Here is a 228,502-nt window from a genome sequence, read left to right as displayed (position 1 = left end):
AAATCTGCGGTGCGGCCGCTGCAATTGTAGCGCATCAGGGACTTTGCCGACTTGAAGTAGAAATCGCCTGGCCGCGCCTGCTCCAGCGCAGCGTAAACTTCCCTGTCCCAAGCCGTCACGATGTTTCCCTGACGCAGCAAACTTGCAATATCGATCTCGGCACGCATTTGTTCATTGGATACGATCGACGACCACACAGCCGCCTCGGCTCCAGGCGGGAATATCAAAAACGCTACCATCAGCACAGATCGCAATGATGTTTTCATGCATCTCTTCAATATGAGCATATCCTGCCAATTCATTACCAGTGCCTTTTACGTTAGCCTCCTCGCCCGCTTGCGGGAGAGGATTGAGGAGAGGGTTTCGTGGTGAGAGGCAATTCCTGCTTTTTTCTTAATGGTGCATCAGAAAGCCTGACGCATATCCATTCAGACAATCGTTCCATGGTTATCGACCGAAATCGTGATAAGTTTAATTATGCCAAAAAAACAGTTACCAATTAAGCGGTTGTCGATGACAGGAATACGCCCTTTATCTACAATTAATTCACTCTTTGCAGAGGATGGATGTGGATTGGCGGCTAAACCCATGATGTCAGTATATATTTACTTAACATATTGATTTTATGTATTTAATTTATAGTTGAATTATTGAGCTTCGCAACAAAATTCCTTACCCGCAAGACACTTAAGGATGATTAAAACAAGTTCTCCACAAAGTTATCCACAGTAATTGTGCAAAAGCCGCAGGAACCCAACCGCTTTCCATCCGCTGCTTTTTTTGGTAACTTCAAATGATGAATTATTGCAGCCATTGCGGCGCCAAAGTGGAGCTGAGAATTCCACCCGGAGAGCATCTGCCGCGCCACATGTGCGGCAACTGCGGCGCCATCCATTACGAGAATCCGAAAATGGTCGTCGGCGCGATCCCCGAATGGGAGGACAAGATTCTGTTGTGTCGTCGTGCCATCGAACCGCGTCATGGGTTCTGGACCCTGCCGGCAGGCTTCATGGAAAACAACGAAACCACGACTCAAGCCGCAGCGCGCGAAACGGCGGAGGAGGCGCACGCCCGTGTGGAAATCGCCGCGCTCTATGCGCTCTACAACATCCCGCACATCAGCCAGGTGCATCTGTTCTTTCGCAGTCGCCTGCTCGACCTCGACTTCAGGCCGGGCAGCGAGAGCCTGGAAGTCGCACTCTTCAGCGAAGCGGACATCCCCTGGGATAACCTGGCCTTTTCCAGCGTCCGCAACACCCTGAAACATTACTTCGAAGATCGGCGTCGCGGTGTTTTCGAGCTGCACGTCGGCGACATCACCTTGCCGCTGGATAAAAAAAGGGCGCCCGAGGCGCCCCTTAACTCCGGACTAGCACCTGAGGGTGGCTAACTACCCGCCATCGCCAGCAACAGGCCGTTAAGACGCTGCACGAAGGCAGTAGGATCGTCCAGTTGCCCCCCTTCGGCCAGCAAAGCCTGGTCGAACAGAATGTGACTCCAGTCTCCGAAGCGTTCGCTTCCCGCCTCGCCCTTTAGCTTCTGCACGAGCGGATGGTGTGGATTGATCTCCAGAATCGGCTGGGTCTGAGGCGCTTCCTGCCCCATGGATTTCAGCATTCTGGCCAGATTTCCGCCCAGGTCGTGGGCATCGGCCACCAGGCATGCCGGGGAACTGGTCAGGCGATGGGTAATGCGCACTTCCTTGACCTTGTCGCCGAGCACTTCCTTGACCTGCTCGATCAGCGCCTTGAACTCACCGGCTTCCTTTTCCTGCTCCTGCTTCTCGGCCTCGTCTTCCAGCTTGCCCAGATCGAGTTCGCCCTTCGCCACCGACTGCAGCGTTTTGCCGTTGAACTCAGTTAGGTGCGACAGCATCCACTCGTCCACTCGCTCCGAAAGCAACAGCACTTCGATGCCTTTTTTCCGGAATATTTCCAGATGCGGGCTGTTTTTCGCGGCGGCGAAGCTGTCGGCGGTAACGTAGTAGATCTTGTCCTGCCCCTCCTTCATGCGACCGATATAGTCGGCAAAAGAAACACTCTGCTCGGCAGTATCGGCATGGGTCGAAGCAAAGCGCAGCAGCTTGGCGATACGCTCCTTGTTGGCATGATCCTCGCCGACGCCTTCCTTGATCGCCTTGCCGAACTCGCCCCAGAATTTGGCGTACTTTTCCTTGTCGTTCTCAGCCAAGTCGTCAAGCAGGCCTAGCACCTTCTTCACCGATCCAGCGCGAATACTGTCGATATCCTTGCTGTGCTGGAGGATCTCGCGCGAGACGTTGAGCGGCAGATCGTTGGAGTCGATCACCCCGCGCACGAAGCGCAGGTAGCGCGGCATCAACTGTTCGGCGTCATCCATGATAAACACCCGACGCACGTACAACTTGATTCCATGACGTACTTCACGGTCCCACAGGTCGAACGGGGCGCGTGCCGGGATGTAGAGCAGCTGGGTGTACTCCTGCTTGCCCTCGACCTTGCTGTGGGTGTAGGCCAGCGGCGCTTCAAAATCATGCGCCACATGCTTGTAGAACTCTTCGTATTCCTCGGCAGTCACTTCGCTCTTCGGTCTTGCCCACAACGCACTGGCGCGATTCACCGTTTCATCCTCTTCGGTGATGCTGTTTTCCTGCTTGTCGGCATCCCATTCTTCCTTCTGCATCAGGATCGGCAGGGTGATGTGGTCGGAATACTTCTTGATGATGCTCTTGATGCGCCAGCTGTCGAGCAGATCGTCCTCACCCTCGCGCAGATGCAGGATAACATCGGTGCCTCGACCAGCCTTCTCCACCGTTTCCAGAGTGTAGTCGCCCTCGCCGGCGGATTCCCAGCGTACGCCATGCTCGGCAGTCAGCCCGGCACGTCGGGTGATCAGCGTAACCTTGTCGGCCACGATAAAAGCGGAGTAGAAGCCTACGCCGAACTGGCCGATCAGGTTGGCATCCTTGGCCTGGTCGCCGCTTAGCGCGTCGAAGAACTGGCGCGTGCCGGATTTGGCGATGGTGCCGATATGCTCGATCACTTCCTGACGCGACATACCAATACCGTTATCGGAAATGGTGATGGTGCGCGCCGCCTTGTCCTGGCTGATGCGAATCTTCAGGCTCGAATCACCTTCGAACATTGCATCGTCGGCGAGCGCCTCGAAGCGCAACTTGTCAGCAGCATCCGAGGCATTGGAAATCAGCTCGCGCAGGCAAATTTCCTTGTTGCTGTAGAGTGAATGGATCATCAGCTTGAGTAGCTGACGGACTTCTGTCTGGAAACCCAGTGTTTCCTTGTGTGCTTCTACGGTGGTCATATTATTTTTTCTCCAGTTGCGAAAACCCTAACCTGAATAGGGGCTGACGCAGAAAATTCAAGAGGCCCATTCATTACGTATGAGCTTCTCCGCCCAGAACAGGCCGATGATGGTTTTCACGTCGGGGGGATACCATGCTGTGCCGGGGCAACAACTAGACCCTCAGGCACGAAAGCGGGCGAGGTTGATCAGTGAGAATGAGATTTGATGTATTGGTCGCAGCGGTCGGTTGCGACGAACTCAATGATTGCCTGCACATCTTCCGAGCAGGACTTGAAAATCAAGCGGCCAAGGATATCGGGGCCATGGCGAAGAATCAGCACCCCGACCAGTTCATCGATGAAGGACTGGGTCGCCTCAACACCTGAGAAATCAAAAGCCACCTCGAATCCTTGTGCCAACGCGATCTCCACCTCTTCCCGCAATGGAGAGGCGGTGGCGCGCGCGCCGACCAGGTGGCCGCGAGCGTATTGATTCAAGGAAATATTGGAACGCATGGTATTCATAGCATAGGCCATTGAAAGTGCAATCTAACAGAATTATCCAAAAATGGATATGGGCTCTACTCGAACCTCAGCCGGACAGCCAGTTGGGCATCCAGAGGTGGCAATAGTTCACGGAAACGGATGGTCGGCAAGAGATCACGTCGACACTCAATGGCTATCGCCACTCCCTGCCAGGTGGCTCCGTCTGCCAGCAGTCCGCTTCTCCCCGATGTGTCGTGAATCGCATTTCCGCTCACGATGACCAAGTGGCCGCCTGCATGTTCGGCGATTCGGCAAGTCGTCGTCAATCCCACCCCCTGATTGACGGAATCGCTGTTCAAACGCAGATCGCGGTTGCAACTGATGCGCGGCTTGAGAGCCGTCAGGATGGCATCAAGATGGCGCTCGTGCCGGAGTTCTGGATGGCAGCGCAGCGTGGCCAGCAAACCGCAGCCATTGTCTACCACCCCCAGCCGGATCATGTCGTTTTTCGGATAATACTGGCATGCCACCCAAACACAGGCATTCGCGTAACCATGCCTCCTGGCGTGCGTCATGGCGTTTTCCAGCAACTCGCTCAGCGCATACTGGATCGGCTCGACCAGCCGATCAAATGCCGTAAAACCTGACATCTCGTCCGGAGGCTCGTTGGGATCGATGCCGGGAATATGGCCGACCACGGCATGTGCCAAACGGAAGGCGGCATCATCCACACCACGCTGGGAATCGAGCCTTGTCAGCTCTACCAGGGCATCGCCCCGATTCTGCCGTTGATTTTGCCGTGGCACGCAATCAACCAACTCCACACCCTCGAAGACATCCATGCGTTCAAGATAACCGCTCATTTCCGCACTGAGCCCGCAAACACGGACAGCTCGGCCTTGTTGCCGAACCATGTGGAAAGTCGCACCCAGCAAGGCCAAGCCGAAAGGGTCGGCGAAACGCAAGCGGCGGGCATCTACGTTGGCATCCCCAATAGCAGAAATGAGGCCGCCACAGGCAGCGATTGACTCGCTTGCGGAGCGTGCCGACAGATAAGCGGGGAGGCAAACAGGTTCGGGCATTTAATAATTTCCAGCGAAAACCTGTGCCCGCAGCGTGTCGGTGGCGGCCTTGGCCTTCTGCATGGTGTGTTGGGGTCTGTGCTGTTCCATCAGGCTATTTCTTCGTGATATCTACCAGCTTATAGACTTGAACGAGTTTTTTCTGGACATGGCGCACCATCCATCGGAGATTAGTCCAGTCCTGAAGAAATTCATCATGATTTGGAAACGCCACCTGCCGCTGAAACGGCGGTAGAGCTTTATCGCTATCGTTCTCCCACCAGTGGCGGTATTGTCCATGCCATTTTTCGAGAAAAGGTCGCAACACATCCTGCATCATTCGGAAGATCAATGCTCCAAGATGATTCTGTTGATTTGCACTGAGCCGACCAACGGGAAACTTCCGCATGATTGCCCGTGCTTCCTGAAAAAACCGATATAGTGAGTCCAGACTCTCGACATAGATTTCGCCAGTGAAGTCCTTGCATTTCGGGTCACTCAGGCGGCCAGTGATCGCCCGCCGTGTAGAAAGTTCTGTATACAACTCCCACGCACACTGACGGTCGAGGTCTGACAATTCAGCCTTCAACTTGATCAGTTTCAAATCCAACTCGAACGAACCTCTTTCCAGAATCATCGCATCACCCGTTGCGTTGCTTAATATCAAATGGATTGTCGATCAGCGCTTTCGACAAGTTCGTGGCAGCGTTGACCATCTGGGTTAGTCGCTGCGCGGTCAGATTGTCCCAATGCTCAAATGACGCATAGCGGGTGCAAACATTGCAATGAAATCGTTCAGGCACAACGATCTTGCCGTCGTTGGTTTTCTGGTGATTTGGCAACACGATGCCGACTAAGCCGTGCTGCTTATCCAGCGTTGCCTTGATCTCCCAATCCACATACTTCCGTTGGTGCGTCTGGGCTCCAATCAGCACGACCGTGCAGGATGTGCCCGTAATGTGTTTATCCCGGATGCGTTGCATAACATATTGAGCATTATCGCTGTCAATTCCACGATCAAGCGAGTTGTCGAACACTGCCTCATATTGGTCATGGAAGAAGCGCGAAAACCCATCGTAATAGGCTTGGTCATTGCCATGGTGATAACTGACAAATATTTTTCGTCGCACCGGCTGCATCATTGCAGCCAGCAGGCCGTTCATGTTGGAGTTACCGAAGTAGTCAGCCATGTTTTACTTCCCAAACAAGGCAATACCGGCGACCAACAGGCCCAGAATGAACAGCCCCTTTTGCTTCTCCGCCTTGATGGTCTCGGCAATTCGTCCTATGGCAGCCTTGGCTTCCTGCTGGCTCACACCGCCAAGATTGACTGCCTGATATTGGCGCATCCAGCCCGGTAACGACTCGGGCGGCTGATCCCATACAATGGGCACCAGTTTCTTGTTAGCACCAATAGCTACTCCCATCTCCTGCATGACCCACTTTGACTCGCTCGCGGCACGGCTGGCAAGGCACAACACCCAGGTTGACGCTCGCAGATTATCCATAATTGCAGGCATCCACTGCTCACCCGGCTGTATCGACATTGAGGCAAGATACACGCTCAACCCTTCCTGTGACATATGGCGGTGCAGGAACTCCGCGAACGGGAGGTCTGCCTTTGCGTGGGAAATAAAAACATCCGGCATTAGAAAAATTTCCTTAACTCATCAATCTGTTTAAGGCCGATGGCGGCAATTTCCGGGTCTCTGTATTTCCCGAACCACGTATTGATTGCATCGAGAAATCCAACGCTGTTTTTCATTTGATTGAGCGAAAGGCCCTTGTGATGTATCAGACAAACCAGCACCGGATGGGAGAAGTGCAAAGCACCATCATTCAGGATTCCCGTCAGCAGTTTCTCGCTCATGAATGGCCCGATCGTGAGACCCTTTTCGGTTACGACCAGTTCAAAGCCTTTGAAAGTCGCGTGTGTGCCGTAGGTCGATAGGAACTTATATCTTTCGCCTCGCCCTTTTTCCTCGAAACCGTCTCGCTTGTCGAGAACGCCCCGAATTTTGTAGGGCTTGAACTCATCGACCTCGCCATTGCGCCACGCCGCAATACTCTGGGGGCTATAATCAAAATAATCGAGCAAGAAGCCAACCTCAACAACATCGCGCAGGAAGGAAACGGCTCCTTGATAATAGCCACTAAGCAGCAATTTCAAAAAACATGATCCGGAGTTGAAAAGGCGGATGCCGAGACCGTAGATAACCTGCTCGTCGTCTGACAGTTTTTTTGGTGCATTGACGTGTGCGGCGTGGAGCATGTCGAGGCAGGAATGCATCATCTCCACATGGTCTTTCAGCGATGCACTTGCGTTGATGCAGAGCGACGATTCCGTTCGGATGCGCTCTTCTTCCCCATGAAGACCTTGGAGGTTTCCTGGAAGATATGGCGTGATGATCGGGCTGGCCGTCATCAGGAAAAAACCTGTGTCATCAGAGCGTCGAAAGTGGCTTCGGCCTTTTCTGTGGCGGCGGATTGTTGAGATTGGATTGAGCGGATTTGCTCGACAGATTCCGCAAAGCGGGCTTGTAACCCAAGAGGTGGAACCTCAATTTCAAGTGTTCGCAATCGTTGCTTCGATATGTTTGGCATCGATCCTGCTGAACCACTAGCGAGGGTGCGAAGTAGTTCCCGTTTTGATGGGATTGTCAGTAGTTTCCATAGATAGATAGGATGCAATCGTTCGTGGTCGCCAATGCTAAGTCGAAAAATAAGGTCGGGAAGCAAAATTTTTCCCTCAGTCTTCCAAACGTATGCGGAAGCGCCAACCAACTCGTAGGTATTTTTTCGACTCAGCAAAACTTCACCCGCCTGCACTTCCACCGATAAATCAGGCGAAATCTCTGTCGGCAATGCCTTATGTTTTGCCTCATCATAGTCGCAAGGTGAGATCGCGCTAAGTCGCAACACCCCCCATTCGTTAGACAGTTTTTGCCTGCTATGACATTTTGGACTTTGGCCGCTGTCTATGGAATTCAGTAATTTCCCAAGCAAAGCACGAGGCCACCCCTTCGGATTCGTCGCCGGGTCGCCGAACATATCGAGAAAAATTCCCGGTATCAGCTCGGTGGTTTTTTTCTGTGCCTCGCACCGCAGCCGCACAATGCCCTCGGCACGGGAGAGAATATCGACGATGCGGCGTTGTTCCTCGAGGGGGGGAACCCGAATCTGAGTTGATTCGAAATCGCCTCTGACGACATGCTTCATCGTAGAGCCATGTGTCTTTGATGACAGTTCGGCCAAGGCACTTTTCAAGGCAAAGAACAGGTAGTCGGGATCAATTTCGGATTTTGGGAGAACCTTAAAAATGTGCTGGTTTAGCAGTCCGCGTGGGCCTGCCCAACGGTAGACATCCAGTGTCGCACTCCACGAAACCAAGAGGTCTCCTGGTTCCACGATCAACTCTGCCTTGACCTGCCGTGTTGTGAAATTAAACTTTTCGCCTGTCCCGGTCAGGTTCTGGATGCGGATGATTGGTAAACCCTCATTGCCCCAGTCAGTCGGCTTGAAGGCTGCGCCGTTGATGAATCGGGCTGTTTGACCCAGAGCCATCATCGTCATTAAGCCCCCTCCGCCAATACCACCCGCAACGCCTCCACTTCCTCCACAATCTCCGCCTCAATCGCTGCCAGTTCGTCCAGCAACTCGCGCGGGTCGCGGTGCTCGACGGCGGCTTGGGACATGGGCCGATAGCGCCCAGCGGAAAGATTGAAGTCGTTGGCCCGCAGCGTTGCCGCATCGGCAAACCAGTATTTGTCCGTCCACTCCGCGTCGCTGTCGCGGGCCTGCCATTTCACCCAGTTCTGTTCACACACTTGGTACGCTTCTGTCAGGGCGGGGAGGTCGTCGGCCTCGATGGGCGTGTCGTGGTTGGCGTCCAGTTTGTAGCCGTCGTTGTCGGCGTGGAGGAACTGCACTTTCTCAGTGCTGCCACCTTTGCGGAAGAACAACACCGAAGTCTTCACACCAGCGTAGGGCTGGAACACGCCACCAGGCAGAGATAGCACCGCCTCGACCCGGTTATTTTCGATCAGTTGCCGCCGCAATTCCTTATGCGCAGTGGTGGAGCCGAACAGCACGCCCTCGGGCACGATCACGCCACAGCGTCCGCCAGTCCGCAGGCTGTCCATCATGTATTTCAGAAACAGTAACTCGGTGGCCGTGCTGGTGCCGACCTTCACTTCCTCGACGACTCTATCCTTATCCACCCGTCCGGCAAATGGCGGATTGGCGAGCACGACATGGAAGCCCTCGGCGGGCAGGCCCAACTCGGCCTTGCGTTCGTTGTCCAACGTGGTGGTCAGCACATTGCGCAGCAGGATGCGAACATTCGCCAGTCCGCGCAGGGTCAGGTTCATGGTGGCGAGCCGCACCATTTTCGGGTCAACATCGTTGCCGAAGAAGGTGGCGGTTTGCAGGGCGGAAACCTGTGCCGCCGAGAGTTTGTCACCCAGACCGCGCTTCTGCATCTTGCCGTCGAGTTCGGCCTCATGAATCGCACCGGATGAGGAGTTGCCAAGACGGATGTGATTGTAGGCTGCCACCAGAAAGCCTGCCGTGCCCGCTGCCGGGTCGTAGATAGTTTCGCCCACCTTCGGGTCGATGATTTCGACGATGGTGCGGATGATGTGGCGTGGCGTGCGGAACTGGCCCAATTCACCTGCCTGCTTGATCTGCCGCAGCACATGCTCGAACAGGTCGCCCTTGGTGTCGGCATCCGACTGGTCGAGCCGCAGACCATCGACCAGATTAATAACCTGAGTCAACACGGTTGGCTCGTCGATGGAAAGCCGTGCGCCGCTCATAAAATTGTGGGCACCCCGCTCGCCCAGTTCAGTAACGAAAGCGAACACCTCGTCGCGCACAAAACGCACCAGCGATTCACCCGATAACCCCTTGGCCCATATCGACCAGCGGAAACGGTCGCGCGGAATGGTGTCGCCGCCCTTCGACTCCGCTTCGCTACGCTCAGGGCGAACGGTGGCGTTGAGCGGATTACGCAGTTTCCAGTCGCCCGCGAACAGGCTCTCATAGGGCAGTTTCAGCACCTTGGCTTTGAGTTTATTCTCGGTGTCGATACCCTCGATCAGGTAGAAGAAGAACAGAAACGAGAGTTGTTCGGCGTTGCTCACCGGGTCGGGATAGCCGCCGCCGAAGAGGTAGTCGCGTATCTGGTCGATAGACCGCCGCATGTCGGGGGTCAGGGGCATAAATGTTTTTCCTTTCTTGGGTTGTTCATCATGTCCCTCGATACGCCCGCTTTGCGGGCTACTCGGGACGAACGGAGGTGGAAAGGTTAGCCAGTCGTGGTAAGTAGCACGCATTGCGCATGGTTACAGCCGTTCATGGTGAGTAGCGCGCACCGCGCGCGTATCGAACCATCCCCTACTTCTTCTTCGTGAAATCTTTTTTCGCCAACTGGGATACCTTCCCCCAATCGCCCTGCATCATGGCTTCCTTCTTTTTCCGGCTCCAACCTTTGATCTGCAATTCTGCGGCCAAGGCTTCTTCACGGGTAGCGCATTCCTGAGACCACGCAAGCTCAACCGGCAAACGTTCGGCTGTGTATCCACCGCATGTGCCGGTTTGATGTTCACCCATGCGTTTTTCGAGGTTATCGGTGTGCCCTGTGTAGTAAGAACCGTCAGCGCAGCGAAGGATGTAAACCCAGAATGTCATTGCATCAACCCGCGTCTGTCATCACGGCTGGAAGTATCCTGTGACGCCGATTTGTCAAGGCCGAAAACGGCGGCGTTCAGGCTGTCGATCAGGACTTCGAGGCGTTCTTCGCCACCGAAGACACGCACTGCCTGCGGATAACCGCCTAACTGAGAAAACGGATGGAAAGCGAAGTGGCCGGTGCTGAACTCGTCCATGCTTCCGGCGTTGGCCCGCAACTGGCTGCCTATCATCCGCAGCCAACTTTCCTCGCCGGGGTTGATATCCTCCCGTGCCAGCAGCCATGCCTCGAAGCTGGTGCCCAGTTCGGTGGCCTTGATCTCGGACGCCTCGGGGAAAACCATGTTGCCGTTTTCATCAATGCTGATCCATTCGCGCGTTGTCGGGTCGATATGGTCGTCGATGTCCAGTGCCAGCAGGCGGCGCGGTTCGTATTTCTTCTTGGATGGTGTTTTGGCAACAATCACGCCACCCTCAGCCATCGGGTCATCGTCGCCGTGATAGTCGCACACGCCAGTGAAGTCGAACATGGTGAAGACGGGTTTACCTGTTGCCTTGCGCGTGCCACGCCCGCGCATCTGCTGGTAGAGGATGGTCGAGCGGGTGAAGCGGGCGAAAATCAGGCTGACTACTTCGGGGCAGTCGAAGCCGGTATCCAGCATGTTCACCGACACGAGAATCTTGGGGAACGGCTCTTTCTTGAAGCGGCGTATCTTACTCATGCCGTCGAGGGTGTCGTCACTGCCCATGCCGGAGACTACATAATCCGCATAGCGGATCTCGGGTGAGGGTTTCAGGTCGGCAAACTGGGCATCGAAGAGTTGGGCCAGTGTCTCGGCGTGGCGTTTGTTGACGGCGAAAACGATGGTTTTGCCGAACAGGGGTTTCCGTTGCACGCCCTTGCTGTCGATGAAGCCGTTATCCAGCACTTGGCGGAATTCACGCACGATGGCGCGGTTGCGTTCTGGAATGGTGAAACGGCGTTCCAGTGCGGAAGGATCGACCACCAAGGAGTCGATGCCCTGAAAGAGTTTTTCGAATTCGACGCGGGTGTCGGTATCCATGGTTGGCCAGTCCAACTCGTCGCGCTTAACCTCGAAGCCGCCCTCGGCAGCAGTCTTGACGGTCTGGGCCTTGTAAATCTGATACGGGGCGAGGTAGCCTTCGCGGATCGCGTCTTTTAACTTGTAGGAGAAGGTGGGCTTCTCGACCTCGAAAAAGCGCAGGGTGTCGCGCACGAAAAGCGTGTCTTCCTCATCGCCCAAGTCGCCATCGGCCACGCACGGCGTGGCGGTGAGGCCGACCTGCACGCCGTCGAAGTGCAGCAGCACTTTCTTCCATTGGCCGTAGATGCTGCGGTGGCACTCGTCGCTGATAACCAGATCGAAGTAGCCCGGCGAGTAATCGGCGTAGATGTTCACCATGGATTGCAGCGTGGTGATGGTGATTTGCTTCTCGTCCTGGAATCGCCGCCCGGCGCGCAGCACGTAGGCGGGATAGTCGGGCAGATGCTCGGCGAAGGCGTCCTCGGTCTGTTTGGCGAGTGGTATGCGATCCACCAGAAATAACACACGAGTGATGGCGTTGGCCTCGAAAAGCCGCTTGATGAAGGCGGCGGCGGTGCGCGTTTTTCCGGTTCCGGTCGCCATTTCGACCAGGAGTTTACGTCGCCCCTGTTCGATCTCGCGGCAGAGGATGTCGATGCACTCAATCTGGTAATCGCGCTCGACGATGCGGGTGTCTATGTTGACGGTAAGCGGGTCACGACGTAGCAGGCGGGTAGCAAAACGGCGTTCGAGGTCGTCCTGCTTGAAGAAAGTCTTGACCGGATGGGAAAAGGCTTCGCGCTCCCATTCCCAGAACCGCACTTCGTCGCCGTTGGTGAGGAAGATGTAGGGCACGCCGAGCTGGCGAGCGTAGCCCTTGGCCTGTTCGGCGGCATCGCCGGGGCTTACCGAGAAACGCTTCGCCTCGATGACCGCCATCGAACGACCATGACGGTCGCACAGCACATAGTCGGCGCGCGTGCCATCCTCGACGAACACTTCATAGCGGACGCTGTTCTGGTCTTGGGTATTCCAGCCTTGGCCTGCAAGCTGGGCGTCGATGGCGACGCGAGAGTAGGCTTCGTTGGTTTTTGTCATGATGGGCGCAGCCCGGTTTATCCGCATCGGCAACCCACATTCTATGACACCCACCTATTTTCGACAATTTTCTCTGCCCAGAACAGGCCGATGATGGTCTTCACATCGCTGATGCGCCCGCCACGCACCCATTCCATAGCCGTGGCCAGAGGCAACTGAACGTTCTCCAGGAACTCGTCCTCGTCACGCCGGTGGCCGTGCTCGCTCAATCCCTGCGCCAGATAGATGAGTATCCTTTCATCCGAATAACCGATGCAGGGATGGATCGTAGTGAGAAACTTCCAGTCTTGCGCGGCGTAGCCGGTTTCCTCCATCAGTTCGCGCTGGCCGCAGACAAGCACGTCCTCACCGGCATCGATCTTGCCGGCTGGCAATTCATGAAACTCGCGGCCCACCGGATAGCGGAACTGCCGCACCATCAGCACATCGCCGTTGTCCAGCAGCGGAACCACCACCACCGCACCGGGATGGACGATGTACTCGCGCGTGGTGGTGTTGCCGTTGGGTAGCACCACCTGGTCCTCCCTTACATGCAACAGGCGGCCATCATAGACGTTACTCGTGGACAATTGAGTTTCAGTTAAATCAGGGGAATCCATAGCATTTCTCTATCCAGGCTAGATGAAGCACAAAACGAACAGGGAGTTTTCACGGATGGTGGCCCAACGGCCACCATCCGGCCTACAGGATGTAGAAGGTTCTAATCACAGCAAGGAATGCTGGATGCTATAGGCGCACAACGCCATCAAGGGCTGTGGCAGGATGCCCAGCGCCAGCACGGCCATTCCGTTCATGCTCATGAGCACGCTGGCGTCAGGTTGCGCAGTAATTGGCGACTGATCTTCAGGCGCATCGAAATACATCAGCTTGACGATGCGCAGGTAGTAGAAAGCACCAATCACCGACATCAGGACGGCGAACACGACAACCCAGACGAAGCCGGCCTGCAATGCCGCCTGGAGCACCGACAGTTTGGCGTAGAAGCCGACTGTCGGGGGCACGCCGGCCATGGAGAACATCAACAGCAACATCATGAAGGCATACCATGGGCTGCGCTGATTCAAACCCTTGAAGTCATCGAGATTTTCTGCCTCAAAGCCCTTGCGCGACAGCAGCAGTATCATGCCGAAAGTACCCAGACTCATCAGCACGTAGGACAGCACGTAAAACATGGAACTGCTATAGCCGTTCAGGCTGCCGGAAAGGATACCGAGCAGCAGGAATCCCATATGGGAGATGGTGGAATAGGCCAGCATGCGCTTGATATTGGTCTGAGCGATGGCGGTGATGTTGCCGATCGCCATCGACAGCACAGCCATGATGATCAGCATGCCCTGCCAGTCACTTGCCATTCCCTGCAGGCCTTCGATCAGGAGGCGCATGACGAAGGCAAAGGCAGCGATCTTTGGTGCCGAGCCGATGAACAGCGTCACCGCGGTAGGTGCGCCCTGATAGACGTCGGGCACCCACATGTGAAAAGGCACTGCACCCAGCTTGAAGGCCAGCCCGGCGACGATGAATACCAGACCGAACACCAGCATCGTCCTGCTGCCGGCGCTTTGCTGGACGGCAGCGGCCACCTTGCTCAGCTCCAGGCTGCCGGTTGCACCGTAAACCATAGACATACCGTAGAGAAGCAGACCTGAAGCCAGTGCGCCCAGCACGAAATACTTCATCGCCGCCTCGGTCGCCTGCGCCGAGTCGCGCTGCAGGGCCACCAGCGAATACAGGCACAGTGACAACAGTTCCAGACCAAGATACAGGGTCAGGAAGTGACTGGCCGAAATCATCACCATCATGCCGAGCATGGCGAACAGCACCAGCACGAAAAACTCACCACTGAAGAGGTTGCGCAGCTGGATATAACTGCGTGAATAGACCAGCATCGCCGCCACGGCAAGGTAGGTCATCATCTTCAGCACGTCGGACATGACGTCGTCGACGAACATACCATTGAAAGTATGAACCACATCCGAACCGCTAGTGCTCACGGTTATCCAGGCGGCACCGAGCAGCGTGAACTGGGTCAGGGCATAGCTGACGAAACGATTCTTGCTTGACAGAAACAGGTCCACCAACAGGATCAGCGATGCCATGATCAGCACGAAGATTTCCGGCAGTGCAGGCGTCAGGTTGGGCATGGCGAATATCATCTTGTTGAATCTCTCTTAAAGCTTGCTTTGCGCCACATGCGACAGCAGGTTGTTCACCGAATGGTGCATCACCTCGGTAAACGGCAGCGGGTACAACCCCATGCCGAGCACCGCAACGGCCAGCAGACCCAGCACCAGGAACTCTCGCGGCGTGACATCCTTGAGATGCTCGACATGGTCGTTGGCGACAGCGCCGAACACCACCCGCTTCACCATCCACAGCGTGTAGGCGGCACCGAAAATCAGTGTAGCGGCGGCGAGGAAGGCGTACCAGAAGTTGGCCTTGACCGCGCCCATGATCACCATGAATTCACCAACGAAGCCACTGGTCCCCGGCAGGCCCGAATTGGCCATTGCGAACAACACGAAAAAAGCGGCGAAGATCGGCATTCTGTTCGCCACGCCGCCGTAGTCGGCAATCATGCGGCTGTGCATTCGGTCGTAGAGCACACCCACGCTAAGGAACATCGCGGCGGAGATGAAGCCGTGGGAAATCATCTGTACCAGCGCGCCTTCCACACCGTAGGCGTTGAAGATGAAGAAGCCGAGAGTAACGAAGCCCATGTGCGAAATCGAAGAATAGGCGATCAGTTTCTTCATGTCCGTTTGCGCCAGCGCCACAAGACCGATGTAGACCACGGCGATCAGCGACAGGGTAATCATGAAGCCGGACAGGGCATGGCTCGCATCCGGTACGATCGGCAAGGAGAGGCGTAGGAAACCGTAGGCACCCATCTTCAGCATGATCGCCGCCAGTACCACCGAACCGCCAGTCGGCGCTTCAACGTGAGCATCAGGCAGCCAGGTGTGCACCGGCCACATCGGCACCTTGACCGCGAACGCCATGAAGAAAGCGAAGAAGATCAAAATCTGCTCGGTCAGGGTAAGCGGCAGGCGGTGGAAATCCAGGATTTCGAAGGTGCCGCCCTTGGTGTACAGGTAGATGAACGCCACCAGCATCAGCAGTGAGCCGAGCAAGGTATACAGGAAGAACTTGACCGCTGCGTAAACCCGATTCGGCCCACCCCAGATTCCAATGATCAGGAACATCGGAATCAGCATCGCCTCCCAGAACACGTAAAACAGCACCGCATCAAGCGCTGCGAATACACCGTTCATCAGGCCGGACATGAAGAGAAAGGCTGCCATGTACTGCGCCACACGTTTTTCGATCACTTTCCAGCCGGCGATCACCACCAGCACAGTGGTGAAGGTGGTGAGCAGGATGAACAATACGGAGATGCCATCCACGCCAAGATGGTAGGTGACCTTGAAGGTCTCGATCCAGGGACTGATTTCGACGAACTGCATGCCTGCCTGCAGGGTGTCGAACTGGGCATACAGCGGCAGGCTCAGCGCGAAGCCGGCAAGAGCACCGATCAGCGCCAGAACACGGGCAAGCCCGGCGTTGCGGTCGCCGCCGGTGGCGAGCACGGCAACGCCGGCCGCGATCGGCACCCAGATAACCAGACTCAACAATGACAGGCCTGCAAACATGCTTATTCTTATCCCTTCACAAACAGCGTCATCAACACGAACACGCCGATGATCATGGCGAATGTGTAGTGGTAAATGTAGCCCGACTGGAGTCGACGGGTGAGGGTGGAAAACCAGCCGATCATACGCGCCGTGCCGTTGACGAAGAATCCGTCGATCACTGCGACATCGCCGCCTTTCCACAGGCTGCGTCCGATCAGTCTCGCGCCGCCGGCGAAGAACCAGTCATTGAACTCGTCGAAACCGTATTTGTGTTCCAGCACTGTGTAAATCAGGCTGAAGCGCTGTTTGATCGCCTCGGGGATATCCGGCCTCTTCATATAGAAGAACCATGCCGTTCCCGCACCGCTGAGTGCCAGCCAGAACGGCAAGGAAGTCAGCGCATGTATGGCCATGCCAAATGCACCATGGAATTCATGCATCAACTCTTCCATTGCCGGATGGTTACCAGAGATAAAAATCGAGTCCTGGAAATAATCCCCGAACAGCATCGGCTGGATGGTGATGAAGCCGATCACCGCCGAAGGGATCGCCAGCATGATCAACGGCAAGGTCACCACCCAGGGAGACTCGTGCGGCTTGCCGCCGTGTCCGTGATCGCCGTGGGCAGCGTGGGATTGAAAACGCTCCTTGCCGTGGAACACCAGGAAATACATGCGGAAGGAATAGAAGGCGGTGACGAACACCCCCGCCACTACGGCGAAATAAGCAAAGCCGGAACCCGGCAGATGCGACAGCCCTACCGCCTCGATAATACTGTCCTTGGAATAGAAGCCGGATAGGAACGGCGTGCCGATCAGCGCCAGAGAGCCGATCAGCGCAGTAATCCAGGTGATCGGCATGTACTTGCGCAGGCCGCCCATGTTGCGGATATCCTGGTCATGGTGCATGCCCATGATTACCGAACCGGCAGCAAGGAACAGCAGCGCCTTGAAGAAGGCATGGGTCATCAGGTGGAAGATCGCCACCGAATAGGCGGAAGCGCCCAGCGCCACCGTCATGTAGCCAAGCTGGGACAGGGTGGAATATGCCACCACACGCTTGATATCATTCTGGATCACGCCGAGGAAGCCCATGAACAGGGCGGTGATCGCACCGACGACCATGACCACCGACAAAGCGGTGTCGGACAGTTCGAACAGCGGCGACATCCGCGCCACCATGAAGATGCCGGCAGTCACCATGGTTGCTGCATGGATCAAGGCCGAGATCGGAGTCGGGCCTTCCATCGAGTCAGGCAGCCAGACATGCAGCGGGAACTGGGCCGACTTGCCCATTGCACCGATGAACAGCAGGATGCAAATCACCGTCATCAGCATCCAGGGGCTGCCGGGGATCAGTTCTATGGTGGCATTCATCATTTCTGGCGCACGAGCGAACACCGCGTCATATTGCAGCGTACCAAAATGCGCCAGTACCAGACCAATGCCGAGCAGGAAGCCGAAGTCGCCGACACGGTTGACCAGGAATGCTTTCAGGTTGGCATAGATCGCTGTCGGGCGGGTATACCAGAATCCGATCAGCAGGTAGGACACCAGACCCACCGCCTCCCAGCCGAAGAACAGCTGGACGAAATTGTTAGCCATCACCAGCATCAGCATCGAGAAGGTGAACAGCGAAATGTAACTGAAGAAGCGCTGATAGCCGGGATCGTCATGCATGTAGCCAATGGTGTAGATGTGCACCATCAAAGAAACGAAAGTCACCACCAGCATCATCACGGTCGTGAGGCGATCAATCAGAAAGCCCACCTCGAAACGGGTATCGCCCGTAGTAAGCCAGGTGTAGACGCTGCCATTGAAGGTGTGGCCGGCAAGCACGTCCTGGAAGATCACGACCGAAGCGACAAAAGAGATCGCCACACTGAGGATGGTCACCCAATGCGAAGCCGCACGCCCGATCAGCCAGCCAAACAGACCGGCGATCACAGCCCCGGCCAGCGGCGCCAGCGGTACTAGCAGATAGAGTTTTTGCATTTCAGTCATAAAAGCAGTCCTGAGTCCCAGTGCTGAGTGCTGAGAGTACCTGGGACTCAGGACACTCAGCACTCAGGACTTTTATCCTTTTAAATGATCCAGCTCGGCCACATTAACGGTGTTCAGGTTGCGGAACAGCGCTACCAGTATCGCCAAGCCGATGGCCGATTCGGCCGCAGCAACGGTGAGTATGAAGAACACGAAAACCTGTCCGGCGGAGTCGTGCAAATAATGAGAAAAAGCAACGAAGTTCATATTCACCGCCAGCAGCATCAGTTCGATAGCCATCAGCAGGACGATCAGGTTCTTGCGGTTGAGAAATATGCCTACCACGCTGATCGCAAATAGCAGCGCCCCGAGGATCATAAAATGGGTCAATGTCAGCACTTTATTCCCCTTTCTTCTCTGCCGGCATCGAGATCAGGCGCACTCGATCTTCGCGCTTGACGCTTACCTGCCATGCTGGATCCTGATGCTTGGTGCCGGGGCGTCGACGCAACGTGATTGCGATTGCGGCAACGATCGCCACCAGCAGGATCACCGCAGCGAGTTCAAACGGGTAGACGTAGTCGGTATAGAGCAGGCGACCCAGTTCCTTGGTGTTGCTGTAGCCTGCGGCATGCGACTCCGGATTGGTGACGACGCTACGGCCGACTACTGTCAGCACCAGCGTCATTTCGATCGCCATCATAATACCGATGAAAGCGGCCAGCGGCAGGTTGTCCCAGAAGCCCTGACGCATTTTCTCGATGTTCAGGTTGAGCATCATCACCACGAACAGGAACAGCACCATCACCGCGCCGATATAGACCAGCACCAGGGTGATCGCCAGGAACTCGGCTTCCAGCAACAGCCACAGTCCGGCCGCGGTAAAGAACGACAGCACCAGGAACAGAGCCGCATGCACCGGATGGCGCGCGGTCACGACACGCAACCCTGCGAAAAGCAGGATGCTTGCGAGGAAGTAAAAAACCAATGTTTCGAACGTCATTACATATGCCCTTATTCGTGAGACGTGAGGTGTGAGGGGTGAGGCATAACCGCGTGGCTGCAGCGATTCACCGTGACACAAATCTCCTCACCCCTCACCCCTATCCCCTCACCGGTATTTAGCATCTGCCGCCCTGTCCTGGGCGATTTGTGCTTCGTATTTGTCGCCTACGGCCAGCAGCATGTCCTTGGTGTAGTAAAGATCGCCGCGCTTTTCGCCGTGGTAATCGAATATCCGGGTCTCGACGATCGCATCCACTGGGCAGGCTTCTTCACAGAAACCGCAAAAAATGCACTTGGTCAGATCGATGTCATAGCGCGTAGTGCGCCGGGTACCGTCATCACGCTGCTCCGATTCGATGGTGATCGCCAGCGCCGGGCAAACCGCCTCGCACAGTTTGCAGGCGATGCAGCGTTCCTCACCATTGGGATAGCGGCGCTGAGCATGCAGGCCACGAAAACGCGGCGACATCGGCGTGCGCTCCTCGGGGAACTGCACCGTGATCTTGCGCGAGAACATGTGACGCCCGGTCACCGCCATGCCCTTGAGCAGTTCGATGAGCAGGAAAGTCGAAAGAAAGCTTTTGATCTTGTTCACACTTTTCGCCTCAATGGAACAGGTAGCCGAAAGGGGTCTGCATAGCGGCGCCAACCACCACGATCCACACCAGGGTCACCGGGATAAACACCTTCCAGCCCAGACGCATGATCTGGTCGTAACGGTAGCGTGGAAAGGTGGCGCGGAACCAGAGGAACAGGAACAGCACAAACAACACCTTGGCCAGCAACCAGAAGAAGCCCGGAATCCAGTTAAATGGCGCAAAATCGAACAACGGATTCCAGCCGCCGAGGAACATCAGCGAGGTCAGAGTCGCGACCAGGATCATGTTGGCATATTCAGCCAGGAAGAAGATGGCGAAGGCCATGCCGGAATACTCGACGTGGAAACCGATAATTTCGGATTCACCCTCGACCACGTCGAACGGCGCGCGGTTAAGCTCGGCCAGGCCGGAAATCAGGTAAACGATGAACAGGGGAAACAGCGGCAGCCAGTACCAATTCAATACCCCGCCCTGCTGAGCCTTGACGATCTCCCCCAGATTCAGACTCTGTGCCGCCATCAGTACGCCGACCAGTGCAAAGCCCATGGCGATTTCGTAGGAAACAATTTGCGCCGCGGCACGCATCCCGCCAAGGAATGCATACTTGGAATTGGATGCCCATCCCGCCAGCACGATGCCGTACACGCCCATCGAAGTGATCGCCATGATGTAGAGCACGCTTGCATCGATATTCGCCAGCACCATTTCCGGTGAGAATGGCACCGCCGCCCAAGCCGCTAGGGCCGGACCGATGGCCAGTACCGGAGCGAGCAGGAATATTCTCTTGTTGGCGCCGGCGGGAATCACGATTTCCTTCATCAGCAGCTTCAGCCCATCCGCGATCGGTTGCAGCCAACCTTTGGGGCCGACGCGATTGGGACCGATGCGCACCTGCATGTAGCCAATGATCTTGCGCTCGGCGTAGGTCAGATAAGCCAACCCAAGCATCAGCGGTGCGACGATGCCGACGATCTTGGCCATGCTGTATACCAGCGGCCAGGCAAAGCCGAAGAATCCTTGAAGCGTCATGATTAATCCGTTCATGGTCTACCCCACCCGCCCTAGCACGATCTCGTCCAGCATGCCGCCAAGCATGGCAGTGGCCGGACATCCGGCAGCCACGCGCACACAGCCGACTGGCAACTGGTCATCACGCATCGCCGTGAGAACAATGCTGCCTGCTCCCTGACTGACGCTCACCTCCGCACCCTCGGCAACGCCCACGCTGGCTAGCGTTTCTGCATTCATCCAGGCTCCCTGCAACGCTGCTGCAGCAGTTTTCTGCAACGCGGGGGCACGGCGCACAATGGCGTCGGCGTGGTAGGCCGGCACTTCGCCGATGCGCTGCAAAACACCCTTCGCACCCGCCGGCCTGGCAACAAATGCATGCAGCGAATTGTTCAACTTTGGCGTGATATCGCCATTCAGCACTTCGGCGCGCACCTGCTCGGAGCTGTCGTAATCAAATCCCGCCACTTCCATCAGGTTACCCAACACGCGCAGCACCTTCCATCCCGGACGGGTTTCACCCAGCGGCTTGACCACGGCGTTGAAACTCTGCGCCCGGCCTTCGGTGTTGACGAAGGTACCGGAGGTTTCGGTGAACGGCGCCACCGGCAACAGCACGTGTGCATAATCCAGCGCCTTGTTCTTGTAAGAGCTCAAGGCGACAACCAGTTGTGCTGCCTGCAGCGCAGCCAGTGTCTTGGTCGGATTGTAGGTATCCAGCTCCGCTTCGACACCCAGTAAAATGTAAGCGCGGCGCGGATCGTCGAGCATCTGCGCGGCGTTCATGCCGCCCTCGCTGGGTACAGCACCGGCCAGATGCGCACCGACACTGTTCGCCGCCTCGCCGAGGAAGCCGAATTTGGCGCCGGCCAGCTCGGCAACCTGCTGCGCCAAGGCATGCAGTTCGGCGTAGCGCGGGTGATGCTGCGCCAGATTGCCGAGCAAAACCGCCTTGCGCTCGCCCTGTTTGAGGCTGGCGGCAATTGCCTGAGCCGTGGCATCAACGGATTCGCCAGCCAGTGCGCGACGCACCTGATCCAGCGTGGATACCATCGCATCAGGGGCGACGATCGCCTTGTTGGCGACACGGCACAGCAGGTCATCATCCACCGGATTGATCAGATTCAGCTCGGCGCCGCGCTTGACGGCCTGGCGCAGGCGATGTGCCAGCAACGGATGGTCGGCGCGCAGGGTACTGCCAACGACCAGCGCGCTGTTCAGCTGGTCCAGCTCGGCAATGCTCATGCCCAGCCAGGGTGTGCCCTGCATTGCCGCATCGGCGCTAAAATCAGACTGGTGCAAGCGGTAATCGACGCTGCCGCTGCCAATGCCACGCAGCAGTTTCTGCAGCAGATAAAGTTCTTCCAGGGTGGCATGCGGCGATGCCAGCGCGGCGATCTGATCCTCGCCCTGTTCATCGCGGATGCGCTTGAGGCCGGCGGCAACGAATTCCAGCGCCTCAGGCCAGTCGCATTCGTGCCACTCGCCATTGCGCTTGATCATCGGGCGCTGCAACCGGTCCTCGGCGTTCAGGCCCTCGTAAGCGAAGCGCTCTTTGTCCGACAACCAGCACTCGTTGATCTCTTCATTGTCGCGTGGCAGCACGCGGAAAACGCGATTGTTCTTGGTCTGCACGCTGAGATTGGCGCCCAGACCATCGTGGGGGCTGACGGAGGGGCGCGTGGTCAACTCCCAGGCCCGCGCACTATATCTAAACGGCTTGCTGGTCAGCGCGCCGACCGGGCACAGGTCGATGATATTGCCGGACAGTTCAGAATTGATCGAACGCTCGATGAAGGTGGTAATTTCGGCGTGTTCGCCGCGGCCAATCTGGCCCATTTCCATCATCCCACCGATTTCCTGGCCGAAGCGTACGCAACGGGTGCAGTTGATGCAGCGCGTCATGTCGGTAGTGATCAGCGGTCCGATGTTCTTGTTGAACACTACGCGCTTTTCTTCGGCGTAGCGCGAGGCGCTCGCACCGTAACCCACCGCCAGATCCTGCAATTCGCACTCGCCGCCCTGGTCGCAGATCGGGCAATCGAGTGGATGGTTAATCAGAAGGAACTCCATCACCGCCTTCTGCGCATTGATCGCAGTTTCAGAGCGCGTCATCACCTTCATGCCCTCGGTCACCGGGGTAGCGCAGGCAGGCAATGGCTTCGGCGCCTTCTCGACTTGAACCAGACACATCCGGCAGTTGGCGGCGATGGAAAGTTTCTTGTGGTAGCAGAAGCGCGGAATATAGATACCCGCCGCATCGGCCACATCCATGATGGTGCTGCCCGGTTCGACTGTTAGCTGCTTGCCGTCTATTTCGATATTTAGCATGTCATTCATACCATGCACTTCTTGTGCTGGATGTGGTACTCGAATTCGTTGCGGAAATGCTTAAGCATGCCTTGCACCGGCATTGCTGCGGCATCGCCCAGAGCGCAGATAGTACGGCCCATAATGTTGCCGGCGACCGAGTCGAGCAGGTCGAGATCTTCCAGCCGCCCCTGGCCGTGCTCGATGCGGTGGATAACACGGTACAGCCAGCCGGTACCCTCGCGGCAAGGCGTACACTGGCCGCAGGATTCCTCAAAATAGAAGTAAGACAGCCGCTCCAGTGCGCGCACCATGCACACCGTGTCGTCCATCACGATCACCGAACCCGCGCCGAGATAGGAACCGGCCTTGGCGATGGAGTCATAGTCCATGGTCAGGTCCATCATGATTTCGCCCGGCAGCACCGGCACCGAGGAACCGCCCGGAATCACCGCTTTCAGCTTGCGGCCATCCTTTACCCCGCCCGCCATTTCGAGCAGTTCGCTGAATGGCGTTCCCATGCCAATCTCGAAGTTACCGGGGTTGTTAACATGACCGGAAACGGAAAAAATCTTGGTACCGCCGTTGTTCGGCTTGCCGAGTTCGAGGAATTTCTGGCCGCCATGCTTGATGATGTAGGGAATCGAGGCCAGCGTCTCGGTGTTGTTGATCGTGGTCGGCTTGCCGTACAGGCCGAAACTCGCCGGGAACGGCGGCTTGAAGCGCGGCTGGCCTTTCTTGCCCTCGATCGATTCGAGCAGCGCGGTTTCCTCACCGCAGATATAGGCACCATAGCCCTGGTGGGCATGGATATCGAAATCGAAGCCGCTACCAAGAATGTTCTTGCCGAGCAGTCCGGCAGCACGCGCCTCGTCAAGAGCCTCTTCAAAGCGCTCGTACTCCGCCCAGATTTCGCCGTGAATATAATTGTAGCCAGCCTTTGCACCCAGCGTGTATCCGCCGATGATCATGCCCTCGATCAGCTCGTGCGGGTTGAGGCGCAGGATGTCTCTATCCTTGAAAGTGCCCGGCTCGCCCTCGTCGCTGTTGCAGACGAGATACTTGTCGCCGGGGTAGTTCTTCGGCATGAAGCTCCACTTCAGGCCGGTAGGAAATCCTGCGCCGCCGCGACCGCGCAGCGCCGAAAGCTTGACCTGCTCGATGATCGCATCGGGCGTCATTTTTTCAGCCAGCACCTTCTTCAGCGCATCATAGCCGCCGACAGCAAGATAATTCGCCAGCTTCCAGGATTCTGGCAGGTGGATGGAGTGAAATATCACTTTATCGCTCATGGCTACTCCAGCCCCGCCAGAATGCGGTCGGCCTCTTCAGGCGTGAGCCTGGCGCACATCCGCACATTGTTGACAGTGGCCACCGGTCCATCGCCGCAGACACCCATGCACTCGCCCTCCTTGAGGGTGAACTTGCCGTCCGGCGTGGTTTCGCCGAAGCCGATACCAAGTTTCCTTTGCAGATGCTCGACCGCCGATTCTGCGCCCATCAGGGTGCACGGCAGATTGGTGCAGACCGTGATCTTGTACTTGCCAACCGGTTGCAGATTGTACATGTTGTAGAAAGTCGCCACTTCCTGCGCCGCAATCGGCGGCATGCCCAGATAGACGGCGACGAATTCGATAGTTTCCGGCGCGAGCCAGCCCTTCTCGTCCTGAGCGATGCGCAACGCCGCCATCACTGCCGACTGTTTGTGCCCGGCAGGATATTTGGCGATCTCGCGATCTATTTTCTTGAGCGATTCAGGCGATAACATTAGCGGTCTATCTCCCCGAATACGATATCAAACGTGCCCATCAGCGCCACCACGTCGGCAATCATATGGCCGCGCGCCATTTCGTCCATCGCCGACATGTGCGAGAAGCCCGGAGCGCGGATCTTGAGTCGATATGGCTTGTTGGCGCCGTCGGAAACCATATAGATACCGAACTCGCCCTTGGGATGTTCCACTGCCGCATAGCACTCGCCTTCAGGCACATGCATGCCTTCGGTGAACAGCTTGAAGTGGTGGATCAGCTCTTCCATATTCTGCTTCATACCTTCCCGCGAGGGTGGCGCCACCTTGTGGTTGTCGGTGATCACCGGGCCGGGATTGACACGCAGCCAGTCCACACACTGCTTGATGATGCGGTTGGACTGACGCATTTCTTCCATGCGCACCAAGTAGCGGTCGTAGCAGTCGCCGTTGACGCCGACCGGAATATCGAAATCCACTTTGTCATAAACTTCGTAGGGCTGCTTCTTGCGCAAGTCCCACGCCAATCCTGATCCGCGCAGCATCGGGCCAGTCAGTCCCAGCGCCAATGCGCGCTCAGGCGTAATCACGCCGATACCGACGGTACGCTGCTTCCAGATGCGATTGTCGGTGAGCAGGGTTTCGTACTCGTCGACGCAACCGGGGAAACGATTGGTGAAATCTTCGATAAAATCCAGCATTGAGCCGTGGCGGTTGGCATTCATGACCTCCACCTGCTTCGCGTTGTGGACCTTCATCTTCGCCGTTTCATACAGCGGCATGCTGTCAGGCAGGTCGCGGTACACACCACCCGGGCGGTAGTAGGCAGCGTGCAGGCGCGCGCCGGAGGCTGCCTCGTAGACGTCCATCAGGTCTTCGCGTTCGCGGAAGGTGTAGAGGAATATCGTCATCGCGCCAATGTCGAGACCATGCGCACCCAGCCACAGCAGGTGGTTGAGAATGCGGGTGATCTCGTCGAACATGACGCGGATGTATTGGGCGCGGATCGGCACTTCGATGCCGAGCAGTTTTTCGGTCGCCAGCACGTAGGCATGTTCGTTGCACATCATCGACACATAGTCGAGGCGATCCATGTAGGGCATCGCCTGGAGGAAAGTCTTGTGTTCGGCGAGTTTCTCGGTGGCGCGATGCAGCAAACCAATATGTGGATCGGCGCGCTTCACCACCTCGCCATCCAGCTCCAGCACCATGCGCAGCACGCCGTGCGCAGCCGGGTGTTGGGGGCCAAAATTCAGCGTATAGTTTCGGATGTCAGCCATGCAGAACCTCCGAAATGGAACGCTTAATTTCAGTGCAGGCTAACGTGAGCGTAGCGGACGTTAAGGCCGCAGGCCGGCCGGAGCTAAAATTCAGCGTGTAGTTGCGGATATCAGCCACCGTAGTTCTCCTCGCGCACGATGCGCGGTGTCAGTTCGCGCGGATCGATACTCACTGGCTGGTAGATCACGCGGCGCTGCTCCGGGTCGTAGCGCATCTCGACGTTGCCGATAAGCGGGAAATCCTTGCGGAAGGGATGACCGATGAAGCCGTAATCGCTGAGGATGCGGCGAAGATCGGGGTGCCCGGTGAAAATAATACCGAACAGGTCGAAGGCCTCGCGCTCGAACCAGTTGGCACCCGGCCAGATCTCGGATACTGAATCCACCACGGGAAAATCATCGTCGCTTACAAACACCTTGACTCGCAACCGGCAATTGTTTTTGACCGAAAGCAGGTGAGTGACCGCGCAAAAACGTGGGCCCTTCCATCGGCCATCGCCATAGGTACTGTAATCAACGCCACACAGATCGGTCAGCTGTTCGAAATGTAATTCGGGATGGTCGCGCAAGATGCGCGCAACTTCCAGCCAATATTCCGGACTGATTTCTATCGCCAGCTGGTTGGCATGCTCGGAGAATCTGACCACCTTGTCGGCCAGCGCGCCTTGCAGATTTTGTTTGAGGATTTCCAGTTTCATCGACGTTTAGCGAGCAATGGTATGAGTGCGCCTGATCTTCTTCTGCAGCTGAAGCAGACCAAAGAGCAGGGCTTCCGCCGTAGGCGGGCAACCGGGTACATAAACATCCACCGGCACAATACGGTCGCAACCGCGCACCACCGAGTAGGAATAATGATAATAACCACCGCCGTTGGCGCAGGACCCCATCGACAACACCCAGCGCGGCTCGGCCATCTGGTCGTAAACCTTACGCAATGCGGGGGCCATCTTGTTGGTCAGGGTGCCGGCCACGATCATCACGTCGGACTGACGCGGACTGGGGCGAAACACGATGCCGAAACGGTCCAGGTCATAGCGCGAAGCGCCAGCCTGCATCATCTCCACAGCGCAGCAGGCCAGGCCGAAAGTCATCGGCCACATCGAACCGGTACTGGCCCAGTTGAATACCGTATCGAGTGAAGTGGTGACGAACCCCTTCTCAAGGACGCCTTCTATTCCCATTCCAGAGCTCCTTTCTTCCACTCGTAAGCGAAACCAACCACCAGGATGGCAAGGAAAATCATCATGGCGAAGAAACCGAACAGGCCGATTTCCTGCAACACTACAGCCCAAGGGAAGAGGAAAGCAATTTCCAGATCGAACAGAATAAACAGAATGGCAACCAGGTAATAGCGCACATCAAACTTCATGCGCGCATCTTCGAAGGCCTCGAAGCCGCATTCATAGGGAGAATTTTTTTTATCGTCAGGGCGATGAGGTGCGAGCAGAAAACCCATTACCTGTGGGAGAACCCCAACCGCGAGGCCAACCAAGACAAATAGCAAAATCGGGAAATAATTTTCCAGCATGCGCCCTCACTATCTGAACCAGGCTGGGCGCCCATCATGGCAAACGCCCAATTGATTTATTAGTTATTTATTATTTACTGATTTAATTATAGCCCTCTTCAACAGAAAGGCGAGCTAATTTTACTAAAAATCTGGTGCCGATGAGCAGACTCGAACTGCTACGGCTTGCGCCACCGCCCCCTCAAGACGGCGTGTCTACCAATTTCACCACATCGGCATTCAAAAACAGGGATGTTACTTAGGGATTTCTCCCGACTTCGACCCATCAACACCAGCCGGGGCCGGCACAACAGGCACTACTTGCTTGGCAGCATCAGCCGGAACAGCAGGCTGCATCACGCTATGCGACTCCATCAGCCCAGTCGTCTTGTTCCTGTGACTGGAAAAATAGGTCAAAGTCAGGCTGGTCAAAAAGAAAATCGTGGCAAAAACCGCTGTGGCGCGACTAAGGAAATTGGCTGAGCCGCTGGAACCGAACAGGCTGCCGGAAGCGCCGCTACCGAACGCAGCCCCCATGTCTGCACCCTTGCCGTGCTGCATCAGCACCAAGCCGATGGTACCCAGCGCCGCAATGATATGTACAACCCAAACCAGTGTTTCCATGTTACCTCTATAAACAGTTTAACGCTTTGCTGCGTGGCAGATCGCCAAAAATTCCTGCGCATCCAGGGAAGCGCCGCCAATCAGGCCGCCGTCGATATCCGGCATGCCGAACAACTCAGCCGCATTCGACCCTTTGACGCTACCGCCGTACTGAATGACCAGTCCGTCAGCGACCGCCTTGCTCTGGGTCGCAATCTTGCCGCGAATAAAGGCATGTACCGCTTGCGCCTGCTCCGGCGAAGCCGTCTTGCCGGTACCGATTGCCCAGACCGGCTCATAGGCCACTACCGCTTTGGACAATGCGGCCACACCGAATTTCCCGGTCACCGCGTCAAGCTGGCGTGCAACCACGGCCTCGGTCACGCCGGATTCGCGCTCCTCCAGGCTTTCGCCTACGCACAGGATCGGCGTCAGGCCGGCCTTCTGCGCCGCCTCGAATTTCAGCGCCACCGTGGCATCGTCCTCGCCATAAATGGCGCGACGCTCGGAATGACCCACCAACACGTACTTGCAGCCGAAATCCAGCAACATTGCGGCGGAAACTTCGCCGGTAAAGGCGCCCTTGTCGTGCTGACTCAGGTTCTGCGCACCCCAGGCAATCGCGCTATCCTTCAACGAGGATTGCGCCTGAAACAGATATGGATAAGGCACGCACACCGCGCAACCCATACCCTGAACGCCGGCCATGCCAGCGACAACAGCCTCCAGCAGCGCCTTGTTCTGCGCCAGACCGCCATTCATCTTCCAGTTACCCGCAACCAACTTTTCCCGCATGGCTGTTTTTCTCATTTTTGCAAAGCGGGTAATGATACTGTTTCAGGCCAGCCCGGTCAATCCTGGTTAATCGACCGTAACGCGACGAGTTCTTGTTATTTTCCTATTAGAGAAGTAATGTTAATCAAATTCTTTATCATCACTTGACCGAACCCGGCCCATGCCCAAAAAATCCAATTCTCACACCCATCCTGCCCAACAGGAATCGGACGGCACGCGGCCCGAACCCACTGAGCAGACATTTCCGGTGGTGGGCGTCGGCGCCTCGGCCGGCGGACTGGACGCCTTCACCAAACTGCTGAAGAACTTGCCCGCAGACACCGGCATGGCTTTCGTTCTGGTACAGCATCTCGATCCCAAGCATGTGAGCCTGCTACCCGAGCTGCTTGGCCGCGCCAGCTCCATGCCTGTGGCCGAAGTAAGTGACGGCACAAGGATAAAACCGAATTACGTTTATGTGATGCCACCCAATTACAGCCTGGCCATACTGCACGGCGTGCTGCACCTGATGCCGCGGCCGGACGGACTGGGTAAACACCTGCCGATCGACGACTTCCTGAGCTCCCTGGCGGAAGACCGGCACAGTAACGCAATCGGAGTGATCCTGTCTGGCACGGCATCGGACGGGACGCTAGGCATGAGGTCGATCAAACTTGAAGGCGGCATCACCTTTGCCCAGAGCGAGGATTCCGCTGAATATGACGGCATGCCGCACAGCGCCATTGCGGCCGGCCATGTCGATTTCGTCCTGACACCGGAGGAAATTGGCAAGGAACTGGTGCGTATCGCGCGCCACCCTTACCTGCGTCCCGAAGAAACCGGCCCCCGGGGAGAACTGGTGTCCGAGGGCGGCGACAACCTGAACAAGATTTTCGTGCTGCTACGCTCGCGCACCGGCAACGACTTCACCTATTACAAGCACAGCACCATCCGGCGCCGCATCAAGCGGCGCATGGTGCTGCACCAGCTGGAAAAAATCGAGGATTACGTCAAATACCTGCAGAAGCAGCCGGGCGAGCTGGACGCCCTGTTCCAGGACATCCTGATCAACGTCACCAGTTTTTTCCGCGATCCCGAAACCTTCGATGCGCTGCAGCAGGAAGTGTTCCCTGCCCTGATAGAGCAACGCTCCGCCGAGCAGTCGCTGCGCATCTGGGTACCGGGCTGCTCCACCGGCGAGGAGGTGTATTCGGTGGCGATCACGCTGCTCGAATTCCTCGGCGAGCGTGCCAGCAACACCCATATCCAGATATTCGCCTCCGACATCGACGACAAGGCCATCGACATAGCGCGCCAGGGGATATATCCGGAAAGCATCCGCGACGTCATTGCTCCGGGGCGATTGCAGCGCTTTTTCGTCAAGACGCCGAGCGGATACCAGATCAGCAAGATCATCCGCGACATCTGCGTGTTTGCGCTGCAAAACGTGGCCAAGGACCCGCCTTTCTCACGTCTCGACCTGATCTGCTGCCGCAACCTGATGATCTATCTCGGCGCGGTACTGCAAAAGAAAGTGCTGCACACCTTCCATTATGCCCTGCGGCCGGGTCGCTTCCTGATGCTCGGCACCTCGGAAACCATCGGCAGTTTCGCCGATCTGTTCGCCACCGTGGACAAGAAGAGCAAGATTTACGCCAAGAAATCGGTGGCCACCCTGCCGGGCTATGACTTCACTACCCTGCCCCACGCCCCGATGTCTGCCGCCGACCAGACAGCCCCGGCGCGCGCACCGTCCGCACTCGATCTCCAGCACGAAGCCGAACGCCTGATACTGACCACCTACGGCCCGCCGGGCGTGATTATCAACCAGGACCTGCAGATTCTCCATTTCCGCGGCCAGACCGGCCCCTATATCGAGCCCTCGCCCGGCAGCGCCAGCCTCAACCTGCTCAAGATGGCGCGGCAGGACCTGGTCCTGGAACTGCGTTCGGTGGTAAACCAGGCCATCAAGGAGCGCAGCAAGGCGCGCAAGGAAGGCGTGCGCATCCGCAGCGACGGCGGCTACCGGATGGTGAATCTGCAGGTGCTGCCGTTGGCGGAAGAGGGCGCCACCGAGCCGCACTTCCTAGTGCTGTTCGAGCCTAGTAACGAGACGCCTGCCGTATCACCCCGAGACGCGGAGACCCCCGATACCACCAACCTGCGCATCCAGACACTGGAGCAGGAACTGCTCTCGAGCCGGGAATACATGCAGTCGATCATCGAGGAGCAGGAAGCGACCAATGAGGAACTGCAATCCGCCAACGAGGAAATCCAGTCTGCCAACGAGGAGTTGCAAAGCACCAACGAGGAACTGGAAACCGCCAAGGAAGAGCTGCAATCCACCAACGAAGAACTCTCCACCATCAACGAGGAGCATGAGAATCGCAACCTGGAGCTGATGAGCTCCAACAACGACCTCGCCAACCTGCTGGCGAGCGTGGAACTGGCGATCGTGATCCTGAGCGATGACCTGCGCATCCGGCGCTTCACGCCGACCGCAAAAACGCTGTTGAACCTGATCGACGCCGACATCGGGCGGCCGATCGGCAACATCCGGCCCAACGTCAACATCCCTGATCTGGAAAAACAGGTGCGTGAAGTCATCGACACCATGTCCGCCCAGTCGTCCGAGGTGCAGGATAGAGATGGCCGCTGTTATACCCTGAGCATCCGTCCCTACAAGACCCTGGACAATCGCATCGAGGGCGTGGTGATGTCGTTCATCAACATCGACAGCACCAAAAAGGCTGAACAGATGCACCAGATTCTGCAGCAGGAACGACGCCTGGCCGCTGTGGTGCGCGATTCCCACGATGCAGTCACGATGCAGGATTTTGCCGGCCGCATCCTGGCCTGGAACCGGCGCGCACAGGAAATGTACGGCTATACTGAAGAAGAGGCGCTCCAACTTAACATCAGTGTGTTGACCTCCCAAAAAAACCAGGAGGAAATGCGCGACCTGATCGAGCGCCTCAAGCGTGGTGAACATATACTGCCCTTCGAAACCACACGCATCACCAAGGACGGTCGCGAAATCAATGTTTGGCTGACGGTTTCGGCGTTGCTGGGCGAATCCGGCAATCCCGCTGCCATCGCCACCACCGAAAAGGAAGTGTGATGGCCGAAGGCGAAAAAATGCGTATCGACCCTGCTGCGATGAGCAAATCGGAACTGGTCGACCAACTCAATCAGCTTCAGGCAAATGCCAAGACCGACCTGGAACAGAGCGAGGCGCAACTGCTGCACGAGCTGCAAGTCCACCAGATCGAACTGGAAATGCAGAACCTCGAGTTGCGGGAAGCGCAGCAGCGGCTGGAAGAAGCACGCGACCGCTATGCCGACCTGTATGATTTCGCCCCGATAGGTTACCTCACTCTGGAAGGGGCCGGGCGCATCCTGGAAATCAATCTGACCGGGGCGGCGATGCTGGGCGACGAGCGCGCCAATCTCATCGGCAAACCCTTTTCCGCCCGCCTGGCCCGCAAAGACAGTCAGCTATTCTTCCTCTATCTGAATCGGGTATTCCATTCAGTCGGTGGCAGCAACATCGTCACCGAGGTAAAAATCAAGCGCGGCGATGCAGTGGTCGACGTCCACCTCGAAAGCGCCCCGATGAAGAGCACTGCCGGGCAGGATCGCACCTGCCGCATGGTCATGACCGACATCAGCGAACAGAAGCGCGCCAAAGGGACGCTGAAACAGACTCTCCTGGCGCAGGAAGCGCTGCTCAACACGATACCGGCCAAGGTATTCTTCAAGGATAAGGATCTTCGCTACACCGCAGTCAGCCAGGGGTGCCAGGAATTCTTCGGCCGCCAGGTGGCGGACATTCTGGGCAAGACGAATTTCGACCTGATCCCGCGCAAGCAGGCCGAGGGGCTACAGCGAATGGAACTCTCGGTGCTGCTTTCCGGCGTGCCGGAAAGAAATATCGAGCACATGGTGACCGATTCCAAGGGCAATCAGCTCTTCTTCACCATTTCGCTTGCCCCTTATTTCGGCCCGGACGGCAAGACTGCCGGCCTGGTCGGAGTCAGCGTCGACGTTACCCCGATCAGGGAAGCGGAACACCTCTCGCAAGACCTGCTGCGTCAGAATCGCCTGCTCACGCAGCGCCTGTTCAGCCTGCAGGAATCGGAACGGCGCCATCTGGCCCGGGAACTGCACGATGAGCTTGGCCAATGGCTGACTGCGATCCAGGCGGAAGCCGGAGCGATTTGCAGCAATTCCGGTGCCGAACGGGAACCTGAAATTTGTGCCATCGCACAAGCCATCGGCAACAGTGCGACCGAGGTCCAAAGCGTGATTCGCCGAATTTTGCGCCGCCTGCGCCCTGCCCTGCTCGACGAGCTCGGCCTGACTGACAGCCTGCAGGAGCTGGCAATACAGTGGCGCCAGCACCACCCAAAAATTGTTTGCGATATGGAACTGGATGGCAATCTCGGCGACCTGTCGGAAGCCCTGAATATCACCTTGTACCGCATCGTGCAGGAAGCGCTCACCAACATCGCCAACCATGCCCAGGCCCACCATGTTAAGGTGTGGCTGCGCCGCGTTCCGGACGTGGCGTCGGACCCTGAGCATCTGCTGCTGACGGTGCAGGATGACGGCAAGGGCATGTACTCAAATCTGCCGCTCAAAGGCTTGGGCATGCTGGGAATGCGGGAACGGGTGATTGCGTCAGGGGGTGAATTCATGTCGCAGAGTGCGCCGGGGAAAGGGGTATGCATCGAAATTCGGCTACCACTGGTTGCCCCGATGGAAGAAAGAAGAAAAACATGAGCAACAAGCCCGCGACTCCGACATCGATTAAGGTCATGCTGGTGGACGACCACCCTGTCGTACGAGACGGCTATCGCCATCTGCTGGAAAATACACCGGATATCCGGGTTGTGGCGGAAGCCAACGATGGCGAAGAGGCCTGTGCGCTTTATGAGCAGCACATGCCCAACGTGGTAATTCTCGACCTCAGCATGCCCGGCATCGGCGGCCTGGAGACCCTGCGCCGCATCAAGGCCAAAGATCCGGTGATGCACATCCTGATATTCAGCATGCATGACAGCCAAACCCTGGTACTGCGCTCGCTGGAGGCAGGTGCCACCGGATACCTCACCAAGCAGGGCGGCGTGACGCAAATGGTGGAAGCGGTACGCCAGGTAGCGCAGGGGAAACTGTTCGTTGACTCAAAGTATGTTCCGGACCTGATGCACCACCGTCTTTTTGCCACGGAAGACCCCTTGCATGTCCTTTCCACGCGAGAATTTCAAATTTTCCAGCTGCTGGCGGAAGGGCATTCGGTATCCGACATCGCCGTCATGCTTTCGATCAGCCCCAAAACCGTCGGGGTGCACCACGCCCATATCATGCGGAAACTCAGGCTACAAAACGCCGCCCAGCTTGTCCGGCTGGCGATCCGTTGCAACATCGTCAAACCCTGACATCGGACCTCGGTTTTGAAACGATTTGCCGTTTGTAATATTTCTGTAATATTCACCCTCTATCATGGCATCCAGCAAACGGGGAAACGCCCTGTTTTCTTTGACCGACTTAGGAGAACTAATCGATGAAATTCAAACTTGCCCTGAAACTGGCTTCCACCGCGACACTGGCCATGGCCTTGAGCTCTGCTGCCTTTGCCGTCGACATTACCGGCGCCGGCGCCACCTTCCCCTACCCGATTTACGCCAAATGGGCAGAGGCTTACAAAGCCAAAACCGGCACCAGCATGAATTACCAGTCCATCGGATCAGGCGGTGGCATCAAACAGATTCAGGCCAAGACCGTGGATTTCGGTGCTTCCGACAAGCCGCTCAAACTCGAGGAACTGGACAAGCATGGTCTGATGCAATTTCCAGCGGTAATGGGTGGCGTAGTGCCGGTCATCAACCTGGCAGGCATTGAAGCCGGTCAGATCAAATTGAATGGCACCGTGCTGGCCGACATCTTCCTGGGCAAGATCAAGAAGTGGAACGATCCCGCCATCGTCGCACTGAACAAGGACTCCAAGCTGCCTGACAACTTGATTACCGTGGTACACCGTTCCGATGGTTCCGGCACCACTTTCATCTTCACCAACTATCTGTCCAAAGTCAGCCCGGAGTGGAAGTCTAAAGTGGGCGAGGAAGCTTCGGTTTCATGGCCGGCTGGCGTAGGTGGCAAAGGCAATGAAGGAGTGGCATCCTACGTGAAGCAAATCAAGGGATCGATCGGCTACGTCGAATTTGCCTACGCCCTGCAAAGCAAAATGACCTACACCCAGCTGCAGAACAGGGATGGTCAGTTCGTCAAACCTGTTGAAGAGTCCTTCAAGGCTGCCGCCGCCAATGCCCACTGGGACAAGGCACCTGGCTTCTACGAAATCCTCACCGACGAACCCGGCAAGGCCAGCTGGCCAATCACCGGTGCCACCTTCATCCTGATGCACAAGGTTCAGGACAAGTCGGCAAACGCTGCAGAAGTCCTGAAGTTCTTCGACTGGGCCTACGCCAACGGCGACAAGATGGCGCTGGAGATGGACTACATCCCGATGCCCGCCAGTGTCGTAAAACTGGTCCAGGGTGCATGGAAAGCCCAGATCAAGGATGCCAGCGGCAAGGCACTGTGGAACTGATTTAGCCATCAAGTGCCCTGACAATCAAGCCCCGTGGGAACGCGGGGTTTTTTTGTGAGGACATTACTTGCTTTCAAGGAGCCAAGATGAATATCCATGAAACAATCCACAACCAACTCGTAGCAGCTATAGCTGGCTTGTCCCGCGCCCGTGACAGCCTCGTCAGCATGAAACCTGACGAAACGCAAACGCAGGAAATTGGCCGGCAAATCGAGTCAGCTGCTTTCTACCTGGAGGATATCCAGTATAATTGGGCATCCCTGGAGCGAAGCCGTGCCGTCCGGCCCGCCTTCACCAAGCCCACTTCGGAGGCTTTATGAACAACCTGAAGAAACTCGAGAAACGCATACTAAAAACCCCGGACGATCTCGCATCGCAGGTTTTCAGGGAACTGATCAAGGCACTGGATCAAAAGGAATGCTTCAACTTGGCGACGATTTACGATCTCGATTATGATGACTTCCAGCTGGTGCTGGATGTTTTGAAGGACTGGCGGCTTGACCGTTATGCAAAGACCAGGAAGCGCCTGAAAGCCCTACCTGATACACAGGAATAACAAAAGCGCCCGGACTGAGCGCCCACCCCGGAGAATGCCGGGTTTTGCGACCGGGAAGATGCCGTTCCCTACCGGACACGTGCATCCTGAACCTGTTATAATTCACCCTTATGTCCAAATTCTTCTCTGACACCCGCCTGAAACGACAGCACCTGCTGGATCTGGCCTTCCTCAACATCACGCGATTATTCGCCTTTCTGGTGTTCGCCATCCTTGCCGGAATCGTGATAACGCTGCTGATAGGCAGCCTTCCCGCCATCAAAACGTTCGGCCTGAAATTCCTGGTCAGTTCGGAATGGAACCCGGTGACAGACCAGTTCGGCGCACTGGTGCCTATCGCCGGCACCCTGGCCACTTCAATTATCGCTCTGCTGATCGGCATCCCGGTCAGCTTCGGCATCGCCCTGTTCATCACCGAGATGTCGCCGCGCTGGCTCAAGCGCCCGCTCGGCATCGCAGTGGAACTGCTGGCCGGCATCCCGAGCATCATCTACGGCATGTGGGGTCTGTTCGTCTTTGCCCCGGCTTTCGCCAATATCGAACCCTGGCTCACCGAGCACCTCGGCAATGCAGCCCTGATCGGCCCGTTATTCCAGGGCCCGCCGATGGGCATCGGCATGCTCACTGCCGGCCTGATCCTAGCGATTATGGTGATCCCCTTTATCGCTTCGGTGACGCGCGACGTGTTCGAGATCGTGCCGCCATTGCTCAAGGAATCGGCTTACGGCCTCGGCGCCACCACCTGGGAAGTGGTCTGGCACGTGGTTCTCCCCTACACCAAGATCGGCGTGGTCGGCGGCATCATGCTCGGCCTCGGTCGCGCGCTGGGCGAAACCATGGCGGTGACCTTCGTCATCGGCAACGCCCATGAACTCAGCGCCTCCCTACTGATGCCGGGCAACAGCATTTCCTCGGCACTCGCCAACGAATTCACCGAGGCGGTTGGCCCGCTTTACACCTCGGCATTGATCGAGCTGGGCCTGATCCTGTTCCTGATCACCTTCATCGTGCTCTCGCTGTCCAAGCTGCTGCTGATGCAGCTGGCCAAGCGCGAAGGCAAGCAGTCCTAGGATCCCCACGATGCTCTCCCTTTACGCACGCAGACGCCTGATCAACAACTTCAACCTGACCATTTCCCTGCTCGCCATGGTGTTTGGTCTGTTCTGGCTGGTCTGGATACTCTGGACACTGGTCGCACAAGGCTTTCACGGCCTGAGCCTTACCCTGTTCACCCAGATGACGCCGCCGCCTGGCAGCAACGGCGGCTTGCTCAACGCCATCGCCGGCAGTTTCGTCATGACCATGATCGCCGCCCTGATCGGTACCCCGATCGGCATACTCGCCGGCACCTATCTGGCGGAATTCGGCCAGAGAGGCTGGCTCGCACCGACCACGCGCTTCGTCAACGACATCCTGCTGTCCGCCCCTTCCATCGTGATCGGTTTGTTTGTCTACGAAGTCTATGTGGTGAATGTGGGCCATTTCTCCGGCTGGGCGGGCTCGCTTGCGCTGGCCCTGATCGTCATCCCGGTGGTGGTGCGGACCACCGAGAACATGCTGCGACTGGTGCCGAACAGCTTGCGCGAAGCAGCGGCCGCCCTCGGCGCGCCGCAATGGAAAGTCATCATGCTGGTTACCCTGCGGGCATCCACCACCGGCATCCTGACCGGCATCCTGCTGGCGGTGGCGCGCATTAGCGGCGAAACCGCGCCGCTGTTGTTCACCGCCCTGAACAACCAGTTCTGGAGCAGTAACATGAACCAGCCAATGGCCAACCTGCCGGTGGTGATATTCCAGTTCGCCATGAGTCCCTACGAAGATTGGCAGCATCTGGCTTGGGCAGGTGCCTTGCTGATCACTTTCATGGTGCTGGCACTGAATATTCTGGCGCGCATTTTTTTCCGCCAGAAGACCCCATCGCATTAAAATACCGCTTAACCGGTTAACAGGACTCAATAATGAACGATGCAGTGATTACCAACCCCAAGATCATCCTCAAGGACCTGAATTTTCATTACGGCCTTTTCCACGCGCTGAAATCTGTCAACCTGAGTATTCCGGAAAAGAAAGTCACCGCCTTCATCGGCCCGTCCGGCTGCGGCAAGTCCACCCTGCTGCGCACCTTCAACCGCATGTACGAGCTTTATCCCAAGCAGGTAGCCTCGGGCGAAATCATTCTGGATGGCGAGAACATCCTCGATGCCCAGCAGGATCTGAACAGACTACGTGCCAAGGTGGGCATGGTATTCCAGAAGCCGACGCCTTTCCCGATGTCGATTTTCGACAACATCACCTTCGGCGTGAAGCTTTATGAAAGTCTGAACAAACGCGATATGGCGGATCGCGTCGAATGGGCACTACGCAAGGCCGCACTGTGGAACGAGGTAAAGGACAAACTCAAGCAGAATGGCAACAGCTTGTCCGGCGGCCAGCAGCAGCGGCTGTGTATCGCCCGTGCCATCGCTGTGAGACCCGAAGTAGTGTTGCTCGACGAACCGGCCTCAGCGCTGGACCCGATTTCCACCGCCCACATCGAAGAGCTGATCCACGAATTGAAGAAGGACTACACGATCATCATCGTCACCCACAACATGCAGCAGGCGGCACGCGTATCCGACTACACCGCCTACATGTACCTGGGTGAACTGATCGAGTTCGGCAATACCGACATGATCTTCACCACGCCGAAAAAGACCGCGACGGAAGACTACATAACCGGAAAATTCGGCTGATATTCCGATTTTTTAGCAGCACGTTAAACCACGCAGCGGTGGCCGTAACCACTACATAACTGGAAAATTCGGCTGCACAAAAAAACTGGCCACAGAGATCATTGAGCTTTTCTCGGTAGTCTCTGTGGCCGTTTTATTCGACTAGCGCGGCACTACCCCGCCGTCTGGCGCACCATATCGGCAATCGCTCCGGCCCAATGCTGGACCTTTTGGCCGGACTTGCCTTCCACCATCACCCGCAATAATGGCTCGGTACCAGAAGCACGCAGCAGCACTCTGCCGGCGCCATCCAGATCCAACTCGGCCTCCGCCAGCCTCGCCTGAACCTGTGGGCTTGCGCTGAAATCGAAACCTTTGCACACCGGCACATTGATCAGTACCTGGGGATACAGCGTCAGATCCTTGGTGAAGTCGCCCAGCGTGGTCTTTTCCACTCGCAATGCGTGCAACACCTGTAGCGCAGAAACGATGCCATCACCGGTACTGTGCCGGTCAAGGCAGAGAATATGGCCAGACCCTTCGCCACCCACCTGCCAGCCACGTTCATCCAGTAATTCCAGCACGTAGCGGTCGCCCACCTTGGCGCGGGCGAAAGGGATATTCAGCTTCTCCAGGGCATGTTCCATGCCGAGGTTGGTCATCAGAGTACCCACTACGCCGCCCTTGAGCTGGCCATGCAGGTGACGATACTTGGCAATCACGTAAAGCAGCCGGTCACCATCGAACACTACACCTGAGGCATCCACCATCATCAGGCGGTCGCCATCGCCATCCAGGGCAATACCGAGATCGGCACGATGCTGTTTCACCGCATCCTGCAGGGCCTGCAAATGGGTAGCGCCGCATTCATGGTTGATATTCAGGCCGTCTGGAAGATTGCCGATGCTGATCACTTCGGCGCCAAGTTCGTGAAATACCGGTGGTGCGACATGATAGGTGGCGCCGTGGGCACAATCCACCACGATCCTCAGCCCACGCAAATCGAGTTCGGTAGGAAAGGTGCTCTTGCAGAATTCGATGTAGCGCCCGGCAGCATCGTTGAGCCGACGCGCCTTGCCCAGTTTAGCCGATGGCATGGTTTGCATCGGGTCTTCCAGCGCCTTCTCGATGGCACGCTCGGTCTTGTCCGGCAGCTTGGTGCCGGCCGCCGAAAAAAACTTGATCCCGTTATCCTCGAACGGGTTGTGCGAGGCACTGATGACGATGCCTGCCTGGGCGCGCAGGGCGCGGGTGAGATAGGCCACTGCCGGGGTCGGCATTGGCCCCGTCAGCAGCACGTCCACCCCGGCCGCGGATAGTCCGGCCTGCAGGGCGGATTCCAGCATGTAGCCGGAGATGCGGGTATCCTTGCCGATGACCACTGCCGGATGATCGCCCTGCGGCAACCTCCTCTCCTGCGCCGCCAGCACCTTGCCGGCAGCATAGCCCAGGCGCATCACAAAATCCGGCGTAATCGGCTCTTCACCCACCCTGCCGCGCACCCCATCGGTGCCGAAATATTTTCTAGTCATTATTTTCCTCACAACCCTCAATGGCATTCACAATCTGCAAGGCCTCCCTGGTGGCCTTTACATCGTGCACACGAATAATTCTAGCACCCTTCATGGCCGCAATCACTGCCGCCGCGATGCTGGGAATCAGCCGCGCATCCACATCCAGACCGGTGATCTGACCAAGCATGGACTTGCGCGACAAGCCTGCCAGCAGCGGCACCCCCAATACCTGAAAGCGATCGAGCTGACGCAGCAGCATGACATTATGCTCCAGCGACTTGCCGAAACCAAAGCCGGGATCGACCACCAACCGCTCGCGGCCGATGCCGGCAGCCTGTGCGGCGGATATTCTCGCTTTCAGAAACGCCATTACTTCCGCCACCACATCAGTATAGCCGGGCGCAAGCTGCATAGTCTGCGGTGTGCCCTGCCTGTGCATCAGGCAGATGGCCACATTCGAGCCAGCCACCGCTTCCAGCGCGCCTTCATCCTGCAATGCATTGATGTCGTTGATCATGTCCGCGCCGGCATCGATAGCTGCTCGCATCACCTCGGTTTTGCAGGTATCCACAGACAGCGGCACGTTGCTGCCCCGCAACGCCTCGATGATCGGCAACACCCGCTGCAGTTCCTCGTCGATGCCGACAGGCTGCGCGCCAGGGCGTGACGATTCGCCACCGACATCGAGGATGTCCGCTCCCTCCTCCAGCAACCGAAAGGCGTGCGCTATCCCGCCAGCGGCGGATGCATGGCGACCGCCATCGGCGAACGAGTCGGGCGTGACGTTGACGATGCCCATGATAAGAGGGCGAGAGAGAGGGAGGGTGAAGCGGCCGCAGTGGAGCATTTCGGGTGAGGGGTGAGGGGTGAGGGGTGAGGGGTGAGGGGTGAGGATAAAACCTGCGGCGGCGCGAATTCGATTTTCGCCTAACCCCTCACCTTCTATCCCCTCACCGTTTTCAGGTTTCCTGCGCCGTGTCGGCAGTAGGCGTTACTGGTGCAGTCGGCGCGCTATCCGAAGGGGGATTCGGCTTGCTCTGGCTGGGCTTGGGTGCGCGTGGCGCCTTGCCTTCCATGATGTCGGCAATTTGCTCGGCATCGAGGGTTTCCCACTCCAGCAGCGCCTTCGCCATGACTTCGATTTTCTCCCGGTTTTCCTCGATCAGGCGACGCGCCAAGGCGTACTGTTCGTCGATGATGCGGCGGATCTCCGCGTCCACTTTCTGCATGGTGGTTTCGGACACGTTCTTGTGGGTGGTCACGGAGCGACCGAGAAATATCTCGCCATCGTTCTCGCCGTAGACCATCGGCCCCATCGCATCGGACATGCCCCACTGCGTCACCATACGACGCGCCATCTCGGTAGCGCGCTCGAAATCATTGGAAGCGCCGGTGGTCATTTGCCCCATGAAAATTTCCTCGGCAATGCGGCCTCCGAACAGCACAGAAATATTCTGCAGCAGATTTTCGCGATCCATGCTGTAACGGTCTTCCGTCGGCAGCTGCATGGTCACGCCCAAGGCACGACCGCGCGGGATGATGGTGACCTTGTGCACCGGGTCGGTCTTCGACAGCAACCTGGCCACGACGACGTGACCGGATTCATGGTAAGCCGTGTTCATACGCTCATGTTCTGGCATGACGATAGAACGGCGCTCTGCGCCCATGATGATCTTGTCCTTGGCGCGCTCGAAGTCTTCCATGTCGACCAGACGCTTGTTACTACGTGCGGCAAAAAGGGCCGCCTCGTTCACCAGGTTGGCCAGGTCCGCGCCCGACATGCCGGGCGTACCGCGCGCCAGAATATCCGCCTTCACATCGGGTGCAACAGGCACCTTGCGCATGTGCACCATCAGGATCTGCTCACGACCGCGAATATCCGGCAGGGGCACCACCACCTGGCGGTCGAAGCGACCGGGACGCAGCAGCGCCGGATCGAGCACGTCAGGGCGGTTGGTGGCGGCAACCACGATCACCCCGGCGGTGCCTTCGAAGCCGTCCATTTCCACCAGCAACTGATTCAGGGTCTGCTCGCGCTCGTCGTTGCCGCCGCCCATGCCCGCGCCGCGCTGGCGGCCGACGGCGTCGATCTCGTCGATAAAAATGATACAGGGGGCACTTTTCTTGGCCTGCTCGAACATGTCGCGCACCCGCGCCGCGCCGACGCCGACGAACATTTCGACGAAGTCGGAACCGGAAATACTGAAGAACGGCACCTTGGCCTCGCCGGCAATCGCCCTGGCCAGCAGGGTCTTGCCGGTACCGGGATTGCCCACCATCAGCACGCCGCGCGGAATCCGGCCGCCCAGCTTCTGGAACTTGCTCGGGTCACGCAGGAATTCAACCAGTTCGGAGACTTCCTCCTTGGCCTCGTCGCAACCGGCCACGTCGGCAAAGGTCACGGTATTGGTGGTCTCATCGAGCATGCGCGCTTTGCTCTTGCCGAAGGAGAACGCACCGCCCTTGCCGCCACCCTGCATCTGGCGCATGAAGAACACCCAGACGCCGATCAGGAGCAGCATCGGAAACCAGGAAATGAACAAGCTCATCAGGAAGGAGGGTTCTTCTTCCGGCTTGGCTTCCACCACCACGCCGTTCTTGAGCAGGTCGCTCACCATCCAGGGGTCGGATGGCGCATAAGTGACAAAGCGCTTGCCGTCGGCCCTCACGCCTTTCAGAACGTGGCCCTCGATCGACACCTTGGCGATCTGCCCCTGCTTCACTTCATCGAGAAACTGGGAGTATTCCAGCGGTGCCTGGACAGCCTGGCGCTGGCCGAAGTGATTGAACACCATCATCAGCACCAGCGCGATCACCAGCCAGACTGCAATATTTTTCATCAGATTATTCAAAACTACTCCTCAAAGCCCACTATATTCATACGGGTAAATTCTAAACCCTTTATTCGGCTCGTGTCAGATCTTTTGCGAGCAGAAAAGTTTCATTGGTTCGACCGCGCGATGCTTTCGGCTTGCGCGTCGCCACCTGTTTGAAATGTCCGCGCATGGTCCGGATGTATTCATCGAAGCCATCACCCTGAAACACTTTCACCAGGAAACTGCCGCCCGGTTTCAAATGCTGCAGGGCAAACTCCAGTGCCAGCTCGGCCAGGTGCATCGCCCGTGCCTGGTCAACGAGGCCGACACCACTCAGATTGGGGGCCATATCGGAAATAACAAGATCCACCGGGCGGCCATCCAGCGCCTTGACCAGCTCGGCCAGTACGGTATCTTCGCGAAAATCACCCTGAATGAAGGTCACGCCAGCCAGTGGCAGCATTTCCAGAAGATCGAGCGCGATCACCTTGCCCTGGCCCGCCAGCTTCTGTGCTACTACCTGCGACCATCCCCCTGGCGTTGCGCCAAGATCAACCACCCTCGTGACGGACTTGAGCAGATGGTCGCGCTCGATAATTTCCAGTAGTTTATACGAGGCGCGCGAACGGTAACCTTCGTGCTTCGCCAACTGGACGTAGGGGTCGGTAACGTGCTCCATCATCCAGGCCTTGCTGGTTTTAGTACGCTTCATCGGGTAAACTGCGAACCTTTCCAAGGATGCTAAATATGACGCTAACACTCACTTCGGAGCAAAGGCGCTTTCTGCGCGCCCAGGCTCACAACCTGAATCCCGTGGTGACGATCGGTGACGCCGGCCTCACCGAGGCTGTCATGAAAGAACTCGAGCGCAGCATCGCCAGCCATGAACTGATCAAGGTCAAATCGCACAGCCGAGACAAGGCAACGCGCGACAGTCAGCTTGCTGAGATCTGTGAAACCCTGAACGCTGCTTCGATACAGCACATCGGCAAGATTCTGATCGTTTACAAGCCGGCCGAGAAACCCAAGCTGGTTTTACCGAAGAACTAACTCCGGCGCGGCGCCAATACCAGAAACAGACCGAGAAGGCTTTCGATCAGGTAACCGATGCTGGAGATCCCGTGCCAGCGGGCGAAACGATCGCGGAACATGCTTTCCATCACTTCCTTGGGCAATGCCTGCTCTTTCAGACCCGCCAGTATTGGCTGAATGCCGAAGTGAATGGCTGCGGTGAGCAGCAACATCACCAGCACAGCCCAGAAAAACCCCTGCTTCAGCGCACTGCCGCCAAACACTGCAAGACGGTGTATCAACAGATAAACACCGCATCCCATGCCAACATAGGCGATCCAGGTAAACATCTTGCCCGCCAGCATGCCGGCCAGCATCTTGTCGCCGAGCGAGGAAAACAGAACCGGTGCGGCCAGGTAACCGATAGCCCACAGACCGCCCACCCACAAGGTGATGGCGAAGAAGGAAAGCTTATCGGCGAAGCGATTCATTAAATGTATTTCACATCCAGCACTTCATATTCGCGCACTCCGCCAGGCGCCTGCACCTCGGCGACATCTCCGGCAAATTTTCCAATCAATGCGCGAGCAATCGGTGAGCCGATGGAAATCTTGCCCTTCTTGAGATCAGCCTCGTCGTCGCCGACGATCTGGTAAGTAACGGTCTCACTGCTTTCCAGGTCTTCAAGATCAACCGTGGCGCCGAACACGCAACGGCCTTCAGCATCGAGATCCATTGGATCGATGATCTGAGCGTTGGATAATTTGTACTCGACCTCGGCAATCCGTCCCTCGACAAAGCTCTGCCGTTCCTTGGCCGCATCGTACTCGGCGTTCTCGGACAAGTCGCCGTGCGACCGGGCCTCGGCAATAGCCGCAATCACTTCCGGACGCTCTACCGTTTTTAAATTATGTAATTCGGCGCGCAGCAATTCAGCGCCGTGTGTTGTCAGTGGAACCTTGTTCATTTTTCCCTCGAATTTCTTGGATAACCAGTTTGATGCCAGGCAGCGGCTTATTTACGGCTGGGGCAGCCTGGCGTGCAGACCCTGCAGGTCATACACCTGCAGTTCCTTCATGTGCTTAATTCCGGCACAGGCGGCGCGGGCTCCTGCCAGCGTGGTGTAGTAGGTAATCTTGTTCTGCAGGGCGGCATTGCGCATAACGTAGGAATCATGCACGCCACGCTTGTCCTCTACGGTATTGACGATCAGGTTGATGTCGCCGTTCTTGATCATGTCGACGATGTGGGGACGACCTTCATGCACCTTGTTCACTGGCGTCACGGTCAAGCCCGCTGAGGAAAGAGCCGCTGCCGTACCGCGCGTGGCAACCAGGTTAAAACCCTGCTCCGCCAGAATCCGGGCAATATCCAGAACCTTATCCTTGTCGCTGCCGCGCACGCTGATGAAGGCGCGTCCGCTGGAGGGTAACTTTTCTCCGGTAGCGAGCTGCGACTTGACGAAGGCCTCGGCAAAAGTCGCGCCCACGCCCATCACCTCGCCGGTGGACTTCATCTCCGGGCCAAGGATGGTATCCACGCCCGGGAACTTGATGAACGGGAACACGGCCTCCTTGACGGAATAGTAAGGCGGCACCACTTCGCGGGTGATTCCCTGCTCCTTGAGGGTGCGCCCGGCCATGCAGCGCGCCGCGATCTTCGCCAATTGCAAACCGGCAGCCTTGGACACGAACGGCACGGTGCGCGAGGCACGCGGATTGACTTCGAGGACGTACACCGTCTCACCCTGGATGGCGAACTGCACGTTCATCAGGCCGACCACCTTGAGCGCCTTGGCCATCAGCACGGTCTGGCGCCGCATTTCATCCTGGATTTCCGGCGACAGGCTATAGGGCGGCAGCGAGCAGGCGGAATCGCCGGAATGCACGCCGGCTTCCTCGATGTGCTCCATCAACCCGCCGATCAACACGTCGGTTCCATCGCTGATCGCATCCACGTCCACTTCGGTGGCATCGTTGAGGAAGCGATCGAGCAGCACCGGCGAATCGTTGGAAACCTTCACCGCCTCGCGCATGTAGCGTTCCAGGTCAACTTGCTGGTGAACGATTTCCATGGCGCGCCCGCCAAGCACGTAGGATGGCCGTACCACCAACGGGTAGCCGATTTCCTCGGCCAGCCGGATCGCTTCTTCCGGCGTCCTGGCCGTCCGGTTGGGCGGCTGCTTCAGGCCCAGCTCCTGCAGAATCCGCTGGAAGCGCTCACGATCCTCGGCGGCATCGATCATGTCAGGCGAGGTACCAATGATAGGCACACCGTTGGCCTCGAGATCGCGAGCCAATTTCAGCGGAGTCTGTCCGCCGTACTGGACGATTACGCCGAAGGGCTTCTCCACCGCAACCACCTCGAGTACATCCTCCAGAGTCAGAGGCTCAAAGTACAGGCGATTGGAAGTATCGTAATCGGTCGAGACGGTTTCCGGATTACAGTTGACCATGATGGTCTCGAAACCGTCCTCACGCATCGCCAGCGCCGCATGCACGCAGCAATAGTCGAACTCGATGCCCTGACCGATGCGGTTCGGCCCGCCGCCCAGCACCATGATTTTTTTCTTATTGGACGGCTCGGACTCGCATTCCTCCTCATAGGTGGAATACATGTAAGCGGTGTCGGTCGCGAATTCAGCGGCGCAGGTGTCCACACGCTTGTAAACCGGGCGCACGCCCAAGCTATGGCGATGTGCGCGCACGGCATGCTGACTCACGCCCAGCAATTTTGCCAGACGCAGGTCGGAGAAACCGCGCCGCTTCAGCACCCGCATTTCATTCACATTAAGCAAATCCAGGCTGCGCCCGGACAGTGCCTGCTCACGCGCGACCAGATCGGCCATTTGAGCCAAAAACCAGGGGTCAACGTGAGTCAACGTATGAATTTCTTCCTGGCTCATGCCACAGCGCATCGCGTCGGCAATATACCAGATGCGGTCCGGGCCGGGGTTGCCCAACTCAGCTTCGATGACTTCCCTGTCTGTCGTCTTTTCGTCAAACCCGTCGCTGCCGACTTCCAGCCCGCGCAGCGCCTTTTGCAGCGATTCCTGGAAGGTGCGGCCGATCGCCATCACCTCGCCCACCGACTTCATCTGGGTGGTGAGACGACTGTTAGCGCGGGGAAATTTCTCGAAGGCAAAGCGCGGAATCTTGGTAACGACGTAATCGATTGAAGGCTCGAATGAAGCCGGTGTTCGGCCGCCGGTGATGTCGTTCTGCAACTCGTCGAGGGTATAGCCCACCGCCAGTTTGGCTGCCACCTTGGCGATCGGAAAGCCGGTCGCCTTGGAGGCCAAGGCGGAGGAGCGCGACACGCGCGGATTCATCTCGATCACCACCATGCGGCCATCGTCAGGATTGATGCCGAACTGCACGTTGGAGCCGCCGGTTTCCACCCCAATTTCACGCAGCACGGCCAGCGAGGCGTTGCGCATGATCTGGTATTCGCGGTCGGTGAGCGTCTGCGCCGGCGCCACGGTGATCGAGTCGCCGGTGTGCACGCCCATTGCATCGAAGTTTTCGATCGCGCAGATAATGATGCAGTTGTCCTTCTTGTCGCGCACCACCTCCATCTCGAACTCTTTCCAGCCGATGACGGATTCTTCGATCAGCAGTTCCTTGGTCGGCGAAGCATCCAGGCCGCGCTCGCAGATTTCGAGGAACTCTTCCTTGTTGTAGGCGATGCCGCCGCCGCTGCCGCCCATAGTGAAGGAAGGCCGAATGATGGTGGGGTAGCCCACCATCGCCTGCACCTGCAAGGCTTCTTCCAGGCTGTGGGCGATGGCAGCGCGCGGGCAGTCCAGGCCGATCTTCTCCATCGCCTTCTTGAATTTCTCGCGGTCTTCGGCCTTGTCGATCGCTTCCTTGGTAGCGCCGATCATCTCCACACCGTATTTCTCCAGCACGCCGTGGCGAGCCAGGTCGAGCGCACAGTTCAGCGCGGTCTGACCACCCATGGTGGGCAGCAGCACGTCAGGACGCTCAACAGCGATGATTTTCTCCACGACCTGCCAGGTGATCGGCTCAATGTAGGTGACATCCGCCATTTCCGGGTCGGTCATGATGGTGGCCGGGTTGGAGTTGACCAGAATGACCTTGTAGCCTTCCTCGCGCAGCGCCTTGCAGGCTTGCGCACCGGAATAGTCGAACTCACACGCCTGGCCGATAACGATCGGGCCGGCGCCAATGATCAGGATGGATTTAATGTCGGTACGTTTTGGCATTGTTTGGTGAGGAGTGGGGGGTGAGGAGTGAAGGGAAAACCCACCACGCCTCACGCCTCACTCCTAACTCCTCACTTCTGTTGTTGCATCAGACCGATGAAACGGTCAAACAAGTAATCCGCGTCATGAGGCCCCGGGCTCGCCTCGGGGTGTCCCTGAAAGCTGAACGCCGGCACGTCGGTGCGGGTTATGCCCTGATTGCTGCCGTCGAAAAGCGACTTGTGCGTCACGCACAGGTTGGCCGGCAATGTTGTTTCATCAACCGTGAAACCATGGTTCTGGCTGGTGATCATGACACGACCGCTGTCGATATCCTGCACCGGGTGGTTGGCACCATGGTGGCCGAATTTCATCTTGCGTGTCTTGGCGCCGGAAGCCAGAGCCAGCAATTGGTGGCCGAGGCAGATGCCGAAGGTGGGAATACCCTGGCCCAGCACTTCCTTGATCGCGTTAATCGCGTAGTCGCAAGGCTCCGGGTCGCCTGGGCCGTTAGAGAGGAAAACGCCATCCGGCTTAAGCTTGAACACCTCCTCGACCGGTGTCTGGGCGGGCAGAACGGTCACCTTGCAGCCACGCTGGGCCAGCATGCGCAGGATATTGCGTTTGACGCCGTAATCGTAGGCGACGACATGAAACCGAGGGTTATCCAGGGGCGTGAAGCCATTTCCCAGCTTCCACTCGCCCTCCTGCCAGACATAAGGCTGGCTGCAGCTCACCACCTTGGCCAGATCCATCCCGGCCAATCCAGGGAAGCCGCGTGCCAGTTCGATGGCCTTGGCCTCGTCAATATCACCCGCCATCAGACAACCACTCTGCGCACCCTTTTCTCGCAACAGGCGCGTCAGCTTGCGTGTGTCGATATCGGCGATAGCGACCACATTTTGGCGCTGGAGATACGCGCCCAAATCTTCGCTGCTGCGCCAGTTGCTGGACTGGATCGGCAAATCGCGGATCACCAGACCGGCAGCGTGAATCTGCGCCGATTCGGCATCTTCGGAATTGGTGCCGGTGTTGCCTATATGAGGGTAAGTCAGGGTGACGATCTGGCGACAATAGGAGGGATCGGTAAGAATTTCCTGATACCCGGTCATCGCGGTATTGAATACCACCTCGCCGACGGAATGACCGGTAGCGCCGATGGAAATGCCGCGAAATATTGTCCCATCAGCAAGCGCGAGAATGGCGATCTGGTGGTGCGGCACGGAGGCTCCTTGAGATTAAAGCGGATATGCAAAGCGGGGTAGGCTCACGCCCTCCCCGCTCTTTTAAACTTTTGGGATTATACCGGATTGCTCCGCCGCGATCAACGTAGACCGAGCACGTCCTGCATATCAAACAACCCCTTGCCGCGCTGCGCTAGGAAGCGCGCGGCACGCAGCGCACCCAGCGCAAAGGTGGCGCGGCTGCTGGCCTTGTGGGTGATTTCCACGCGCTCGCCGGTGCCGGCAAACATCACGGTATGATCACCGACGATATCGCCGCCGCGCACCGTGGCAAAGCCGATTGTCGAGGGAGAACGCTCCCCGGTTACGCCTTCGCGGCCATACACCGCGCATTCCTCCAGATTCCTGCCAAGCGCATTGGCCACCACCTCGCCCATGCGCAGCGCAGTACCGGAAGGCGCATCGACCTTGTGACGATGATGCGCCTCGACGATCTCGATGTCGTAACCCTCATTCAATACGCGCGCCGCCATGTCGAGCAGCTTGAGGCTGAGGTTTACGCCGACACTCATGTTGGGAGCGAAAACCACGCCGATGTCCCGGCCGGCATCAGCGATCAACTCCTTTTGCTCGACGGAAAAACCGGTCGTACCGATGATGATATTGACGCCGAGTTCGCGGCAGGCTTGCAGATGATCCAGTGTCGCCTCGGGGCGAGTGAAATCGATCAGCGCATGGCAACCCACGAGCGCGGTCGCCATCTCTTCGCTGATAAAAACACCGCATGGCGCCCCAAAAAGTTCACCTGCATCCTTGCCAATGAACGGGCTACCCTTCCGCTCCAGCGCGGCTGCGAGCCGCATGTCCGGCGCCTGAGCCACCGACTCGAGCAGGACACGACCCATCCGGCCTGAACTGCCGGCAATCGCGATATTCAGTATGCTCATACTCAGAATCCTATTTTTTCGATCATGCGCCCGAAAAAGCCTTTTTCTTCCTTCGTCGGTGCCGTGCCCTGCGCCGACTGCTCCGCAGCCTTGGCAGGCTCTCCGGTTGTCACCGGAGCATTCTTCTCTTCCGTTACCGGGCTGGCCGCCACCACGTCTCCTTCGACGCGTTGCAGCAATTCCTGATCGAAGAACAGCGCCAGCTTCCGCTCCTCCGTCAGCTTGCCGGCTTTCTGGTAGCGGTAAACGTAATCCCATCGACTGGCATGAAATGCATCCGTAATGAGCGGAGTACCCAGGACAAAGCGTACTTGGGCCTTGGTCATGCCGGGCTTGAGCTTCGCCACCATTTCCTGAGTGACGACATTACCCTGCTGGATGTCGATTTTGTAGGGCGTAAGCTTTTCGCCAACCTTTTCGGTCACAGAACAGGCGACAAGGAGCAGAATGGAGATGGCAGCAAGTGCCCGCAGAACGGATTTCATAAAAATCCCGGCAAAAAACAATAAAGTGGCGGCATTATAACACCCCAGAAAGCGCTGGAAAGCGAAGGGTAAACATTATATGATTAAATCCATAAAAGGCCTCTAATCTCTATTTGAAATTTGTGGCTAGAGTATTCAAGATTAAACGATTTAATTGAGGATTGACCCATGGGTGACTCGCAGGACCTGAAAAACGCCGGGCTCAAAGCCACCACCCCCCGACTGAAAATCCTCAACTTGTTTGAAGCCAGCGACGTGCGCCATCTCACCGCCGAGGACGTGTACAAGATTCTGCTGGCGGACAACGAGGACGTAGGTCTGGCCACGGTATACCGGGTACTGACTCAGTTCGAGCAGGCAGGGCTGCTGATCCGCCACCATTTCGAGGGCGACAGGGCGGTATTCGAACTCAACCAGGGCAAACATCACGACCATCTGGTCTGCCTGCAATGCGGCAAAGTGGAAGAGTTTTACGACCCGGAAATCGAGAAACGCCAGGACAAGGTCGCCAAAGAACGTGGCTTCGTAGTCCGCGAGCACTCGCTGTATCTGTTTGCCGACTGCACCAAGCAGAAATGCCCGAACAAGACCTGATTTTTTTACCCGGCAACCTATAAGGCATTCACCGCAAAGGGCGCAAAGTAACGCGAAGGAAAGGCCATCCATGCAAGCCTATCGGTGGTATCGTTTATCCCTTGCGAACCTTCGCGTCCTTTGCGGTTAAATTTTAGCCTGAATCATTCCCGGCCCACTTCTCCAAAATACCGTGTTACTGACCGCTACCCGCTCCGAGCAAGACCCCGCAGAAGGCCGCATTCCCGGCAATAAAGGCATCTGGGCCGGCATCCTGAGCGAAATGACCGAGTTCGCCCTGCTGTTTGGCGTCTACTTCATCGCCCGCGCCCACTTCCCGGAAGACTTCCGTGCAGGCCCACTGCAACTAAGCCTTTTCGCAGGCACCTTGAATACAATTTTAATGATCTCCGGCAGCTATTTCGTCGCCAACGCGGTGATCGCGATGCGGCAGAATCGCCCGGAAATCAGCCTGCGTTGGCTGATTCTGGTCCTGCTGGCCGCCTGCGGATACTTCGTCACCAAGTATTTCGAGTTCCGCTGGAACGTCGGCCACGGCGTCACCGGGCGCACCGGCATTTTCTTCACCGTCTACTATTACCTGACCTTTACCCATATGGTGCATGTTTTGTGGGGCATCATGGGGCTGCTGTGGGTGATGGCGCGCACCAAAACGGGAGCCTACAGTCCGCAAGACCACGAAGGCATGGAGGCATTCGCCTCCTACTGGCACGCCACCGATCTGGTGTGGCTAATCATCTTCCCGCTGCTTTACCTGCTGCACTGAACGTGGAGGGCTAGCGATGACGCACAAGCGACTCATAGATCTGCTCTGGCTCCTGCTGGTGGCATTAACGCTGGCTGGATCTTACCTTGGAGAAACCACTAAACCGGGACTCGCCATCACGCTGATCATTGCCCTGACCGTGGCGATCAAAGGACGAATAATAGTCGATCATTTCATGGAATTGAAAACAGCGAACCGCATGATACGCAACCTGATGCGCGCCTATTTCTACGTGCTGCCGCTGGTAATCGTACTCACCACCCTGTTCGGCGACTGGCTTGCCAGGCTAACGACACTATAAAACCTTTAAACTCCTAGCATCTCTGCTGCGTGTTTGCGGGTGGTGTCGGTAATGTCCACCCCACCCAGCATGCGCGCAACCTCATCGATGCGCGCTTCCTGCTCCAGTTCCTGGATACTGCTCACCACGCTGCCGTCGCAAGTATTCTTGCTGACCTGCCAGTGATGGTTGCCCTGCGCCGCCACTTGGGGCAGGTGAGTGACGCACAGCACCTGGCGCTCGGCGCCAAGCTGTTTGAGTAACTGACCGACGATTTCCGCCACGCCGCCGCCGATACCGACATCCACCTCATCGAAGATCAGGGTAGGCACCAGCGATACCTTGCTGGTAATAACCTGGATGGCCAGGCTGATGCGCGACAGCTCGCCGCCGGAAGCCACCTTGGCCAATGGCTTGGGCGGCAGGCTGCTGTGGGCGCTGACCTGGAACTCGATTTCTTCGAGGCCGTGCGCATTACCTTCAAATTCGGTCAGCGCAATCTCGAAATATCCGCCCGTCATGGCGAGAGACTGCATCGCGGCGCTAACCTTCCCGCCCAGTTCCTGAGCCGCCTTTTTCCTGACCGCGCTCAGCTTGCCGGCCAGATCGAGATATTGCTCCTGAGCCGTCTGTTCGCGCTGAGCCTCGTCACCACCGTTGTCGAAGCCGCGCAGCGCATCCAGGCGACTGCTCTTCTCGGCCAGCAGCTCAGGCAGCTGATCCGGGCCGACACGGTATTTGCGCGCGGCATCATGAACATCCCCCAGCCGTTGCTCACACTGGGCGAGCCGCTCCGGGTCGAGATCCAGGCGCTGCTGATAATGACGCAGGCTGTAGGCGGCTTCGCGCAGCTGCACTTCGGCCGGTTCCAGCAGTTCCAGCACCTCCTTCAGCCCGGCATCGTACTCGATCAGGTTGTTGAGGCGCGCAATCACGCCATTGACCTGAGCCAGGCAAGCTACGTCATTCTCCGACAACACTTCCAGCCCATACTGCGCACCTTCCATCAGGCTGGCGGCGTGAGTCAGCCGGCCATGTTCGGCTTGCAATTCTTCCCATTCCGGACTGGAAAAATTCAGCGTCGCCAACTCTTTCACCTGCCATTCCAGGCGCTCCAGCTCTTCGGCATAGGCGGCAGCATTTTTTTCCCGCTCCAGCCGCGCCTTCTTCAGCATCTGCCATTCCTTCCAGGCTGCTGCAATTTCCTTGGCCTGAGGCCCCAGACCGGCGTAGGCGTCGAGCAACTCACGCTGGGCAGCCGCCTTGAGCAGGGATTGATGGGCGTGCTGACCGTGAATGTCGACCAGGAATTCGCCAGTCTCGCGCAATTGCTGCAACGTAGCGGAACGGCCGTTGATGAAGGAGCGCGAGCGTCCACCGGCATCCACCACGCGACGCATCAGGCATATACCGGGATCACCGCCGAGCTCATGCTCGTCCAGCCAGGATTGAAGATGAGGAAGGGCACGAATATCGAATTCGGCCACGATCTCGGCACGATCCGCACCGGCGCGCACCACCCCGGCATCGGCACGTTCGCCCAATGCCAACGACAGCGCGTCGATCAGTATCGATTTACCTGCTCCGGTTTCGCCGGTAAGCACGGTGAAGCCGGGCTGAAATTCCAGCTCTAGGCGGTCTACGATGACGAAATCGCGGATGTTGAGGGTCAGAAGCATGTCAGCCAAACTATTGTTGAAGTTGTTGTTCTGCCCAGGCAAGGAGGATCTCGACCTGATCACGCGCCGAATCGCGGGAGATAGTCGGGATATCCCTGTCATCGTAACGAAAGACGACGGCATAGGGATTAAGACGCTTGAGAACATCGACCGGTGCTGGAGACGGCGCACCAGCTTCCTGCAAGAGTTCGGCCAATTTCACAAGATTATGGGTCGGCGGAAATATCGCCATTTTTCCCGCCAGGACCGCTTTAAAAAGCTTTTCGACCGTTTGCTGCCCAAAGAAGGCGGCGATGCGCAAATCAATTTCCGGATCATCGATAAGCTTGCGAAACGCCTTGTAATCCTCCACGGCAATGCGATAAAGCATCGCCGCTTCCTCAGAGAGGATGTTCATAAAGCACCTTGCCTTCACGCATTGCCCAGAAAACGGGGGTCGAACACCAGCTCTTCCTTTTCTCGTACTCCGCCTCAGAGTAAACCAGCACGTCAACATCCACACCCAGCCAACCAATCGCATCCTGCAACCGGATCATCTCTTCGCCGATGTCGGCAACCTCATCCTCAATGACCATCAAGTCGAGATCTGAATCTTCCCGCGCTTCGCCTCGCGCATATGAGCCAAACAGAATGACCCTGCTCGGGCTTTGAGCCGCAGCGACGATGCGCCGGACAGCTTCCTGGATGACTTCTGGTTTCAGCATAATTCCCGGCTCTTCACTATAGCTTCTCCCCCCAGTGCAACTTCTGGCGCAGCATGTCGTAGTAGCTGTGACCGAAGGGGTGGAGCAGGCGCACCATCTGCTTGGAACGGCGCACGATCACCCAGTCGTTTTCCTTCAAATCGAAATGACGCTGACCGTCGAAATGCACGCGCGCGTCGTCGGCATGAAGCAGCAGGAGTTCAATGGTACTTTCACTGTTCACCGCGATCGGCCGGTTGCTCAGGGTATGCGGGCAGATCGGCACGAGCACCACCGCTTCCAGAGTAGGGTGCAGAATCGGTCCGCCGGAAGACAGCGCATAAGCTGTGGAACCGGTCGGGGTGGAAATAATCATGCCATCGGAGCGCTGGCTGTAAACGAACTGGCCGTCGACGAATATTTCCAGTTCAATCAGGCGCGCCGTTGCGCCTTTGCTGACCACTGCGTCGTTGAAAGCGCAGGCTTCATAGACGTTCTCCCCTTGGCGGCGGATGGTCACGTTTAGCAGAAAGCGCGCTTCACTGAGGTAATCGCCGGCGAGGATTTCCGCCATGGTTTCCAGCATGGTATCGACTGAAACGTCGGTCAAAAAACCGAGCCGACCCTGGTTGATGCCGACCAGCGGCACACCGAAAGTGTACAGGGAACGGGCGATATTCAGCATAGTACCGTCACCACCGAGCACTACAGCCAGATCGGCCTGCTCCCCGATCTGCTCCAGATCTGCCAGGGGGTAGTCGGTGACGCCGGTGCTTTCTGCCGTCTGCCGTTCCAGCAGAACGGTGTGTTCCTGTTCGACGAGAAACTTGGCCAGGCGCAGCAGTGAATCACCGATCTCAGGGCTATTGTATTTGCCTATCAGGGCAATGGTTTTGAAGAGCTGACTCATGCCGTGAATTAAACCATAATAAAACTTTTGATGGTACTATGACTCGAAGTGCATAACACATAATGCACATCCAAATATATGATCGACAAACGCGCGCAAATCCTGCTTAAAACCTTGGTGGAACGCTATATCAGCGAAGGCCAGCCCATCGGCTCCCGGACTCTGTCGAAGTTCTCCGGCCTGGATCTGAGCCCGGCCACCATCCGTAACATCATGGCCGATCTGGAAGAAATGGGTTATATCATCAGCCCGCACACTTCTTCCGGCCGCATACCCACTCCGCTTGGCTATCGCTTCTTCGTCGACTCCCTGCTCACCGTGCAACCGCTCGGCGCGGTCGAAGTGCATCAACTGGAAAACCAGCTTCACCCCAGCGATCCGCAGAAGCTGATCGCTTCCGCCTCGCAACTGCTATCCGACCTGACCCAGTTCGCCGGCATCGTGATGGCGCCGAAGCGCCGCAGCATCGGCTTCCGCCATATCGAATTCGTGAATCTTTCTGAAAAACGCATACTTTTGATCCTGGTCACTACCGACGACAACGTGCAAAACCGCATTATTGTCAGCGAGAAATCCTATTCCGCCTCGGAGCTGACCCGGGCGGCCAACTTCATCAACCAGCACTACGCCGGCTGCACCCTGGAAGAGGTGCGCAGCAGAATGCAGGTCGAACTGAAACAGTTGCACCACGACATGACCACGCTCATGACGCTGGCGATGGAGGCCGGCGGCGCTGCATCGAACGAAGGCGCCGACAGTTACGTACTTTCTGGCGAACGCAAGCTGCTGCATGTGCAGGACCTGTCTTCCAACATGGCGTCCTTGCGCCGGTTGTTCGATGCCTTCGATCAGAAAACCACCCTGCTGCAGCTTCTGGACATCAGCCAGCACGCCCAGGGCGTACAGATATTCATCGGCGGCGAATCCGGCCGCATGCCGCTAGACGAATGCAGCCTGGTGACCGCACCCTATGAGGTGAACGGCCAAGTCGTCGGCACCGTCGGCGTAATCGGCCCAACCCGGATGGCCTACGAACGTATCATTCCGATCGTAGACGTCACCGCCAAGCTGCTGTCCAGCGCGCTTTCCTACCACTGAGGGCTCGTAATCGTGTCTTACCGTACCGAACCGGCTTACCGCCATGGCACACCCAGCCGAACCGGCGTTCTCCTGATCAATCTCGGCACGCCTGATGCGCCTACCGCTGCGGCAGTAAAACCTTATCTCAGGGAATTCCTCGGCGACCCGCGCGTGGTGGAAATTCCTCGCGCGCTGTGGTGGCTGATTCTGAACGGCATCATCCTCAACACCCGTCCGAAGAAATCGGCGGATAAATACGCTCAGATCTGGACCAAGGAAGGCTCGCCGCTGCTGGTTCATACCCAGCGACAAGCCAAGCTGCTGAAGGGGTACCTCAATGAAACCCTGAAGGCGCAGTCCGCACTTCCCCTCTCCCCAACCCTCTCCCACGAAGGTGAGAGGGGGCAAACGACTATCCCTCCAGAAAACGGAGGGACAGACTCTGTTTTGATCGAATTCGCCATGCGCTACGGCAATCCTTCGGTCGCATCGGCGCTGGAAAAACTCAAACAGCAGAACTGCGGGCGCATCCTAATTCTCCCGCTTTACCCACAATATGCCGCCAGCTCCACGGCTACAGCTCTGGATGCGGTGTTCGACACCCTGCGCAAGATGCGCAACATGCCGGAAATCCGTACCGTCCGAAGCTTTCACGACCACCCCGGCTACATCGCGGCATTGGCGCAAAGCGTGCGTGACAATTGGATGCAGAATGGCCACCCCGACAAGCTCGTCATGAGTTTCCACGGCGTACCGCGCTACACCCTGGACAAAGGCGACCCCTACCACTGCGAGTGCCATAAAACCGGCCGGTTACTGGCAGAGGCGCTGCAATTGAAACAGGATCAATATCAAATCAGCTTCCAGTCGCGCTTCGGCCGCGCCGAATGGCTCAAGCCCTACACCACGGCAACCCTGGAAGAGCTCGGCAAGCAGGGTGTAAACCGGGCGGATGTCATTTGCCCAGGCTTCGTCGGCGACTGTCTCGAAACCCTGGAGGAAATTGCGCTCGAAGGCAAAGCCTCCTTTCTCGGCGCCGGAGGCAAGGAGTTCCGTTACATTCCCTGCCTTAATGAACGCAACGACTGGATTCACGCCCTGAGCGATATCGTCACCGCAAACCTGCAAGGCTGGATAGCGACGGAAGAGAAAGAGGTCTGTGCCGCCTCCCGCAACCGTGCTCTGGCGATGGGTGCACAAGACTAAAAAGTCTTAGCAGTTCCGACCCGAAGGGTTGCTGCGTATCCGTGCATTTGTCGGACAAACTCTTCGCGAACCTTTGCGTCCTTTACGGTTAGTGTTCTTTACCTGAAAAACAGAACCACGCACTCTAACTCTTGTTACGCTGCGCCAGCCAACGCTCGAAATCCTCGCGCGGCATGGGTTTGGCGAAATGGTAGCCCTGCAGGTAATCCACCCCCAGTTCGCGTAATCGGGTTGCGGCTTCTTCGTCTTCCACTCCTTCTGCAACGGTCTTCAGGTTCAACGCACGCGCCAGGTTGATGATTGCCTGAGTCATGCTCAAACCACGCGGGTCATTAAGACGGCGCACGAAGGAAATATCGATCTTGAGTTCGTCCACATGCATTTCATGCAGCTGCGAAAGCGAGGAATAACCGGTACCGAAATCGTCGATAGCAATACGAAAACCGGCTTCCTGGAGCTCCTGCAGGCGTTCCGCAGCATGCTCCACATCCAGCAGCGCCACGCTTTCCGTCACCTCAAGGATGATGCTCCCAGGAGAAAGCTGATGTTTGGACACCTCTTCCAGCAATTTCTCCGTGAAATAAGGCGTAAAAAGCTGCCGCTTCGACAAGTTCACTGCAATGCTCAAAGTCAGGCCCTGACGTTGCCAGCTTTCGGCTGCAGCCAAGCTGGCAAGCCATACCTGCTGCCCTAACTCCCGGATCAGCCCAATACTCTCTGCTATCGGAATGAAGGTGGCAGGGCCGATCCAGCCCAGTTCGTCATCGTGCCAGCGCGCCAGCACTTCTACGCCACTGCACGCCCCGGTAGAAGCTTCGATAATCGGCTGATACCAGGCCTGAATGCGCTGGGAATTAACCGCATTGACCAAACGATTTTGAATGTAGAGCTCCTTCTTGCCGATGCCCTGGCTGGTCATGTCGCGGAAGAAGCACACCTGATTTCGACCCTGGGACTTGGCGTAGAACATCGCGCGGTCAGCCTCGGAAAACAGGGTTTCAACTTCCTCCCCATCATCGGGATAAATCACCACACCCATGCTGAAAGTAACGGACAAATCGGCGCCGTCCACATTCAGTGGCGATTGCATGACTTCCCTCACTTTATTGATTGTTTCCCGAACCGAGTCCTCTGACTGCATGTCGGGGAGCAGCAGCACAAACTCGTCCCCACCCCAGCGCGCCAGCGTATCGCCTGCCCGAAGCTGGGTATTCAGCACCTCAGAAAAAGCCTGTAGCAACCTGTCGCCCACTTTGTGACCCAGGGTATCGTTAATATTCTTGAAATGATCAAGATCGATAAAACACACACCCACCTTGTGCACGGTGCGCGAAGCCAGGCGCAGGGCGACCTTGAAACGGTCCTCCAGCAGCACCCGGTTCGGCAGTCCAGTCAGGGCATCATGGAGAGCCATGTGGGAGATTTGCTTCTCTTGCAGATAAGTCTGGGTGACATCGCGCAGCACCCCGCGCAGGCCGGCTACCTTGCCCGACTCATCCCAATAGCTGACGAAGCGGCACTCCAGCCATGAGTTATGCATCAACCCGTCGATCTCACCCAGCCTCAAACGCATTCCTATGTGGCTTTTCATACCCCTGATCAAACTATCGCACTGGGTATGCAAAGCCTCGAGATCTTCGACATGAATGAATTCATCCAGCTTACGCCCCACCGCATCGTCACAATGAGCCAGGGTGGACCAACCTGGACTGGCGCGCTGGATACGCCCATCGCAATCCAGTTCCAGCACTGCCTCTTCCAGCAAAGCCAGCGTACCAAGATAGGCTTTTTGCTCATGTTCCCGCGTATCGACTATTTGCATCAGACTTTGCAATGAGAGAGCCAGATCACCGATTTCATCTTTCCGGCTTTGCGCCGGCTCGAGTTCGCTCTCAGCCAGCCTCAGCCTGCCACTATCGGCAAATCGACTGGCCGCCGCACTCACGCTTTCCACCCGCAGGACAGTGCTTTGCAACCAGCGCCCCAGGCCGAGCCACAGCAGGATGGCAACGAATACCACGGCCAAAACCGGCCGCAGCAGAAAATCAGGCAAGGGGAAACTGGCGTGGATTTCACGCTGGATAACCAGTTGCAGCTTATCGCTACCCGGCCAGGACAAAGCCGTTTCCACGTAGTGTGGATTGATTCCAGAGAACACACTGCTGTCAAAAGGAGTCGCGCCTTTGGGCAAGGCACTTGAAGAAGCCAGAAGAGCGCTATCGAATTTCAGGTGCAAGTGGGTTTCCGGGATTTCCAGTTTCTTCAGCACGGCATTATTAATGGATTTCAGCAGCAGCAAGCTGCCCTGACCTCCTTGACCCAGCCACAGTGGACGTTGAAATACCTGATAGAACTCGCCACGATCCGATGCATACAGCCAACCCGATGAGAGCACGGCAATATTGTTCAAAGCATGGGCTTCCGTGCCGAAACGGAACAAGACTTTTCCCTGTCCATCCAGTATCAGAAGGTTGGAAAACTCGATGAATTCCCATTGCGCATTTAGAAGCGCATTCAGTTTCGCCCAGCGCAAATCGGCAGTGTTTTCCAGAATGCGGGAAAACTCGATGCGCGCCTTGATCTGTTCCGCCTCGGTTTGCCATTCGGATTCAAGGCGCGGCAACTTGTCAAGATAATAGCCTTCGATAAGCGCCTGTTTCTGCGATGCCTCGCGCTGGTAGAAAGCGGCATAACTACTCAGACCGATCAACATAATTCCGATCATGGAGATGACCAGAACTAACGCCAGCCTGGATATCGCCTGCCCGTGGAGCGTGCCTTTTTTTGCCTTAAAATTGCGCAGGTACCGGAGAATCAAAGTTTATACCCCGACCACTGGTAGGAGACCAGAGAGTGAACATCGAGGCCCACCGACAAGGGCACGCTGGCGGCCCGCAGGAAATTCACTGTTTCTCCGACCTGTTTGCGCGAAAAACGGCCGTCGGAACTGAATATGTCGGGAACCCTGGCGAGTGTGGCAATCAGTTCACGCCGCTCATTTTCATTCGCCACTCCGAGCTTGCCGACAATGGCTTCAGGGGTGGCCGCATGCATCCAGATCAGAGTACGCTGCACCATTTGCACCATCAGCTCGGTGCGCTGCGGGTTCTCACGCACAGACTCGGCGGAAGCGGCCACGACGGAACGTGGGTGCGCTAAGCCGGGTATCCTTGCCATGGCCACGGGTGTGTTCATATCGAGAAGTATCCGGCCGGCACCCCTGCGAACCAGCTCGCTGACAAATGGCTCTTCGCAGAACACGGCATCCACCGCTTGTCCGGCCAGAGCACCGTACACTGCATCGATATTTTGCGCGTTTGGTACCCAGCGCACCTCGCTCGGCTTCACCCCATAGCTGGACAACACGACCTCTGCCAGAGTATTCAGGTAAGTCTTGCTGGCAACGCTGCCGGCGGAGACGCCGATACTGCGGCCTTTCAGATCGCCGACTTTCCTGATCTTGCCGGCCAGATCCTTGCGCACCACCAGCGCATAGGGTGGCGTCTTGCCGCTTAGCGGCACCACCGCCAAGACCTTCTCCCCCTTCGAGGCCAGCACCGGCAGAACGGAAAATCCCACCGCAGCGAAGTTAGCGTTCCCAGCCAGAGCATCCTCAAAAGCGCGCACGCCACTGGGAAAATATCGGATAGACAGATGGACGCCAAGAACGCGGTCGATACCAAGCGCTGGAATAAGCTCGACCGGCACGAAAGCCAGAGCACGGGGCCCGGGAATGTTGATACGAATAACGGGTCGACCGGATTCCGCAGCCCAAGCACGCGGCAGACAAGGCAAAGTTGCCAAGCCTGCCAGCACCTTGAGGGCAGACCTTCTCGAAGAATTCACACCGATCTCTACCCTCCTTTTATTTTATTTTTCTTCTCTTCGTTATTATCATAACGCGGATATCCGCAGCAATTATGAACCCGGGGAACTTGCTTCAGACCACATCGCAAGACCCTGCCAAACACTGTTCCATTGGGCAGGGCTTGTGAATACCATAACCCTGAGCGTAATCCACGCCAAGCTCTCGCAGCTTCTCCAGGATGGCGTCATTTTCCACATACTCGGCAATCGTCTTGATCCCCATGACGTGGCCAACTGTATTGATCGCCTGCACCATGGCGTAATCCACCGTATCATCCACCATATCCTTGACGAACGCGCCATCAATTTTCAGGTAATCCACGGGCAGAAATTTCAGGTACATGAAGGAAGACAAGCCGCTGCCGAAGTCATCCAGGGCAAAGCGGCAGCCTTCGGCCCTAAGTGCTTTGATCAGTACCGCAGCATGCTCTAAATTGGCTACCGCGGCGGTTTCGGTGATCTCGAAGCAAATCAGGCGCGGTGGCACCTGATGCATGGCGAGTTGTTCACTGATGAACTGCTCGAGATTTTCCTCACCCAGTGAAGCGCCGGACAAATTGATACAAAAAACCTCGCCAGGCTGTCCCGGACGCTCGCGCAGATGCCGCCCGATGGCGGACAGGCCATGGTGAATCACCCAGCGGTCCACCGCCGGCATCAGGTTGTAACGCTCCGCGGCCGGGATGAAGTCCATCGGCGGCACCAGCTTGCCTTCCTCGTCCAGCAGCCGCAGCAGGATTTCACAATGTCGTTCCTGCATTCCGTCCAGCGGCGCGATCTTCTGGCAATACAGGACAAAGCGGTTCTCCTCCAGTGCCTGGCTAATGCGCGACACCCACTGCATTTCACCGTGGCGCCGAGCCAGTTCCAGGTTACCGGGCCGGAAAACCTGCACCCGGTTGCGCCCTTTTTCCTTGGCGGCATAGCAGGCGGCGTCGGCCTCGCTCATGAGTTCCTCGATGCTGACGCTATCGGCGTCGATGAGGACCAAACCAATACTCGCCCCCAAGTCGAAGGGGCGCCCCTCCCAGCTGAAGCGAAAATCCTTTACTACCTGGCGCAGGCTTTCCGCGATTTTCAGTGCCCGGTCGAGGGGGCAATTCTCCAGCAGCACGCCGAACTCGTCCCCGCCCAGGCGCGCCAGGGTGTCGGACTCGCGCATGCCTTCCTGCAACAGAAAGGTGAGCTGGCGCAGCAGCTTGTCTCCCACCGCGTGACCACAGGTATCGTTGATCACTTTGAACTGATCCAGATCGATGTAGCAGAAGGCATGTCCCTGCCCGAGATTCCTGGCACGCACCAGCAGTTCAGCCAGACGCCGCTCGAACTCGCGTCGGTTAACCAGGCCGGTGAGCGCATCGTGGGTGGCGTGGTAGGACAGCAGATGCGGCGTGTGACGCATCTGCGTCACATCGTAGAACACCATCACAGCGCCGATGATAGCGCCTTCCCGGTCGCGGATCGGCGCCGCCGAATCCTCGATGATGTACTCCTTGCCGTCCCGCGCAACCAGCACCACATTGCTCGCCAGCCCGACCACCTTGCGTTCGCGCAGGCACCGCTCCACTGGGTTGGGCTCCGATTCGCGCGTCACGCCATCGATCAGTACACACACTTCGGTCAACAACTTGCCGTAAGCATCCTGCGTCTTCCAGCCGGTCAGTTGCTCGGCCACCGGATTGAGGTATTCCACCCGCGCAGCGCCATCGGTGGTAATCACTGCATCGCCGATGGAATGCAGCGTCACCTCGGCGAGTTCCTTCTGCTTGAACAGCGAGTTGGCGGTCTGACGCACCTTGGTCATGCTCCAGATAGCCAATATCAGAGCCACGGCCAGCATGAGGGCGTGGCGTAGCATATTCAGCAGGGTATCGCGCATGGCCTGTGCCGCGAACTCATCGGCGACCAGACTCACCGAGCTGGAGACGGCCAGGATAGAATCGATCGCCTGGGTCGAGTGCTCGAACCATTCAGTGCCACTTAGGGAATAACCGCCATTGTCGGCCTCCCGATATACCTGGCGGCGCACCGCTTCGTAGCGGCCAAGGAAGGATTGCTCCATCTCTCTCACCGCATGAACGATACGGGGATCGGTGCTCTTCAAGCCGGCGACCACATGGATATCGAAAATACTGCGATCGACCACGCCACGATTCGCCTTCATCTCGTCCAGTACAGCCGGCGGCAGAGGCAGACGTGCACTGATGTAGTAACCCAGCATGGCGCGCTCGCGCCCGGCATGCTCGCTCGCCAGCCACACCCAGCGCTTGAGAGAGAGGTTGAGCTGGGCCACGTGACGTGGCGTATCCACCGGCAGGAACGCTGCCTCGCGCAAGCGCGAGGAAACCCCGATGAATTGGCTGATCACTTTTTGCCACTCAATTGCGGTATAGGCACAGGCATCGCTTTTAAGGCACGAATCAGCACGACTGCGCGCCTGTATCAAATTCACCTGTTCGCGCTCTGCCTGACGGATGGCATCGACAAACTCGGAATCCGGCTTCCCGCGTATCGCCAGGTCGCGTGCCAGAACGAGCGCCCGATTCCAATTGGCATCGCCTTTTTCGCGTAGCCCGGCAATGCTCTTCAGGATCACCGGAGAGGCTGGAACAGGGCTGCCCAGTGCGCTGGCAGTCAGACCGCGCTCCACCGCCTCGATACCGGCAGCCTCAATCAGGCGATCCGTCATGGCATTGGCCTGACTCATATCACGCACGGCGCGGTAGTTTAAATAAGAATCCCAAACCACCTCCCCGGTGAGCACCAGGACGAAGAAGGCCAGCGCAATGAGGGAAAAATTGATGATTTTGGAGTGCGAAAAACTACGAGCCATATATTAGACTAACCTAATTGATAGATATCGGTATATTTTCGCCAGACGGCATATTTTCCAGAACAATGCCATATAACCCCAACTGTTGCAACCGAACCAGGCCAGTAGCGAGACAAATCGGGACTCTCAGGGCATTCGCCAAAAAAAACCTCACTGACCCTCTCTTGAAAACAAAACATTGCACCCAATATGGTTTTGCATCGTCATCAGGAGAACGTCACATGCAGCCAGAAGATCAGAAAAACAAAATCGATCAGGAAGAGTTCCTCGAAAATCTCGGCGAAGCTTCATCCCTGAGCGAGGCCTACCAAGCGGGCGCCCAAGGCGAATCAGCCGAAGTCATGCCCAGCCTGGAAGAAATGCTCAAGCAGGCCGAACTCGCCGCACAGGAACATCACGATGCCTGGCTGCGCGCCAAAGCTGATGCGGAAAACATCCGCAAGCGCACCCAGGTGGAAATCGCCAACGCCCACAAATTCGCCGTCGAAGGTTTCTCATCCGAGCTGCTGGCTGTCAAGGACAGTCTGGAAGCCGCCATCAAGGTAGAAACCGCCGATCTGGCGAGCATGAAGAGTGGTGTCGAGCTGACCCTCAAGCAGTTGGTAGCCGTGTTCGAGAAATTCAATCTGAGCGAAATCGACCCGACCGGCGAAAAATTCGATCCCCACAAGCACCAGGCCATCAGCATGGTGGAAGCCGACGCCACGCCCAATACGGTAGTCAGCGTCCTGCAAAAAGGTTATCTGCTGCACGACCGGGTACTGCGTCCGGCACTGGTGATGGTGGCCAAGGCCAAAGAGTCTTGAAATAAACGCTAGCAACCCCATCTGGGAAACAAGGTTAATTCTTAATCATTCGTTACAAAGGAAGAAACATGGGAAAAATCATTGGTATTGACTTGGGCACCACCAACTCTTGCGTGGCGGTGATGGAAAACGGCCAGTCCAAGGTCATCGAGAACTCCGAAGGCGCGCGCACCACGCCATCCATCGTCGCTTATGCCGAAGACGGCGAAATCCTGTGCGGCGCGCCAGCCAAGCGCCAGGCCGTCACCAACCCGAAAAACACGCTGTACGCTGTGAAGCGCCTGATCGGCCGCCGTTTCGAGGAAAAGGAAGTCCAGAAGGACATCGACCTGATGCCCTACACGATTCTTAAAGCTGACAACGGTGACGCCTGGGTCCAGGCACGCGACAAGAAAATGGCGCCGCCACAGGTTTCTGCCGAAGTGCTGCGCAAAATGAAAAAGACCGCCGAAGACTACCTTGGCGAGGAAGTCACCGAAGCCGTGATCACCGTGCCGGCCTACTTCAACGACAGCCAGCGCCAAGCCACCAAGGACGCCGGCCGCATCGCCGGTCTGGAAGTCAAGCGCATCATCAACGAGCCGACTGCGGCCGCGCTCGCCTTCGGCATGGACAAGAAGGAAGGCGACCGCAAGATTGCAGTGTTCGACCTCGGCGGCGGCACCTTCGATATTTCCATCATCGAAATTGCTGAAATCGAAGGCGAGCACCAGTTCGAGGTGCTCTCCACCAACGGCGACACCTTCCTCGGCGGCGAAGACTTCGACCAGCGTCTGATGGACTACCTGGTGGACGAATTCAAGAAGGAAAGCGGCATCGATCTGAAGAAAGACATGCTCGCCCTGCAACGCCTGAAAGACGCCGCCGAGAAAGCCAAGATCGAGCTGTCCTCTTCGCAACAGACCGAAGTCAACCTGCCCTACATCACTGCCGACGCGTCCGGCCCTAAACACCTGGCCGTAAAAGTCACGCGCGCCAAATTCGAGTCTCTCGTCGAGGAGCTGATCGAGCGCACCATGGCGCCCTGCCGCATGGCCATCAAGGACGCTGGCGTGAAGCTCGAAGACATCGCCGACGTGATCCTGGTCGGCGGCCAGAGCCGCATGCCCAAGGTGCAAGAGAAGGTAAAGGAGATTTTCGGCAAGGAAGCCCGCAAGGACGTTAACCCGGACGAAGCCGTCGCCATCGGCGCAGCCATTCAGGGCGGCGTGTTGCAGGGTGAAGTCAAGGACGTACTGCTGCTCGACGTGACGCCTTTGTCCCTGGGCATCGAGACCATGGGCGGCGTAATGACCAAGCTGATCCAGAAGAACACCACCATCCCGACCAAGGCGAGCCAGGTATTTTCTACTGCCGAGGACAACCAGAGCGCAGTGACCATCCACGTGCTGCAAGGTGAGCGCGACGTAGCCTCCGGCAACAAGAGCCTGGGCCAGTTCAACCTTTCCGACATCCCGCCGGCATCACGCGGCATGCCGCAGATCGAGGTCACTTTCGATATCGACGCCAACGGTATCCTGCACGTTTCTGCCAAGGACAAGGCCACCGGCAAGGAGAACAAGATCAAGATTCAGGCCAGTTCCGGCCTGTCCGAAGAGGAAATCCGCCGCATGGAGCAGGACGCAGCCTCCCACGCCGAGGAAGACCGCAAAACGCTGGAGCTGGTCAACGCCCGCAACCAGTGCGATGGCATGGTGCACTCGGTGAAGAAATCCCTGGTCGACTACGGCGACAAGATCACTGCCGATGAAAAAACCGCGATCGAGGCCGCATTGAAAGAAGCCGAGGAAGCGCTCAAGGGCAACGACAAGGACACCATAGAAGCCAAAACCAAGGCGCTGGGAGAAGCTTCCCACAAGCTGGCCGAAAAGATGTATGCCGAACAGGCGCAACCCGAAGCAGGTGGAGCAGAAGCCAAGAAAGAGGCTGATGACAACGTGGTGGATGCCGAGTTCGAAGAAGTCAAAAACGAGAAGAAGTAAGGCCTAACCACAGAGGCACAGAGGCATAGAGAAAACCGGAAGAACGGTTTCTCTATGGTCTCTGTGCCTCTGTGTCTCTGTGGTGAAAAATTAAATGTCCAAACGCGACTTTTACGAAATTCTAGGCGTCAACAAGGACGCCAACGACGACGAGATCAAGAAGGCCTACCGCAAGCTCGCGATGAAGTTCCATCCGGATCGCAACCCGGACAATCCGAAAGCGGAAGAGCATTTCAAGGAGGCCAAGGAGGCTTACGAAATCCTGTCCGACCCGAGCAAGCGTACCGCCTACGACCAGTACGGCCATGCCGGTGTCGACCAACAGGCCGGCATGGGTGGCGCGGGCGGGTTCAGCGGCGGGTTCGCCGACGCCTTCGGAGACATCTTCGGAGACATCTTCGGCGGTGCCGGCGGTGGCCGTGGCGGACGATCCAACGTCTACCGCGGTGCCGACCTGCGCTACAACCTGGAAATCTCGCTGGAAGATGCCGCACGCGGCACCGAAACCAAAATCCGCATCCCCACCATGGCAGAGTGCGACACCTGCCACGGCAGCGGCGCCAAGCCTGGTTCCAAACCGGAAACCTGTACTACCTGTGCGGGTCACGGCCAGGTACGAATGCAGCAGGGTTTCTTCTCGATCCAGCAAGCCTGCCCCAAGTGCCACGGTAGCGGCAAGATGATCGCCAACCCCTGCGGCACCTGCTCAGGTAGCGGACGCGTCAAACAGCACAAAACCCTGGCGGTAAAAATCCCGTCCGGTGTGGATGAAGGCGATCGTATAAGGCTTTCAGGCGAAGGCGAAGCCGGCGTCAACGGCGGCCCGTCGGGCGACCTGTACGTGGTCATCCAGATCAAGGCCCACTCGGTTTTCCAGCGCGACCACAACGACCTGCACTGCGAAATGCCGATCAGCTTCACCACGGCAGCGCTGGGCGGCGAAATCGAGATCCCGACCTTGGACGGCCACGCCAAAATCAAGATCCCGGCAGAAACCCAGTCCGGCAAGGTATTCCGCCTGCGTGGCAAAGGCATCAAAGGGGTCCGCAGCAGCGCTCACGGCGATCTGATGTGCCACATGGTGGTGGAAACGCCGGTCAGCCTGACCGATCGCCAGAAAGAACTGCTGCGCGAACTGGAGACGCTCAACGAGGAGGATGGCGCCCGGCACAACCCGCGCACCAAATCCTGGATGGACAAGATGAAACAGTTCTTCGGGCCGTAGCGGATTGATCGAGCCGATTGCGTTTCAGTGTGCTGCAGTCATCTCCACAGCCGGCATGGGATGGGCGAAATGGTAGCCTTGCGCCCAGTCTACGCCCATGTCGTAGAGCATCTGAGCGGTTTCCTCGTTCTCGACGCACTCGGCGATCGAAGTGATGCTTAATTTCTGCGCCGTGCCGACCAGGGTTTCCACCAGCAGGCGAGTGCGCTTGTCGCTGGTGATCCGACCCACCATCCAGCCTTCGATCTTGAGGTAATCCACCGGCAACTCGGCCAGGTAGCGGAACGACGAATAGCCGCTGCCGAAGTCGTCCAGCGCCAGCTTGAAGCCGAAGTCGGTCAACGGCTTGAGATTTTTCTTGAGCAGCATGATGTCGCCGCCCTGACGTTCGGTGATCTCGATCACCACCGGCTTTGCCGTGCCTGCAGTGTCGCCGCACATTTCGCAATACTCCTGGGCGCGCGCAAGAAATGCTCCGACCTGTTCGCCGTTGGCGAGAAACTGTTGCGACAGGTTGATAAAGTGCTTGTGTCCAGCGATGGCGCTTTTCTGCAGCACCGCGTGCGAACAGCGCGCGATCGCGCTGGATGAGATTGACTGGTCTACCGACGCCACCAGGTGCAGCGCTTCTGCGGCCTCGATAAAGTTCTTTGCTTCCACCAGCGTGTTGTCCTTGGCACGGATTCGCGCCAGGGCCTCGTCGGCGACGATGGTACGGTTTTTCAGATCGACGATCGCCTGGTAGGCGGGAATCAACCGCCCTTCGTGCAACGCGCGCTGCACCTGCGACCCTTCCCAGATAACGCTTTCCATACGCGTATCGGAACAGCCATAGCAAAGCACCTTGTCACGCCCGGTCTGCTTAGCCTCGTAAAGCAGGCTATCAGACTGAGCCAGCATCGTGTCGATATCATCGAACTCAGGCTGATATTGCGACACGCCAATACTCATAGTGAGCGGCTGCTCTCCCTGAGCGGTTTTAAGCGGACTGGACTTGATCAGTTTGCGTAGCCGTTCAGCGGCAATCAGCGCGCCAAAATTATCCACCCCGTGGAAGCAGATCAGAAATTCCTCCCCGCCCCAGCGACCGACCCAGTCGCCGCTGCGCAGGGCTTGCTCCATGGTCTTGGCGACATGCTGCAACACCAGATCGCCGACCTGATGGCCGTACTGGTCGTTGACCAGCTTGAAACGGTCGATATCGGCAATGGCAATGGCAAAAGTACCCTTCCCGCGCCGCGCACGATTCCACTCCCGTTCCAGGAGTTCTTCGGAGGCACGGCGATTGGACAAACCGGTGAGATGGTCCTCCTGCGCCAGACGGCACATCTCCGCCTCGACTTGCTTGCGCTGGGTGATATCGTGGGCCGTGGCAATGAAGTGCCCGATTGCGCCGTGATCATCCTTCACCGGCACGACCGAAAGATCCACCCAGTAGGAGGTGCCATCCTTGTCACGGCTCAGCAGCTCGGTCTGCACCGGGCGGCCTGCGGCAATCCCCTGGCGCAACATGGCGATCGCCAGCTCGTCAGTTTCCAGGGCCGGTATCTCGCAGAGATCCTTACCCAGCACTTCGCCGGAATCATAGCCGGTGATCTGGGTAAATGCCGGGTTGACGTAAACAATTTCACGCAAATTATTAGCGATGACTATCGCCTGGCTGGAAACTTCTATCGCAGAGGCAAGGAAACGGCGGTGCTGAAATTCTTCGTGGTTCTGCGTCATAAGCAGGGCGAAGCAGCGCAGCACTTCGCCTTCGAGCGTATCGTCAATGCAGGCCACCACTTCCAGCGGCACCCTGCGCCCATCGCGGTGGTCAATATTCAACGAAATACGGGCGGTGGTAGAAGTATTGCGCGCGGCAGCGACAATTTTCGTCAGCGCCTTGGCGTCCAGCATGTTACCTACATCACTGCCGATGGATTCATCGCGGCTGACGCCGAACGCCCCCAGAAAGCTGTCATCCGCCTTGATCAGCGCCATATCCGACAGGCGTACCACGAACCGGCCCATCTGCGACGTGCCGAGAAAAGGGTTTTCACCCAAGACATTCACCATACCTGCCTCCGCCAGTTGATATTTTTTATTTTTAAAACCAGGCACTTACTTTAGCATCAAAAACCAGACCAACCAACTTCCGCGCTGAACTGACACTAAGCGCGCCGCCAAACCGTGCCCTGCGGCGTATCCTCCAACACGACACCTTGATCCAGCAATTCCTTGCGAATGCGGTCGGCTGCAGCATAATCCTTGGCTTTTTTCGCAGCAATCCGTGCAGCGATACGCTGTTCGATCTGTTCCGGCGTGCAACCCGACTCCCCCGCGCCGCCCTGCAAAAACTCGCTCGGACCGCGCTGCAATAATCCCAGCACCCCACCCAATGTCCTGAGCAGGCTAGCAAGTTGTTTATCGTGAGTTTTGTTGGCTTCGTTGGCCAAGTCGAACAATACAGCAACCGCCTCGGCCGTATTGAAGTCGTCTTCCATCGCCGCCTTGAAGGCGGCGGCATAAGGGTCATGCCAGTCAATCGCTACGCCGTGAGGGGTGAGAGGTGAGGGGTGAGGCGGGACATTTTTTAGCGCGGTGTAAAGCCTCGTCAGCGCGCCCTTGGCATCGTCCAGATGCTGGTCGGAATAGTTGAGCGGACTGCGGTAGTGGGCGCGCAGGATAAAGAAGCGCACCACTTCGGCATCGTAGCGCTCCAGCACTTCGCGGATGGTGAAGAAGTTGCCGAGCGATTTCGACATCTTCTCGTTGTCCACTCGCACGAAGCCGTTGTGGATCCAGTAATTGACGTGCTGGTGGCCGTGGGTGCCTTCGGACTGGGCGATCTCGTTCTCGTGATGGGGAAACTGCAAGTCCGCGCCGCCGCCGTGGATGTCGAAATGCTCGCCGAGCAGGGCATCGCTCATCACCGAGCACTCGATGTGCCAGCCCGGGCGGCCCTGCCCCCAAGGCGAATCCCACTGCGGCTCGCCGGGCTTGGCCGATTTCCACAGCACGAAGTCGAGTGGGTCGTCCTTGCCCACGGCGACATCCACTCGCTCGCCGGCGCGCAGATCATCAAGCGACTTGCCGGAAAGCTTGCCGTAGCCGGGAAACTTGTGCACCGAATAGCACACGTCGCCGCTCCTCGCTACATACGCCAGTCCGTTGTCCATAAGCGCCTGGATCATGGCGATCATGCCCGGCACGTACTGGGTGGCGCGCGGTTCATGCTCCGGCTTCTCTACACCCAGTTTCGTCGCATCCTCGTCCATCGCGGCGATGAAGCGGCCGGTCAGGGCATCGATAGGCTCGTGGTTCTCGGCCGCACGCTTGATGATCTTGTCGTCGATATCGGTGATGTTGCGCACGTAGGTGACATCGAAACCGTCGGCCCTGAGCCAGCGGTTGATCATGTCGAACACCACCATCACCCGCGCATGACCGAGGTGGCAATAGTCGTACACCGTCATGCCGCAGACGTACATGCGGACCTTGCCGGATTCGATAGGGATGAAATCCTGCTTGGAGCGAGAAAGGGTGTTGTAAATTTTCAGCATTGAATAAACCTTTAAAGCGGTGAGGTGTAAGGAGTGAAGGGAAAGCTCAAAATCGGCACGGTGGAGGTTTTGATTTTCCGCCTCACCCCTCACCTTCTAACCTCTCACCCAATCAGCCTTGTTCCTTGGTCCACGAATCCTTCAGCGTGACCGTGCGGTTGAACACCAGTTTGCCGCCGGGCTGATGGTCGCGACGGTCGGCGCAGAAGTAGCCGAGGCGCTCGAACTGGTAGCGAGTTTCGGGCGCGGCATCGCGCACGGCGGCTTCCACCCAGCCCTGCACCACGGTCAGCGATTCGGGGTTGATGAATTCGCGGAAATCGCGCGCCTTGTCGCCATCCGGCTCGGCGACGGTAAACAGGCGGTCGTAGAGCCGGACTTCCGCCGCCAGTGCATGCTCGACGGAAAGCCAGTGAATCACGCCCTTGACCTTGCGGCCCTGCGGGTTCTTGCCGAGAGTATCCGGATCGATCGAGCAGCGCAGTTCAACCACGTTGCCGACGGCATCCTTGATCGCTTCGTCGCACTTGATCACATAGCTGTAGCGCAGCCGCACCTCGCCGCCCGGCACCAGGCGCTGCCAGCCTGGCGGGGGTGTTTCGGCAAAGTCGTCGGCCTCGATCCAGATTTCTTTCGAAAACGGCACCACCCGGCTGCCAAACTCGGGGTGGTTAGGATGGAAGCCGGCTTCACGCGACTGCGTTTCGCCCTCGACGAAGTTCGTGATCACCACTTTCAGCGGCTTAACCACCGCCATCACGCGCGGCACACGCACTTCCATGTCCTCGCGGATACAGCCCTCGAGCACACTCATATCGACCACGTTGTCGCTCTTGGAGATGCCGATGCGCCGCGCAAACTCACGGATGCCCTCGGGCGTGTAGCCGCGCCGGCGCATGCCGGTGATGGTGGGCATGCGCGGATCGTCCCAGCCCGAAACCAGATTTTCCGTCACTAACTGGTTCAACTTGCGCTTGCTGGTCAGGGTGTACTGCAGCTCCAGGCGTGAGAATTCGATCTGCTGCGGATGGCAAGGCACCGGCAGCTGGTCCAGCACCCAGTCGTAAAGCGGACGGTGATCCTCGAACTCGAGCGTGCACAATGAATGGGTGATGTTCTCCAGCGCATCGGAAATGCAATGGGTGTAGTCGTACATCGGGTAGATGCACCACTGGTCGCCGGTGCGGATGTGATGGGCGCGGCGGATGCGGTAGATCGCCGGATCACGCAGGTTGATGTTGGGTGAAGCCATGTCGATTTTGGCGCGCAACACCTTGCTGCCGTCGGGAAACTCACCGGCGCGCATGCGGGCGAACAGGTCGATATTTTCTGCCGCCGGGCGATCGCGGTAAGGACTGTTTCTGCCCGGCGCGGTGAGCGTGCCGCGATATTCGCGCATTGCCTCGGCGCTGAGGTCATCTACATAAGCCTTGCCCTGCCGGATCAGCTCGACCGCGTAATCGTACAACGCCTCGAAATAGTCCGATGCCCAGCGCACCTCGCCGTCCCACTGAAAGCCCAGCCAGCGCACATCGTCCTGAATCGACCGGGCGTATTCCTCGCTCTCTTTCTCCGGGTTGGTATCATCGAAACGCAAGTTACATCGACCCTGATAATCAAGCGCCAGGCCGAAATTCAGACAGATCGACTTGGCGTGGCCGACATGAAGGTAGCCATTGGGCTCAGGCGGAAAGCGCGTGACGATGCTCTTGTGCTTGCCGCTGGCCAGATCGGCTTCGATGATGTTGCGGATGAAATGGGGAACGGGAATGGGGGTGTTATCGCTGCTGCTCATAAACTTGGGTCATTCTGAAAAGATTCGAAGCAAAGGGTTTGGTGAAAGGGGCGGTTCTTGTTAGAATTCAGCCTGTTTGCCACATAGTGAAAAGTATACTACCAATGAGCCGTTTCCGCATTGCCACGATCTTAGCCTCCCTGTTCTGCACCTTGCTCTTCACCTTCGGTCAGCCTGCACGCGCCGATGAGTTGCAGGACATCAGCAAGCTCTACAAACAGGGGCAGAACGACAAGGCCCTGGAACGCCTCGAAAGCTATCTCACCAACCGCCCCAAGGACGCCCAGGGGCCGAAGATTGCCCAAGGCCGTTTTCTCAAGGGGCTGATCCTGGCAGAGCAGGGCAAGAAGGCAGAAGCGATCCAGATATTCACCCGGCTTACCGAGGAATACCCCGAACTGCCCGAACCCTACAATAACCTGGCGGTGCTGTATGCCTCCCAGGGGCAGTACGATAAAGCCCGCCATGCCCTGGAAATGGCGATCAACACCCACCCCAGCTATGCCACCGCGCACGAGAACCTTGGCGACATCTACGCCAAAATGGCAAGCCAGGCCTATGACAAGGCGTTACAACTGGACAAGGGTAATGTCGCTGCGCAAACCAAGCTGGCGCTGGTCAAGGAACTGTTCTCCGCCAACGGCAAATCGAACCGAGCCCCGACCAAGACCGTAATCCCAACGGCTGCCCCTACCCCTACCCCTGCCGCCGCGCCCGCAACAACCCCGGCAAAACCCGAACCAATCAAGCCCGTACCCGCGCCGACCCCTTCCGTAGTGCAACCAGTGCCAGCCCCCGCACCGGTGCCTGCCAAACCCGCACTGGAACCCAAGGCCGCGCCCGTAACCGAGCAAGTCAGCAAATCCGACACCGAGGCCGGCGTACTGAAAGCGCTCAACGGCTGGGCCAATGCCTGGTCGAGCAAAAACGTGAGCTCCTATCTTTCCTATTACGCCAAGGATTTCAAGGTGTCGGGCGGCAGCCGGGCATCCTGGGAAAAAGAGCGCAAGAATCGCATCAGTCGGCCCAAGTCAATCCACGTCGGCATCGAAGCCCCGCGCGTCACCATTAGCGATGCCGGCCATGCCAGCGTAACTTTCAAGCAATCTTACAAATCCGATGCCTTGCAATCAACCACGACAAAAACGATTGCAATGGTGAAAGTGGGAGATAAATGGCTGATCCAGCAGGAGCGGGTCGGCCGGTAGTCACATTTTGCGCAGAACCTTCCATTTGTCCGGTATAGCCAGGATCACCCTTGTCGTTGCAGTCGCCTTGGCCTCAGTATTGGGCTTTTTCGCCCTGACCAAGGATCACCGTCCCGGTCCCGAAGAAAAAAGCGAAGCTCCGCAACACCAGTCTCCAAGCGACCTCGAATCGATGCTGGTAAAAAGCCTGCTGGAAATCCGGCAAAACCACCTCGACCTCGCCATGAGCGACGTCGAGGCCCTGCTCAAGCTCTACCCCAATTTCAAGCTTGCCCACCTGATCCGGGGCGACCTGCTAATGGCGCGGGCGCATCCACTCAGTACCATCGGTAGCGCCGCCGGCGCCTCCCAGCATCAAATCTCCGATCTGCGCGAGGAAGCCCGCGCCCGCCTGCTCCGTCACCTGGAGCAGATGCCGGTTAATCTTGTGCCCAAATATCTGGTCCAGTTCCAGCCGGAACAACATCACGCGATCGTGGTGGACACCAGTAAATCACGGCTTTACCTGTTCCAGAACGACAACGGTACGCCACGCTATGTGGCCGACTACTATGTCAGCAGCGGCAAGGCCGGCGCCGAAAAAAACAAGGAAGGCGACCAGAAAACACCTCTTGGCGTCTACTTCATTACAGCCAGCCTGCCCAAAACCCAGATTTCCGATTTTTACGGCACCGGCGCCTTCCCCATCAGCTATCCTAATGAATGGGACCGTCAACAGGGCAAGAACGGCCACGGCATCTGGCTGCACGGCGTGCCCAGCGACACTTACAGCCGCCCGCCGCGCGCCAGCAACGGCTGCGTGGTACTGGCCAATCCTGACATGGATACAATCGGAAAGAACCTGCAGGTGGGTCTGACCCCGGTAATAATCAGCGACAAGGTAGACTGGGTCGACCCCAAGGAACTCGCCGCCCAGCGTAGCGAACTCAGCAAACTCGTCGAGGACTGGCGGCACGACTGGGAGAGCATTGATTCTGATAAATATTTACGGCATTATTCACGAAACTTCAATGCCCCCGGCCAAAACTACAGTTCCTGGGACGCACAGAAGCGCCAGGTTAACGCCAGCAAAACCTGGGTCAAGATTAAACTGTCGAATATCAGCATCTTCAGCTACCCGGGCAACGATAACCTGATGGTGATAACATTCAACCAGGATTACAGCAGTAACAATCTGAAAAACCAGATGCGCAAGCGACAATACTGGAAGTTCGACAGCAACGAATGGAAAATTGTCTACGAGGGGGCCGCATGAAATTCCGTCTGACCATGATCATCATTAGCTTGCTCATCAGTACCAGCGCGCTCGCCGCCAATCCGCTGGTCAAAATGCGTACCAACCAGGGCGAAATCGTGCTTGAGTTGTATCCTGACAAGGCGCCTAAAACCGTCGCCAACTTCCTGCACTATGTCAGCAGTGGCCATTACAATGGCACTGTGTTCCACCGCACCATTCAGCAATTCATCATCCAGGGCGGTGGTTTCACCCCGGATTTCCAGTACAAACCCACCTTCGATCCCGTTCCCAATGAAGCGACCAACGGCCTCAGGAACGAACGCGGCACGCTCTCCATGGCGCGTGCCTATGACCCGGACTCAGCCACCGCACAATTCTTCATCAACCTCGATGACAACAAGTTTCTCAACCACCACCGCCCCCATCCCGATTACTACGGCTATTGCGTCTTCGGCAAAGTAATCAAAGGTATGGATATCGCGAAAAAAATCGGGGCTCTGCCAACAGCATCCGGCGGGCCGTTTACCGCCGACGTTCCGATCGAACCGGTGGTCATCGAGGAAATGGCGCTAGCCACCGAAACTCTGGCGGAAATCACCAAGGCGGCGCCGGCAACATCCCCCAAGAAAATCAAACTGAGCAAAAAGGAAAAGACCCATGGTTAAGCTCCACACCAATTTCGGCGACATCACCCTCGATCTGGATGCCGAAAAAGCCCCAAAAACCGTTGAGAATTTCCTCAAATACGCAGAAAAAGGCTTTTACGACGGCACGATATTCCATCGCGTCATCGATGGCTTCATGGTTCAAGGCGGCGGTTTCATGTCGGGTCTGATCCAGAAGGAAACCCTGGCGGAGATCGAGAACGAAGCCGCCAACGGCCTGAAGAACGAAACCTACACCATCGCCATGGCACGCACCCCCAACCCCCATTCGGCTTCCAGCCAGTTTTTCATCAATACGGCCAACAACAGCTTTCTCAACCACACCGCGCCAACTCCGCAGGGCTTCGGCTACTGTGTCTTCGGCAAAGTAACTGACGGCAAGGAGGTTGTGGACCGCATCGGCAAGGTCAAGACCGGCAGCCAGGCAGGTTATCAGGATGTGCCTCTTGAAGATGTGGTGATCGAGAGCGTCGAAGTGATATAACAATAAGGACTTTCAGCCGTCAGTTTTGGTTTTGAGCTCGGTGAAGCCGTGCAGACTTTACTGATGATTGAAAACTGATAGCTGAACACCATGCCCCACAGCCTGTTCGTCGCCGACCTGCACCTAAGCCCGGAGCGCCCGCAGACTACGCGAGTATTTAAAGAGTTTGCTCGCTCCATCGCATCCCGGGCTGAGGCGTTGTACATTCTGGGCGACCTGTTCGAATACTGGGCAGGCGACGACGACCTGGCCGATCCCAATCATGCTACGGTCACAAGCACTCTGGCGGAATTAAGCCAGAATGGCACAGCGGTTTTCATCATGCACGGCAACCGCGATTTCCTCATCGCCGAGGACTTCGCGCGCGCCGCCCACGCCCGCCTGATCCCCGACCCCACCCTGATCGACCTTTACGGCACCCCGACCCTGCTGATGCATGGCGACACCCTTTGTACCGGCGATACAGCTTATCTCTCCTTCCGCGCCAAGGTCAGACAACCAACATGGCAAACGGAGTTCCTCGCCCGCCCTCTGGCAGAGCGCAAGGCCGAGATCGAGGCACTGCGCCAGCGCAGCGAGGCCGACAAGCAACTGAAATCCATCGTGGAGATGGATGTTCACCCGGACGCGGTCGCCGCCGCCCTGCGCGAACACGCCTACCCCCGCCTGATCCACGGCCACACCCACCGTCCCGCCCTTCACCGGCACCGGGTCGATGGCCGCGATTGCGAGCGCTGGGTACTGGATAGCTGGTATGATCATGGCAGCTATCTGCGCTGCGATGCCGCAGGATGCGAGCCAATTCAAATCTAAATCTGGAGCACCATAATGATCCTGATCCTTTCCCCCAATGCCCAGCCCGACAGCAACGAATACCGCCAACTGCTTGACCACCTGGACCACTTACCCAAGATCAAGACCCGCATCCACCAGGAAAAAGGCGCCCATCAGACCCTGACTGAAATCTACCTGATCGGCGATACCGCCGCGCTATCCATCGAGGACATGGAAAGCCTGCCCGGCGTCGAGCGCGCCGTGCGCATTTCCGAGGAATACCGGGTGCTGGGGCGGCACAAGGACGACCATCGCCCCACCCATTTCGAATACAACGGCGTGCGCTTCGGCCAGGACAACCTGAACGTCTTCGCCGGCCTGTGCGCGGTGGACACGCCTGAACACGTCGAGATGATGATGAAGGCACTCCAGGAACACGGCCAGGTCTGTACCCGGATGGGCGCCTACAAGCCGCGCACCAGCCCCTACGCCTTCCAGGGCCACGGCAAGGACTGCTTGCCCTGGGTGTTCGAACTGGCCGGCAAATACGGCATCAAAGTGATCGCCATGGAAATCACCCATGAGTCCCATGCCGACGAGATCCTTGAGGCCCTGAAACAGACTGGCAACCCCACCGGGGTCATGCTTCAGATCGGCACCCGCAATACCCAGAACTTCGAACTGCTGAAAATTGTCGGTCGCCAGCGCGAATTTCCGGTGCTGTTCAAACGCGGCTTCGGCATCACCCTCGATGAATCCCTCAACGCCGCCGAATACCTGGCCTCGGAAGGCAACCGCAACGTGGTGTTCGGCCTCCGTGGCATGAAAACCAACATGGGCGATCCGCACCGCAACCTGGTCGATTTCGCCCATGTCCCCGTAGTCAAGCGCCTGACCAGAATGCCGGTATGTGTCGACCCATCGCACTCAGTCGGCACCCGCAACCGCGCCCCGGACGGTCTGCTCGAAATCTTCCACGCCACCATGCAAGGGGTAATCGCCGGCGCCAACATGATCCTGGTGGATTTCCATCCGGCGCCCACCAAAGCGCTGGTGGATGGTCCGCAGGCGCTGCTGATGGAGGAGTTGCCGTTGTTCCTGGAGTGTGTGAGGAATGCGCGGGAGGCTTATGAGAAGAATGTCAGGCTGATGGGCGAAGCTAAAGCCAGTTAGCTACTTCAATGCAGGCCTACCATTTTGCCCCCGCGAACTATGGTCTAGACGACATACAACGCCGTAGGTTGAAAATTGCGACGATTGAAGACCTAAACGATCCCTTCGAACTGCTCTGCCTCGACCTTTCAAATTCAGACCTCCGTGCAGCTATTCTTGCGTGGAAAACGGATATTGCTAAGCGCTTTGGGATGGTTTGCTTTAGCCGTACTTGGCGTAATCCAGTACAGTGGAGCCACTACGCGGACAAGCATCGGGGTCTGTGCCTTTGCTTTAATGTTCCAGATGATTCAATACACCCCGTAACTTACTCAGGCCTACGCTCACGAGAGGATGCACGAGAGCTACTGGAGCGAGGAACTACAGACGAAGCCACAATCATAAAATTGCTTTCTACCAAGTACGCTCACTGGCACTACGAACAGGAGATGCGCGCTTTTTCCGAGCTCGAAGAACGCGACGCAGAAACACAGCTGTTCTTTGCAGGCTTTTCGGACAAACTGCAATTAACTGAAGTTATCGTGGGTGCAGAATCTGCAATTAGTCGAGCCGACGTAGAAATAGCGCTTGGCAGTCTAGCGTCAAGCGTACTCATCCGGAAAGCTCGACTTGCCTTCAAGTCATTTCGCGTCACAACTCAAAATAATGACCGGCTATGGGGCTAACCAATCATTCCACCGGACCTGCGCGAAAATCCGTGCGTGTCAGTGAAAATAATAGGGGGCGTAGCCCAAATTCCATTGCGCCTCATGTATTGTGTGCGCTGCGCGCAGATGCTTAGATGCCGGGGGCTGCCCGGCGGCAGGTTACTTTATTTTGCATTGCCCAAAATACAAGTAACCAAACAAAAGGGCACCCTGCCGCGCTGGCCCTGCGGGCTTCCTTCGGTTTGACGGACAAATTGGGCGACTGCGCAACTCGCCCTAGCGGGGTGCACACCCCGCACCCCACTGCGGAGCTCAGACAGTGCTCGCCTTCATCCCAATTAGACCGTCAAACCGAAGCGGCGCAGAAGGGAAATTTGGTTTTGTGGGCGTAGCCCGTGTTTGGGTGCCCTCCCCAGCGGGAGGGCTGGGTGGGGAGGGTCGGTTTTTTGGTCCCCTTGGGCCGCCGCCGAGTAGCGCAGGCAAGCCGGGGGATTTCTGCGAGGACTGTTTGAGGCCGCAGGCCGAGTTCCGCAGCAGCCCGGCTTGGTGAGCAACGCAGGGAACCCGTAGCGTAGCGAAAGGCGGGGGAGAGGGGCGGCTTTCTTTGGTTCCTTTCTTTAGCCGTTTAAAGAAAGGGACTAGCCCGCCGGGCTACCCCCGGCACCTAATCATCCGCGCGCAGCGCGACCCATCAAACCTTCAGCCCCCGCGCCAAATCCCTCTGAATATCCGAAACCGCCTCCAACCCAACCGCAATTCGCAGCAAACCATCCCCTATCCCCGCTGCTGCCCGCTGCTCGGGTGTGATGCGACCATGGGTCGTGGTTGCAGGATGGGTAATGGTGGTCTTGGTGTCGCCCAGGTTGGCGGTGATCGAAATCATCTGGGTCGAGTCCACCACGCGCCATGCGGCATCCTTGCCGCCCTTGACGTCGAAGGCGACGATGCCGCCGCCGGTCTTTTGCTGATGCTTGGCCAGCGTGTATTGCGGGTGTGAGGGCAGGCCGGGGTAGTAAACCCGCTCCACCTGCGGCTGCTGTTCCAGCCACAAGGCCAATTCTAGCGCGCTGCGCGAATGCGCTTCCATACGCAGCTTGAGTGTTTCTATCCCCTTCAGGAAAATCCAGGCGTTGAAAGCGCTCATGGTCGGGCCGGCGGTACGCAAGAAGACATAAACAGGGTCTATCACTTCCTTGCGGCCCAGAACGGCGCCGCCCAGCACCCTCCCCTGTCCGTCGAGATATTTGGTGGCGGAGTGGATGACGATATCCGCGCCGAGGTCGAGCGGGCGTTGCAGGATCGGTGTGCAGAAGCAGTTGTCCACCGCCAGCAGCGCACCGGCGTCATGGGCGATTTTGGCCAGGGCGGCGATGTCGCAGATCTCAGTCAGCGGGTTGGATGGCGTTTCGGCAAACAACAGCTTGGTGTTGGGTTTGAGCGCCGCACGCCAGGCAGCGACATCGGTCTGGGAAACGAAGGTGGTTTCGACGCCGAAACGTTTCATGATGTTGCCGAACAACTGCACGGTGGAACCGAACAGGCTCTGCGAGGAAACGATGTGGTCGCCGGCAGAAAGCAAGCCCATCACGGTGGCGAGAATCGCAGACATGCCGGAGGAGGTAGCGACGCAGCTTTCCGCGCCTTCCAGCACCGCCAGGCGCTGTTGGAAGGCGGTAACAGTAGGATTGGTGAAGCGACCGTAGATGTTACCCGGCTTCTGCCCTGAGAAGGTCGCTGCGGCATCTGCGGCACTGCCGAAGATGAAGCTGGAAGTCAGGTAGAGCGCCTCGGAATGCTCGTTGAACTGGCTGCGCTCGATGCCGGCGCGGATTGCCAGGGTTTCCAGCTCGTAATCGTCGTGTTCGTTCATTCTTCCCTCGCCAGGTTCAGATCCAGTTGCTTGCTCGATGAAGAGTCGCCCGATGGACGCGGAGTGTTGCGTGCATGCTCGATCTTCGCCAGATACTCCGGGGTGATGTCGCCGGTGATGTAACGGCCGTCGAAGCAGGAGGTATCGAAGCAGGCGATGGCCGGATTGGCCATCCGTACGGCGCGCTCCAGCGCATCGAGATTCTGGTAGATCAGTGCGTCGGCGCCGATCTCGCGGGCAATCTGTTCATCGTTTCGGCCGGTGGCGAGCAGTTCCTGGAGTGTCGGCATGTCGATACCATAGACGTTGGGGTAGCGCACCGGCGGCGCAGCCGAGGCGAAGAACACCTGGGTGGCACCGGCTTCGCGCGCCATCTGCACGATCTGCTGGCTGGTCGTGCCGCGCACAATTGAATCGTCGACCAGCAGCACGTTCTTACCCTGGAATTCGATGCCGATAGCATTGAGCTTCTGGCGCACCGACTTCTTGCGCATCGCCTGGCCCGGCATGATGAAGGTTCGACCGATGTAGCGGTTCTTGATGAATCCTTCGCGGTAGGGTACTCCTAGTGCGTTCGCCAGTTGCAGGGCACTGGGCCTGCTGGTGTCGGGGATCGGGATCACTACGTCAATTTTCAGGTGGCCGAAATCGGTACGGATTTTCTCGGCCAGGCTCTCGCCCATACGCAACCGGCTTTCGTACACTGAGACCCCGTCTATCACCGAATCCGGCCGTGCCAGGTACACGTATTCGAAAATACACGGATTGAGGGAGGCGCTGGCAGCGCACTGCTGGCTGTGGAAGTTGCCCTCAACATCGACCAGGATTGCCTCGCCCGGTGCCACATCGCGCAGCATTTTGAAGCCCAGCACGTCGAGCGCGACGGATTCCGACGCAACCAGATACTCACGCCCCTGTTCGGTATCGCAATAGCCGATCACCAGCGGACGGATGCCAAAGGGGTCGCGAAAAGCGATCAGGCCATAACCGGCAATCATCGCCACCACTGCATAGGCGCCCCGGCAGCGCCGATGCACCCCGGCCACCGCGGCAAAGACGGCAGCAGGATCAAGCCGGTGATTGGAAACGTTCTCCTGCAACTCGTGCGCCAGCACGTTGAGCAAAACCTCGGAATCTGAGCTGGTATTGACGTGGCGCAGATCCTGGCGGAACAGATCTTCCTGCAACTGCTCGGTGTTGGTGAGATTGCCGTTGTGGCCGAGAACGATGCCGAACGGTGAGTTGACGTAGAATGGCTGCGCCTCGGCGGAGGAAGAAGCGCTCCCCGCTGTGGGATAGCGTACATGGGCGATCCCCATGTTACCGAGCAGATTGCGCATGTCGCGGGTGCGGAACACGTCACGCACCAAGCCGTTGGCCTTGTGCATGTGGAAAGTGTTCCCCTCGCCGGTGACTATCCCCGCCGCATCCTGACCGCGATGCTGCAAGACTTGCAGTCCGTCGTAGAGCAGCTGGTTGACCGGGCTTTTCGCCACTATTCCTAAAATTCCGCACATGGTTAAATCACTCGTAACTAATTCGTTTAGACAAACCTTCAGGCAGCCACGGCTTCACATCTGCCGCGAACGCCTCCAGCGGCGCACTGAACATGGCATTGCGCCAAAACCCCTGATGCGGCAGGCTGGTCATCCCCGCCAACAGCACCAACGTAAGGACGATCAACCCTCCCCGCAGAAAGCCGAACAGCGCGCCCAGACCTTTGTCGTAGGTACCCAGTTTCATGGTTTTTATCAGTTCCGTCACGGCAATCGTCACCAGGCTCATCATCAACAGCGCGCCGAGAAACAACAGAACAAAAGCAGCAACAAAGCGCACCGACTCAGTCGGAATCGCCTCCGGCAACATGGGCGCAATTTCCACCGTATAGGCGTTGGCCACCCAGAATGCAGCCACCCACGCCAGCAGATTAAGCGCTTCGCGCACCAACCCGCGCAACAAGCCGAGGAGGATAGAGATACCGACAACGGCCAGCACCGTGTAATCGAAAAGCATCATCTTGTAGTTCTGCAAGGGGTAAAGAGTGAGGAGTGAGGAGAAAAGTCAAAGGCAACAACACTATCGCCGATTTCACCCCTCACCCCTAACTCCTCACTCCTCACTACGAACTCACCCTTTCTTCTCAGCAACCACACCATCCCGGATACCCGCCGCCTTCAGTTTAGCTTGTACCCGCTCTGCTTCCTGGCGGGTGGCATAAGGGCCAGCGCGCACACGCAGCTTGTCACCGCTCGGCGTTTTCACCGTTTCAGTGTAAAACTTGATCTTCAGCTCCGCCAGCCTGGACTGGCGCTCTTTGGCATTGGCCAGGTTGGCGAACGCGCCCAGTTGAATCTCGAATGGCACCACTTCCTGCTTGGAGGTAACCACAGCCGATTTCTCGTCCTTGTGTTTCGACTGGGGAGCGGGTTCCTTGACAGCAGGAACCAACTCGACGGAAGCTGCTGCTGCAGCTTTGGCGGATTCTGTGTCCTTGACAGGCGGGACAGGGGGCGCAACATGCGGGGTTTGCGTTTCGGCTGAAACCGGAGCCTGCACGGCCTTCTCTGGCTGTGGATGAGGCGAAGCTGGAGCTGGCGTCGGTTGCACGGGTGCTGTTCGGGAAACAAAGTCCCCGCTCGAACCCGGTGATGGAATGTTGATGGCAATATCCTGGCCGGACTGTCTGGACTCGCCGTCCAGCACCATGGGCAGGGCGATCACCATCACGGTAACCAGGGTGACCGCCCCGATCAGGCGCCTTCTTGCGCGTCGCCTGAGTTGGACTTCCTCGTCGCTCATCGCATACTGATTTGCCATAAACCCGTCATCCCTCAACCGCTGTTAGTATCATCGCTTCCGCGACAGTGTAAAAAGAACCAAAGACCAGAATTTTATCATCTTCGGCCGCCTTGGCACAGGCATGGCGATAAGCTTCCGCCACCGTCGGGAACGACTCGGCACGCTGCGCCAAATCTTCCTGTTCCAGAACGCGCATCAGTTCATCGGCGCTCGCGCCGCGTGGCTGCCCGATCCCGGCGACCCACCACAGGTCCACTTGTTCTTTCATCACCCGCACAACCCCGGCAATATCCTTGTCGCGCAACATGGCGAAAACGGCGATGACTTTCCCTGTCGGCGGCATGGCACGAAGATTTTCGGCCAGTGCCCTCGCCGCATGGGGGTTGTGCGCCACATCGAAAATCCGCTGCGGGCGTCCTGGCAGCACCTGAAAACGCCCAGGCACTACCGCCTCCAACAGACCACGACGGATGTCGTCGTGGGCCACCGGCAGCCGTGCCCTGAGCTGCTCCAGTGCGGCCAGGCAGGTCGAAGCATTACCCAATTGATAGTCGCCGCGCAAGGCAGGATAAGGCAGCGACAGGCGCAGCCCGTCGCTGCTCGTAAAACGCCACTGGTTCGGCTCCAGGCCGTCATAGCCGAAATCGGGACCGATCCGGCGCAGATTTGCTCCGATTTTCTCGGCATGGGCCAATACACTGTAAGGCACATCAAACTCGCCGCAAACGGCTGGCTTGCCGGCGCGGAAAATTCCAGCCTTTTCATAACCAATCGCCAAGCGACTGTCGCCGAGATATTCCATGTGGTCAAAGTCCACGCTGGTCAGTACCGCACAGTCGGTGTCGAAAGCATTAACCGCATCCAGCCTGCCGCCCAGCCCAACTTCAAGAATTGCCACATCCAGGCCGGCGCATGCAAACAACCATACCGCGGCCAAGGTACCGAACTCGAAATAGGTCAGCGAAACGTCTCCGCGCGCCTGTTCGACAGCGGCAAAGGCTGCGCACATGGCGTCATCGCTGACTTCTTCGCCATTAATCCGCACCCGCTCGTTGTAGCGCAACAGGTGAGGCGAGGTGTACAGGCCGACACGGTAGCCGGCGGCCAGCAGGACCGCCTCCAGCATGGTGCAGACCGAGCCTTTGCCGTTGGTGCCGGCGACAGTGATGATAGGAAATGAGGGACTCAGGTTAAGGCGCTGCTTTACCTCAGCCACCCGATCGAGGCTGAGGTCGATGGTTTTGGGGTGCAGTTGTTCTAGATAGCCCAGCCACTCAGCCAGGCTGTTCAGTCCTGAGTCCTGAGTGCTGAGTGCTGAGTTCATGGAAGAGCAGACTGGATCGGGGTTTTCCACTCAGGACTATTTACTCAGGACTGTGCCGAAGGCAAGCGCATCATCATGGTAATCAGGTTGGCCAGCCGGTCGCGCAACTCGCGACGGTCCACGATCATGTCGATCGCGCCATGCTCGAGCAGGAATTCGGAACGCTGAAAGCCCTCCGGCAAGGTTTCGCGCACCGTCTGCTCAATCACGCGTGGTCCGGCGAAACCGATCAGCGCATTGGGTTCGGCAATGATGGTATCACCCAGCATGGCGAAACTGGCGGAAACACCACCCATGGTAGGATCGGTCAGCACCGAAATGAACGGCAGCCTGGCTTTGGCAAGCTGGGTCAGCGCAGCGCTGGTCTTGGCCATCTGCATCAGCGAGGTCAGGCCTTCCTGCATGCGAGCACCACCACTGGCAGCAAAACATACGAACGGCAGATTCTGCTCGACGCAGACCTGAACGCCGCGCACGAAGCGTTCACCCACCACCGATCCCATCGAGCCACCCATGAATTTGAACTCGAATGCCGCCACCACCAGGGGCAAGGTTTTAATACTGCCCTGCATCACCACCAGCGCGTCGGATTCGCTGGTATCGCGCTGCGCTTCTGTCAGGCGATCGGTGTAACGCTTGCTGTCCTTGAATTTAAGAAAATCCACCGGCTGCAATTCCGCACCGATTTCGAAACGGCCTTCCGGATCGAGCAGCAGATCAAGCCGCGTTCGTGCCGACAGGCGGTTGTGATAACTGCACTTTGGACATACCTCCATGTTTTTTTCGAGGTCGGCGCGGTACAGCACGGCCTCGCAGGAAGGGCATTTGCTCCACAAGCCCTCGGGCATGCTTTTCTTGGTGCCCTCTACCTTGCGCTTGATTTTGGGGGGGAGTAATTTCTGGAACCAGCTCATTTTCTATATTCCTTATTTGTTGCCATCCATGGCATCCCGGAAGCTCTTCACCAGGTTGTAAACATTATCCAGCAAGGATGCAGCCGTCGAATTCTCGATTTCCTCCACGATGCGACTGCCAATCACAACTGCGTCAGCGATTTGTGACATGGTTTTTGCAGTCTGGCCATCCCGAATGCCGAAACCGATACCCACAGGCAGGCTGACTGCCGCCCGTATCTGCGGAATCTTCCTCGCCACTTCGGCAATGTCGAGAGTGGCCGAACCCGTCACTCCCTTGAGCGAAACGTAATAAATGAAGCCGCGTGCCAGCTTGCCAACCTGCGCCATCCTCGCTTCCGGCGTGGTCGGCGACAGCAGGTAGATCGGATCGATGTCATGGCGAGCAAGATGCTCCACGAACGCAGCACTCTCCTCTGGAGGATAGTCCACCGTCAGAACACCGTCCACTCCGGCCACTGCGGCAGCGGCTGCGAACTGCTCGTAGCCCATCGCTTCGATCGGATTGGCATAACCCATCAGCACCACGGGCGTCAGCATATCTTTTTTGCGAAACTCGACCACCATGCCGAGCACATCGCGAAGACTGACGCCATGCTTGAGTGCCCGCTCGCTGGCGCGCTGGATGGTCGGGCCATCTGCCATCGGGTCGGAAAACGGCACCCCCAACTCGAGAATATTCGCCCCCGCCTCGACCAGACGGTGCATCAGCGGCACCGTCTGGTCCGGCCCCGGATCGCCTGCGGTAATAAAGGGGATCAGGGCTTTTTTGCCCTGCGTTTTAAGTGTGCTGAAAGTGGCTGCAATACGTGACATGAATAGTATTTCGTCGAAAGAATGAATTTATGCAAACATCAAACGATGGCCCTTAGGCTGTGGCACAGGATCGCCAAACTCGCTGGCGGTATCAATCCACAACTGAATTGCCTGCTTAACGCTGGCCAACGCAATCTCCTGGCTCTCACCGTGTGCCATGCAACCTGGTAGTTCTGGTACTTCGGCAATGAAAGCATTGTCTTCATCGCTCCAATAAAGAATGATTTCGTATCTGTCCATTACAAACCTCCGCCAAGCTGATATTGGAGAATAATATTTCGTACTTGTCTCACTTGGTAAGGTTTGGCCTTGGCGCCATCCCTTTGCAAGTAGATCAACTGAGGCACCCCGGCCTTCCGGAAAATATGATGGCTACCGCGCGTCTTCTTCTCAAATCCAAGATCGCACAGCAGGCCGCATAACTCGTCAAACCCAATATTGCTATCCGACAGGCCGCGCAACAACTGAAACAGCAGCTTATCGTAATTCCCCATTAAAACTTGATTCCCGACAACTCCGCCACCGTGTTCATGTCCTTGTCGCCGCGACCGGACAGGTTGACCAGCAGAATCTTGTCGCGCGGCAGGGTGGGGGCAAGCTTGGCTGCGTAGGCCAGCGCATGGCTCGATTCCAGCGCCGGGATGATGCCCTCGAAACGGCACAGATCGTGGAATGCCTGCAGCGCCTCGGCATCGGTCACCGCGACGTATTCGGCACGGCCACTGTCCTTGAGCCAGCAATGCTCGGGGCCAACGCCGGGATAATCCAGGCCGGCGGAAATGGAATGGGTTTCAATAATCTGGCCGTTGGCATCCTGCATCAAATAGACCCGGTTGCCGTGCAGCACGCCGGGCGTACCGGCGTTCAGCGGTGCTGCGTGCTTACCGGTTTCGAGGCCGAGACCGGCCGCTTCCACGCCGATCAGCTTGACGTTCTCGTCGGTGATATAGGGGTAAAACAGGCCGATGGCGTTCGAACCACCGCCAACGCAGGCAATCACCGCATCCGGCTGGCGCCCGGTCATCTCTGGCATCTGTACCCTGGCTTCATTACCGATGACAGACTGGAAGTCGCGCACCATCATCGGGTAGGGATGCGGTCCGGCAGCGGTGCCGAACACATAGAAGGTGCTTTCGACATTGGTCACCCAGTCGCGGATCGCTTCGTTGCATGCATCCTTGAGGGTCTTCGAGCCGGATTCGACCGGCGTCACGGTGGCGCCCAATAACTTCATGCGGTAGACGTTCGGAGCCTGGCGCTTGATGTCCTCGCTGCCCATGTAAACCACGCACTCCAGCCCGTAACGCGCCGCCACAGTGGCGGTCGCGACGCCGTGCATGCCGGCGCCGGTCTCCGCGATAACGCGCTTCTTGCCCATGCGGCGGGCGAGCAAGGCTTGGCCGATGGCGTTGTTGATCTTGTGCGCGCCGGTGTGATTGAGATCCTCGCGCTTGAGGTAGATTTGTGCGCCACCGAGGCGGTCCGTCCAGTTTTTGGCATGATAGATCGAACTGGGGCGACCGACATAGTGCTTGAGTTCGTAGGCAAATTCGGCCTTGAACTCCGGGTCATCGCGATAGCGTAAGTATTGCTGACGCAACTCCTCGACAGCCGTCATCAGCGTTTCCGCCATAAAAATTCCGCCGTAAGGCCCGAAATGGCCGGTCTGGTCCGGCAAATCATACATCTGCACTTATTTACACTCCTTGGGGTTTGCACCCCTTACGTACTCCTTCAATGAACGCGGCGATCTTCGCCACATCCTTGATTCCTTTTGACTCCTCTACCCCGCTCGACACATCCACCGCCCACGGCCTCACTCGGCGAATCGCGTCTACGACGTTGGCAGGCTCCAATCCCCCGGACAAAATCACCGGGAGCGACAATTCAGCCGGTATCAGTTCCCAGTCAAAGGACTGGCCGGTACCGCCCGGCGTGCCTTCGACATAGGCATCCAGCAGCAGGCCTTGAGCTTTCTGGTAACGAATTGCGCATTGTACCAAATCCACCCCCGCTTTGACGCGAATTGCCTTCAGATAAGGAACACCGAAGCCGGCGCAGAATTCCGGCGATTCATCACCGTGAAATTGCAGCACATCTAGATGCACCTTGTTAAGTACCGCTTCCACCTGCTCTGCCGCTGGGTTGACGAACAAACCGACAGTGGTGACGAAGGGTGGCAGGGCGCGGGCAATCTCCGCTGCCTGCGCCGCTACAACGTGGCGCGGGCTGGGCGGATAGAACACCAGTCCTATGGCGTCAGCGCCAGCCTGAGCGCAGGCAAGCGCATCCTCGCTTCGGGTGATGCCGCATATTTTGATTCGGGTCATGCGTTGATTTCAGTGCAAAGGAGGAAGTTTAATCTCAGCTTAGCCAAACGCAAAATTCGGCATCCTCGAAAGATTCGGAATAGCCCATTTCGGATCGTATCCAATGCCAGCCAGATACAAACCATCCGGCGCGAAGGTGGGTGCGGAATGGATGCGGTTCCGATTTTCCAATAGTTCCAGCATCCAGGCGGGTGAGTGTTTGCCTTTACCGACATAGACCAGACTGCCGACCAGATTGCGCACCATGTGGTGGAGAAAGGCATTGGCGGTGAAGTCGAACAGAATCACCTTACCGCTGGTTGCTATCTCTATTTTTTGTAAATGCTTGATCGGCGACTTGGCTTGGCACTCAGCGGCGCGGAAAGCGGAGAAATCATGCTCTCCCAAAAGGAACTGGGCTCCCTGCCGCATCGCCTCAACATCCAGCGGCTGGTGAAACCAGCCCACCTTGCCGGAAAGTAGAACTGGACGTACCGGGTGGTTGAGCAGCAAATAGCGGTAGCTTCTGGATACCGCGCTGAAACGTGCGTGGAACTCGTCACTCACCGGCTGAGCCCACAGTACGCCGACACTGTCCGGCAGCAGAGCATTAACGCCGCGTACCCAGGCACTGTCCGGCCTTGTCACATCAGTATCAAAATGGACGACCTGATGCAGCGCGTGCACGCCAGTATCGGTTCGCCCCGCAGTCACCACACGAAGAGGTTCACCGGCGATGCCGGAGAGTGCTCGCTCCAGTATATCCTGCACGCCACAGCCGGAAAGCTGGCTTTGCCAGCCACAGAAATGACTGCCGTCATATTCCAGGCCGAGCGCGATCCTCATGAAACGCCCCGCGCCAGTAGCAGCCCGAACACCAGGACAGAGCACAATAATGCCGCGTAATCCGGGCTGGATAAATACCCTATTTCCAGTTTAATGCTCACCATTTCATGACTTGAGCCATGCAGTGCCGTTTGCAATCGTTCGCGCCATTCGCCGGAGCGGCGTGACCCGACCCGCTCGGCCTTTTCCGCATAATGCAGGGTTAGCCAGATGCGCGAGGCAATCCGATCAATATCCACCCCGATCAGAGCGAAAGGCCGCAGCAGAAAATACAGGCCCGCCAATATCCGGTCGCGTGAAGTCGTCGCCAGCAATAGTGCCAACGTGGCCAGCAAAGCAAGCAGGCGAAGTGCCTGGAGGCCACCCGACAGCAAGCCTTCCTGGCTGGGGCTGTAAGTCCCCAGGACAGCAACCGCCGCCACGCCGGGGGTAACGAAGGCGTACACCAGAATCAGGGAAATCAGCAACCAACGGCTGCGACGTAACAATTTGAGGTATTGGGGGGATTGCCGTAGTAACAGCGGCAGGGAAAACAAGAGCACGATCGCTGACAATTCGACCGGTCGCAGCCAGGGAACGCAAAAAGCAAAGGCCAGCCAGATCAGGATCTGGCTGGCCGGATGCAGGAACTCACCGCCTGCCTGCGGTGATTTTTCTACTGACACATCACCCCAGTTCAGCGAGCAGTTTCTGTGCTTCTACCTGTTGCTCAGCCGCTCCTTCTTTCAGCACTTCCTGCAAAATATCCCGCGCACCTTCCACATCGCCCATGTCGACGTAGGCTCTCGCCAGATCCAGCTTGGTCGAAACTTCCTGACCGCCGAAATCATCCGGCGAATCGATAGACGCCACTTTTTCCGAACCAGGCTCGCTCATATCCAGGCTGATACCTGAAAGGTCAAGGTCCGGAACAGCCACACCTTTTGATTCGGCGGGTGCACGGGTTTCCTCCTGATCCAGACTGAAATCGAAATCCAGCGGAGACTCTTCAACGGGAAGAGCAGCAAGTTCGATGGACTCCATCTCTTCACCCGCAGATGCAGCTTCCTCTTCAACGGAGAAATCGGGCATATCCAGGTTGTCCCCGACTTCCGCCATCTCATCCTCAGCGTCGGGGGCGGTGGTCAATCCACCGACATCGAGCCCCATCACTTCGTCTTTCCAACTCTCGGCGCTGATCAATTCCTCGGCAGATGCGGCAGGAGCCGCCTGAGTCGGCGCGCCAAGATCGAACTCCATCACGTTCTCATCCGACTCCATGACTGCCGCAGCCGGTTCTGGTGCAACGTCGGCAACGGTTGGAACACCCAGATCAAGATTGAAATCCAGTCCCTGGTCGGCAACCGGCTCTTCTGTCTCGACAACTGGTGCGGCCGCAGATTGCTCATCTTGATCACTCGCTTCAGTCAGCACATCCAGATCGAGGTCGAACCCTAGATCGGTAGCTGTTTCCTCAACGGGCAGGCTCTCCTCAGGGAGTTCCAGGAGTACATCAGGAATGGCTTCGGCTTCCGGCGCTGCGATGTCGAGATTGAAATCCAGGTCTGTCCCAACGGCTTCCTCAACAATCTCAGGACCACCCAAATCCATGGCGGCACCATGCTCTGCCGCCGCGACCAGACCCGCAGTGCCACCAGCCACAACCATGGTCTTTTCAAATGCCTCATCACCGGAGGCGGCAGGCTTCATTGCAGCGGCTGCTTTCGATTGCTCGCCATAGAGCGGGTTCTTCGGATCCAGGGTACGGCCCATTTCGGCCGCCTTGTCCCAGACCGGGCTGGGCTGACCGCCGAGCGCGGCATACATTTCTCCAGCAACGGCTTCGAAGGCATTCAGATTTTTGCGGCCGACATAAATCTCCAGCAGCTTGAGGCGAATTTCGTGACGATTGGGGTCCTTGAGCAGCGCTTCCTTGAGGATCTCTTCCGCCTGCGCATCACGGCCGTAGGCCATGTAGACCTCAGCCTCGGCGATGGGATCAACTTCGTTGGTATCAATCGACCCTAATCCGGCTTGGCTGAAATCTGTCAAAAACGAGGTGTCACTGGTGTCTATCTTGCCGCCGCCGGTACCGCCCAGAACCGTGTTGGCCTTGAGATCACCATGGGTCATTATGCTGTCTTCGAAACTGGCAACGCTTTTCTTGCGTCTAGCCACAACCGCTTTCACACCCAGCAGGCCTAGCAACAATATTGCCACTGCGCCGCCACCCAGATAGATCGGGTTTCCCATCGCTTCATCGAGGAAGGATGCTTCCGGCTTCTTCTGCTCAACGAGGACCGGTTTGGGTTTCTTCGGCTCGACGGCGGGTTTTTCTTCAGCCAGGGGGGATTTTTCTGCGACCGCAACCGCAACTTGCTGCTCTGTAGCGGGAGCGGCAGGCTTTTCTTCAGGCTTGGCCACTACTGGCACAACAGGCGCGGGGGCAGGCAATGCCGCCGGCGCTACCTTGGTTGCGGCAGCTTGTTTCTGCAGATCCGACAGGCTCTGATTTTTCAGCTCCAGCAACTTCTGCATTTCCTTGATGTTCTTTTCCAGGTCGGAGATGCGCTGGTTGGCCTCAATGATTGCCTTTTCCTTGGCCGTGGCTTCTTCATGCAGGGCCTGGATCTGCCCCTTCATCGCCTGCATGTCCTTGCCACCAACAGCCGCGCCCGGCTTTGCTCCACCCATGCCTTCACTCTTGGACAGCTTGAGAACATCCGTGGCGGATTCTTTCGCTGCAGTGGCCTTGTCTTCCACTGCGGTGGTTATCTTGCCGCTTACTGCCTGCCTGGCCGTGTCTTCCTGCACCGGCTTAGCCTCGGAGACGGCAGCCGCCAGCTTCTGACGGTATGCATGCCAATCGGCGGAATGCGCTCGCACCTGCTTGGCGGCCTCGTTCGCTTTCAGCTCTTCGACTTGCCCGGCCTCAGGCACGCGCAGAATCTGGCCTGCCTTCAACCGGTTCATGTTGTTGCCAGAAAACGCCTGCTTGTTAGACTGAAACAATGCGACCAGCATCTGCTCCAGACTGACGCCCTCTGGCTTCAAAGCAGAAGCTATGCCCGATAGATTCTCGCCCTTCCTGACTGGGCCATAGGCTTCCTTTGCAGGCTTACCCTCTCCGGCAATTTCAGCCTTCGCTTCATCTTTTGCCCGCAGCTTCTGGTCCGGGGGAATATTCGCCCTGATTTCCGGCTTTTCAGCACCACTCGGCGCATCAGCCGGTTGAGCCGCAACTGCCGCTGCCTGCGCAGGCGCAGCTGAAGCAGGTTTGACCACCGGAACGGCTACCGGCGAAGTTTCTGCCTGCTGCGCACCGTAACCGGGAGGGTCAAGCAGGATGGTGTATTCACGGACCAGACGACCGGCGGGCCAATCGAGCTCGATCAGCATATCCAGGAAGGGTTCGTCTACAGGTTTTGTGGAGGTAATCTTGAGATAGGGCTCGCCGTTTTTTTTCTGCTCCACACTGAAGCGCATGGCAGAAAGTACGGAGACACGCTCTATTTTCGCCTCCTTAAAAGCCTCGAAGGAGGCAAAACGGGCACGAATTGAGCCGAAGTCTTTCTTGTCCACCGCAAGCAGGTCAATTTCCCCCCTGAACGGTTGCCCCAGGGTTGACATCACCGTCAACTTGCCCAACCCAGCCGCAAAGGCGGGGAGAGATGCCGCCAGCATCACTCCGGCAGTCAACCAAGCTGTTTTCTTAAATTTTCGATCCATGCCACCCTCATTAGATTTTTTGGCTAGGCTAACTAAATTAACATCATGAAGTTAGGGATGCAAGCTAAAACTGCATGTTACATTGGGCTGTAAGTAGATAGATTAATTACAAGTTTGTAACCTCAACATGGCCAAATCAACCGGAAAAAACGAAGCCCCAATCGATACCACTGTCATCGTACCGGTTGGGGCTAGAAATCGCTGTTCACTCTTCGATCAGAATTCGCAGCATGCGGCGCAAAGGTTCGGCCGCACCCCACAGCAACTGGTCGCCGACGGTAAATGCCGACAGGTACTGCGGACCCATATTGAGCTTGCGCATACGGCCAACCGGTACGGTCAACGTGCCAGTCACTGCCGCAGGAGTAAGATCTTTCATGGTAATTTCGCGGTCGTTGGGTACCACTTTCACCCAGTCGTTGTGCGCGCCGATGATGGCGTGAATCTCATCCAGCGGCACATCCTTGCTCATCTTGATAGTCAGCGCCTGGCTGTGGCAGCGCATCGCGCCGATGCGCACGCACAGGCCGTCGATGGGGATCTGGTTGCCGCTGCGGCCAAGGATCTTGTTGCACTCGACCTGCGCCTTCCACTCCTCCTTGCTCTGACCGGACTCAAGCGCCACGTCGATCCACGGAATCAGCGAACCGGCCAGCGGCACTGGCCAGGCATCCACGGGATAGCGGTCGGAGCGAATGAACTCCGCCACTTTCCGGTCGATCTCCAGGATCGCCGAGGCCGGGTCGTTTACCAGCGCTTTCACTTCGCTGTCGATGGCACCCATTTGCTGAATCAACTCACGCATGTTACGTGCGCCGGCCCCTGAAGCGGCCTGGTAGGTCATCGGGCTGATCCACTCGATCAGGCCCTTGTCGAACAGCCCGCCGATCGCCATCAGCATCAGCGAAACCGTGCAGTTACCGCCAACGTAAGTCTTCACTCCCTTGGTCAATCCGTCCTTGATCACGTTCTTGTTGACCGGGTCGAGGATGATGATAGCGTCGTCCTTCATGCGCAGGGTGGAAGCGGCGTCGATCCAGTAGCCATTCCAGCCGGCAGCGCGCAGGTCGCCATACACTTCCTTGGTGTAGTCGCCGCCCTGGCAGGAAATAATGGCATCCATTGCCTTGAGTTCGGCGATGTCCCTGGCGTCCTTCAGCGGCGGAACATCCCTGCCGATATCCGGACCCTTGCCGCCCGGGTTGGAGGTAGTAAAGAACACCGGCTCGAAATGATCGAAATCTTTTTCTTCGCGCATTCGCTGCATCAGCACCGAACCCACCATGCCGCGCCAGCCAACCAAACCTACTCGCATCATTTTTCTTTCCTCAATCTTGGATAATCAAATTCTTTACAGCGCTGCCACTACGGCATCACCCATCTCGCTGCACGACGCCTTGCGCGACCCTTCGGTCCAGATGTCAGAGGTGCGTAAACCATTGGCCAGCACCTTCTTTACCGCATTTTCAATGCGCTGCGCCACTTCTTCACTGTTGAAGGTATAGCGCATCATCATCGCCGCCGACAGGATGGTCGCGAGCGGGTTGGCGATGTTCTGCCCGGCGATATCCGGCGCGGAACCGTGGCTGGGCTCGTACATGCCCTTGTTGTTGCTGTCCAGGGAAGCCGAAGGCAGCATGCCGATGGAACCGGTCAGCATCGACGCCTCGTCGGACAGGATGTCGCCAAATATGTTGCCGGTCACGATCACATCGAACTGCTTGGGCGCACGCACCAATTGCATCGCCGCGTTGTCCACATACATGTGGGAAAGCTCGACATCCGGGTAGTCCTTTGCCACTTCGATCATAATTTGGCGCCACAGTTCGGTGGTTTCCAGCACGTTGGCCTTGTCCACCGAGCAAACCTTGCGATTGCGCTTGCTGGCGATATCGAAAGCGACATGCCCGATGCGGCGGATTTCAGACTCCGAGTAGCGCATCGTATTGAAGCCCTCGCGCTCGCCGTTGGCATTGATGTGGATGCCGCGCGGCTGGCCGAAGTAGATATCGCCGGTCAGCTCACGCACGATCATGATGTCGAGGCCGGACACCACTTCAGGCTTGAGACTGGAAGCATCGGCCAGTTCAGGGTAAAGCAATGCCGGGCGCAGGTTGGCAAACAGATTGAGTTCCTTGCGGATGCGCAGCAAGCCCTGCTCCGGCCGCATCGGGCGCGGCAGGGTGTCGTAATTCCAGCCGCCAACCGCACCCAGCAGCACGGCATCGGCATCCTGCGCCAGCTTGAGGGTGGCCGCCGGTAGCGGATCGCCCGCCGCGTCATAACCCGCCCCACCGATCGGCGCTTCTTCCATCTCGATTTTCACGCCATCGCTGGACAGTGCCTTCAGTACCTTGACCGCCTGAGCGACGATTTCCGGACCAATGCCGTCACCCGGCAAAACTGCGATTCTCATTTCTTAATCCTTGTAAGGAGTAAGGAGTGAGGAGTGAGGAGTAGAGCGGGAATCCGCTTCTAACACCTTACCCCTCACTCCTCACTCATGAAAACAACCACGGTGTTTCGACTTTACGCCGCTCTTCATACGCCTTGATCTTGTCCGCGTTCTGCAAGGTCAGGCCGATATCATCCAGGCCGTTAAGCAGGCAATATTTGCGGAAAGGATCTACCGAGAAGCTGATCCCATGCCCGTCCGGCGTGGTGACCAACTGCTGCTCCAGATCCACCGCCAGGCGGTAGCCTTCGGCCGCCACTGTTTCATTGAACAGGCGGTCGATTTCTTCGGCATCCACCACTATCGGCAGAATGCCATTTTTGAAGCAGTTGTTGAAGAAAATATCGGCGAAACTGGGCGCGATGACAGCGAGAAAACCGTAGTCCAGCAGCGCCCACGGCGCATGTTCGCGACTTGAACCGCAACCGAAGTTCTCACGCGCCAGCAGGATTTGCGCACCCTGATAGCGCGGCTGATTGAGCACGAAATCCTTGTTGAGCGGACGGTTGCTGCAATCCTGTCCCGGTTCGCCGTGGTCGAGATAGCGCCACTCGTCGAACAGGTTCGGGCCGAAGCCGCTGCGCTTGATGGACTTCAGGAACTGCTTGGGGATGATCGCGTCGGTATCGACGTTGGCACGATCCAGTGGCGCCACCAACCCGTCCAACCGGGTAAATTTTTCCATTTACTTCACTGCCTTCTGAATAGACAGTAATGCAATCAATTTCTTCGCCATGGCAATTTCCTTAAACGTGTTGTTACAACCAATCCCGAATATCCATGAAATGCCCGGCAATTGCCGCAGCCGCAGCCATCTCCGGACTGACCAGATGGGTTCGTCCACCCGGACCCTGCCGCCCTTCGAAGTTGCGGTTGGAGGTGGAAGCGCAACGCTCGCCCGGCTCCAGCCGGTCGGCATTCATCGCCAGACACATCGAGCAACCGGGATCGCGCCATTCAAAACCCGCCTCGATAAAAATCTTGTCCAGGCCTTCTGCCTCAGCCTGCTGCTTGACTAGCCCGGAACCTGGCACCACCAGCACCTGCATGACATTCGCCGCCTTGTGCTTGCCCTTGACGATTTTCGCCGCACCGCGCAAGTCCTCTATCCTGGAATTGGTGCAGGAACCGATAAACACCTTGTCCACGGCAATCTGCGTGATCGGCGTATTCGCCTGCAGCCCCATGTAAACCAGCGCCCGTTCCATGCCGGAACGCTTGACCGGATCGGACTCCTGCGCCGGATCGGGCACCTTGCCGTCCACCGTAACCACCATTTCCGGCGATGTACCCCAAGTTACGCTGGGCTTGATGGCGGCAGCATCGATCTCGACCACCGCATCGAAATCCGCACCTTCATCGCTCACCAGGGTATGCCAGTTGGCCACCGCTTTGTCCCACAACTCGCCCTTGGGCGCAAAGGGACGACCCTTGATGTAATTGATCGTAGTGTCGTCCACCGCCACCATGCCGGCACGGGCGCCCGCCTCGATCGCCATGTTACACAAGGTCATGCGTCCTTCCATGGAAAGCGCGCGGATCGCCGAGCCACCAAACTCGATGGCATAGCCGGTGCCGCCTGCTGTTCCGATCTTGCCTATCACCGCCAGAGCAATGTCCTTGGCAGTAGCTCCCTTGCCCAAAGATCCCTCCACCCTGACCAGCAGGGTTCTGGATTTCTTCTGCAGCAAACATTGGGTAGCAAGCACGTGTTCGACTTCGCTGGTGCCGATACCATGGGCCAAGGCTCCGAATGCGCCATGCGTGCTGGTATGCGAATCGCCGCACACCACCGTCATCCCCGGCAAGGTTGCACCTTGCTCCGGACCAATGACGTGAACAATGCCCTGGCGCACATCACCCATCTTGAATTCGGTAATTCCGAAACTGGCGCAGTTGTCGTCCAAGGTTTCCACCTGAAGACGCGAAATCGGGTCGGCGATGCCCTGGGCACGACCGGTAGTCGGCACATTGTGATCGGCCACCGCCAGGTTGGCGCTCAGGCGCCACGGCTTGCGCCCGGCCAGACGCAAGCCCTCGAAGGCCTGCGGGCTGGTCACTTCATGCAGCAGGTGGCGGTCGATGTAAAGCAGCGTGGTGCCATCCGACTCGGTGTGCACCACATGGGACTGCCATAACTTATCATAAAGGGTTTGTGCGCTCATGACTGACTAGACGTCGAAAAACAGAAATTATGGCATATTTCTTGGCAAATCGGATAGTTGCAAGACGAAAACGGGACTTGTTATGCTTCCCTACAATCTCAACTTCCAAGCCACCAGCCCAAACGCCGCCAAAGCGAAAGCGGCCGCGATCGTAAACGTCACATTCGGCCCCAGCGTCTCCCAGGCCAAGCCGCTATACAGCCCGCCCAGCGTCCCTCCCGCCCCGAACGACACACTGTTGTAGAGCGCCTGCCCTTGGGCCTGATGCCTGCCTTTGAAAAAGCGGTGCACCATTTCCACCGCCGCCGAATGATAGGCGCCGAAAGTAGCCGCGTGGAGCAACTGGGCAACGACGATCACGGCAATCCAGCCCACCCCCCAGCCAATCATCAGAAAGCGCAACACGGCGAGGGCGAGACTGGCCAGCAACACCTGGCGCAGCGACACGCTGCGCAGCAGACGCGGCATCCACAGGAACACACCGATCTCGCACAGCACCCCAAGCGACCACAGCAGGCCGACACTGCTCTTGGCGTAACCATGATCGACCAGGTAGATCGAATAAAAAGTGTAATAAGCGCCGTGCGCTGCCGCCATCAGAAAACCGGCGCCGATAAAAGCCAGCACTTCAGGGCGACGAATGATGTGCCAGATCGGCAGATGGTCTGTGTGATGAGGCACCACCACCGCCTCCGGAATGTGGCGCGAGAACAGCAGCAGCGCGGCCAAGATAGCCAGCACTGCCCACAGCAACCAGCGGATCGCCACATAGTCGAACAGAAAGCCCAGCCCGATCACCGCGGCAATGAAGCCAACCGAGCCCCACAACCGGATGCGCCCGTATTTTGAGGTTTTTTCGCCGAGATGGCTGAGGGTAGTCGCCTCCACCAGCGGCAGGGAAGCGCTCCAGAAAAAGCTCATCAGCGACATCGCCACAAACAGCCAGGCGAAGCTGGAATTGAAGAATACCGGAATAAAGCTCAGCAGACTCAAGCCGACAGCAATCTGGACGATGGCAACGCGCTTGCCGGTGCGGTCAGCCACCATGCCCCAGAGATTCGGCGCGAAAATCCGCATCACCTGCAGCAGCGACATCAGCACGCCGATCTGGAACGCGTTAAATGCCAGCGATTGGAGGTACAGCCCCCAGAATGGAGCCATCGCGCCGACAAACGCGAAATAGAAGAAGTAGAAGCCGGAGAGACGCCAGTATGGGATGGAATGCATAGGCCGAATTTTAACACGCCACGGATGGGGTGAGGGGTGAGGGGTGTATTGTAGACGTTGGGAATTGAACTGACGGGCAGTGCCTTAATTCAAAATCTTGCGAATTACCATCCCAACCCATACCCGTCTATTGCCATTGGCATATCCACTGGCAGACTACGCCACGCAAGCTGACATCCCGGTTTCTCAAGGCCAAGCAAGAATCAGCACCCCGACAAGTATCAACAGCCCCCCCCAGCACCAGTTTTACCAAAAGAACCTCGCCGTGAAATATAACGCCGAGAACGATGGCAAAAGCCACTCTCAGTTTGTCGATTGGCGCTACCAGTGAGGCGGGGGCCATCTGGAGCGCGCGGTAGTAAAACAGCCAGGAAAATCCCGTTGCAAGGGCTGAAAGGACTAAAAAGGTCACAGAACTTCCAGCCCATTGGAGAACGACCATTCGCAACGGAGCATCTCGATGGCTGCTGTCATTCCGAGGATGATTACCGCCCGAATCAAGGTGGCGAGATTGGAGTTCAAACCTTCGACCCCGAGCTTTCCGAAGATCGCCGTCAGTCCAGCAAAAAATGCCGAACCCAGCGCAAACCATTGCCAACTTATGACCGCCTACCTCATTCGATATCCGGGGAGCCACGTGCGTGCGAACGGGCCTTCCGCCAAAACCACACCAAGCCTCCGCCGAGTAGTATCGCGATCAGCACGGCTTCCTCGATGTGTTTGAGGTCGGTGATCAGCGCATTGATCGCCTGTCCGAACAGATAACCCGCTCCTGACACCACCGACGCCCACAACCCAGCACCGATCAAATTCAGTATGGCAAAGTGGAGCATCGGAACACGACTCGAACCCAGCAATACCGGCCCAGCGATCCTGAGTCCATAGAGAAAGCGAACTGTCAGGATGAACAGGATTGCGTGGCGCTCAAGCAGCTCATGAACACGCGGCTTGTGCATTGCCAGTGCAGGAAAGCGTTCGATCAGCACATCGCCTTTCCAGCGCCCAAGCACGAAGGCCAACTGATCGCCCAGCGTGCCTCCGAACATGGCCACCAGGATCACGATAGGTAAGTCAAGCAGGCCACGATGGGCGGCGAAGCCAGCAGCGATCAGAATAGTTTCCCCTTCCAGCAGCGTGCCGGCAAAAACCGCCAGATACCCATATGACGCAACGAAAGAGCCAATCACGTTGGCTGCCTTTGCCGGTAGCTGAAGATCAACCCTGGGCCGTCTGGGCGCTCTTTCAGGTTGATCTCGCCACCCAGGCGAGTGGCGGCCTCCCGTGCTATGGCCAAGCCAAGTCCGCTGCCAGTGCCGGTAGCACCGGGCATCCGATAGAAAGCATCAAAGACGCGGTCGCGTTCCGCGGGTGGAATCCCGGTGCCACTATCGACCACCTCGATAACGGCCATGCCCCCATCGGCTGTGATCCGCAACGTCACCTCGCCGCCGGCAGGTGTGTATTTGATGGCGTTTTCCAGCGCGTTGCCGAGAATCAATCGTAGCGACTCCGGCGATGCTCGTAATGAATACCGATTGCCTTCCTCAAGGCCCAGATCGATGTCCTTGGCCTCAGCAGCAGGCAGGTATTGTGCAATCAGTTCACGGGTCAAGGCAGATACGTCCACAACGCTTTCCGTGCTGCCATCTGCCTGGGTCCTGGCCAGATTTAGCAACTGCTCGGTGAGTTGGCGGGCGCGTTCGATGCCAGCCTGTAAGGGCGCGACGCGTTCGTGCATGACCTCCAGCGAGTTCGCCTGACGCAGATTCTGCGCCTGCATGGACAGGGCGGCCAGTGGGCTGCGTAGTTCATGGGCAGCATCGGCAATAAAGCGCTGCTGCTGGCTCATCAGCTGATTGATTCGCACCAGCAAGCGGTTGATGGCTTGGACGAAGGGTATGATTTCATTCGGCAGCCCTTCCTCGTCAATGGGACTGGGGCGATTCGCCGTCTGTGCATCCAGACTGCGAGAGATCCGGGCGACCGACGTAAATTCTCGGCGGATGATGCGCACAATCAGCCAGGTCAGCAGTGGGAACAGGAGGAGCAAGGGAATCAGCGTCCGCAGGGCGCTGTTGATGGCGATTTCGTCGCGTGCATCGGTTGGCTGGGCGACAACGGCTCGCTCCCCCGATGATCCATCGTGAACAAAGACTCGTAGCTCCTCGCCTTTGGCGCTCAAGGTATGAAATCCGACTGACAAATGCTCTGGCAGCCATTCCGGGCGAGGATTTCCAGTCAACCTGACGACCAGAATGCGGGACTCCGGGTCGTTGAGGGCGACATCGCTCTTGCCCGGCTGCGCGGGTTCTGCGGCACCCTTGACGGCAAGGACAGCAATCTGTCGCAGCATGTCGTCCTGGAACTCCTTGGCTTCGCCATACGCCAACATGAAGGAGGCTACGGCAGCAATCATGCCGGACAACAGAATGGCCGCACCCAGCATCAGTGACAGATGACGTTGCAGTGACCGATTCATGTCGCTCGATCCACCATCCAGCCGGCGCCGCGTATGTTCTTGATGACATCGGCGCCGAGCTTTTTGCGGATACCATGGATCAGGAAATCCACGGCATTGCTTTCGACCTCTTCATTCCAGCCATAAATGCGCTCCTCCAACTCGGCCCGGCCCAGGATTGTACCGGGGCGAAGGAGCAGCGCATGCAAGAGGGCAAACTCGCGTGCGCTGAGCAGTTCCACGGCTTCGCCGCAGCGTGCCTCGCGCGTGGCAGGATCTAGACTGAGTTTGCCGTTGCTCAGCAGGGGCGCGGCCTGCCCGCCTTGGCGGCGGATAACCGCACGTAGCCGGGCCAGTAATTCATTCAGGTCGAACGGCTTCATGAGGTAATCGTCGGCGCCGAAATCGAGTCCCTTGATCCGGTCATCTACGCCATCGCGGGCGGTAATAACGATGACCGGTACTCCATTGCCGCCCTGCCGCAATCGCCGCAGCACTTCGAGTCCGTCACGCTTGGGCAGCCCTAGGTCGAGCAGAACGGCCTGATGCTCGCCGTCGCGCAGAACGGTGTCGGCCGCCACACCATCAAGCACCCAATCCACGGCATAGGCAGCATCCTTGAGGGCTACTGACACCGCTTCACCGATCATCGGGTCATCTTCGACTAGCAAAATTCGCATTATTCGGTACTCCCCCGCCTTCATCCGTGCGCCAACAAAACTTCGTTGATTGAGGGCTTGGGCTTGTGTCTGGCTGGCCGTTGCCGGAACAGAGCGATGGACAAAATGATGAACGCCAGCAACACCGCCGACGCGGTATAGCGGCTCAATGCCAATCCACCTGACGCGACAGGCTTGTCCAGAAAATCCCCGACCACCGCGCCCAGCGGGCGAGTCAGGATGAACGCAGCCCAGAATAGCATCGTGTGGGAGATTCGGGTCCAGAGGTAAGCCGAGACGACGATCAGCAACAAGGCGCCGAACACGATCGCGCCGCCCTCATAACCAAGCCCTGCTGTATCCGCCGTCCAGTCGCCCAGCGCGGTGCCGAGCGTCTGGGAAAACATGATGGTCACCCAGTAGAACATTTCCGACTTCGGAGACCCGACACTATCCACCGAGACGGATCCCAGCGTTTTGTACCAAATTGCCAGGGATGCCATCAGCAGCACAAAGAGCAGACTCGCTCCACCCGTGTAGCCTATACCGAGGGAGCGGTCGGCGAAGTCCGCCAGCGTCGTGCCGACGGTGGTGGTGGCGATGATGGTCGTCCAGTAGAGGAACGGGTGAAAGTGCTTCGCCCTGATCTGGGCAGCTACCGCCACCAAAAAAATTGCCGCAAATATTCCCGTGCCGACCAGGTAGCCCAGATTCATCGACATCGAAACGGCATCGCCGCCGGTTTCACCCAGGGTGGTGGCAGCAATCTTGATGATCCAGAACATCAACGTAACTTCCGGAACCTTGCTCAATGCCTGTTTGGCGGAATCGTCCATACGAAATCCATGGTTGCTTGCATTCATTGTCTCACTCATCCTTTCTCGATCAAACCGGAAAATACCCTTTGGTAGGGGCGTTGCAGCCAGCGCGCCAGCGGAGCGGAAGCGATGCTCCTCTCCGATGAGGTCAGGCCGTCCGGGGCGTCACGTCTTTGCGGGTGACGCTCAGGAAAACCACCAAGCCTAGAATGGTCAAGAGAAAGATCAGACTTGTTGTTACCGTGCCCAGCCCCAGGCCGCCGTTGGCGATGGGTTGCGACAGCCAGTCACCGCAGGAGGCGCCCAACGGACGTGTCAGGATGTAGGCGATCCAGAAGGCCAGAACGGCATTGGCCTTGAAACCGTAATAGGCAATGGTGACGGCTACAATCATCGTGCCGAACATCAGCGCCGAGTTCGCGTAACCGAGTTTCATACTCTCGGCAACGAGATCTCCTGCCGCCGTACCGAGGGCAAACGTGAACAGGATGGCCACCCAGTAGAACAGCTCTCGCCTGGTCGTGAAGATGGAGTGAATCGACAGCGTTCTTTCACTGGCATACCAGAGAGCAAAGGTCACCAACAGGGCCAAACCGAAACCTGCCGTCGTCATCTCCAGGGCGACCCCGAAGTTGTCCACCAGATTGTCGGTGATGAGGGTGCCTAAAATGCTGATGAGCACGACGTTCACCCAGTACAACCACGGCACGTATTTCCGGGAACGCAACTGCATGAACAGAAAAACCACCAGCAGACCGGCCATGAAGACTGATGTCCCGGTCAGCCCGAAATTCAGGTCGAAGTTGAGAAAATCGGCCCCGGTCTCGCCAACCGTGGTGGCCATGATCTTGATAATCCAGAAGTACAGCGTGACTTCTGGCACCTTGTTCAGCATTTGAATCGCATCGTCGCGCGCGAGTATTCTCATTTGTATTCTCCCGTCAGTTGCCGTGGTGCTGGTTTGTTCAGGCGACAAGCCGGAGCAGCATTGCCGCCCCGGCATTACAGTCAGACCGATCAGTCGGCTTGGTCATGGTCGTCGTCGTGGTCGGCCTTGTCCTCGGTGGCAGCGATGACCTTGCCGCTCATCGGGTCGACCTTCACATCCATGACCTTCTTGCCATTCACCACCTCGACATCGAAGATCCACTGGCCCTTGTGCTTCTCGTACTCGGCGCGGGACGCCTTGCCGCCGATCTGTTGCTCGGCGACAGTGACGGCCTGAGTCAGACTGATTTTTGCAGTTTCGATCGCCAGGGCATCGTTCTCGATCGCCTTGGCCGCATAGGCTGTGCCAATGGCGGTGGCGGAAAGCGCGGCGAGCGCGGTCAGATAGAATTTGCGTTTCATGTTGATCACTCCTTCAAAACACGCGGATATTCGCGTGGTTGTAAAGGTAGCAATAGAGAATTAGCGGAGAGTTAGCCAGTCGTGGTGCTATGGACAGGTTCGACTTCCTGACCCGAGGGGGATGGTTCAATGCCGGAAAATAGATGCTAAGCGGCCTATCGGCCGGGTTGTATTGGAGCACCGAAGTCGTCTGCAATTCGCACCAAGCGGCCCAACAAGTTAGTGAACTAACCCACGACGTCTACCTCTCCCCGCCGGGAATATCCTCCCGCACCCGCATGAAACTGGCAAAGCGGGGAATACCGCTTTCTTCGTTCAGTCCGATATGGCGATACGTCACCCAGCTTCCCGGCGCAGGCGGGTTTCGACGTTGCGCATCGGAAAACCCCGTTCCGATACGGAATCTCAGCCCCGCCGCCGTTTCTACCAGCAAGGCGCCGAGCACCCCCTGGTGCTTGCCCTTGCCCGGCAGATGCGCGATGACCTTGGCTTCAGCATCCTGATACGGTTTCAGCTTGAGCAGGTCATCGCTGCGCCCTGCCTGGTAAAGGGATGCGGCGCGATGGAGCATCAACCCTTCACCCCTGTTCTTGACGACCCGGTCGAACGCGATGCGCAATCCGGCCCGGTCGGCCACCCTGAACTGCTCCACCGGGCGCACCCAGGGCAGCGCAAGCCCGGCAAGCAAGGGTTTCAGCGCCGTGTTTCGTTCAGCGAAGGATCCCGGATGACCCGGCAGATCGAACACCATGAAACTCAGCGTACGCCAGGCAGCGTCATCCGGCGTCCGCTGCCGCACGATGGATACGGCACTGGCAAACTGCCCTCGTCCGACCCACAGCTCGCCGTCCAGGGGGAAATCAGGCCACCCTGCAGTGAACCATCCGGGCGCCTCGATGCGTTCCCCGCCGCGCGTCAGCAGCTTTTCGCCGTCCCAGTAACCGCGTACCCCGTCCAGTTTCTCGCTGACCAGATAGTCGGCCAGCGGCGTGCCGCTGCGATAGACATTCGCCAGCATCACGGGTGGCGGCGGGAAATCCGCCGCGCGAGCTACGGGCGCCTGCATAACAAGCTGAAGGCATAAGGCAAAAAGCACAGGTACTGGCAATGCCCAACCGCGACTGCGCAAGACAATACCCGCGATGCGCGTCCACCCTATCATGTATAGCTTCATGTTTTTTAGAATTGCGGTCAGATTTTTTCCCACGATACGATGCCGCCTTCCACGACACAAAACAGGGGATGCGCTTCAGGTATCTCTACATTTGAAAATTCGGCCAGCCGAGCGGGATCGCGCAAAGCGAGTTTGCGGCACAAATGAGTCCATTCGTAAGCCAGCTGGCCAGTAGTCGCCTCGATTTTCCCCAGCCAGCGGGGCGCAACGATTTTGCTCGCATCAAAGTGGTAACTGCGGCGCAGCGCCTCTGCGTGTACCCCGGCAAGGTAGGAAGCGATACCGGCCACCGGACAGTCCAGTACTCGGAAGCGCGCCAACTGGGGATGGTTGCGGTAACCGCGGGTCTGGCCCAGCAACACCTTCTGCGCCAGCAGGGCTTCTCGCCACACAGCGACCAGACCCTGGGCATCCAGGTATTGGGGATGCAGCGTCCACAGCCTCATGGCTTCAGCACCCCATCACGGCTCAATGCGCCGGGACACCCCCGTTGCGCAGCAGGGCATAAATCTCGTCCTTCAGGTGCAGCCGTTTCTTTTTCAGGTCCTCGATCAGGATATCGGAAACCGGTACGTCTTCCACTTCGATGCGATGGACTTCGCGTTCGGTCCGCTCGTATTCGTCGAACAGCCGGGCGAAGTGAGTGCTGCTAATTTTGAGCTTGTAAATTTCGTCCTTGAATTCCGGGAATTCATGGGCGAGGTCGTGGTGGTCTACTTGCATTTACCGTTCTCCCTAATTTTACTAAAGCTCACTTCTCGACGCTGCCCGGAATGCGCGGCGTATCAACAGCCACATCAGCGTTCTGGGCGCGGTGGCGCAGGGCATGGTCAATCAGCACCAGAGCCAGCATCGCCTCGGCGATGGGCGTGGCGCGGATGCCGACGCAGGGATCGTGACGGCCCTCGGTAGACACCATCACCGGCTCACCCGACTTGTTGATCGAGTTACGCGGAATGCGGATGCTGGAGGTCGGCTTGATGGCGATGTGGGCAACGATGTCCTGGCCGGTGGAAATGCCACCGAGGATGCCGCCGGCATGGTTGGAGAGGAAACCCTGCGGCGTCAACTCGTCGCCATGCTCGCTGCCCTTCTGCACCACCGAATCGAAACCGGCACCGATCTCCACGCCCTTGACCGCGTTGATGCTCATCATGGCATAGCCGATTTCGGCGTCGAGCCGGTCGTACACCGGTTCGCCCCAGCCTACCGGCGCGCCTTGCGCGACCACGGTAATTTTCGCGCCAACCGAGTCGCCGGACTTGCGCAGGGCATCCATGTATTCCTCCAATTGCGGCACATAACTGGCATCGGCCACGAAGAAGAGATTCTCGCCCACGTCATCCCAGGATTTGAACGGCACCTCGATCGGGCCGAGCTGGGAAAGGTAACCGCGAATTTCCACGCCATAGCGCTCCTTCAACCATTTCTTCGCCACCGCACCCGCAGCCACCCGCACTGCGGTCTCGCGCGCGCTAGAACGCCCGCCGCCACGGTGGTCGCGGATGCCGTATTTGTGCCAGTAGGTGTAATCCGCATGGCCGGGACGGAAGGTTTCGGCGATATTGCCGTAGTCCTTGCTGCGCTGGTCCTCGTTGCGGATCAGCAAAGCGATGGGAGCACCGGTGGTCTTGCCCTCGAACACGCCGGAGAGGATTTCCACCGTGTCCGATTCGCGCCGCTGGGTGACGTGGCGCGAAGTACCCGGCTTGCGCCGGTCGAGTTCGCCCTGGATATCTGCCTCGCTCAAGGCCATGCCGGGCGGACAGCCGTCCACCACGCAGCCGATGGCTGGGCCGTGGCTTTCGCCGAAGGAAGTGACACAGAAAAGTTTGCCTAAAGTATTGCCGGACATTTTATTTCATCTCGAAAAATCAACCTGCTAAAGTTTAACATAAGTGCTCATAACCGGCTTTTGGCCATGAAAATCCACCACCTCACTGTCGAAGACGCAATCAGGAGCCTGAACAGCCGTCCCGAGGGGCTGTCCACTCGCGAAGCCGCACGCCGACATACGGAGTTCGGGCCGAACCGCGTGGAGCACGTCAGGAGGGAGCCGCTGGCGCTGCGCTTCCTCAAGGAGTTCACCCATTTTTTCGCCTTGATCCTGTGGCTGGCTGCCGCGCTCGCCTTCGTTGCCGAACGACTGCAAGCCGGCCAAGGCATGGCGATGCTGGGATGGGCCATCCTAGGCGTGATCCTGATCAACGGCGTGTTTTCCTTCTGGCAGGAGTATCGCGCCGAGCAGGCCCTGGCAGCACTGGAAAATCTGTTGCCACACCAGGTCAAGGTCATGCGCGGCGGAACAGTTAAAGAACTCCCGTCAGCCGAACTGGTGCCGGGGGACATCCTGATCCTGCAGGAAGGCGACAACATCCCCGCCGACTGCCGTCTGACCGAAGCTTTCGGCGTCAGGGTGAACAATGCCACGGTCACCGGCGAATCGCTGCCCAAGGCGCGAGACGCTCACCCCTCCGCTGCCGATGACCTGCTCTATGCCAAAAACATTCTGCTCGCTGGCACCTCGCTGGTTTCCGGCGAGGCCAGGGCGGTGGTGTTCGCTACCGGCATGCACACTGAATTTGGCAAGATCGCCCACCTCACGCAGACGGCGGGCGAGGCGCTGTCGCCACTGCAACGTGAGATCGCCCGCCTGAGCCGGCTGGTCGCGGCCCTGGCAACGCTGCTCGGGGTTGTTTTCTTTGTCGCCGGCCAGTTCATCGGGCTGACTTTCTGGGAAAGCCTGATCTTCGCCATTGGCATCATCGTCGCCAACGTGCCCGAGGGCCTGCTGCCCACTGTCACCCTGGCTCTGGCCATGGCCACCCAGCGTATGGCCAAGCGCAACGCCCTGGTGCGCCATCTGCCAGCAGTGGAAACGCTGGGTTCCGCCACCGTGATCTGCACCGACAAGACCGGCACCCTCACCCAGAACCGGATGGCAGTCAAAGAGGTGTTCCTCGCGGGCCGGTTCAGCAACGCCGGCGAACTGGCACCTGACGAATCCAGCCGCGCCTTCTGCGAAACCGCGCTGCTCTGCCACAACCTCCAGATTACTGAGAACAGCGAACTGCTCGGCGACCCGATGGAAATCGCTCTGGTACGCATGGCCCGGCAGATGCTGCCGGCATCCCCGGTCTATCCGAAGGTGGATGAAGTGCCGTTCGACACCGACCGCAAGCGGCTATCCACCCTAAACCAGACCCCCGGCGGCCGCGTTCTCCATACCAAGGGCGCGCTGGAAACCGTGCTGCCGCTGTGCACCCAGGTGCGGATTGACGGCGAGACGCTGACGCTCGATGCCGAACTGCGCGCACGTTTCATCGCCGCGCAGGAAACCCTGGCTGGCAAAGGCCTGCGCGTGCTGGCCTTTGCCAGCCGCGCGGTAGCAGAGCACGAAGCGAAGGGCTCCCTGGAGAGCGGCCTGATCCTGCTCGGCCTGGCCGGACTGGAAGACCCCCCGCGCCCTGAAGTCGCGGACGCCATCCGCAAATGTTTCGACGCCGGCATCCGCGTCATCATGGTCACCGGCGACCACCCCCATACCGCTCTTGCCATCGCGCGCGAAATCGGCCTGATCAGAAGTGACACGCCGGTGGTAATCAATGGCGAGGAATTGCGGAGGATGTCCGGTATCCAGCTGCAGCTTGCGCTGGGCGCGCCGGAGATCATCTTCGCCCGGGTCGGCGCCGACCAGAAGCTGCACATCGTGACGGCACTGAAACGTAAGGGCGAAATCGTCGCCGTCACCGGCGACGGCGTCAATGACGCGCCGGCCCTGAAGCACGCCGACATCGGCATCGCCATGGGGATCTCGGGCACCGACGTGGCGCGCGAATCGGCCGACATCGTCCTGCTCGACGACAACTTCGCCAGCATCGTCGCCGCAGTCGAGGAAGGCCGCGCAGTGTACGAGAACATCCGCAAGTTCCTCACCTACATTCTCACCTCCAACATTCCCGAAATCGTGCCCTACCTCGCCTTCGTCCTGTTCAAGATTCCGCTGCCGCTGACCATTATCCAGATCCTGGCGGTGGATCTCGGCACCGACATGCTGCCCGCGCTCGGCCTCGGCACGGAAAAACCGCACCCCGGCATGATGCAGCGGCCTCCCCGCGCGCGCCATGAACGCCTGCTGAACTGGCCGCTGGTGGTGCGTGCCTACCTGTTCCTCGGAGTAGTAGAAGCGGCGGCGGCGATGGCGGCCTTTTTCTACGTGCTGCACACTACTGGCTGGTACTACGGGCAACCGCTGGCCTCCGCCGATCCGCTCTATTTGCAGGCCACCACCGCCACGCTCTCCGCCATCATCGTGATGCAGGTAATGAACGTCTTCCTCTGCCGCAGCGGCACAGAGTCGGTGTTCACCGCCGGACTGCTCGGCAATCGGCTGATCCTGTGGGGCGTCGCCACCGAAATCGCGCTGATCCTGCTCATCGACTACACGCCCTGGGGAAACCTGCTATTCGGCACCGCGCCGATCGGCCTGAATGTTTGGCTGTTCGTCATCCCCTTCGCCTTCGCCATGCTGGCGCTGGAGGAAGTGCGGAAATGGCTGGCGAGAAAAACTATACTTGAACCATGAAAGCGAACGAACAATTGAAAAAGCTACTGGCGGAAAAGCAGGAAGCGCTACGCCGCAAGCAGGCCCAGAACCCCGCCAACAAACTGACAGACAAACAAAGTCGCTGGCAGCGTTTCAACCGTTTCGGCTGGGATAAACGTCAAGGTTAGGAGATAAAATGAAAGCCATCCTGATGAATGCGCCCGGCGAGCCCGAAGTGTTGCAAGCAGGGGAACTTCCCCTGCCTGAACTGCCCAGCCCGGCGCATCTGCTGGTTCGCCTCCATGCTGCGGGCGTGAACCCGATCGACACCAAACTGCGCAAGAATGGCACCTATTTCCCCGACAACCTGCCCACAGTTCTGGGCTGCGACGGCGCCGGCATGGTGGAGAACATAGGCAACGCCGTGACCCGCTTCAAACCGGGCGATGAAGTGTACTTCTTCAACGGCGGTATCGGCAGCGAACAGGGCTGCTATGCAGAATATACGGTGATCCACGAGGACTACGTGGCCGCCAAGCCGAAAACCCTGTCCATGGCCGAGGCCGCCGCCTTGCCTATGGTGCTGATCACCGCCTGGGAGGCGCTCCACGACCGCGTGCAACTCAGGGCCGGCCAGACCGTCCTGATCCACGCTGCCGCCGGTGGCGTCGGCCATGTTGCGGTGCAGATAGCCAAAGAAATGGGCGTCCGCGTCGCCGCCACCGTCAGCAGCGAGGCAAAAGCGGCCTGGGTCAGAAAGCTCGGCGCGGAAAAAATCATCTACTACACCAGTGAAGATTTCGTCCAGACTGCGCTCGACTGGACTGACGGCCAAGGTGTGGACGCGATATTCGACACTGTGGGCGGCGACACCTTCTGTCGCTCTTTCGCCGCTGCCAGGGTCTACGGCAAGATCGTCACGCTGCTGCAGACCGACTGCGCCGCAGGGCTGGTCAAGCTGGCGCGACTCAGGAACCAGAGCATCCATTATGAGCTGATGCTTACCCCGGCCTACCTTGGCCTGCACCAGGCCCGCATCGCCCAGACCCGCATCCTCGAATCCGGAGCCCAGTTGATCGAGGCGGGCAGGCTGAAGGTCGAAGTCAGCAAGACTTTCCCGCTGGAACAGGCGGCTGAAGCCCACCGTCTGATCGAGGAAGGCCATTCCACCGGCAAGATTGTGCTATGCATCGATTAGGAACTTGCCCGGCAGTCCTTTAGGACTATTGTTGGTTGGCCGGTGCGGTGCCAATATCGGTTCTTTCGTAGTCCAAGGAAAAATCGATGCAACCCTTTTTCGCCTTTCTTCTGTTCCTTTTCATGTCCACGGCTGCGAGCGCGTCAGACGAGACTACGGTCACGGTCAAAGTCAAACCAATCAAGCTGAGCCCGCATGCTTACTATGTGCAGGGTTTGGCCGGCGCGGCTTCGTCAGCCAACCAGGGTTTCATGTCCAACGCCGGCTTCGTCGTCACGTCCGACGGCGTCGTGGTGTTCGATACGCTCGGCTCACCGCCGCTGGCAGCGGAGATGATCCGGCAAATCCGCAAAATCACCCGCCAGCCGATCCGGCGCGTTATTGTCAGCCACTATCATGCCGACCATATTTACGGCCTCCAGGCATTCAAGGCGCTGGGCGCGGAAATCTGGGCGCACCGACGCGGCCAGGAATATCTGGCCTCAGATGAGGCGCAGTTGCGCCTCGCCCAACGACGGGAGACCCTGTTCCCGTGGGTAGATGAAACCACCCGACTGCTGCCTGCCGACAAGTGGCTGGAAGGCGAGATGCGTTTTGAAATGGGCGGATTGCATTTCGAGCTGGCTTACGTGGGGCCGGCACATTCACCGGAAGACATGGTGATGCTGGTCAAAGAAGATGGCGTGCTTTATTCAGGCGACATGGTTTTCAAGGGCCGCGTGCCCTATGTCGGCAACGCCGACAGCAAGGCATGGCTGGAAGCACTTGACCGGTTGATCAAGCTGAAGCCGAAGATCATGGTGCCGGGGCATGGCAAGGCGTCCACGAATGCCGCAGCGGATCTCGTGTTCACGCGCGATTACCTGCTCTATCTGCGGAACACCATGGGCAAGGCGGCAGCCAACATGGAACCGTTCGAGGAAGCTTACGCCAAGACCTCCTGGAAGGAATTCGAGCATTTGCCGGCATTCCAGGCAGCCAACCGGGTCAATGCCTATAACACCTACCTCCTGATGGAGAACGAAGGGATGCAGGCAAAATAAGTTCGCAAACACTGCGGATCTCGTTCCGAAAACGCAAGAAAGCCGGGGATTTTCTTCCCGGCTTTATTTATTTCTGGTATTCGGATCCCATGATTGAAACCGGCATAATTCTCGATACTCTCGATAAACCACAACAAGGCTGATAAATCCCTATTGTTTACGGGAAGGTGACCGCCTGCAATCGACCTATTCTGTTGAAAAACTCTTTTTCTGAGGGGCGCTAAAAATTTTCCACATGCTGTTGCTCTCAAAGAATGCAATCAACTTCCTGTATTGCGAAAGAATTAAGCAACCCTGCAACGAACGATCGTGTCCCACATGATTCCAGGTACGTCCTTCGAGAGAAAATCGATCTAAGCGGCTAGAATTTTTTTAAGTCGCCTGAAAAAAGAGTTTTTCAACAGAATAGACCCTAAGCTGCCGATCACGCCCATCTCGCTGACAGTCTGTTAAACACCTAAGAATAGCCTCACGAGTCGATATTGAAGGCTAATTCCCAGTAAACCACGTGACCAATATTGATTTGACGTATTATTACATCATATGCGGACAGGGAAATTTATCGAGTTGCTATGAAACAACAACTTATCAAAAATAAGCGCGCCTTATAATTAACAATAATACTGACCGGTGGGTCCGTATAATAACTGTTAGACCCAGCACTTATCTCTCAGGCACTCAACTATCAGAGCAATCATCACATGAGCACAAACAAACACAACACATCGGACGTATTCGGAATCACAAGGGACCTTCCACTCAATTATGTGGAGAGAGATTCTGCAGACAATAAACTGGTCGAAAACCTTACACGAGAAAAGCATCTTGTAATATTTGGAAGCTCCAAGCAAGGCAAGACGAGTCTCCGAAAGCATGCCCTGCAAGAGCCTGATTGCGTAGTTGTTCACTGCTCAAACAAGTGGCAGTTGTCTGACATAAATTCTGCAATATTAAAGAAATCCGGGTTTGAGCTAACCCAGTCAAACTCAAAATCAACAACAGGCAAGTCGAAAATATTTGCAAAAATAACCGCGAGTTTTTTCGGGGCAAGCGCCGAGGGCGGCGCGGAAGCGGAAAGAGAAAATACTAGAGAAAGCACAACAACCCCTCTCGAACTTGATCCGGATGACGTAAACGACATCATCTCCGCGCTTAACAGCATCAATTTCAACAAATACATTGTGCTAGAAGACTTTCACTACCTCCCAACTGACACACAAAAAGACTTCTCGGTTGCACTAAAAGCATTTCACGAGGAATCAAAGTATTGTTTTATTATTGTGGGGGTTTGGCTTGAGGAAAATCGTCTAACCGTATACAACGGCGACCTAACTGGCAGAGTAACCTCCATCAACGCAGATAAGTGGGAGGACGATGAGCTAAAAAAGGTTATAACTGAAGGGGAGAATCTGCTAAACATCAAGTTTAATAGCGACTTCGTCTCAGAATTGCTAAAACAATGCCACGGTAGCGTCTATATACTTCAAGAGTCATGTCACCAGTGCTGCAAAAAGTGGAACATTTACGAAACAAAAGAACAGACAATTGAAATCGGAGACAAAGCACAGGTTGAAAGCATCGTAAGTGCGGTTGTAGCACAACAGACTGGGCGATTCAATTCATTCATAACTCAGTTCTCGGAAGGTTTTCAAACGACTGCACTTGAAATGCATAAATGGTTGCTATTTCCCGTTCTTACTGCAAGCATCAGCGAACTGCGCTCCGGCCTTAAATACAGCAAAATTCGAGAAACGTTGGAGGCCAACCACCCATCAAAAGGGGATTTGAATCCCGGAAACTTAACACAAGCACTCCAGTCAACTGCCGCACTTCAAGTCAAGAAAGAAATAAAACCTATTATTCTTGACTACGATCAAACCAATCTAAATCTGCGCGTTGTCGATAGTGGTTTTTTGATTTGGCTAGACAAGCAAGATCGTAATGAACTGCTTTCACTCGCCGGTCTACCGAAGGTCTAACATTGCGCTCAACACGGACCCACAAAATGCTGCGCATTTTGCGGTCCGGTTAGCTCCACGTTAGGCCTCTGTACAAACATGGTTGACCCCAAGTACGAGCGCGAGAGACCACCGCCATCGGCAGAGGTGCGCCGGTCGGTAGAGGTTGAGTCTGGCCATGCCTGTGCCATTTCTAGGTGCAACGAGCACACATACCTTGAGATTCATCACATAAATGAGAATCGCGAAGATAACCAAGTGGAGAACTTGATACTCCTCTGCGATAAGCATCACAAGATGGCTCACGCTGGCGTGATTGATCGCAAGGCTCTTCGTGAGTACAAAAGTCGACTCTCCAATAGCTACGAAGCCGACCTGAAGCAGCGACTCGAACGACTCGAACAGTTGTTGGCGCAGGCGCCAAAGCCGGAAGACGAACAGCCGACTCCTGCACCCACCGCACCCAGCGAAGACGTCGGGGTTCCACGTAAGGAGGTGGCTCCCCGCGCAGCTCTCATGGCGCAAACTTTGGAGCAACTCGCTCTCTCAAAGTACGAGCGCGAAATTGGTCTTTATCTGGACAGACAGCCCCGAGTCTCCAAAGGATCAGCTAGGCTGACTCTTGATGCATTGAGACAAGACGACGACCTACCCGAAGACTTGGTAGTGGAAGTTCGGTGGCTTCGAAGGGCATACGAGGATGGCCCCATTTGGGTCCGTCAGATCGAGGCGGCGACATCAACCTATGAAGCTATGACTGGCAGAAAGGCCCGAGGGGTACTGATCTACGTTGTTGGAAGAGAAAGCATGAAGCCCGTCTCAAACCTCTTCATCACTGCGGAAGAGCTTCAAAAGGTCGAGCGTAAACCAGAAGTCATTATTTACACCTATGAAGATCTCGGCTTCAATCCCGGCGCCATCTCAGCAGCAGCCTACACATCAAATATCAAGGGCTCGGGCACAGAGGCCTAACCCTTCCATTGAGAGGACGCTGTAGAAAATCCCAATAACTCTTTGCCTCATTGACCGCTGTTCGTCACAATGCTGCCGGTCAAACAAGGTGTAGCCACCGGCCCCTACTGGCACACAACAGCCCCAATTGGGCTGCAATACAACCACAAGCAGCGTAAGGAATTATGACAAAATTCCTGAACCTCTTGTGGCCACCGCGGCAACATTGCGTGCCAGATCAAAATACAGATTTCTATCTCATTGATACCGTTACCATGAGTAAAATAATCCTGAGATCAAGGGGTATTCTACTTGACGCCTCAAACCAATAATGGGTGTCCACATTGCCTGTGGGTAAGTTTGTTTATAATTATGTAACATGGCTGACACATATCTAATTCATAAACTTTTTTATTGGTTTGATTATTTAACACGCAAAAATATTTTTTATATAAAACAACAAGATAAATAAATACCCATACAGATTAAAGAGTTTCAACACTTTGTTATAATTTCAAATCGCATTATGTTCATAAGTCATCCCATTGTGCCTGACGCTAAACGTCTGAGCCCCCGGCATAAGCGGGTTTTAGCGACTGATCGACGGCGATTTAAAACTGGCACTGCCGAGACATTCACCCGCCTGTTCACAGAAGCGATTTTTTGATTGGCCGTGTGGTTGCCACTTGGCGATCACGGAATACGGATACCTTTATGGGCGTCTCTAAAATTCAATCGTCGTTATTCACGCGAAGGCGGGAATCCAGTCAAATCTATCATCTGGATTCCGGGTCAAGCCCGGAATGACGAATTTTATAGAGTACCCTTATTTCAAACCCCACAGCAGCGCCATCCCCCAGCCCACGCCAAAGCCGTTGACGTCCGACGCCACCGCACCGAGTCCGCCCTTGCAGTTACTGGCGGAAAGATCGACGTGCAACCACGGCGCGTCCTCGATGAAGCGCATCAGGAAACGTGCCGCCAGGATATGGTCGGCCTCGCCTTCCATGGAGCACTGCTTGATGTCGGCGATCTGGCTTTCCAGTCCCTCTTCATAGTCCGCGTCGAGCGGGAAGGCGCACACCCGTTCGCCGGAAATTTTCCCTGCCGCCACTGCCTGCTCGACAACCTTTTCACGGTTGGAAAAGATGCCGCTGTAGCGCGCTCCCAACGCGGTTGCCATGCTGCCGGTGAGGGTGGCGAAATCGACGATCAGATCGGGTTTCTCGCGCGCCGCCAGGGTCAGGGTGTCGGCCAGCACCATCCGCCCTTCAGCGTCGGTGTGGATGATTTCTATGGTGGTGCCGTTGAGTGCGGTCACCACATCGTTCTGCTTGTAAGCCTTGGGGCTGATGTGGTTCTGCGCCAGCGCCAGCCAGCAGTCGATGTTGAGCGGAAGATTGGCGCGAGTGGCGGCAAGCAGTATGCCCAGGCTGACGGCTGAGCCATTCATATCTTCGTGCATGCCGTGCATGTAGCGGGCAGGCTTAAGGTTGTGGCCGCCGGTATCGAAGCAGATACCCTTGCCGACCAGGGCAATGGTTTTCCTGGCTTCGGGATGGCGATAGCGCAAATGGACGATAGCCGCATCGTCCTCGCTGCTGCCCTGGGCCACTGCAACGAACGCCCCCGCTCCGATCTTGCGTAGCTTCTTCATGTCGTACTCAACGCATTTCCAGCCATTCTCCTTGGCCAGTTTACTGACGCGTTCGCGGTACAGGCCCGGCGTCAGCTCGTTGGCAGGCAACATGGTCAGCTCCCGCGCCAGCTCATTGCCTGCGGCCTGCCCACGTAGCAGGGTAAAGTCGTCTTCGGCCTTGTAGCCGTGCAGGGTGATTTTTTGCAGCGAGCGGCGCGCGTCCTTTTTCTTGCGCTGCGGCAGCACGGCGCCATTGACCAGAGCCGCATAGATTGCCGCTTCAGCGGCCAGGCGACACCCCTCAGCACCGCCAATGACGACGATGGCAATTTCCCTGGGTTGTTCATCCAGCAATGGCATCAGCGCCTTGCGCATCAACGTATGCCGCTCGAATGTGGACTGTTTGGCATCCAGCATGACCCAGACCGCCAGCGCACCCGGCGCCAGATCACCGCTCAGCGGGCTCTTGGCCAGCTCGTCAGGCTTCATATGGCGGCGCGCCAGGCGCGCCCGCAGGGTATCGACTCCGGGCAGGTTCGCGGCAAGGCTTTTCGCTTTCGGCATGACGAAAAGCACATGCGATGCCTTGGCAAGCGCATTGTCCGATACCGGGGATGGGTTCTGTACTATCTTTATCATTTCCGCTCCAAATAACTATCCTGACTGTTTACACATTATCGCCGGAGTTAATCAATCAATAAAAAATAAATTCACTTTCCTGCCCGGGTAAAAGATAATACATCCTTACCAAGTCGAAAAAATTCAAGAAAAGCTATAAGACTTACAGACAGAACAAATATTACGCTGTTTAATCAGGAGATTAAAAATGTCAGAAATTCCGGACATCGATCAGCAGGAAACGCAGGAGTGGCTGGAAGCGCTCGATGCGGTACTGGAACGGGAAGGCGCGGAGCGCGCCCACTTTCTGCTGGAAAAACTGACCGAAAAGGCCCGCCGTTCCGGCGCGCACCTGCCTTTTTCCGCGAACACAGCCTACCTGAACACCATCCCGGTGCACCAGGAGGACCGCTGCCCCGGCGACCTCGCCATGGAGCGCCGCATCCGTGCCTTTATCCGCTGGAACGCCATCGCCACGGTGATGCGCGCCAACAAGCAAAGCCCCGGCGTCGGCGGCCATATCGCCAGCTACCAGTCCGCTGCCACGCTTTACGAAGTCGGCTTCAACCATTTTTTCCGCGCCCCGACGGAAGACCACGGCGGCGATCTGCTGTATATCCAGGGTCACCTGGCCCCCGGCATTTACGCCCGGGCCTTCCTCGAAGGCCGGATCACTGAAGACCAGTTGCTCAACTTCCGCCAGGAAGTGGATGGCAAGGGCTTGCCCTCCTACCCGCATCCCTGGCTGATGCCGGATTTCTGGCAGTTCCCCACGGTGTCGATGGGGCTGGGGCCGCTCACCGCGATCTATCAAGCGCGCTTCATGAAGTATCTGCAAGATCGCGGCGTGGTCAAAACCGAGGGCCGCAAGGTGTGGGCCTTTCTCGGCGACGGCGAGACCGACGAGCCGGAATCCATGGGAGCGATCAACCTCGCCTCGCGCGAGAAACTCGACAACCTGGTGTTCGTCATCAACTGCAACCTGCAACGACTGGACGGGCCGGTGCGCGGCAATGGCAAGGTCATCCAGGAGCTGGAAGCCGGTTTTCGCGGCGCTGGCTGGAACGTCATCAAGGTGGTCTGGGGCCGTCACTGGGACTCGCTCCTGGCGATGGACAAGAAAGGCCTGCTGAAGAAACGCATGGAAGAATGCGTCGACGGCGACTACCAGAACTACAAATCCAAGGATGGCGCCTACGTGCGCCAGCATTTCTTCGGCAAATATCCCGAGCTGCTGGAAATGGTCGCTCACATGTCGGACGAGGACATCTGGCGCCTCAACCGCGGCGGTCACGATCCGCTCAAGGTCTATGCCGCCTACTCCGCTGCGATGCAGCACACAGGACAACCGACCGTGATCCTGGCGAAGACGGTAAAGGGCTACGGCATGGGCATGTCCGGCGAGGGCCAGAACATCACTCACCAGGCGAAGAAGATGTCCGAAGCATCGCTCAAGCAGTTCTGCGAGCGTTTCAACATCCCCATCCCCGACGACAAAATCGCCGAGGTGCCTTTCTACAAACCGGCCGAAAACAGCCCGGAAATGCAGTACCTGCGCGAGCGCCGCATGGCGCTGGGCGGTTACCTGCCGGCGCGACGCATGGCCGCCAAGGCGCTTGCCGTGCCCGATCTCTCCGCCTTCGAAAGCCAGCTTGCCGGCACCGGCGACCGCGAAGTTTCCACCACCATGGCCTTTGTACGGGTGCTCTCCACCCTGCTCAAGGACAAGGCCATCGGCAAGCTGGTCGTGCCTATCATCCCGGACGAAGCGCGCACCTTCGGCATGGAAGGCATGTTCCGCCAGCTCGGCATCTACTCATCGGTCGGCCAGCTCTATGAGCCGCAGGATGCCGACCAGGTGATGTACTACAAGGAAGACAAGAACGGACAGATCCTCGAGGAAGGCATCAACGAGGCCGGCGCATTCTCCTCCTGGCTGGCCGCGGGCACCAGCTACAGCAACCATGGCCAGGCCATGATCCCGTTCTACACCTTCTACTCGATGTTCGGCTTCCAGCGCGTCGGCGACCTCGCCTGGGCGGCGGGCGACGCCCGTGCTCGCGGCTTCCTGATGGGCGGCACCGCGGGGCGCACCACCCTGAACGGCGAAGGGCTACAGCATGAGGACGGCCACAGCCACATCCTGGCCTCGACCGTCCCCAACTGCATCACTTATGACCCGACCTACGCCTACGAACTGGCGGTGATCATCCAGGACGGCCTGCGCCGGATGTACAAGGATCAGGAAAGCATCTACTACTACATCACCATCATGAACGAAAACTACGTTCATCCGCCGATGCCCAAGGGCGCCGAGGAAGGCATCCTGAAGGGGATGTACCTGCTCAAGCGCGGCGCGCCGAAGAAGAAGATGAGGGTGCAGCTGCTGGGTTCCGGCACGATACTGCGCGAGGTGATCGCGGCAGCCGATCTACTGGAAGCCGATTTCGGCGTGTCCTCCGACATCTGGAGCGTCACCAGCTTCAACGAACTGCGCCGCGAAGGCCTCGACGTGCAACGCTGGAACATGCTCCACCCGGAGCACACCCAGCGCACGACCTACGTCGAGAAATGCCTGAAGGACGGCTCCGGACCGGTCGTTGCTTCCACTGATTACATGAAAGCCTACGCCGACCAGATTCGTGCCTTCGTGCCGCGCCACTACGTGACGCTCGGCACCGACGGCTTCGGTCGCAGCGACAGCCGCGAAAACCTGCGCCGCTTCTTCGAGGTCGACCGCTTCCATGTCGTGGTAGCTGCGCTCAAGGCGCTGGCCGACGAGGGCGTGATCCCCGCCGCCAAGGTAGCCGAAGCGATCGCCAAATACGGCATCGACCCGAACAAGCCCAACCCCGTAACGGTTTAGGGAGAAACTCAATGCCCACAATAAAAGAAGTTCGTGTTCCCGACATCGGCAATTTCGACTCCATCGACTTGATCGAAGTCCTGGTCAAGGAAGGCGACATCGTCAAGGCCGAAGACGCGCTGATTACGCTGGAAAGCGAAAAAGCCACCATGGACATCCCCTCACCCTGGAGCGGCAAGGTCACCGCCGTACGCGCCAAGGTGGGAGAAAAGGTTTCCGAAGGCAGCCTGATCCTGTTGATGGAAGTCACAGAAGAGGGCAAGGCTCCGGCAGCAAAACCGGTCGCCGCCGCACCACAACCGGCAGCTCCGGCAGCAGCCACAGCGCCGGCAGTCATAGCACCGGTCAGAACAGTGGCCCCAGCCGCCCCTGTCGCACCGGTTTCCCCGGCGCCGCTCGCCGACATCAGCGATAACATCAAAGTGCACGGCAGTCCGTCGGTGCGTGCCTTCGCCCGCGAACTGGGCGTCAACCTCGCCCTGGTCAACGGCTCCGGCCCGAAACGCCGGATTCTCAAGGAGGACGTACAGGCCTTCGTCAAAGCCGAGCTATCGCGCCCGCGTGGAAGTGCTGCCGGCGGAACCGGTCTGTCGGTGCTGGAAATGCCGCAAGTCGATTTTGCCAAGTTCGGTGCGATCGAAGTCAGGCCGCTCACCAAGATCAAGAAAGTCTCCGGCGCCAACCTGCACCGTAACTGGGTCACCGCGCCCCACGTCACCCAGCACGAGGAAGCCGACATCACCGAGCTGGAAGCCTTCCGCAAGGCGATGAGCGACGACGCACAGAAACAGGGCGTCCGCCTCACTCTGCCGGCCTTCCTGATCAAGGCCGTGGCAGCGGCTCTGAAAGCCCACCCCCACTTCAACACCTCTCTTTCCGCAGACGGCGAAAGCCTGGTGTTCAAGCAATATGTCCACATCGGCATGGCGGTGGACACGCCGGACGGACTGGTGGTGCCGGTGATCCGCAACGCCGACCAGAAAGGCGTGCTAGATCTGGCGCGCGAGCTGATGACCATCAGCCAGAAAGCGCGCGACAAGAAGCTCACCCCCGGCGAAATGCAGGGTGGCAGCATCAGCATTTCCAGCCTGGGCGGTATCGGCGGCAGCTTCTTCACGCCCATCATCAACCTGCCTGAAGTGGCGGTCCTCGGCATCTCCCGCGCCACCATGAAACCGGTGTGGAACGGCAAGGAATTTGTGCCGCGCCTGATGCTGCCGCTGTCGCTGTCCTACGACCATCGCGTCATCGACGGTGCCCAAGGTGCGCGCTTCATCACCGACCTGAGCCAGATGCTGGCGGACGTGCGTAGATTGCTGCTTTAAGAGTGAGGAGCAAGGAGCGAAGAGTGAGGAGAACCTCCCTCTCGCTTACGCCTCACTAGGATGAAACTTGGGCCAGGAGGTTTTACTCCTCACTTCTTACCCCTCACTCCTCATGGAAGAGAATATGAGCAAAATCATCGAAGTAACCGTGCCGGACATTGGCGACTTCAACAACGTCGAAGTCATCGAAATCCTGGTGAAGCCGGGTGCTAAAATTCAGAAAGACGACTCGCTGATCGCGCTGGAAAGCGAAAAATCGACGATGGAAATCCCCTCGTCCCATGCCGGCGTAGTCAAGTCGCTCAAGCTGAAGGTTGGCGACAAGGTTTCCCAGGGATCGCTGATTCTTACTCTGGAAGCTGAACAGGAGAGCGCGCCAGCCCCGCAGCAAAAAGCACCGGAGCAGCCGGCGACCGAAGCGGCCGTTACTATATCCGCAGCGGAAATCCAGACCGACGTGGTGGTACTGGGTGCCGGCCCGGGCGGCTACACCGCTGCCTTCCGCGCCGCCGACCTGGGCAAGAAGGTGGTCCTGATCGAACGCTATCCGAGTCTCGGCGGCGTCTGCCTCAACGTCGGCTGCATTCCCTCCAAGGCGCTGCTGCATGTCGCCAAGGTCATCTCCGAGGCGGAAGAGGTCAGCCACCACGGTGTCAGCTTCGGCAAGCCGAAAATCGATATCGACCAGATCCGTGCCTGGAAGGAAAGCGTGGTCGCCAAGCTCACCGGCGGGCTGGGCGTATTGGCGAAGCAGCGCAACATCCAGGTCATACACGGCGTCGGCCAGTTCGTCGCACCCCATCACATCCGTGTCGAAACCGCAGAAGGCGAGGTCACGGTGACCTTCGACAGCGCCATCATCGCCGCTGGATCGCAGGCGGTGAAGATTCCGACCTTCCCGATCGATCCGCGCGTGATCGACTCGACTGGCGCACTACAACTGGCTGACGTTCCGAAAAGAATGCTGGTTATCGGCGGCGGCATCATCGGCCTGGAAATGGCCACCGTTTACTATGCGCTGGGCGCAAAAATTACCGTAGTGGAACGTGGTCCGCAGCTCATGCCCGGCGCCGACCCTGACATCGTCAAGCCCCTGCTCAAACGCATCGAGAAACGCTACGAAGCGATTCTGCTCAACACCAGCGTGGCCGCACTGGAGGCGAAGAAAGAGGGCATTCTTGCCACCTTCGGCGGAGACAATGCACCTGAACCGCAGTTGTACGACCGGGTACTGGTTGCGGTAGGTCGCCGCCCCAACGGCAAGCTGATCGGAGCCGAGAACGCCGGTATCCGGATAGATGACCAGGGCTTCATCCCGGTGGACAAGCAGCAACGCACCAACATCCCGCACATCTTCGCCATCGGCGACATCGTCGGCCAGCCGATGCTGGCGCACAAAGCAGTACATGAGGGCAAGGTAGCCGCGGAGGTTATTGCCGGCCACAAGGCGGCATTCGACCCCAGCACCATCCCTTCGGTCGCCTACACCGACCCGGAGGTGGCCTGGATGGGACTGACCGAGACCGAAGCCAAGGCGCAGGGCATCGCCTACGAGAAGGCATCGTTCCCCTGGGCGGCCAGCGGCCGGGCGCTATCCATCGGTCGCGACGAGGGCATCACCAAGCTGATCGTTGAAAAGGATACCCGCCGCATCCTCGGCGCCGGCATCGTCGGCAGCAATGCCGGCGAGCTCATCGCTGAAGCCGTGCTGGCGCTGGAAATGGGTGCGGATGCGCAGGATATCGGGCTGACCATTCATCCCCACCCGACTCTGTCGGAAACCCTGGGCTTCGCGGCGGAAATGGTGGAAGGCACCATCACCGATCTGTACATAAAACGTAAATAGCAACTGCCGGAACACCGCTGCCTGATTGACGGACAGAACGGATAAGGACATTATTCATTCTTATGCCAGACAGCCTCCAAGACATCTTTATCGGCCGCCAGCCTATCCTCGACCGCGACCAGCAAATCGTCGCCTACGAACTGCTGTTCCGCTCCTCTGGACAAAGCACCAGTGCCCACATAACAAATGACCTGCTGGCCACAGCACACGTCATCACCCACGCTTTCAGCGAACTCGGAATCGCCAGCGTGCTCGGGGACAAAAAAGGATTCATCAACGTCAATGCCGATCTGCTGCTGTCCGACATGATCGAGCTGCTACCACAAGATAAAATCGTCATCGAGTTGCTTGAAACCATCCAGGTCGACGAACAAATCATCAACCGCTGCCAAGAACTCAAGGGGATGGGCTTCAGCCTGGCGCTGGACGATTTCGGCGGCGACTCGCAATTCAAACCTCTGTTCGATATCGTTGAGGTGATCAAGATCGACCTGCCGCAGATGGGACAGGAAGGACTGGAAATAAACGTCAAGTATCTCAAGAACTGGCCGGTGAAACTGCTGGCAGAGAAAGTCGAGGATATCGATCAGGCCATACTATGCAAGGGACTCGGTTTCGACCTGTTCCAGGGCTATTACTACGCCCGCCCGGTCACCCTGAGCGGCAAACGCGCCGATTCTTCCAAGTTGATGTTATTGAAGCTGCTCGAGCTGATTCTGGGTGATGCTGAAACGCATGAAATCGAACAGGCTTTCAAACACGACCCCTCGCTCAGCTACAATCTGCTGCGACTGGTGAACTCGGTTGCGGTCGGGGCGCGCTACAAGATCAGCTCGCTCAAGCAGGCGATTGTCGTATTGGGTCGGCAACAGTTGCAGCGCTGGCTGCAACTGTTGCTGTTCGTCAACCAGGGCGGCGACATGCATAGCCCGCTGCTGGAACTGGCTGCCACCCGCGGCAAGCTGATGGAACTGCTGGCCGTGACTCTGTCTGAGCGGGACAAGGATCTCCACGACCGCGCCTTCATGACCGGCATCATGTCGTTACTCGATACCCTGCTTGGCATGCCGTTAGAGGAAGTGGTCAAGCAGGTCAACCTGGCAAGCGACGTCGAAAACGCGCTGCTGAAGCATGAGGGAAAGCTGGGAAATATGCTGCTGCTGGTGGAGAAATTGGAGCAGAACGATTTCAATGCCGCCGAAGGTTTGCTGGCCGACATGCAGCTTAACCTGGGCCACTTGATGCAAGCCCAGATCGAAGCCATGAACTGGGCACACATGCTCAAGGAAACGGCGGAAACCTAGCAATCAGTCAACAGGGATCGCAAGTTGTGGGGTTCTGGATTCAATATGAGAACCGCCAGACCCCCTGTGAAATCACAACCGTCCGGCCACCCAATCCCTTACTGAAGCCAACGCAGCGGGCAATTTTTCCGGATCAGTTCCGCCAGCCTGGGCCATGTCCGGTCGCCCGCCGCCCTTGCCGCCCACCTGCTGGGCAACGAAGTTGACCAGTTCGCCCGCCTTCACTTTTGTAGTCAGATCGGCGGTTACACCAGCGATCAGGGTAACCTTGCCGCCCTCCACCGCCGCCAGCACGATCGCCGCTGATTTGAGCTTATCCTTGAGCTTGTCCAGCGTTTCGCGCAGGGTTTTGGCATCACCGCCTTCGATAGCTGCCGCCAGTACCTTGGCGCCCTTGATATCTGCCGCCTGAGCAACGAGATCGTCACCCTGGCTGGAGGCCAGCTTGGACTTGATCCGTGCCAGTTCTTTCTCCAGCGCCTTCACATGATCGAGAACCTGAACGGCACGGGCTTCCGCTTCCTGCGGCTGGGCCTTGAGGGCCTCCGCCACGCCCGCCAGCAGCATCTGCTGCTGCTGCACCAGAGCCAGCGCGTTGTCACCACAGACTGCCTCGATACGCCGCACGCCGGCTGCCACGCCGCTTTCTGCCACCACCTTGAACAGGCCGATATCGCCGCTGCGGGCCACATGGGTGCCGCCGCACAGCTCGCGGGAACTGCCGATGTCCAGTACCCGCACCTCGTCGCCGTATTTCTCGCCGAACAGCATCATGGCGCCCAGCGTCTGGGCTTCCTCGATGGGCACAAGACGGGTTTGGGTAGCCGAATTAACGAGAATCTCGGCATTGACGATCTGTTCCACCCTGCGAACATCCCCAGCACTCATCGGCGCATTGTGGGCGAAGTCAAAGCGAGTCTTGTCCGGATCCACCTGCGACCCCTTCTGCTGCACATGGGAACCCAGTACTTCGCGCAAGGCCTTGTGCATCAGGTGAGTGGCCGAGTGGTTGCGCATGATGCGAGCACGGGCCTGGGTGTCCACCCTGGCCGTAACGTTGTTGCCAACGCTGATCTTGCCGGTATTCACCACGCCGTGATGGCCGAACACGCTGGCCTGAATTTTCTGGGTATCTTCCACCGTAAAAATGCCATGCACACTTTGCAGCGCACCTCTATCCCCCACTTGGCCGCCGGACTCGGCGTAGAACGGGGTATTGTCCAGCACCACCACGCCCATCTCGCCTTCCACCAGTTCGTTCACCGGGGAACCATCCTTGTACAGGGCCAGCACGTTGCTCTTGGCTTCCAGGGTTTCGTAGCCATTGAAGACCGTGGCCGGGCCATCGTATTCCAGGTTGGCCGCCATCTTGAATTTTCCGGCAGCACGCGCCTGTTCCTTCTGGCGCGCCATAGCGATATCGAAGGCCGCGGCATCGACGGTCACGCCATGCTCGCGGCACACGTCCTGAGTCAGGTCGAGCGGAAAGCCGTAAGTGTCATGCAGCTTGAAGGCGGTTTCGCCGTTGAACACCTGGATGCCGGACTGCGCCATCGCACCGAGTTCCGCCTCCAGAATCGCCATGCCGTGCTCGATGGTGGCAAAGAAACGCTCCTCCTCCAGCCTCAGCACCTCGCTGATGCGGCTTTGATTCTGCTTCAACTCCGGGTAGGCATCCCCCATTTCCGCCACCAGGTCCGGCAGCAGTTTATGGAAAAACGCGGCGCGGGCGCCGAGCTTGTAGCCGTGCCGGATAGCGCGGCGGATGATGCGGCGCAGCACGTAGCCGCGGCCTTCGTTGCCGGGGATGATGCCGTCGGCGATGAGGAAGGAGCAGGCGCGGATGTGGTCGGCCAGCACTTTCAGCGACGGGCTGTCGAGGTCGGCGCAATGGGTTTCCCGCGCGGCGGCCTGGATCAGGGCTTGGAACAGGTCGATCTCGTAGTTGGCATGCACGCCCTGCAGCACGGCGGAGATACGCTCCAGCCCCATGCCGGTATCCACCGATGGCTTGGGCAGGGGGTGCATGACGCCCTGTTCGTCCCGGTTGAACTGCATGAAGACGTTGTTCCAGATTTCGATGTAGCGGTCGCCGTCCTCGTCAGGTGAGCCGGGAGGGCCGCCGAAGATGTGCTCGCCGTGGTCGTAGAAAATCTCGGTGCAGGGACCGCAGGGGCCGGTATCGCCCATCATCCAGAAGTTATCGGAGGCGTAGCGGGCGCCCTTGTTGTCGCCGATGCGGATCACACGCTCGGCCGGCACGCCGATTTCCTTGGTCCAGATGTCGTAGGCTTCGTCGTCTTCGGCATACACCGTCACCCACAGCTTGTCCTTGGATAGCTTGAACACGTCGGTGAGCAGTTCCCATGCGTAGTGGATTGCCTCGCGCTTGAAGTAATCGCCGAAGCTGAAGTTGCCCAGCATCTCGAAAAAGGTATGGTGACGGGCCGTATAGCCGACGTTCTCCAGGTCGTTGTGCTTGCCGCCGGCACGTACGCACTTCTGGGAGCTGGCGGCGCGGGTATAGGGACGCTTGTCGAAGCCGAGGAACACATCCTTGAACTGGTTCATCCCAGCATTAGTGAACAGCAGGGTAGGGTCTTCGTGCGGCACCAGGGAGCTGGACGCCACCACGGCATGTCCCTTGGAAGCAAAATAATCGAGGAATTTCTGACGGATTTCACTGCTTTTCATTCTTGCTTCCCCAAAACACAATATCCTTAAATGTGCGCATGACGCGCCAGCTACGCTAGAACCGTTTCTTTTCCTTGATACGCAGGCCTATCGACTCGCCGCCCATGATGGCCATGCTTTCGACGACCCCCTTGACCGTAACGGTTTCGTTCACTGCCGGCAGACTCTCGCCAGCCACAACCGTTACCTCGCCACTGCCATCATCCAGCACGTACAGCTTAAGGTCGACCAGCGGAACTTTGACAATGTCTTTGACCTTGCCTTTGACTCTGACCTCCTTGCCTTCAAACTGCGCGGGAGAGGTCATAATTTCCTTCACCGGAGTGAATCCAAACGGCAAATAGTCGCAGCCGGACAATCCCAGCAGGCCCGCCAAGGCCACACCCAACAGCATTTTTTTCATTGCATATCCTCTTCAATTTCCAAAGGCACAGATTTCACCTGTCGCTGCCATTCAGCAGCTTGCCGATCACATCCAGGCCGAATCCCCTGCTTTGCAAAAAACGCATCTGTTTCGCACGTTCTTTAGCATCCTCGGGCAGCTTGCCGAACTTTTTCGCCCAGATGGTGCGGGCGGTTTCCAGATCGTTTTCCTTCAGTTGCGGCAGGGCCTGCGCTATCAGTTCATCAGCGACCCCTTTTTCCCGCAGTTCGTGGGCAATATACCGGCTACCGTAGCGGCCGCTACGGGCATGGACCACTTGCTCGACAAAGCGCTGCTCGGATAGCCAGTCGCGTGCCTTGAAATCAGCCAGCAGATCTTCGAGAGAGTCCGATTCCTCGGCATAAGGCAGCAGCTTGCGATACAGCTCGTCGCGGGTATATTCACGCCGCGCGAGGTAGTTCAACGCCCGCTGACGCAGGCTGAGATCAGGCATCCACCGTATCGGGATCAACCGTCGCCGGCAGGCCACTCACACCGACCGCAGCGCGCACCTTGGCTTCGATCTCGGCGGCGATGTCCTTGTGCTCCTTCAGGTACTCGCGCGAGTTGTCCTTGCCCTGGCCGATTTTCTCGCCCTTGTAGCTATACCAGGCGCCGGATTTCTCGACCAGCTTGTGCACCACGCCCAGCTCGATGATCTCGCCTTCGCGCGAGATACCCTCGCCGTAGAGAATGTCGAACTCGGCCTGCTTGAAGGGGGGCGCCACCTTATTCTTGACCACCTTGACGCGGGTTTCCGAGCCAATCACCTCATCGCCTTTCTTGATCGCGCCGGTACGGCGGATGTCCAGGCGCACCGAAGCGTAGAACTTGAGCGCATTGCCACCGGTCGTGGTTTCGGGATTGCCGAACATGACGCCGATTTTCATCCGGATCTGGTTGATGAAGATCACCAGGGTATTGGTGCGCTTGATGTTGCCGGTCAGCTTGCGCAGCGCCTGCGACATCAGCCGGGCCTGCAGGCCCATGTGGGAGTCGCCCATTTCGCCTTCAATCTCGGCCTTGGGGGTCAGCGCAGCTACCGAGTCGATCACCACGATATCCACCGAGCCTGAACGCACCAGCATGTCGGCGATTTCCAGTGCCTGTTCCCCCGTGTCGGGCTGGGAAATCAGCAGATCGGAAACATTCACGCCGAGCTTCTGCGCGTATTGCGGATCGAGCGCGTGCTCCGCGTCGATGAAAGCGGCGGTACCGCCGAGTTTCTGCATTTCCGCGATCACTTGCAGGGTCAGCGTAGTCTTGCCGGAGGATTCCGGCCCGTAGATCTCCACCACCCGCCCGCGCGGCAAGCCGCCGACGCCCAAGGCGATATCCAGCCCCAGCGAACCGGTCGACACGACCTGGATATCCTTGACCACTTCGCCGTCGCCCAGGCGCATGATGGAGCCCTTGCCGAACTGCTTTTCGATCTGGGATAGTGCAGCAGCCAGCGCCTTGTTCTTGTTTTCGTCCATGGTATTTCCCTTAAAATCAATCGCTCAATTATGTCACAAGTCGGGTTTGTTGGGGTTCGCCAGCTCACCCCAACAAACATTCTTTCACTCCAGGCGCTCCAGCAATCCCTGCAATGCTCTTTCTACTGCCTGTTGTCGCACCTCGCGGCGGTCACCGGAAAAATATCGTTGTTCGCTGGTAACGCCACCGTTCGCCAAACCCCAGGCAAAACACACCGTGCCCACTGGCTTTTCCGGGGTGCCGCCGCCTGGACCCGCGATACCGCTGATCGCCAGTGCCGCCTGGCCACGGCTGTTTTTTAGCGCGCCGGACACCATCTCCCGCACCGTCGACTCGCTAACCGCGCCATGCTCAGCCAGCGTTGTTGCAGAGACACCCAGCATTTCCTGCTTCGCATCGTTAGTGTAAGTAACAAACCCCCGGTCGAACCAGTGCGAGCTGCCCGGCACCGCCGTCACGGCCTGCCCGACCCATCCACCGGTGCAGGATTCCGCCGTCACCAGCATCATGGCGTGCCGCTTCAATGCATTGCCCACGTCCTCAGCCAGTCGATATAGCTTATCGTCCATCAAATTACCCCCCATCGGACCAGGAGCAGCAAACCGGCGACCGCGTATATTGCCGCCAGCAAGTCATCGAACATCACGCCGAAACCGCCATGGATGCGCTGATCTGCGTATCGTATCGGGAACGGCTTCCAGATATCGAACAGGCGGAACAGGCCAAAGGCTAATGCGTACCCCAGCAGTGTCGGAGGAGAAAAATGTAGCACCAACAGAAAGGCGACGATTTCGTCCCAGACAATGCCGCCATGATCCGACACGCCCAGCGACTTTCCGGCGACTTCACAAAACCAGATTCCCGCCGCGTACAGCACGGCAACCAAGGAGAAATAAATCACCGGATCCAGGCCGCGCAGCAAAAAAAATAAGGGAAATGCGACCAGCGTCCCAACCGTACCGGGCGCGTAGGGGCTCAATCCGGCACCAAAACCGAATGCGAAGAAATGGGCCGGATGGCCGATTACAAAACGCAAGGTCGGTGTGTTATTTGTCATGGCAGAATAAGGTTTCAGTGCAGGCTAACATTTTGCGCCAGCACAATGTTATGCCAAAGCTAAAACCGAACGCGAAGAAATGAGCCGGATGGCTGAACACGAATTTAGGAGAAATGGTCAAACCCGGTCGCCTTGATGGTCATGGCCTGACCGGCCCGGAGGACGCTCAAGCCTGCTGTGTTCTTAATAATCCCGATGCAAGCCAGCGGCAAACCGATTTGCTGCGCGATGGAAAGAATTTCCGCATGCTTTTCCGGCGGTGCGGTAAAACACAATTCGTAATCGTCGCCCCCGGCCAGTACGCAGTTTTGAACCACTTCCTGCTCGATATAACGGCTTGCCACTTCGGACAGCGGCAAAGCTTCGAAATGGATTTTCGCCCCCACTCCGGAGCTTTCCAGGATATGTCCCAAATCAGCCAGCAAGCCATCTGATATATCGATAGCGGCACTGGCCACGCCGCGCAGTGCCAGACCCAGTTCGACCCGCGGCAGTGGCACGCGTAGCCTGGGCAGGCAGGATGCGGATTCTAGCGGCATCAGCTCGACCCGGCGCTGCAGGTTGGCCAGCGCCAGCGCAGCGTCACCCAGCACACCGGACACCCAGATTTCATCGCCCCCGTGCGCGCCATCCCGGCGCAACGCCAGACCTGGCGGCACTTCACCGATGATTTGCACACAGATGGTCAACGGTCCACGCGTGGTATCACCACCCACCAACTCTACGCCAAATTTTTGCGCCAAACTGAAAAAACCCACCGGCAAACCCGCGCAGCCAGACTTCGTCAGCCCCCGGCAGGGAAAGCGCCAGCGTCGCCCAGCGCGGTGTCGCCCCCATCGCCGCCATGTCAGACAGATTCACCGCCAGAGATTTGTAACCAACCGATCCAGGCCCATCCTGAGGGGCGAAATGCTGCCCTTCCACCAGCATGTCGGTGGACACAGCCAGCTGCATGCCGGAAGTAGGCGCCAACAGCGCCGCATCATCCCCCACTCCGAGTACGGCACCGGGTGTTTCGCGGGTAAAAAAACGGCGGATCAGGTCGAATTCGGAAGGCATTTCTATTTTGTGAGGAGTAAGGGGTGAAGCGTGAGGGGGGAAAACCATCGCCGTTGCTCGATTGCGGTACTAGCTGTATTCATTTACATCCCTTCCCTCGCCTTACGACTCACCGTCCGCCCTTGACCTCCACCGCCCGCACCTGCGCGGCGAGTTTATCCAGCACGCCGTTGACGAACTTGTGGCCATCCGTGCCGCCGTAGGTCTTGGCCAGTTCGACTGCCTCGTTGATCACGACGCGGTAGGGAATTTCCGGGTGATGCTTCATTTCGTAGGCAGCCAGAAGCAGGATGGCATGTTCCACCGGGCTCAGATCTCCGGCAGGACGATCGAGGTAGGGCGTGATCAGCACATCCAGCTCCTGCGCCTGAGCAATCACCCCGCGCACCAAGACTGTAAGGTGCTCTTCATCAATATTCGGGTATTCCTTTTCCTCACGCAGCTGGCTCAGGATGGTATTGGCATCACCACCCGTCAGTTTCCACTGGTACAGGCCCTGCACTCCAAATTCCCGCGCCTTGCGCCGGCTTTTTTTCGGTGCCTTGCTGGCTCTTTTTTCGCTGCTCATAGTTGCTTCAGCAGGTTGGCCATCTCGATTGCGGCCAGGGCCGCTTCCGATCCTTTTTCGGACATCCTGGCCAGCGCCTGGTCGTCGTCCTCGGTGGTGAGGATGGCGTTGGCGATCGGCATGCCGCTATCCAGCGCAACGCGGGTCACGCCGTTGCCGGACTCGTTGGCGACCAGTTCGAAATGGTAAGTTTCGCCTCGAATTACCGCGCCGAGCGCGATCAGCGCGTCGAACTTGCCGCTCTTGGCCATTTTTTGCAGCACCAACGGAATCTCCAATGCGCCCGGCACGCTCGCCAGCGTGATGTCGCCATCAGCCACGCCATGTTTCCGCAGGGTGCAGGCGCAGGCGGACAGCAACCCCTCGCACACGTCGATGTTGAAGCGGCTCATCACGATGCCGATATGCAACCCTACACCCGACAAATTTTTCTCTATTTCTACGTAGTTGTCACACTTTTCCATGTTCATTCCTCTAGGTTTATTTCTTCGGCGCGACGTAGCCTGTCACTTCCAGATCGAAGCCGGTCATGCTCGGCATCTTGCGCGGCGTAGCCAGCAGGCGCATCTTGGTGACGTTCAGGTCGCGCAAAATTTGCGCGCCGATGCCGTAATTGCGCAAATCAACCTTGGCGGGTGCCTTCGGCTGGGTGCGCTGAATCCGCTCGAGCAGATCCGCGGAAGTTTCCGGGCGGCGCAGCAGAACAATCACGCCGCTGCCCGCCTCAGCGACGGCCTTCATTGCCTCATGCACACTGAAGGTGTGTTCGAGGCTGGTCACATCGAGAAAATCCAGCGTCGACAACGGCTCGTGCACCCGCACCAGCACCTCCTCGCCGGCCTTGATCTCACCCTTCACCAAGGCAAGGTGCGCCTCGTTGGCGGTCTTGTCCAGATAGGCGATCAATTTGAATTCGCCGTAGCAGGTTGCAACGGCGCGCTCGGAAACCCGCTCCACCAAGCTCTCGGTCTGGCTGCGGTAGTGGATCAGGTCCGCGATGGTACCGATCTTGAGATCGTGATGTTTGGCGTATTCGAGCAAGTCCGGCAAACGCGCCATCTCGCCGTCTTCCTTGAGGATTTCGCAAATCACTGCCGCTGGCTCCAGTCCTGCCAGCTGGGCCAGGTCGCAACCTGCCTCGGTATGGCCAGCGCGCACCAGTACGCCGCCCTTCTGCGCCTTGAGCGGAAAGATATGGCCAGGCTGAACGATATCGGACGCTTTGGCGTCCTTCTTCACTGCCGCGAGGATAGTCTTGGCTCGGTCGGCCGCAGAGATACCGGTGGTCACCCCTTCCGCCGCCTCGATCGAAACGGTGAAGTTGGTACCCAGCGCCAGCTGGTTTGCCGACACCATCAACGGCAGATTGAGCAGACGACAGCGCTCCTCGGTCAGCGTCAGGCAGACTAATCCACGGCCATGCTTGGCCATGAAGTTGATCGCTTCGGGCGTGACGAATTCCGCCGCCAGCACCAGGTCTCCCTCGTTCTCGCGGTCCTCTTCATCCACCAGGACGACCATTTTTCCGGCCTTGAAGTCGGCGATGATTTCCTGGGTTGAACTGATTGTCATGAATTTTTCCTTAGTTATTCGGGTGCAGCAGGCGATCTACGTAACGCGCCAGCATGTCCACTTCCAGATTGACCCTGGTGCCGGGTTTTAGATACTTTAGCGTGGTTACTTCCACGGTATGCGGAATGAGGTTAATGGTGAACTCGACATCACTCACTTCGTTAACGGTCAGACTGACGCCATTGATGGTGATAGAACCCTTCGTCGCGATAAAGCGCGCAAGTTCCCTGGGGGCTCGAATTCGCAGCAAATGGCTCTCCCCCACCGGCTCGAATTTCACCACCTCGCCGACGCCATCCACGTGACCGCTGACGAGGTGTCCGCCAAGCCGGTCGGACAGGCGCATCGCCTTTTCCAGGTTAACCTCGCCGGGCTCGCCCAGGCCCACGGTGCAATTCAGGCTTTCCTGCGATACGTCTACGGTGTAGGCGCTGCCGGCCAGAGAAACCACGGTGAGGCACACGCCGTTGGCGGCGATGCTGTCGCCGACGGCAACATCGCTGAAATCCAGCCGGTCGGATGCGATGGTCAGGCGCACACCTTGGTCGCGCTGTTCGACCTGCTTGATCTGACCCACCGCTTCGATAATCCCGGTAAACATTGTCACTTAATCCTTAATTTATTATTCCACTGGCAGAGCACGGATGCGCACATCCCTGCCCACCATTCCCACGTCGGCAATGCGCAGTTCACGCCTCTCTCCCATCTCAACCAATTCAGGCAGGTCGAACATGCCACGAGCCCGGTCGCCCAACAACAGCGGCGCGAAATAAATCACGAATTCGTCCACCAGGCCCAGCCGCACCAGCGCACCGTTCAGACCGCGCCCGGCTTCCACCGTAATTTCATTGATGCCGCGCTTGCCCAGTTCATCCAGCATCCTCGCCAGATCAACCCGGCCATCCAGCGGCGGCAGCACCAGCACTTCGGCACCGGCTTTGCGCAAGTTTTCGGCCTTGCCGTGGTCGCCGCTCGCTGTCACCACCAATATTTCTTCCTCCAGCAGCATTTTCGCCGAGGGAGGCATCTTCAAAGTACTGTCCACCACCACTCTGAGCGGCTGACGCGGTGTTTCCACCTCGCGCACATTGAGCATCGGGTCGTCCGCCAGCACCGTGCCGATGCCGGTCAGAACCGCACAGGAACGGGCGCGCAACCGGTGCGCATCACGTCGTGCATCCGCGCCGGTGATCCACTGGCTGACCCCATTGTTGAGCGCGGTCTTGCCATCCAGACTGGCGGCGATTTTCAGCCGCAGCCATGGCCGGCCGCTGGTCATACGGGAAACAAAACCAATATTGAGGTCGTGCGCCTCCTTCTCCAGCAGGCCAATGTCAGTCTGGATACCCGCCTGTTGCAGTTGAGTAATCCCTTCTCCCTCCACCTGTGGATTCGGATCGACCATCGCCACCACTACGCGGCCCACACCAGCCTGAATCAGGGCTCCGGCACACGGCGGCGTGCGGCCATGGTGGCTGCATGGTTCGAGTGTGACATAGACCGTTGCACCCTGCGCCAGATCACCTGCCTGCATAAGCGCATTGATCTCGGCATGGGGCTCACCGGCACGCGCATGCCAGCCAGAACCGACCACCTTGCCGTCGCGTACGATCACACAGCCGACACGCGGATTCGGCGTGGTGGTGTATAAACCCTTCTCGGCCAGACGCAGCGCCTGAGCCATGTACTCATAATCAATAGATGAAAACATGGGACGCTTACTTATCCAGATCCCGGATGACGTCGCGGAAATCATCCACATCCTGGAAGCTGCGATAGACCGAGGCGAAGCGGATATAGGCTACCTTGTCGAGTTTGTACAACTCGTGCATCACCATTTCGCCCATCTGACGGGATGGCACCTCACGGTCACCCAGACCCAACACCTTTTGCGCGATGCGCTCGATGGCCTGATCCACGAATTCGGTCGGCACCGGGCGCTTGTGCAGCGCGCGCATGAAGCTGGTGCGCACCTTGGCGCGGTCAAATTCCTCGCGGGTACCATTCTGCTTGACCACCTGCGGCATGCGCAGCTCGGCCGTTTCGTAAGTGGTGAAACGCTTGTCGCAAGACGGGCAGCGACGACGACGACGTATGCTGTCCCCTTCCTCGTTGACGCGAGAATCTATCACTTGGGTGTCGATGGCACCACAAAAAGGGCATTTCATTTTTTAGTGAGGAGTGAAGTGTGAGGAGTCAGGAGCAAAACCGCCCCATGGCAAACTCCACACTCCTCACTCCTTACTCCTCACTTTCCGTAAACGGGGAACTTCGCGCACATCGCCTTGGCCTCATTCGCCACGCGGCTGATGACAACCTCGTCGGTGGGTGCGTCGAGAACGTCGGCGATCAGGTTGGCGAGGTGCTCCGCTTCGATTTCCTTGAAACCACGCGTGGTCATCGCCGGCGTGCCGATGCGGATGCCGCTGGTGACGAAGGGTTTCTGCGGGTCGTTCGGGATGGCATTTTTGTTCACAGTGATGTGAGCGAGGCCCAGCGCCGCTTCGGCTTCTTTGCCGGTCAGGTTCTTGGCGCGCAGGTCAACCAGGAACACATGCGATTCGGTGCGCCCGGAAACGATGCGCAAACCACGCTCCTGCAGCACCTTGGCCATCACGATAGCGTTTTCGATCACCTGCTCCTGGTAGTGCTTGAATTCTTTCGTCGCCGCTTCCTTGAACGCGACCGCCTTGGCGGCAATCACGTGCATCAGCGGGCCGCCCTGGATACTGGGAAAAATCGCCGAGTTCAGCGCCTTCTCGTGCTGCAAGGAGGACAGGATGATGCCGCCGCGCGGGCCACGCAGGGTCTTGTGGGTAGTGCTGGTCACAAAATCTGCGATCCCGACCGGGTTGGGGTACAGGCCCGCAGCGACCAGACCGGCGTAATGCGCCATATCGACAAACAGATAGGCACCAACCATGTCGGCGATCTTGCGGAAGCGTTTCCAGTCGATGATCAGAGAATAAGCTGAAGCACCGGCTACGATCATTTTCGGCTTGTGCTCCAGAGCCAGGCGCTCCACTTCGTCGTAATCAATCGCTTCGGTTTTGGGGTCCAGGCCGTAGGTGATTGCATTGAAGAGTTTGCCGGAAAGATTCACCGAAGCACCGTGGGTGAGGTGACCGCCATGAGCCAGCGACATGCCCAAAATAGTGTCGCCAGGCTTCAGCACCGCCATGTATACCGCCTGGTTGGCCTGGGAACCGGAGTGCGGCTGGACGTTGGCATATTCCGCGCCGAACAGGGCCTTGACCCGGTCGATCGCCAGCTGTTCGGCCACATCCACGTACTCGCAGCCACCGTAATAGCGCTTGCCGGGATAGCCTTCGGCGTATTTATTGGTCAGTTGCGAGCCCTGCGCTTCCATCACCGCCGGGCTGGTATAGTTTTCCGAGGCGATCAGCTCAATGTGGTCTTCCTGACGACGGTTTTCATCCTGCATTGCCTTCCACAACTCGGGATCGAACTTGGCGATGGTCTGTTCTGCGCTAAACATAACGGGCTCTTTCCAAAAAGCAAAACGGCGATTTTACCACGATCAGAACAATCCTGAGTAAAACCCCGCGGACTCAGTCCCCCGCCACCGTCATCCGCTCGATTAGCACCGAACCGCACTGCTTCGAGCCCTGAACCAGGATGTCGCTGCCGACCGCCGTAATCTGTTTGAACATGTCCTTGAGATTGCCGGCAATGGTGATTTCCTCCACCGGGTACTGGATTTCACCGTTCTCCACCCAGTAACCAGCGGCGCCGCGAGAATAATCACCGGTCACCGGGTTGATGCCATGGCCGAGCAGCTCCGTCACGACCAGGCCCTTACCCATCATTTTCAATAAGCCTTCAAAATCCTGTCCGCTGCTCTCGATAATCAGGTTGTGGTTGCCGCCTGCATTACCGGTGGAAGTCATGCCCAACTTGCGCGCCGAGTAGCTGCCGAGAAAATATCCTTGCAGCACGCCATCCTTGATCAGGTCGCGCTCGCGAGTGGCGACGCCTTCATTGTCGAAGGGGCTGCTCGCCAGCCCTTTGAGAATATGCGGCAGCTCGCGAATCTGGACGAACGGCGCAAAAACTTGCTGACCCAGACTATCCAGCAGGAAAGAGGATTTTCGGTACAGGCTACCGCCGCTGACAGCGCCGACCAGGTGACCGATCAAACCGGAAGCAATCGGCGCTTCGAACAGCACCGGACATTCGGTGGTCTTGATCTTGCGCGCAGCGAGGCGGCGCACGGTGCGCTCGCCGGCTTTCCTGCCTACGACTGCGGCGGTTTCCAGGTCAGTCGCATCGCGCCGCGAGCTGTACCAGTAATCCCGTTGCATTCCTCCATCATCTTCGGCGATCACCGCGCAACTGATGTCATGGCGCGAGGAAGGGTAACCGGCGAGGAAACCCAGACTGTTTCCGTACATGAACAGCGACTCCTGAGTGGAGACCGAGGCGCCCTCGGAATTATCAATGCGCTTGTCCACCGCGAACGCAGCAGCCTCACAGGTTTTTGCCTGCTCGATCGCCTGTTCCACCGACAAATCCCACGGGTGATAAAGACTGAGATCGGGGATCTCCCTGGCCAGCAGGTTTTCATCGGCAAGGCCGGCGAATTCGTCGCTGGCGGTGTATCGGGCGATGCTCACCGCCGCAGCGACGGTATCCTTGATCGCCTGGGGCGACAGGTCGGAAGTGCTGGCATGGCCACGCTTATCACCGAAGTAAACCGTTACCCCCAAGCCCTTGTCGCGGTTATATTCAATAGTTTCAACCTCGCCGCGACGCACCGAGACGTTCTGGCCGAAGCCTTGGGAGACTTCCGCCTCGCAGGCCGTAGCGCCGGCCAGCTTCGACTGACTCAAAATGTCGCGGGTGATCTGGCTCAGGGTTTCAATAGAATGGGAAAAACGGGAATCTGGCACGTGCACCTCAAAAATTTCAGCAACGGCAAGACCCGGAAACAATCACAAGCCGGCTCTATCTTGCTGAATACCTCATTAAAAAGGTTATCATAGCAACTTTGATTCCATTTGCGAAACCATGGCTGATTTAGAACTCGACGCACCTGACGACCTGCCGGAACCCCCGAGCAAAACCAAACGCAAGCAAGAAATGCATGCATTGCAGGATATCGGCGAGGAACTGGTAAGTCTGAACAAGGACCGGCTGGCACAGTTGAATCTACCCGATAACCTGCTGGACGCTATTATCGAAGCCAAACGCCTGACCCGCCACGAACCGCGCCGCCGCCAGATGCAATACCTCGGCAAATTGATGCGCACGGTGGATGCGGAGCCGATCCAGGCCCAGTTGGACGAGTGGAACAATGTCACGCGCGTCCAGGCAGCCAAATTTCACCTGCTGGAGCGCTGGCGTGAGCGCCTGCTAACTGAAGAGCACGCCTTGAGCGAGCTGGTGGTGGAATATGCGCGGGCCGACATCCAGCAGATTCGCACCCTGATCCGCAATGCACAGAAAGAGGCTGCGACCGGCAAGCCGCCCAAGAGCAGTCGCGCCCTGTTCAAGTTGCTGCGCGAAATGATCCTCGAAGAAAAAGGCACCGAACCGGAGCAAGATGAATAACAAACCGCCAGCGCTGATCGGTCTGGTCACTATCAGCGACCGCGCTTCACAAGGCGTTTACGCAGACCAGGGCATCCCGGCGCTCAACGACTGGCTAGCCAACGCGCTGGCCACGCCGTGGCGTGCCATTACCCGCATGATCCCGGACGAACAGGCGCAAATCGAAGCTGCGCTGCGTCAACTGGCGGATGAAGAAGGCTGCTGCCTGATACTCACCACCGGCGGCACCGGTCCGGCGCCGCGCGACGTCACACCTGAGGCGACGCTGGCTGTAGCGGACAAGGTGCTGCCCGGCTTCGGCGAGCATATGCGCGCCGTCAGCCTGAAGTACGTACCCACCGCCATCCTCTCCCGCCAGGTTGGCGTTATCCGCAAGCAATGCCTGATCATCAACCTGCCCGGACAACCCAAGGCGATCAAGGAAACCCTCGATGGCGTGTTTGCCGCCGTGCCTTACTGCATCGACCTGATCGGCGGGCCCTACCTGGAAACCCGGGAAGAAGTGATCAAGGCCTTCCGCCCCAAGTCCGCCATCCGGACCAAAGCACCGTAGAGGTAATCGAGGCTGACAAACCATCATGAGCAAACACCATCTGATCTGGAACGAAAGCCTCCACCGTGTCGGCATCACGGCCATTGACAACCAGCACCGCGAGATCATCGAGCGGGTCAACCTGATCGCCGACACGGTCGACCAAGGCAGCCGGTACGATATAGTGCAGGAAATGATGGATGACCTGGTCCTTTTCGCCTACGAGCATTTCGCCCTTGAGGAAAGGCTCATGACGGAATATGGCTTCCCTGGCATGGAAGAGCACATCGCGGAACATCTCGGCCTGCTTCAGAAAATGGACAATCTCAGAAACGCTCTGCGCACCCCCAACCCGGCCAAGGCAGCACTGGTCCTGGCCTTCCTCACCGATTGGGCGGAACTGCACATCCTGCAGTCTGACAGAGAAATCGGCGAGTTCCTTGCGGACAAGGGAATACGTTAGCAAGCATTGTTAAAAATTACTCGGGCAGTTTCACCACCGCCGCTACTCCGGCGCGCAGTAACTCCTTAACCGCGAACACCGCATCCACCTCGTAGACTGCCCCGTCTTTGTCCTTGACCGGCTCCAGGCCGAGGTTTTTAAGGGTGGCCGGGTAGTCCTGCCTGCCGACAGCGACCGTTACCGCCTGTCCGGTCTTGAGGCTGCCGATCCGGTCGGCGGATACCTTGAAGCGCGCCACCATCTCGCCCGCCTTCGCCAGCACCAGCAATGGCTGGGGCTGAAGCCCGACTGCCACGTTCTGCCCCGGCTCCACCAGACGCGCCACCACGACCGCGTCGAAGGGGGCACGCAATGCGCTATCCGTCAGATCCTGGCGTTCCCGCGCCAGCCGTGCCTGGGCGCCATCCAGCTGGGCTTTGGCTCGGGCTTGACGCAACCTGGCCTGATCCAGTTCGGTGGTGGAAATCACGGTCCGGTCATAAAGCTCCTGGGTACGTACCAGATCGCGCTGAGCCTCCGCCGTTTCCTCCTTAAAACTAGTGACCGTGGCTCTGCTCTCGGCCACCCGCGCCAGATAAGGCGCAGCGTCGAGAGACAGGAGCGAGCGCCCTTTTTGCACCCGATCGCCGGCATTCACTCCAACCTCACGCACAATGCCAGACACTCGCGGAGACAGTTCTACCCGTTGCGACCACTGCAAGGTCGCGGGAAAACTCTCCGCCCCGGCAGCGCTAGCCACCGCCAACAGCATGCCCGCCACAATCCATTTCGTCATTTCGTTCGCCCTTCTTCTTTGGCTATACTTTCCAGCGGCTTGCCCAGCAGCGCCTTGACCCGCGCGATTGCCAGCGCCAGCTGGTACTCGGTGCGACGCTCGCGCAGCTTGGCCTCCATCGTCGCCGCCATGGCATCCCCCAGGTTGGTTTTCAGTTCCACTTCATATTGTCCGCGCGCCCTCTCCAGGGCCAGATCACGATAATCGACCTGCTTCCGGGCTGCCGCGCGCACACTGCGCTGCAACTGATCGACCTCAGCCCACACTTCCAGCAGAGCCTCGGCCAGATCCATCCTGAGCTTGTCGGCATCGGCCTGGAGTTTGTGAAACTGCGCCTGTTCCCGCGCCAATTGCGCCGACACGCGCCGGCCCTGGTACACCGGCCAAGTCAGCACTACGCCGGCACGCAAGTTGTCACGGGTAGCCGTTTCCCGACTATAGCCGGCAGCCTCGACCTCGGCATCCAGACTTGGGGAATTTTCCGCGCGCAAGGCTTCCATGCGCTGACTCGATGCTTCGAGCAGGGCTAATTGGGTGCGTAGCCGGGGGTTGTTTTCCTGCATGATGGGCAGCAGGGCCTCGTAATCCGGCAGGGCGCTGTTATTGGCGGTCAATTTCGGGTCTTCCAGCTCGGCTGCAAGCTGTCCGGGCTGGTTCATGGCATTGGCCAGCTGTGCCCTGGCGAGGCGGGAGCGAGCCTGACTGGCGTTGCGCCTGACCAGAATATCCTGGTAGCGGGACTCCAGTTCCGCCAGTTCCGTAGCGGATATCTGGCCGACCTTGAGGCGATCCCTGGCATTATCGACACTGACGTAGGCCACCGCCATGAATTCATTATCGGCAACAAACTGCATGTCCGCCGCCAGGACGCTAAAAAATCGGGCCATCACTTCGATCCGACGCCGCTCGCGCGCCTCCAGCAGGCCGGCTTCACGTGCATCCACCGTCGACTTGGCAGCCTGTTCGTACAAGGCGGTACGGCCAAAATCGTACAGGTTCTTGCGGGCGTTCAGCCGAATGGAATTGTCGGAAAGGCTGGCGTCTGGACCAGAAGAAGGCCGTGCCTGACGCAAGCCGGCCTCGACACTGACGGAAAGATCGCTGCGCGCGGCTGCCGCTTCCTGCTCGGCCAGTGCGGCGGCCCGGTCGGCCTCGGCAAGCCGCAGGTCGGGATGGGCGGCTGCCGCCGCCGCCAACGCTTCGTTAAGCGTGAGTCGCTTGCCGGCAGGTGCAGACCAGCCATGCGGCACCAGCCAGACCATCAAGACCAGCGCGATCCCGATGCGGGGGAAAATCATTTCGCGGCTTGCTGCTTGTACTTGGCAAACGGCATGGTTTTCCAGATACCCTCGGCCACATAGCGCCCCAGCAACATGAACTCCTTCTCATCCTTGGATGCCCCTGTGTATCGGGTCATCGGTTTGCCATCAAGATCGTAAAAGCCGAATACCGGAGTGGCACGCACACGCTGCTCGGCGGCAAACTTTTTCTCGGTGGTTTCCTTGCCGGAAAAGTCCACCAGGGGGTTATCACCGTTGATGTCGACACTGAAGATGATGAAGTGCTTGCGGTAATAATCCTGCACTTCGGACTGGTTGAGGATGGTTCCCTTCATGCGGTGGCAGAAGGGGCAATCCTCCAGCTCATACATCAGCAGAATGCCAATTTTTCCCTCTTTACGCGCGGTCGCAAGTTCGGTCTTGAAGTCCCCCAGGTTCTGGTCAAAGAAACCCTGAACGTCACGAGTTTCCGCCATTCCGGATCCGGCAAATAACAACAGCAATATAACGAGAAATTTTTTCAACATGGGCACCCCCGATTATTTCTTTGAACGAATATAGTCTTCAACCGCCTTTTGCGTCAACGCACCCACGTTGTACGCCACCATCTTGCCCTGCGGATTAAACATATAGGTCATCGGCAGCCCTTCCAGCCGACCGATCTGCGCCACGATGGCATCGTTACCCAACACGACCGGATAGGAAATCCGGTGTTCTTTGGCGAAATCGATAACCAGCTTCGGGCTGTTATAATCCGTGGCGATACCGATCACCACCAGGTCCTTGTCCTTGTGCTCGTTGTGCAAAGCCATCAGGTCTGGAATCTCTTTCAAACAGGGAGGGCACCAGGTTGCCCAGAAATTGACCAGCACCCACTTGCCGCGGTAGTCGGCCAAATTATGCTGCTTGCCGACGATATCCCTGAATGAAAAATCAGCCGCTGCCACAGCCGAGCTGAAAATTACCAAAATAAATCCAAAACACACACGCTTCATTGATACATTCCTTTCCATAAGGCTTTGCGCCTTTCTCTGCACCACCGGACGCACTCAAACAGCCTTTACCATCATCACGAGTTGTGCCACCCCCCGCTACGTCAGCATCTACATTGCTGTATGATCCCAGAATAATGGATTTATTTTACAAAATACCCAATTGTTTCTAGAATTTACCGGATAAAACACCTTCTTGCTAGGGGATACCCACCATGTCGCTAACGCTGACCGTACCCGCAATCGATCCGGTCGAAGACCTGACCGTGGAAACACGCCCGAAACATCTTAAAGAGTGGCTGGACGACCTCCCCCTCACCAACCTTTCCGATGTTTGCCGCACCCTGGATGACGAAATCGGCGCAATGAATCGACAAAAAGTCGCCATGGAAACGCGCCTGAAGTTGCTCGAATTATATCGTAGCGTGATCTTCAAACTACTGCCCGCCATGGAAGAGCAGTATGTTGCCACCCGTCTGCCGCAGCCAGGAAAAAACCGGCAAATGGCCGAACAGGCGCGCCAACTCCTGATGGAGCTCGCTAACGGCTACAAGATCATCCTGCTCGATTACCAGAACGCGCGCATTACCCTGGGTAAGGGAAAAATTGCGGTGACTGCTGCGCAGCGCGCCATGTCCGCCTTGAGCCGGATACTGATGATCTGCTACCAGACCTATGCCCCCGCCCCCGCCGGTATCTGGTTCGAGATCCACCAGATTTTCCGCTTCGCCATCGAGCAGGATATCGCCAACGAAACCATTACCGACGAAGAAAGCGAAAGCAGTAGCAATCTGGTTTACAAGCAAACCCTGCTGCTCGCACTGTCGAATCCTTACCACCTGAGCCCCGGCGAAGTCGCATGGATCCAGAACTACCTGACGGCGTTCGGTGGTCTCGCACAACTTCAGGCATTTGCACATACCGGCAACTCAATTGGCCTGTTTCTGGCAGAGACCCACAGTGACAAGCCCCCCAAGCCCTTGCCACAGGATCTGAATGAGGTGGACAACCGCAGCGACATCCTGCTCAACACACTGGAATTGGTGCATGCGCTACATCACCACATCGCAAGACTGAACGATGGGGAATTGCCGAAAAACATGCAACTGCCCTTTGTCGCCAAGGAAACCAGTTACCGAGACCTGCTAAAAAGCTTACTCAAGAACTGGTCAGCGGCGCCGAAACGGGTATTCAACCGGACCCAGAACATTTCCAGCACCCAGGTCTGCATCGGTTTGCCGTCCCTCCATCACTTCCTTGGCGGGCGCGAGTCCGGCGCAAGCACCGATCTTACGTCTATCCAGACAGCCAATAATCAACGCTTCATCTCGAGCAGGTGGCTAGTCATCAATGAAGGTGCCGGCGGCCTTGCATTGTGTGGCACTTTCGAGTCCCTGCCCCAGATTCGCCCAGGCGATGTGATCGGGTTAAAAGCGGATGAAGCGAACCAATGGAATGTCGGTGCCGTACGCTGGGTAAAAAGCGACAAGGCCGACCAGCTTGAAATCGGTACACAGCTTATCGCACCCAAGGCCGAGCCCGCCAGAATCAAACCTTCCATTGCCAGCCCGGCGGAAACTTTTCAGGCCGCCCTGCTGTTGCCGGAAATCCTCATGCTCAGGCAGCCGGAAACCCTGATCGCACCTCGCGGAACCTTCGGCCCGCAGCGCGAGTTGCTGCTCGAGCTCGATGGCCATACCACCCAGGCCATCCGCGCTGTCAAGCTGGTGGAACAAACTGCGGGCTACGAAAGATTCGAGTTCAGCCGGGGCTGAACAACTCCTTCAAGGTCAGGCTCAAAGTCTCGTCCAGACGGTCCGTCAGGCCCTTCAGCAGAATATCTGCGCGCGTCTCAATAATACCCGGCGCCGATCTGTCCAGGACCGGATCGAACACGAAAACGCGGTAAACATCGGCGAGCCTGATCGCCTCCGCACTTCTGGTCAAGATCCAACCGCCACCCTCCACGCTACCCACCCAGTTCACCTCATTCAGCCGGTCGAGAACACCCTCGAGCTCTTCCAACCCCAAATTCGATCTATGCAGCAGGCGCTGCAGGCCGAGCGTTTCACCAGCCTGATATGCTTGGTAAATTACATTGAGAACATCCAGCGCGGCGAAAAACTCCCGTCCGGCAGTCTTTGCACCTGGCCGGATGAACGTATTCCAATAAGGAAGCGCGGCGGTGATCACCGCCCCGGACAGCACAACCAGCCAGGACAGATAAATCCAGATCAGGAAAAGCGGAACACTGGCGAATGCACCGTACACCAGGGTATAGGTGGGAAAGTGAGTAACGTAAAGCGCAAACACCTTCTTCATCAGCTCGAAAGCAATCCCCGCTACCACTCCGCCGACCAAGGCATGAAAGGGCAAAACAGGACGGCTGGGAACCATCCTGTAGAGCAGCGCGAATGCCAAGATAGTCAGCGTCACTGTCACCACCTTCAGGGTCACAATACCGACTACCGGCACGCCTTTCGCCAGCCCGAGAGGAAGGCTGACCAGGTAGGAAGTCAGAGACAGGCTGACCCCGATCAGCAGCGGCCCGAGCGTCAGCGCCGCCCAGTAGATCAGGAAGCGGCGCAGCAACGGACGCTTCTGGCGCACGCGCCATATCACATCGAAGGCGTGATCGATGGTCAGCATCAGCACGAATGCGGTCACTGTCAGCAACCCGATGCCCAGCGCGGTCAGGTGTGCCGCCTTCTGAGAAAATTGCTGCATGTACACCGAGATGATCTTACCTGCCGATATCGGCAAGAAATTATTGAGGATAAACGCCTTGAGCTGGGTCATCAGGTCGGTAAACACCGGAAAAGCGGACAACACTGTCAGCGCGATAGTGACTATCGGCACCAGTGCCAGCAGCGTGGTGTAGGTCAGGCTTGCGGCGAACTGGGCACAACGATCTTCCTTGAAACGGCGCCGCACCAGGCGCAGAAATGGGATGACACGAGAAAAGTTCTGGGACATGAATTGCGTTATCATATTAAAAATGGAGACTTTCACTATGAATCAAATACCGGTTTTTTGCCACCCTAACGGCTCGTCCGGCACATCGAAAACCGTTTTATGACCGCCCCGGAAATCCTCTGGAAACAGGCGCGCAAGTTGCTGCGTGCAGAACATATCGGCCTGCTTTCCACACTTTCCCACAAACTCGGCGGCTACCCGTTCGGGTCTGCGGTATCCACCCTGACCGATCATGAAGCCAGACCGTTGTTCCTGATCAGCCAACTAGCGGAACACACCCGCAACATTGAGCAGGACGCGCGTGCCAGTTTCCTGGTGCATGAACAATCCATCGACATCCAGGCTGGAGAGCGGCTCACGCTGGTCGGCAAAGCGGTACGCGTGGAAACAACAGAGCAGCTCAAAGCGCGCTATCTGCGCTACTTCCCCAGCGCGGAGCAATATTTCGCACTGGATTTCAGTTTCTACCGCATCGAGCCCGTCACCCTGCGCTACATCGGCGGCTTCGGCGTGGCGCGGTGGATTTCCCCAACCGAGATCCTGCCGCCGCCAAACTCAATGGCGCAACAGGAAGAAGAGCTTCTGATCCGCTTCAATCTCAACCAGGCCGGCGACCTGCAGCTCTTCTGCCGTACCTACTACGGCACCAGTGCCAGCGAAGCAACCCTGGTGGGGATCGACTGTGATGGCTTCGACATACTGGATGACGGCCAGCTGCTGCGCTTCGATTTCCCGGACACCGTCCTCAATGCCGAACAGGCAGAAGCGGCGCTCCTGCGCATGCTACGAGAAAGCAGCCCATGAACAGAACCGCAGCCCTCCACTATGCAAGCATCGCCAGCCTGATCGCACTGATCGTCCTGTGCCTCGCCTGGGAATTGTGGCTTGCGCCGCTGCGCCCCGGTGGCTCCAGCCTGGTCTTCAAAGTGCTGCCGCTGCTGCTGCCATTGCCCGGCATTCTGCGCGGCAAACGCTACACCTACCAGTGGGCCTCGATGCTGATCCTGCTTTACCTCGCTGAAGGCGTGGTGCGCGCCATGAGCGACAAAGGAATGTCGGGAACCCTGGCGGGAGTGGAAATTGCGCTGGCTGTCGTGTTCTTTTTCAGCACCATTTTTTACGCCAACCGAACCGGAAAGCACAGTCCGGGCTAACTGGAAAGCGGGGGCCATCACTCGATAGCCGACTTCAGTTTGCGCCCGCCCGCCACCTCGAAACCGTTGGCTTGGTAAAACTGCAGTGTTCGATCGAACACTGGCAATGGCGGCGTGGTAACTTCAAGTCGTTTCCAGCCCCTGGACCGGGCATGCTCCCGTGCCTCCGCAAGAAGTTTTGCCCCCAGACCGTTGCCACGAAAAGCGGGATGAACATAGCATTCTGGAATGATGCCGAAACGACCACCGGCGTAAAGTGCGCGCGTCTCGCTCAGAGTGATGAAACCCACTTCTTTTCCGGCATGACAAGCAAGATAGGCCGCGTAGTCTTCCCCAGCCAGAAACTCCCGGCACAAGGTGGCTAGTGCGCTTGTATCTGCCGAGAAGTGCCGCGCACCAGTCATGGCCATAATTTCTTCCAGCAGCTCCTTGGTTAGCTCTGCTACGGTTTCTGCATCATTCGCCGATGCGGGGGCAAGGATAAAGTCCATACGCTCTCTCCAAAAAAACGGGCCGCTTCGAGCGGCCCAGTACACTTGACGACGACGGACCTAGACCTGCGGATTCATCCGCTCCAGCTTTCCTGCCAATTTGTTCAGTGCGTTGAGGTACGCCTTGGCCGAAGCGATCACGATGTCGGTATCCGCACCCTGGCCATTGACGATACGTCCGCCCTTCGATAGTCGCACCGTGACTTCGCCTTGCGCATCCGTACCGCTGGTGATGTTGTTGACCGAATACAGCAACAGTTCCGTGCCGCTCTTGACGATAACCTCGATCGCCTTGAAAGAGGCGTCCACCGGACCGCCGCCATCGGCTTCTGCAGGCTTTTCCTTGCCGCCATCGCTGATGGTGACTTGGGCATGGGGCGTTTCGCCGGTTTCCGAGCAGACGCGCAGGGACACCAGTTTGAACTGTTCCTTCACCATCGCCTGTTCCTCGTCGCTGACCAGCGCATGGATATCCTCGTCGAAGATTTCATGCTTCTTGTCAGCGAGATCCTTGAAGCGGGCGAAGGCGGCGTTAAGCGCTTCTTCCGAATCCAGTTCGATCCCCAGTTCAACCAGGCGGCTGCGGAAGGCGTTACGGCCGGAATGTTTGCCCATCACCATCTTGTTCGCACTCCAGCCGACATCCTCCGCACGCATGATCTCGTAGGTTTCGCGGTGCTTGAGGACGCCGTCCTGATGGATGCCGGACTCGTGGGCGAAGGCATTGGCGCCGACGATGGCCTTGTTGGGCTGCACCGCGAAGCCGGTAATGCCTGACACCAGGCGGCTGGCTGGCACGATCTGAGTGGTGTCGATACCGGTGTCGCAAGTAAAGATGTCCTGGCGAGTGCGCACGGCCATCACGATTTCCTCGAGAGATGCATTGCCGGCACGCTCACCCAGGCCGTTGATGGTGCATTCCACCTGACGCGCCCCGGCCAGAACCGCAGAGAGGGAGTTCGCCACGGCCAGACCGAGATCGTTGTGGCAGTGAACCGAGAAGATCGCCTTGTCAGAATTGGGAATGCGCTCGCGCAAGGTGGCGATCAGGCTACCGAACTGCTGCGGCAGGTTATAGCCGACGGTGTCGGGAATATTCAGGGTCGTGGCACCGGCCTCGATCACCGCTTCCAGTATCCGGCACAGGAAATCGGTCTCGGAGCGGCCGGCGTCCTCGGGCGAGAACTCGACATTATCGGTCCACTTGCGCGCCCACTTCACCGCCTTCACCGCCTGCTCGACCACTTGGTCCGGGCTCATGCGCAGCTTCTTCTCCATGTGGATCGGACTGGTGGCGATGAAGGTGTGAATACGGCCTGAAACAGCCGGCTTGATCGCCTCGCCGGCACGCTCAATATCGCGCTCCAGAGCGCGCGCCAGACCGCACACCGTACTGTCCTTGATGCTGGCGGCGACTGCCTTGACCGACTCGAAATCACCGTTGCTGGCGGCCGGGAAACCGGCCTCGATGACGTCCACGCGCATCCGCTCGAGTTGCCGCGCGATGCGCACCTTCTCCTCTTTGGTCATGGAGGCGCCGGGGCTTTGCTCTCCATCGCGCAAGGTGGTATCGAATATGATTAATTTACTTTTCATGGCAGGCTCCGTCGCAGAAGTCATAATTCATAACACGAAAATCGGTTTATCGATTTTCGCAATTCAAAACAAGTGAGGGGGAGTAAGGTTAGCGCCTGCGGCGCAGCAGCAGGCCGACCAGCAGGTTGGCCCGATATAAAACGAAGGAGACTTGAATGGCGGAGTTCATGGCTGAAATATAAACGCTTTTATTTATGAGTGCAAGCGGTCAGTCTTTCCGCTTTCTCCGTCTCACCACGCCCCACAACCAGTCCGCGTAAGCAGACAATGCATACAGTACAAAAACACTAAACAGGACATGTGGCGGGTCGGAAGAAATCAGAATGAAAGTCAGCACGATCAGCAGGATGCCTACAAAGGGTATGCTCTTGCGCAGGTTGATGTCCTTGCCGCTGTAATAACGCAGGTTACTGACCATGGTCAACCCGGCAAACAGAGTCACGCCCCACACCAGCCAGTGGATATCCGCGCCACGGATATGGTTCACGTTCATCACCCACACCAGCCCGGCCAGCAAAGCCGCAGCAGCGGGGCTGGGCAAACCCTGGAAAAAACCCTTGTCGGCTACTTCATGCTGGGTGTTGAAGCGTGCCAGCCGCAGCGCCGCGCCGGCGCAATAGACAAAAGCAGCGATCCAGCCCAATTTGCCCATGTCCTTCAGCGCCCAGACGTACACGATCAAGGCGGGTGCCACGCCGAACGACACCATGTCGGAAAGCGAATCGTATTCCGCCCCGAACGCGCTCTCGGTGTGGGTAAGCCGCGCAACTCGACCGTCCAGGCCGTCCATCACCATGGCGATAAAAATCGCCACCGCTGACTGCTCGAAATTCCCGTTCATGGCCTGGACGATGGCGTAGAAACCGGAAAACAGCGCCGCCGTAGTAAACATGTTGGGCAAAAGGTAGATGCCACGCCGGCGCAAACGGCCATCCAGAGGGGGTTTGTGTTCGTCGAGGTTATAGTCTTCGTTCATAACAAGCGCCTTTCACGTTTACCTCCTCTCCCGCTTGCGGGAGAGGAGTGAGGAGAGGGCTGCATGGCGCAAATAGTAGCTGATCAGCCGACATTCATCGGCAGTTCGGACAGCACGGTTTCCCCGGCACGGACCTTGTCACCGATGCTGACACGCACCTGGGCGGTTAAAGGCAAGTACACGTCCACGCGCGAGCCAAAACGGATAAAACCGTAACGCTGGCCGCGCCCAAGCCACTCGCCCGGCTTGGCATAGCACAGGATGCGCCGCGCAATCAGCCCGGCCACCTGGACACAGGTAATGTCGTAACCGCAATCGGAACGCAGCCAGATAGCATTGCGTTCATTTTCCGTGGAGGCCTTGTTCAGATCGGCATTGATGAATTTTCCGGGGTTGTACCAGATTTCCTCCACCACACCATCCACTGGACTGCGGTTGGAATGAACGTTGAACACGTTCATGAATACGCTGACCTTCTGCGCATCACGCTTGAGGTAAGGATCCTGAACCCGCTCGACGGCGACGATACGACCGTCGGCAGGGGCGGTCACCAGATTGCGTGCCGTCGGCACATTGCGACCTGGATCGCGGAAAAACTGCAGCACAAACAGGCTGATGATCCACAGTGGCAGCGCCCACAGCCAGCCAGCAAGGAACGTAACCAGCAGCGAAATCACCACGATGCCAGCCAGAAATGGCCAGCCCTCGCGGGCAATAATAGGGTGGGGATAATTTTTCACTGGGGGAGCGATACCGATGCACATTTTATTCAGAGATGGGGTGAAGAGTAAGGAGTGAGGAGAAAGGGTTGTTACTCCTAACTCCTTACCCCTTACTCCTACTAGTTTTTGGACTGATCGACCAGCTTGTTTTTGGCGATCCACGGCATCATGGAACGCAGTTTCTCGCCCACTACCTCGATCTGGTGCTCGGCATTCAAACGACGCCGCGCAGTCATTTCCGGATAGTTGGTTTTGCCTTCCATGATGAAGCGCTTGGCATACTCGCCGTTCTGAATGTTCTTCAGCGCTTCCTGCATCGCCCAGCGAGATTCGTCGTTGATCACCTTCGGACCGGTGACGTATTCGCCATACTCGGCATTGTTGGAAATCGAGTAATTCATGTTGGCGATGCCGCCTTCATACATCAAATCGACGATCAACTTGAGCTCGTGCAGGCACTCGAAATAGGCCATTTCCGGCGCATAGCCGGCATTGGTCAGGGTTTCGAAGCCGGCCTTGACCAACTCTACGCAACCGCCGCACAGCACGGCCTGCTCGCCGAACAGATCGGTCTCGGTTTCTTCACGGAAATTGGTCTCGATCACACCACCCTTGGTACCGCCGTTGGCTGCCGCGTAGGACAAGGCGATGTTCTTGGCCTTCTTGGATACATCCTGGTAGATGGCGATCAGGGAAGGCACGCCGCCGCCCTTGAGGTACTCGGAACGCACGGTGTGGCCGGGGCCCTTAGGCGCGATCATGATAATGTCGAGATCGGCACGCGGCTGGATCTGGTTGTAATGGATATTGAAACCGTGAGCAAAAGCCAGGGTTGCACCTTTCTTTAGGTTAGGCTCGATGTCATTGCGATAGACATCAGGCTGAGTCTCGTCAGGCACCAGAATCATCACAACATCAGCGCCTTTCACCGCATCGGCGACTTCTTTCACCGTAAAGCCGGATTTCTTGGCCTTGTCCCAGGATGCGCCTCCCTTGCGCAGACCGACAGTCACCTTGACGCCGGAATCCTTCAGGTTGGCGGCATGAGCATGGCCTTGGGAGCCGTAACCGACGATGGTCACTTTCTTGCCCTTGATGATGGAGAGATCGGCGTCCTTGTCGTAATAAACTTTCATGCTTTCATTTCCTTAATAAATATTAATAACCGTGGCTTAAACTAAAACTCAAATTTTCAGCATTCTATCACCCCGCCCGATGCCAGATGCACCAGTGCGCACTGTTTCCAGAATCGCATCCTTATCCAGCGCTTCGAGAAAGGCATCCAGCTTGTAACCTGCACCAGTCAGCTCGATGGTGTAGGTTTTGTCGGTGACATCCACAATACGGCCGCGGAAGATATCCGACATGCGCTTCATTTCCTCGCGCGAATCGCCTTCGGCGCGCACTTTCACCAGCATCAACTCGCGTTCGATGTGGCCGGCTTCAGACAAATCTACCACCTTGACCACGTCGATCAGCTTGTTCAGCTGCTTGGTGATCTGCTCGATCACGTCGTCAGAGCCGCGAGTCACAATAGTCATGCGCGACAGGGTAGCATCCTCGGTCGGAGCCACCGTCAGCGACTCGATATTGTAGCCGCGCGCCGAAAACAATCCGGCGACACGGGACAGTGCGCCCGCTTCATTTTCCATCAACAATGAAATTATGTGTCTCATAATGGTTATACCAGAATCATTTCACTCAAGCCCTTACCGGCGGGAATCATCGGGAAAACATTTTCCTTCTGGTCGGTAATGAAGTTCATGAACACCAGCCTATCCTTCATATCGAACGCTTCTTTCAGCGCGCCTTCGACATCTTCCGGCTTCTCGATCTTCATGTCAACATGGCCGTAACTCTCGGCCAGCTTGGAAAAATCCGGCAGCGCATCCATATAAGATTCGGCATAACGGTTGCCATAAAAAAATTCCTGCCACTGCCTCACCATACCGAGGTAGCGGTTGTTGAGCAAAATGATCTTGAGCGGCAGATTGAACTGCTTGCAGGTAGACAGCTCCTGGATATTCATCTGGATGCTGCCCTCGCCAGTCACACAGGCCACCATTGCCTCGGGGTGGGCAAACTGCACACCCATCGCTGCCGGCATGCCGAAGCCCATGGTGCCCAAACCACCGGAGTTGATCCAGCGACGCGGCTGGTCGAACTTGTAATACTGCGCAGCCCACATCTGGTGCTGCCCGACGTCAGAGGTCACATAAGCGTCACCCCGGGTCACCTGGTGCAGCTTTTCGATCACGTACTGGGGCTTGATCAGGCTGCTATCGCGATCGTATTTCATGCAATCCTGCGAGCGCCATAGTTCGATCTGCGTCCACCAGGTCTTGAGTGCCGCCTGGTCGCGCTTCTCTTTGCTGGCCTGAATCAATTTATTCATCTCTGCCAGCACGTCCTTGACATTGCCAACGATAGGCACGTCCACCTTGACCCGCTTTGCAATGGAAGTGGGATCGATGTCGATGTGGATAATACGGCGGCCTTCCTGAAAAAAATGCTCCGGATTGCCGATAACACGATCGTCGAAACGGGCGCCGACGGCGATCAAAACGTCGCAATGCTGCATCGCCATGTTGGCTTCATAGGTACCGTGCATGCCGAGCATGCCGGTAAACAGCGGATCTGAGGCCGGGTAGCCACCCAGCCCCATCAGTGTGCTGGTAATGGGGAAACCGAGCTGGCGCGTAAGCTGGGTCAACTCTTCTGCCGCATTGCTCAAAACCACGCCGCCGCCGGTATAGAACATCGGCCGCTTGGCTTCCAGGATCATCTGCACCGCGCGCTTGATCTGCCCCGGATGACCCTTGATCACCGGGTTGTAGGAGCGCATCGTCACCTTTTTCGGATAAGTGAACTCAGTCTTGTGCTGGGTCACATCCTTGGGAATATCCACCACCACCGGTCCAGGCCGGCCAGTTGAAGCGAGATAAAACGCCTTTTTGATGGTCTCGGCCAGATCCCTGACATCCTTCACCAGGAAATTGTGCTTCACGCAGGGGCGAGTAATGCCCACCATATCCACTTCCTGGAAGGCATCCATGCCGATCGCAGCGGTCGGCACCTGACCGGAAATCACCACCAGCGGAATCGAATCCATATAGGCGGTAGCGATACCGGTCACGGCATTGGTCGCGCCCGGTCCGGAAGTCACCAGTGCAATGCCGGTCCGACCAGTGGCGCGCGCATAGCCGTCAGCAGCATGCACCGCAGCCTGCTCGTGCCTGACCAGCACATGCTTGAACTTGTTCTGCTTGAAAACTTCGTCGTAAATATTCAACACTGCACCGCCGGGATAACCGAAAACAAATTCGGCACCTTCTTCCGCCAGACAGCGCACAACGATCTCTGCGCCCGTCAATTCCATATATACAGCCTTAAATAATCATTCCGAGGAAACCTTAAATACTAATGGTTGCCGTCAACTTGGTCAAGTGCGACATTTTACCAAAGTTGCGAAAGACTCTGCTTTATTTTTCTTTATTTGATAACATACAGTGAAAGAACGTTACTCAGGAACTCTCCAACTGGCCACTTTTCAGGAACTTTCCAAGTTTCTTGCCGAAGTCGAACGACGCGCCTACAAACAGGCGCTGTTTGCCGTTCGCGATGAACATGGCGCTCTGGACATCGTGCAGGACTCCATGATGAAACTGACAGAAAAATACTCTGGCAAGCCCGTCGAGGAATTCCCGATGCTATTCCAGCGGATTTTGCAAAATACCATCCGCGACTATTACCGACGACAGAAAGTGCGCTCGTTATGGACCACCCTGCTGTCGTCTTTCTCTCCGCACCAGGAAGAAGAATACGATCCTCTGGAAACTTTAGAGGTTGAGGATGACTCGAATAAAATTCATCGACCGGAAGAAACTCTGGCTCGTTCTCAAGTCGTTAAATTGATTGAACAAGCATTAGAAATTTTGCCGGCTCGTCAACGGGAAGCATTCCTGCTGCGTTATTGGGAAGAACTGGATGTTTCTGAAACCGCTGCCGCGATGGGTTGTTCCGAAGGCAGCGTCAAGACGCATTGCTCTCGCGCCACCCATGCAGTGGCGGCGTTCTTGAAATCGAAGGGGATAGAGCCATGAACGAACCCATGAATGAATATGGCCTGGCAAAAAAAATTACGCAGCACCTTGATTACGGCACAGCCAACTTGGAAAGTCGCATACAGTATCGCCTTCAGGCGGCGCGCCAGCACGCCCTGGAAGTCTATGCAAAACCCCAGCATAGCTTTAGCCTGGCATGGGGCCATAGCGGAAACGGCGGCCACCATCACGGCAGCCACTCGCCTTTCCGTACCTGGCTACCTCTGGTAGTCTTGGTGTTGGGCCTGATGTTCGTCACCTACTGGCAAACCACTCAACAGCCGAGCGACATTGCGGAAATCGACGCGCATCTGCTGGCTGGTGATTTGCCGCTCCACGCCTTCATTGATAACGGATTCGACACATGGCTAGAAGGCTCCTCGCAGGAATAATCCTCACCTTCTGCCTGCTGGCACAAGGGATCGCACTTGCGGCTCAACCCCCAGAACCTCGGCAACCCAACTGGGCCGAACTTTCGCTCGAACAGAAACGGATTCTGTCTCCGGTAGGAGATCAATGGGACAGCATGCCCGCAATCCAGCGCAAGCGTTTGCTGGGTGTGGCCAAAAGTTACCCGAAAATGAAGCCTGACGAACAGCAACGTGTCCAGAAGCGTCTCAAAACCTGGACGTCACTCACCCCGGACGAACGTACCCAGGCACGCAATAAATATGAAAAACTGAAGCAACTGCCGCCTGAAAAGCGTCTGGAAATACAAAAAAAATGGCAGGAGTACCAACAGCTTCCTGAAGAAAAGAAAGCCCAGCTTAGGCGCGGAAAGAAAGCCCCTACCCCAATGGCTGCACCGCTCGCCATCCAAACCCCCAAGGCCAACCTGGAGCCCGCGACGAGCGACGCCCCCGCGCCCGCCACCCAGAACCCAACAGCGGATACGACCAAACCCTTTGTAAACTAACTCCAGCAGTTCAATGACGCTACCCACAAACACCCCGGGAATTACTCGCCGCCTTGCAAGCATGCTTTACGAATCACTGCTGCTGACAGCAGTGCTGTTTATCGCCGGCTTCATTTTTACCACTATTTTCCACTCACCTCTATCCCCCATTCTCCGATTCGTTTTCCAGATTTATCTGCTTCTGGTAATGGCATTCTATTTCATCGGGTACTGGATGCACGGTGGACAAACCCTGCCCATGAAAACATGGCACCTGCGGATAGTATGCACGGATGGCCAACCCCTTAGTCTGAAACAGGCATGCCTGCGTTTTCTTCTCGCCACGATTGGCGTAGGGCTGGGCTTCGGCATCCTGTGGGCACTATTCGACCGCGAGCATCTGTTCTGGCACGATCGCATGGCGGGAACCAAAGTGGTGATAAGTAATGAGTGATAGGCAATAGAATGGTCTCTCTATCACCCATTACCCTTCACCGTCTTTCAACCCACCACATCATCGTCATCGCCGCACAAAAGAACACCAGCGTAGGGAAAATGGCACTGAACATGGGCGACCAGTCGTTCAATAGCCCGAGATGAGCAAATAGCCGGTTCAATAAATGAAAACCCAATCCCAGCATGATGCCGGCAAATATTTTTGCGCTCACCCCACCTGAACGTCCCTGGTAATAAGCAAACGGCAATGCCAGCATAATCATCACCAAAACCGCAAAAGGGTAGGCCAGCTTCGACCACAGCGCAATTTCGTAGCGCGTCGTTTTCTGCTTGTTTTCACTCAGGTGCTGGACATAAAAATACAGGTTCCAGGCCGACATCTGCTCCGGCACCACCAGCAGCACATTAAGGATGTCAGGAGTCAGCACCGAATGCCAATAAGCCTCGGGAAGCTTACTGACTACCGTCCTGCCCGACTCGAACCGGGTCTGCGCCACATCCGTCAAGCGCCAGCGGTTCTCGGACACGTGCTCGCCGCGCTTTGCGTAACTAATCGCACGCAAACTAAAATCCGGGTCGAACTCATAGATTTTCACTCCCTTCATGGAGGTATCCGGCAGCACCTCCTCGACATTGACGAAGCTCCCCGCATCTTTCACCCACAGGCCGGAACGAAATTCCTGCGCCACTACCGAACTGGTGGCCTTTAAACGCAACTCTTGGGCAGCTCGCCCGCTAAGTGGCGCGATAAACTCACCGAAAACAAAGGTCAAAGCCATGAACAGCAACCCGGCTTTTGCCAGCGACAAGGCAATGCGCTGCACGGACAGTCCCGACACGCGCATCACGGTAAGCTCGGAATGGGCTGTCAGTTGCGCCAGGGCGAACAAGGAGCCGATCAAGGTCGCAATCGGGAATAGTTCGTAAACATGGCCGGGCAGTGAAAGCAGGACATAGCCAAAGATTTTGACCAGCCGGTAATCGCCCTTGCCCAAGTCGCCCAACTCGTGAATCAGATCAAAAAAAGCGAACAGCATGAGCAGGGCTGCGAACACCAACAACGTAGCCGAATAAATTTCACGTGCCAGATAGCGGCTGATGATTCTCATGTGCGCTCGCCACCGAGCCGAGGAATAAATTTTTTCAGCCAGATCATCCAGAATGGCGCCAGTACAAGCCGCCGGTAAAACAGGAACAACAGCACCAGCAACATCACGCCATGAACCAGCCATAGTCCGAGATACGGAGACAATTTGCTTTGCGCCACCCAGGCCTGGGTAATACTCAGGAAATTGCTGTAAACCATGTAGAGCAATAACGCCAGGATCAAATTAAGTGAGCGTCCTGCACGCGGATTGACGAAACTCAGCGGGATCGCCAGCAACGCCAGAATGAAAGCGCTGAGCGGCAAGCCCAGCCGCCACAGCAGTTCCCCCATATTGACCGGTGAACGGTCGCTCAGCAACATCAGCGTGGAAAGGGATTTCTGCGTCGGCGGGATCAGGCTCGCCTCAAAGGCATGGATCCGGATGGAATAACGTTCGAAGTCCATTATCTTGTAATCCGGTGTACCGCCCACGCCTTCATAGCGCCTGCCGTTGAGCAACACCAGGAATCGGTCGCCATTTTCTGATACCGTCTGATAGCCATGCTGAGCGACCAGTATGCCCAGCTTCTGAAGCTGGACAGAGCGCATGAAAATATTGCTTACCGTATTTTTTTCGCCAGCGAAGCTTTCCACGAAATACACCCGCTCGGCAAATTTGGATTCCTTGAATACGCCAGGCGCCACCGAGGATACATCATCGCGGCTGTCCATTTGCTGCCGGAACTCATCGCTTTTTCTCAAAGCCCAAGGGGAAACCACCAGACTTAAAAACGCGATGGCAAATACCGCCGGAGCGGCGAAGGTCACCACCGGACGCACCCATGCCCTGACGCTCAAGCCGGCGGTGAACCAGACCACCATTTCACTATCACGATAGCAACGAGTCAATGTCATTAAAACAGCAATAAACACCGTCAAGGACAGTAAAACTGGCAAGTAATTAATAATACTGAAGCCGAGGAAGGCCGCCACCGCCTCGTTAGCCACAGCACCACCAGCTGCCTGCCCGAGATAGCGGATCAGCATCGTGGTAAGGGTAATCATCATCAGCACCGAAAAAACCAGCAAAGCATTGCCGGCCATCTCGCGCAGCAGAGCGCGGCGGAAAATCATCGTTCTAGGTTTTCTTTGACTTTTAGACTGCAGTCTGCGGATAATTGCCGATTACTAAATATCATGTATAAAACCTGCCTGACGTACGCGGATATGCGGACAGGATCAAGTAAGGAGCAAAAAGTGGAATTTAGCATAAAAAGTGGTAGCCCGGAAAAACAGCGCAGCGCCTGCGTCGTGGTCGGCGTGTTCGAGCCACGCAAGCTGGCACTAGCCGGCGAGATAATCGACCAGATTTCCAACCATTACCTGAGCGACATTATCCGCCGCGGCGACATGGAAGGAAAGTCCGGCACCACACTCATGCTCCACAACGTTCCCAATACCCTGTGCGACCGGGTGTTGCTGATCGGTTTGGGCAAGGAGCGTGAATTCAAAGACCAAGAATATCGCAATGCTGTCCGCACAGCCATCAAAACCCTGAATGAAACCGGGGCGCTGGAAGCCTCGGTTTTCCTCACCGAACTCCCGGTCAAACGGCGCGACACCGCATGGAAAGTCGAGCAAGCCGTATTGATGGCCATGGAAGGGGTTTACCGCTTCGATCAGCTGAAAAGCAAACAGGAAGAAATGCGCCGCCCATTGCGCCGTATCGTCCTGAACGTGTCGCGCCGCACCGAACTGAGCATCGGCGAAGAAGCCGCCAAACAAGGCCAGGCGATCGCCGACGGCATGAACATGGCCAAGGACCTCGGCAACTTGCCGGGTAACATCTGCACCCCCGCCTACCTGGCCCAGCAGGCGCAGGAACTGGCAAAAACCTATAAACTCAAAATTGAAGTGCTGGAACAGAAAGACATGGAAGCCCTGAAAATGGGTTCGCTACTTTCCGTGGCGCGAGGTAGCCGCCAGCCGCCCAAGCTGATCGTTTTGCACTACCAGGGCAATAAAAAACACAAACCGGTGGTCCTGGTCGGCAAGGGCGTTACCTTCGATGCCGGCGGCATCTCCCTGAAGCCCGGCGCCGAAATGGATGAAATGAAGTACGACATGTGCGGCGCGGCCAGCGTACTCGGCGCGTTCAAGGCGGTGGCTGAGCTCAAGCTACCGATCAACCTGGTAGGCATCATACCGGCGACGGAGAACCTGCCGGACGGCAATGCCAGCAAACCCGGCGACGTTGTCACCAGCATGTCCGGACAGACCATCGAAGTGCTCAATACCGATGCAGAAGGCCGTTTGATCCTGTGCGATGCCCTCACCTACGCCGAACGCTTCGAGCCGGAAGCGGTAGTAGATATCGCCACCCTCACCGGCGCCTGCGTCATCGCACTGGGCAGCCATGCCTCCGGCCTGTTCAGCAGCCACGACGCCCTTGCCCGCGAACTGCTTCATGCCGGTGAATACGCGGTCGATCGTGCCTGGCACATGCCGTTGTGGGACGATTACCAGGAGCAACTGAAGAGCAATTTCGCCGATATGGCCAATATCGGCGGCCGTGCGGGCGGTTCCATCACTGCCGCCTGCTTCTTGTCGCGCTTCACCAAGAAATATGACTGGGCGCACCTGGACATTGCCGGCACTGCCTGGAAATCCGGCAAGGACAAAGGCTCGACCGGACGGCCGGTAGGGTTGCTGGTGCATTTCCTGATCAATAGGAGTGCTGAGTCCTGAGTGGAAAGTCCTGAGTAGACCACACCGTGTTTTACCTCCGGACTCAGGACTCGGAACTCAGGACTGAATTCAAATGACCCAAATCGATTTCTACACTCACGCTGCCGATAAATACCACACCGCTTGCGTGCTCTGCGCCAAGGCCGTGGAGCGCGGGTTACGGGTCATGGTTTACACGCCCGACGCTGCAACCACGGAAAGAATGGACAAACTGCTATGGAGCACGCCCGCTGTCGGTTTCATCCCGCATTGCCGCGCCTCGGATAGCCTTGCATCGGTCACCCCGGTGATCGTTGACCATAATACCGACACGCTGGCACACGACGACATCCTGCTCAATCTGCACACCGAACAACCCCTGTTTTTCAGCCGCTTCCACCGGCTGATCGAAATCGTCAGCACGGAAGAAAATGACCGCACCGCGGCGCGCGAGCGCTTCCGCTTCTATCGAGACCGTGGCTATGAAATTCATTCGCATGACATTGGAAATAAGGGCAGATAAATGGATCCCGCCAACGGCGAGCCCGACGTACTCGGAAAAATAGATGCTCTGCTTACCCGGCATCGCACCGGTGCGCCCACACGGCAAGATCTCGCATCGGCCGAGGCACAAGCTGCCCGGGCGGCTATTCCCGTACTGACAGAAATCATCACTGATGACAGCACCATCCCGGTTCTGACTGAAGCCGTACCCCCTTCCAGGACAAACGAAGCCGCAACAACCAGTCACGGGAAGCCTCCGCTCGATATCGAGGCCGCTGCAAGCGAGCAAGCCATCACAAACGAACTGGTCACAGACAATTCTCATGACGAAACAGCCCTGCACCAGATAGAGGAATTCATGGTGCAGGAACTGGAAAATCGTATTGCGCTCGAATTCACAGCCACTCTGGATCGTGCCCTGAATGAATTACTCGAACATTCACGAGAACATATCCGGCTTGCCGTACGAGTAGCACTCAGGCAGCGGCTCGACACCCCGCCCAACGGTGCAGGCGAAGACCCCGATCAGCCCTGACCGCCGGTCCGCTTCGACGGGGAAAACAGGTATAATTGCCGCCTTCCCGTTACTCCAAGAAATTCCAAACCATGGAACTCGCCAAAAGTTTTGAACCCGCCGCCATCGAGGCGCATTGGTACCCGCTGTGGGAATCCCGTGGCTATTTCAAGGCCGCCACCGAGGCTGACAAGCCTGCCTACTGCATCATGCTGCCGCCGCCCAACGTCACCGGCACGCTGCACATGGGCCACGCCTTCCAGGACACCCTGATGGACACCCTGGTGCGCTACCATCGGATGAAGGGCGAGAACACCCTGTGGCAGCCTGGCACCGATCACGCCGGCATCGCCACCCAGATCGTGGTGGAGCGCCAGTTGGATGCACAAGGCGTGTCGCGCCACGATCTAGGCCGTGAGGAATTTCTTAAGCGGGTGTGGGCTTGGAAGGAAGAGTCCGGCTCCACCATCACCCGCCAGATGCGCCGTCTCGGCGCCTCCTGCGACTGGTCGCGTGAGCGCTTCACCATGGACGAAGGCTTGTCGAAGGCCGTGACCGAGGTCTTCGTCACCCTCCATAGCCAGGGACTGATCTATCGCGGGAAACGCCTGGTCAACTGGGATCCGGTACTGCTGACCGCAGTGTCTGACCTGGAAGTGGTATCGGAAGAAGAAGACGGCTTCATGTGGCATATCCGCTACCCGGTCGAGGGTAGCGATGAAACACTGGTCGTCGCCACCACCCGCCCCGAAACCATGCTCGGCGACATGGCAGTGGCTGTCCACCCCGACGACGAACGCTACAAACACCTGGTCGGCAAGCAAGTGCGTCTGCCACTGTGCGAAAGAACCATAGCGATCATCGCCGACGACTATGTTGATCCGGCCTTCGGCACTGGTTGTGTCAAAATCACTCCGGCCCACGATTTCAACGACTATCAGGTGGGCCTCCGCCACCATCTGGAGCCGCTCAGCATCCTCACCCTCGACGCCAAAATCAACAATCTTGCACCGTCAGAATACCAGGGCATGGACCGTTACGAGGCGCGCAAAAAGATCATCTCCGACCTAGAAGTCCAGGGACTGCTGGTTGAAGCCAAACCACACAAGCTGATGGTGCCGCGCGGCGACCGCACCCATAGTGTGATCGAACCCATGCTCACCGACCAGTGGTATGTGGCGATGGAAAGCATCGCCAAGCGCGGTCTTGAAGTGGTCGCCGACGGTGAAGTGAAATTCGTGCCGGAAAACTGGGCCCACGTCTACAACCAGTGGCTTGAGAACATCCAGGACTGGTGCATCTCCCGCCAACTATGGTGGGGCCACCGCATCCCGGCGTGGTACGACGAGGATGGCAATATTCATGTCGCGCGCAACCTGGATGAAGCACAGAAACAGGCCGGCCCGGACAAGCAGCTCCGCCAGGATGAAGACGTACTCGACACCTGGTTCTCTTCCGCACTATGGCCATTCTCGACCCTGGGCTGGCCGGAAAAAACACCGGAACTCGCCACCTTTCTGCCCACCAGCGTACTGGTGACCGGCTTCGACATTATCTTCTTCTGGGTCGCCCGTATGGTCATGATGTCGGAACATTTCACCGGCCAGGTACCGTTCAAGGAAGTCTACGTGCATGGACTGGTGCGCGACATCCACGGCAACAAAATGAGCAAGTCCAAGGGTAACGTGATCGACCCGATCGACTTGATCGACGGCATAAGCCTCGAAGCACTGGTTGCCAAACGCCAGACCGGCCTGATGAACCCGAAGCAGGCGGAATCCATCGCCAAACTGACACGCAAGGACTACCCGGACGGTTTCCCCGCCTTCGGCACCGATGCAATCCGCTTCACCTTCGCCAGCCTTGCCAGCCATGGCCGCGACATCAAGTTCGACCTGCAGCGCTGTGATGGCTACCGCAACTTCTGCAACAAACTGTGGAACGCCACTCGCTTCGTGCTGATGAACACCGAAGGCAAGGACTGCGGTCAGGATGAATCTCTACCCCTGGATTTTTCAGACGTGGACAAATGGATCATCAGCCGTCTGCAACAGGCCGAGAAGGAAGTGGCTGAGGGTTTCGACACCTATCGCTTCGACATGGCCGCGCGGGCCATCTACGAATTCGTCTGGGACGAATACTGCGACTGGTACGTGGAACTGGCCAAGGTTCAGATCGCCAGCGGCAGCGATTCCCAGCAGCGCGCCACGCGCCGCACCCTGGTGCGGGCGCTGGAAACCACCCTGCGACTGGCTCACCCGATCATCCCCTTCATCACCGAAGAGCTGTGGCAGAAGGTCGCACCGCTGGCGGCCAAAAACGGCGAGAGCATCATGCTACAGCCCTACCCGGACGCTGACCTGGACCAGGTCGATGCCGCCGCAACCGGACGCGTTGTCCTGCTCAAGGAAATCGTCAACGCTTGCCGCACGTTGCGTGGCGAGATGAACCTCTCCCCGGCACTCAAAGTTCCGCTAATCGCACTGGGCGACATCTCCGAGCTGGCACCCTACATCCAGGCACTGGCAAAGATTTCCGAAGTGACCGTCGTACTGGGTGAGTTGCCGGTCGCCGATGCCCCCGTGGCTGTGGTCGGCGACATCCGCCTGATGCTCAAGATCGAGGTGGACAAGGAAGCCGAACAGGCACGGCTAGCCAAGGAGATTGCCCGGCTGGAAGGGGAAATCTCCAAGGCACAGGCCAAACTCGGCAACGAGAGCTTCGTCGCCCGAGCTCCGGCAGCTGTCGTTGCACAGGAAAAAGAGCGAATGGAGAACTTCGGCGCCACGTTGGAAAAGCTCAAGGCACAACTCGCCAAACTCGGGTAGGAGGCTGCCTGGATAGAGCCACTGCCATAATCCTGAAAACGGCGTTTCACCGCGGAGGACGCAGAGGACGCGGAGGAAAATAAGGGTTAGTCGAGCAGATTCCCCCATCGGGTGAATACGCGTATTGCCTAAGCATTTGAATTCCTCTGCGTCCTCCGCGGTTAGATTGCGTTTTCTAGCTTTGCACCTCCCTGTCAGGCGCGCAAAATAAAAAACCCCGCCGAAGCGGGGTCAATTCTTCTTATTAAGCCGTTTCCGGCTTATTGTTGATTTTATTCCTTGCCGCCAGCCGCCTGTGTCATGGCCTTCTTGATCGCTTCTGGAGATTCCATGATCTTCATGAAGCTGTTCGAACCCGACATTTTCAGGTCAGGGAAGTCAAGGGCGATACGAAAGCGTGCATACAGTGCGATGACCTTGTTGCCAGTAACCAGCATTTCATGGGGCAGATGTGCAGAGCCCTTAAGATCCTCAGAGTCGATCTGGCCCATGATGTACTTGTCATCCATGTACTTGTCGCCCCCCTTCATGGCCACACCGAATACGGACTCCTTCTTGCCGGTGACATCAACACGGTAAACCTTGGTACAGCCACCCTTGCCAGCTGCCAGATTAGCCTCGACTGCCTTTACGGCTTCCTCGTAGCTGCCATATTCAGCCAGGGTAACAGGCTCGTCGAAATACTCCATGCCGAACATATAGTGGTACTTGCGCAGCTTCGAGGCGGTCAGCCCCTTGGCTCCGAACTCTTCAACACTGCCCAGCGCAGCCTTCAGTTTCTCGGAAGTCTGCGGCAGTTCGCTGGCCATGCGATAGCCATTGGCCATGTAAGCCGGCGTGGTATAGGAAACCTGTACATCATTGCCAACCTTGGTCACCGCGACCCGCTGAGCCGCGCCAAAACCGCCATTCTCTGTTTTAGCCGCCGTGGTCTTCATCTCATCATTGGTCACCACGATGATCGTGGTTTCAGGATATGGGGAATAGCTGCCGGCGATGGTAAAACCGTTAGTCTGCAGTGCAGTTTTTGCTGCTGCTACCTTTTCTGCTACGGTGCCGGGTCCCTTGGAACCCAGCGTGAAGGGTTTGAGCTTTTCGTCCGCCAAGGCGGACCCCATGCTCAGACCCAGGGTCAAAGCGGTTAGCAACAGATTTTTCAAGATGCGATTCATGCTGTCTCCATATCATTTTATAATTTTAAATAAAAAAAGCTGGAAGTGATTTCTCACCTCCAGCCCCTTTTTTTGCTTACTTCACGAATGTGCTCTAGATAACGGCCAGATTAGAACTTCATGCCGTAAGCAACACCCAGCGAGTTTTGGTACATCTTGATGGTTTCGGTGCCCGTGCTAACAGAAGCACCAAAGTACGGGGAAGTCGGACCAGAAACAGACTTCTCCTGAGCATGCATATAGGAAACCGTAATTTCAGAATCTTTGGTTACACCATAGGTCGCACCCAAAGTGTAGTGATCCGTCACAACGCCGGGAGCAAGAATGTTGAAGGTTGTTTCACCCGATTTAATCGGGTTATCACCATGATTGATACCGGCACGAAGTGTCAGTGCGTCGTTGTACTTATATTCGACACCCAACTTCACGGCGTTAACATTGGACCAACCGAATCCCAGTCCGTTGCTCCCACCCAAGGCAAGTGGGCTTGTTGTACCGGCATATCCAGCAGTTATACCGGAATCGGCAATCGCTTTAACACCACTGTAATCAATGTGCTGATAATCCAGTGCAACCGTTATTGCCGGAGTAGCCTTGAATGCCACGCCCAGATTCCAGTTCATCGGAATATCGAAATCGCCCTGTTCTGCAAACAAACCAGCATAGCGCTTGAACTTGCTCATATCGATCTTGGGTGAATAGGTTGCGCCCAAGGTCACGGCATCCGTTACCTTGCCCTGCCAGCCAAGCCTGACACCCCAACCCGTGGAGGAATCATGGCCATTATTAGTTAGCTTTGTAGAATCAGAAGAAAGCGGACCAAAGGCCTGCAGGCCCTTCGCACTGAATCGCTGATAAACGAACAAGGGCGATACGCCGATGGAGTTGCTGGCGTTGACCTTGTAAGCAAAGGTCGGCGCAACAATCATTTGCTCCAGATTAACACCTGTAGATCCTGAACCGCACAACACGTTAGCCGAACCACCGCAACCGGTTCCCGGAATTGCACTGCCATTCTGGTAATCAGTATTCATGCCCCCATTGCCGTAAACAGTAATGCCTAGCGACATTTTTTCGCCCAGCATCATATTGTAGCCAAATTCAGGAATTAAAAAATCGTTGCTGCTACTGGCCTCGTTCATATCCAGAGAGCCGCCAGCCGATGCGGCACCGGTACGACTTGCAGCTCGTTTCGGGCTAAACCAATCAATGCCGACATCCAAACGATCACCGACAAACACCATACTGGCCGGATTGTTTGCGCCGCCCATGGCGTCGCTAGCCGTCGCGGTGGCTGCGCCACCCATGCCTTTGGCTTTAATACCGTAGCCATGGGAAAAATAACCGTTGGTTGCAGAAGCGATCCCTGGCATTGCCAGACCTGCAACAGCCAAAACGCCTACCAGTGCTTTTAATTTCATCTTGTGTGCCCTCCGTTGATCAATTCGTAAATTCTCTATGCCCGGCCGGAATGAATTCGTTCCTGATTGATAACCCAATCCAGACCTTTCGCTAGCCATGGTCTGAAATATGTCACAAACTGTTACATGTCTCAAACACTTTCTAAAGATTTTAGTATATTAGCCCCATCTAATTTACTAAATATCAATTATAAACAATAAATTAACAACAAGTAGCTTTGTTGCTTTTTCGCAACAATCGGGTTTATTCCTGAAATGGTTTAACAATTTCACCCTTCATCTGAAGTTTAACGATTTCAATATCTTCCGGACCTAACTTAAATGGGTATGACAATATGTTGGCCGGATTGCTGTCGCCATAAGGTCGGTTGCATGCCGATATTTCAGCATCGTCCTTGCCCGGACAACCGGAAGTACGGAATGGCTTGCCGGCGTTGATAAACCTTGCCAATTCGCTTCCCTCCACGCCAAAATCAACCACCTGCCCAGCCTCATCGAACACCATGCGACGAAATTCACCACCCGCATAGTCGATGAGGTAGCGCGCGAGTTGCACCCGCCGCCATTGTGCAGGCCCGCAGGCCGGACTATCTTCCATCAGGGAACCATTCTCGGGGAAGAAGGCAAACAGATGGCTATGGCCGCCCAACTCCTTGATACGTTGCACCACTTCGAGCAATTCGCGCTCCGTTTCCCCCATGCCGCAAATCAGGTGCACTCCGAATTTTTCCGGACCAAAAATATCCGCCGCCCAGATTATCGCCTGCCAGTATTTTTCCCAGCGGTGCGGGCTGTCCACGACCTTGCCTCGGGTGCGCTCGAAGATTTCCGGCGTTAAGGCGTCCAGCGCCACGGTAAAGATATCTGCGCCAGCCTGCTTGAGGCGCACCAGATCATCGCGTTCCATGGTAGTGGGATTGGAGAGGATGGAAACCGGAATATGCGGCAACTCACTGACCCATTGCGTCAGCAACTCCAGCGTATCGAGGTTTGAATCAGGATGGCTGATCATGGAAATGCACATCCGCTGGAACCGTCCCTTGTCCCCGCCAGCTCGAACGCGTGCGATCACTTCCCGGTAGCTCAGCGCCGGCCAATCCACCCGGATGAAGTTGCGGTCGGCATAATCGCGCGTTTCTTCGCGGTGCCGCGCCAGGCCGCAATAGGCGCAATTGGCGCGGCAGCCCTCGGGATAAGTCAGCAGCAAGTTAAGGCAATGCGTGCAGTCGGTACGATACATGCGGCCCGGCACCAAGCCGAGCGTGATGGCGGCTGCCGTGCTCATCTGGACGTATTCGGGAGAACGCATCGTCGGCGTCTTGATGCGGTAATCGGGATGGTAAAAATCAGGGGGCATCTCAATCACGCTATGGCTCCTCGTAATATTCCGGAAAAGCGACCCATCCGCGCCGCTGCACCCTGTCCTCACTCGCCGCTGGCCTACCCCAACACTTCCCTAACCCGGCTCGACGCACCAAAGCTCGCTCCAGACTGGCACTGAATTGTTCGCGGACAGTATTTTCATAATTCATCAACGCATTATCCTCGTGCCCCATCAACCTGTCCGCTGCAGCCTGCCCTGCCAATTCACCAGACACCACGGCGGCGGCGATGCCGGCACCGGTAATGGGATGCGTCAACCCAGCCGCATCCCCGACGAACAGAACGTTACCCACCACCAAATTCTGGCGCAGGCCGCTGACCGGAATCGACCCGCCGGTTCGATACAAGATATCCGCCCCCACTCTGCCCTCCACAACGAGCTTGAGGTGAAGCGCATCCAGCGCTGCCTTGGTGTCAGCCGCAAAGCGCTTGTCCACACCGAGGCCGAGGTTGGCTACCCTGCCCTTGGGAAATAGCCAAGCATAGCCGCCAGGATAGTCTGGCGACAGCCAGATTTCGGTATTCTCTGCGACCTCAGGCAGCGGTACGGTGTATTGCCGGGTGTGTACCGTTTCCTGCCGGGGCAGCCCGAGCGACCGAGCCACGAAGGAGTGCGGCCCGTCAGCTGCAATTAGCAGCCGATAATCAAAATATATCTCTCCCTGTGGCGTAAGCACAATAGCCGACGAACCTGCGCCATCCAGACCGGTCAGGCGGCTGTTCAAGTACAGCCTGGCGCCGCTTTGCCCAGCCTGCCGAGCCAATGCCTGATCGAATGCGGCGCGGTCTATCATCAGGCCGGGCGCATCACTTTTTTCCACCCACCCCGAAGGCAGGTGACTGGTCATGCCCCGAATGCGCTGCTGCGACACCCCCTCGGGCACAGCGTAACGAGCCAACGGCAAGGGAATGAATTCGGCACACTGCACCGGCACACCGATTTCCTTACGACACTCCACCGCGGCCACGCGCAACCCGGCTTGCGCTGCGGCCAATGCCGCCGCGGCGCCAGCCGGACCGAGCCCGACCACCAGCACATCCACTTCCACTCTCATCCGACAGCTTGCCGGATCACTGCTGCAAAATCATCCGGTGTAAGCATCAACAAATCCGCCTGCTGCCGAGCGAAAAACGACCGGATTATTTCTTCGACCCCATCCAGCTGCACATTGCGTAATGCCGCCTCCAGATCAACCACCGCGCGCTTCGGGCTGACGAAAAAATCGCCGCTGAACCACACTTGCCTGATACGACCGGCGCGCGCATCAAACGCGAGGCTTACCCGCAGCAAGCCACCGGAGAATTTGCGCGATGCCTGCAGGATCGGCATATCTTCCGCCGGGAGGTCAATCAGATTGACCCAGTCCGGATGGCCGATCTCGGCCAGGGCATCTTGATAACGCGCCAACTCTGCCGCAGCCAGATTGCCCGGGGCGAAAGAAACACCGAACTCCTTGGTGAATGCCCCGGTCAGCGCCGCCTTGACCACCTCAAGGTCGGGCACCTGATCAAGCAAATCGGCCAAATTCGTCACCCGCTCCCGCGCCGAAGAAATTGCCTTGTCAGAAAGCTTTTCGGCCGGGATGCGCAGCACGCGCAGCATTTTTTCCACGTCGAACCGAAGCAGCAGCGTGCCCTGGTACATCAGGGCATTACCCTCGAACGCGCCGCCGGTTCCGGAGATCTTTTTTCCCTCCACCTCGATGTCATTGCGCGGGCGGTATCTCGCCTCGACGCCCAAGGCAGAGATTCCCCGCGCCGCCGCTACACAGATGCGGCGAGCAATCTGCTCCATGTCGGCGCAGCCGAGAGTCTCTTTGGTAAGGTAGAGTTCCCAGCCGATCTGGGTTTCATCGAAGTAGATCGCCCCTCCGCCAGTGATACGGCGCTGTACGGTAATATTGTTGGCACGGCAGTAATCGAGATCGAGCTCCTGCTCCGCACTCTGGTGATAGCCGAGCAGCGCGCTTGGCCGGAAGCGCAAAAACCGCAGGGTATTGGGGATTTCATCGGCCTGACGCGCTTCAAGCAGGGCGCGGTTGAGGGCGATATTCTCCGCCGCCGGCCTCAGGCCGGTATCGATGACGCGCCAAGTTTTGTCCATACTCCGCCCCCCATCACCATCTCGCCACCCACTGCCATTGAACAGCAAGCAGAGGCAATACGCGCCTTCCGGCCGAGCCGAGCCGCCAGTTCGACCATGCCGTCGGCAGGATGCGCGATCCCATTCAAACCGGCCATCAGCGCATAGGCATCGATCTCGGCCTTGACCTGACCTGCCGGTCGCGCACAACCGAGCAGCAACGGGATATCCGGCAAGGCCTGTCGCGCGTCGAGAAAAAAACGGCCGACTTCAAGGCTGTCAGGTACGCCGAAAGGCTGGTGGGCCGGTGCGTAGAACGGCATCACCACCACCAGCACAACGGCTGCCGGCTGGTGGCGGCGCAGCATTTCCAGCGCAACCCGTTCGCCCAGAAGGTGACCGTAATGAAGCCCCAACACGATGTGCGGCACCACCTTAAGGCGCGTCGCCACCAGATTCTCCAGTGAGCGCTCGAAGTCGTCCACGCTGCGCTTCAGATGATAGACCTGGGTGATGGTCTCCTGCGCGCCGATTACATCCATCATGGCGGCATCGATGCCGCTGTCCTCCATACGTAGCGCCATATCCCTGTCCACCAGTGCCGTATGCAGTGCGATCCTGAACTCCGGGAATACCTCTTTGATATGCCGGATAGTCGCGTAGTAAGGATCGTACTCGACTTCGTTGTGATGGTTGGAGCCTCCGGTCAGCAGCATGCCACGAGCGCCGTGTTCGATCTGCTGGTTGGCTACGCGCCACAATTCTTCCGGAGTACGGGCCGGAATCATGCTTGCGAGAACTCTGCCTTTGCAGTGATCACACTGCAATTTACAGTCCGGTCCGGTAATAGAAACTGCTGGCCAGGCGCTCTTGCTGCAGGAGGCGATTTCGGATGTGGCGTAGGATTTGAAGCTTGGCGTATAGAAATCGATGCTGTCGTCCATTGTATCAGCGGCACACTGCATTTCCCCTACTAGGGCGGCATCCAGTGAGAGGCCTTCCAGTGGCTCGATCTTTGCTGCAATGTTCAGCCAATCCATTTAAGCACCGCCGCAGTCATTAAACATGACGGGCTCCATAATGCAGTTCAACAAAACATTGAACCGCGAAGGCGCCAAGGACGCAAAAGAAACACAACAACATGGGTTACCTCGCGTTCCTTGGCGCCCTTTGCGGTAAAAAAATGCAGTCGGCAGGCAACAATTATGCGCAGCCCGGAAAACCTTCTGTCTGCATCTTGGCCTCGAACGCCTCGGCCGCAGCCAACCCACTCAGGAGCGAGCCGGACTCCCCTGTCCAGTCGGAAGGTTTTATCCTGATCAGCCAGCCAGCACCGTAAGGATCGACGTTGATCATGCTGGGCACGGCGACTGCCGCCTCGTTGACGGCAATAATTTCGCCACTGACGGGCGCCTTGACTGGGCCGACCCATTTGCCCGACTCAATGGTGCCGGTGGATTTGTTCTGGTCAACCACCCGACCCACTTTCTTTGCCGTCCAGGCCACGATCTCCCCCGACAGTGCGCAGCCGTAAGTGGTCATACCGACGACAATGGTCTCGTCCGACTCGTGTCGAGCCCACACGTTATCGTCCACGTTGTAATACAGGTCATCGGGGAAATTGCAGCCGCGTACTAAAGCCATTCTCATCTCACCCTTTAAAAGTAAAAAAGGGCAGGCGATATCGCCTGCCCTTTTTTGACTGCATCAGTTCAACCTGCTGCCATACATTAGATGTACAGGCAGATATCGGTCTCTCCAGCAAACTCGAAGAACGACGCTGCGCCAACAAACTCAACATTGTCGATAAATTGGTTATGCTCGAATCCGAACAGTTCCACCGTCATCTGACAGGCAAGGAATTTCACCTCCGCCTCGACGCAAAGATCACGCAATTCATCGATGGTGGCAACCCCACAGTTTTTGATGGTCATCTTCATCAATGTGGTCGCCAGTGATTCATAACCGGGAATGCTGGCCTGAACGATATTGGGAATGTTCCAGTTGATATCTTTGAACCACTTCGGTCCAAATGGCATCTTCATCGGCATGCCAGGGTTACCCAGCGGGCTGACTTTCAGTCCGCTGGTATCCTTGCGAAGAAGTTGCAATCCGTAGAAAGTACAAAACACCTGTACATCATAACCCAGGGCTGCGGCCGTGGATGCCAGAATGAGAGGTGGATAAGCCCAGTCAAGCGTACCCTTGGTCGCGATGATTGCAAGTTTCTTCGACATGATTTGTTGCCTCCAGGTTGTAGATAATTATTATTTTTTCAAACTATTTTTATTATTTCTTCTTCATGAAGAACTGATATTTGCCGCCTGCTTCAGCAGAAGACAGCAACTCGTTGCCGGTCTGCTTGGCAAAAGCTTGCATATCCTTGACGGAACCCGGGTCGGTAGCAATTACTTTCAGCACCTGACCGGCAGTCAATTCGGCGAGAGCTTTCTTGGTACGCAGGATGGGCAGGGGGCAGTTCAGGCCGCTAGCGTCCAATTCTTTATCGAAGTTCATTTTTCTTAGTCTCCTAAAGTGGTGGGTTTAGATGTAAAAAAGGATTTTATAATATAGATAAGGGCAAATTGCAACAGCCGCGACTATTCCCTGACAAAAATCAAGCCGCTTTGGCAACTGCCAGACCGGACTGCGCCCAGGCTATAATGCCACCCTGCAAGTTATACACGTTGTCGTGCCCCTTGGCAGCCATGAAGGCACAGGCCTGCGCCGAACGCGCGCCCGAACGGCAATAGAAGACGGTATGAACATCCTTGTCGAGCTCGTCCGCCTTGATCGGCAACAGGTGCAAGGGCAGATGTAGCGCACCTTCGATCACACCGTAAGCGACTTCGTTATCACTGCGCACATCCACCAGGGCAAGATTCTTTTTCTCGCTCAACAGGGAGTGCAACCCAGCTACATCAATTTCCTTGATGCCGAACATATTGGTTCCAAACATGACGATATTTTCCTTACATCAACAAAATCAGAGTTCGCTAATATACCAAAAAGCAGAGAATCTACAATTACTTTTATTTATGCGCACATAATTTTATTCTGTTCAACCTCATTACTCCAGTCTTTAATAAAAGACCACGCAACCGCACCACAAGTTCCGGAGCGCGAGCTCCGTCACCCATCCTCCCATATCCACTATTCAGCCGCCACCCAGTGGCCCGATTTGCCACCCTGTTTCTCCAGCAGACGTATGCCATCCATCCTCATACCACGATCCACCGCCTTGCACATATCGTATATGGTCAGCAAACCGACGCTCGCAGCAGTCAACGCCTCCATCTCGACGCCGGTGCGGCCCAAAGTTTCCGCCGTGACGATACATTCGATCGCCGCATTGGACTCGTCCACATTGAACTCCACGCCAACCTTGGTGAGCGCGAGCGGGTGGCACAAGGGAATCAATTCGGAGGTGCGCTTCGATGCCTGGATAGCAGCAATACGAGCAACGCCTAGCACATCGCCCTTTTTGGCCCCGCCCTCCAGAATCAGCTTCAGCGTTGCAGGCTGCATGATAATTTTGCCCACAGCGCGAGCAATGCGGCGAGTTTCCGACTTTTCTGCCACGCCCACCATATGCGCCTGTCCAGCCTCGTCAAAATGGGTGAATCCGCTCATTTTTGGCACCTGAATACTGAACTTATATTTTAAAGCGATTATCATAGCACCATGAATTTACGCCACCTAGTCCTGCTCATCCCCCTGCTGACCATGCCGGGCGTGTTGGCTGATGGCCTGCCCGACTTGGGCGAGGCATCACAAAGCGGTTTTTCCCCGCAAACCGAGCGCCGCATCGGGGAGGCCATCATGGTTGACGTCCGTCATGATCGTAGCCTGGTGGATGACACCGAACTGACCGACTACCTCAACAACCTGGGCTACCGACTGGTAGCCTCCAGTACGGAAAATCGCCAGGATTTTGAATTTTTCGTGCTGCGTGACAACACTTTGAACGCCTTTGCCCTGCCAGGCGGGTTTATCGGTGTGCATACCGGACTGATACTCGCGGCACAGAGCGAATCCGAGCTCGCCGCCGTACTCGGCCACGAGATCGCCCACGTCACGCAGCACCACCTGGCGCGTATCATCGCCAAGCAGGAGCAAAGCGCGGTTACCTCGCTAGCCGCGCTGGCGGTGGCGATCCTGGCTGCGCGCTCCAATCCGCAGGTTGCCAATGCCGCCATGGCGACGGCCCAAGCGACTTCCATCCAGACTCAGCTAGACTTCACCCGCGAACACGAGCGCGAGGCCGACCGCATTGGCATCCAGACACTGACCCAGGCCGGGTTCGACCCGCGTGCCGCGGTTTCTTTCTTCGAACGACTGCAAAAATCCAGCCGTCTGTACGAAAACAACGCGCCGGAATACCTTCGTACTCACCCGATCACCAGCGGTCGCATTGCCGACCTGCAGAACCGCCTGGAAGACAAGCCCTATCGCCAGGTTCCTGACAGCCTGGAATTCCAGCTAGTGCGCGCCAAGCTGCGCGCCGAGGAAGGAACGCCGCAGCAAGCAATCGCACACTTCGAAGAAGCGCTGCGCGAAAAGAAATACAGCAGCGAAGCTGCCAGTCGTTATGGCTTGGCAGCTGCCCTGCTGCGTGCCAAGGAGACCGCGCGCGCCGAGCAGGAGTTGGCACAATTACGCAAAATCACTGCGCCTAACGCAATTACCGAAAACCTGGACGCACTGATCAAGACTGCCTCCGGCCCGCCAGGTGCCGCCCTCGCCCAATACCAGACTGCACTGAAAAGCTTTCCCAATCACCGGGCACTGGTGTACGGTTACGCTGAAGCCTTGCTGCAGAACCGCCACATCAGCGATGCACTGAAGCTGGTCGGCGACCGGCTGCGCCGTTTTCCCAACGACGCCCGGCTCTACGAATTGCAGGCGCAAGGCTACGCCATGCAGGGCAAGATGCTGCTCTCTCACCAGGCGCAGGCCGAAGCCTACACCCGACAGGGCAATCTGGTCGCCGCCATCGAGCAGCTGCAGCTTGGCTTGAAAGCGGGTGACAGCGATTTTTACCAACTTTCCATTGCTGAGGCGCGACTCAAAGCATTGCGTGTCGAACATGCCGAACTTACCAAGAAACCCTAGCGTTCAGAGGGGTGTTATTTTTCCTCATTCCCTCCTGGTGGTACTTGAAAAATCCACAGGCAGCGTCAAAATAACTTTAGTATGCTTAAGGGAATCGAATGGGTAGCAAGCGTCAAGAAACTCCGGTACTGGAAACAGTAAAAAGCAAGCTGAAGACCCCGCCACTGTTCAATGTGGTATTGCTGAACGATGACTTCACTCCGATGGAGTTTGTGGTCGAGGTACTGCAGCAATATTTTTCCAAGACCTACGAACAAGCGACGGAAATTATGCTCAAAGTACATACTGAAGGCGTTGGCCTATGTGGGGTGTACCCCAAGGACATCGCCGCAACCAAGGTGGAACAGGTCGTGGCATTCGCCCGGCAGCATCAACATCCGCTGCAATGCGTGATGGAGGAAAAGTAAAATGATCGCACAGGAACTTGAAGTCTCATTGCATATGGCTTTCATGGAAGCGCGCCAGAAGCGCCATGAGTTCATTACCGTAGAGCATCTGCTGCTGGCCATGCTGGACAACCCCAGCGCGGCCAAGGTGTTGCGCGCCTGTGCCGCCAACATCGACGAGTTGCGCAAAACCCTTGCCGACTTCGTCACCACTCAGACTCCCACCATAGCCGGCTCGGGCGAAGTGGACACGCAACCCACCCTGGGCTTTCAGCGCGTGATCCAGCGCGCCATCCTGCACGTCCAATCTTCCGGCAAAAAAGAAGTGACCGGCGCCAACGTGCTGGTGGCAATTTTCGGCGAGAAAGATTCCCATGCGGTGTATTTCCTCAGCCAGCAAGGCATTTCCCGCTTCGACATCGTGAACTACATCTCGCACGGCATCAGCAAGGTACCTGAAGGCAATGCGCCTCGCCAGGATCCGGAGCAGGAGTCCGAGCAGGAGTCCGCTCCCGCCGGTGCGCTGGAAAATTTTACTCTAAACCTCAACGTTCATGCTCTGGCTGGCAAGATCGATCCGCTCATCGGGCGCGAGCTGGAACTGGAACGGACCATTCAAACCCTGTGCCGCCGCCGCAAGAACAACCCTCTACTGGTGGGCGAGGCTGGTGTTGGCAAGACCGCCATTGCCGAAGGACTGGCTCGCCGCATCGTCGAGGGCGAGGTTCCCGAAGTGCTGGCCGAGAGCACGGTCTACTCGCTCGACATGGGCGCGCTGCTGGCTGGCACCAAGTACCGTGGCGATTTCGAACAGCGCCTCAAGGCGGTACTCAAGCAACTCAATGATGACCCTCACGCCATCCTGTTCATTGACGAAATCCACACCCTGATCGGTGCTGGCGCCGCTTCCGGCGGCACGCTAGACGCTTCCAACCTGTTGAAGCCTGCCCTGAGTTCCGGGCAGCTGCGCTGTATCGGCGCCACCACTTACAACGAGTATCGCGGCATCTTCGAGAAAGATCACGCTCTGTCGCGGCGCTTCCAGAAGATCGACGTGCCCGAGCCCAGCGTGGAGGAAACCGTAGCCATCCTGCGCGGCCTGAAATCGCGCTTCGAGGCCCACCACGGCGTCAAGTACACGGCGACTGCGCTGACCACGGCGGCTGAACTGTCAGCACGTTACATCAACGATCGCCACCTTCCCGACAAGGCCATCGACGTGATCGACGAAGCCGGGGCTGCACAGCGCATCCTGCCGAAATCAAAGCAGAAGAAGACCATCACCAACAAGGAAATTGAGGAAATCATCGCCAAGATCGCGCGCATCCCGCCAAAGAATATCTCCAGCGATGATCGAAGTGCCCTCAAGACCCTCGACCGCGACCTCAAGTCCGTGGTGTTCGGCCAGGACAAGTCGATCGATATGCTCGCCTCTGCAATCAAGATGGCTCGTTCCGGCCTCGGCAATCCGCACAAGCCGATCGGCTCCTTCCTGTTTTCCGGTCCAACCGGCGTCGGCAAGACCGAAGTGGCACGGCAGCTGGCCTACACTCTGGGCATCGAGTTGATCCGCTTCGACATGTCCGAATACATGGAGCGGCACGCGGTATCACGCCTTATCGGCGCCCCGCCCGGCTATGTAGGCTTCGAACAGGGTGGACTGCTGACCGAGCAGATCACCAAACACCCTTATGCGGTGCTGCTGCTCGATGAAATCGAGAAAGCCCACCCCGACATCTTCAACATCCTGCTGCAGGTGATGGACCACGGCACGCTCACCGACAACAATGGCCGCAAGGCGGACTTCCGCAACGTGATCATCATCATGACCACCAACGCCGGCGCCGAATCGCTGACCAAGAGCAACATCGGCTTCACCACTGCACGGCAGCAAGGCGATGAAATGGCGGAAATCAAACGGCTATTCAGCCCGGAATTCAGAAACCGCCTGGACGGCACCATCTCCTTTGCGCCGCTCAGCCGCGAGGTCATCCTGCGTGTGGTGGACAAATTCCTGATGCAACTGGATGAACAGCTCCACGAGAAAAAAGTAGATGCCGTGTTTACTGACGCACTGAAGGATCATTTAGCCAAGCATGGCTTCGACCCGGCAATGGGTGCACGACCGATGGCGCGGTTGATTCAGGACACCATCCGCAAGGCGTTGGCGGACGAATTGCTGTTTGGCCGACTGGCCCATGGCGGCAAGGTCGTGGTGGATATCGACGAACAGGAGAAGGTCCGTCTCGAATTTGCCGAGAACAACGAAAAAGCCGTCAGTGTCTAACCGCAAAAAGACAAAAGGCGCAGGACGAATATCCTGCGCCTTTATAAATCAAAGCCGATAACTTTACTTCTTTTTTTCCGCTGAGCAAGTACTCGCACCGAACAGACTGTAGGCCGGGCACCAGTTCATCAGCCCGGTGGCCAGCGGCACGATGCCAATCAGGCCCCACAGCCACAGGTGGCCGTCTTCGCTCTTGAGGACGAACACCAAGGCCAGCAGCACTATCCCGGCCACAATGCGAAACACCCTGTCAATACCACCCACGTTTGCTTTCATATTCTCTCCCAGTTGATATTTCAAAGACATTACCGGCAAAACACCGTCCTGTAATAATAACCTACTTATCAATCTTTCGCGGGGTGCAACCCGTAACGGTTCAGTTTACGGTACAACGTACGCTCGCTGATACCGAGGATATCCGCCACCGTGCGCCGATGCCCGCCGTGATGTTCCAGCAATTCGCAAATATGACGAATTTCCATTTCCTCAATGGAGATAGCGGAAGGAGCGCTCACCATTGGAGGAAGCACCGGACTACTGCCCACTGAAACCCCCGTTCGCATTGCCGTTTGTGCTTTTACCTCATTCATGCTGTCGAATTGAATATGTTTGGCATGAATGATCCCTTTGCTGGACAAAGCAACCGCCTTCTGCAAAACATTACGCAGTTCGCGAACGTTACCGGGATAATCGTAGTTCATCAGCCGTGAAATGGCGTCTGCAGCAAGTTTGGGAATATTTTTCCCTGCCCCGCTGATGCGGGCAAGCAACGCGTCAGCCAGCGCAGGAATATCCATGCGCCGCTCACGCAGAGAGGGAAGCATCACGTCGATCCCGGCGACTCGGTAATACAAATCCTCGCGAAACAACCCTTGGTCCACCCTCTCCAGCAAATTCCGGTTGGTGGCGGAAATAATCCGCACATCCGCTGTCAGGGTAACCGTACCACCCACCCGGCGGAATTCTCCGGTTTCCAGCACACGCAGGAGCTTGGGTTGCATTGAAAGTGGGATTTCCCCGATTTCATCGAGAAACAGCGTTCCGCCACCCGCCAGTTCAAACAATCCTTGTTTGCGTCCGACACAGCCCGTGAAAGCACCTCGCTCGTGGCCAAAGAATTCACTCTCAAACATGGATTCAGCGATAGCAGCGCAATTGACTGAGACATAGGGACGGCCGCCCCGAGTTGAAAGCTTGTGCACGAATTCCGCCGCCAGTTCCTTACCGACGCCACTTTCCCCATACAACAGTATCGGAGCATCCGACTCGGCCACTCGGCTCAGCTTGTCTGCGCACTCCAGAAAAGCGGGCGAATGGCCAATCATGCGCATCTCGTCGCAATCCAGTTCTTCTGAAGATGACAACGGTACGATAGCCTCGCCCAAGTAAAGACAACCGTCCCGCCCGCGAATCGGGTATCCCTTGAGGCGCACCCGCTCAGCGCGATTATTATTGTCGTAATGAATATGCAGTACCTGGCAAGCCTCACCGGTTGCAAATACCTTCTGGTGTGGACAGACCTCGCCGTTCTCATGACAGGGAACGGAGGAATGATGGGAAATTTCGTGGCACAAACGGCCCACAATCTCATCCGGATTCAAACCATATACCTGACAATAAGCATTGTTTGCCGAAACCACACGGTAATCCTTATCGATCAGGACGAATGGATTTTCCTGGATATTGATCAGAGATTGCAGGTCGAGAGAAAGATCGTTCATTTGTTAGCATCACCTCATGACAGATTGTCATGACAAAGTATACCCATGACCAAGCTGCCATGTAAATCAAAAAGTTGTGGTCTCAACAGGGCTAGAAAGTTTTCCTCTATGAGTGACTATGACTGACATATTGGCATGACAGTCTGTCACAACAAAAATGGCATCGCATAAATACCCTTAATAATCAACAATGGTAATTATTGGCACGTTGATTGCTTAAAGGAATACCGTAACCCTTTTAACACGGAGAAAAAAGATGACCGCAAATTGGACACTTCACGAAGGTGTAAAAATGGACGACGCTACTGCCAGCGAAGTTGCCAAGATCGCCTGTGCGCTAAAATCCCTGTCAGCCTATACCAGCCTGGCGATGGAAAGCGAGGACGCGCCGGAAGACCTGCAAGCCATCGTAGACGAAGGGCTTGAGGCGATGACCCGGATTTTCGTCTGGTAGCTCGGGACTACTCCAAAAAAATCCCCCAAGAAAAATCTTAACTCATAAGGAACTGTATACATGGCACATATCATCATTCTAGGAGCAGGCATCGGCGGCATGGCGTGCGCGTACGAAATGCGGGAGAAAGTTCGCCCCGAAGACAAGGTCACCGTTATTTCGGACTCCCCACTATTCCAATTCACCCCTTCCAACCCTTGGGTTGCGGTCAATTGGCGCACCAAGGAAGACATCACCATTCCCATCGCGCCCTATTTCGAGCGCAAGGGCATCAATCTGATCGCGACACCGGCGAAGCGCGTTCACCCGGAAAAAAACCAGATCGAACTGACCGACGGCCAGATTATCGACTATGATTTCCTTGTCATCGCCACCGGACCGAAACTCGCATTCGACGAAGTAGAAGGCATGGGGCCAGGCAAGAATACGCATTCCATCTGCCACGTCGATCACGCAGTCGAAGCCGGCAATGCATGGAACCAATTCATTCGGGATCCGGGCCCGATCGTAGTGGGTGCCGCGCAGATGGCTTCCTGCTATGGGCCTGCCTATGAATTCGCCATGATCATGGACACCGACCTGCGCAGACGCAAGATCCGCGACAAGGTACCGATGACCTTTGTCACTGCCGAACCCTACATTGGCCACCTCGGCCTGGGCGGCGTAGGAGACTCCAAGGGACTGATGGAATCAGCCTTGCGCGACCGCCACATCAAGTGGATTTGCAATGCCAAGGTCACCAAAGTCGAACCCGGCAAGATGTTCGTCACCGAAATGGATGACATGGGCAACGTCAAGAAGGAACACGAACTGCCATTCAAACACTCGATGATGCTGCCGGCCTTCAAGGGTGTGGATGCCGTATTCGGGATCGAGGGATTGACCAACCCGCGCGGGTTCATCCTGATCGATCCATTCCAGCGCAACCCTAAATACAACAATATTTACTCAATCGGCGTGTGTGTCGCCATTCCGCCGGTAGAAGCCACCCCGGTGCCAACCGGCGCGCCCAAGACCGGCTACATGATCGAAACCATGGTCACCGCTACGGTACACAATATCCGCGCTGTACTTGACGGCAAGGAGCCGGATTTCAAGGCCACCTGGAACGCCATCTGCCTGGCCGACTTCGGCGACACTGGTGCCGCATTCGTAGCGTTGCCGCAGATTCCACCGCGCAACGTCAACTGGTTCAAAGAAGGGAAATGGGTGCATCTGGCCAAGATCGCCTTCGAGAAATATTTCATTCGCAAGATGAAAAAAGGCACCACCGAACCGATTTACGAGAAATACGTACTCGGCGTACTCGGTATCAAGAAGAAAAAATAAAGCATCATTTTTTGTTGTGCCTCCGTTTTGGGCGGCTTCGGCCGCCCATTTTTTTAAGGAAAACAGAATGTCTGTCCAATGGAATCTGCGGGAAGGTGTAAACCTGGATGATACGACCGCCTGCGATGTCGCCAAGATCGCCTGTGCGCTGAAGTCACTGTCAATTTACACCCGCCTGGCGATGGAAAGCGAGGACGCGCCGGAAGACCTGCAGGCCATCGTAGACGAGGGGCTGGAAGCAATGACCCGAGTCTTCGTCTGGTAATCCCTTGTCGAACTGAAATTGATCACCTTGAAAACAAGAGCATTAACTCCAGAGAACTCGTGCATATGGCACATATCGTAATTCTCGGCGCAGGCACCGGCGGTATGACGTGTGCGTATGAAATGCGGGAGAAGATTCGGCCCTGGGATAAAGTCACCGTAATTTCTGATTCACCCAATTTCCACTTCGTCCCCTCCAACCCCTGGGTCGCCGTTAACTGGCGCACCCGCGAAGACATCGAGATTCCGATCGCCCCCTATTTCGAGCGCAACGGCATCAACCTGATCGCTACACCAGCGAAACGAGTGCACCCAAAAAAAGACCAGATCGAACTCATGAACGGCCAAATCGTCGATTACGACTTTCTGGTCATCGCTACCGGCCCGAAGCTCGCTTTCGACGAAGTGGAAGGCATGGGTCCGGGCAAAAATACGTATTCCATCTGCCACGTCGATCACGCAGTCGAAGCTGGCAAGGCATGGAACCAGTTCATCAGGGATCCCGGGCCGATTGTCGTCGGCGCCGCGCAGGGCGCTTCCTGCTTCGGACCTGCCTACGAATTCGCCATGATCATGGAAACCGACCTGCGCAGACGCAAGATCCGCGACCAGGTGCCGATGACCTTCATCACCCCCGAACCCTACGTCGGCCATATTGGCCTGGGTGGAGTGGGCGACTCGAGGGGGATGATGGAATCAATCATGCGCGAGCGCCATATCAAATGGATATGCAACGCCATGATCAGCCGGGTCGCACCGGGCAAGATGTTCGTCACCGAACTGGACGACATGGGAAATGTCAAAAAGGAGCACGAATTGCCCTTTAAACATTCGATGATACTGCCGGCTTTCAAGGGCGTAGACGCGGTATCCGGTATTGATGGCCTGACCAATCAGAGCGGGTTTATCCTGATCGATCCCTACCAGCGCAATCCCGAGTACGACAATATCTACGCAGTGGGCGTATGTGTCGACATTCCGCCGGTTGAATCCACCCCTGTGCCAACCGGCGCACCCAAGACCGGCTACATGCTTGAGAGCATGGTCAGCGCCGCCGTTCACAACATATGCGCGATGCTCGACGGCAACGTACCCGATCATAAAGCCACCTGGAACGCCATCTGCCTGGCCGATTTCGGCGACACCGGCGCAGCCTTCGTGGCGCTGCCGCAAATCCCGCCGCGCAACGTCAACTGGTTCAAGGAGGGTAAATGGGTGCACTTGGCCAAGATCGCCTTCGAGAAGTACTTTTTGCGAAAAATGAAAAAAGGCACTACCGAACCGATTTATGAAAAATATGTCCTCAATGTACTGGGCATCAAAAAGCTGAAATAGCGACTTCTGAAGTTTTTTTGTTGTGTCTCCGTTTTGGGGCGGCTTCGGCCGCCCATTTTTTATAATACGGATAACCTGCTTTCCAAGAATGGTTAAGCGACCTGTCAATAACGGATATAATGGCGTATTGAAAAATACTTTCTTTATCGAGCGCATACCATGCTTAAAGCCTATCGTGACCATGCTGCCGAGCGCACCGCGCTTGGCCTGCCGCCTCTACCTCTTGATACAGAGCAAACTACGGCGCTAGTCGAACTGCTGAAGAATCCACCTGCGGGTGAAGAAGCTTTCCTCGTCGACCTTCTGGAAAACCGCACTCCTGCCGGCGTGGACGATGCTGCCAAAATCAAGGCGGCTTTCCTCGCCGATATCGCCAACAACAGAGCAAGTTCGCCGCTGGTAAATCCGCAACATGCAGTCAGATTGCTTGGCACCATGCTGGGTGGATATAACGTCACCGCCTTGATCGCGTTGCTGGATACCCATCTTGCCGCCGATGCTGCCGAAGCGCTGAAACGCACCATCCTGATTTTCGACGCTTTCCATCAAGTCGCCGACCGGATGAAGGCGGGCAACGCCCATGCCAAAGCCCTGATTCAGTCCTGGGCTGACGGCGAATGGTTTACCGCCAAGCCCGCGCTGGCAGAAGCAATCAAAACCGTGGTGTTCAAGGTGCCAGGGGAAACCAACACTGACGACCTGTCACCAGCCCAGGCAGCCTGGTCGCGCCCCGACATTCCGCTCCACGCCACAGAAATGCTGGTCGCCAAAATGCCTGACGGCCTTGCCACCATCGCCAAGCTCAAGGAAAAGAGCCTGCCTATCGCCTACGTCGGCGACGTAGTGGGCACGGGCTCCTCGCGCAAATCCGCGATCAATTCGGTGCAGTGGCATATGGGTACGGATATCCCCCACATCCCCAACAAACGCACTGGCGGTATCGTACTGGGCAGCAAGATCGCGCCAATCTTCTTCAATACCGCCGAAGACTCGGGCGCATTGCCGATTGAATTTGATGTTTCCACCCTGAATACCGGCGACGTGATCGTCATCCATCCCTACAAGGGCCAGGTCACTGACGAAGCCGGCAAGCTCATCGCCAGCTTTACCCTGACACCAGTCACCTTGGCGGACGAAGTGCGCGCAGGCGGTCGTATCCCACTGATTATCGGTCGCGGTCTCACTACCCTGGCACGCACCGCACTCGGCCTTCCACACTCTACGCTGTTTGCCCTGCCCACCCCGGTCAATGATTCCGGCAAGGGTTACACCCTGGCGCAAAAAATGGTAGGCCGTGCCTGCGGCGTGGCTGGCGTACGCCCCGGCACCTATTGCGAGCCCAGAATGACTACTGTTGGTTCTCAGGACACCACCGGCGGCATGACCCGCGACGAGTTGAAAGAAATCGCCTGCCTCGGCTTCTCTGCAGATCTGGTGATGCAAAGCTTTTGTCACACTGCCGCCTACCCCAAACCAATAGATATCAAGCTGCAACATGCCCTGCCGGATTTCATGGCCAGCCGCAGCGGCGTGAGCCTCAAGGCAGGCGACGGGATCATCCACTCCTGGCTGAATCGCATGCTGTTGCCTGATACTGTCGGCACCGGGGGTGACTCCCATACCCGCTTCCCGATCGGGATATCCTTCCCCGCCGGCTCCGGCCTGGTCGCCTTTGGCGCGGCCATGGGCATCATGCCGCTGGACATGCCGGAATCGGTGCTGGTGCGCTTCAAGGGCAAGATGCAGCCGGGCATTACCCTGCGCGATCTGGTCAATGCCATCCCCTACGCAGCGATACTGGAAGGCTCCATGACGGTCTCCAAACAGGGCAAGAAAAATGTGTTCTCTGGCCGTATTCTCGAAATCGAAGGTCTGCCTGACCTGAAAGTAGAGCAGGCGTTCGAGCTTTCCGATGCTTCGGCTGAAAGATCCGCTGCAGCCTGCACGGTGCGTCTCAACAAGGAACCCGTGATCGAGTATCTCAACTCGAACATCGCCCTGCTTGGCAATATGATCGAGAATGGCTACCAGGATGCTCGCACCCTGCAGCGCCGCATCGACGCCATGAAAGCCTGGCTGGCCAAGCCCGAACTGCTTGCGCCGGACGCAGACGCCGAATACGCACACATCATCGAGATCGACCTCGCTACTATCAAGGAACCTCTGGTCGCCTGCCCCAACGACCCTGACGACATCAAACCGCTGTCCGCCGTCGCTGGCGACAAGATCGACGAAGTATTCATCGGCAGCTGCATGACCAATATCGGACATTACCGCGCCGCTTCGAAAATGATCGAGGATGCCGGGCTGGTGACGCCGCGCCTGTGGGTGGTACCGCCTACCCGGATGGATGAATCAGAGCTACGCGAAGAAGGCGCCTACGGTGTTTTTGGCCGCGCCGGTGCACGCACCGAAATGCCCGGCTGTTCCCTGTGCATGGGCAATCAGGCGCGGGTGGCGGACAATGCCACGGTATTCTCCACCAGCACCCGCAACTTCGACAACCGGATGGGTAAAGGCGCCCGCGTCTACCTCGGTTCTGCCGAGCTGGCGGGAGCTTGCGCGCGTCTGGGCCGCATCCCGACGGTGCAGGAGTATCTTGATCTGGTGAATAGCAAGATCGCTCCAGAGGCCGAGAATATTTACCGTTACCTCAACTTTGACAGGATGGAGGAATACCATCCGCACAAGATCATCAAACTGACGCAGGTGTAGCAAGAAATGAAACTGATCATGACCCCTACCAGCCCGTTCGCGCGCAAAGTGCGCATTGTCCTGGCGGAAAAGCGCATCGAATACGAACAGGTGATCGACAGCCCATGGGAAGCGGACTCTCACGTGCCGGACTACAACCCGCTCGGCATGGTACCGGTGCTAGTGCTGGACGACAACCACACCCTGTTTGATTCGCGCGTGATCGCCGAATATCTCGACACGGTCAGCCCGGTGTCCCAGCTGATTCCCAAGGACAGCCGCCAGCGTCTGTCAGTACGCCGCTGGGAGGCGCTGGCCGACGGCGTATCCGACGCCGCTGCTGCGATCTATATCGAGAAGAAACGGCCGGAATCGCAGCAAAGCCCGGCATGGATTCTGCGCCAGGAACAGAAGGTATTCCGCGGCCTCGAAGCAATGGCGGAAGAACTGGGCGAAAAGAACTGGTGCACCGGCGAGTTTTTCAACCTGTCCGACATCGCCACCGGTTGCGCCATGGGTTACCTAGACCTGCGCTTTCCCGAGATCGAATGGCGCAAGGCTCACCCTGTACTGGCCCGTCTCGCCGACAAACTGTCGCAGCGACCGTCTTTCAAGGAAACCCTGCCACCTTCAGCCTGAGTGCTGAGTGCTGAGTGCTGAGTGCTGAGTGCTGAGTGCTGAGTGCTGAGTGCTGAGTGCTGAGTGCAAAACATCATCGCGCAGCGATACCATCCACTCAGCACTTTCTACTCAGGACTCAGGACTAAAGAATTACCCCTCCCCCCAGGCACACTTCGCTTTCATACACCACCACCGACTGACCTGGCGTCACTGCCCATTGTGGCTGGGCAAAATCAATCTCGCAGCTTTCCCTATCTACGCGATGGATACTGCACGGCGCATCCGCCTGGCGGTAACGAATCTTGGCAGCATAGACCCAATCCGTATGGGGCGCATGGCCTGACACCCAGGACAGGTCGGCGGCAACCAGACCTTCTCTGAACAAGACAGGATGGTCATGACCCTGTACCACGATCAGCACATTGCGCACCATATCCTTGCCGGCGACGAACCACGGCTCGCCTTGGCCCCCGATGCCCAGCCCCTGCCGCTGGCCGATGGTGTGATAGGCCAGCCCCTCGTGTTGCCCCACCACTTTACCTTCTGGCGTTTCCATATTGCCCGGTTGTTTCGGCAGATAGCGGGAAAGAAATTCTCGAAACGGGCGCTCGCCGATAAAACAAATGCCGGTGCTGTCCTTTTTGGCATGAACCGGCACACCGGCCTCGCGGGCAATCTCGCGCACCTCGCGTTTGTAGATCTCGCCCAGCGGGAACAACGTCCGGGACAACTGTATCTGATTGAGGCGATGCAGGAAATAGCTCTGGTCCTTGCTGCCGTCTTCCGCCTTGAGCAGTTCGAACAGCCCGGCCCGCTCCCGCACTCGCGCATAATGGCCGGTAGCGATCTTGTCGGCACCAAGCGCGATGGCATGATCGAGAAAGGCCTTGAACTTGATTTCAGAGTTGCACAGCACGTCCGGGTTGGGAGTACGGCCTGCCTGATACTCGCGCAGAAATAATGAGAACACCCGCTCCCGATACTCCTTGGCGAAGTTCACCGCCTCGACCTCAATGCCGATATTCTCGGCCACCGCCAGCACATCCATGAAGTCCTGCTTGGCCGGGCAATAGCCGTCTTCGGTGTCGTCATCTTCCCAGTTCTTCATGAACAAGCCAACCACGTCATAGCCCTGTCGCTTCAGCAGCAACGCCGCGACAGCGGAATCCACCCCGCCCGACATGCCCACCACCACACGCTTATTCCTCATCAGGTTCCGCTCCAGCAAGCCATTCATTCAACGGCACCACGAATGCCGGTTGTCCATTATCGAAAAACCAGGAATCCACCGCGAACTCCTGGCCAGTCTTTTGTTCCACGATGCGCGCCGCCCAGTGATCGTTCACCAAAAGCGGCGCCCTCTTCACCGGCTCCACAACACGGTGGTACTTAAGCCAACCCTGTCCTTCCAGCAAGCGCAGATAGGTAGTAGTATTGGCCGCCTCATCAATACAATCCATCCGCCCATCCACGCCATCATCATTCACATTGCGGCCTTTATCAGCCCGGGTCGGAGTCTGCCGTCCAGCGGCAACCTCGAACAGTCCGATCACCAGGGAAATTGCCTTTCTTTCCTCAGCCGCATCCGTTGCGCGCAGCAACAACCTTCTGGCTGCGCGCAGTTGGTACGCACGAAGATTAACCCTGGCGGTTACGGCGCAGTCATAGTTGTAACAAATACTGACTTCATCGGCTTGCGCGGCAAGGCCGAAACACAACATCACCAGGATCAACCACGCCCTCATCAGGAAAGGTGGGTAACCAGTTCCAGTGGATAACGTGTGCCGGCCAGATAATCCTCAATGCACTGAAGAACTAGTGGACTACGGTGACGCTCAGCCGTGGCTCGAATTTCTTCCTGACTCAACCATACGGCGCGCAGAATGCCGCTATCCAACTGTCGCTGTAGCTCGTGTCCGTGCACGCTCCCGACAAAGGCAAAGCGCAGGTAAGTGATATCCTTGCGGGGGTGACGCCAGCGATAAATGCCCAGCAACCACTCCGGAGTGAAATGATAAGCGGTTTCTTCCAGCGCTTCGCGAACAGCACCCTGCGCCAGCGTCTCGCCATCTTCCCAATGGCCGGCAGGCTGATTGAAGCGTATGCCCTCACCGGTTTCTTCCTCTACCAAGAGGAACCTTCCATCTTGCTCAATCACCGCCGCCACGGTGACATTGGGCTTCCAGATCATGGTATTTTCCCGCAAAAAAGGTCGATTTTATCGCTTTTCGAGTTTGATTCAAAACCGGAATGGCTAAGTGTAGAATTGAAAGCCATTTGAGGGGAATGCCATCTTGAACAAAGCAGTTGTGCTACTGTCGGGCGGACTGGATTCCGCCACCACTCTTGCCATCGCCCGCAGCGAAGGATTTGCCTGCCATTGCCTGAGCCTGGATTACGGTCAGCGCCACGGCTCAGAACTGGAAGCCGCACAACGTGTTGCTGCCGCGCTGGGAGCCAGCGAGCAACGCACGATTAAACTCGATTTGACGGCATTCGGCGGCTCAGCCCTGACCGACGAAAATATTGCCGTGCCTACTGCCCCATCGGCCGGCATCCCCGTTACCTATGTACCAGCACGCAACACCATCATGCTGTCGCTGTCGCTGGCATGGGCGGAGGTACTGGGCTGCCGCGACATCTTCATCGGTGCCAATGCGGTAGACTACTCGGGTTACCCGGACTGTCGCCCTGAATATCTGGAGGCCTTCGAGAAAATGGCCAACCTTGCCACCAAATCCGCTGTTGAAGGCAACGCCATACGCATTCGTGCACCGCTGGTCGCCCTTTCGAAAGCGGAAATCATCCGCCGCGGCATAGAACTGGGTGTGGATTACCGCCTCACCGTTTCCTGCTACCAGGCCGGAGAGGATGGATCGGCCTGCGGAACCTGCGATTCCTGCCGTTTGCGCCGGCAAGGTTTCATCAGCGCGAAAATTGCGGATCCCACCCGCTACCAGCCTGAAACGAATAGCTGAATTTAGTACGAACAGACTATGTATAAATTTTGCATTTAACTATAAAATCAAACAAGTACGATAAATAACTTGATAAGAGGACAAACAGATGGTTTTTGAGAACTTTGCGCAAGCCCAATCGTTTTTTCTTTGGGTCACCTTTGGCATCGCCCTGACCATGGGGGCGCTCGTAAACAAAACCAATTTCTGCACCATGGGTGCGGTTTCCGACTGGGTTAACATGGGCGACACAGGCCGTCTGCGTGCCTGGCTATTTGCAATTGCGGTGGCGATGCTGGGCGTGGCGATCCTCGAAGCCAGCGGCCTCGTCAAACTGGCCTCCACCTTCCCGCCCTACCGTGCAAATCAGCTGGTCTGGGCCGAAAACCTGCTGGGCGGACTGATGTTCGGCGTCGGCATGACCCTCGCCTCCGGTTGCGGCAACAAAACCCTGGTTCGCATCGGTGGTGGCAACCTCAAATCCATCATGGTCCTGGCCATCATCGCGGTCATCGCCTACTACATGGTCAATCCATTCCCGGGCTCGGACAAAACGCTGTTTACCGTATTTTTTTACGACTGGATACGTCCTCTCGCCGTCACCCTGCAAACCAACCAGGATCTGGGCGCTATCATCGCCGGCAGCGGCAACGCCGCAACACCACGACTGGCGATCGGCAGCATACTTGCACTGGGTCTCATCGGATTTGCATTCATATCCGCCGATTTCCGCAGCAATTTCGACAATATCCTGGGTGGCCTGGTAGTGGGCCTGGCCGTACTGGCAGCCTGGTACGTCACCAGCAACGTAATGATGAGTGCCGACGGACAGCCCTTCTCCCTGCAAAACTTCGTCGCCGAGCAATGGGACATGTACGCCAAACCGGAAGATCTGAAACCCGCAGACAGCCGCCCTCTCTCAGCGCAATCCTTTACCTTCATCAACCCCATGGGCCAGACTCTTGGCTACGCTATGGCCGGCTTCAAGCTCACAGCGCTGACTTTCGGCGTTATGTCGGTTGCCGGCGTGATCCTCGGGTCTTTGCTATGGTCCCTGATTAGCAGAAACTTCCGTATCGAATGGTTTGTCTCGGTGAAAGATTTCTTCAATCACTTCGTAGGCGCCATCCTGATGGGTTTCGGCGGCGTTCTGGCAATGGGTTGCACCATCGGCCAGGGGGTGACCGGGGTATCCACTCTAGCGGTCGGCTCCATCATTACTCTGCTGGCCATCATTGCAGGCTGCGCCTCCACAATGAAATATCAGTACTGGAGAATGATGCAAGAAGGCTGATTTAATCAAGGCATTAACATCACGAGGCCCCGCTGGACGGGGCCTCGCTCTTGACAGCAAACGCATGCCACGGCATAATCGCTGTTTTTCGGGGGTCGTTAGCTCAGCCGGTAGAGCAGCGGACTTTTAATCCGTTGGTCGCCAGTTCGAATCTGGCACGGCCTACCAAGAAATCCAAAGGGTTAGTCAGCAATGACTAGCCCTTTTCATTTGAGGCCGCCTATGCTTTCATCTTCTCTCTACACTAGGTAATTCGCCATGAAATGGGTCTTCAAAATTTTCTTCCGCACCCTGAGAGTCGTTATCGGTCCTTTCATTCTACTTTGGGAGATCGTGACCACACCGAAGGGCGTTGCGCGCCAGCCCGAAGAACAACGCCAGGTTGACCTGCAAAGCCGGGGACTGATCCTCTACCAATTCAAGACCTGCCCATTTTGCATCAAAGTCCGGAAAGAAATCAGTCGCTTGTCACTTAACATTGAATTACGTGATGCGCAAACAGATCAGCAGAATCGTGAAGCGTTATTGCAGGGTGGCGGCCAGATCAAGGTACCCTGCCTGAAAATCACAGATGAACTGGGCAATAGCCAGTGGATGTACGAGTCCGCCGATATCATCCAATATCTGCATGGGCGTTTCGCCTAGGAATCTGTTAACCGACTCTATGAGTCTGAATGTTTGATTCAGATTGGCCTGAATAAAATGCGGGGGGCGCCAACGGGCCATTTCTCATCAACAGCCCAGTAATTTCATTGCCTGGTAGCGGCTTGCTAAACAGGAATCCCTGTGCTTCGTTGCAATCGAGAGAGTGCAAAAATCTGAGCTGTTCGGGTTTCTCCACCCCTTCTGCGATCAAATTCATCTTGAGCCCATGCGCCATGGCGCAAATTGCAGTCACGATAGAAACATTATTCGGGTCGCTGGGGAGCCCACGCACAAAAGACTGGTCGATCTTGATAGTGTCGATGGGAAATTTCTGCAAGTAACTCAAGGATGAATAACCGGTACCGAAGTCATCCAGCGCGATTTTTATTCCCATGCTCGACAGCATTTTAAGTTTTGCAATCATCTGCTCGCCATCGCTCAGCAACGCGCCTTCAGTGACCTCCAGTTCAAGCATAGAACCGTCCAGATGGTATTCCTGCAATAACTGCGTAATGCAATCGCAAAATCCATCCTGTTCAATCTGCAGTGAGGAGATATTCACTGCCATTCTCATCGGCGGCAGGCCGGCATTTTTCCACAGCATGGCCTGCTTGCATGTAGACCTTAACACGAACTCCCCGATGGAGAGGATGAGGCCGGTTTCTTCTGCCAGCGGAATAAATTCCAGCGGAGACAGGCTACCATGGAGAGGCGATGACCATCTCACCAAAGCCTCCATACCGGAAATCATGCCCGTGCTGACACAAATCTGAGGTTGATAAAAAACCTGAAACTCCTTCCTGTCGATCGCTTTCCGCATCTGCATTTCAATGGAAAGCTTCTCTGCAAATGACACATTCATATTGCCGGAGTAGAGCTGGTAACGGTTCCTGCCTTTCGCCTTGCTGTCATACATGGCGATATCCGCATTCTTGATGAGGACGTCAATGAATTCCCCATCTGCAGGATAAAGCGCAACCCCAATGCTAATGGTTACGTAGAGCTCATGCCCTTCAATCTGGAATGGAACGTCAAACGACTTGATCATTTTCTCCGCCGTTCGCATGGCATCTTCCCGATCTTCGATCTGGGGAAGAAGCAGAGTAAACTCGTCCCCACCCTGACGGGCCAGCGTATCCCCCTCGCGCAAACAACCCTTGAGCCGCGATGCCACTTTTTTTAACAGATTGTCGCCAATTACATGGCCCAGCGTGTCGTTAACAACCTTGAAGCGGTCCACATCCAGAAACATCACGGCCAGCATTTTCTGGTTGCGTTTAGCCTGGGCAATCGCCAGGTCCAGGTGATCCTTGAACAAGATCCGGTTGGCAAGCCCGGTGAGCTGATCATGATAAGCCTGGTAGCTGATAATCTGCTCGGCCTTCTTTCTTTCAGTGACATCCTTCGCCACACCATAGGTACCCACGTGCCTGGCGGGCTGGTCTGTCACGCCTTCTTGGTACATTCCGAAAGAACTGAACTCCAGAGTTAGCAGTTTCGACTCGATATTGTGGCGAACCCTGAGTTCCATATTGCGGGACGCACGATCGCCAACCCTCTTTTCGTTCAGGATATAACGGGCAGATTCCAGATCTTCGAGATAGACGAGAGCTGAATAATGCTGACCGATCAGGCTTTCCTTGCGATAGCCCAGCAACGGTTCCACACGGTCATTAAGAAAGGTGAAGCGGCCATTGCCATCCAGCGTATAGATAATGTCCGGCGAGCTGTTAACCATGTAACGGTACCAGCGCTCTGACTCCCCCAACTGGAGGTTCATGGCTTTGTTTTCTTTTTCCAGACGGCGCTTGATAAGGGCATTCTCGATCTTCAGAAGCAGTTCATCCGGCTCGTAGGGTTTTCTCAGGAAGTCGTAGGCACCATGGCGCAGGGCGCTAATGGCAGAGTCTATGGAAACATCGCCACTGACGACAATGACGCAAGTATCGATCCGATGCTCGATAATGGCATCCATGACCTGAAGTCCATCCACATCCGCCATAAAAAGATCCAGCAGGACGAGATCGAATTGCTGGCTCTGGAGAAGCTCGATAGCTGCGCGCCCTCCATCCGCGGTTACAGTTGCAAAACCATGAAGACCAAGCAGGGCGCTCAGACTGTTGCGCAGATGCAACTCATCATCCACAACCAATATCAATGGTTGTTCAGCCAATACGACACTCATAGTTCAAGCTCCATCATTTTGCATCCTCGCCAGCGTCAGATCCCTGATCTACCGAAATACGGTGCGAGCCGAAAGGCGACGAATCACCGATCCATCAACACCACCTTTGCCGGTACGGGTAAAAGTATCTGAAAAGCAGTACCCGATATTTCATTGCTCTGGCAGAAAATCCTGCCTTTCAATTCGTCGACCAGGTTTTTCACAATCAAGAGACCCAGGCCTGCGTGTCCTTTCCCCTTGGTACTGGTGACCGGCTTGAACAGATCCGCCATAATATGCTTGGGGATTCCGGGGCCGTTGTCCACGAGTGAAATTTCAATATATTCGTTGCCGTCGCGGATGATTTTCCCACGCGTGGAGATGAGCAGCAACCCACCTTCCTGCATGCTCTCCGCCGCGTTCTTCATCAGGTTGATCAGCACCTGCTTCAACTTGTCCCGGTCAGCCACAATACTCGGCAGCGACGGATCAAGCTGGGTTTGCGCGGTTATTTGATGTTGCGCAAACAGAGACTCAAAAAAGATTTTATACAAGTCTTGAATCACGCTATTGACGTTCAATTCCTCCAGCGGGCTCGCATAGACTTCGGTCACCTCGGTAACCTGTCTGATGATCTTGGTGACGCGATCTATTTCTTCCCTGATGATCGCCAAGTCTCCTTGGACCGTGTCTTCCTGCGGCAGCTTCACGCTCAACAGCTTGATGTAGTTTTTTATGATGCTGAGCGGATTATTGGCTTCGTGCACAACCTGCCTGGCCTTGGCCCGCGAAGCGGTCATCACCTCGAACTCGGTGCGCTGCACCTGCTCGTTGTCCACATGCCATGCAGCCAAGGTCTGGGAGGCTTGCTGGGCGAACATCGAAATCAGCTTGCGCTGCTTCTCAACATGCGGCAACTGAACCTTGGCAAGCCCGAACAACATGGTACCAACAAGAGTATCCTGCGAAATCAGGGGCTGACAGTAAAACCCTTCTGCCTGCATCAACCGGGCTATCTGGTCGTCCAGCACGGTCAAGGTCCCGTTGTCCCCGGAAACGAATGAACTGTAGGCTGACCGGACGAATAGCACATCGGTAACGATGCTGTTCCCCCTCTTCGGAGGGATAACCATTTCATTGACCAGGTCGTGCTGCCAGGCCAGGCTCTTCCCATGAAGAGCTCCGGATTCCCGGTCACGGAGGAAAAAAATAATATTTTGAAAACCGAACAGGATATGCAGCGAGCGTTGAATGGCCAACAGAATGCCATCCAGTGAGGGCGGAGCGGCGGTAACACCCAGTACAATACCGTCAACCAGGGCAATGTCCCGCACCTCCAGAGCAAGCTGCATCTTTTTCTGATGGAATTTGTCCTGATCCGGCTTTTCGGGCGTGGCGCCATCTTCACCGGTGCCTATATCGATCTCGATCTCAAGTGACAGTGCAATCTTGGTGACCAGTTCCCTGGCCTTGGCGATCATCCTCCGGGAGTCTGCCGGTGTGATTCCCAACAACGCAGCCCCGTCCGCCAGCATCTCCTCGTCATCGGGGTTGACCAGGCTCATGCTGTTGGCCACATGCGCAATCCTGATCAACGGGTGCGCATCGGCGACTCTTGATGCCAGCACATGATGATAGAGCACCGCGTCCGCCATGAATGAATTCAGGTGCCAGCTACCTGCCAGCCATGCCCCCACTTCGCAATGATTGCTTCCGATTTCTTCCGTTTCCCGCTGCATGAGTTGGAGATCGTCCACGACACCGACTGAGAGCATGGCATACTGCTTGGGAAAGTTGCTCCACAACACCAACTGGCCCACATCGAGCAGAAGTCCGGTGAGATACGCCTCCTCCGGATGGGGATAATCGGTTTCCTGGGCGATGAGTTTGGCCAAGGTGGCGGAGGTCAATGAACGGCCCCAAAAGGACTTCATGTCAAATTCAGGACTACTGCTGCTGATATTGCTGAAGACCTGATAAACCGAAGAGCTGATGGCAATGGTTCTGACCATATCAAGGCCAAGCATGACCAGTTTTTGTTCGAATGCCGTTATTTTGTTTGGCTTGCCGTACAGAGCGGAACTGCTCGCGCCAATGACCTTGGAACTGAGCGCAGCATCCTTGTTGATGATTTCCGCAATTGCGCTAAACGAGGTCTCGTTACTATTGCACGCGTCCAGCACCCGCAATAACACGTGCGGCAAGGAAGGAAGACTTGAAGTCTCCAGACTCTGGATCAATGGTGAGGCGACAGGTGCCATAAGTATGATTTATAAACAAGACACTAAAAAGTTTATCTAAGTTTATACTACATGTATTTAACCTAATACCATAACTTTCTTGTATTTTTTAATAAAATAGATGTATGTGTTCCTAAAAACCAACAGTTAGGCACGGAATTTTCAGTATAACGGTGGTCATGAAAAGCGGGCTAACCTCATATTACTCCGTCGCCCGTATTAAATACTATTTCAAAGAGAGTCAAAATGGCAAATCTTCAAGCCCTTACCCAGCCGCAAATATTTGACCGCCAAGCGCTGAATGACTACCTGGAAGACTTGTCCGACCTCGCCCCCAAGGTCGAGCAGGATGTAGCCCGGCTCAAGCAATCGCCTGACGACAAGCAAATCATCGACAATCTGTTCCGCATTCTGCACAACATCAAGGGCGACGCCGCCTTGTGCAAGGTGGATATGGGCGTCATCATCAGCCATCCACTCGAAACCCTGATGGGGCACCTGCGCACAGGAAAACTGCGCTTCACCGAATTGCTAGGCGAAATCATCCTGCTGACGATAGATCGTCTGGAATTGGCTGTAGAAGCTTTGGCCGCAGGGAAACCCATCACCCAATTGCAGCTCGTCAAGCTGGTTCAGGGACTGGAAAACTTAAGCCAGACTCCGCAAAACCAACTCGACATCGCCATCAGCGGCGTCATCGAATCAGTCACCGGATTTCGCCCCACCATGGCGACGCTGCGCGGCACACTGCAAAAGTCGGCGATCTCGCGCAGCCAGGAAAGCATTGCCTTGGACCTGCGCTTCTTCCTTTCGATTGCGCAGCAATTCGAGAGCCGCTCAACCTACTTTCAGGGACGTAGCGCCCGGATTCTTCGCCTTGCCCTGGATACCAACAAGGCCGCAGGAAAACCGGTCGACCCGATTCAACTGGAAGCCGCGGCCTACATGCACGACGTCGGGATGATGTTTCTGCCCGAAGGGATGTGGCTGAACAAACTGGGGCGACTGAATGAGGATGACAAGAAAGCCATGCACGCACACCCCGGTTACGGGGCCGGAATACTGGAACGGATGGAAGGCTGGAAACCCGCCGCCGAGATAGTGGCACAGCACCATGAAATGCCGGATGGCGCGGGTTACCCAAAGGGCCTGAAATCAGATGCCATCTGCCCGGGCGCAAAGATCCTGGCGATCGTCGACGCTTTTGAAGCCGTGATGCTGAAGCATACTCATCGTGGCCATGGCCGTTCGATGCTGCGCGCTATCGCGGAAGTGAATGCCTGCGACAACCAGTTTGCGGCGGAGTGGATATCCCCGTTTAATGCCGTGGTTAGAAAATTGATTGAAGGCTAATCACTTTCAAAAACAGGCATTCTATTTTCAGAATTAATCTTGCTCTCCGTATGCGTTGTGCCAAAAGTAGTCGCATGAGAATTTGCTCCATTGCGGACACTCAAACGTAATTCAGGTAATTTGTCGGGAATATTTACACTTTTTTTCTTTGGCTTTGAATGCTATTTTCATATGACATTGTTTTTATGCGTATGAAATACAATGGCATGGTAATTGCTTTAAGCTCACCCAATGACTTCACTCTTAAATTTGTGTGGTCAATATGGGCTAGCCGGTGAATCTTAAGCAGGCATGTTCAGCATCAAAATCAACTAACCTATTTCCAAATTGGAGAAACAATTGAAAATCACGCAAAGCCTGCTTCTTGTTGCTGCCATCAGTGTTGGCCTATTCACTGCAACTGGCGCTAACGCTACACTGATCTCGGCCCTAGGTGGCCAAGTTGTCAACGACACCGATCTTAATGTCACCTGGTTAGCCAACATAAACTTGGCCGCGACCAATACCTTTGGCGTAAGCGGAATCGCTGACGGAATCCAGTACCCATTGCAAGCCGGCATCATGAACTTGAACACCGCACAGAACTGGATCGGCGCCATGAACGCCGCCAACTATCTGGGCTACCATAACTGGCGTTTGCCCACTAGCGATGCTGCTTGTTATGGCTATAACTGCGCCGGCAGCGAAATGGGCCATCTGTTTTACAATGGATTGGGTGGCGTAGCGCATCAAGACCTGACCACGACGCACAATGACAATTACAACCTGTTCCAGAACTTTCCGTCAGCCTATGGCAGCTACTGGTCCAGTACGGTGTACGCGCCGGCACCAAGTACTGAGCTTGGTTTCACTTTCACCGGCAATTATTACGTCGGCTTCCAAGACAATTTCTATAATGGCGCCAGTATGTACGCCTTGGCGGTTCGAGACGGACAAGTCGCTACCGTCCCGGTTCCTGCGGCAGCGTGGCTTCTCGGCTCGGGGTTGCTAAGCTTGGTAGGTGTGGCGCTACGCAAAGCCGCTTAAAGAGTCCCACCCTTACAATAACAGCGACCTTAGGGTCGCTGTGCATATGTCTGTAAATTGAAGCTGCATAGTGATTAACTGGAGCTACCACGTTCGAGAACGTGTGGCAGCAATTGCGTTTGCAAATATCTAAATACAACTCAATCCGGAAAAATAAAAATGAAAAAATTCACTGTTCTTTCTTATGCCTTTACTCTTAATCTTCTTATCTCAGGTGTTTCTGGAGCTGCATCACTCTCTCTTGATCAGCAGTCGGTACTGAACGATTTGGCAACCACGAATCTCAGTACAGCAACATTTCCGTGGAATGGACAGCCAAATGCGTCCTCTACGAATTGGGAAATTAAGCGTTGGGATATCTCACCAGGCAACTTGATCCCTGTAAAACTGAATGGTTCGACCAAAGCCGCTGAGGCTATTCAAACGATTGAGAGAGTGCTTGGCATGCAGCTATTTGATACCCAATCAATCGCATTAACGCCGGATGCTCAAATCAATCGTGGGGTGATAGTAAGTTTGGGTACATCGTACGTAATCTACACACCAGATGACAGGCGAAATGTGGCCAATGTTTCCGCTGGACCAAACATGCCTAACTATCCATGGAACTTCTATCAGGCGAATGGAACAATTTCTACCAAGCTATATGTGAATTTGGGTACATCAATGATTGCCGGTGACCAACTCGATAGCGATATTGTAATTCACGAGTTTTTTCATGCTATGGGATTTGGATCGCATTTTGATGGATTTGGAAACTGGTTAACGGACAATGATCCACTAGGTTTCGGTGGTGACGCCATGAGTTCGCATGCATTTGACGTAATGAAAACGCTCTATTCCAATCCAATTGGAACGACCGCGAGTAATCTAAATATCTATGCAAATACTGCGCCTGTGCCAGTTCCGACTGCTGCTTGGTTGCTAGGGTCTGGCCTTCTGAGCTTAGTCGGTGTGGCGCGGCGTAAAGCAGCTTAAAAAGCCTTTTGTTCACGATAACGGCGGCCTTGGGTCGCTGTTTTAATTTCTAGGTTCAGTTCTTGAATATCTGCTTTTGCAAAGCTCGAGCGTCTCTTCAGGGTCGAACGGAGACCCCCGCTTTCAGCAAATCCTAGGCAATTGCTCCCCCGTCAGCCAATCCACAATGCGCCGCCCGCCGAAGGCAGTTTCCATCTGCACGAAGTGGTGATCGTCCTCAATCACCTCGCCGATCAACGCTGCATCCTGGCCCAGCGGGTGGGTGCGCATCGCCTCTAACAACGCATCTGCATCCTCTTGCCGGCAAATAACCACCAGCTTGCCTTCATTGGCGGAATAAAGTGGGTCCAGACCCAGAAATTCACAGGCTGCCCTGACCTCGGTGCGGATAGGCAAATTGGTCTCACGCAGCATCATGCCGACCCCCGACTGGCGCGCGATTTCATTCAGCGTGGTGGCGAGCCCGCCGCGAGTGGGGTCGCGTAGCACGTGGATGCCGGGCACCGCTGCAACCATAGCCGCCACTAGCCCATGCAGGGCGGCGGTGTCCGACTGGATTGAAGTGCCGAAGCTCAAATTCTCCCTCACAGAAAGAATCGCCACGCCGTGGTCACCCACGGTACCGCTGACAATGATCGCATCTCCCGGGCGGGCAAGGTCGCCGGAAATATTGACCCCATGCGGCACGATTCCCACCCCGGTGGTCGTGATGAATACGCCATCGCCCTTGTTGCGCTCCACCACCTTGGTATCGCCGGTCACGATAGGCACGCCCGCTTGCCTGGATGCATTTGCCATGGATTCGACGATACGCGCGAGATCGGCGAGCGGGAAGCCTTCCTCCAGGATGAAACTGGCGGAAAGATAAAGCGGCACGGCGCCTGCCATGGCCACGTCGTTGATGGTGCCGTGCACCGACAGGCAGCCGATGTCGCCGCCGGGGAAGAACAGCGGTGAGACCACATGACTGTCGGTGGCCATCACCATACGCCCCGCCGGAATCTGAAAACTCGCCTGGTCATTCATCTGGCGCAGGTATTCATTGTCGAAAGCAGTCAGAAACAGCTCCTCGATCAACTGCGCCATGGCACGGCCGCCGCTGCCGTGGGTCATATCGACCTGGCCGTTTTTCAGATCAAGCGGGCGGATGTAACCAGTTCTGGGTTTGGTCATGTTTAATTCCTGTTTTTTTACCGCAGAGAAGGGGTTAACGACTTTCTTTATACCGCCCATACGTGTAATACGCCGCACACGCCCCTTCCGACGACACCATGCACGAGCCAATCGGATTGTCCGGCGTGCACACCGTACCGAACACCTTGCAGTCGAGCGGTTTCTTCACGCCGCGGATGATGGCACTGCATTCGCATGCAGGGTGATCGGCGACAGACTGATAAGGTAATTCGAAACGTTTTTCCGCATCGTACGCCACATATTTTTCCCGAATTTGCAGGCCGCTGTCGGGCACCCATCCGAGGCCGCGCCACTCGAAGGTCTTGCGCAGTTCGAACACCTCCGCCACCATGGCCTGCGCCTTGAGGTTGCCATCGCGCGTCACTGCGCGGGAAAACTCATTTTCCACCTCGGCGCGGCCTTCATTGAGCTGCCGCACCAGCATCAGGATTGCCTGCATCACGTCGAGCGGCTCGAAGCCGGCAATCACCACCGGCATGTGGTACTGCTCCGCAAACAGCTCGTAGGGCCGACTGCCGATCACGGTGGAAACGTGCGCCGGACCGACCACGCCATCCACCCTGGCTTCTCCGCTCCCCATGATGGCGGAGATGGCAGCGGGGGTCAGCACGTGGTTGGAAAACACCGAGAAGTTGGCCAGGTCCATTGTCGCCGCCTGCAGGATCGCCACTGCCGTGGGTGGAGTGGTGGTTTCGAAACCGATGGCGAAAAACACCACCTGTTTGTCCGGATTTTCCTGTGCGATTTTCAGCGCATCTGCGCTGGAGTAGATCATGCGAACATCCGCCCCGCCCGCCTTGGCCTTGAGCAGGCTGACCCGGTTCGAACCGGGTACGCGCAACATGTCACCATAAGTACACAGAATAACGTTGGGTCTATACGCCAGTTCGATGGCGCTATCCACCCTGCCGATCGGCAGCACGCACACCGGGCAACCGGGGCCATGGATCATGTTGATATTGTCGGGCAACAGACCCTGAACGCCGTAACGGAAAATGGCGTGGGTGTGGCCCCCACAAAACTCCATCAGACCATAAGCCCGGTCAGACCGCGCCTCACGGCGGATGTCAGCAGCCAGTTTCTGGGCAAGCTGGCCGTCGCGGAACTCGTCGATGTATTTCATTCTGATGAGGCGGAAGGGGTAAGGAATTCAGGGGCAATCCCCTCGCCTATTTCCGCGAACAGAGCCAGCGTCTTGGCCGCCTCATCCGGATCGAGTCGGTTTAACGCATAGCCGACATGCACGATAACGTAATCCCCCACACTGACGCCATCGACAAGAGCGAGGGAAATTTGCTTGCGCACACCACCCAGTTCCACCATGGCGGTATCGTTTTCCTGAAGCTCAGCCACTCGCGCCGGGATTGCCAGGCACATAATAAACCCCTTCCAGCCTAGATATTTTTTGGTCCCTGTTTCAACAGGGAAACTCTTGCATTGCAACCCATGCCTGACCAAGGCTCAAACCCCCGTCGTTGGGAGGCACATCCTGTGCATGGTAAAGCGTTAACGGACTCAAGTTCAATAGCCGGGATAATTCGACTCGCAAGACGGCATTCAGGAAACACCCTCCGCCCAGCACCACCTCATTTAATTCCGTTCTTCCCCTTGCCGCCATCACCCATTCCGCCAAGCCATGCGCCAGCGTAGAGTGAAACAATGCGGCCCCGAACCCGGCATCATCGGTATCTGCCAAACGTTCGAGCAGCGGCAGGAAATTCAGCACACTGCCTTGCATGATATATCCCGCATTCATCGGCGCAACCGGGCCATGAGCCTGCGCCAGCCCTTCAAGCAGCATTGCCGCCTGGCCTTCGAATGCGGAGATTTCACGCACGCCGAGCAACCCGGCGGCGGCATCAAACAAGCGACCGCAACTGGAAGTAGTCGGGCAATTTAAGTTCTTCTCCAGCATCTCACGTACCGCCGTGGCAGCTGAATGCAAAAACCGGCGTTCGATTTCCTCATCCCTGCCCAGCGCATTCAGGGCGCTCGCTGCCATGCGCCAGGGTTCGCGCGCAGCGCGGTCACCGCCGGGCAGCGCCAGTTCCTTCAGATGGCCCAGACGTTCAAAACGCGCCCCGTCCACTCGCAGCAACTCGCCGCCCCAGGCAGTGCCATCTGTACCCAGGCCCACCCCATCCAGCGTCAGCCCTAATATCGGACCGGCCAGCCCATGCTCCGCCATGACCGAAGCGATATGCGCATGATGGTGCTGTACGCCGAACACAGGTAGACCGTGCTGCCGCGCAAAGCCCACCGCGAAGGAGGTGCTGAAAAAATCCGGGTGCAAATCATGGACGACGACCTCCGGCTCGATTTCCAGCACGCCCATCAAATGCTGAACCGTGTCCGCCAGCGACCGGCAGGTAGCGGCGTTGTCCAGATCGCCAATGTGCTGAGAAACGAACGCTTCATCGCCGCGAGTCAGGCAGATGGTGTTCTTGAACCAACCACCGCAGGCCAGCACCGAACGCCCCGCCCTCGGCAACTTGATGGCGCGTGGGGTGTAGCCGCGAGCACGACGAATGAAACCAACCCGCGCCAGCGCCGTTTGCCCCCTCTCCCCTTGCGGGAGAGGGTTAGGGAGAGGGGTTGCGGCGCGTTCACCCTCTCCCCAACCCTCCCCCATCAAGGGGGAGGGAGCTTTTTTGTGCACCCTCACCACAGAATCGTCGCACCCCACCACAATCTCGCGGTCATGCATCACGAATGCATCGGCAATGGCGGAGAGCCGCCGTAGCGCCTCGGCATTGTCGGTCACCAGCGGTTCGCCGCCGGGGTTGGCCGAAGTGCAGACCAGCGCCAGAGCATGAGGTGCCGCCAGCCATGCAGTACCGGTCGGTCGGCCGGCCGCCTCGTGAAACAGCAAATAATGCAGCGGCGCATAGGGCAGCAACACGCCCAGTTCCGCCATGCCGGGCGCCACACCCGGCATGGCGGCGTCGCATCCCGGCAGTTTTTGCAACAACACGATGGGCCGTTCGCGCGCTTCCAGCAATTGCCGCTCGCTTTCACCGCAAATGACCCATGGCGCAATCGAAGCGATGCCAGCCAGCATTACCGCGAACGGTTTTCCCTCGCGCTGCTTGCGTTGGCGCAGGCGTGCCACGGTTTCGGCATTGCGCGCATCGCACATCAGGTGGAAACCGCCGATACCCTTGATCGCCAGGATCTGCCCTGCGCGCAGGCGCCTCACCGTTTCGGCAATCGGGTCGTCACTTTCGATCAGCTGCCCGTCTTTTTCCAGTAAGGTCAGGCGCGGCCCACATACCGCACAGGCATTAGGCTGGGCGTGAAAGCGACGGTCCAGCGGATCGTCATATTCGCGCCGGCAGGCCGGACACAGGGCGAACTTCGCCATGCTGGTGTTGGGACGGTCGTAGGGAAGATGGCGAGTGATGGTGTAACGCGGACCGCAGTGAGTGCAATTGGTAAAGGGGTAACGGTAGCGCCGGTTTGCGGGATCAAAAATTTCAGAGAGGCAGGCCGGACAGATGGCGGCATCGGGCGTGATGCCAGTATGGGCGTGGCCGGAGCGGCTTTCCAGAATGGCGAAACCGAGTCGCGGCAAAACCTCGACCGATACCGCACTCACCTCATCCACTTGCGCCAGGTCGGGTGCATCATTTTTCAGCCGGCTCAGCAATGTCTCCAGTGCCGCCCCATCACCCTGCGCCTCGATTTCCACGCCGTCGGCGTCGTTCAGCACCCACCCGCTCAGTTCCAACTCCAGGGCCAGACGGTAGACGAAAGGACGAAACCCCACTCCCTGCACCTGACCACGAACACGGATACGCACTGCACAGGGCGAAAAATCTCGGCTATCGAGAAGGGGTTCCTTGCTCCCCACACCTCACCCCCTACCCTCACTCCACACTTTTTTCAGCTCAGCCTCCAGTGTGGCAACCCTGCGCTTCAAAGTATCCACCTCATTGGCTTTCTGTTCAGCCGCCTGCTCCATGCCCGCCGCTATCCATTCCCGCCATTCATCCATCCCCTCGCCGCTGACCGCCGAGGTGAGAATGACACGGATATAGGGGTTGACCCGACGCGCGTACTCGATACACAGCGGCACGTTGAAACTCAGGTAGGGCAGCAAGTCCACTTTATTAAGCAGCATCACCTCGGCTGCAGCAAACATGTCCGGGTATTTCAGTGGCTTGTCCTCGCCCTCCGTCACTGACAGGATCGCTACCTTGTGCGCCTCGCCCAGATCGAAGGCTGCCGGGCAAACCAGATTGCCGACGTTTTCGATCAACAGCAGACTGTCGTCGGCCAGTGCAAGTTTCTCCATTGCATGACCCACCATGTGGGCATCGAGATGACACCCCTTGCCGGTATTGATCTGAACCGCGGACACGCCGGTGGCGCGAATACGGTCGGCGTCGAGGCTGGTCTGCTGATCACCCTCGATCACCGCAATCCGGGCCTTATCCTTGAACCGTTCGATAGTACGGGTGAGCAGCGAGGTCTTGCCGGAGCCAGGACTCGACACCAGGTTGAGAGCGAAGATGCCGTGTTCGGCGAAACGACTACGGTTGGCTGACGCGTACTGATTATTTTTGGCAAGAATATCCTGCTCGACTTGAACCATGCGGCTGGTGTGCGCATGAGGGCGGCCTTGCAACAGACTGCCATGTTCATGGACATGAACGTAAGCATGGGCATGCTCTTCGCCATCGATTTTCGTTTCGCCTTGACCGCAGCCGCAAGTTGTACACATTTGAATTCTCCTTTATTCCACTTCGAGTTCCTTGACCTTCATCTCCAGCCCACCGGTCGGTTCAACGGGATAACAGCCACACAGAGGGCAAGGCTCATAGCGTAGCTGGATATGAACAGTTTGGCCACAAGTGAGACAACGCCCCTGTCCTTCGGTTGCGATAACCTCCAACTGGGCACCCTCCGCCAGCGTGCCCTTGACCACTGCATCGAAGCAAAACCGCATCGCCTCGACATCCGCCCCGGACAATTCGCCGATCTCCAGCCACACCGTCTTCACTCGGGTAAAGGCGTTGGACCGGGCACTGTCTTCGATCACCTGCAGCACCCCCTGGGCGAGGGACATTTCATGCATGCTCCACCTCAATCGTATAGGCGACACAGGGGTCCAGCGCCTGCACCAGCAGTTCGGCGCCGCGCCGCGCCTCATCGGCGCTGGTCGCGGGTTTTCCCGTCAACGCTTTGACGCAGGCGCCAGCCGGATGAAAATTCCATTCGGTGGGCGCAACGATGCGGTAATCCACCACGTCGCCCTGCCCGTCCAGTTCTGCACGATGCAACAGCAGGCCACGCGCGGTCTGCACCCAAGCCAGTCCGATACCCTGCCCCAGCGCAGCCCCCTGCACCCAGTGCGGCTTTGTCGCCGGCTCGCGCAGCCAGTCGAGCAACTCCACTATCTCGAACAGACGCGCCAGGAAACGGACCAGAATCGACACTCCCTCCTGCCGCAGGAGTTGCACCAGCACGGGATGCGTTTGTAGCCGCGCCGGGGATCCGGTTTCCATCACCCGCCCCTGCCAATGGGGACGCTGAGCAAAATTCTCATCGCTCTCCAAGCCGGGCAGCACCTCGTTCAGTATCCGTTCGCGGCTGGCGGCTGGCATCAAGACAGCCCCACCGTCACCCCAGCGGCCCGCACCGTTCCATAGTTCCAGCAGGTTGCTCGCAGTTTCGGTATCGGCCCGGTGCAGCCATTCCGATAACTGCTCAAGGTCGGTTAATTTTCGCCAGTCGGCGACAGGCATAGCGAGGATGGCTTGGCTCAGCGCCGTTTCAGCTTGCACCGCAAACGTTTGCCAGGTCGCCTCGTCCTGGCCTGCCGCAGCCTGCGCCAGGCTCTTGCGCAATGAGGCCAGCAGGGCAGCATTACCCTGGCCACCCATGGCTTTTGGCAAATCCAGCAGGAATCGCCACAGCAACTCCTGCAGCGCCTCGGCCAGCACCAGCCGTTCCCACTTCGCGGCATGGGCCGGCTCGCCCCCCTGAGCGAACGCCAATGCCACGGCAGCAGCCGCGCCCTGCGCCTTGCCGCAAATACTGAACAGCATGGGGATCACGACCGCCGCCTGCCCGGCCGGCTTGCCCCGCACCAGTTCGGTCGCCCTCACCAGCGGACGTGGCTGTAGTTCTGCCCGGCAGATGCGCCGTCCATCCCAGTGCAATTTGATGTGGATTTTAGCTTCGAGATTCACAAGGTCTGACAAAAAAGTTGGCCATGCCGGCCAACTCAATCATAACCGAAAAGACCCGACATTAAGCCTGTGGCAAACCCACCACCCGACCCAAAATTTGCAGCGCTTCCTGCGCGACCTGATGCTCGACGCGATCGTAGGCGAAGCCGCCGGCCTGCACCAGCACATAGTCACCGAGGGCAACCTCGTCGTTCATCAACATCAGGCTGATGCTGCGCAATTCTCCGAAGGCCTCGACCGTGGCCATTTCACCGACCAGTTCGACGATGCGTGAGGGGATCGCCATGCACATCAGGCCACCTCCTCCTCGACACGTTCAGCTGCCATGCCGTGTTGCCGCAACTCTTCAACCAGCTGCGCCACCACTTTCGGCAACAGCGCCTCGATCTGCGGTGTCAACGCCATACCGGTGGCCAGAGAGTTAGGTTCCACCCCGATCACGGTCACGCCACCCGGCTGCTCTCCGGTCAGAACGAGCGTGGCCAGCACGTCGGACAAGCCGATCTGGTGCGGCGACAGCTTGGTTTTGAAGAACACCGGCACCGCGTCGCCAGCGATTCTCACCATGGTGCCCGGTGGCTTGCCGCTGCGCACCGCGTCGACGATGATCAGATGATCGACACAGGCGATGTCGTCGAGCATCTCCATCGCCGAGGTGCCGCCGTCGATCACTTCCACTCCCTGCGGCAGGCGGTATTCGCGCTTGAGCGACTCGACCGCACGCACCCCGATACCTTCGTCGGAAAGCAGGATGTTGCCGACACCAAGAATGATTATGCGCATAATATTTCAACCCAGAGTGAGGAGCGAAGAGTGAGGCGTGAGGAGTAAAACCGGGAGTTCGGCGGCTTCTGACTTTCCTCCTCACTCCTAACCCCTTACTCCTCACCGCATTTAAAGCACCTTGACTTTCACCACCTCGCGCTGCTCGTCGTCGAGCACATGCACGGCACAGGCCAGACATGGGTCGAAGGAGTGCACGGTGCGCAGCACTTCGAGCGGGCGCTCCGGATCGGCCACAGGGGTGTTCAGGAGCGACGCTTCATACGGTCCGATAGCATCGTTCTCGTTGCGCGGCGCGGCATTCCAGGTAGTCGGCACGACCGCCTGGTAGTTGGTGATCTTGCCATCCTTGATCACTACCCAGTGCGACAGCACGCCGCGTGGCGCTTCGTGGAAACCGACGCCACTGATTTCGCCTTTCGGAAATACCGGCTTGTTGAAGGTTTTCACGTCGCCCTTGGCGATGTTGTCCACCAGCATCTGCCACTGGCTTCCCAGCACATCGACCTGTAACGCGCACGACACAGCGCGGGCAGCATGTCTGCCGATAGTGGAATGTAGTGCCGCCACCGGCACCTTGGTCTTTGCAATCGTACCGACCAGATCGAGGGTCTGGGTGACGTATTTGACGGCAGGCTCATAATTGGCCGCCACCATCGCCAGAACCCGTGCCAGCGGGCCAACCTGGGCCGGTTTGCTGTAGAAGGTGGGCGACTTGACCCAGGAGTATTTTCCGTTGTCCTGGAAGTCGGTGTATTCAGGTACGGTTTCACCCTTGTAGGGATGCAATGCGCCCTTGCCGCCTTTGTACCAGGCATGCTTGACGCTTTCCTCGACACCATCGCGGAAATACGGATCGCTGAAGCTCTTGATCGCGTGGAACTTGGACAGGTCGCCGCCGGGAATGTAGCCGCCGGGCAGGGCGAATTGCGTGCCCTTGGTGTCGAGCGGGATATCCGGCACCGAAAGATAATCGGTGATACCAGTACCGATCTGGGTCCAGTCTGCATAAAATGCACCGATTGCCGCCACGTCAACCAGATAAACATTCTTGACAAAATCCGCCAGTTCGTCGATCCAGGTTTTGATCGCCAGCAGGCGTTCCACCGTCAGGACAGATTGCGAATCCAGCGCGATCGGGTTAGCCACGCCGCCCACCGCCATGTTCTGGATGTGCGGCGTTTTCGAACCGAGAACGGCAACGATCTTGTTGGCCTTGCGCTGCACATCGAGTGCCTGCAGGTAGTGCGTCACCGCCAGCAGGTTCACCTCGGGCGACAATTTCATCGCCGGGTGCCCCCAGTAGCCGTTGGTAAAAATGCCCAGCTGGCCGGTGCCGACAAAACCGCTGAGCCGCTCCTTGACCTTGGTGAACTCCTGCTGGCTGTTGCCGCTCCAGGTGGACAAGCTCTCGGCCAACAGCGCGGTCTTGGCCGGGTCACCCTTGAGCGCGGAAGTCACGTCCACCCAATCCAGCGCGGAGAGGTGATAAAAGTGCACGATATGGTCATGAATAGCGTGGGCCGTGATGATCAGGTTGCGGATGTACTGGGCGTTGAGCGGCACTTCCAGGTTCAGGGCATTTTCCACCGCACGCACCGAGGCGATAGCATGCACCGTAGTACACACACCGCAGATGCGCTGGGTGATCGCCCAGGCATCGCGCGGATCACGCCCCAGCAGGATCTCCTCGACGCCACGCCACATCTGGCCGGAAGCCCAGGATTTGGTGACTTTTCCGCCGTCCACCTGGCAATCGATTCTGAGGTGGCCCTCAATCCGGGTGATCGGATCAATCGTGATTCTTGTTCCCATGCTCATCTCCTAGATTTTTTCTTCCCTGGGAAGAATCGGCAGGTAGCGCACCAGCACGATGTAACCCAGTATTTCCAGCGCAACCAAGCCTACGCTAACCATGATTTCCGGTACCGCCGGAAAATAGTGCCAGCCCGCCCCGGTTTCATAACCCACCAGGAAGGCATTGATGCGCAGGAAAAACCCGGCAAACAACAGGCAAAATGCAGAAACAAATAACCTGACCGGCTTTACCCTTGATGCGGGCTGCCACAATATGAACAGCGGAGCGATGAACAAGCCCATTTCTACCCAGAACATGACAGCCTCTAGGCTGGGTTCGAAGATATATCCGAGCACACCGCGCACCGCCAGATCAGTCAGTCGCACCACCAGATAAACCACCAGCATGCCGGTCATCAGGCGTGACAGCTTGGTCAGAAGATGCAATTCCAATGGCCGTTTGAAGCCACTCGACGACAGACAGGATTCAAAGATCACGATGGCAAAGCCGATCATCACCGCAGTCAACAGATACAACAGCGGCAGCATGACGGTCTGCCACAGCGGATGAATCTGGTTGCCGAACACGACAATCAGCGAGCCCAGCGATGATTGGTGCATGGAAGGCAGCAACACGCCCAGGGCAATAATAAAAAACAGCACTTTGTTGAGTTTTTTATGGATATCCTTGAGGCCGAATTTTTCCAGGAATGCCGGTGAAAATTCAATCATCATTACGACAATGTAAGCCGTAATACACACCGCCACTTCAAACATCACCGAGTTAACCTGGGCATAACCCGGCCAGAAAATATGCCAGGTGTTCCAGTAGCGACCCAGATCAAAAATCACCGAGGCACCGGCCAGGGTATAGCCGAACATCGAAGCCAGCAGAGCCGGCCGCACCATCGGGTGATATTCGCCCTTGTTGAAGATATAGACCAAAATTGCCATGGCATATCCGCCACAGGCAAAAGCCGAGCCGACCACGACATCGTAGGCGATCCAGATACCGAAAGGATAACCGTCGCTGACGTTGGTCACTGCGCCTATGCCCAGGACGAAACGGATGCCCAGAATGATGAAAGCGACAGCCACCAGAATGGCCAGCGTGATTGTCACCGGAGTAACCAGCGGACCGCCAAGCGGGGCGGGAGCAGGATGGTTGTGAGTTGCCGACATTGAAGTCTCCTTATTCTTTCTCGTCTTCACCGTCATTCTTGACGTTGCGCTTGGCGATGAATGTCAACCCGCCAAGAAACACCAGTGGTAACACCAATCCACCGTACAGCGTATGCTGCATGGTCTCGGAAGTAGCCGCATAAGAGCGCTCCGGTAACGTGGGCATACCCAGTTTCTCGAACGGTACGGCAGACAACTTGATCATCTGGGTACCTCCCAGTTCCTTATCTCCGTAGATCTGCGGTAAATACTTTGCCGCTTTGGCAGGGAAGGATGACTGGTCGTGGGTAGTCAGGTTTCCGCGCGGAAATTCTGTATCTTCCCCAGGCTTCAGTGCCAACCGGCGCTTGGCCTCGGCGTTCAGATCAGTCATTTTTCCGAACAGGGTAGCGCCAGTCGGACAGACGTAAGCACAAGCAGCGTACTGGCCTTCAGCCATACGATGTTTGCACAACTGGCACTTGGTAATCTGCGGAAATGGCCGGTCATACTGGAAGCGCGGCACGCCGAACGGACACGCCGCCACACAGTAGCGACACCCGATACAGGCACTCTTGTCATGACTGACAATACCGTTGACCGGATCTTTGGTCATTGCCGATACCGGACAAGCCGACACGCAGGACGGATCGACACAGTGCAGACAGGAAAACTTCATGAAAGCATGGCCGTTATGTTCACTGTCTTTAGTGGCCCCGCTACCCTCTTTGTACATCTTGATGACGTTGAGGGTTTTGCCCGATATATCCAGCGGGGTATCCCAGTATTGCTCTACTGTGGAGAACTCCGGCGGCATATCGTTGGCCTCCTTGCAGGCTGCTACACAAGCCTTGCAGCCGATGCACAAGGTGCTGTCGTAAAGCAGTCCGACTGCCTCAGGTGGCATGGTTTTGTTGGGGCGCGCCTCGGCAGGTGAACTTGTAGCAAGCAATGCTCCACCAGCCAGTGCGCCTTTCAGGAATTCTCGCCGTTTCATGGCTCGGCCCTTTCAGGTTCTTTCTTGGCCTCGGATTTGCCAGGGTTTTCTGGTGGCGGCACAGTCACTTTGCCAAGATTGTGCGCCATCGCAGCCGCCGCACCCACAGCTGCGCCAGCAGCACCAGCCACTACCGCGACAGAAGCGATGGTCGCACCCGAGCCTTGCTCTTCAACAATGCGAGGGAAGCCCAATGGTGGTGTGACGTTTTTCAGATCGGCCAAAGCATGGATCGGTTTGGTAAAGCCGATGCCCTTCTCGGTGCAGCCGATGCAGGGATGGCCGGTACCGACCGGCCAGCTGGCGTTGCCGACATCGCCGAACAGGATAGCCGGGCAGTTGGCATAGGTCTCCGGTCCTTTGCAGCCCAGTTTGTACAGGCAGTAACCTTTACGGTGGCCCACGTCGCCGAATTCCATGGCGAAGCGGCCAGCGTCAAAATGGGCGCGGCGTTCGCAGTTTTCGTGGATCAGGCGAGAATAGGCAAATTTCGGACGGCCCAGATGATCGACCTCGGGCAGCTTACCGAAAGTCAGGAAGTGCACCACCGTCGACAGGAAATTGTAGGGGTTGGGCGGGCAGCCCGGGATATTGGGGATCACCTTGCCCAGCACCTCGCCGGCGCTGGATGAGCCGGTCGGATTCGGCCCGGTAGAAGGCATGCCGCCCCACGAGGAGCAGCTGCCGATTGCCACCACCGCGCCGGCATCAGCGGCGCACTCCTTAAGCATGTCGATTGCAGTCTGGCCGCCGATTTTGCAGTAGATGCCTTTGTCCTTGGTCGGAATCGCCCCCTCGACCACCAGCAGGTACTTGCCTTTGTTCTCCTTCATCGCCAGTCGACGCGCCGCCTCGACCTGATGGCCGGCCGCCGCGAACAGGGTCTCGTGGTAATCCAGCGAGATCACGTCCAGGATCAGCTTTTCCAGAGTGGGATGCTCGGCGCGCAATAAGGATTCGGTACAGCCGGTGCATTCCTGAAAGTGCAGCCAGATGACGGAAGGACGTTTTTTGCTCGCCACCGCTGCGGCAATGGCCGCGTCGGCACCGGGCGGAAGGCCCATGGTGGCAGCCATGGCTGCACACAATTGCAGAAAGCTGCGGCGCGAAATGCCCAGCCTGTTTTCAAGCATCGCGATATTTTCGCTGCTTTTGACCTTGTTCTCGCTCATCGATAGCTCCCGATCTGTTTGAAGTTCGACACGAATTGATGACACCTATGTCTTATATATAACAGCATAGTAGAAAATTATAAAAAGACAATATGATCCTGTATGGTCATTTGAAAATTCAATCAGGCAGCCCATCGGAAAAAAGTTTCCCCAAGATCTGGATTGAAGATTTCCCTGCTATGACGGGAAACTTGCATCCACGGCACCATGTTGTATGATGTTTTTATATTTCTTCATATAACATTTCCTGATCCATAAGCGCCGGAGCCAGAATGTCCACATGGCAAATCAGAGTCTGAAAATCAGTCTGTTGGCAGTGGCGCTTCTCCTCTGCACCCTACCTGCGCTCGCCCATGATCTCTGGCTGGAAAGAGACAGCAACGGCTACCTCCTGTACCAGGGGCACCGGCATTCGGCCCACGCCGGCGCTGAGTTTGTGAACTACGACCCAGCCTTTGCCAAAAGCGCGGTCTGCGTCGATGACAGTGGCGCTGCCCGTTCCCCGGCCCTGGTCAAAAGCTTCCCGGTCCGCATCGCGGCGAACTGCACGGCGCTGTTCGTCAGCTTCTCCTCCGGTTATTGGAGCAAGACCGCATGGGAAACCAGGAACGTGCCGAAAAACCAGGCCAGCGGCGTGGTCGAAAGCTGGCTGTCGGAGGAATCGGTCAAGCGCATCGACCGCTGGACGCCCGCAGTGGCGCAACCACTGAGCAACGGGCTGGAACTCACGCCGCTGAGCGACCCTGCCCGCCTCAAACCAGGCGACAAGTTGACAGTGCTGGTAACCGAACGCAAGCAGCCCCGTGCCGGCGTACCGGTCGCCTACGGCGGCGATACGCGTGTCACCAGCGGCGAAGACGGCAAGGTGGCGATTCGCCTGCGCCAGGGCGGCATGCAGTTGATCGAGGCCAGCCTCGAAACCCAGCTCGCCGACGGCAAGGCCGACACCCTGATCCAAGCTACCACCCTGCAATTCGAGCTGCCACAATGAAAAACTGGCTGCTGATACTGCTCCTGCTCGCAGTCCCCTGCGCCGCCCACGAGGTCCATCACACCATCGAAACCACCGGCGCAGTCACCGTGCACCTCGCCTATGCTGACGGCAAACCCTACGCCTACGAAGCCTACGAACTCTACCCGGCCGGCAAGGACATCCCGACCCAGGTTGGCCGCACCGATGCACAAGGACGCGTTGTATTCATCCCTGGCGACAAGCGGGCATGGCGTCTGAAAGCCTTTTCCACGGACGGACACGGCACCGACCTGAGCTTCGAATCACCTGCCGTCGCCAGTCCTTCTTCCCCGGTCAGCCAAGGCCCGAACCGGCTCAGCCTGATCCTGTTCGGGCTGTCGCTGCTGTTGGCCGGCTTCGGCTTGGTCCAGCTCCGGATCAGGAAACGCAAAACCTCATGAAAACACCGAGCGCACTCAACGATCCCAACCAGCAGCTTGACGGCGAAAACACGGAAAAAGATCGCCCGATCTTCAGCTCCTCGATTCTGTTCTGAGCAAACATGCATATCCCCGACGGTTTCCTCTCGCCGCAAACCTACCTGCCCGCCTATGCACTTGCTGCTGGCGCTTGGTCGTGGGCGGCGCGCGGCCTCAGGCAGCAGCTGGACGAAACCACCGTACCGCGCCTGGCGATGTTGACGGCGCTGGCCTATGGCTTGGGCCTGGTGATGGTGCCGCTGCCCGGCGGCACCTCCGGCCACGCCTTGGGCATAGCGCTGCTGGCGATGGCCTTTGGCGTGCGCACAGCCTTCATTGCCTACAGCCTGGTACTGCTGCTGCAGGCGATGCTGTTCGGCGCGGGCGGCATCACCGCTCTTCCGGTGAATGCGCTGGCGATGGGACTGGTCGGCGCAGCAGCCGCAGTCGGCGGCAAGAGGTTACTCAGCGGAGCGGGGGAAACCATCTCAGTCGGCTTCGGCGCCTGGCTATCGGTGGTGCTGCCGGCCGGGTTGATCGCGCTGGTACTCGGCATCCAGCCGTTAATTGCGCAGCGCGCCGACGGCACGCCGCTGTTCTTCCCTTTCGGAATCGACATTACGCTACCGGCCGTGATGCTGCCGCACCTTTTCATCGGTACAGGTGAAGCGGTACTGACCGTGCTGGTATGGCGACTCGCCCGGGCCCGCAGGTGGGTGACATGAACCCACGCGCATGGCTACTGGCCTATGCCGCGACCGTGGTCGCGGCAACCTTCCTGCATAACACCGGCTGGCTGGCAGCGGGACTTCTGATTGCCATTATTACCAGCGGCAGGCTGCGCTGGCGCCTGCTTGGCAAGACTCTCCGAGCGCTACTGGCTTTCAACCTCACCGTCAGCCTTGGCTATCTGGCCGTCACCACGTGGCGCGGCGGCTTCTCACCCGACTACCTGCTACTGGTCAATCTGCGCGTGCTGCTGCTGGTCTACCTCGGCTTCTGGTTCACCGCTCGCGTAAACCTGCTGGCGGCACTGCGCGGCTGGCCCATGCTGACCCTGCTCGCCACCTTGGCGCTGGGGCAGATGCAGACCTTCGCCCGCATCGTTCGCGACTTCCGCCTCGCATTCGAAAGCCGCAATCCGATGCGGCCTCACCTGGCCGACCGCGCCCGCAATGCCGCGGCACAAGCCACCACCTTGTTCGACAAATCCCTCGCCTCAACCACCGAAGTCACCCAGGCAATGCGTTCGCGCGGGGCTTTCGATGATTGAACTCCATCATCTCGGCTTCATCTGGCCTGACGGCGCTGTGCTGTTCGACGACCTCAGCTTTTCTGTCTCAGCCGGCGAAAAAGTGGTATTGCTCGGGGCCAACGGCTGCGGAAAATCGACCCTGCTACAGTTGCTTGATGGCTTGATTTTCGCCGAATGCGGCAGTGTGGTCTGGCAGGGCGAAGAACTGAACCGGCCGCGCCTGCAGCAGCGCGATTTCGCGCGCCGCTTCCGCAGCCAGGTGGGGCTCCTGTTCCAGCATCCGGAGGCGATGCTGTTCAACCCGACCGTACGCGAGGAAATCGCCTATGGCCCGCGCCAGCTCGGCCTGCCGGATGCCGACATGCGCGTGGCGCGTTGGGCCGGCGCGCTCCGACTTGACCCCTTGCTCGACAAAGCACCCTTCAGTCTGAGTGGCGGCGAGAAGCAGAAAGTCGCCCTGGCCTGCCTGCTCGCGCTGGAACCACAGCTTCTGCTGCTGGACGAGCCGGCTGCCAGCCTCGACCCGGCCACGGCGGGCTGGCTGGTGGACACCCTGCTGGATTCGAATCAGACCGTCATCGTCAGCACCCATAACCTGAGCATGGCAGCCGAACTCGGCAGCCGCTGCCTGGTTCTCGGCGAGCGCGGCGAAATTTTGTTCGACGGACCGGTGGGGCATGCGCTGCGCGCCACAGAACTACTGGAAAAAGCCAATCTGGCGCACCGTCACAAACATCGCCACGACGGGGTCGAACATGACCACGCGCATACGCACGACTGGGATACTCCCGAATAAGCAGCTTCTAGGTTTTAGGTTTCAGATGCAGGTGCGGCGCGCCCTTGCCCGCCGGCACATAGCCGTGGGCATGGTGGCCATGCTCGACTTCGACTGCGACCAGATTAATCTGGCCATGGCGCACACCGCGTTCGGCCATCAGGGCCTCGGCGAAGCTGCGCACGGCAGCAGTCTGGCCGCGCAGGATCACACTCTCCAGGCAGTGTTCGTGGTCGAGATGAACATGCATGGTCGCCACTGTCAGGTCGTGATGACCGTGCTGCAAGGCGGTGAGGCGCTCGGCCAGTTCGCGTTCGTGGTGGTTGTAAACATAGGACAGGCTGGCGACGCTATGGGTGGATTCCTCGCGCTCCAGTCGTTCCCGCTCCAGGTAGCCGCGCATCAGGTCGCGCACTGCTTCGGATCGGTTGCGGTAGCCGCGCTGGGTGATCAAGTGGTCAAATTCGGCTGCAAGACCCTCGTCGATCGAGATGGTAAAGCGTTCCATTGCGACTCCTGGATTTGACCCGGAAAATGCCCGGTGAGGACTAATTTAACGTATTGCCGCAGTTTGCCGCAATGAAAAGTGGTTCATAATTACATTGCAGCATTTCCATAATCCATGGAGCAGCCATGTCCAAATTCGCCAAAAGATCAAAAAAAGCCGGTCTGCCGCCCGGCACGCTGGTTCACATCGGTAAAAAACGGAGCGAAAAGACCCGCATCAGGCTGATCAATTACGACGAATCCAGTTTTTTGGAAAAGGAAACGGAAGCTACCGAAGAGTACTGCGCTGCCAAGGCAGCCACAGGCATCACCTGGGTCAACATCGACGGCATCCACCAGATTGATCTGCTTCAGCGAATCGGCGACTGTTTCGGGCTGCACCCGCTGGTGCTGGAAGATATCATGAACACCGACCAGCGCCCGAAAATGGAGGATTTTGGCGATTACGTCTACATCGTGCTGAAAATGCTGACCCTCAACGATCGCGGGGAAATCACCGCCGAACAGGTGAGCCTGATTCTGGGAAAGAATTTCGTGCTGTCCTTCCGCGAACAGAATAGCGCCATTTTCGACCCTGTCGTGGAACGCATCAAAAGCGGCAAAGGGTTTGTCCGCAAGGCGGGGGCGGACTATCTCGCCTATGCCCTGCTGGATGCGGTGGTAGATCACTATTTCGTGGTGCTGGAAAAACGGGAAGAAGAAATCGACGATCTCGAGGAGGATGTCATTGCCAATGCCACGCCCAGTACCCTGCAACGTATCCACAAACTCCGTCGCGAACTGATCTTCCTGCGCAAGGCCATCTTCCCCTTTCGCAATGTCATCAGTGCGCTGGAACGCGGCGAATCCGCCTTCTTCGATCAATCTTCGCGGATTTACCTGCGCGATATTTACGACCACACCATCCATATCATCGACACGCTGGAAACCTTCCGCGACCTCGCCACCGGCCTGCTCGACATCTACCTGTCCAGCGTCAGCAACCGCATGAACGCGGTGATGCGCGTCCTCACCGTGATCGCTACCATCTTCATGCCGCTCACCTTTCTCGCTGGTGTCTACGGCATGAACTTCAAACACATGCCGGAACTCGAATGGACCTGGGGCTACCCGGCGATACTACTGCTGATGGCGGCCGTCGGTATTTCCATGCAGGTATATTTCCGCAAGAAAAAGTGGCTCTAAACCAGAACACGCCGAGCGACTCCCCGGCCATGCTAGAATTTAACCCTCTCACTCCTGCCCAAACCACTCCATGCCTCAGAATGTTCAAAACCTGCTGACAGATTTTCTTTCCGATCTGGAACAAACCGAGATACTTTGGCAACTGGCGGTACTGGGATTCAGCCTTGCCCTGGCCTGGGGCTTCAGCCACCTGTTGCGAAGTCACCTGCCCAAGTCGGAAGGTGCGGCCAAAGTGGGCCTTGGCGGGGTTTCCCGGGTGGCTTTTCCGCTGGTCGCCCTGCTGCTGGTAGTAATTGGGAAAGCCGTGCTCAAGAACTGGCACTCGGTCAATCTGCTGAATATCGCCACTTCCCTGCTTCTGGCCATGGCACTGGTCCGCCTTGCCGTCTATGCCCTGCGCAAGATTTTCGCCCCGAGCGGTTGGCTGCACAGCTCCGAACGCTTCATCGCCACGGCAATCTGGATCGGCCTCGCCCTGCACCTCACCGGATTTCTCCCCGAAATTCTGGACGCCATGGACGAGCTCAGCTTCCACGTCGGCAAGCAGAAAGTTTCGCTGCTCATCATCCTGAGCGGCATCCTGTCCGTCCTTGTCACCATGCTGGCGGCAATGTGGCTGGGGCGGGCACTCGAAAATCGGGTAATGACCGCAGAAAACCTGAACATGAATCTGCGCGTGGTACTGTCCAAGCTGATCCGCGCCGCATTGATCGTACTCGGCGTGCTGATAGCCCTACCTCTGGCGGGTATCGACATCACCGTACTTTCGGTGTTCGGTGGCGCCCTAGGCGTGGGCATCGGCTTCGGCCTGCAAAAAATTGCCAGCAACTACGTCAGCGGCTTCATCATCCTGCTCGACCGGTCCATCCATCCCGGCGACGCCCTGACCGTTGAAGGGCGCTTCGGCACGGTTTCAAAATTGACCGCGCGCTACATGGTGCTGAAGAGCCTGGACGGGACTGAAGCCATCATCCCGAACGAAACCCTGATCAGTTCCACCGTCATCAACCATTCCTATACCGACCGCCATTTTCGTGTCAGCATTCCGGTACAGGTCAGCTACCAGAGCGACCTGGAACGCGCCATGAAGATCATGAAGGACGCCGCAGCGAAGCAGCCAAGGGTGCTTGCCGAACCGGAGACCAAGGCCTATCTCAAATCCTTCGGCGACAACGGCATCGATCTGGAATTGAGCATCTGGATCGACGATCCGGAGGACGGCCAGTTCGGCCTGAAATCCGATATCAACCTGGAAATCTGGCGCCAGTTCCAGACGGCAAACATCGAAATCCCCTATCCGCAAAGAGATATCCGCATCATCGGTGGACAGCCCAGCTAATTCCAGCGATCGAGTACCAGAACATACAACAACAAAAAACCCGCCGAAGCGGGTTTTTTGTTGGGCAATACCTAGGCAAACCAGCTTATTTCAGCTTGGTTTCCTTGTAGTCCACGTGCTTGCGTGCCACCGGATCAAATTTCTTGATCAGCATCTTTTCCGGCATGGTACGTTTGTTCTTGTCGGTAGTATAAAAGTGACCGGTACCCGCAGTGGATTCCAGTTTGATTTTCTCGCGTCCGCCTTTTGCCATTTCTTAGCCCCTTAAATACTTTCGCCGCGAGCGCGTAGCTTCGCCAGCACGGCGTCGATGCCGTTCTTGTCAATGGTGCGCAATGCAGCGCAGGATAGGCGCATACTCACCCAGCGGTTTTCGCTTTCCACCCAAAACTTGCGATTTTGCAGGTTCGGCAGGAAACGACGTTTAGTCCTGTTGTTGGCGTGGGAGACATTATTCCCCGACATCGGCTTCTTGCCGGTGATCTTGCATACGCGGGCCATGGTATTGCTCCAGAAGAAATAGAAGAATGAATTACGAAAAACGCGATTTATACCATATTTTTGCCCAACAACTCAAGAAGAAATTACTCTCTCTAGAGCAGGCCTCGCTCTGCGAAGGACAAAAAACCGCTTCCGGCAACGATAAAATGATCCAGCACCCGGACGTCCACCAGAACCAGCGCATTTTTCAGCGCTTGGGTCAGGACCTGGTCAGCATTACTGGGTTCGGCCACGCCGGAAGGATGATTGTGGGCCAGGATAACGGCGGCGGCATTGTGATGCAGGGCGCGCTTCACCACTTCCCTTGGGTAAACCGAGGTCTGGGTCAAAGTACCGCGAAACAGTTCTTCGCTGACTATGACGCGATTTTGCGCATCCAGGAACAAGGCCATAAAGACTTCGTGGGGCAAGCCCTGCAACCGGAGCCGCAAATAATCGCGCACAGCCTGCGGCGAGGACAGGGCATCGCGTTGCGCGATATCCTCCTGCAACGCGCGCCGTGCCATCTCCAGGACCGCTTGCAGCTGGGCATATTTCGCCGCACCCATGCCCGGTGTCTGACAAAACTCTTTTTCACCGGCCGCGAACAACGCATTCAGGCCGCCGAAGCGCCCAAGCAGTTCGCGCGCCAGATCCACCGCACTTTTGCCCGGCAGGCCGGTGCGCAAAAAAATCGCCAGCAACTCGGCGTCAGACAGGCTCGCAGCGCCTTTCTGCAGCAGCTTCTCGCGGGGTCGATCGCCTTCCGGCCAATCCGTTATCGCCATGACAAATTCTTTTTGTTTCAAGTAGAATGAAGAGATTATGACCGATACAGCGAAAAAACGCCTGGTTCTCGGCGTCACCGGCGGCGTGGCCGCCTACAAGGCAGCAGAGCTTACCCGCCTGCTGGTTAAAAACGGCATCGATGTGCAGGTGATCATGACCGAAGCTGCCCGCCACTTCGTCGCTCCGGCCACCTTCCAGGCGCTCTCCGGCAAACCGGTTCTGAGCGATTTATGGGACGGCCAGACGGCTGGTGGCATGGCGCACATCGATGTAACACGCGGTGCCGACGCGGTGCTGATCGCCCCGGCCAGCGCCGATTTTATCGCCAAGCTCGCGCACGGCGCCGCGGACGACTTGCTCTCCGCCGCCTGCCTGGCACGCGCCTGCCCGCTCCTGGTCGCCCCGGCGATGAACCGCGAAATGTGGGACAACCCGGCCACCCATCGCAACATCACCCAGCTCAGGCGCGACGACATCACCATCCTCGGTCCGGCCAGCGGTTCTCAGGCCTGTGGTGAAACTGGCATGGGGCGAATGGTGGAACCGGAAACACTGATCGAGGATCTCGAATCGTTCTGGCATCCCAAACTACTAAAAGGCCAGCGCGTGCTGATCACCGCCGGGCCGACCTTCGAAGCGATCGATGCAGTACGCGCCATCACTAACATGAGTTCAGGCAAAATGGGTTACGCTGTCGCCCGCGCCGCCATCGAAGCTGGCGCGGAAGTCACCTTGATCTCCGGTCCGACCTGTTTGACCCCGCCCACGGCAGCGAAAACCATCGCTGTCACCAGCGCCCAGCAAATGCTCGAAGCGGTCAACAAGGAAATTGGCGAAACCGATATCTTCATCAGCGTCGCAGCGGTGGCTGACTATTACGTGCTCAACCCGAGCGGGCAGAAGATCAAGAAAGACGCCCACATCCTCACGCTGGAACTGGCACCCAACCCCGACATCGTCGCCAACGTGATGAACCTGCCTAACCCGCCGTTTTGCGTCGGCTTCGCGGCGGAAAGCGAGAATCTCTACGAATTCGCCGAAATGAAGCGGCGTCGCAAAAATCTGCCGCTGCTGGCCGCCAACATGGTGCAGGATGCCATCGGCCAGGAAGACAACGAGCTGATACTGTTCGACGACGAAGGCACCCATCCGCTGCCGCGCGCGCCGAAAATCGTGCTGGCGAGACAGCTGATTGCCCACGTCGCAAAGCTATACCATCATTCAGGAAATAAAAACGGGGCTTGAAATGAAAAAGAATCTGAAGAAAGTCGATGTCAAAATTCTCGACGAACGACTCAAGCAGCACCCGCCCAGCTACGCCACGCCGGGGTCGGCTGGGCTAGACCTGCGCGCCTGCGTCGAGCACGTCATGACCATCCATCCGGGGCAGACCGAACTGATCCCCACCGGCATCGCCATCCACCTCTGCGACCCCGGTATGGCGGCGATAATCCTGCCGCGCTCCGGACTCGGCCACAAGCACGGCATCGTACTTGGCAACCTGGTCGGCCTGATCGACTCAGACTACCAGGGACAGCTCTTCGTTTCCTGCTGGAACCGCGGCCATACGCCCTTCATCCTTAACCCGATGGAGCGCATCGCGCAGATGGTCATCGTCCCGGTGATCCATGCCGAATTCAATATGGTAGACGATTTCGAAGCAAGCGAACGCAGCTCCGGCGGGTTCGGCAGCACCGGTCGCCACTAAACTCGCCTCTTTTCAGGTTATTGGCGCATGGCAACCGCGCCCAGGAACCCGTATATTTTCTCATGACATTGGGACGATATTCCAACCCCTTCCCCCTCACCGGGAGAAGGGAAGTCGGAATGAATCACCTCAATAAATCATTAACGCCCCCTGCCGCCACCCATTCCACCGCCGGGCCCCATGCCGCCGCCAGGGCCCATCCCCCCGCCCATCGCGGGAGGCATATCCGGCAGAGTAACGCCTCGCTCCTTGGCACGCACCTTCATCTGCTCGTGGTGTTCAGCGCGGATTCTTTCCCGCTCTTCCTGAGTTTTTGCCGTGCGCATTCTGGCGCGGTAAGCCGTGCGCTCTTGCTGCGTCATCATCTGCGAGCCGTACACTTGATCCTGGTCCTGAGTACGAAGCTGATCCTGCTGGCGGGTTTGATCCTTCTGTTTCGTTTGATCTTCACCGACGACATACGGTGACAGAGCCATCATCCCCACAGCCATCGGCAACAACCATAATTTTTTAGCCATAGTGCTTCTCCTTCTTTGCATAATTAAGATTGAAAAAGTCCCCTCTGCTTTATTATAGAGAGTCTTATGGAATCTGCTCCCCGCTTCCTGTGTGACGTGATGCTGGCGCGCCTGGCCCGCTACCTGCGCGCCGCAGGGCTGGACACCACGCTGGCAGCCGAGACTGCAACCGACGCACAAATCCTGCGCGAGGCGATCGACGAAGGTCGCTGGCTGCTCACCGCCGACCGCAAAATCACCGAACACAAAGCCGCCAAGGGCCACGTCCTCCAGCTTCCATTCGGCTCGTTCGACCTCCAGGCGGCAGTCCTGAGCGGTCAATTCAACATCGACTGGCTCAGCCATGCCTTCACCCGCTGCCTGATGGACAACACCCCGCTGCAGCCCGCCACGGCGGAACACGCTTTGCAGGTGCCGGAAGATGCCCGGCAGCCGGTGGAAGAGTTATTGGTCTGCCCGAACTGCGGGCGGGTTTACTGGCGGGGATCGCATTACAAGCGGATGAGAAAAAAGCTGGAAAGCTGGCAGGAGAATCCAGCGGCAGTGGCAACTGTCGAGCCGCTTTAACTTCAAAGCCTCATGGATATTGACAACGCAGACGCATGTTGTCATCATCTCCAACATGAAGGCCATTCAGCTTGTCCGTACTCGCATAGCCTACTCTGCCTCTGCTTTTGCAGAGCTGGTGCTGTGGCAACTTCCGGAACCCCTTACAGGTTCGGTTCACTCATTCAAGTACAGGCTTGCGTATGTGGTAGACGGGGTGTGCGTCTTGCGTTATGACAACGAAGTCGGAAAAGGCGACCACCGGCATTTTGCTGGCAAGGAGCGCGCCTACATCTTCAAGACGCCGGACAAGCTGATTGCCGATTTCCAACGTGATATTGCGAGGTGGAACCGTGAAAACCGTGACTCTTGATGTACGCACTCCCGCTGATTCGATGGAGGACTTTGCGCGCGCCTGGAAAACAGGGAAACCCGAAAAATCAGCTCATATCAGTTTCGCCACCCCTGAGCTGCTTTGGCAGGTATTAACCGCCAAACGATGGGAATTGCTCAAGGCACTATGCGGCGCGGGGCCAGTATCGATCCGAGAAGCGGCCCGGCGCGTCGGGCGCGATGTAAAGGCAGTGCACGGAGACGTAACAGCACTACTAAATGCTGGCGTGCTTGACCGCGCGGAGGGTGGCGGTATCATTTTTCCGTTCGAAGCAGTGAAGGTTGAGTTCTTGCTGAAAGCAGCATAACCGGGCGGTGTAGCGGCATACCATTCATTATGCAGAACGAGAGACACGTACCAGGCCAGAGGGCCATTTTGACGCGCTCTGCGCAGTATTTTGGGTGCCAGGGCCATCCGGCGAGCGGGATTCTTTGTACGGACAAAGAATCCCGCCCAACCCAGCCCTCACCAGCGGGGAGGGCACCCAAAATCCGGGCTACGCCCACAAGACCCAAATCCCCTTCTGCGCCGCTTCGGTTTGGCGGCCAAATTGGGATGAAGGCGAGCACTGTTCGAGCTCCGCGGTGGGGTGCGGGGTGTGCATCCCGCTAGGGCGAGTTGCGCAGCCGCCCAATTTGACCGTCAAACCGAAGGTAGCCCGCAGGGCCGGCGCGGCAGGGTGTCTTTTTGTTTGGTTACTTGTATTTTGGACAAGCAAAATAAAGTAACCTGCTGCCGGGCAGCCCCCGGCATCTAAGCAATTGCGCGCAGCGCACTCAAATCCAGCACCGCTATACCTCAGCTATACGCCATTGGGCTGGCCACCAGCCTTTACCCTGCCAATAAATATAGGGGCAACCCCTATATACCCCAGAAGCCAGCTTCCCTATACTGAGTCAAACTTTCTTGCACAAGAAAATTCAGGATTAAAATCGACCTGGCCCCTTTTGCTCTTCAAGACTTGAATCCGCCCGCCTCTAATTAGGATGTGCACTTAACATTATGCCTCAGAGTACGGCTGCGATGACTGAGAAGCCCCTTTCTGTCCTCTATTCGATAGCAGAGCACTACTACCACGATGCGTTCGATTTCGCGGCTCGGTTTGACGTGCTATGGAAGATCGAGACCCACAAGACAGGACAAATCAAGGCGTTTGTAGATCTGCTTATGGCTTGCGAGTGCGCCCTCAAGTCCCATGCGATTCTCGGGAATTTTGATGCCGATCCAAAGCAAGTGTACTGTGATATACGAAAGGCAGGTCACAGCATCGAACGGCTTGCGGATTTAGCCTGCTTTCTTTCAGACCGGTCGAACTACGACTTCTTAAAAGAACGGCTTCAGCCATTCTCCGTTATTATCCGCTACTCACTCGAAGCCTACGATACGTTCTTTCCTGCCTTTGTGGAGTGGGACAACGCAGAAATTCACTATTCCGGAACAATCGGGAATACACAGTGGTGTTTTGCGGTACGCAAATGCTTGCAGTCTCTGCTCGAGAGCCTAACGGATAAATTTTCCGGCCTCGCGACTCCAGACATCGGCGCCATTTTCGAGCATGAGAGGCAAATGAAGGAATTCATAGAGGCGATCAAGAAATGACGCATAACCCCTTGCTCCAGCGAACCGGTCGCCTGCTGTGTCCGTCCACCAAGTTCGAACGTTGACTTCCTACAACCCACACACACGGAGAATTTATGCGCCAAATAGCAGCTTTATTATTTAGCATTGCAGCCCTGTCTGGATGTGCAAATCCAGGCATCGTTAAACTTTCTCCAGACACCTATATGTTATCAAGAGAAGCCCACGGCGGCATCTTTGCTAGTCCGAGCGCATTGAAAGCAGGGGTTATCAGTGACGCCCATGCCTTCGCTGAAGGCCAGGGTAAAGTCGCAATTCCAATTTCTGCGAAAGAAAGACCTATGGGGAATGGCCCAGCGCAGTGGGCGTCGTTCGAGTATCAGTTCAGGGTCGTTGATAAAAACGACCCTGAGGTACGCAGAACATCTCTTTTGCCGCCCGCGAATGTTTTAATACAAAAAATCGAAAATATTTCTCCCGACATTCGCACTAAAGATGAATCCATAAGACCTGTGGATGTGTATGCGGAATTGGTCAAGTTAGATGACCTACGAAAGAAGGGCATCATCAATGAAATCGAATTTGAAGCGCAGAAAAAAAAGATTCTTAGTACGAAATAAACATCGCCGAGAGTTTAAGGTCTTGCATTGACGCATGACTACAAGACCCCAATATTTCTGGTTTCATCCGGCCTTCTGCCTCCGGCGGCTGATTAGCTTCACGTTAAGCTAACTATATTTTCGTAAACAGGAATACGCATCATGAAAGACACATTGATAGCAATGTATAAATTCAACATTAAAATGGTATTGGTATTCCTATCCGGAACACTCTTGTTCTTGATTGCAAGCGGAGCCATGCCGAACAGCGACTCCACAAACACCATCGGAACCATCGCGGGCTTTTCAACCCTTATTTTTATATTATTTACCACAATCAGGAACATACAGATTCTCTGGAATGGCCGACGCAAAATGCTTACATCCATGGAGTCAGCGGCCATAGAAGCTACAGCAACAGCTATTGAATTCAAGGAGAAAGCAGATTCTCGCGTTCAAGAGCGCATCAAAGAACGTCAGCGCGAATCCAAGAACAGGAACGAATAAAAATCAACGATTCACTTTACTCGCGTGAAATTACAGAGGCCCCAAACTCGAGAGGCCAAACACTATGTTGAAACGCTCCCAGATTAAATTGCCAACGTCGGCAGAGGACGCGGCGATCACCGCTGCCGCGCTGCAAGACCCGGATGCGCAACCCTTGACCGATACCGAGCTGGCGCAATTCAAGCGCGCACCCGGTCGCCCGCGGGGAAGCCACAAAGTTTCCACCACGGTGCGCTTCGATGCCGACGTGCTCGAGGCTTTCCGCGCCAGCGGTCCTCGCTGGCAAACGCGTATGAACGAGGCATTACGCGACTGGCTCAAGTCACATTCACCGGGGTAATGCATCGGCCAAAACCCAACGCTGGTTCAACTTCACCTCCGCGCCCATTTT

Annotated in this window: 227 protein-coding genes and 2 tRNA genes (1 of these 229 running past the window's edge); 82 read left to right on the top strand and 147 right to left on the bottom strand. The window is 57.1% G+C overall.

The window, feature by feature from the left end; all coding sequences use genetic code 11:
- Nucleotides 1–302 carry the 5' portion of a surface-adhesin E family protein gene (locus tag SCD_RS04805; protein ID WP_148290739.1) on the bottom strand. The gene continues 355 nt to the left of window position 1, outside the view, so 302 of the gene's 657 nt are visible here — the first part of the coding sequence; it begins with the start codon at nt 300–302; its stop codon lies off the left edge, out of view.
- A 494-nt stretch (nt 303–796) separates the two neighbouring features.
- On the opposite strand from SCD_RS04805, the gene SCD_RS04800 reads away from it, so the two are divergent.
- Nucleotides 797–1,390 carry an NUDIX hydrolase gene (locus tag SCD_RS04800; RefSeq protein ID WP_051338773.1) on the top strand — a complete coding sequence of 198 codons (594 nt, stop codon included), beginning with the start codon at nt 797–799 and terminating at the stop codon, nt 1,388–1,390.
- Here SCD_RS04800 and htpG read toward each other — a convergent pair.
- The 29 genes from htpG to tpiA all read right to left on the bottom strand — a co-directional run bounded on the left by htpG (nt 1,387) and on the right by tpiA (nt 29,131).
- Nucleotides 1,387–3,300: a molecular chaperone HtpG gene (htpG, locus tag SCD_RS04795; protein WP_009206247.1), complete on the bottom strand. Its 1,914-nt coding sequence runs from the start codon at nt 3,298–3,300 to the stop codon at nt 1,387–1,389. The genes SCD_RS04800 and htpG overlap by 4 nt on opposite strands.
- A gap of 188 nt (nt 3,301–3,488) precedes the next feature.
- Nucleotides 3,489–3,806, bottom strand: a complete 318-nt coding sequence (locus SCD_RS04790) for an STAS-like domain-containing protein (protein ID WP_148290738.1) — start codon at nt 3,804–3,806, stop codon at nt 3,489–3,491.
- A 56-nt stretch (nt 3,807–3,862) separates the two neighbouring features.
- Entirely contained in the window at nt 3,863–4,849 is a 987-nt protein-coding gene (locus SCD_RS04785) for an ATP-binding protein (protein WP_021035785.1), read from the bottom strand.
- Between the two features lie 94 nt (nt 4,850–4,943).
- Entirely contained in the window at nt 4,944–5,465 is a 522-nt protein-coding gene (locus SCD_RS04780) for a hypothetical protein (RefSeq protein WP_009206251.1), read from the bottom strand.
- A gap of 4 nt (nt 5,466–5,469) precedes the next feature.
- Nucleotides 5,470–6,018 carry a TIR domain-containing protein gene (locus tag SCD_RS04775; protein ID WP_009206252.1) on the bottom strand — a complete coding sequence of 183 codons (549 nt, stop codon included), beginning with the start codon at nt 6,016–6,018 and terminating at the stop codon, nt 5,470–5,472.
- A gap of 3 nt (nt 6,019–6,021) precedes the next feature.
- Complete coding sequence (locus tag SCD_RS04770; protein ID WP_009206253.1) at nt 6,022–6,477, bottom strand: toll/interleukin-1 receptor domain-containing protein; 456 nt, start codon at nt 6,475–6,477, stop codon at nt 6,022–6,024.
- On the bottom strand, nt 6,477–7,253 hold the full coding sequence (locus SCD_RS04765; RefSeq protein WP_009206254.1) for a hypothetical protein: 777 nt from the start codon (nt 7,251–7,253) through the stop codon (nt 6,477–6,479). Before SCD_RS04765 ends, SCD_RS04770 begins: the two co-directional genes overlap by 1 nt.
- Nucleotides 7,253–8,401 carry a restriction endonuclease subunit S gene (locus SCD_RS15595; protein WP_009206255.1) on the bottom strand — a complete coding sequence of 383 codons (1,149 nt, stop codon included), beginning with the start codon at nt 8,399–8,401 and terminating at the stop codon, nt 7,253–7,255. The genes SCD_RS04765 and SCD_RS15595 overlap by 1 nt, the downstream gene beginning before the upstream one ends.
- Entirely contained in the window at nt 8,401–10,050 is a 1,650-nt protein-coding gene (locus SCD_RS04755; RefSeq protein WP_009206256.1) for an HsdM family class I SAM-dependent methyltransferase, read from the bottom strand. The genes SCD_RS15595 and SCD_RS04755 overlap by 1 nt, the downstream gene beginning before the upstream one ends.
- A gap of 175 nt (nt 10,051–10,225) precedes the next feature.
- Nucleotides 10,226–10,519, bottom strand: a complete 294-nt coding sequence (locus tag SCD_RS04750; RefSeq protein WP_009206257.1) for a GIY-YIG nuclease family protein — start codon at nt 10,517–10,519, stop codon at nt 10,226–10,228.
- Nucleotides 10,516–12,663 carry a DEAD/DEAH box helicase family protein gene (locus SCD_RS04745; protein WP_051338772.1) on the bottom strand — a complete coding sequence of 716 codons (2,148 nt, stop codon included), beginning with the start codon at nt 12,661–12,663 and terminating at the stop codon, nt 10,516–10,518. The genes SCD_RS04750 and SCD_RS04745 overlap by 4 nt, the downstream gene beginning before the upstream one ends.
- A gap of 41 nt (nt 12,664–12,704) precedes the next feature.
- Complete coding sequence (locus SCD_RS04740; RefSeq protein ID WP_009206259.1) at nt 12,705–13,262, bottom strand: NUDIX domain-containing protein; 558 nt, start codon at nt 13,260–13,262, stop codon at nt 12,705–12,707.
- Nucleotides 13,263–13,367: 105 nt separating this feature from the next.
- Nucleotides 13,368–14,816 (bottom strand): NADH-quinone oxidoreductase subunit NuoN, encoded by a 1,449-nt coding sequence (gene nuoN / locus SCD_RS04735; protein ID WP_009206260.1) that lies wholly within the window; start codon nt 14,814–14,816, stop codon nt 13,368–13,370.
- A gap of 15 nt (nt 14,817–14,831) precedes the next feature.
- Nucleotides 14,832–16,313 (bottom strand): NADH-quinone oxidoreductase subunit M, encoded by a 1,482-nt coding sequence (locus tag SCD_RS04730; RefSeq protein ID WP_009206261.1) that lies wholly within the window; start codon nt 16,311–16,313, stop codon nt 14,832–14,834.
- Nucleotides 16,314–16,321: 8 nt separating this feature from the next.
- Nucleotides 16,322–18,298, bottom strand: a complete 1,977-nt coding sequence (gene nuoL, locus SCD_RS04725) for an NADH-quinone oxidoreductase subunit L (RefSeq protein ID WP_009206262.1) — start codon at nt 18,296–18,298, stop codon at nt 16,322–16,324.
- Nucleotides 18,299–18,370: 72 nt separating this feature from the next.
- Nucleotides 18,371–18,676, bottom strand: a complete 306-nt coding sequence (nuoK, locus tag SCD_RS04720) for an NADH-quinone oxidoreductase subunit NuoK (protein ID WP_009206263.1) — start codon at nt 18,674–18,676, stop codon at nt 18,371–18,373.
- A 1-nt stretch (nt 18,677) separates the two neighbouring features.
- A complete protein-coding gene (locus SCD_RS04715; protein ID WP_009206264.1) occupies nt 18,678–19,280 on the bottom strand; it encodes an NADH-quinone oxidoreductase subunit J in 603 nt (200 codons plus the stop codon).
- Nucleotides 19,281–19,388: 108 nt separating this feature from the next.
- The gene (gene nuoI / locus SCD_RS04710) at nt 19,389–19,877 is read right to left on the bottom strand and encodes an NADH-quinone oxidoreductase subunit NuoI (RefSeq protein WP_009206265.1); all 489 of its coding nucleotides are present in this window, start codon (nt 19,875–19,877) and stop codon (nt 19,389–19,391) included.
- A 10-nt stretch (nt 19,878–19,887) separates the two neighbouring features.
- Nucleotides 19,888–20,910 (bottom strand): NADH-quinone oxidoreductase subunit NuoH, encoded by a 1,023-nt coding sequence (gene nuoH / locus SCD_RS04705; protein ID WP_009206266.1) that lies wholly within the window; start codon nt 20,908–20,910, stop codon nt 19,888–19,890.
- An 18-nt stretch (nt 20,911–20,928) separates the two neighbouring features.
- The gene (gene nuoG / locus SCD_RS04700) at nt 20,929–23,220 is read right to left on the bottom strand and encodes an NADH-quinone oxidoreductase subunit NuoG (RefSeq protein WP_041673691.1); all 2,292 of its coding nucleotides are present in this window, start codon (nt 23,218–23,220) and stop codon (nt 20,929–20,931) included.
- Nucleotides 23,221–23,225: 5 nt separating this feature from the next.
- Complete coding sequence (gene nuoF, locus SCD_RS04695) at nt 23,226–24,491, bottom strand: NADH-quinone oxidoreductase subunit NuoF (RefSeq protein WP_009206268.1); 1,266 nt, start codon at nt 24,489–24,491, stop codon at nt 23,226–23,228.
- A gap of 2 nt (nt 24,492–24,493) precedes the next feature.
- Complete coding sequence (gene nuoE / locus SCD_RS04690) at nt 24,494–24,967, bottom strand: NADH-quinone oxidoreductase subunit NuoE (protein WP_009206269.1); 474 nt, start codon at nt 24,965–24,967, stop codon at nt 24,494–24,496.
- Nucleotides 24,967–26,226: an NADH-quinone oxidoreductase subunit D gene (locus SCD_RS04685; protein WP_009206270.1), complete on the bottom strand. Its 1,260-nt coding sequence runs from the start codon at nt 26,224–26,226 to the stop codon at nt 24,967–24,969. The genes nuoE and SCD_RS04685 overlap by 1 nt, the downstream gene beginning before the upstream one ends.
- Before the next feature lie 110 nt (nt 26,227–26,336).
- Nucleotides 26,337–26,924 (bottom strand): NADH-quinone oxidoreductase subunit C, encoded by a 588-nt coding sequence (locus SCD_RS04680; protein ID WP_009206271.1) that lies wholly within the window; start codon nt 26,922–26,924, stop codon nt 26,337–26,339.
- 6 nt (nt 26,925–26,930) lie between these two features.
- Complete coding sequence (locus tag SCD_RS04675) at nt 26,931–27,407, bottom strand: NuoB/complex I 20 kDa subunit family protein (protein ID WP_009206272.1); 477 nt, start codon at nt 27,405–27,407, stop codon at nt 26,931–26,933.
- Nucleotides 27,398–27,754, bottom strand: coding sequence for an NADH-quinone oxidoreductase subunit A (locus SCD_RS04670; protein WP_009206273.1), 357 nt, complete (start codon nt 27,752–27,754; stop codon nt 27,398–27,400). Before SCD_RS04670 ends, SCD_RS04675 begins: the two co-directional genes overlap by 10 nt.
- 132 nt (nt 27,755–27,886) lie before the next feature.
- A tRNA-Leu gene (locus SCD_RS04665) sits at nt 27,887–27,971 on the bottom strand.
- 17 nt (nt 27,972–27,988) lie between these two features.
- Nucleotides 27,989–28,357, bottom strand: a complete 369-nt coding sequence (gene secG, locus SCD_RS04660; protein ID WP_009206274.1) for a preprotein translocase subunit SecG — start codon at nt 28,355–28,357, stop codon at nt 27,989–27,991.
- Between the two features lie 18 nt (nt 28,358–28,375).
- Nucleotides 28,376–29,131, bottom strand: coding sequence for a triose-phosphate isomerase (gene tpiA, locus SCD_RS04655; RefSeq protein WP_009206275.1), 756 nt, complete (start codon nt 29,129–29,131; stop codon nt 28,376–28,378).
- 160 nt (nt 29,132–29,291) lie between these two features.
- Here tpiA and SCD_RS04650 point away from each other — a divergent pair, with 160 nt between their 5' ends.
- The 9 genes from SCD_RS04650 to pstB all read left to right on the top strand — a co-directional run bounded on the left by SCD_RS04650 (nt 29,292) and on the right by pstB (nt 39,011).
- Nucleotides 29,292–32,231 carry a chemotaxis protein CheB gene (locus SCD_RS04650; RefSeq protein WP_009206276.1) on the top strand — a complete coding sequence of 980 codons (2,940 nt, stop codon included), beginning with the start codon at nt 29,292–29,294 and terminating at the stop codon, nt 32,229–32,231.
- Nucleotides 32,231–33,895, top strand: a complete 1,665-nt coding sequence (locus SCD_RS15590; RefSeq protein ID WP_009206277.1) for a PAS domain-containing protein — start codon at nt 32,231–32,233, stop codon at nt 33,893–33,895. Before SCD_RS04650 ends, SCD_RS15590 begins: the two co-directional genes overlap by 1 nt.
- A complete protein-coding gene (locus tag SCD_RS04640) occupies nt 33,892–34,551 on the top strand; it encodes a response regulator (protein WP_009206278.1) in 660 nt (219 codons plus the stop codon). Before SCD_RS15590 ends, SCD_RS04640 begins: the two co-directional genes overlap by 4 nt.
- A gap of 125 nt (nt 34,552–34,676) precedes the next feature.
- The gene (pstS, locus tag SCD_RS04635; RefSeq protein ID WP_009206279.1) at nt 34,677–35,723 is read left to right on the top strand and encodes a phosphate ABC transporter substrate-binding protein PstS; all 1,047 of its coding nucleotides are present in this window, start codon (nt 34,677–34,679) and stop codon (nt 35,721–35,723) included.
- Nucleotides 35,724–35,809: 86 nt separating this feature from the next.
- Complete coding sequence (locus tag SCD_RS04630; protein WP_009206280.1) at nt 35,810–36,043, top strand: hypothetical protein; 234 nt, start codon at nt 35,810–35,812, stop codon at nt 36,041–36,043.
- Nucleotides 36,040–36,279, top strand: coding sequence for a hypothetical protein (locus tag SCD_RS04625; RefSeq protein WP_009206281.1), 240 nt, complete (start codon nt 36,040–36,042; stop codon nt 36,277–36,279). The genes SCD_RS04630 and SCD_RS04625 overlap by 4 nt, the downstream gene beginning before the upstream one ends.
- 110 nt (nt 36,280–36,389) lie before the next feature.
- Nucleotides 36,390–37,349: a phosphate ABC transporter permease subunit PstC gene (pstC, locus tag SCD_RS04620; RefSeq protein WP_009206282.1), complete on the top strand. Its 960-nt coding sequence runs from the start codon at nt 36,390–36,392 to the stop codon at nt 37,347–37,349.
- Nucleotides 37,350–37,359: 10 nt separating this feature from the next.
- Nucleotides 37,360–38,205, top strand: coding sequence for a phosphate ABC transporter permease PstA (gene pstA / locus SCD_RS04615; RefSeq protein ID WP_009206283.1), 846 nt, complete (start codon nt 37,360–37,362; stop codon nt 38,203–38,205).
- 32 nt (nt 38,206–38,237) lie between these two features.
- Entirely contained in the window at nt 38,238–39,011 is a 774-nt protein-coding gene (gene pstB, locus SCD_RS04610) for a phosphate ABC transporter ATP-binding protein PstB (protein ID WP_009206284.1), read from the top strand.
- 152 nt (nt 39,012–39,163) lie between these two features.
- Here pstB and glmM read toward each other — a convergent pair whose 3' ends face one another.
- The 4 genes from glmM to SCD_RS04590 all read right to left on the bottom strand — a co-directional run bounded on the left by glmM (nt 39,164) and on the right by SCD_RS04590 (nt 44,032).
- On the bottom strand, nt 39,164–40,522 hold the full coding sequence (glmM, locus tag SCD_RS04605; protein ID WP_009206285.1) for a phosphoglucosamine mutase: 1,359 nt from the start codon (nt 40,520–40,522) through the stop codon (nt 39,164–39,166).
- Nucleotides 40,515–41,351, bottom strand: coding sequence for a dihydropteroate synthase (gene folP, locus SCD_RS04600; protein WP_009206286.1), 837 nt, complete (start codon nt 41,349–41,351; stop codon nt 40,515–40,517). The genes glmM and folP overlap by 8 nt, the downstream gene beginning before the upstream one ends.
- A 112-nt stretch (nt 41,352–41,463) precedes the next feature.
- Nucleotides 41,464–43,356, bottom strand: a complete 1,893-nt coding sequence (gene ftsH / locus SCD_RS04595) for an ATP-dependent zinc metalloprotease FtsH (protein WP_009206287.1) — start codon at nt 43,354–43,356, stop codon at nt 41,464–41,466.
- A 49-nt stretch (nt 43,357–43,405) separates the two neighbouring features.
- Nucleotides 43,406–44,032, bottom strand: coding sequence for an RlmE family RNA methyltransferase (locus tag SCD_RS04590; RefSeq protein ID WP_009206288.1), 627 nt, complete (start codon nt 44,030–44,032; stop codon nt 43,406–43,408).
- 35 nt (nt 44,033–44,067) lie between these two features.
- On the opposite strand from SCD_RS04590, the gene SCD_RS04585 reads away from it, so the two are divergent.
- Nucleotides 44,068–44,370: a YhbY family RNA-binding protein gene (locus SCD_RS04585; protein ID WP_009206289.1), complete on the top strand. Its 303-nt coding sequence runs from the start codon at nt 44,068–44,070 to the stop codon at nt 44,368–44,370.
- On the opposite strand, the gene SCD_RS04580 is transcribed toward SCD_RS04585, so the two are convergent.
- From SCD_RS04580 to SCD_RS04555, 6 genes are all read right to left on the bottom strand, one after another.
- Nucleotides 44,367–44,822 carry a DUF4149 domain-containing protein gene (locus SCD_RS04580; RefSeq protein WP_009206290.1) on the bottom strand — a complete coding sequence of 152 codons (456 nt, stop codon included), beginning with the start codon at nt 44,820–44,822 and terminating at the stop codon, nt 44,367–44,369. The genes SCD_RS04585 and SCD_RS04580 overlap by 4 nt on opposite strands.
- Entirely contained in the window at nt 44,822–45,298 is a 477-nt protein-coding gene (gene greA, locus SCD_RS04575; RefSeq protein WP_009206291.1) for a transcription elongation factor GreA, read from the bottom strand. The genes SCD_RS04580 and greA overlap by 1 nt, the downstream gene beginning before the upstream one ends.
- 51 nt (nt 45,299–45,349) lie before the next feature.
- Nucleotides 45,350–48,559, bottom strand: a complete 3,210-nt coding sequence (gene carB, locus SCD_RS04570) for a carbamoyl-phosphate synthase large subunit (RefSeq protein ID WP_009206292.1) — start codon at nt 48,557–48,559, stop codon at nt 45,350–45,352.
- Nucleotides 48,560–48,630: 71 nt separating this feature from the next.
- Complete coding sequence (carA, locus tag SCD_RS04565) at nt 48,631–49,761, bottom strand: glutamine-hydrolyzing carbamoyl-phosphate synthase small subunit (RefSeq protein ID WP_009206293.1); 1,131 nt, start codon at nt 49,759–49,761, stop codon at nt 48,631–48,633.
- 101 nt (nt 49,762–49,862) lie between these two features.
- Nucleotides 49,863–50,669 (bottom strand): 4-hydroxy-tetrahydrodipicolinate reductase, encoded by an 807-nt coding sequence (dapB, locus tag SCD_RS04560; RefSeq protein WP_009206294.1) that lies wholly within the window; start codon nt 50,667–50,669, stop codon nt 49,863–49,865.
- 2 nt (nt 50,670–50,671) lie between these two features.
- Nucleotides 50,672–51,154: an outer membrane protein assembly factor BamE gene (locus tag SCD_RS04555; RefSeq protein WP_009206295.1), complete on the bottom strand. Its 483-nt coding sequence runs from the start codon at nt 51,152–51,154 to the stop codon at nt 50,672–50,674.
- A 168-nt stretch (nt 51,155–51,322) separates the two neighbouring features.
- On the opposite strand from SCD_RS04555, the gene fur reads away from it, so the two are divergent.
- From fur to SCD_RS04540, 3 genes are all read left to right on the top strand, one after another.
- Entirely contained in the window at nt 51,323–51,748 is a 426-nt protein-coding gene (gene fur / locus SCD_RS04550) for a ferric iron uptake transcriptional regulator (RefSeq protein ID WP_009206296.1), read from the top strand.
- A gap of 172 nt (nt 51,749–51,920) precedes the next feature.
- On the top strand, nt 51,921–52,514 hold the full coding sequence (locus tag SCD_RS04545; protein ID WP_009206297.1) for a cytochrome c oxidase subunit 3 family protein: 594 nt from the start codon (nt 51,921–51,923) through the stop codon (nt 52,512–52,514).
- Nucleotides 52,515–52,530: 16 nt separating this feature from the next.
- On the top strand, nt 52,531–52,815 hold the full coding sequence (locus SCD_RS04540) for a cytochrome C oxidase subunit IV family protein (RefSeq protein WP_009206298.1): 285 nt from the start codon (nt 52,531–52,533) through the stop codon (nt 52,813–52,815).
- Between the two features lie 5 nt (nt 52,816–52,820).
- Here the strand turns inward: SCD_RS04540 and recN are convergent, their stop codons facing one another.
- The 4 genes from recN to SCD_RS04520 are packed head-to-tail and all read right to left on the bottom strand — an operon-like array spanning nt 52,821 to nt 56,066.
- Nucleotides 52,821–54,473, bottom strand: a complete 1,653-nt coding sequence (gene recN, locus SCD_RS04535) for a DNA repair protein RecN (RefSeq protein WP_009206299.1) — start codon at nt 54,471–54,473, stop codon at nt 52,821–52,823.
- Between the two features lie 10 nt (nt 54,474–54,483).
- Entirely contained in the window at nt 54,484–54,870 is a 387-nt protein-coding gene (locus SCD_RS04530) for a HEPN domain-containing protein (protein ID WP_009206300.1), read from the bottom strand.
- Nucleotides 54,854–55,177: a nucleotidyltransferase domain-containing protein gene (locus tag SCD_RS04525; protein WP_009206301.1), complete on the bottom strand. Its 324-nt coding sequence runs from the start codon at nt 55,175–55,177 to the stop codon at nt 54,854–54,856. The genes SCD_RS04530 and SCD_RS04525 overlap by 17 nt, the downstream gene beginning before the upstream one ends.
- Before the next feature lie 16 nt (nt 55,178–55,193).
- Nucleotides 55,194–56,066 (bottom strand): NAD kinase, encoded by an 873-nt coding sequence (locus SCD_RS04520; RefSeq protein WP_009206302.1) that lies wholly within the window; start codon nt 56,064–56,066, stop codon nt 55,194–55,196.
- Between the two features lie 78 nt (nt 56,067–56,144).
- Here SCD_RS04520 and hrcA point away from each other — a divergent pair, with 78 nt between their 5' ends.
- Together hrcA and hemH are read left to right on the top strand one after the other, a co-directional pair.
- On the top strand, nt 56,145–57,164 hold the full coding sequence (gene hrcA / locus SCD_RS04515; protein WP_009206303.1) for a heat-inducible transcriptional repressor HrcA: 1,020 nt from the start codon (nt 56,145–56,147) through the stop codon (nt 57,162–57,164).
- 12 nt (nt 57,165–57,176) lie between these two features.
- On the top strand, nt 57,177–58,352 hold the full coding sequence (gene hemH / locus SCD_RS04510) for a ferrochelatase (protein ID WP_009206304.1): 1,176 nt from the start codon (nt 57,177–57,179) through the stop codon (nt 58,350–58,352).
- A gap of 124 nt (nt 58,353–58,476) precedes the next feature.
- Here hemH and SCD_RS15585 read toward each other — a convergent pair whose 3' ends face one another.
- The 3 genes from SCD_RS15585 to SCD_RS15580 all read right to left on the bottom strand — a co-directional run bounded on the left by SCD_RS15585 (nt 58,477) and on the right by SCD_RS15580 (nt 65,052).
- Entirely contained in the window at nt 58,477–61,077 is a 2,601-nt protein-coding gene (locus SCD_RS15585) for a putative bifunctional diguanylate cyclase/phosphodiesterase (protein WP_148290737.1), read from the bottom strand.
- An 89-nt stretch (nt 61,078–61,166) separates the two neighbouring features.
- A complete protein-coding gene (locus SCD_RS04500; RefSeq protein WP_009206306.1) occupies nt 61,167–62,198 on the bottom strand; it encodes an ABC transporter substrate-binding protein in 1,032 nt (343 codons plus the stop codon).
- 94 nt (nt 62,199–62,292) lie between these two features.
- The gene (locus SCD_RS15580) at nt 62,293–65,052 is read right to left on the bottom strand and encodes an EAL domain-containing protein (RefSeq protein ID WP_009206307.1); all 2,760 of its coding nucleotides are present in this window, start codon (nt 65,050–65,052) and stop codon (nt 62,293–62,295) included.
- A 221-nt stretch (nt 65,053–65,273) separates the two neighbouring features.
- On the opposite strand from SCD_RS15580, the gene grpE reads away from it, so the two are divergent.
- The 3 genes from grpE (at nt 65,274) to dnaJ (ending at nt 69,065) form a co-directional block, all read left to right on the top strand.
- Nucleotides 65,274–65,858, top strand: a complete 585-nt coding sequence (gene grpE, locus SCD_RS04490) for a nucleotide exchange factor GrpE (RefSeq protein WP_009206308.1) — start codon at nt 65,274–65,276, stop codon at nt 65,856–65,858.
- Between the two features lie 68 nt (nt 65,859–65,926).
- A complete protein-coding gene (gene dnaK, locus SCD_RS04485; RefSeq protein WP_009206309.1) occupies nt 65,927–67,840 on the top strand; it encodes a molecular chaperone DnaK in 1,914 nt (637 codons plus the stop codon).
- A 94-nt stretch (nt 67,841–67,934) separates the two neighbouring features.
- Nucleotides 67,935–69,065, top strand: a complete 1,131-nt coding sequence (gene dnaJ, locus SCD_RS04480; RefSeq protein ID WP_009206310.1) for a molecular chaperone DnaJ — start codon at nt 67,935–67,937, stop codon at nt 69,063–69,065.
- A gap of 24 nt (nt 69,066–69,089) precedes the next feature.
- On the opposite strand, the gene SCD_RS15575 is transcribed toward dnaJ, so the two are convergent.
- The 3 genes from SCD_RS15575 to SCD_RS04465 form a co-directional block, all read right to left on the bottom strand.
- Nucleotides 69,090–71,123, bottom strand: coding sequence for a putative bifunctional diguanylate cyclase/phosphodiesterase (locus tag SCD_RS15575; protein WP_009206311.1), 2,034 nt, complete (start codon nt 71,121–71,123; stop codon nt 69,090–69,092).
- Between the two features lie 95 nt (nt 71,124–71,218).
- Complete coding sequence (cysS, locus tag SCD_RS04470) at nt 71,219–72,610, bottom strand: cysteine--tRNA ligase (protein WP_009206312.1); 1,392 nt, start codon at nt 72,608–72,610, stop codon at nt 71,219–71,221.
- Nucleotides 72,611–72,722: 112 nt separating this feature from the next.
- Nucleotides 72,723–74,405: a glutamine--tRNA ligase/YqeY domain fusion protein gene (locus SCD_RS04465; RefSeq protein ID WP_009206313.1), complete on the bottom strand. Its 1,683-nt coding sequence runs from the start codon at nt 74,403–74,405 to the stop codon at nt 72,723–72,725.
- 104 nt (nt 74,406–74,509) lie between these two features.
- On the opposite strand from SCD_RS04465, the gene SCD_RS16970 reads away from it, so the two are divergent.
- The 7 genes from SCD_RS16970 to SCD_RS04430 all read left to right on the top strand — a co-directional run bounded on the left by SCD_RS16970 (nt 74,510) and on the right by SCD_RS04430 (nt 80,611).
- Nucleotides 74,510–75,613, top strand: coding sequence for a tetratricopeptide repeat protein (locus tag SCD_RS16970; RefSeq protein WP_009206314.1), 1,104 nt, complete (start codon nt 74,510–74,512; stop codon nt 75,611–75,613).
- Nucleotides 75,614–75,620: 7 nt separating this feature from the next.
- Complete coding sequence (locus SCD_RS04455; protein WP_232504431.1) at nt 75,621–76,868, top strand: L,D-transpeptidase family protein; 1,248 nt, start codon at nt 75,621–75,623, stop codon at nt 76,866–76,868.
- Entirely contained in the window at nt 76,865–77,515 is a 651-nt protein-coding gene (locus SCD_RS04450; protein WP_009206316.1) for a peptidylprolyl isomerase, read from the top strand. The genes SCD_RS04455 and SCD_RS04450 overlap by 4 nt, the downstream gene beginning before the upstream one ends.
- Nucleotides 77,508–77,999 (top strand): peptidylprolyl isomerase, encoded by a 492-nt coding sequence (locus SCD_RS04445; protein WP_009206317.1) that lies wholly within the window; start codon nt 77,508–77,510, stop codon nt 77,997–77,999. The genes SCD_RS04450 and SCD_RS04445 overlap by 8 nt, the downstream gene beginning before the upstream one ends.
- A gap of 90 nt (nt 78,000–78,089) precedes the next feature.
- Nucleotides 78,090–78,812: a UDP-2,3-diacylglucosamine diphosphatase gene (locus SCD_RS04440; RefSeq protein WP_009206318.1), complete on the top strand. Its 723-nt coding sequence runs from the start codon at nt 78,090–78,092 to the stop codon at nt 78,810–78,812.
- Nucleotides 78,813–78,827: 15 nt separating this feature from the next.
- Nucleotides 78,828–79,946, top strand: coding sequence for a 3-deoxy-7-phosphoheptulonate synthase (locus SCD_RS04435; RefSeq protein ID WP_009206319.1), 1,119 nt, complete (start codon nt 78,828–78,830; stop codon nt 79,944–79,946).
- An 8-nt stretch (nt 79,947–79,954) separates the two neighbouring features.
- Nucleotides 79,955–80,611, top strand: a complete 657-nt coding sequence (locus tag SCD_RS04430) for a DUF2971 domain-containing protein (protein WP_009206320.1) — start codon at nt 79,955–79,957, stop codon at nt 80,609–80,611.
- 673 nt (nt 80,612–81,284) lie between these two features.
- On the opposite strand, the gene SCD_RS04425 is transcribed toward SCD_RS04430, so the two are convergent.
- The 30 genes from SCD_RS04425 to aroC form a co-directional block, all read right to left on the bottom strand.
- Nucleotides 81,285–82,463 carry an O-succinylhomoserine sulfhydrylase gene (locus SCD_RS04425; protein WP_009206321.1) on the bottom strand — a complete coding sequence of 393 codons (1,179 nt, stop codon included), beginning with the start codon at nt 82,461–82,463 and terminating at the stop codon, nt 81,285–81,287.
- The gene (gene purF / locus SCD_RS04420; RefSeq protein ID WP_041673320.1) at nt 82,460–83,980 is read right to left on the bottom strand and encodes an amidophosphoribosyltransferase; all 1,521 of its coding nucleotides are present in this window, start codon (nt 83,978–83,980) and stop codon (nt 82,460–82,462) included. Before purF ends, SCD_RS04425 begins: the two co-directional genes overlap by 4 nt.
- Before the next feature lie 7 nt (nt 83,981–83,987).
- Nucleotides 83,988–84,479: a CvpA family protein gene (locus SCD_RS04415; protein ID WP_041673319.1), complete on the bottom strand. Its 492-nt coding sequence runs from the start codon at nt 84,477–84,479 to the stop codon at nt 83,988–83,990.
- A gap of 111 nt (nt 84,480–84,590) precedes the next feature.
- On the bottom strand, nt 84,591–85,280 hold the full coding sequence (locus SCD_RS04410) for an SPOR domain-containing protein (RefSeq protein WP_021035782.1): 690 nt from the start codon (nt 85,278–85,280) through the stop codon (nt 84,591–84,593).
- A gap of 7 nt (nt 85,281–85,287) precedes the next feature.
- The gene (gene folC, locus SCD_RS04405; RefSeq protein ID WP_051338770.1) at nt 85,288–86,586 is read right to left on the bottom strand and encodes a bifunctional tetrahydrofolate synthase/dihydrofolate synthase; all 1,299 of its coding nucleotides are present in this window, start codon (nt 86,584–86,586) and stop codon (nt 85,288–85,290) included.
- Between the two features lie 44 nt (nt 86,587–86,630).
- On the bottom strand, nt 86,631–87,500 hold the full coding sequence (gene accD, locus SCD_RS04400) for an acetyl-CoA carboxylase, carboxyltransferase subunit beta (RefSeq protein ID WP_009206326.1): 870 nt from the start codon (nt 87,498–87,500) through the stop codon (nt 86,631–86,633).
- A 12-nt stretch (nt 87,501–87,512) separates the two neighbouring features.
- Entirely contained in the window at nt 87,513–88,316 is an 804-nt protein-coding gene (gene trpA / locus SCD_RS04395; RefSeq protein ID WP_009206327.1) for a tryptophan synthase subunit alpha, read from the bottom strand.
- A gap of 27 nt (nt 88,317–88,343) precedes the next feature.
- On the bottom strand, nt 88,344–88,556 hold the full coding sequence (locus SCD_RS04390) for a type II toxin-antitoxin system HicB family antitoxin (protein WP_009206328.1): 213 nt from the start codon (nt 88,554–88,556) through the stop codon (nt 88,344–88,346).
- Nucleotides 88,556–88,810: a type II toxin-antitoxin system HicA family toxin gene (locus tag SCD_RS04385; RefSeq protein WP_009206329.1), complete on the bottom strand. Its 255-nt coding sequence runs from the start codon at nt 88,808–88,810 to the stop codon at nt 88,556–88,558. Before SCD_RS04385 ends, SCD_RS04390 begins: the two co-directional genes overlap by 1 nt.
- Complete coding sequence (gene trpB / locus SCD_RS04380) at nt 88,810–90,009, bottom strand: tryptophan synthase subunit beta (RefSeq protein WP_009206330.1); 1,200 nt, start codon at nt 90,007–90,009, stop codon at nt 88,810–88,812. Before trpB ends, SCD_RS04385 begins: the two co-directional genes overlap by 1 nt.
- A gap of 4 nt (nt 90,010–90,013) precedes the next feature.
- The gene (locus SCD_RS04375; protein WP_009206331.1) at nt 90,014–90,646 is read right to left on the bottom strand and encodes a phosphoribosylanthranilate isomerase; all 633 of its coding nucleotides are present in this window, start codon (nt 90,644–90,646) and stop codon (nt 90,014–90,016) included.
- Between the two features lie 39 nt (nt 90,647–90,685).
- Nucleotides 90,686–91,471 (bottom strand): tRNA pseudouridine(38-40) synthase TruA, encoded by a 786-nt coding sequence (truA, locus tag SCD_RS04370; protein ID WP_009206332.1) that lies wholly within the window; start codon nt 91,469–91,471, stop codon nt 90,686–90,688.
- The gene (locus SCD_RS04365; RefSeq protein WP_009206333.1) at nt 91,468–92,136 is read right to left on the bottom strand and encodes a CbiQ family ECF transporter T component; all 669 of its coding nucleotides are present in this window, start codon (nt 92,134–92,136) and stop codon (nt 91,468–91,470) included. Before SCD_RS04365 ends, truA begins: the two co-directional genes overlap by 4 nt.
- Nucleotide 92,137: 1 nt before the next feature.
- On the bottom strand, nt 92,138–95,179 hold the full coding sequence (locus tag SCD_RS04360; protein ID WP_009206334.1) for a FimV/HubP family polar landmark protein: 3,042 nt from the start codon (nt 95,177–95,179) through the stop codon (nt 92,138–92,140).
- A gap of 205 nt (nt 95,180–95,384) precedes the next feature.
- Nucleotides 95,385–96,497 (bottom strand): aspartate-semialdehyde dehydrogenase, encoded by a 1,113-nt coding sequence (gene asd / locus SCD_RS04355; protein WP_009206335.1) that lies wholly within the window; start codon nt 96,495–96,497, stop codon nt 95,385–95,387.
- Between the two features lie 33 nt (nt 96,498–96,530).
- Nucleotides 96,531–97,595 (bottom strand): 3-isopropylmalate dehydrogenase, encoded by a 1,065-nt coding sequence (leuB, locus tag SCD_RS04350; protein ID WP_009206336.1) that lies wholly within the window; start codon nt 97,593–97,595, stop codon nt 96,531–96,533.
- Nucleotides 97,596–97,680: 85 nt separating this feature from the next.
- Nucleotides 97,681–98,319, bottom strand: a complete 639-nt coding sequence (gene leuD / locus SCD_RS04345; protein ID WP_009206337.1) for a 3-isopropylmalate dehydratase small subunit — start codon at nt 98,317–98,319, stop codon at nt 97,681–97,683.
- Nucleotides 98,320–98,392: 73 nt separating this feature from the next.
- Nucleotides 98,393–99,799, bottom strand: a complete 1,407-nt coding sequence (gene leuC, locus SCD_RS04340) for a 3-isopropylmalate dehydratase large subunit (RefSeq protein ID WP_009206338.1) — start codon at nt 99,797–99,799, stop codon at nt 98,393–98,395.
- Between the two features lie 90 nt (nt 99,800–99,889).
- On the bottom strand, nt 99,890–101,026 hold the full coding sequence (locus SCD_RS04335; protein ID WP_009206339.1) for an MFS transporter: 1,137 nt from the start codon (nt 101,024–101,026) through the stop codon (nt 99,890–99,892).
- 127 nt (nt 101,027–101,153) lie between these two features.
- Nucleotides 101,154–101,468 carry an EamA family transporter gene (locus tag SCD_RS16800; protein ID WP_232504430.1) on the bottom strand — a complete coding sequence of 105 codons (315 nt, stop codon included), beginning with the start codon at nt 101,466–101,468 and terminating at the stop codon, nt 101,154–101,156.
- 172 nt (nt 101,469–101,640) lie between these two features.
- The gene (locus SCD_RS04325; RefSeq protein ID WP_009206340.1) at nt 101,641–102,213 is read right to left on the bottom strand and encodes a DedA family protein; all 573 of its coding nucleotides are present in this window, start codon (nt 102,211–102,213) and stop codon (nt 101,641–101,643) included.
- Nucleotides 102,210–103,505, bottom strand: coding sequence for a sensor histidine kinase (locus SCD_RS04320; RefSeq protein ID WP_009206341.1), 1,296 nt, complete (start codon nt 103,503–103,505; stop codon nt 102,210–102,212). Before SCD_RS04320 ends, SCD_RS04325 begins: the two co-directional genes overlap by 4 nt.
- Nucleotides 103,502–104,164 (bottom strand): response regulator, encoded by a 663-nt coding sequence (locus tag SCD_RS04315; protein ID WP_021035781.1) that lies wholly within the window; start codon nt 104,162–104,164, stop codon nt 103,502–103,504. The genes SCD_RS04320 and SCD_RS04315 overlap by 4 nt, the downstream gene beginning before the upstream one ends.
- A 20-nt stretch (nt 104,165–104,184) precedes the next feature.
- Nucleotides 104,185–104,979 carry a COG4705 family protein gene (locus tag SCD_RS04310; RefSeq protein ID WP_009206343.1) on the bottom strand — a complete coding sequence of 265 codons (795 nt, stop codon included), beginning with the start codon at nt 104,977–104,979 and terminating at the stop codon, nt 104,185–104,187.
- 130 nt (nt 104,980–105,109) lie between these two features.
- The gene (locus tag SCD_RS04305; RefSeq protein WP_009206344.1) at nt 105,110–105,889 is read right to left on the bottom strand and encodes a COG4705 family protein; all 780 of its coding nucleotides are present in this window, start codon (nt 105,887–105,889) and stop codon (nt 105,110–105,112) included.
- Nucleotides 105,890–105,978: 89 nt separating this feature from the next.
- A complete protein-coding gene (locus tag SCD_RS04300) occupies nt 105,979–106,311 on the bottom strand; it encodes a PepSY domain-containing protein (protein ID WP_009206345.1) in 333 nt (110 codons plus the stop codon).
- 241 nt (nt 106,312–106,552) lie between these two features.
- Nucleotides 106,553–107,377, bottom strand: a complete 825-nt coding sequence (locus SCD_RS04295; protein ID WP_041673317.1) for a DNA ligase — start codon at nt 107,375–107,377, stop codon at nt 106,553–106,555.
- Nucleotides 107,378–107,502: 125 nt separating this feature from the next.
- On the bottom strand, nt 107,503–107,931 hold the full coding sequence (locus tag SCD_RS04290; RefSeq protein ID WP_009206347.1) for a pyrimidine dimer DNA glycosylase/endonuclease V: 429 nt from the start codon (nt 107,929–107,931) through the stop codon (nt 107,503–107,505).
- A 22-nt stretch (nt 107,932–107,953) separates the two neighbouring features.
- Complete coding sequence (locus tag SCD_RS04285) at nt 107,954–108,208, bottom strand: YdcH family protein (protein ID WP_009206348.1); 255 nt, start codon at nt 108,206–108,208, stop codon at nt 107,954–107,956.
- A 28-nt stretch (nt 108,209–108,236) separates the two neighbouring features.
- Complete coding sequence (gene aroC, locus SCD_RS04280; RefSeq protein ID WP_009206349.1) at nt 108,237–109,340, bottom strand: chorismate synthase; 1,104 nt, start codon at nt 109,338–109,340, stop codon at nt 108,237–108,239.
- A gap of 66 nt (nt 109,341–109,406) precedes the next feature.
- Between aroC and SCD_RS04275 the strand changes: the two genes are divergently transcribed.
- The 6 genes from SCD_RS04275 (at nt 109,407) to SCD_RS15570 (ending at nt 117,202) form a co-directional block, all read left to right on the top strand.
- Nucleotides 109,407–112,070: a cation-translocating P-type ATPase gene (locus SCD_RS04275; RefSeq protein ID WP_009206350.1), complete on the top strand. Its 2,664-nt coding sequence runs from the start codon at nt 109,407–109,409 to the stop codon at nt 112,068–112,070.
- Between the two features lie 14 nt (nt 112,071–112,084).
- Entirely contained in the window at nt 112,085–112,219 is a 135-nt protein-coding gene (locus tag SCD_RS16965) for a hypothetical protein (protein WP_269763885.1), read from the top strand.
- Between the two features lie 8 nt (nt 112,220–112,227).
- On the top strand, nt 112,228–113,229 hold the full coding sequence (locus SCD_RS04270) for a zinc-dependent alcohol dehydrogenase family protein (RefSeq protein ID WP_009206352.1): 1,002 nt from the start codon (nt 112,228–112,230) through the stop codon (nt 113,227–113,229).
- An 86-nt stretch (nt 113,230–113,315) separates the two neighbouring features.
- Nucleotides 113,316–114,272 (top strand): MBL fold metallo-hydrolase, encoded by a 957-nt coding sequence (locus SCD_RS04265; protein ID WP_009206353.1) that lies wholly within the window; start codon nt 113,316–113,318, stop codon nt 114,270–114,272.
- Between the two features lie 701 nt (nt 114,273–114,973).
- A complete protein-coding gene (locus tag SCD_RS04260; RefSeq protein WP_009206354.1) occupies nt 114,974–116,251 on the top strand; it encodes a hypothetical protein in 1,278 nt (425 codons plus the stop codon).
- Between the two features lie 78 nt (nt 116,252–116,329).
- The gene (locus SCD_RS15570) at nt 116,330–117,202 is read left to right on the top strand and encodes an HNH endonuclease signature motif containing protein (protein ID WP_009206355.1); all 873 of its coding nucleotides are present in this window, start codon (nt 116,330–116,332) and stop codon (nt 117,200–117,202) included.
- 805 nt (nt 117,203–118,007) lie between these two features.
- On the opposite strand, the gene SCD_RS04250 is transcribed toward SCD_RS15570, so the two are convergent.
- Nucleotides 118,008–119,459, bottom strand: a complete 1,452-nt coding sequence (locus SCD_RS04250) for a M17 family metallopeptidase (protein WP_009206356.1) — start codon at nt 119,457–119,459, stop codon at nt 118,008–118,010.
- Between the two features lie 187 nt (nt 119,460–119,646).
- On the opposite strand from SCD_RS04250, the gene aceE reads away from it, so the two are divergent.
- The 4 genes from aceE to SCD_RS04230 all read left to right on the top strand — a co-directional run bounded on the left by aceE (nt 119,647) and on the right by SCD_RS04230 (nt 126,779).
- Nucleotides 119,647–122,304, top strand: coding sequence for a pyruvate dehydrogenase (acetyl-transferring), homodimeric type (gene aceE / locus SCD_RS04245; RefSeq protein ID WP_009206357.1), 2,658 nt, complete (start codon nt 119,647–119,649; stop codon nt 122,302–122,304).
- A gap of 11 nt (nt 122,305–122,315) precedes the next feature.
- Nucleotides 122,316–123,629: a dihydrolipoyllysine-residue acetyltransferase gene (aceF, locus tag SCD_RS04240; RefSeq protein WP_009206358.1), complete on the top strand. Its 1,314-nt coding sequence runs from the start codon at nt 122,316–122,318 to the stop codon at nt 123,627–123,629.
- A gap of 124 nt (nt 123,630–123,753) precedes the next feature.
- Nucleotides 123,754–125,475: a dihydrolipoyl dehydrogenase gene (gene lpdA, locus SCD_RS04235; RefSeq protein ID WP_041673316.1), complete on the top strand. Its 1,722-nt coding sequence runs from the start codon at nt 123,754–123,756 to the stop codon at nt 125,473–125,475.
- Nucleotides 125,476–125,537: 62 nt separating this feature from the next.
- On the top strand, nt 125,538–126,779 hold the full coding sequence (locus SCD_RS04230) for an EAL and HDOD domain-containing protein (RefSeq protein WP_009206360.1): 1,242 nt from the start codon (nt 125,538–125,540) through the stop codon (nt 126,777–126,779).
- Nucleotides 126,780–126,851: 72 nt separating this feature from the next.
- Here SCD_RS04230 and alaS read toward each other — a convergent pair whose 3' ends face one another.
- From alaS to pmbA, 16 genes are all read right to left on the bottom strand, one after another.
- Complete coding sequence (alaS, locus tag SCD_RS04225; protein ID WP_009206361.1) at nt 126,852–129,473, bottom strand: alanine--tRNA ligase; 2,622 nt, start codon at nt 129,471–129,473, stop codon at nt 126,852–126,854.
- A 55-nt stretch (nt 129,474–129,528) separates the two neighbouring features.
- Complete coding sequence (locus SCD_RS04220) at nt 129,529–129,876, bottom strand: hypothetical protein (RefSeq protein WP_009206362.1); 348 nt, start codon at nt 129,874–129,876, stop codon at nt 129,529–129,531.
- Nucleotides 129,877–129,910: 34 nt separating this feature from the next.
- Nucleotides 129,911–130,351: a recombination regulator RecX gene (gene recX, locus SCD_RS04215; protein ID WP_009206363.1), complete on the bottom strand. Its 441-nt coding sequence runs from the start codon at nt 130,349–130,351 to the stop codon at nt 129,911–129,913.
- Nucleotides 130,344–131,375 (bottom strand): recombinase RecA, encoded by a 1,032-nt coding sequence (recA, locus tag SCD_RS04210; RefSeq protein WP_009206364.1) that lies wholly within the window; start codon nt 131,373–131,375, stop codon nt 130,344–130,346. Before recA ends, recX begins: the two co-directional genes overlap by 8 nt.
- 84 nt (nt 131,376–131,459) lie before the next feature.
- On the bottom strand, nt 131,460–131,945 hold the full coding sequence (gene pncC, locus SCD_RS04205) for a nicotinamide-nucleotide amidase (protein WP_009206365.1): 486 nt from the start codon (nt 131,943–131,945) through the stop codon (nt 131,460–131,462).
- Nucleotides 131,945–132,433, bottom strand: coding sequence for a phosphatidylglycerophosphatase A family protein (locus SCD_RS04200; RefSeq protein WP_021035778.1), 489 nt, complete (start codon nt 132,431–132,433; stop codon nt 131,945–131,947). The genes pncC and SCD_RS04200 overlap by 1 nt, the downstream gene beginning before the upstream one ends.
- Nucleotides 132,434–132,537: 104 nt before the next feature.
- A complete protein-coding gene (gene thiL, locus SCD_RS04195; protein ID WP_332370309.1) occupies nt 132,538–133,176 on the bottom strand; it encodes a thiamine-phosphate kinase in 639 nt (212 codons plus the stop codon).
- Entirely contained in the window at nt 133,139–133,492 is a 354-nt protein-coding gene (locus SCD_RS17050; protein ID WP_009206368.1) for an AIR synthase related protein, read from the bottom strand. Before SCD_RS17050 ends, thiL begins: the two co-directional genes overlap by 38 nt.
- Before the next feature lie 109 nt (nt 133,493–133,601).
- Nucleotides 133,602–134,060, bottom strand: coding sequence for a transcription antitermination factor NusB (nusB, locus tag SCD_RS04190; protein ID WP_009206369.1), 459 nt, complete (start codon nt 134,058–134,060; stop codon nt 133,602–133,604).
- Entirely contained in the window at nt 134,057–134,524 is a 468-nt protein-coding gene (gene ribH, locus SCD_RS04185) for a 6,7-dimethyl-8-ribityllumazine synthase (protein ID WP_041673315.1), read from the bottom strand. Before ribH ends, nusB begins: the two co-directional genes overlap by 4 nt.
- A 16-nt stretch (nt 134,525–134,540) precedes the next feature.
- Entirely contained in the window at nt 134,541–135,632 is a 1,092-nt protein-coding gene (gene ribBA, locus SCD_RS04180; RefSeq protein ID WP_009206371.1) for a bifunctional 3,4-dihydroxy-2-butanone-4-phosphate synthase/GTP cyclohydrolase II, read from the bottom strand.
- 10 nt (nt 135,633–135,642) lie between these two features.
- Nucleotides 135,643–136,233: a riboflavin synthase gene (locus tag SCD_RS04175; protein ID WP_009206372.1), complete on the bottom strand. Its 591-nt coding sequence runs from the start codon at nt 136,231–136,233 to the stop codon at nt 135,643–135,645.
- A gap of 21 nt (nt 136,234–136,254) precedes the next feature.
- Entirely contained in the window at nt 136,255–137,343 is a 1,089-nt protein-coding gene (gene ribD / locus SCD_RS04170; protein ID WP_009206373.1) for a bifunctional diaminohydroxyphosphoribosylaminopyrimidine deaminase/5-amino-6-(5-phosphoribosylamino)uracil reductase RibD, read from the bottom strand.
- A 7-nt stretch (nt 137,344–137,350) separates the two neighbouring features.
- Entirely contained in the window at nt 137,351–137,800 is a 450-nt protein-coding gene (nrdR, locus tag SCD_RS04165; RefSeq protein ID WP_009206374.1) for a transcriptional regulator NrdR, read from the bottom strand.
- Between the two features lie 80 nt (nt 137,801–137,880).
- Nucleotides 137,881–139,131: a serine hydroxymethyltransferase gene (gene glyA / locus SCD_RS04160; RefSeq protein WP_009206375.1), complete on the bottom strand. Its 1,251-nt coding sequence runs from the start codon at nt 139,129–139,131 to the stop codon at nt 137,881–137,883.
- Nucleotides 139,132–139,204: 73 nt separating this feature from the next.
- Nucleotides 139,205–140,545, bottom strand: a complete 1,341-nt coding sequence (pmbA, locus tag SCD_RS04155) for a metalloprotease PmbA (RefSeq protein ID WP_070099582.1) — start codon at nt 140,543–140,545, stop codon at nt 139,205–139,207.
- A gap of 118 nt (nt 140,546–140,663) precedes the next feature.
- On the opposite strand from pmbA, the gene yjgA reads away from it, so the two are divergent.
- From yjgA to SCD_RS04140, 3 genes are read left to right on the top strand one after another with little or no spacing between them, the layout of a single operon-like run.
- Nucleotides 140,664–141,206: a ribosome biogenesis factor YjgA gene (gene yjgA / locus SCD_RS04150; protein WP_009206377.1), complete on the top strand. Its 543-nt coding sequence runs from the start codon at nt 140,664–140,666 to the stop codon at nt 141,204–141,206.
- The gene (gene mog, locus SCD_RS04145; protein WP_009206378.1) at nt 141,199–141,759 is read left to right on the top strand and encodes a molybdopterin adenylyltransferase; all 561 of its coding nucleotides are present in this window, start codon (nt 141,199–141,201) and stop codon (nt 141,757–141,759) included. Before yjgA ends, mog begins: the two co-directional genes overlap by 8 nt.
- Before the next feature lie 25 nt (nt 141,760–141,784).
- Entirely contained in the window at nt 141,785–142,201 is a 417-nt protein-coding gene (locus SCD_RS04140) for a bacteriohemerythrin (RefSeq protein ID WP_009206379.1), read from the top strand.
- Between the two features lie 16 nt (nt 142,202–142,217).
- On the opposite strand, the gene SCD_RS04135 is transcribed toward SCD_RS04140, so the two are convergent.
- Genes SCD_RS04135 through SCD_RS04120 form a run of 4 tightly spaced genes read right to left on the bottom strand, consistent with a single transcriptional unit; the run spans nt 142,218 to nt 145,251 of the window.
- On the bottom strand, nt 142,218–142,976 hold the full coding sequence (locus tag SCD_RS04135) for an efflux RND transporter periplasmic adaptor subunit (RefSeq protein WP_009206380.1): 759 nt from the start codon (nt 142,974–142,976) through the stop codon (nt 142,218–142,220).
- Nucleotides 142,973–144,274 carry a TolC family protein gene (locus SCD_RS04130; protein WP_009206381.1) on the bottom strand — a complete coding sequence of 434 codons (1,302 nt, stop codon included), beginning with the start codon at nt 144,272–144,274 and terminating at the stop codon, nt 142,973–142,975. The genes SCD_RS04135 and SCD_RS04130 overlap by 4 nt, the downstream gene beginning before the upstream one ends.
- Nucleotides 144,271–144,783, bottom strand: a complete 513-nt coding sequence (locus SCD_RS04125; RefSeq protein ID WP_021035775.1) for a thioredoxin family protein — start codon at nt 144,781–144,783, stop codon at nt 144,271–144,273. The genes SCD_RS04130 and SCD_RS04125 overlap by 4 nt, the downstream gene beginning before the upstream one ends.
- 12 nt (nt 144,784–144,795) lie before the next feature.
- On the bottom strand, nt 144,796–145,251 hold the full coding sequence (locus SCD_RS04120) for a TlpA disulfide reductase family protein (RefSeq protein WP_009206383.1): 456 nt from the start codon (nt 145,249–145,251) through the stop codon (nt 144,796–144,798).
- A gap of 212 nt (nt 145,252–145,463) precedes the next feature.
- Between SCD_RS04120 and SCD_RS04115 the strand changes: the two genes are divergently transcribed.
- On the top strand, nt 145,464–147,023 hold the full coding sequence (locus SCD_RS04115) for a hypothetical protein (protein WP_009206384.1): 1,560 nt from the start codon (nt 145,464–145,466) through the stop codon (nt 147,021–147,023).
- Here the strand turns inward: SCD_RS04115 and SCD_RS04110 are convergent.
- A complete protein-coding gene (locus SCD_RS04110; protein WP_009206385.1) occupies nt 147,010–148,224 on the bottom strand; it encodes a YihY family inner membrane protein in 1,215 nt (404 codons plus the stop codon). The two genes, SCD_RS04115 and SCD_RS04110, sit on opposite strands and share 14 nt — an antisense overlap.
- A 99-nt stretch (nt 148,225–148,323) precedes the next feature.
- Between SCD_RS04110 and SCD_RS04105 the strand changes: the two genes are divergently transcribed.
- Together SCD_RS04105 and SCD_RS04100 are read left to right on the top strand one after the other, a co-directional pair.
- A complete protein-coding gene (locus SCD_RS04105) occupies nt 148,324–149,028 on the top strand; it encodes a HugZ family pyridoxamine 5'-phosphate oxidase (protein WP_009206386.1) in 705 nt (234 codons plus the stop codon).
- Complete coding sequence (locus SCD_RS04100; protein ID WP_009206387.1) at nt 149,025–149,378, top strand: DUF2069 domain-containing protein; 354 nt, start codon at nt 149,025–149,027, stop codon at nt 149,376–149,378. The genes SCD_RS04105 and SCD_RS04100 overlap by 4 nt, the downstream gene beginning before the upstream one ends.
- 17 nt (nt 149,379–149,395) lie before the next feature.
- On the opposite strand, the gene SCD_RS04095 is transcribed toward SCD_RS04100, so the two are convergent.
- From SCD_RS04095 to SCD_RS04065, 7 genes are all read right to left on the bottom strand, one after another.
- Entirely contained in the window at nt 149,396–149,869 is a 474-nt protein-coding gene (locus tag SCD_RS04095; protein WP_009206388.1) for a GNAT family N-acetyltransferase, read from the bottom strand.
- 60 nt (nt 149,870–149,929) lie between these two features.
- Nucleotides 149,930–151,465 carry a 2-isopropylmalate synthase gene (locus tag SCD_RS04090; protein ID WP_009206389.1) on the bottom strand — a complete coding sequence of 512 codons (1,536 nt, stop codon included), beginning with the start codon at nt 151,463–151,465 and terminating at the stop codon, nt 149,930–149,932.
- A gap of 208 nt (nt 151,466–151,673) precedes the next feature.
- Complete coding sequence (gene pssA, locus SCD_RS04085; protein WP_009206390.1) at nt 151,674–152,441, bottom strand: CDP-diacylglycerol--serine O-phosphatidyltransferase; 768 nt, start codon at nt 152,439–152,441, stop codon at nt 151,674–151,676.
- 83 nt (nt 152,442–152,524) lie between these two features.
- Nucleotides 152,525–153,181: a phosphatidylserine decarboxylase gene (locus SCD_RS04080; RefSeq protein ID WP_041673675.1), complete on the bottom strand. Its 657-nt coding sequence runs from the start codon at nt 153,179–153,181 to the stop codon at nt 152,525–152,527.
- Nucleotides 153,182–153,282: 101 nt separating this feature from the next.
- On the bottom strand, nt 153,283–154,299 hold the full coding sequence (gene ilvC / locus SCD_RS04075; protein ID WP_009206392.1) for a ketol-acid reductoisomerase: 1,017 nt from the start codon (nt 154,297–154,299) through the stop codon (nt 153,283–153,285).
- A gap of 48 nt (nt 154,300–154,347) precedes the next feature.
- Nucleotides 154,348–154,839, bottom strand: coding sequence for an acetolactate synthase small subunit (gene ilvN / locus SCD_RS04070; RefSeq protein WP_041673314.1), 492 nt, complete (start codon nt 154,837–154,839; stop codon nt 154,348–154,350).
- A gap of 5 nt (nt 154,840–154,844) precedes the next feature.
- On the bottom strand, nt 154,845–156,542 hold the full coding sequence (locus SCD_RS04065; protein ID WP_009206394.1) for an acetolactate synthase 3 catalytic subunit: 1,698 nt from the start codon (nt 156,540–156,542) through the stop codon (nt 154,845–154,847).
- A gap of 160 nt (nt 156,543–156,702) precedes the next feature.
- On the opposite strand from SCD_RS04065, the gene SCD_RS04060 reads away from it, so the two are divergent.
- The 4 genes from SCD_RS04060 to SCD_RS04045 are packed head-to-tail and all read left to right on the top strand — an operon-like array spanning nt 156,703 to nt 158,615.
- On the top strand, nt 156,703–157,266 hold the full coding sequence (locus tag SCD_RS04060) for an RNA polymerase sigma factor (protein ID WP_041673674.1): 564 nt from the start codon (nt 156,703–156,705) through the stop codon (nt 157,264–157,266).
- Complete coding sequence (locus SCD_RS04055; protein WP_009206396.1) at nt 157,263–157,658, top strand: DUF3619 family protein; 396 nt, start codon at nt 157,263–157,265, stop codon at nt 157,656–157,658. The genes SCD_RS04060 and SCD_RS04055 overlap by 4 nt, the downstream gene beginning before the upstream one ends.
- The gene (locus SCD_RS15565) at nt 157,631–158,182 is read left to right on the top strand and encodes a DUF3106 domain-containing protein (RefSeq protein ID WP_009206397.1); all 552 of its coding nucleotides are present in this window, start codon (nt 157,631–157,633) and stop codon (nt 158,180–158,182) included. Before SCD_RS04055 ends, SCD_RS15565 begins: the two co-directional genes overlap by 28 nt.
- Before the next feature lie 13 nt (nt 158,183–158,195).
- Nucleotides 158,196–158,615, top strand: coding sequence for an RDD family protein (locus tag SCD_RS04045; RefSeq protein ID WP_009206398.1), 420 nt, complete (start codon nt 158,196–158,198; stop codon nt 158,613–158,615).
- Between the two features lie 37 nt (nt 158,616–158,652).
- Here the strand turns inward: SCD_RS04045 and lptG are convergent, their stop codons facing one another.
- Nucleotides 158,653–159,726, bottom strand: coding sequence for an LPS export ABC transporter permease LptG (lptG, locus tag SCD_RS04040; RefSeq protein WP_009206399.1), 1,074 nt, complete (start codon nt 159,724–159,726; stop codon nt 158,653–158,655).
- Nucleotides 159,723–160,838 (bottom strand): LPS export ABC transporter permease LptF, encoded by a 1,116-nt coding sequence (gene lptF, locus SCD_RS04035; RefSeq protein WP_009206400.1) that lies wholly within the window; start codon nt 160,836–160,838, stop codon nt 159,723–159,725. The genes lptG and lptF overlap by 4 nt, the downstream gene beginning before the upstream one ends.
- Before the next feature lie 123 nt (nt 160,839–160,961).
- On the opposite strand from lptF, the gene SCD_RS04030 reads away from it, so the two are divergent.
- From SCD_RS04030 to SCD_RS04015, 4 genes are all read left to right on the top strand, one after another.
- The gene (locus SCD_RS04030; protein ID WP_009206401.1) at nt 160,962–162,452 is read left to right on the top strand and encodes a leucyl aminopeptidase; all 1,491 of its coding nucleotides are present in this window, start codon (nt 160,962–160,964) and stop codon (nt 162,450–162,452) included.
- Nucleotides 162,453–162,525: 73 nt separating this feature from the next.
- Complete coding sequence (locus SCD_RS04025) at nt 162,526–162,954, top strand: DNA polymerase III subunit chi (RefSeq protein ID WP_009206402.1); 429 nt, start codon at nt 162,526–162,528, stop codon at nt 162,952–162,954.
- On the top strand, nt 162,955–163,470 hold the full coding sequence (locus SCD_RS04020) for a hypothetical protein (protein ID WP_009206403.1): 516 nt from the start codon (nt 162,955–162,957) through the stop codon (nt 163,468–163,470). It abuts the gene before it with no gap.
- Nucleotides 163,471–163,541: 71 nt separating this feature from the next.
- The gene (locus tag SCD_RS04015; protein ID WP_021035774.1) at nt 163,542–166,277 is read left to right on the top strand and encodes a valine--tRNA ligase; all 2,736 of its coding nucleotides are present in this window, start codon (nt 163,542–163,544) and stop codon (nt 166,275–166,277) included.
- A 272-nt stretch (nt 166,278–166,549) separates the two neighbouring features.
- Here SCD_RS04015 and SCD_RS04010 read toward each other — a convergent pair whose 3' ends face one another.
- From SCD_RS04010 to moaC, 11 genes are all read right to left on the bottom strand, one after another.
- Nucleotides 166,550–167,449 (bottom strand): hypothetical protein, encoded by a 900-nt coding sequence (locus tag SCD_RS04010; protein WP_009206405.1) that lies wholly within the window; start codon nt 167,447–167,449, stop codon nt 166,550–166,552.
- 110 nt (nt 167,450–167,559) lie between these two features.
- A complete protein-coding gene (locus tag SCD_RS04005; protein ID WP_009206406.1) occupies nt 167,560–168,870 on the bottom strand; it encodes an OmpP1/FadL family transporter in 1,311 nt (436 codons plus the stop codon).
- A 244-nt stretch (nt 168,871–169,114) separates the two neighbouring features.
- A complete protein-coding gene (locus tag SCD_RS04000; RefSeq protein WP_041673670.1) occupies nt 169,115–170,227 on the bottom strand; it encodes a radical SAM protein in 1,113 nt (370 codons plus the stop codon).
- 10 nt (nt 170,228–170,237) lie between these two features.
- Nucleotides 170,238–171,308, bottom strand: a complete 1,071-nt coding sequence (locus SCD_RS03995; RefSeq protein WP_009206408.1) for a geranylgeranyl reductase family protein — start codon at nt 171,306–171,308, stop codon at nt 170,238–170,240.
- Nucleotides 171,305–172,357, bottom strand: coding sequence for a lipoyl protein ligase domain-containing protein (locus SCD_RS03990; RefSeq protein ID WP_009206409.1), 1,053 nt, complete (start codon nt 172,355–172,357; stop codon nt 171,305–171,307). The genes SCD_RS03995 and SCD_RS03990 overlap by 4 nt, the downstream gene beginning before the upstream one ends.
- Nucleotides 172,321–173,376, bottom strand: coding sequence for a radical SAM protein (locus SCD_RS03985; protein WP_009206410.1), 1,056 nt, complete (start codon nt 173,374–173,376; stop codon nt 172,321–172,323). The genes SCD_RS03990 and SCD_RS03985 overlap by 37 nt, the downstream gene beginning before the upstream one ends.
- A 163-nt stretch (nt 173,377–173,539) precedes the next feature.
- Nucleotides 173,540–173,980 (bottom strand): glycine cleavage system protein H, encoded by a 441-nt coding sequence (locus SCD_RS03980; protein WP_021035773.1) that lies wholly within the window; start codon nt 173,978–173,980, stop codon nt 173,540–173,542.
- A gap of 86 nt (nt 173,981–174,066) precedes the next feature.
- The gene (gene dsrE2, locus SCD_RS03975) at nt 174,067–174,573 is read right to left on the bottom strand and encodes a sulfur carrier protein DsrE2 (protein ID WP_009206412.1); all 507 of its coding nucleotides are present in this window, start codon (nt 174,571–174,573) and stop codon (nt 174,067–174,069) included.
- 52 nt (nt 174,574–174,625) lie between these two features.
- On the bottom strand, nt 174,626–174,853 hold the full coding sequence (locus tag SCD_RS03970; RefSeq protein WP_009206413.1) for a sulfurtransferase TusA family protein: 228 nt from the start codon (nt 174,851–174,853) through the stop codon (nt 174,626–174,628).
- A gap of 100 nt (nt 174,854–174,953) precedes the next feature.
- Complete coding sequence (locus SCD_RS03965; protein WP_009206414.1) at nt 174,954–175,295, bottom strand: rhodanese-like domain-containing protein; 342 nt, start codon at nt 175,293–175,295, stop codon at nt 174,954–174,956.
- 194 nt (nt 175,296–175,489) lie between these two features.
- Nucleotides 175,490–175,969: a cyclic pyranopterin monophosphate synthase MoaC gene (gene moaC / locus SCD_RS03960; RefSeq protein WP_009206415.1), complete on the bottom strand. Its 480-nt coding sequence runs from the start codon at nt 175,967–175,969 to the stop codon at nt 175,490–175,492.
- A gap of 51 nt (nt 175,970–176,020) precedes the next feature.
- Here moaC and SCD_RS03955 point away from each other — a divergent pair, with 51 nt between their 5' ends.
- The 3 genes from SCD_RS03955 (at nt 176,021) to clpA (ending at nt 180,124) form a co-directional block, all read left to right on the top strand.
- Complete coding sequence (locus tag SCD_RS03955) at nt 176,021–177,451, top strand: M48 family metalloprotease (RefSeq protein WP_009206416.1); 1,431 nt, start codon at nt 176,021–176,023, stop codon at nt 177,449–177,451.
- Nucleotides 177,452–177,549: 98 nt separating this feature from the next.
- A complete protein-coding gene (gene clpS, locus SCD_RS03950; RefSeq protein WP_009206417.1) occupies nt 177,550–177,858 on the top strand; it encodes an ATP-dependent Clp protease adapter ClpS in 309 nt (102 codons plus the stop codon).
- A 1-nt stretch (nt 177,859) separates the two neighbouring features.
- Nucleotides 177,860–180,124, top strand: coding sequence for an ATP-dependent Clp protease ATP-binding subunit ClpA (gene clpA / locus SCD_RS03945; protein ID WP_009206418.1), 2,265 nt, complete (start codon nt 177,860–177,862; stop codon nt 180,122–180,124).
- A gap of 63 nt (nt 180,125–180,187) precedes the next feature.
- On the opposite strand, the gene SCD_RS03940 is transcribed toward clpA, so the two are convergent.
- A complete protein-coding gene (locus tag SCD_RS03940) occupies nt 180,188–180,400 on the bottom strand; it encodes a YgaP family membrane protein (RefSeq protein ID WP_009206419.1) in 213 nt (70 codons plus the stop codon).
- A 68-nt stretch (nt 180,401–180,468) separates the two neighbouring features.
- Nucleotides 180,469–181,845, bottom strand: coding sequence for a sigma-54 interaction domain-containing protein (locus SCD_RS03935; RefSeq protein ID WP_009206420.1), 1,377 nt, complete (start codon nt 181,843–181,845; stop codon nt 180,469–180,471).
- A gap of 256 nt (nt 181,846–182,101) precedes the next feature.
- Here SCD_RS03935 and SCD_RS03930 point away from each other — a divergent pair, with 256 nt between their 5' ends.
- From SCD_RS03930 to SCD_RS03905, 6 genes are all read left to right on the top strand, one after another.
- Nucleotides 182,102–182,299 (top strand): hypothetical protein, encoded by a 198-nt coding sequence (locus SCD_RS03930; protein ID WP_009206421.1) that lies wholly within the window; start codon nt 182,102–182,104, stop codon nt 182,297–182,299.
- Between the two features lie 60 nt (nt 182,300–182,359).
- A complete protein-coding gene (locus tag SCD_RS03925; RefSeq protein ID WP_009206422.1) occupies nt 182,360–183,628 on the top strand; it encodes an NAD(P)/FAD-dependent oxidoreductase in 1,269 nt (422 codons plus the stop codon).
- A 67-nt stretch (nt 183,629–183,695) separates the two neighbouring features.
- Nucleotides 183,696–183,893, top strand: a complete 198-nt coding sequence (locus tag SCD_RS03920; protein WP_009206423.1) for a hypothetical protein — start codon at nt 183,696–183,698, stop codon at nt 183,891–183,893.
- 65 nt (nt 183,894–183,958) lie between these two features.
- A complete protein-coding gene (locus tag SCD_RS03915) occupies nt 183,959–185,227 on the top strand; it encodes an NAD(P)/FAD-dependent oxidoreductase (protein WP_009206424.1) in 1,269 nt (422 codons plus the stop codon).
- 159 nt (nt 185,228–185,386) lie between these two features.
- Nucleotides 185,387–187,942 carry a bifunctional aconitate hydratase 2/2-methylisocitrate dehydratase gene (acnB, locus tag SCD_RS03910; RefSeq protein WP_009206425.1) on the top strand — a complete coding sequence of 852 codons (2,556 nt, stop codon included), beginning with the start codon at nt 185,387–185,389 and terminating at the stop codon, nt 187,940–187,942.
- Nucleotides 187,943–187,948: 6 nt separating this feature from the next.
- Nucleotides 187,949–188,560 carry a glutathione S-transferase gene (locus tag SCD_RS03905; RefSeq protein WP_009206426.1) on the top strand — a complete coding sequence of 204 codons (612 nt, stop codon included), beginning with the start codon at nt 187,949–187,951 and terminating at the stop codon, nt 188,558–188,560.
- A 124-nt stretch (nt 188,561–188,684) separates the two neighbouring features.
- On the opposite strand, the gene mnmA is transcribed toward SCD_RS03905, so the two are convergent.
- The 3 genes from mnmA to SCD_RS03890 are packed head-to-tail and all read right to left on the bottom strand — an operon-like array spanning nt 188,685 to nt 190,733.
- The gene (gene mnmA, locus SCD_RS03900; RefSeq protein ID WP_021035772.1) at nt 188,685–189,752 is read right to left on the bottom strand and encodes a tRNA 2-thiouridine(34) synthase MnmA; all 1,068 of its coding nucleotides are present in this window, start codon (nt 189,750–189,752) and stop codon (nt 188,685–188,687) included.
- Nucleotides 189,742–190,287 carry a hypothetical protein gene (locus SCD_RS03895; protein ID WP_051338768.1) on the bottom strand — a complete coding sequence of 182 codons (546 nt, stop codon included), beginning with the start codon at nt 190,285–190,287 and terminating at the stop codon, nt 189,742–189,744. The genes mnmA and SCD_RS03895 overlap by 11 nt, the downstream gene beginning before the upstream one ends.
- Nucleotides 190,287–190,733, bottom strand: a complete 447-nt coding sequence (locus SCD_RS03890; RefSeq protein ID WP_009206429.1) for an NUDIX hydrolase — start codon at nt 190,731–190,733, stop codon at nt 190,287–190,289. The genes SCD_RS03895 and SCD_RS03890 overlap by 1 nt, the downstream gene beginning before the upstream one ends.
- A gap of 100 nt (nt 190,734–190,833) precedes the next feature.
- Between SCD_RS03890 and queC the strand changes: the two genes are divergently transcribed.
- The 4 genes from queC to SCD_RS03870 all read left to right on the top strand — a co-directional run bounded on the left by queC (nt 190,834) and on the right by SCD_RS03870 (nt 193,438).
- The gene (gene queC, locus SCD_RS03885) at nt 190,834–191,520 is read left to right on the top strand and encodes a 7-cyano-7-deazaguanine synthase QueC (RefSeq protein WP_041673313.1); all 687 of its coding nucleotides are present in this window, start codon (nt 190,834–190,836) and stop codon (nt 191,518–191,520) included.
- Nucleotides 191,521–191,608: 88 nt separating this feature from the next.
- Entirely contained in the window at nt 191,609–192,793 is a 1,185-nt protein-coding gene (locus SCD_RS03880; RefSeq protein ID WP_009206431.1) for a YeeE/YedE family protein, read from the top strand.
- Between the two features lie 92 nt (nt 192,794–192,885).
- Nucleotides 192,886–192,961 (top strand) — tRNA-Lys (locus SCD_RS03875).
- A 90-nt stretch (nt 192,962–193,051) separates the two neighbouring features.
- A complete protein-coding gene (locus SCD_RS03870) occupies nt 193,052–193,438 on the top strand; it encodes a glutaredoxin family protein (protein ID WP_009206432.1) in 387 nt (128 codons plus the stop codon).
- A gap of 7 nt (nt 193,439–193,445) precedes the next feature.
- Here the strand turns inward: SCD_RS03870 and SCD_RS03865 are convergent, their stop codons facing one another.
- Both SCD_RS03865 and SCD_RS03860 read right to left on the bottom strand, forming a co-directional pair.
- Nucleotides 193,446–195,623 carry a putative bifunctional diguanylate cyclase/phosphodiesterase gene (locus tag SCD_RS03865; protein WP_041673312.1) on the bottom strand — a complete coding sequence of 726 codons (2,178 nt, stop codon included), beginning with the start codon at nt 195,621–195,623 and terminating at the stop codon, nt 193,446–193,448.
- Between the two features lie 83 nt (nt 195,624–195,706).
- Nucleotides 195,707–197,863, bottom strand: a complete 2,157-nt coding sequence (locus SCD_RS03860; RefSeq protein ID WP_009206435.1) for an HDOD domain-containing protein — start codon at nt 197,861–197,863, stop codon at nt 195,707–195,709.
- A gap of 225 nt (nt 197,864–198,088) precedes the next feature.
- Here SCD_RS03860 and SCD_RS03855 point away from each other — a divergent pair, with 225 nt between their 5' ends.
- The 3 genes from SCD_RS03855 to SCD_RS03845 all read left to right on the top strand — a co-directional run bounded on the left by SCD_RS03855 (nt 198,089) and on the right by SCD_RS03845 (nt 201,199).
- On the top strand, nt 198,089–199,195 hold the full coding sequence (locus SCD_RS03855; RefSeq protein WP_009206436.1) for an HD-GYP domain-containing protein: 1,107 nt from the start codon (nt 198,089–198,091) through the stop codon (nt 199,193–199,195).
- Between the two features lie 339 nt (nt 199,196–199,534).
- Nucleotides 199,535–200,221 carry an Lcl domain-containing protein gene (locus SCD_RS03850; protein WP_009206437.1) on the top strand — a complete coding sequence of 229 codons (687 nt, stop codon included), beginning with the start codon at nt 199,535–199,537 and terminating at the stop codon, nt 200,219–200,221.
- A 159-nt stretch (nt 200,222–200,380) separates the two neighbouring features.
- Nucleotides 200,381–201,199, top strand: coding sequence for a hypothetical protein (locus tag SCD_RS03845; protein ID WP_009206438.1), 819 nt, complete (start codon nt 200,381–200,383; stop codon nt 201,197–201,199).
- A 123-nt stretch (nt 201,200–201,322) separates the two neighbouring features.
- Here SCD_RS03845 and hypE read toward each other — a convergent pair whose 3' ends face one another.
- The 13 genes from hypE to SCD_RS03780 all read right to left on the bottom strand — a co-directional run bounded on the left by hypE (nt 201,323) and on the right by SCD_RS03780 (nt 214,500).
- Nucleotides 201,323–202,372: a hydrogenase expression/formation protein HypE gene (gene hypE, locus SCD_RS03840; protein ID WP_009206439.1), complete on the bottom strand. Its 1,050-nt coding sequence runs from the start codon at nt 202,370–202,372 to the stop codon at nt 201,323–201,325.
- A gap of 34 nt (nt 202,373–202,406) precedes the next feature.
- Nucleotides 202,407–203,516: a hydrogenase formation protein HypD gene (gene hypD, locus SCD_RS03835; protein WP_009206440.1), complete on the bottom strand. Its 1,110-nt coding sequence runs from the start codon at nt 203,514–203,516 to the stop codon at nt 202,407–202,409.
- A complete protein-coding gene (locus tag SCD_RS03830) occupies nt 203,513–203,770 on the bottom strand; it encodes a HypC/HybG/HupF family hydrogenase formation chaperone (RefSeq protein WP_009206441.1) in 258 nt (85 codons plus the stop codon). Before SCD_RS03830 ends, hypD begins: the two co-directional genes overlap by 4 nt.
- A 40-nt stretch (nt 203,771–203,810) precedes the next feature.
- Complete coding sequence (locus SCD_RS03825) at nt 203,811–206,246, bottom strand: carbamoyltransferase HypF (RefSeq protein ID WP_009206442.1); 2,436 nt, start codon at nt 206,244–206,246, stop codon at nt 203,811–203,813.
- 3 nt (nt 206,247–206,249) lie between these two features.
- Nucleotides 206,250–207,119, bottom strand: a complete 870-nt coding sequence (hypB, locus tag SCD_RS03820; protein WP_009206443.1) for a hydrogenase nickel incorporation protein HypB — start codon at nt 207,117–207,119, stop codon at nt 206,250–206,252.
- Between the two features lie 12 nt (nt 207,120–207,131).
- Nucleotides 207,132–207,473 (bottom strand): hydrogenase maturation nickel metallochaperone HypA, encoded by a 342-nt coding sequence (gene hypA, locus SCD_RS03815; protein WP_009206444.1) that lies wholly within the window; start codon nt 207,471–207,473, stop codon nt 207,132–207,134.
- Complete coding sequence (locus SCD_RS03810) at nt 207,466–208,590, bottom strand: hypothetical protein (RefSeq protein ID WP_009206445.1); 1,125 nt, start codon at nt 208,588–208,590, stop codon at nt 207,466–207,468. The genes hypA and SCD_RS03810 overlap by 8 nt, the downstream gene beginning before the upstream one ends.
- A 61-nt stretch (nt 208,591–208,651) precedes the next feature.
- Nucleotides 208,652–208,882 (bottom strand): HypC/HybG/HupF family hydrogenase formation chaperone, encoded by a 231-nt coding sequence (locus SCD_RS03805; protein WP_009206446.1) that lies wholly within the window; start codon nt 208,880–208,882, stop codon nt 208,652–208,654.
- Nucleotides 208,882–209,373, bottom strand: coding sequence for a HyaD/HybD family hydrogenase maturation endopeptidase (locus SCD_RS03800; RefSeq protein WP_009206447.1), 492 nt, complete (start codon nt 209,371–209,373; stop codon nt 208,882–208,884). The genes SCD_RS03805 and SCD_RS03800 overlap by 1 nt, the downstream gene beginning before the upstream one ends.
- A gap of 111 nt (nt 209,374–209,484) precedes the next feature.
- Entirely contained in the window at nt 209,485–211,188 is a 1,704-nt protein-coding gene (locus SCD_RS03795) for a nickel-dependent hydrogenase large subunit (protein ID WP_009206448.1), read from the bottom strand.
- A gap of 9 nt (nt 211,189–211,197) precedes the next feature.
- A complete protein-coding gene (gene hybB / locus SCD_RS03790; RefSeq protein ID WP_009206449.1) occupies nt 211,198–212,352 on the bottom strand; it encodes a Ni/Fe-hydrogenase cytochrome b subunit in 1,155 nt (384 codons plus the stop codon).
- Between the two features lie 10 nt (nt 212,353–212,362).
- The gene (hybA, locus tag SCD_RS03785) at nt 212,363–213,328 is read right to left on the bottom strand and encodes a hydrogenase 2 operon protein HybA (RefSeq protein ID WP_009206450.1); all 966 of its coding nucleotides are present in this window, start codon (nt 213,326–213,328) and stop codon (nt 212,363–212,365) included.
- Entirely contained in the window at nt 213,325–214,500 is a 1,176-nt protein-coding gene (locus SCD_RS03780) for a hydrogenase small subunit (RefSeq protein WP_009206451.1), read from the bottom strand. Before SCD_RS03780 ends, hybA begins: the two co-directional genes overlap by 4 nt.
- Before the next feature lie 280 nt (nt 214,501–214,780).
- Between SCD_RS03780 and SCD_RS03775 the strand changes: the two genes are divergently transcribed.
- From SCD_RS03775 to SCD_RS03755, 5 genes are all read left to right on the top strand, one after another.
- A complete protein-coding gene (locus SCD_RS03775; protein ID WP_009206452.1) occupies nt 214,781–215,491 on the top strand; it encodes a DUF4198 domain-containing protein in 711 nt (236 codons plus the stop codon).
- Complete coding sequence (locus SCD_RS03770; protein WP_009206453.1) at nt 215,488–215,913, top strand: hypothetical protein; 426 nt, start codon at nt 215,488–215,490, stop codon at nt 215,911–215,913. The genes SCD_RS03775 and SCD_RS03770 overlap by 4 nt, the downstream gene beginning before the upstream one ends.
- A gap of 101 nt (nt 215,914–216,014) precedes the next feature.
- A complete protein-coding gene (locus SCD_RS03765; RefSeq protein ID WP_009206454.1) occupies nt 216,015–216,656 on the top strand; it encodes an energy-coupling factor ABC transporter permease in 642 nt (213 codons plus the stop codon).
- Nucleotides 216,653–217,204 carry a hypothetical protein gene (locus SCD_RS03760; protein WP_009206455.1) on the top strand — a complete coding sequence of 184 codons (552 nt, stop codon included), beginning with the start codon at nt 216,653–216,655 and terminating at the stop codon, nt 217,202–217,204. The genes SCD_RS03765 and SCD_RS03760 overlap by 4 nt, the downstream gene beginning before the upstream one ends.
- Nucleotides 217,197–217,982 carry an energy-coupling factor ABC transporter ATP-binding protein gene (locus tag SCD_RS03755; RefSeq protein WP_009206456.1) on the top strand — a complete coding sequence of 262 codons (786 nt, stop codon included), beginning with the start codon at nt 217,197–217,199 and terminating at the stop codon, nt 217,980–217,982. Before SCD_RS03760 ends, SCD_RS03755 begins: the two co-directional genes overlap by 8 nt.
- 7 nt (nt 217,983–217,989) lie before the next feature.
- Here the strand turns inward: SCD_RS03755 and nikR are convergent, their stop codons facing one another.
- Nucleotides 217,990–218,469, bottom strand: a complete 480-nt coding sequence (nikR, locus tag SCD_RS03750; RefSeq protein WP_009206457.1) for a nickel-responsive transcriptional regulator NikR — start codon at nt 218,467–218,469, stop codon at nt 217,990–217,992.
- A 125-nt stretch (nt 218,470–218,594) separates the two neighbouring features.
- On the opposite strand from nikR, the gene corA reads away from it, so the two are divergent.
- A complete protein-coding gene (gene corA / locus SCD_RS03745; RefSeq protein ID WP_009206458.1) occupies nt 218,595–219,653 on the top strand; it encodes a magnesium/cobalt transporter CorA in 1,059 nt (352 codons plus the stop codon).
- A 70-nt stretch (nt 219,654–219,723) separates the two neighbouring features.
- The gene (locus SCD_RS03740; protein WP_009206459.1) at nt 219,724–220,992 is read left to right on the top strand and encodes a mechanosensitive ion channel family protein; all 1,269 of its coding nucleotides are present in this window, start codon (nt 219,724–219,726) and stop codon (nt 220,990–220,992) included.
- Nucleotides 220,993–221,077: 85 nt separating this feature from the next.
- Here the strand turns inward: SCD_RS03740 and rpmG are convergent, their stop codons facing one another.
- From rpmG to radC, 3 genes are all read right to left on the bottom strand, one after another.
- Entirely contained in the window at nt 221,078–221,245 is a 168-nt protein-coding gene (gene rpmG, locus SCD_RS03735; protein WP_009206460.1) for a 50S ribosomal protein L33, read from the bottom strand.
- An 11-nt stretch (nt 221,246–221,256) separates the two neighbouring features.
- Nucleotides 221,257–221,493, bottom strand: coding sequence for a 50S ribosomal protein L28 (rpmB, locus tag SCD_RS03730; protein ID WP_009206461.1), 237 nt, complete (start codon nt 221,491–221,493; stop codon nt 221,257–221,259).
- Nucleotides 221,494–221,585: 92 nt separating this feature from the next.
- The gene (gene radC, locus SCD_RS03725) at nt 221,586–222,260 is read right to left on the bottom strand and encodes a RadC family protein (protein WP_009206462.1); all 675 of its coding nucleotides are present in this window, start codon (nt 222,258–222,260) and stop codon (nt 221,586–221,588) included.
- A 37-nt stretch (nt 222,261–222,297) separates the two neighbouring features.
- On the opposite strand from radC, the gene coaBC reads away from it, so the two are divergent.
- Both coaBC and dut read left to right on the top strand, forming a co-directional pair.
- Nucleotides 222,298–223,506 carry a bifunctional phosphopantothenoylcysteine decarboxylase/phosphopantothenate--cysteine ligase CoaBC gene (coaBC, locus tag SCD_RS03720; protein ID WP_009206463.1) on the top strand — a complete coding sequence of 403 codons (1,209 nt, stop codon included), beginning with the start codon at nt 222,298–222,300 and terminating at the stop codon, nt 223,504–223,506.
- Between the two features lies 1 nt (nt 223,507).
- A complete protein-coding gene (dut, locus tag SCD_RS03715; RefSeq protein WP_009206464.1) occupies nt 223,508–223,969 on the top strand; it encodes a dUTP diphosphatase in 462 nt (153 codons plus the stop codon).
- 140 nt (nt 223,970–224,109) lie between these two features.
- Here the strand turns inward: dut and SCD_RS03710 are convergent, their stop codons facing one another.
- Nucleotides 224,110–224,487 (bottom strand): hypothetical protein, encoded by a 378-nt coding sequence (locus SCD_RS03710; protein ID WP_009206465.1) that lies wholly within the window; start codon nt 224,485–224,487, stop codon nt 224,110–224,112.
- A 66-nt stretch (nt 224,488–224,553) separates the two neighbouring features.
- Here SCD_RS03710 and SCD_RS03705 point away from each other — a divergent pair, with 66 nt between their 5' ends.
- The 7 genes from SCD_RS03705 (at nt 224,554) to SCD_RS03675 (ending at nt 228,451) form a co-directional block, all read left to right on the top strand.
- Nucleotides 224,554–225,054, top strand: coding sequence for a Mut7-C RNAse domain-containing protein (locus SCD_RS03705; RefSeq protein WP_009206466.1), 501 nt, complete (start codon nt 224,554–224,556; stop codon nt 225,052–225,054).
- 55 nt (nt 225,055–225,109) lie between these two features.
- Complete coding sequence (locus SCD_RS03700) at nt 225,110–225,406, top strand: toxin-antitoxin system TumE family protein (protein WP_041673310.1); 297 nt, start codon at nt 225,110–225,112, stop codon at nt 225,404–225,406.
- Nucleotides 225,387–225,734: an HVO_A0114 family putative DNA-binding protein gene (locus tag SCD_RS03695; protein WP_041673309.1), complete on the top strand. Its 348-nt coding sequence runs from the start codon at nt 225,387–225,389 to the stop codon at nt 225,732–225,734. Before SCD_RS03700 ends, SCD_RS03695 begins: the two co-directional genes overlap by 20 nt.
- Nucleotides 225,735–226,450: 716 nt before the next feature.
- Entirely contained in the window at nt 226,451–227,026 is a 576-nt protein-coding gene (locus SCD_RS03690; RefSeq protein WP_148290735.1) for a hypothetical protein, read from the top strand.
- Nucleotides 227,027–227,121: 95 nt separating this feature from the next.
- Nucleotides 227,122–227,625 carry an SHOCT domain-containing protein gene (locus tag SCD_RS03685; RefSeq protein ID WP_009206470.1) on the top strand — a complete coding sequence of 168 codons (504 nt, stop codon included), beginning with the start codon at nt 227,122–227,124 and terminating at the stop codon, nt 227,623–227,625.
- A gap of 141 nt (nt 227,626–227,766) precedes the next feature.
- The gene (locus SCD_RS03680) at nt 227,767–228,111 is read left to right on the top strand and encodes a hypothetical protein (RefSeq protein ID WP_009206471.1); all 345 of its coding nucleotides are present in this window, start codon (nt 227,767–227,769) and stop codon (nt 228,109–228,111) included.
- A 64-nt stretch (nt 228,112–228,175) separates the two neighbouring features.
- Nucleotides 228,176–228,451, top strand: a complete 276-nt coding sequence (locus SCD_RS03675; RefSeq protein WP_009206472.1) for a BrnA antitoxin family protein — start codon at nt 228,176–228,178, stop codon at nt 228,449–228,451.
- The last annotated feature ends 51 nt before the right edge of the window (nt 228,452–228,502 follow it).

Source organism: Sulfuricella denitrificans skB26, assembly GCF_000297055.2.
Taxonomy (GTDB): domain Bacteria; phylum Pseudomonadota; class Gammaproteobacteria; order Burkholderiales; family Sulfuricellaceae; genus Sulfuricella; species Sulfuricella denitrificans.
This window is presented reverse-complemented; position numbering and strand designations above follow the sequence as displayed.

Excerpts from the sequence above, each read along its gene's own strand:
- SCD_RS03980 (WP_021035773.1), bottom strand. The coding sequence starts at position 173,980 with ATGGCTTTAGTACGCGGCTGCAATTTCCCCGATGACCTGTATTACAAC.
- pncC (WP_009206365.1), bottom strand. The coding sequence starts at position 131,945 with ATGGACGATAAGCTATATCGACTGGCTGAGGACGTGGGCAATGCATTG.
- SCD_RS04020 (WP_009206403.1), top strand. The coding sequence starts at position 162,955 with ATGGATCCCGCCAACGGCGAGCCCGACGTACTCGGAAAAATAGATGCT.
- SCD_RS16970 (WP_009206314.1), top strand. The coding sequence starts at position 74,510 with ATGAGCCGTTTCCGCATTGCCACGATCTTAGCCTCCCTGTTCTGCACC.
- SCD_RS04250 (WP_009206356.1), bottom strand. The coding sequence starts at position 119,459 with ATGATAAAGATAGTACAGAACCCATCCCCGGTATCGGACAATGCGCTT.
- SCD_RS04390 (WP_009206328.1), bottom strand. The coding sequence starts at position 88,556 with ATGGACAGATACGAAATCATTCTTTATTGGAGCGATGAAGACAATGCT.
- SCD_RS15565 (WP_009206397.1), top strand. The coding sequence starts at position 157,631 with ATGGCTAGAAGGCTCCTCGCAGGAATAATCCTCACCTTCTGCCTGCTG.
- glyA (WP_009206375.1), bottom strand. The coding sequence starts at position 139,131 with ATGTTTAGCGCAGAACAGACCATCGCCAAGTTCGATCCCGAGTTGTGG.
- SCD_RS03760 (WP_009206455.1), top strand. The coding sequence starts at position 216,653 with ATGAACCCACGCGCATGGCTACTGGCCTATGCCGCGACCGTGGTCGCG.
- recX (WP_009206363.1), bottom strand. The coding sequence starts at position 130,351 with ATGCCTGATCTCAGCCTGCGTCAGCGGGCGTTGAACTACCTCGCGCGG.
- SCD_RS03740 (WP_009206459.1), top strand. The coding sequence starts at position 219,724 with ATGCCTCAGAATGTTCAAAACCTGCTGACAGATTTTCTTTCCGATCTG.
- SCD_RS04000 (WP_041673670.1), bottom strand. The coding sequence starts at position 170,227 with ATGCCCCCTGATTTTTACCATCCCGATTACCGCATCAAGACGCCGACG.
- dsrE2 (WP_009206412.1), bottom strand. The coding sequence starts at position 174,573 with ATGTCGAAGAAACTTGCAATCATCGCGACCAAGGGTACGCTTGACTGG.
- hypE (WP_009206439.1), bottom strand. The coding sequence starts at position 202,372 with ATGACCAAACCCAGAACTGGTTACATCCGCCCGCTTGATCTGAAAAAC.
- SCD_RS17050 (WP_009206368.1), bottom strand. The coding sequence starts at position 133,492 with ATGCCTTCCGAATTCGACCTGATCCGCCGTTTTTTTACCCGCGAAACA.
- ribD (WP_009206373.1), bottom strand. The coding sequence starts at position 137,343 with ATGTTTTCATCTATTGATTATGAGTACATGGCTCAGGCGCTGCGTCTG.
- glmM (WP_009206285.1), bottom strand. The coding sequence starts at position 40,522 with ATGACTAGAAAATATTTCGGCACCGATGGGGTGCGCGGCAGGGTGGGT.
- SCD_RS04315 (WP_021035781.1), bottom strand. The coding sequence starts at position 104,164 with ATGCGAATTTTGCTAGTCGAAGATGACCCGATGATCGGTGAAGCGGTG.
- SCD_RS04320 (WP_009206341.1), bottom strand. The coding sequence starts at position 103,505 with ATGAATCGGTCACTGCAACGTCATCTGTCACTGATGCTGGGTGCGGCC.
- SCD_RS04745 (WP_051338772.1), bottom strand. The coding sequence starts at position 12,663 with ATGACAAAAACCAACGAAGCCTACTCTCGCGTCGCCATCGACGCCCAG.
- SCD_RS04090 (WP_009206389.1), bottom strand. The coding sequence starts at position 151,465 with ATGAAAAGTAAATTAATCATATTCGATACCACCTTGCGCGATGGAGAG.
- SCD_RS04530 (WP_009206300.1), bottom strand. The coding sequence starts at position 54,870 with ATGAACATCCTCTCTGAGGAAGCGGCGATGCTTTATCGCATTGCCGTG.
- ilvN (WP_041673314.1), bottom strand. The coding sequence starts at position 154,839 with ATGAGACACATAATTTCATTGTTGATGGAAAATGAAGCGGGCGCACTG.
- SCD_RS04220 (WP_009206362.1), bottom strand. The coding sequence starts at position 129,876 with ATGAAAAAAATGCTGTTGGGTGTGGCCTTGGCGGGCCTGCTGGGATTG.
- SCD_RS03765 (WP_009206454.1), top strand. The coding sequence starts at position 216,015 with ATGCATATCCCCGACGGTTTCCTCTCGCCGCAAACCTACCTGCCCGCC.
- dapB (WP_009206294.1), bottom strand. The coding sequence starts at position 50,669 with ATGAGCATACTGAATATCGCGATTGCCGGCAGTTCAGGCCGGATGGGT.
- SCD_RS04755 (WP_009206256.1), bottom strand. The coding sequence starts at position 10,050 with ATGCCCCTGACCCCCGACATGCGGCGGTCTATCGACCAGATACGCGAC.
- SCD_RS16800 (WP_232504430.1), bottom strand. The coding sequence starts at position 101,468 with ATGGTCGTTCTCCAATGGGCTGGAAGTTCTGTGACCTTTTTAGTCCTT.
- SCD_RS04640 (WP_009206278.1), top strand. The coding sequence starts at position 33,892 with ATGAGCAACAAGCCCGCGACTCCGACATCGATTAAGGTCATGCTGGTG.
- SCD_RS04120 (WP_009206383.1), bottom strand. The coding sequence starts at position 145,251 with ATGAAGCGTGTGTGTTTTGGATTTATTTTGGTAATTTTCAGCTCGGCT.
- SCD_RS04295 (WP_041673317.1), bottom strand. The coding sequence starts at position 107,377 with ATGCAGGCGCCCGTAGCTCGCGCGGCGGATTTCCCGCCGCCACCCGTG.
- SCD_RS04625 (WP_009206281.1), top strand. The coding sequence starts at position 36,040 with ATGAACAACCTGAAGAAACTCGAGAAACGCATACTAAAAACCCCGGAC.
- SCD_RS04230 (WP_009206360.1), top strand. The coding sequence starts at position 125,538 with ATGCCAGACAGCCTCCAAGACATCTTTATCGGCCGCCAGCCTATCCTC.
- nuoH (WP_009206266.1), bottom strand. The coding sequence starts at position 20,910 with ATGACGCTTCAAGGATTCTTCGGCTTTGCCTGGCCGCTGGTATACAGC.
- ilvC (WP_009206392.1), bottom strand. The coding sequence starts at position 154,299 with ATGAAAGTTTATTACGACAAGGACGCCGATCTCTCCATCATCAAGGGC.
- SCD_RS04800 (WP_051338773.1), top strand. The coding sequence starts at position 797 with ATGAATTATTGCAGCCATTGCGGCGCCAAAGTGGAGCTGAGAATTCCA.
- hypB (WP_009206443.1), bottom strand. The coding sequence starts at position 207,119 with ATGTGTACAACTTGCGGCTGCGGTCAAGGCGAAACGAAAATCGATGGC.
- lpdA (WP_041673316.1), top strand. The coding sequence starts at position 123,754 with ATGAGCAAAATCATCGAAGTAACCGTGCCGGACATTGGCGACTTCAAC.
- SCD_RS04175 (WP_009206372.1), bottom strand. The coding sequence starts at position 136,233 with ATGTTTACCGGGATTATCGAAGCGGTGGGTCAGATCAAGCAGGTCGAA.
- SCD_RS03680 (WP_009206471.1), top strand. The coding sequence starts at position 227,767 with ATGAAAGACACATTGATAGCAATGTATAAATTCAACATTAAAATGGTA.
- SCD_RS04290 (WP_009206347.1), bottom strand. The coding sequence starts at position 107,931 with ATGAGGCTGTGGACGCTGCATCCCCAATACCTGGATGCCCAGGGTCTG.
- SCD_RS04270 (WP_009206352.1), top strand. The coding sequence starts at position 112,228 with ATGAAAGCCATCCTGATGAATGCGCCCGGCGAGCCCGAAGTGTTGCAA.
- SCD_RS15570 (WP_009206355.1), top strand. The coding sequence starts at position 116,330 with ATGGTTGACCCCAAGTACGAGCGCGAGAGACCACCGCCATCGGCAGAG.
- SCD_RS03855 (WP_009206436.1), top strand. The coding sequence starts at position 198,089 with ATGGCAAATCTTCAAGCCCTTACCCAGCCGCAAATATTTGACCGCCAA.
- SCD_RS04790 (WP_148290738.1), bottom strand. The coding sequence starts at position 3,806 with ATGAATACCATGCGTTCCAATATTTCCTTGAATCAATACGCTCGCGGC.
- SCD_RS04465 (WP_009206313.1), bottom strand. The coding sequence starts at position 74,405 with ATGAGCAGCAGCGATAACACCCCCATTCCCGTTCCCCATTTCATCCGC.
- pstB (WP_009206284.1), top strand. The coding sequence starts at position 38,238 with ATGAACGATGCAGTGATTACCAACCCCAAGATCATCCTCAAGGACCTG.
- SCD_RS04685 (WP_009206270.1), bottom strand. The coding sequence starts at position 26,226 with ATGGCTGACATCCGAAACTATACGCTGAATTTTGGCCCCCAACACCCG.
- fur (WP_009206296.1), top strand. The coding sequence starts at position 51,323 with ATGGGTGACTCGCAGGACCTGAAAAACGCCGGGCTCAAAGCCACCACC.
- SCD_RS04785 (WP_021035785.1), bottom strand. The coding sequence starts at position 4,849 with ATGCCCGAACCTGTTTGCCTCCCCGCTTATCTGTCGGCACGCTCCGCA.
- SCD_RS04435 (WP_009206319.1), top strand. The coding sequence starts at position 78,828 with ATGATCCTGATCCTTTCCCCCAATGCCCAGCCCGACAGCAACGAATAC.
- SCD_RS04430 (WP_009206320.1), top strand. The coding sequence starts at position 79,955 with ATGCAGGCCTACCATTTTGCCCCCGCGAACTATGGTCTAGACGACATA.
- clpA (WP_009206418.1), top strand. The coding sequence starts at position 177,860 with ATGATCGCACAGGAACTTGAAGTCTCATTGCATATGGCTTTCATGGAA.
- SCD_RS04630 (WP_009206280.1), top strand. The coding sequence starts at position 35,810 with ATGAATATCCATGAAACAATCCACAACCAACTCGTAGCAGCTATAGCT.
- SCD_RS04385 (WP_009206329.1), bottom strand. The coding sequence starts at position 88,810 with ATGGGGAATTACGATAAGCTGCTGTTTCAGTTGTTGCGCGGCCTGTCG.
- SCD_RS04590 (WP_009206288.1), bottom strand. The coding sequence starts at position 44,032 with ATGAAGCGTACTAAAACCAGCAAGGCCTGGATGATGGAGCACGTTACC.
- SCD_RS03930 (WP_009206421.1), top strand. The coding sequence starts at position 182,102 with ATGACCGCAAATTGGACACTTCACGAAGGTGTAAAAATGGACGACGCT.
- nuoG (WP_041673691.1), bottom strand. The coding sequence starts at position 23,220 with ATGCTAAATATCGAAATAGACGGCAAGCAGCTAACAGTCGAACCGGGC.
- SCD_RS04425 (WP_009206321.1), bottom strand. The coding sequence starts at position 82,463 with ATGAACGAACACGACGATTACGAGCTGGAAACCCTGGCAATCCGCGCC.
- acnB (WP_009206425.1), top strand. The coding sequence starts at position 185,387 with ATGCTTAAAGCCTATCGTGACCATGCTGCCGAGCGCACCGCGCTTGGC.
- SCD_RS03965 (WP_009206414.1), bottom strand. The coding sequence starts at position 175,295 with ATGTTTGGAACCAATATGTTCGGCATCAAGGAAATTGATGTAGCTGGG.
- greA (WP_009206291.1), bottom strand. The coding sequence starts at position 45,298 with ATGAACAAGGTTCCACTGACAACACACGGCGCTGAATTGCTGCGCGCC.
- hrcA (WP_009206303.1), top strand. The coding sequence starts at position 56,145 with ATGATCGACAAACGCGCGCAAATCCTGCTTAAAACCTTGGTGGAACGC.
- hypD (WP_009206440.1), bottom strand. The coding sequence starts at position 203,516 with ATGAAATACATCGACGAGTTCCGCGACGGCCAGCTTGCCCAGAAACTG.
- recA (WP_009206364.1), bottom strand. The coding sequence starts at position 131,375 with ATGGACGAAAACAAGAACAAGGCGCTGGCTGCTGCACTATCCCAGATC.
- nikR (WP_009206457.1), bottom strand. The coding sequence starts at position 218,469 with ATGGAACGCTTTACCATCTCGATCGACGAGGGTCTTGCAGCCGAATTT.
- SCD_RS03935 (WP_009206420.1), bottom strand. The coding sequence starts at position 181,845 with ATGAACGATCTTTCTCTCGACCTGCAATCTCTGATCAATATCCAGGAA.
- SCD_RS03955 (WP_009206416.1), top strand. The coding sequence starts at position 176,021 with ATGAATTTACGCCACCTAGTCCTGCTCATCCCCCTGCTGACCATGCCG.
- SCD_RS03920 (WP_009206423.1), top strand. The coding sequence starts at position 183,696 with ATGTCTGTCCAATGGAATCTGCGGGAAGGTGTAAACCTGGATGATACG.
- SCD_RS03890 (WP_009206429.1), bottom strand. The coding sequence starts at position 190,733 with ATGATCTGGAAGCCCAATGTCACCGTGGCGGCGGTGATTGAGCAAGAT.
- radC (WP_009206462.1), bottom strand. The coding sequence starts at position 222,260 with ATGGCGATAACGGATTGGCCGGAAGGCGATCGACCCCGCGAGAAGCTG.
- SCD_RS03880 (WP_009206431.1), top strand. The coding sequence starts at position 191,609 with ATGGTTTTTGAGAACTTTGCGCAAGCCCAATCGTTTTTTCTTTGGGTC.
- SCD_RS03700 (WP_041673310.1), top strand. The coding sequence starts at position 225,110 with ATGAAGGCCATTCAGCTTGTCCGTACTCGCATAGCCTACTCTGCCTCT.
- SCD_RS04765 (WP_009206254.1), bottom strand. The coding sequence starts at position 7,253 with ATGACGGCCAGCCCGATCATCACGCCATATCTTCCAGGAAACCTCCAA.
- carB (WP_009206292.1), bottom strand. The coding sequence starts at position 48,559 with ATGCCAAAACGTACCGACATTAAATCCATCCTGATCATTGGCGCCGGC.
- SCD_RS03770 (WP_009206453.1), top strand. The coding sequence starts at position 215,488 with ATGAAAAACTGGCTGCTGATACTGCTCCTGCTCGCAGTCCCCTGCGCC.
- SCD_RS04015 (WP_021035774.1), top strand. The coding sequence starts at position 163,542 with ATGGAACTCGCCAAAAGTTTTGAACCCGCCGCCATCGAGGCGCATTGG.
- SCD_RS03800 (WP_009206447.1), bottom strand. The coding sequence starts at position 209,373 with ATGCGCATAATCATTCTTGGTGTCGGCAACATCCTGCTTTCCGACGAA.
- nuoE (WP_009206269.1), bottom strand. The coding sequence starts at position 24,967 with ATGTTATCGCCTGAATCGCTCAAGAAAATAGATCGCGAGATCGCCAAA.
- SCD_RS03795 (WP_009206448.1), bottom strand. The coding sequence starts at position 211,188 with ATGGGAACAAGAATCACGATTGATCCGATCACCCGGATTGAGGGCCAC.
- SCD_RS04410 (WP_021035782.1), bottom strand. The coding sequence starts at position 85,280 with ATGGCAAATCAGTATGCGATGAGCGACGAGGAAGTCCAACTCAGGCGA.
- SCD_RS04135 (WP_009206380.1), bottom strand. The coding sequence starts at position 142,976 with ATGACGAAATGGATTGTGGCGGGCATGCTGTTGGCGGTGGCTAGCGCT.
- SCD_RS03940 (WP_009206419.1), bottom strand. The coding sequence starts at position 180,400 with ATGAAAGCAAACGTGGGTGGTATTGACAGGGTGTTTCGCATTGTGGCC.
- SCD_RS03970 (WP_009206413.1), bottom strand. The coding sequence starts at position 174,853 with ATGAACTTCGATAAAGAATTGGACGCTAGCGGCCTGAACTGCCCCCTG.
- SCD_RS15590 (WP_009206277.1), top strand. The coding sequence starts at position 32,231 with ATGGCCGAAGGCGAAAAAATGCGTATCGACCCTGCTGCGATGAGCAAA.
- SCD_RS04130 (WP_009206381.1), bottom strand. The coding sequence starts at position 144,274 with ATGATTTTCCCCCGCATCGGGATCGCGCTGGTCTTGATGGTCTGGCTG.
- SCD_RS03690 (WP_148290735.1), top strand. The coding sequence starts at position 226,451 with ATGACTGAGAAGCCCCTTTCTGTCCTCTATTCGATAGCAGAGCACTAC.
- SCD_RS03870 (WP_009206432.1), top strand. The coding sequence starts at position 193,052 with ATGAAATGGGTCTTCAAAATTTTCTTCCGCACCCTGAGAGTCGTTATC.
- SCD_RS03755 (WP_009206456.1), top strand. The coding sequence starts at position 217,197 with ATGATTGAACTCCATCATCTCGGCTTCATCTGGCCTGACGGCGCTGTG.
- SCD_RS03685 (WP_009206470.1), top strand. The coding sequence starts at position 227,122 with ATGCGCCAAATAGCAGCTTTATTATTTAGCATTGCAGCCCTGTCTGGA.
- folC (WP_051338770.1), bottom strand. The coding sequence starts at position 86,586 with ATGAACTCAGCACTCAGCACTCAGGACTCAGGACTGAACAGCCTGGCT.
- SCD_RS03985 (WP_009206410.1), bottom strand. The coding sequence starts at position 173,376 with ATGGATTGGCTGAACATTGCAGCAAAGATCGAGCCACTGGAAGGCCTC.
- pstS (WP_009206279.1), top strand. The coding sequence starts at position 34,677 with ATGAAATTCAAACTTGCCCTGAAACTGGCTTCCACCGCGACACTGGCC.
- yjgA (WP_009206377.1), top strand. The coding sequence starts at position 140,664 with ATGGCTGATTTAGAACTCGACGCACCTGACGACCTGCCGGAACCCCCG.
- SCD_RS04580 (WP_009206290.1), bottom strand. The coding sequence starts at position 44,822 with ATGAATCGCTTCGCCGATAAGCTTTCCTTCTTCGCCATCACCTTGTGG.
- trpA (WP_009206327.1), bottom strand. The coding sequence starts at position 88,316 with ATGTCACGTATTGCAGCCACTTTCAGCACACTTAAAACGCAGGGCAAA.
- SCD_RS04010 (WP_009206405.1), bottom strand. The coding sequence starts at position 167,449 with ATGAATCGCATCTTGAAAAATCTGTTGCTAACCGCTTTGACCCTGGGT.
- lptF (WP_009206400.1), bottom strand. The coding sequence starts at position 160,838 with ATGATTTTCCGCCGCGCTCTGCTGCGCGAGATGGCCGGCAATGCTTTG.
- SCD_RS03990 (WP_009206409.1), bottom strand. The coding sequence starts at position 172,357 with ATGGACAAAACTTGGCGCGTCATCGATACCGGCCTGAGGCCGGCGGCG.
- SCD_RS03775 (WP_009206452.1), top strand. The coding sequence starts at position 214,781 with ATGGCAAATCAGAGTCTGAAAATCAGTCTGTTGGCAGTGGCGCTTCTC.
- leuC (WP_009206338.1), bottom strand. The coding sequence starts at position 99,799 with ATGAGCGCACAAACCCTTTATGATAAGTTATGGCAGTCCCATGTGGTG.
- SCD_RS04305 (WP_009206344.1), bottom strand. The coding sequence starts at position 105,889 with ATGAGAATACTCGCGCGCGACGATGCGATTCAAATGCTGAACAAGGTG.
- aroC (WP_009206349.1), bottom strand. The coding sequence starts at position 109,340 with ATGTCCGGCAATACTTTAGGCAAACTTTTCTGTGTCACTTCCTTCGGC.
- mog (WP_009206378.1), top strand. The coding sequence starts at position 141,199 with ATGAATAACAAACCGCCAGCGCTGATCGGTCTGGTCACTATCAGCGAC.
- aceF (WP_009206358.1), top strand. The coding sequence starts at position 122,316 with ATGCCCACAATAAAAGAAGTTCGTGTTCCCGACATCGGCAATTTCGAC.
- SCD_RS04520 (WP_009206302.1), bottom strand. The coding sequence starts at position 56,066 with ATGAGTCAGCTCTTCAAAACCATTGCCCTGATAGGCAAATACAATAGC.
- SCD_RS03995 (WP_009206408.1), bottom strand. The coding sequence starts at position 171,308 with ATGAGAGTGGAAGTGGATGTGCTGGTGGTCGGGCTCGGTCCGGCTGGC.
- SCD_RS04650 (WP_009206276.1), top strand. The coding sequence starts at position 29,292 with ATGCCCAAAAAATCCAATTCTCACACCCATCCTGCCCAACAGGAATCG.
- SCD_RS04525 (WP_009206301.1), bottom strand. The coding sequence starts at position 55,177 with ATGCTGAAACCAGAAGTCATCCAGGAAGCTGTCCGGCGCATCGTCGCT.
- tpiA (WP_009206275.1), bottom strand. The coding sequence starts at position 29,131 with ATGCGGGAAAAGTTGGTTGCGGGTAACTGGAAGATGAATGGCGGTCTG.
- SCD_RS04450 (WP_009206316.1), top strand. The coding sequence starts at position 76,865 with ATGAAATTCCGTCTGACCATGATCATCATTAGCTTGCTCATCAGTACC.
- recN (WP_009206299.1), bottom strand. The coding sequence starts at position 54,473 with ATGCTTCTGACCCTCAACATCCGCGATTTCGTCATCGTAGACCGCCTA.
- leuD (WP_009206337.1), bottom strand. The coding sequence starts at position 98,319 with ATGGAAAAATTTACCCGGTTGGACGGGTTGGTGGCGCCACTGGATCGT.
- SCD_RS15575 (WP_009206311.1), bottom strand. The coding sequence starts at position 71,123 with ATGGTGAATGTCTTGGGTGAAAACCCTTTTCTCGGCACGTCGCAGATG.
- SCD_RS04780 (WP_009206251.1), bottom strand. The coding sequence starts at position 5,465 with ATGATTCTGGAAAGAGGTTCGTTCGAGTTGGATTTGAAACTGATCAAG.
- SCD_RS03675 (WP_009206472.1), top strand. The coding sequence starts at position 228,176 with ATGTTGAAACGCTCCCAGATTAAATTGCCAACGTCGGCAGAGGACGCG.
- SCD_RS04675 (WP_009206272.1), bottom strand. The coding sequence starts at position 27,407 with ATGGGAATAGAAGGCGTCCTTGAGAAGGGGTTCGTCACCACTTCACTC.
- SCD_RS03925 (WP_009206422.1), top strand. The coding sequence starts at position 182,360 with ATGGCACATATCATCATTCTAGGAGCAGGCATCGGCGGCATGGCGTGC.
- SCD_RS04260 (WP_009206354.1), top strand. The coding sequence starts at position 114,974 with ATGAGCACAAACAAACACAACACATCGGACGTATTCGGAATCACAAGG.
- SCD_RS03805 (WP_009206446.1), bottom strand. The coding sequence starts at position 208,882 with ATGTGCATGGCGATCCCCTCACGCATCGTCGAACTGGTCGGTGAAATG.
- SCD_RS15585 (WP_148290737.1), bottom strand. The coding sequence starts at position 61,077 with ATGATCGGAATTATGTTGATCGGTCTGAGTAGTTATGCCGCTTTCTAC.
- folP (WP_009206286.1), bottom strand. The coding sequence starts at position 41,351 with ATGCTCCACTGCGGCCGCTTCACCCTCCCTCTCTCTCGCCCTCTTATC.
- moaC (WP_009206415.1), bottom strand. The coding sequence starts at position 175,969 with ATGAGCGGATTCACCCATTTTGACGAGGCTGGACAGGCGCATATGGTG.
- aceE (WP_009206357.1), top strand. The coding sequence starts at position 119,647 with ATGTCAGAAATTCCGGACATCGATCAGCAGGAAACGCAGGAGTGGCTG.
- SCD_RS04740 (WP_009206259.1), bottom strand. The coding sequence starts at position 13,262 with ATGGATTCCCCTGATTTAACTGAAACTCAATTGTCCACGAGTAACGTC.
- SCD_RS03895 (WP_051338768.1), bottom strand. The coding sequence starts at position 190,287 with ATGAGGGCGTGGTTGATCCTGGTGATGTTGTGTTTCGGCCTTGCCGCG.
- SCD_RS04775 (WP_009206252.1), bottom strand. The coding sequence starts at position 6,018 with ATGGCTGACTACTTCGGTAACTCCAACATGAACGGCCTGCTGGCTGCA.
- nuoL (WP_009206262.1), bottom strand. The coding sequence starts at position 18,298 with ATGACTGAAATGCAAAAACTCTATCTGCTAGTACCGCTGGCGCCGCTG.
- leuB (WP_009206336.1), bottom strand. The coding sequence starts at position 97,595 with ATGAGAATCGCAGTTTTGCCGGGTGACGGCATTGGTCCGGAAATCGTC.
- SCD_RS04140 (WP_009206379.1), top strand. The coding sequence starts at position 141,785 with ATGAGCAAACACCATCTGATCTGGAACGAAAGCCTCCACCGTGTCGGC.
- SCD_RS04275 (WP_009206350.1), top strand. The coding sequence starts at position 109,407 with ATGAAAATCCACCACCTCACTGTCGAAGACGCAATCAGGAGCCTGAAC.
- SCD_RS04540 (WP_009206298.1), top strand. The coding sequence starts at position 52,531 with ATGACGCACAAGCGACTCATAGATCTGCTCTGGCTCCTGCTGGTGGCA.
- SCD_RS04555 (WP_009206295.1), bottom strand. The coding sequence starts at position 51,154 with ATGAAATCCGTTCTGCGGGCACTTGCTGCCATCTCCATTCTGCTCCTT.
- nrdR (WP_009206374.1), bottom strand. The coding sequence starts at position 137,800 with ATGAAATGCCCTTTTTGTGGTGCCATCGACACCCAAGTGATAGATTCT.
- secG (WP_009206274.1), bottom strand. The coding sequence starts at position 28,357 with ATGGAAACACTGGTTTGGGTTGTACATATCATTGCGGCGCTGGGTACC.
- SCD_RS04065 (WP_009206394.1), bottom strand. The coding sequence starts at position 156,542 with ATGGAATTGACGGGCGCAGAGATCGTTGTGCGCTGTCTGGCGGAAGAA.
- SCD_RS04265 (WP_009206353.1), top strand. The coding sequence starts at position 113,316 with ATGCAACCCTTTTTCGCCTTTCTTCTGTTCCTTTTCATGTCCACGGCT.
- SCD_RS03830 (WP_009206441.1), bottom strand. The coding sequence starts at position 203,770 with ATGTGCCTGGCAATCCCGGCGCGAGTGGCTGAGCTTCAGGAAAACGAT.
- SCD_RS03915 (WP_009206424.1), top strand. The coding sequence starts at position 183,959 with ATGGCACATATCGTAATTCTCGGCGCAGGCACCGGCGGTATGACGTGT.
- alaS (WP_009206361.1), bottom strand. The coding sequence starts at position 129,473 with ATGAAAAGCAGTGAAATCCGTCAGAAATTCCTCGATTATTTTGCTTCC.
- SCD_RS03780 (WP_009206451.1), bottom strand. The coding sequence starts at position 214,500 with ATGAGCGAGAACAAGGTCAAAAGCAGCGAAAATATCGCGATGCTTGAA.
- SCD_RS04670 (WP_009206273.1), bottom strand. The coding sequence starts at position 27,754 with ATGCTGGAAAATTATTTCCCGATTTTGCTATTTGTCTTGGTTGGCCTC.
- SCD_RS04750 (WP_009206257.1), bottom strand. The coding sequence starts at position 10,519 with ATGACATTCTGGGTTTACATCCTTCGCTGCGCTGACGGTTCTTACTAC.
- truA (WP_009206332.1), bottom strand. The coding sequence starts at position 91,471 with ATGAGGATCGCGCTCGGCCTGGAATATGACGGCAGTCATTTCTGTGGC.
- grpE (WP_009206308.1), top strand. The coding sequence starts at position 65,274 with ATGCAGCCAGAAGATCAGAAAAACAAAATCGATCAGGAAGAGTTCCTC.
- pssA (WP_009206390.1), bottom strand. The coding sequence starts at position 152,441 with ATGAACGAAGACTATAACCTCGACGAACACAAACCCCCTCTGGATGGC.
- SCD_RS04300 (WP_009206345.1), bottom strand. The coding sequence starts at position 106,311 with ATGAAACGCAAATTCTATCTGACCGCGCTCGCCGCGCTTTCCGCCACC.
- SCD_RS04335 (WP_009206339.1), bottom strand. The coding sequence starts at position 101,026 with ATGCATTCCATCCCATACTGGCGTCTCTCCGGCTTCTACTTCTTCTAT.
- nuoF (WP_009206268.1), bottom strand. The coding sequence starts at position 24,491 with ATGAGCGATAAAGTGATATTTCACTCCATCCACCTGCCAGAATCCTGG.
- SCD_RS04100 (WP_009206387.1), top strand. The coding sequence starts at position 149,025 with ATGAACAGAACCGCAGCCCTCCACTATGCAAGCATCGCCAGCCTGATC.
- SCD_RS04125 (WP_021035775.1), bottom strand. The coding sequence starts at position 144,783 with ATGTTGAAAAAATTTCTCGTTATATTGCTGTTGTTATTTGCCGGATCC.
- SCD_RS15595 (WP_009206255.1), bottom strand. The coding sequence starts at position 8,401 with ATGACGATGATGGCTCTGGGTCAAACAGCCCGATTCATCAACGGCGCA.
- SCD_RS04055 (WP_009206396.1), top strand. The coding sequence starts at position 157,263 with ATGAACGAACCCATGAATGAATATGGCCTGGCAAAAAAAATTACGCAG.
- SCD_RS03705 (WP_009206466.1), top strand. The coding sequence starts at position 224,554 with ATGGAATCTGCTCCCCGCTTCCTGTGTGACGTGATGCTGGCGCGCCTG.
- pstA (WP_009206283.1), top strand. The coding sequence starts at position 37,360 with ATGCTCTCCCTTTACGCACGCAGACGCCTGATCAACAACTTCAACCTG.
- ribH (WP_041673315.1), bottom strand. The coding sequence starts at position 134,524 with ATGGAAAAGTGTGACAACTACGTAGAAATAGAGAAAAATTTGTCGGGT.
- SCD_RS04730 (WP_009206261.1), bottom strand. The coding sequence starts at position 16,313 with ATGTTTGCAGGCCTGTCATTGTTGAGTCTGGTTATCTGGGTGCCGATC.
- SCD_RS04415 (WP_041673319.1), bottom strand. The coding sequence starts at position 84,479 with ATGATGCTTTTCGATTACACGGTGCTGGCCGTTGTCGGTATCTCTATC.
- rpmG (WP_009206460.1), bottom strand. The coding sequence starts at position 221,245 with ATGGCAAAAGGCGGACGCGAGAAAATCAAACTGGAATCCACTGCGGGT.
- SCD_RS04285 (WP_009206348.1), bottom strand. The coding sequence starts at position 108,208 with ATGCAAGTAGACCACCACGACCTCGCCCATGAATTCCCGGAATTCAAG.
- dnaJ (WP_009206310.1), top strand. The coding sequence starts at position 67,935 with ATGTCCAAACGCGACTTTTACGAAATTCTAGGCGTCAACAAGGACGCC.
- SCD_RS04715 (WP_009206264.1), bottom strand. The coding sequence starts at position 19,280 with ATGACGTTCGAAACATTGGTTTTTTACTTCCTCGCAAGCATCCTGCTT.
- SCD_RS03905 (WP_009206426.1), top strand. The coding sequence starts at position 187,949 with ATGAAACTGATCATGACCCCTACCAGCCCGTTCGCGCGCAAAGTGCGC.
- SCD_RS04025 (WP_009206402.1), top strand. The coding sequence starts at position 162,526 with ATGACCCAAATCGATTTCTACACTCACGCTGCCGATAAATACCACACC.
- SCD_RS04440 (WP_009206318.1), top strand. The coding sequence starts at position 78,090 with ATGCCCCACAGCCTGTTCGTCGCCGACCTGCACCTAAGCCCGGAGCGC.
- SCD_RS04095 (WP_009206388.1), bottom strand. The coding sequence starts at position 149,869 with ATGGACTTTATCCTTGCCCCCGCATCGGCGAATGATGCAGAAACCGTA.
- ribBA (WP_009206371.1), bottom strand. The coding sequence starts at position 135,632 with ATGACAATCAGTTCAACCCAGGAAATCATCGCCGACTTCAAGGCCGGA.
- SCD_RS04105 (WP_009206386.1), top strand. The coding sequence starts at position 148,324 with ATGACCGCCCCGGAAATCCTCTGGAAACAGGCGCGCAAGTTGCTGCGT.
- htpG (WP_009206247.1), bottom strand. The coding sequence starts at position 3,300 with ATGACCACCGTAGAAGCACACAAGGAAACACTGGGTTTCCAGACAGAA.
- SCD_RS04360 (WP_009206334.1), bottom strand. The coding sequence starts at position 95,179 with ATGGATCGAAAATTTAAGAAAACAGCTTGGTTGACTGCCGGAGTGATG.
- SCD_RS04445 (WP_009206317.1), top strand. The coding sequence starts at position 77,508 with ATGGTTAAGCTCCACACCAATTTCGGCGACATCACCCTCGATCTGGAT.
- SCD_RS03710 (WP_009206465.1), bottom strand. The coding sequence starts at position 224,487 with ATGGCTAAAAAATTATGGTTGTTGCCGATGGCTGTGGGGATGATGGCT.
- SCD_RS03860 (WP_009206435.1), bottom strand. The coding sequence starts at position 197,863 with ATGGCACCTGTCGCCTCACCATTGATCCAGAGTCTGGAGACTTCAAGT.
- purF (WP_041673320.1), bottom strand. The coding sequence starts at position 83,980 with ATGTGCGGAATTTTAGGAATAGTGGCGAAAAGCCCGGTCAACCAGCTG.
- pstC (WP_009206282.1), top strand. The coding sequence starts at position 36,390 with ATGTCCAAATTCTTCTCTGACACCCGCCTGAAACGACAGCACCTGCTG.
- coaBC (WP_009206463.1), top strand. The coding sequence starts at position 222,298 with ATGACCGATACAGCGAAAAAACGCCTGGTTCTCGGCGTCACCGGCGGC.
- nusB (WP_009206369.1), bottom strand. The coding sequence starts at position 134,060 with ATGAGCAGCGAAAAAAGAGCCAGCAAGGCACCGAAAAAAAGCCGGCGC.
- SCD_RS04310 (WP_009206343.1), bottom strand. The coding sequence starts at position 104,979 with ATGGACGATTCCGCCAAACAGGCATTGAGCAAGGTTCCGGAAGTTACG.
- asd (WP_009206335.1), bottom strand. The coding sequence starts at position 96,497 with ATGATGCGAGTAGGTTTGGTTGGCTGGCGCGGCATGGTGGGTTCGGTG.
- cysS (WP_009206312.1), bottom strand. The coding sequence starts at position 72,610 with ATGCTGAAAATTTACAACACCCTTTCTCGCTCCAAGCAGGATTTCATC.
- nuoN (WP_009206260.1), bottom strand. The coding sequence starts at position 14,816 with ATGATATTCGCCATGCCCAACCTGACGCCTGCACTGCCGGAAATCTTC.
- corA (WP_009206458.1), top strand. The coding sequence starts at position 218,595 with ATGTCCAAATTCGCCAAAAGATCAAAAAAAGCCGGTCTGCCGCCCGGC.
- SCD_RS03865 (WP_041673312.1), bottom strand. The coding sequence starts at position 195,623 with ATGAGTGTCGTATTGGCTGAACAACCATTGATATTGGTTGTGGATGAT.
- rpmB (WP_009206461.1), bottom strand. The coding sequence starts at position 221,493 with ATGGCCCGCGTATGCAAGATCACCGGCAAGAAGCCGATGTCGGGGAAT.
- SCD_RS04200 (WP_021035778.1), bottom strand. The coding sequence starts at position 132,433 with ATGACAAATAACACACCGACCTTGCGTTTTGTAATCGGCCATCCGGCC.
- SCD_RS04045 (WP_009206398.1), top strand. The coding sequence starts at position 158,196 with ATGACGCTACCCACAAACACCCCGGGAATTACTCGCCGCCTTGCAAGC.
- SCD_RS03845 (WP_009206438.1), top strand. The coding sequence starts at position 200,381 with ATGAAAAAATTCACTGTTCTTTCTTATGCCTTTACTCTTAATCTTCTT.
- SCD_RS04005 (WP_009206406.1), bottom strand. The coding sequence starts at position 168,870 with ATGAAATTAAAAGCACTGGTAGGCGTTTTGGCTGTTGCAGGTCTGGCA.
- SCD_RS04110 (WP_009206385.1), bottom strand. The coding sequence starts at position 148,224 with ATGTCCCAGAACTTTTCTCGTGTCATCCCATTTCTGCGCCTGGTGCGG.
- clpS (WP_009206417.1), top strand. The coding sequence starts at position 177,550 with ATGGGTAGCAAGCGTCAAGAAACTCCGGTACTGGAAACAGTAAAAAGC.
- SCD_RS04375 (WP_009206331.1), bottom strand. The coding sequence starts at position 90,646 with ATGACCCGAATCAAAATATGCGGCATCACCCGAAGCGAGGATGCGCTT.
- hybB (WP_009206449.1), bottom strand. The coding sequence starts at position 212,352 with ATGTCGGCAACTCACAACCATCCTGCTCCCGCCCCGCTTGGCGGTCCG.
- SCD_RS04770 (WP_009206253.1), bottom strand. The coding sequence starts at position 6,477 with ATGCCGGATGTTTTTATTTCCCACGCAAAGGCAGACCTCCCGTTCGCG.
- hypA (WP_009206444.1), bottom strand. The coding sequence starts at position 207,473 with ATGCATGAAATGTCCCTCGCCCAGGGGGTGCTGCAGGTGATCGAAGAC.
- hybA (WP_009206450.1), bottom strand. The coding sequence starts at position 213,328 with ATGAAACGGCGAGAATTCCTGAAAGGCGCACTGGCTGGTGGAGCATTG.
- lptG (WP_009206399.1), bottom strand. The coding sequence starts at position 159,726 with ATGAGAATCATCAGCCGCTATCTGGCACGTGAAATTTATTCGGCTACG.
- SCD_RS04680 (WP_009206271.1), bottom strand. The coding sequence starts at position 26,924 with ATGAAACTGGAAATCCTCAAACAAAATCTGCAAGGCGCGCTGGCCGAC.
- SCD_RS04585 (WP_009206289.1), top strand. The coding sequence starts at position 44,068 with ATGACGCTAACACTCACTTCGGAGCAAAGGCGCTTTCTGCGCGCCCAG.
- SCD_RS04115 (WP_009206384.1), top strand. The coding sequence starts at position 145,464 with ATGTCGCTAACGCTGACCGTACCCGCAATCGATCCGGTCGAAGACCTG.
- accD (WP_009206326.1), bottom strand. The coding sequence starts at position 87,500 with ATGAGCTGGTTCCAGAAATTACTCCCCCCCAAAATCAAGCGCAAGGTA.
- dnaK (WP_009206309.1), top strand. The coding sequence starts at position 65,927 with ATGGGAAAAATCATTGGTATTGACTTGGGCACCACCAACTCTTGCGTG.
- SCD_RS15580 (WP_009206307.1), bottom strand. The coding sequence starts at position 65,052 with ATGGCTCGTAGTTTTTCGCACTCCAAAATCATCAATTTTTCCCTCATT.
- dut (WP_009206464.1), top strand. The coding sequence starts at position 223,508 with ATGAAAAAGAATCTGAAGAAAGTCGATGTCAAAATTCTCGACGAACGA.
- mnmA (WP_021035772.1), bottom strand. The coding sequence starts at position 189,752 with ATGAGGAATAAGCGTGTGGTGGTGGGCATGTCGGGCGGGGTGGATTCC.